Annotated in this window: 228 protein-coding genes, 4 tRNA genes, 3 rRNA genes and 3 pseudogenes (2 of these 238 only partly in view); 109 read left to right on the top strand and 129 right to left on the bottom strand. The window is 66.6% G+C overall.

Features of this window, described 5'->3' with window-relative positions:
• The 4 genes from MUG95_RS08825 to MUG95_RS08810 form a co-directional block, all read right to left on the bottom strand.
• Positions 1-894: the 5' portion of a hypothetical protein gene (locus tag MUG95_RS08825; protein ID WP_247005757.1), read on the bottom strand. 477 nt of this gene lie to the left of the window's left edge; only the first 894 of its 1,371 coding nucleotides appear in the window; its start codon is at positions 892-894; the stop codon falls past the left edge of the window.
• Between the two features lie 48 nt (positions 895-942).
• Complete coding sequence (locus MUG95_RS08820) at positions 943-1,377, bottom strand: hypothetical protein (protein ID WP_247005756.1); 435 nt, start codon at positions 1,375-1,377, stop codon at positions 943-945.
• A gap of 78 nt (positions 1,378-1,455) precedes the next feature.
• Positions 1,456-2,007 (bottom strand): DoxX family membrane protein, encoded by a 552-nt coding sequence (locus MUG95_RS08815; protein ID WP_247005755.1) that lies wholly within the window; start codon positions 2,005-2,007, stop codon positions 1,456-1,458.
• Between the two features lie 182 nt (positions 2,008-2,189).
• Complete coding sequence (locus MUG95_RS08810; RefSeq protein WP_247005754.1) at positions 2,190-2,375, bottom strand: hypothetical protein; 186 nt, start codon at positions 2,373-2,375, stop codon at positions 2,190-2,192.
• 161 nt (positions 2,376-2,536) lie between these two features.
• Between MUG95_RS08810 and MUG95_RS08805 the strand changes: the two genes are divergently transcribed.
• Entirely contained in the window at positions 2,537-3,394 is an 858-nt protein-coding gene (locus tag MUG95_RS08805; RefSeq protein WP_247005753.1) for an SDR family oxidoreductase, read from the top strand.
• Positions 3,395-3,401: 7 nt separating this feature from the next.
• On the top strand, positions 3,402-4,403 hold the full coding sequence (locus tag MUG95_RS08800) for a patatin-like phospholipase family protein (protein WP_247005752.1): 1,002 nt from the start codon (positions 3,402-3,404) through the stop codon (positions 4,401-4,403).
• Here MUG95_RS08800 and MUG95_RS08795 read toward each other — a convergent pair.
• Positions 4,342-5,028 (bottom strand): glycosyltransferase family 2 protein, encoded by a 687-nt coding sequence (locus MUG95_RS08795; RefSeq protein WP_247005751.1) that lies wholly within the window; start codon positions 5,026-5,028, stop codon positions 4,342-4,344. The two genes, MUG95_RS08800 and MUG95_RS08795, sit on opposite strands and share 62 nt — an antisense overlap.
• 435 nt (positions 5,029-5,463) lie before the next feature.
• On the opposite strand from MUG95_RS08795, the gene MUG95_RS08790 reads away from it, so the two are divergent.
• Positions 5,464-6,270, top strand: a complete 807-nt coding sequence (locus tag MUG95_RS08790; protein WP_247005749.1) for a recombinase family protein — start codon at positions 5,464-5,466, stop codon at positions 6,268-6,270.
• 107 nt (positions 6,271-6,377) lie between these two features.
• On the opposite strand, the gene MUG95_RS08785 is transcribed toward MUG95_RS08790, so the two are convergent.
• Entirely contained in the window at positions 6,378-6,830 is a 453-nt protein-coding gene (locus tag MUG95_RS08785) for a hypothetical protein (RefSeq protein ID WP_247005748.1), read from the bottom strand.
• A 64-nt stretch (positions 6,831-6,894) separates the two neighbouring features.
• Between MUG95_RS08785 and MUG95_RS08780 the strand changes: the two genes are divergently transcribed.
• A complete protein-coding gene (locus MUG95_RS08780; RefSeq protein WP_247005746.1) occupies positions 6,895-7,143 on the top strand; it encodes a hypothetical protein in 249 nt (82 codons plus the stop codon).
• A 75-nt stretch (positions 7,144-7,218) separates the two neighbouring features.
• Here MUG95_RS08780 and MUG95_RS16875 read toward each other — a convergent pair whose 3' ends face one another.
• The 5 genes from MUG95_RS16875 to MUG95_RS08760 form a co-directional block, all read right to left on the bottom strand.
• Complete coding sequence (locus MUG95_RS16875; protein WP_256463846.1) at positions 7,219-7,353, bottom strand: hypothetical protein; 135 nt, start codon at positions 7,351-7,353, stop codon at positions 7,219-7,221.
• Positions 7,354-7,420: 67 nt separating this feature from the next.
• Complete coding sequence (locus tag MUG95_RS08775) at positions 7,421-8,674, bottom strand: ABC transporter ATP-binding protein (protein ID WP_247005745.1); 1,254 nt, start codon at positions 8,672-8,674, stop codon at positions 7,421-7,423.
• On the bottom strand, positions 8,671-9,648 hold the full coding sequence (locus MUG95_RS08770) for a carbohydrate ABC transporter permease (RefSeq protein ID WP_247005742.1): 978 nt from the start codon (positions 9,646-9,648) through the stop codon (positions 8,671-8,673). Before MUG95_RS08770 ends, MUG95_RS08775 begins: the two co-directional genes overlap by 4 nt.
• Positions 9,645-10,580: a carbohydrate ABC transporter permease gene (locus MUG95_RS08765; protein ID WP_247005741.1), complete on the bottom strand. Its 936-nt coding sequence runs from the start codon at positions 10,578-10,580 to the stop codon at positions 9,645-9,647. Before MUG95_RS08765 ends, MUG95_RS08770 begins: the two co-directional genes overlap by 4 nt.
• A 43-nt stretch (positions 10,581-10,623) precedes the next feature.
• Positions 10,624-12,006, bottom strand: a complete 1,383-nt coding sequence (locus MUG95_RS08760) for an extracellular solute-binding protein (RefSeq protein ID WP_247005739.1) — start codon at positions 12,004-12,006, stop codon at positions 10,624-10,626.
• A gap of 338 nt (positions 12,007-12,344) precedes the next feature.
• Here MUG95_RS08760 and MUG95_RS08755 point away from each other — a divergent pair.
• Together MUG95_RS08755 and MUG95_RS08750 are read left to right on the top strand one after the other, a co-directional pair.
• Positions 12,345-12,716 (top strand): annotated as a pseudogene (locus MUG95_RS08755) (IS5/IS1182 family transposase); the annotation flags it as partial.
• 199 nt (positions 12,717-12,915) lie between these two features.
• Positions 12,916-13,620, top strand: coding sequence for a tyrosine-type recombinase/integrase (locus MUG95_RS08750; protein WP_247005737.1), 705 nt, complete (start codon positions 12,916-12,918; stop codon positions 13,618-13,620).
• A 259-nt stretch (positions 13,621-13,879) separates the two neighbouring features.
• On the opposite strand, the gene MUG95_RS08745 is transcribed toward MUG95_RS08750, so the two are convergent.
• From MUG95_RS08745 to MUG95_RS08725, 5 genes are all read right to left on the bottom strand, one after another.
• A complete protein-coding gene (locus tag MUG95_RS08745; protein ID WP_247005736.1) occupies positions 13,880-14,449 on the bottom strand; it encodes a phosphatase PAP2 family protein in 570 nt (189 codons plus the stop codon).
• A 27-nt stretch (positions 14,450-14,476) separates the two neighbouring features.
• Positions 14,477-14,953 (bottom strand): metal-dependent hydrolase, encoded by a 477-nt coding sequence (locus MUG95_RS08740; protein ID WP_247005733.1) that lies wholly within the window; start codon positions 14,951-14,953, stop codon positions 14,477-14,479.
• A gap of 31 nt (positions 14,954-14,984) precedes the next feature.
• Positions 14,985-15,746 (bottom strand): CDP-alcohol phosphatidyltransferase family protein, encoded by a 762-nt coding sequence (locus MUG95_RS08735; RefSeq protein WP_247005731.1) that lies wholly within the window; start codon positions 15,744-15,746, stop codon positions 14,985-14,987.
• A gap of 72 nt (positions 15,747-15,818) precedes the next feature.
• Entirely contained in the window at positions 15,819-16,202 is a 384-nt protein-coding gene (locus MUG95_RS08730) for a DUF7475 family protein (protein ID WP_247005729.1), read from the bottom strand.
• Between the two features lie 48 nt (positions 16,203-16,250).
• Positions 16,251-16,589, bottom strand: a complete 339-nt coding sequence (locus MUG95_RS08725) for an aldo/keto reductase (RefSeq protein WP_247005728.1) — start codon at positions 16,587-16,589, stop codon at positions 16,251-16,253.
• Here MUG95_RS08725 and MUG95_RS08720 point away from each other — a divergent pair.
• Positions 16,553-17,242, top strand: coding sequence for a GTP cyclohydrolase IIa (locus MUG95_RS08720; RefSeq protein WP_247005727.1), 690 nt, complete (start codon positions 16,553-16,555; stop codon positions 17,240-17,242). The genes MUG95_RS08725 and MUG95_RS08720 overlap by 37 nt on opposite strands.
• 320 nt (positions 17,243-17,562) lie before the next feature.
• Here MUG95_RS08720 and MUG95_RS08715 read toward each other — a convergent pair whose 3' ends face one another.
• Positions 17,563-17,856: a hypothetical protein gene (locus MUG95_RS08715; RefSeq protein WP_247005726.1), complete on the bottom strand. Its 294-nt coding sequence runs from the start codon at positions 17,854-17,856 to the stop codon at positions 17,563-17,565.
• A 211-nt stretch (positions 17,857-18,067) separates the two neighbouring features.
• Complete coding sequence (locus tag MUG95_RS17040) at positions 18,068-18,331, bottom strand: hypothetical protein (RefSeq protein WP_247010510.1); 264 nt, start codon at positions 18,329-18,331, stop codon at positions 18,068-18,070.
• On the opposite strand from MUG95_RS17040, the pseudogene MUG95_RS08705 reads away from it, so the two are divergent.
• A pseudogene (locus MUG95_RS08705) lies at positions 18,219-18,520 on the top strand (AAA family ATPase); the annotation flags it as partial. The gene MUG95_RS17040 and the pseudogene MUG95_RS08705 overlap by 113 nt on opposite strands.
• A 201-nt stretch (positions 18,521-18,721) precedes the next feature.
• Positions 18,722-18,943 carry a hypothetical protein gene (locus MUG95_RS08700; RefSeq protein ID WP_247005725.1) on the top strand — a complete coding sequence of 74 codons (222 nt, stop codon included), beginning with the start codon at positions 18,722-18,724 and terminating at the stop codon, positions 18,941-18,943.
• A gap of 208 nt (positions 18,944-19,151) precedes the next feature.
• Here MUG95_RS08700 and MUG95_RS08695 read toward each other — a convergent pair.
• From MUG95_RS08695 to MUG95_RS08665, 7 genes are all read right to left on the bottom strand, one after another.
• A tRNA-Cys gene (locus tag MUG95_RS08695) sits at positions 19,152-19,227 on the bottom strand.
• Between the two features lie 46 nt (positions 19,228-19,273).
• Positions 19,274-20,482, bottom strand: coding sequence for an acyl-CoA dehydrogenase family protein (locus MUG95_RS08690; protein ID WP_247005724.1), 1,209 nt, complete (start codon positions 20,480-20,482; stop codon positions 19,274-19,276).
• Between the two features lie 195 nt (positions 20,483-20,677).
• A 5S ribosomal RNA gene (gene rrf, locus MUG95_RS08685) occupies positions 20,678-20,799 on the bottom strand.
• 121 nt (positions 20,800-20,920) lie between these two features.
• Positions 20,921-23,838 (bottom strand): 23S ribosomal RNA (locus MUG95_RS08680).
• Positions 23,839-24,100: 262 nt separating this feature from the next.
• Positions 24,101-24,172: transfer RNA gene (locus MUG95_RS08675), tRNA-Ala, on the bottom strand.
• A gap of 111 nt (positions 24,173-24,283) precedes the next feature.
• Positions 24,284-25,755: ribosomal RNA gene (locus tag MUG95_RS08670) — 16S ribosomal RNA — on the bottom strand.
• The 16S, 23S and 5S rRNA genes sit together here with 1 tRNA gene alongside, the layout of an rRNA operon.
• Before the next feature lie 725 nt (positions 25,756-26,480).
• Entirely contained in the window at positions 26,481-26,792 is a 312-nt protein-coding gene (locus MUG95_RS08665) for a non-histone chromosomal MC1 family protein (RefSeq protein ID WP_247005723.1), read from the bottom strand.
• 291 nt (positions 26,793-27,083) lie between these two features.
• Here MUG95_RS08665 and MUG95_RS08660 point away from each other — a divergent pair, with 291 nt between their 5' ends.
• Positions 27,084-27,281 carry a hypothetical protein gene (locus MUG95_RS08660; protein ID WP_247005722.1) on the top strand — a complete coding sequence of 66 codons (198 nt, stop codon included), beginning with the start codon at positions 27,084-27,086 and terminating at the stop codon, positions 27,279-27,281.
• Between the two features lie 48 nt (positions 27,282-27,329).
• Positions 27,330-28,385 (top strand): quinone-dependent dihydroorotate dehydrogenase, encoded by a 1,056-nt coding sequence (locus MUG95_RS08655; protein ID WP_247005721.1) that lies wholly within the window; start codon positions 27,330-27,332, stop codon positions 28,383-28,385.
• A 132-nt stretch (positions 28,386-28,517) separates the two neighbouring features.
• Here the strand turns inward: MUG95_RS08655 and pheT are convergent, their stop codons facing one another.
• Both pheT and pheS read right to left on the bottom strand, forming a co-directional pair.
• Positions 28,518-30,260: a phenylalanine--tRNA ligase subunit beta gene (gene pheT / locus MUG95_RS08650; protein WP_247005720.1), complete on the bottom strand. Its 1,743-nt coding sequence runs from the start codon at positions 30,258-30,260 to the stop codon at positions 28,518-28,520.
• Positions 30,260-31,825, bottom strand: coding sequence for a phenylalanine--tRNA ligase subunit alpha (pheS, locus tag MUG95_RS08645; RefSeq protein WP_247005719.1), 1,566 nt, complete (start codon positions 31,823-31,825; stop codon positions 30,260-30,262). Before pheS ends, pheT begins: the two co-directional genes overlap by 1 nt.
• Positions 31,826-32,170: 345 nt before the next feature.
• Between pheS and MUG95_RS08640 the strand changes: the two genes are divergently transcribed.
• Positions 32,171-32,590 (top strand): hypothetical protein, encoded by a 420-nt coding sequence (locus MUG95_RS08640; protein ID WP_247005718.1) that lies wholly within the window; start codon positions 32,171-32,173, stop codon positions 32,588-32,590.
• 3 nt (positions 32,591-32,593) lie between these two features.
• Here MUG95_RS08640 and MUG95_RS08635 read toward each other — a convergent pair whose 3' ends face one another.
• The 6 genes from MUG95_RS08635 to MUG95_RS08610 form a co-directional block, all read right to left on the bottom strand.
• The gene (locus tag MUG95_RS08635; RefSeq protein ID WP_247005712.1) at positions 32,594-34,213 is read right to left on the bottom strand and encodes a tryptophan--tRNA ligase; all 1,620 of its coding nucleotides are present in this window, start codon (positions 34,211-34,213) and stop codon (positions 32,594-32,596) included.
• 205 nt (positions 34,214-34,418) lie between these two features.
• Positions 34,419-35,435, bottom strand: coding sequence for a tRNA-intron lyase (endA, locus tag MUG95_RS08630; RefSeq protein ID WP_247005710.1), 1,017 nt, complete (start codon positions 35,433-35,435; stop codon positions 34,419-34,421).
• Positions 35,436-35,487: 52 nt separating this feature from the next.
• Entirely contained in the window at positions 35,488-36,207 is a 720-nt protein-coding gene (locus MUG95_RS08625) for a PDDEXK family nuclease (protein ID WP_247005709.1), read from the bottom strand.
• Positions 36,208-36,324: 117 nt separating this feature from the next.
• Entirely contained in the window at positions 36,325-36,573 is a 249-nt protein-coding gene (locus MUG95_RS08620) for a DUF8028 family protein (RefSeq protein WP_247005708.1), read from the bottom strand.
• 203 nt (positions 36,574-36,776) lie between these two features.
• Complete coding sequence (locus MUG95_RS08615; protein ID WP_247005707.1) at positions 36,777-39,155, bottom strand: DEAD/DEAH box helicase; 2,379 nt, start codon at positions 39,153-39,155, stop codon at positions 36,777-36,779.
• A 36-nt stretch (positions 39,156-39,191) separates the two neighbouring features.
• Positions 39,192-41,489, bottom strand: a complete 2,298-nt coding sequence (locus MUG95_RS08610) for a DUF2298 domain-containing protein (protein WP_247005706.1) — start codon at positions 41,487-41,489, stop codon at positions 39,192-39,194.
• Between the two features lie 86 nt (positions 41,490-41,575).
• Between MUG95_RS08610 and MUG95_RS08605 the strand changes: the two genes are divergently transcribed.
• The 7 genes from MUG95_RS08605 (at position 41,576) to MUG95_RS08575 (ending at position 48,953) form a co-directional block, all read left to right on the top strand.
• Positions 41,576-41,947: a hypothetical protein gene (locus MUG95_RS08605; protein ID WP_247005705.1), complete on the top strand. Its 372-nt coding sequence runs from the start codon at positions 41,576-41,578 to the stop codon at positions 41,945-41,947.
• Between the two features lie 51 nt (positions 41,948-41,998).
• Positions 41,999-42,922 carry a lipoyl synthase gene (gene lipA, locus MUG95_RS08600; protein WP_247005704.1) on the top strand — a complete coding sequence of 308 codons (924 nt, stop codon included), beginning with the start codon at positions 41,999-42,001 and terminating at the stop codon, positions 42,920-42,922.
• 186 nt (positions 42,923-43,108) lie between these two features.
• Entirely contained in the window at positions 43,109-44,188 is a 1,080-nt protein-coding gene (gene pdhA / locus MUG95_RS08595; protein ID WP_247005703.1) for a pyruvate dehydrogenase (acetyl-transferring) E1 component subunit alpha, read from the top strand.
• 170 nt (positions 44,189-44,358) lie between these two features.
• On the top strand, positions 44,359-45,831 hold the full coding sequence (locus tag MUG95_RS08590; RefSeq protein ID WP_247005702.1) for a DUF7289 family protein: 1,473 nt from the start codon (positions 44,359-44,361) through the stop codon (positions 45,829-45,831).
• 100 nt (positions 45,832-45,931) lie between these two features.
• A complete protein-coding gene (locus tag MUG95_RS08585; RefSeq protein ID WP_247005700.1) occupies positions 45,932-46,930 on the top strand; it encodes an alpha-ketoacid dehydrogenase subunit beta in 999 nt (332 codons plus the stop codon).
• A 1-nt stretch (position 46,931) separates the two neighbouring features.
• Positions 46,932-48,440: a dihydrolipoamide acetyltransferase family protein gene (locus MUG95_RS08580; protein ID WP_247005698.1), complete on the top strand. Its 1,509-nt coding sequence runs from the start codon at positions 46,932-46,934 to the stop codon at positions 48,438-48,440.
• 42 nt (positions 48,441-48,482) lie between these two features.
• Positions 48,483-48,953, top strand: a complete 471-nt coding sequence (locus tag MUG95_RS08575) for a hypothetical protein (RefSeq protein ID WP_247005696.1) — start codon at positions 48,483-48,485, stop codon at positions 48,951-48,953.
• 68 nt (positions 48,954-49,021) lie between these two features.
• Here MUG95_RS08575 and MUG95_RS08570 read toward each other — a convergent pair whose 3' ends face one another.
• On the bottom strand, positions 49,022-50,311 hold the full coding sequence (locus MUG95_RS08570) for a DolP-mannose mannosyltransferase (protein WP_247005694.1): 1,290 nt from the start codon (positions 50,309-50,311) through the stop codon (positions 49,022-49,024).
• Between the two features lie 234 nt (positions 50,312-50,545).
• Positions 50,546-50,728 (bottom strand): annotated as a pseudogene (locus MUG95_RS08565) (HVO_2922 family protein); the annotation flags it as partial.
• A gap of 89 nt (positions 50,729-50,817) precedes the next feature.
• Here MUG95_RS08565 and lpdA point away from each other — a divergent pair.
• The 7 genes from lpdA to leuS (MUG95_RS08530) all read left to right on the top strand — a co-directional run bounded on the left by lpdA (position 50,818) and on the right by leuS (MUG95_RS08530) (position 58,226).
• Positions 50,818-52,242, top strand: coding sequence for a dihydrolipoyl dehydrogenase (lpdA, locus tag MUG95_RS08560; protein ID WP_247005690.1), 1,425 nt, complete (start codon positions 50,818-50,820; stop codon positions 52,240-52,242).
• A 140-nt stretch (positions 52,243-52,382) separates the two neighbouring features.
• Positions 52,383-53,012 carry a hypothetical protein gene (locus MUG95_RS08555; protein WP_247005689.1) on the top strand — a complete coding sequence of 210 codons (630 nt, stop codon included), beginning with the start codon at positions 52,383-52,385 and terminating at the stop codon, positions 53,010-53,012.
• Positions 53,013-53,079: 67 nt separating this feature from the next.
• Positions 53,080-53,886: a prephenate dehydratase gene (gene pheA, locus MUG95_RS08550; protein WP_247005687.1), complete on the top strand. Its 807-nt coding sequence runs from the start codon at positions 53,080-53,082 to the stop codon at positions 53,884-53,886.
• 74 nt (positions 53,887-53,960) lie between these two features.
• The gene (locus MUG95_RS08545; protein WP_247005685.1) at positions 53,961-54,380 is read left to right on the top strand and encodes an Hsp20/alpha crystallin family protein; all 420 of its coding nucleotides are present in this window, start codon (positions 53,961-53,963) and stop codon (positions 54,378-54,380) included.
• A gap of 43 nt (positions 54,381-54,423) precedes the next feature.
• Entirely contained in the window at positions 54,424-54,879 is a 456-nt protein-coding gene (locus tag MUG95_RS08540; RefSeq protein WP_247005683.1) for a peroxiredoxin, read from the top strand.
• Positions 54,880-54,958: 79 nt separating this feature from the next.
• Positions 54,959-55,288, top strand: coding sequence for a DUF7344 domain-containing protein (locus MUG95_RS08535; RefSeq protein ID WP_247005681.1), 330 nt, complete (start codon positions 54,959-54,961; stop codon positions 55,286-55,288).
• A gap of 76 nt (positions 55,289-55,364) precedes the next feature.
• A complete protein-coding gene (gene leuS / locus MUG95_RS08530) occupies positions 55,365-58,226 on the top strand; it encodes a leucine--tRNA ligase (protein ID WP_247005679.1) in 2,862 nt (953 codons plus the stop codon).
• Between the two features lie 12 nt (positions 58,227-58,238).
• Here leuS (MUG95_RS08530) and MUG95_RS08525 read toward each other — a convergent pair whose 3' ends face one another.
• Entirely contained in the window at positions 58,239-59,228 is a 990-nt protein-coding gene (locus MUG95_RS08525) for an ornithine cyclodeaminase family protein (RefSeq protein ID WP_247005678.1), read from the bottom strand.
• Positions 59,229-59,414: 186 nt separating this feature from the next.
• On the opposite strand from MUG95_RS08525, the gene MUG95_RS08520 reads away from it, so the two are divergent.
• Positions 59,415-60,116 (top strand): DUF4013 domain-containing protein, encoded by a 702-nt coding sequence (locus MUG95_RS08520; protein WP_247005676.1) that lies wholly within the window; start codon positions 59,415-59,417, stop codon positions 60,114-60,116.
• 62 nt (positions 60,117-60,178) lie between these two features.
• Here the strand turns inward: MUG95_RS08520 and thsB are convergent, their stop codons facing one another.
• From thsB to MUG95_RS08470, 10 genes are all read right to left on the bottom strand, one after another.
• Positions 60,179-61,855 (bottom strand): thermosome subunit beta, encoded by a 1,677-nt coding sequence (thsB, locus tag MUG95_RS08515; RefSeq protein WP_372608169.1) that lies wholly within the window; start codon positions 61,853-61,855, stop codon positions 60,179-60,181.
• Positions 61,856-62,034: 179 nt separating this feature from the next.
• A complete protein-coding gene (locus tag MUG95_RS08510; RefSeq protein ID WP_247005674.1) occupies positions 62,035-62,907 on the bottom strand; it encodes an alpha/beta fold hydrolase in 873 nt (290 codons plus the stop codon).
• A 69-nt stretch (positions 62,908-62,976) separates the two neighbouring features.
• The gene (locus MUG95_RS08505) at positions 62,977-63,798 is read right to left on the bottom strand and encodes a DUF6159 family protein (protein ID WP_247005673.1); all 822 of its coding nucleotides are present in this window, start codon (positions 63,796-63,798) and stop codon (positions 62,977-62,979) included.
• A 390-nt stretch (positions 63,799-64,188) separates the two neighbouring features.
• Positions 64,189-64,270, bottom strand: a tRNA-Ser gene (locus tag MUG95_RS08500).
• A 27-nt stretch (positions 64,271-64,297) separates the two neighbouring features.
• Positions 64,298-64,504: a DUF7981 family protein gene (locus tag MUG95_RS08495; RefSeq protein WP_247005672.1), complete on the bottom strand. Its 207-nt coding sequence runs from the start codon at positions 64,502-64,504 to the stop codon at positions 64,298-64,300.
• A complete protein-coding gene (locus MUG95_RS08490) occupies positions 64,482-64,880 on the bottom strand; it encodes a Rid family detoxifying hydrolase (RefSeq protein ID WP_247005671.1) in 399 nt (132 codons plus the stop codon). Before MUG95_RS08490 ends, MUG95_RS08495 begins: the two co-directional genes overlap by 23 nt.
• Positions 64,881-64,919: 39 nt before the next feature.
• The gene (ilvA, locus tag MUG95_RS08485) at positions 64,920-66,131 is read right to left on the bottom strand and encodes a threonine ammonia-lyase (RefSeq protein ID WP_247005670.1); all 1,212 of its coding nucleotides are present in this window, start codon (positions 66,129-66,131) and stop codon (positions 64,920-64,922) included.
• A gap of 189 nt (positions 66,132-66,320) precedes the next feature.
• On the bottom strand, positions 66,321-66,713 hold the full coding sequence (locus MUG95_RS08480) for a gamma-glutamylcyclotransferase family protein (protein ID WP_247005666.1): 393 nt from the start codon (positions 66,711-66,713) through the stop codon (positions 66,321-66,323).
• 41 nt (positions 66,714-66,754) lie between these two features.
• Positions 66,755-67,402, bottom strand: a complete 648-nt coding sequence (locus MUG95_RS08475; RefSeq protein ID WP_247005664.1) for a CRISPR-associated protein Cas4 — start codon at positions 67,400-67,402, stop codon at positions 66,755-66,757.
• Between the two features lie 48 nt (positions 67,403-67,450).
• Positions 67,451-68,056, bottom strand: coding sequence for a conditioned medium-induced protein 4 (locus tag MUG95_RS08470; protein WP_247005662.1), 606 nt, complete (start codon positions 68,054-68,056; stop codon positions 67,451-67,453).
• Positions 68,057-68,194: 138 nt separating this feature from the next.
• On the opposite strand from MUG95_RS08470, the gene MUG95_RS08465 reads away from it, so the two are divergent.
• Positions 68,195-70,396 (top strand): heterodisulfide reductase-related iron-sulfur binding cluster, encoded by a 2,202-nt coding sequence (locus tag MUG95_RS08465; protein WP_247005660.1) that lies wholly within the window; start codon positions 68,195-68,197, stop codon positions 70,394-70,396.
• Positions 70,397-70,578: 182 nt separating this feature from the next.
• Positions 70,579-71,052 carry a hypothetical protein gene (locus MUG95_RS08460; RefSeq protein WP_247005658.1) on the top strand — a complete coding sequence of 158 codons (474 nt, stop codon included), beginning with the start codon at positions 70,579-70,581 and terminating at the stop codon, positions 71,050-71,052.
• Here the strand turns inward: MUG95_RS08460 and MUG95_RS08455 are convergent.
• Positions 71,049-71,681, bottom strand: a complete 633-nt coding sequence (locus tag MUG95_RS08455; protein ID WP_247005657.1) for a DedA family protein — start codon at positions 71,679-71,681, stop codon at positions 71,049-71,051. The genes MUG95_RS08460 and MUG95_RS08455 overlap by 4 nt on opposite strands.
• A gap of 85 nt (positions 71,682-71,766) precedes the next feature.
• Between MUG95_RS08455 and hemB the strand changes: the two genes are divergently transcribed.
• The 4 genes from hemB to lrp all read left to right on the top strand — a co-directional run bounded on the left by hemB (position 71,767) and on the right by lrp (position 75,420).
• Positions 71,767-72,798: a porphobilinogen synthase gene (hemB, locus tag MUG95_RS08450; protein WP_247005655.1), complete on the top strand. Its 1,032-nt coding sequence runs from the start codon at positions 71,767-71,769 to the stop codon at positions 72,796-72,798.
• 443 nt (positions 72,799-73,241) lie between these two features.
• Positions 73,242-74,567: an ammonium transporter gene (locus MUG95_RS08445; protein ID WP_247005653.1), complete on the top strand. Its 1,326-nt coding sequence runs from the start codon at positions 73,242-73,244 to the stop codon at positions 74,565-74,567.
• Positions 74,564-74,926: a nitrogen regulatory protein GlnK1 gene (gene glnK1 / locus MUG95_RS08440; protein WP_247005651.1), complete on the top strand. Its 363-nt coding sequence runs from the start codon at positions 74,564-74,566 to the stop codon at positions 74,924-74,926. The genes MUG95_RS08445 and glnK1 overlap by 4 nt, the downstream gene beginning before the upstream one ends.
• Before the next feature lie 26 nt (positions 74,927-74,952).
• Complete coding sequence (gene lrp / locus MUG95_RS08435) at positions 74,953-75,420, top strand: HTH-type transcriptional regulator Lrp (protein WP_247005649.1); 468 nt, start codon at positions 74,953-74,955, stop codon at positions 75,418-75,420.
• Between the two features lie 108 nt (positions 75,421-75,528).
• Here lrp and cmk read toward each other — a convergent pair whose 3' ends face one another.
• Complete coding sequence (gene cmk, locus MUG95_RS08430) at positions 75,529-76,143, bottom strand: (d)CMP kinase (protein ID WP_247005647.1); 615 nt, start codon at positions 76,141-76,143, stop codon at positions 75,529-75,531.
• Between the two features lie 153 nt (positions 76,144-76,296).
• Entirely contained in the window at positions 76,297-78,060 is a 1,764-nt protein-coding gene (locus MUG95_RS08425) for a nitrite/sulfite reductase (protein WP_247005646.1), read from the bottom strand.
• A gap of 292 nt (positions 78,061-78,352) precedes the next feature.
• Here MUG95_RS08425 and MUG95_RS08420 point away from each other — a divergent pair, with 292 nt between their 5' ends.
• A complete protein-coding gene (locus MUG95_RS08420; protein WP_247005645.1) occupies positions 78,353-78,649 on the top strand; it encodes a hypothetical protein in 297 nt (98 codons plus the stop codon).
• 2 nt (positions 78,650-78,651) lie between these two features.
• On the opposite strand, the gene MUG95_RS08415 is transcribed toward MUG95_RS08420, so the two are convergent.
• Genes MUG95_RS08415 through nasA form a run of 3 tightly spaced genes read right to left on the bottom strand, consistent with a single transcriptional unit; the run spans position 78,652 to position 82,731 of the window.
• Complete coding sequence (locus MUG95_RS08415; protein ID WP_247005643.1) at positions 78,652-79,308, bottom strand: molybdenum cofactor guanylyltransferase; 657 nt, start codon at positions 79,306-79,308, stop codon at positions 78,652-78,654.
• A 1-nt stretch (position 79,309) separates the two neighbouring features.
• Positions 79,310-80,614: an MFS transporter gene (locus MUG95_RS08410; protein WP_372608199.1), complete on the bottom strand. Its 1,305-nt coding sequence runs from the start codon at positions 80,612-80,614 to the stop codon at positions 79,310-79,312.
• A 2-nt stretch (positions 80,615-80,616) separates the two neighbouring features.
• A complete protein-coding gene (nasA, locus tag MUG95_RS08405) occupies positions 80,617-82,731 on the bottom strand; it encodes an assimilatory nitrate reductase NasA (RefSeq protein WP_247005639.1) in 2,115 nt (704 codons plus the stop codon).
• Positions 82,732-83,040: 309 nt separating this feature from the next.
• Between nasA and hemL the strand changes: the two genes are divergently transcribed.
• A complete protein-coding gene (gene hemL / locus MUG95_RS08400) occupies positions 83,041-84,381 on the top strand; it encodes a glutamate-1-semialdehyde 2,1-aminomutase (protein ID WP_247005638.1) in 1,341 nt (446 codons plus the stop codon).
• Here the strand turns inward: hemL and MUG95_RS08395 are convergent.
• The gene (locus MUG95_RS08395; RefSeq protein ID WP_247005636.1) at positions 84,378-85,331 is read right to left on the bottom strand and encodes a DUF4349 domain-containing protein; all 954 of its coding nucleotides are present in this window, start codon (positions 85,329-85,331) and stop codon (positions 84,378-84,380) included. The genes hemL and MUG95_RS08395 overlap by 4 nt on opposite strands.
• Before the next feature lie 100 nt (positions 85,332-85,431).
• Here MUG95_RS08395 and MUG95_RS08390 point away from each other — a divergent pair, with 100 nt between their 5' ends.
• The 3 genes from MUG95_RS08390 to MUG95_RS08380 are packed head-to-tail and all read left to right on the top strand — an operon-like array spanning position 85,432 to position 87,591.
• Entirely contained in the window at positions 85,432-86,235 is an 804-nt protein-coding gene (locus MUG95_RS08390) for an HVO_0234 family beta-propeller protein (protein WP_247005634.1), read from the top strand.
• A 32-nt stretch (positions 86,236-86,267) separates the two neighbouring features.
• Complete coding sequence (locus tag MUG95_RS08385; RefSeq protein WP_247005632.1) at positions 86,268-87,116, top strand: ribose-phosphate diphosphokinase; 849 nt, start codon at positions 86,268-86,270, stop codon at positions 87,114-87,116.
• Between the two features lie 58 nt (positions 87,117-87,174).
• Positions 87,175-87,591, top strand: a complete 417-nt coding sequence (locus MUG95_RS08380) for a hypothetical protein (RefSeq protein ID WP_247005629.1) — start codon at positions 87,175-87,177, stop codon at positions 87,589-87,591.
• Between the two features lie 174 nt (positions 87,592-87,765).
• On the opposite strand, the gene ileS is transcribed toward MUG95_RS08380, so the two are convergent.
• Positions 87,766-91,008, bottom strand: a complete 3,243-nt coding sequence (gene ileS / locus MUG95_RS08375) for an isoleucine--tRNA ligase (protein ID WP_247005628.1) — start codon at positions 91,006-91,008, stop codon at positions 87,766-87,768.
• A 139-nt stretch (positions 91,009-91,147) separates the two neighbouring features.
• Between ileS and MUG95_RS08370 the strand changes: the two genes are divergently transcribed.
• The 4 genes from MUG95_RS08370 to MUG95_RS08355 all read left to right on the top strand — a co-directional run bounded on the left by MUG95_RS08370 (position 91,148) and on the right by MUG95_RS08355 (position 94,036).
• Positions 91,148-91,489: a DUF4177 domain-containing protein gene (locus tag MUG95_RS08370; protein ID WP_247005626.1), complete on the top strand. Its 342-nt coding sequence runs from the start codon at positions 91,148-91,150 to the stop codon at positions 91,487-91,489.
• A gap of 9 nt (positions 91,490-91,498) precedes the next feature.
• Positions 91,499-92,134, top strand: coding sequence for a uracil-DNA glycosylase (locus MUG95_RS08365; protein ID WP_247005624.1), 636 nt, complete (start codon positions 91,499-91,501; stop codon positions 92,132-92,134).
• Between the two features lie 54 nt (positions 92,135-92,188).
• On the top strand, positions 92,189-93,040 hold the full coding sequence (locus MUG95_RS08360) for a ZIP family metal transporter (protein ID WP_247005623.1): 852 nt from the start codon (positions 92,189-92,191) through the stop codon (positions 93,038-93,040).
• Positions 93,041-93,118: 78 nt separating this feature from the next.
• Positions 93,119-94,036 (top strand): LEA/WHy family protein, encoded by a 918-nt coding sequence (locus MUG95_RS08355; RefSeq protein ID WP_247005621.1) that lies wholly within the window; start codon positions 93,119-93,121, stop codon positions 94,034-94,036.
• A gap of 18 nt (positions 94,037-94,054) precedes the next feature.
• Here the strand turns inward: MUG95_RS08355 and MUG95_RS08350 are convergent, their stop codons facing one another.
• Complete coding sequence (locus MUG95_RS08350) at positions 94,055-95,212, bottom strand: thiolase family protein (RefSeq protein WP_247005619.1); 1,158 nt, start codon at positions 95,210-95,212, stop codon at positions 94,055-94,057.
• Between the two features lie 83 nt (positions 95,213-95,295).
• On the opposite strand from MUG95_RS08350, the gene MUG95_RS08345 reads away from it, so the two are divergent.
• From MUG95_RS08345 to MUG95_RS08330, 4 genes are all read left to right on the top strand, one after another.
• Positions 95,296-95,721, top strand: a complete 426-nt coding sequence (locus MUG95_RS08345) for an HIT family protein (protein WP_247005617.1) — start codon at positions 95,296-95,298, stop codon at positions 95,719-95,721.
• A gap of 70 nt (positions 95,722-95,791) precedes the next feature.
• Entirely contained in the window at positions 95,792-96,535 is a 744-nt protein-coding gene (locus MUG95_RS08340; RefSeq protein ID WP_247005616.1) for an AAA family ATPase, read from the top strand.
• A 34-nt stretch (positions 96,536-96,569) separates the two neighbouring features.
• Positions 96,570-96,782, top strand: a complete 213-nt coding sequence (locus tag MUG95_RS08335) for a DUF7561 family protein (RefSeq protein WP_247005615.1) — start codon at positions 96,570-96,572, stop codon at positions 96,780-96,782.
• A 58-nt stretch (positions 96,783-96,840) separates the two neighbouring features.
• Positions 96,841-98,577 carry an ATP-dependent DNA helicase gene (locus MUG95_RS08330; protein WP_247005613.1) on the top strand — a complete coding sequence of 579 codons (1,737 nt, stop codon included), beginning with the start codon at positions 96,841-96,843 and terminating at the stop codon, positions 98,575-98,577.
• Between the two features lie 23 nt (positions 98,578-98,600).
• On the opposite strand, the gene MUG95_RS08325 is transcribed toward MUG95_RS08330, so the two are convergent.
• The 3 genes from MUG95_RS08325 to MUG95_RS08315 form a co-directional block, all read right to left on the bottom strand.
• Positions 98,601-99,458 (bottom strand): hypothetical protein, encoded by an 858-nt coding sequence (locus tag MUG95_RS08325; RefSeq protein WP_247005612.1) that lies wholly within the window; start codon positions 99,456-99,458, stop codon positions 98,601-98,603.
• Between the two features lie 174 nt (positions 99,459-99,632).
• Positions 99,633-100,691 carry a class I SAM-dependent methyltransferase gene (locus MUG95_RS08320; protein WP_247005610.1) on the bottom strand — a complete coding sequence of 353 codons (1,059 nt, stop codon included), beginning with the start codon at positions 100,689-100,691 and terminating at the stop codon, positions 99,633-99,635.
• 14 nt (positions 100,692-100,705) lie between these two features.
• Positions 100,706-101,857 carry a 60S ribosomal export protein NMD3 gene (locus MUG95_RS08315; protein WP_247005608.1) on the bottom strand — a complete coding sequence of 384 codons (1,152 nt, stop codon included), beginning with the start codon at positions 101,855-101,857 and terminating at the stop codon, positions 100,706-100,708.
• A gap of 83 nt (positions 101,858-101,940) precedes the next feature.
• Here MUG95_RS08315 and htpX point away from each other — a divergent pair, with 83 nt between their 5' ends.
• Both htpX and pspAB read left to right on the top strand, forming a co-directional pair.
• The gene (gene htpX / locus MUG95_RS08310) at positions 101,941-102,810 is read left to right on the top strand and encodes a zinc metalloprotease HtpX (protein WP_247005607.1); all 870 of its coding nucleotides are present in this window, start codon (positions 101,941-101,943) and stop codon (positions 102,808-102,810) included.
• A 38-nt stretch (positions 102,811-102,848) separates the two neighbouring features.
• Complete coding sequence (gene pspAB, locus MUG95_RS08305) at positions 102,849-103,460, top strand: PspA-associated protein PspAB (RefSeq protein WP_247005604.1); 612 nt, start codon at positions 102,849-102,851, stop codon at positions 103,458-103,460.
• 6 nt (positions 103,461-103,466) lie between these two features.
• On the opposite strand, the gene MUG95_RS08300 is transcribed toward pspAB, so the two are convergent.
• Positions 103,467-104,135, bottom strand: a complete 669-nt coding sequence (locus MUG95_RS08300; protein WP_247005603.1) for a histidine kinase N-terminal 7TM domain-containing protein — start codon at positions 104,133-104,135, stop codon at positions 103,467-103,469.
• Positions 104,136-104,245: 110 nt separating this feature from the next.
• On the bottom strand, positions 104,246-104,908 hold the full coding sequence (locus MUG95_RS08295; protein WP_247005600.1) for a histidine kinase N-terminal 7TM domain-containing protein: 663 nt from the start codon (positions 104,906-104,908) through the stop codon (positions 104,246-104,248).
• A 187-nt stretch (positions 104,909-105,095) separates the two neighbouring features.
• On the opposite strand from MUG95_RS08295, the gene radA reads away from it, so the two are divergent.
• Positions 105,096-106,133 carry a DNA repair and recombination protein RadA gene (gene radA, locus MUG95_RS08290; RefSeq protein WP_247005598.1) on the top strand — a complete coding sequence of 346 codons (1,038 nt, stop codon included), beginning with the start codon at positions 105,096-105,098 and terminating at the stop codon, positions 106,131-106,133.
• 260 nt (positions 106,134-106,393) lie between these two features.
• Here radA and sufU read toward each other — a convergent pair whose 3' ends face one another.
• On the bottom strand, positions 106,394-106,822 hold the full coding sequence (sufU, locus tag MUG95_RS08285) for a Fe-S cluster assembly sulfur transfer protein SufU (protein WP_247005596.1): 429 nt from the start codon (positions 106,820-106,822) through the stop codon (positions 106,394-106,396).
• Positions 106,823-106,921: 99 nt separating this feature from the next.
• Here sufU and MUG95_RS08280 point away from each other — a divergent pair, with 99 nt between their 5' ends.
• On the top strand, positions 106,922-107,500 hold the full coding sequence (locus MUG95_RS08280) for a DUF7090 family protein (RefSeq protein ID WP_247005589.1): 579 nt from the start codon (positions 106,922-106,924) through the stop codon (positions 107,498-107,500).
• 3 nt (positions 107,501-107,503) lie between these two features.
• Here MUG95_RS08280 and MUG95_RS08275 read toward each other — a convergent pair whose 3' ends face one another.
• The 3 genes from MUG95_RS08275 to MUG95_RS08265 form a co-directional block, all read right to left on the bottom strand.
• Positions 107,504-107,677: a hypothetical protein gene (locus tag MUG95_RS08275; RefSeq protein ID WP_247005588.1), complete on the bottom strand. Its 174-nt coding sequence runs from the start codon at positions 107,675-107,677 to the stop codon at positions 107,504-107,506.
• Positions 107,678-107,709: 32 nt separating this feature from the next.
• Entirely contained in the window at positions 107,710-108,519 is an 810-nt protein-coding gene (locus MUG95_RS08270; RefSeq protein ID WP_247005587.1) for a DUF7089 family protein, read from the bottom strand.
• A gap of 136 nt (positions 108,520-108,655) precedes the next feature.
• Positions 108,656-110,125 (bottom strand): MATE family efflux transporter, encoded by a 1,470-nt coding sequence (locus MUG95_RS08265; protein ID WP_247005586.1) that lies wholly within the window; start codon positions 110,123-110,125, stop codon positions 108,656-108,658.
• A gap of 147 nt (positions 110,126-110,272) precedes the next feature.
• On the opposite strand from MUG95_RS08265, the gene MUG95_RS08260 reads away from it, so the two are divergent.
• On the top strand, positions 110,273-111,991 hold the full coding sequence (locus tag MUG95_RS08260) for a sensor histidine kinase (protein ID WP_247005585.1): 1,719 nt from the start codon (positions 110,273-110,275) through the stop codon (positions 111,989-111,991).
• Between the two features lies 1 nt (position 111,992).
• On the opposite strand, the gene MUG95_RS08255 is transcribed toward MUG95_RS08260, so the two are convergent.
• Together MUG95_RS08255 and MUG95_RS08250 are read right to left on the bottom strand one after the other, a co-directional pair.
• Positions 111,993-112,937 carry an N-acetyltransferase gene (locus tag MUG95_RS08255; protein ID WP_247005584.1) on the bottom strand — a complete coding sequence of 315 codons (945 nt, stop codon included), beginning with the start codon at positions 112,935-112,937 and terminating at the stop codon, positions 111,993-111,995.
• Positions 112,938-113,070: 133 nt separating this feature from the next.
• Positions 113,071-113,316, bottom strand: coding sequence for a ferredoxin (locus MUG95_RS08250; RefSeq protein ID WP_247005583.1), 246 nt, complete (start codon positions 113,314-113,316; stop codon positions 113,071-113,073).
• A gap of 111 nt (positions 113,317-113,427) precedes the next feature.
• Here MUG95_RS08250 and MUG95_RS08245 point away from each other — a divergent pair, with 111 nt between their 5' ends.
• Genes MUG95_RS08245 through MUG95_RS08235 form a run of 3 tightly spaced genes read left to right on the top strand, consistent with a single transcriptional unit; the run spans position 113,428 to position 117,122 of the window.
• Positions 113,428-115,731, top strand: coding sequence for an ATP-dependent DNA helicase (locus MUG95_RS08245; protein WP_247005581.1), 2,304 nt, complete (start codon positions 113,428-113,430; stop codon positions 115,729-115,731).
• On the top strand, positions 115,731-116,219 hold the full coding sequence (gene cgi121 / locus MUG95_RS08240) for a KEOPS complex subunit Cgi121 (protein WP_247005580.1): 489 nt from the start codon (positions 115,731-115,733) through the stop codon (positions 116,217-116,219). The genes MUG95_RS08245 and cgi121 overlap by 1 nt, the downstream gene beginning before the upstream one ends.
• A 48-nt stretch (positions 116,220-116,267) precedes the next feature.
• Complete coding sequence (locus tag MUG95_RS08235) at positions 116,268-117,122, top strand: alpha/beta fold hydrolase (protein ID WP_247005579.1); 855 nt, start codon at positions 116,268-116,270, stop codon at positions 117,120-117,122.
• A 60-nt stretch (positions 117,123-117,182) separates the two neighbouring features.
• On the opposite strand, the gene MUG95_RS08230 is transcribed toward MUG95_RS08235, so the two are convergent.
• Positions 117,183-117,809 (bottom strand): MaoC family dehydratase, encoded by a 627-nt coding sequence (locus tag MUG95_RS08230; RefSeq protein ID WP_247005578.1) that lies wholly within the window; start codon positions 117,807-117,809, stop codon positions 117,183-117,185.
• A 230-nt stretch (positions 117,810-118,039) separates the two neighbouring features.
• Here MUG95_RS08230 and MUG95_RS08225 point away from each other — a divergent pair, with 230 nt between their 5' ends.
• The 5 genes from MUG95_RS08225 to MUG95_RS08205 all read left to right on the top strand — a co-directional run bounded on the left by MUG95_RS08225 (position 118,040) and on the right by MUG95_RS08205 (position 121,718).
• Complete coding sequence (locus MUG95_RS08225; protein WP_247010467.1) at positions 118,040-118,351, top strand: AbrB/MazE/SpoVT family DNA-binding domain-containing protein; 312 nt, start codon at positions 118,040-118,042, stop codon at positions 118,349-118,351.
• Positions 118,352-118,353: 2 nt separating this feature from the next.
• Complete coding sequence (locus MUG95_RS08220; protein WP_247005569.1) at positions 118,354-118,917, top strand: hypothetical protein; 564 nt, start codon at positions 118,354-118,356, stop codon at positions 118,915-118,917.
• A 47-nt stretch (positions 118,918-118,964) separates the two neighbouring features.
• On the top strand, positions 118,965-119,507 hold the full coding sequence (locus MUG95_RS08215) for a poly(R)-hydroxyalkanoic acid synthase subunit PhaE (protein ID WP_247005567.1): 543 nt from the start codon (positions 118,965-118,967) through the stop codon (positions 119,505-119,507).
• Positions 119,504-120,880, top strand: coding sequence for a class III poly(R)-hydroxyalkanoic acid synthase subunit PhaC (phaC, locus tag MUG95_RS08210; protein ID WP_247005565.1), 1,377 nt, complete (start codon positions 119,504-119,506; stop codon positions 120,878-120,880). The genes MUG95_RS08215 and phaC overlap by 4 nt, the downstream gene beginning before the upstream one ends.
• 97 nt (positions 120,881-120,977) lie before the next feature.
• Entirely contained in the window at positions 120,978-121,718 is a 741-nt protein-coding gene (locus MUG95_RS08205; RefSeq protein ID WP_247005563.1) for a beta-ketoacyl-ACP reductase, read from the top strand.
• A 14-nt stretch (positions 121,719-121,732) separates the two neighbouring features.
• Here the strand turns inward: MUG95_RS08205 and MUG95_RS08200 are convergent, their stop codons facing one another.
• Positions 121,733-121,933, bottom strand: a complete 201-nt coding sequence (locus MUG95_RS08200) for a hypothetical protein (RefSeq protein ID WP_247005562.1) — start codon at positions 121,931-121,933, stop codon at positions 121,733-121,735.
• 82 nt (positions 121,934-122,015) lie between these two features.
• Between MUG95_RS08200 and MUG95_RS08195 the strand changes: the two genes are divergently transcribed.
• Positions 122,016-122,465 carry an SLOG cluster 4 domain-containing protein gene (locus MUG95_RS08195; protein WP_247005560.1) on the top strand — a complete coding sequence of 150 codons (450 nt, stop codon included), beginning with the start codon at positions 122,016-122,018 and terminating at the stop codon, positions 122,463-122,465.
• Between the two features lie 23 nt (positions 122,466-122,488).
• On the opposite strand, the gene MUG95_RS08190 is transcribed toward MUG95_RS08195, so the two are convergent.
• The 3 genes from MUG95_RS08190 to MUG95_RS08180 all read right to left on the bottom strand — a co-directional run bounded on the left by MUG95_RS08190 (position 122,489) and on the right by MUG95_RS08180 (position 126,007).
• Positions 122,489-123,940: an APC family permease gene (locus MUG95_RS08190; RefSeq protein ID WP_247005558.1), complete on the bottom strand. Its 1,452-nt coding sequence runs from the start codon at positions 123,938-123,940 to the stop codon at positions 122,489-122,491.
• 69 nt (positions 123,941-124,009) lie between these two features.
• Entirely contained in the window at positions 124,010-125,575 is a 1,566-nt protein-coding gene (locus MUG95_RS08185) for a glutamate-cysteine ligase family protein (RefSeq protein ID WP_247005556.1), read from the bottom strand.
• A 51-nt stretch (positions 125,576-125,626) separates the two neighbouring features.
• Positions 125,627-126,007, bottom strand: coding sequence for a universal stress protein (locus tag MUG95_RS08180; protein WP_247005554.1), 381 nt, complete (start codon positions 126,005-126,007; stop codon positions 125,627-125,629).
• A gap of 81 nt (positions 126,008-126,088) precedes the next feature.
• Between MUG95_RS08180 and MUG95_RS08175 the strand changes: the two genes are divergently transcribed.
• A complete protein-coding gene (locus MUG95_RS08175; RefSeq protein ID WP_247005553.1) occupies positions 126,089-126,844 on the top strand; it encodes a ribonuclease H-like domain-containing protein in 756 nt (251 codons plus the stop codon).
• A gap of 23 nt (positions 126,845-126,867) precedes the next feature.
• Here MUG95_RS08175 and MUG95_RS08170 read toward each other — a convergent pair whose 3' ends face one another.
• The 3 genes from MUG95_RS08170 to leuS (MUG95_RS08160) form a co-directional block, all read right to left on the bottom strand.
• The gene (locus tag MUG95_RS08170) at positions 126,868-127,539 is read right to left on the bottom strand and encodes a GNAT family N-acetyltransferase (protein WP_247005552.1); all 672 of its coding nucleotides are present in this window, start codon (positions 127,537-127,539) and stop codon (positions 126,868-126,870) included.
• Positions 127,540-127,628: 89 nt separating this feature from the next.
• A complete protein-coding gene (locus MUG95_RS08165; protein WP_372608198.1) occupies positions 127,629-128,345 on the bottom strand; it encodes a hypothetical protein in 717 nt (238 codons plus the stop codon).
• Positions 128,346-128,424: 79 nt separating this feature from the next.
• Positions 128,425-131,115, bottom strand: a complete 2,691-nt coding sequence (gene leuS / locus MUG95_RS08160; protein ID WP_247010466.1) for a leucine--tRNA ligase — start codon at positions 131,113-131,115, stop codon at positions 128,425-128,427.
• 300 nt (positions 131,116-131,415) lie between these two features.
• On the opposite strand from leuS (MUG95_RS08160), the gene MUG95_RS08155 reads away from it, so the two are divergent.
• The 5 genes from MUG95_RS08155 (at position 131,416) to MUG95_RS08135 (ending at position 135,693) form a co-directional block, all read left to right on the top strand.
• Positions 131,416-132,633 (top strand): acyl-CoA dehydrogenase family protein, encoded by a 1,218-nt coding sequence (locus MUG95_RS08155; RefSeq protein ID WP_247005548.1) that lies wholly within the window; start codon positions 131,416-131,418, stop codon positions 132,631-132,633.
• Between the two features lie 101 nt (positions 132,634-132,734).
• On the top strand, positions 132,735-132,896 hold the full coding sequence (locus MUG95_RS08150; RefSeq protein WP_247005547.1) for a hypothetical protein: 162 nt from the start codon (positions 132,735-132,737) through the stop codon (positions 132,894-132,896).
• 131 nt (positions 132,897-133,027) lie between these two features.
• Positions 133,028-133,831 carry an N-acyl homoserine lactonase family protein gene (locus tag MUG95_RS08145; protein WP_247005545.1) on the top strand — a complete coding sequence of 268 codons (804 nt, stop codon included), beginning with the start codon at positions 133,028-133,030 and terminating at the stop codon, positions 133,829-133,831.
• 31 nt (positions 133,832-133,862) lie between these two features.
• Positions 133,863-134,294 carry a PaaI family thioesterase gene (locus tag MUG95_RS08140; RefSeq protein ID WP_247005544.1) on the top strand — a complete coding sequence of 144 codons (432 nt, stop codon included), beginning with the start codon at positions 133,863-133,865 and terminating at the stop codon, positions 134,292-134,294.
• A 55-nt stretch (positions 134,295-134,349) separates the two neighbouring features.
• Entirely contained in the window at positions 134,350-135,693 is a 1,344-nt protein-coding gene (locus MUG95_RS08135; protein ID WP_247005542.1) for a cytochrome P450, read from the top strand.
• 24 nt (positions 135,694-135,717) lie between these two features.
• Here MUG95_RS08135 and MUG95_RS08130 read toward each other — a convergent pair whose 3' ends face one another.
• Positions 135,718-136,833: a site-2 protease family protein gene (locus tag MUG95_RS08130; protein ID WP_247005540.1), complete on the bottom strand. Its 1,116-nt coding sequence runs from the start codon at positions 136,831-136,833 to the stop codon at positions 135,718-135,720.
• A gap of 124 nt (positions 136,834-136,957) precedes the next feature.
• Between MUG95_RS08130 and MUG95_RS08125 the strand changes: the two genes are divergently transcribed.
• On the top strand, positions 136,958-137,725 hold the full coding sequence (locus MUG95_RS08125; protein ID WP_247005539.1) for a hypothetical protein: 768 nt from the start codon (positions 136,958-136,960) through the stop codon (positions 137,723-137,725).
• Positions 137,726-137,755: 30 nt separating this feature from the next.
• Here the strand turns inward: MUG95_RS08125 and MUG95_RS08120 are convergent, their stop codons facing one another.
• Positions 137,756-138,766, bottom strand: coding sequence for an NADP-dependent oxidoreductase (locus MUG95_RS08120; RefSeq protein WP_247005537.1), 1,011 nt, complete (start codon positions 138,764-138,766; stop codon positions 137,756-137,758).
• Between the two features lie 106 nt (positions 138,767-138,872).
• Here MUG95_RS08120 and MUG95_RS08115 point away from each other — a divergent pair, with 106 nt between their 5' ends.
• From MUG95_RS08115 to MUG95_RS08105, 3 genes are read left to right on the top strand one after another with little or no spacing between them, the layout of a single operon-like run.
• Positions 138,873-139,991 carry a DoxX family protein gene (locus MUG95_RS08115; protein ID WP_372608168.1) on the top strand — a complete coding sequence of 373 codons (1,119 nt, stop codon included), beginning with the start codon at positions 138,873-138,875 and terminating at the stop codon, positions 139,989-139,991.
• Between the two features lie 39 nt (positions 139,992-140,030).
• Positions 140,031-140,936 carry an MBL fold metallo-hydrolase gene (locus tag MUG95_RS08110; protein ID WP_247005534.1) on the top strand — a complete coding sequence of 302 codons (906 nt, stop codon included), beginning with the start codon at positions 140,031-140,033 and terminating at the stop codon, positions 140,934-140,936.
• Between the two features lie 40 nt (positions 140,937-140,976).
• Positions 140,977-141,309, top strand: coding sequence for a DMT family transporter (locus MUG95_RS08105; protein WP_247005532.1), 333 nt, complete (start codon positions 140,977-140,979; stop codon positions 141,307-141,309).
• A gap of 6 nt (positions 141,310-141,315) precedes the next feature.
• Here MUG95_RS08105 and MUG95_RS08100 read toward each other — a convergent pair whose 3' ends face one another.
• On the bottom strand, positions 141,316-142,413 hold the full coding sequence (locus MUG95_RS08100) for an NADH:flavin oxidoreductase/NADH oxidase (RefSeq protein WP_247005529.1): 1,098 nt from the start codon (positions 142,411-142,413) through the stop codon (positions 141,316-141,318).
• A gap of 112 nt (positions 142,414-142,525) precedes the next feature.
• Here MUG95_RS08100 and MUG95_RS08095 point away from each other — a divergent pair, with 112 nt between their 5' ends.
• Positions 142,526-143,143, top strand: coding sequence for a class I SAM-dependent methyltransferase (locus tag MUG95_RS08095; RefSeq protein WP_247005527.1), 618 nt, complete (start codon positions 142,526-142,528; stop codon positions 143,141-143,143).
• Between the two features lie 103 nt (positions 143,144-143,246).
• Positions 143,247-144,386 carry an acyl-CoA dehydrogenase family protein gene (locus tag MUG95_RS08090; protein ID WP_247005526.1) on the top strand — a complete coding sequence of 380 codons (1,140 nt, stop codon included), beginning with the start codon at positions 143,247-143,249 and terminating at the stop codon, positions 144,384-144,386.
• A gap of 28 nt (positions 144,387-144,414) precedes the next feature.
• Here MUG95_RS08090 and MUG95_RS08085 read toward each other — a convergent pair whose 3' ends face one another.
• From MUG95_RS08085 to MUG95_RS08075, 3 genes are read right to left on the bottom strand one after another with little or no spacing between them, the layout of a single operon-like run.
• Positions 144,415-144,990 (bottom strand): SGNH/GDSL hydrolase family protein, encoded by a 576-nt coding sequence (locus tag MUG95_RS08085; RefSeq protein WP_247005524.1) that lies wholly within the window; start codon positions 144,988-144,990, stop codon positions 144,415-144,417.
• A complete protein-coding gene (locus MUG95_RS08080; protein ID WP_247005522.1) occupies positions 144,987-145,715 on the bottom strand; it encodes an SDR family oxidoreductase in 729 nt (242 codons plus the stop codon). The genes MUG95_RS08085 and MUG95_RS08080 overlap by 4 nt, the downstream gene beginning before the upstream one ends.
• 29 nt (positions 145,716-145,744) lie before the next feature.
• Positions 145,745-145,921, bottom strand: a complete 177-nt coding sequence (locus MUG95_RS08075; RefSeq protein WP_247005520.1) for a hypothetical protein — start codon at positions 145,919-145,921, stop codon at positions 145,745-145,747.
• A gap of 129 nt (positions 145,922-146,050) precedes the next feature.
• Between MUG95_RS08075 and MUG95_RS08070 the strand changes: the two genes are divergently transcribed.
• Positions 146,051-147,649 (top strand): spermidine synthase, encoded by a 1,599-nt coding sequence (locus tag MUG95_RS08070; RefSeq protein WP_247005518.1) that lies wholly within the window; start codon positions 146,051-146,053, stop codon positions 147,647-147,649.
• Between the two features lie 20 nt (positions 147,650-147,669).
• Here the strand turns inward: MUG95_RS08070 and MUG95_RS08065 are convergent, their stop codons facing one another.
• The 7 genes from MUG95_RS08065 to MUG95_RS08035 all read right to left on the bottom strand — a co-directional run bounded on the left by MUG95_RS08065 (position 147,670) and on the right by MUG95_RS08035 (position 152,401).
• On the bottom strand, positions 147,670-147,843 hold the full coding sequence (locus MUG95_RS08065) for a hypothetical protein (protein WP_247005515.1): 174 nt from the start codon (positions 147,841-147,843) through the stop codon (positions 147,670-147,672).
• A gap of 63 nt (positions 147,844-147,906) precedes the next feature.
• Complete coding sequence (locus tag MUG95_RS08060; RefSeq protein ID WP_247005513.1) at positions 147,907-149,079, bottom strand: MFS transporter; 1,173 nt, start codon at positions 149,077-149,079, stop codon at positions 147,907-147,909.
• Positions 149,080-149,119: 40 nt separating this feature from the next.
• Positions 149,120-150,337: an outer membrane protein assembly factor BamB family protein gene (locus MUG95_RS08055; RefSeq protein WP_247005511.1), complete on the bottom strand. Its 1,218-nt coding sequence runs from the start codon at positions 150,335-150,337 to the stop codon at positions 149,120-149,122.
• A gap of 35 nt (positions 150,338-150,372) precedes the next feature.
• A complete protein-coding gene (locus tag MUG95_RS08050) occupies positions 150,373-151,149 on the bottom strand; it encodes an enoyl-CoA hydratase/isomerase family protein (RefSeq protein WP_247005508.1) in 777 nt (258 codons plus the stop codon).
• 46 nt (positions 151,150-151,195) lie between these two features.
• Positions 151,196-151,510, bottom strand: coding sequence for a 2Fe-2S iron-sulfur cluster-binding protein (locus tag MUG95_RS08045; RefSeq protein ID WP_247005506.1), 315 nt, complete (start codon positions 151,508-151,510; stop codon positions 151,196-151,198).
• Positions 151,511-151,549: 39 nt separating this feature from the next.
• The gene (locus MUG95_RS08040; RefSeq protein WP_247005504.1) at positions 151,550-151,951 is read right to left on the bottom strand and encodes a pyridoxamine 5'-phosphate oxidase family protein; all 402 of its coding nucleotides are present in this window, start codon (positions 151,949-151,951) and stop codon (positions 151,550-151,552) included.
• 48 nt (positions 151,952-151,999) lie between these two features.
• Positions 152,000-152,401, bottom strand: coding sequence for a CBS domain-containing protein (locus MUG95_RS08035; RefSeq protein WP_247005502.1), 402 nt, complete (start codon positions 152,399-152,401; stop codon positions 152,000-152,002).
• Positions 152,402-152,519: 118 nt separating this feature from the next.
• On the opposite strand from MUG95_RS08035, the gene MUG95_RS08030 reads away from it, so the two are divergent.
• The gene (locus MUG95_RS08030) at positions 152,520-152,666 is read left to right on the top strand and encodes a hypothetical protein (protein ID WP_247005501.1); all 147 of its coding nucleotides are present in this window, start codon (positions 152,520-152,522) and stop codon (positions 152,664-152,666) included.
• Positions 152,667-152,800: 134 nt separating this feature from the next.
• Here the strand turns inward: MUG95_RS08030 and MUG95_RS08025 are convergent, their stop codons facing one another.
• Together MUG95_RS08025 and MUG95_RS08020 are read right to left on the bottom strand one after the other, a co-directional pair.
• Positions 152,801-152,968, bottom strand: a complete 168-nt coding sequence (locus MUG95_RS08025; protein WP_247005499.1) for a hypothetical protein — start codon at positions 152,966-152,968, stop codon at positions 152,801-152,803.
• 114 nt (positions 152,969-153,082) lie between these two features.
• Positions 153,083-154,054, bottom strand: coding sequence for a quinone oxidoreductase family protein (locus MUG95_RS08020; RefSeq protein WP_247005497.1), 972 nt, complete (start codon positions 154,052-154,054; stop codon positions 153,083-153,085).
• 93 nt (positions 154,055-154,147) lie between these two features.
• On the opposite strand from MUG95_RS08020, the gene MUG95_RS08015 reads away from it, so the two are divergent.
• Complete coding sequence (locus MUG95_RS08015) at positions 154,148-155,179, top strand: sodium:calcium antiporter (protein WP_247005496.1); 1,032 nt, start codon at positions 154,148-154,150, stop codon at positions 155,177-155,179.
• A 15-nt stretch (positions 155,180-155,194) separates the two neighbouring features.
• Here MUG95_RS08015 and MUG95_RS08010 read toward each other — a convergent pair whose 3' ends face one another.
• The 4 genes from MUG95_RS08010 to MUG95_RS07995 all read right to left on the bottom strand — a co-directional run bounded on the left by MUG95_RS08010 (position 155,195) and on the right by MUG95_RS07995 (position 158,430).
• Entirely contained in the window at positions 155,195-156,391 is a 1,197-nt protein-coding gene (locus MUG95_RS08010) for a 3-hydroxyacyl-CoA dehydrogenase (RefSeq protein ID WP_247005494.1), read from the bottom strand.
• Between the two features lie 203 nt (positions 156,392-156,594).
• Positions 156,595-157,257 carry a hypothetical protein gene (locus MUG95_RS08005; RefSeq protein WP_247005492.1) on the bottom strand — a complete coding sequence of 221 codons (663 nt, stop codon included), beginning with the start codon at positions 157,255-157,257 and terminating at the stop codon, positions 156,595-156,597.
• A complete protein-coding gene (locus tag MUG95_RS08000) occupies positions 157,250-157,855 on the bottom strand; it encodes a DUF7504 family protein (RefSeq protein WP_247005490.1) in 606 nt (201 codons plus the stop codon). Before MUG95_RS08000 ends, MUG95_RS08005 begins: the two co-directional genes overlap by 8 nt.
• A complete protein-coding gene (locus MUG95_RS07995) occupies positions 157,852-158,430 on the bottom strand; it encodes a response regulator (RefSeq protein ID WP_247005488.1) in 579 nt (192 codons plus the stop codon). The genes MUG95_RS08000 and MUG95_RS07995 overlap by 4 nt, the downstream gene beginning before the upstream one ends.
• A 218-nt stretch (positions 158,431-158,648) precedes the next feature.
• Here MUG95_RS07995 and MUG95_RS07990 point away from each other — a divergent pair, with 218 nt between their 5' ends.
• The gene (locus MUG95_RS07990) at positions 158,649-158,897 is read left to right on the top strand and encodes a DUF7861 family protein (protein WP_247005486.1); all 249 of its coding nucleotides are present in this window, start codon (positions 158,649-158,651) and stop codon (positions 158,895-158,897) included.
• A 59-nt stretch (positions 158,898-158,956) separates the two neighbouring features.
• On the opposite strand, the gene MUG95_RS07985 is transcribed toward MUG95_RS07990, so the two are convergent.
• A tRNA-Gln gene (locus MUG95_RS07985) sits at positions 158,957-159,029 on the bottom strand.
• Positions 159,030-159,196: 167 nt separating this feature from the next.
• On the opposite strand from MUG95_RS07985, the gene MUG95_RS07980 reads away from it, so the two are divergent.
• From MUG95_RS07980 to MUG95_RS07955, 6 genes are all read left to right on the top strand, one after another.
• Positions 159,197-159,397 carry a hypothetical protein gene (locus MUG95_RS07980; protein ID WP_247005484.1) on the top strand — a complete coding sequence of 67 codons (201 nt, stop codon included), beginning with the start codon at positions 159,197-159,199 and terminating at the stop codon, positions 159,395-159,397.
• A gap of 246 nt (positions 159,398-159,643) precedes the next feature.
• Entirely contained in the window at positions 159,644-160,438 is a 795-nt protein-coding gene (locus MUG95_RS07975; protein ID WP_247005482.1) for an enoyl-CoA hydratase/isomerase family protein, read from the top strand.
• A 56-nt stretch (positions 160,439-160,494) separates the two neighbouring features.
• A complete protein-coding gene (locus MUG95_RS07970) occupies positions 160,495-160,947 on the top strand; it encodes a peroxiredoxin (RefSeq protein ID WP_247005481.1) in 453 nt (150 codons plus the stop codon).
• 63 nt (positions 160,948-161,010) lie between these two features.
• Positions 161,011-161,952: an ABC transporter ATP-binding protein gene (locus MUG95_RS07965; protein ID WP_247005479.1), complete on the top strand. Its 942-nt coding sequence runs from the start codon at positions 161,011-161,013 to the stop codon at positions 161,950-161,952.
• Positions 161,949-162,800, top strand: coding sequence for an ABC transporter permease (locus tag MUG95_RS07960; protein WP_247005477.1), 852 nt, complete (start codon positions 161,949-161,951; stop codon positions 162,798-162,800). The genes MUG95_RS07965 and MUG95_RS07960 overlap by 4 nt, the downstream gene beginning before the upstream one ends.
• A complete protein-coding gene (locus MUG95_RS07955; RefSeq protein ID WP_247005474.1) occupies positions 162,797-163,456 on the top strand; it encodes a hypothetical protein in 660 nt (219 codons plus the stop codon). The genes MUG95_RS07960 and MUG95_RS07955 overlap by 4 nt, the downstream gene beginning before the upstream one ends.
• Before the next feature lie 13 nt (positions 163,457-163,469).
• Here MUG95_RS07955 and MUG95_RS07950 read toward each other — a convergent pair whose 3' ends face one another.
• Complete coding sequence (locus MUG95_RS07950) at positions 163,470-163,748, bottom strand: hypothetical protein (protein WP_247005472.1); 279 nt, start codon at positions 163,746-163,748, stop codon at positions 163,470-163,472.
• A gap of 57 nt (positions 163,749-163,805) precedes the next feature.
• Complete coding sequence (locus MUG95_RS07945; RefSeq protein ID WP_247005470.1) at positions 163,806-164,345, bottom strand: DUF1684 domain-containing protein; 540 nt, start codon at positions 164,343-164,345, stop codon at positions 163,806-163,808.
• 103 nt (positions 164,346-164,448) lie between these two features.
• On the opposite strand from MUG95_RS07945, the gene MUG95_RS07940 reads away from it, so the two are divergent.
• On the top strand, positions 164,449-165,117 hold the full coding sequence (locus MUG95_RS07940) for a DUF6517 family protein (RefSeq protein WP_247005469.1): 669 nt from the start codon (positions 164,449-164,451) through the stop codon (positions 165,115-165,117).
• 8 nt (positions 165,118-165,125) lie between these two features.
• Here the strand turns inward: MUG95_RS07940 and MUG95_RS07935 are convergent, their stop codons facing one another.
• From MUG95_RS07935 to MUG95_RS07920, 4 genes are all read right to left on the bottom strand, one after another.
• Entirely contained in the window at positions 165,126-165,623 is a 498-nt protein-coding gene (locus MUG95_RS07935) for a hypothetical protein (protein ID WP_247005467.1), read from the bottom strand.
• 69 nt (positions 165,624-165,692) lie between these two features.
• Entirely contained in the window at positions 165,693-166,034 is a 342-nt protein-coding gene (locus MUG95_RS07930; protein WP_247005465.1) for a glutaredoxin family protein, read from the bottom strand.
• Positions 166,035-166,074: 40 nt separating this feature from the next.
• Positions 166,075-166,320 carry a BolA/IbaG family iron-sulfur metabolism protein gene (locus MUG95_RS07925; protein WP_247005464.1) on the bottom strand — a complete coding sequence of 82 codons (246 nt, stop codon included), beginning with the start codon at positions 166,318-166,320 and terminating at the stop codon, positions 166,075-166,077.
• A gap of 39 nt (positions 166,321-166,359) precedes the next feature.
• Entirely contained in the window at positions 166,360-166,779 is a 420-nt protein-coding gene (locus tag MUG95_RS07920; RefSeq protein WP_247005462.1) for a hypothetical protein, read from the bottom strand.
• 109 nt (positions 166,780-166,888) lie between these two features.
• Between MUG95_RS07920 and MUG95_RS07915 the strand changes: the two genes are divergently transcribed.
• Positions 166,889-167,467 (top strand): IMP cyclohydrolase, encoded by a 579-nt coding sequence (locus MUG95_RS07915; protein ID WP_247005461.1) that lies wholly within the window; start codon positions 166,889-166,891, stop codon positions 167,465-167,467.
• Here the strand turns inward: MUG95_RS07915 and MUG95_RS07910 are convergent, their stop codons facing one another.
• Positions 167,468-167,731 (bottom strand): glutathione S-transferase N-terminal domain-containing protein, encoded by a 264-nt coding sequence (locus MUG95_RS07910; protein ID WP_247005460.1) that lies wholly within the window; start codon positions 167,729-167,731, stop codon positions 167,468-167,470.
• Between the two features lie 145 nt (positions 167,732-167,876).
• Between MUG95_RS07910 and MUG95_RS07905 the strand changes: the two genes are divergently transcribed.
• Positions 167,877-168,326, top strand: a complete 450-nt coding sequence (locus tag MUG95_RS07905; RefSeq protein WP_247005459.1) for a VOC family protein — start codon at positions 167,877-167,879, stop codon at positions 168,324-168,326.
• Positions 168,327-168,346: 20 nt separating this feature from the next.
• On the opposite strand, the gene MUG95_RS07900 is transcribed toward MUG95_RS07905, so the two are convergent.
• Complete coding sequence (locus tag MUG95_RS07900; protein ID WP_247005458.1) at positions 168,347-169,546, bottom strand: CaiB/BaiF CoA transferase family protein; 1,200 nt, start codon at positions 169,544-169,546, stop codon at positions 168,347-168,349.
• 133 nt (positions 169,547-169,679) lie between these two features.
• Here MUG95_RS07900 and MUG95_RS07895 point away from each other — a divergent pair, with 133 nt between their 5' ends.
• Entirely contained in the window at positions 169,680-170,339 is a 660-nt protein-coding gene (locus MUG95_RS07895; RefSeq protein WP_247005457.1) for a metallophosphoesterase family protein, read from the top strand.
• A gap of 19 nt (positions 170,340-170,358) precedes the next feature.
• Here the strand turns inward: MUG95_RS07895 and MUG95_RS07890 are convergent, their stop codons facing one another.
• Entirely contained in the window at positions 170,359-171,549 is a 1,191-nt protein-coding gene (locus MUG95_RS07890; protein WP_247005456.1) for an aspartate kinase, read from the bottom strand.
• Positions 171,550-171,762: 213 nt separating this feature from the next.
• Between MUG95_RS07890 and MUG95_RS07885 the strand changes: the two genes are divergently transcribed.
• Positions 171,763-173,298 carry an ATP-binding protein gene (locus tag MUG95_RS07885; protein ID WP_247005455.1) on the top strand — a complete coding sequence of 512 codons (1,536 nt, stop codon included), beginning with the start codon at positions 171,763-171,765 and terminating at the stop codon, positions 173,296-173,298.
• Positions 173,299-173,345: 47 nt separating this feature from the next.
• On the top strand, positions 173,346-173,729 hold the full coding sequence (locus tag MUG95_RS07880; protein ID WP_247005453.1) for a GNAT family N-acetyltransferase: 384 nt from the start codon (positions 173,346-173,348) through the stop codon (positions 173,727-173,729).
• A 3-nt stretch (positions 173,730-173,732) separates the two neighbouring features.
• On the opposite strand, the gene MUG95_RS07875 is transcribed toward MUG95_RS07880, so the two are convergent.
• The gene (locus tag MUG95_RS07875) at positions 173,733-175,343 is read right to left on the bottom strand and encodes a DNA-directed DNA polymerase II small subunit (RefSeq protein ID WP_247005452.1); all 1,611 of its coding nucleotides are present in this window, start codon (positions 175,341-175,343) and stop codon (positions 173,733-173,735) included.
• A gap of 86 nt (positions 175,344-175,429) precedes the next feature.
• Between MUG95_RS07875 and MUG95_RS07870 the strand changes: the two genes are divergently transcribed.
• Positions 175,430-176,191, top strand: coding sequence for a S24/S26 family peptidase (locus MUG95_RS07870; protein ID WP_247005450.1), 762 nt, complete (start codon positions 175,430-175,432; stop codon positions 176,189-176,191).
• Positions 176,192-176,250: 59 nt separating this feature from the next.
• Here the strand turns inward: MUG95_RS07870 and MUG95_RS07865 are convergent, their stop codons facing one another.
• Positions 176,251-177,888 carry a Cdc6/Cdc18 family protein gene (locus MUG95_RS07865; RefSeq protein ID WP_247005448.1) on the bottom strand — a complete coding sequence of 546 codons (1,638 nt, stop codon included), beginning with the start codon at positions 177,886-177,888 and terminating at the stop codon, positions 176,251-176,253.
• Between the two features lie 1,133 nt (positions 177,889-179,021).
• Between MUG95_RS07865 and dipA the strand changes: the two genes are divergently transcribed.
• The 5 genes from dipA to MUG95_RS16870 all read left to right on the top strand — a co-directional run bounded on the left by dipA (position 179,022) and on the right by MUG95_RS16870 (position 181,345).
• Positions 179,022-179,651, top strand: coding sequence for a divisome-positioning GTPase DipA (gene dipA, locus MUG95_RS07860; RefSeq protein WP_247005447.1), 630 nt, complete (start codon positions 179,022-179,024; stop codon positions 179,649-179,651).
• A gap of 6 nt (positions 179,652-179,657) precedes the next feature.
• Positions 179,658-180,041, top strand: coding sequence for a divisome-positioning protein B (gene dipB / locus MUG95_RS07855; protein WP_247005446.1), 384 nt, complete (start codon positions 179,658-179,660; stop codon positions 180,039-180,041).
• Positions 180,041-180,718 (top strand): OapC/ArvC family zinc-ribbon domain-containing protein, encoded by a 678-nt coding sequence (locus MUG95_RS07850; RefSeq protein ID WP_247005445.1) that lies wholly within the window; start codon positions 180,041-180,043, stop codon positions 180,716-180,718. The genes dipB and MUG95_RS07850 overlap by 1 nt, the downstream gene beginning before the upstream one ends.
• A 72-nt stretch (positions 180,719-180,790) precedes the next feature.
• Positions 180,791-181,111, top strand: coding sequence for a hypothetical protein (locus MUG95_RS07845; RefSeq protein WP_247005444.1), 321 nt, complete (start codon positions 180,791-180,793; stop codon positions 181,109-181,111).
• Positions 181,112-181,222: 111 nt separating this feature from the next.
• On the top strand, positions 181,223-181,345 hold the full coding sequence (locus MUG95_RS16870; RefSeq protein ID WP_256463841.1) for a hypothetical protein: 123 nt from the start codon (positions 181,223-181,225) through the stop codon (positions 181,343-181,345).
• 30 nt (positions 181,346-181,375) lie between these two features.
• On the opposite strand, the gene mdh is transcribed toward MUG95_RS16870, so the two are convergent.
• Positions 181,376-182,293 carry a malate dehydrogenase gene (gene mdh / locus MUG95_RS07840; protein ID WP_247005443.1) on the bottom strand — a complete coding sequence of 306 codons (918 nt, stop codon included), beginning with the start codon at positions 182,291-182,293 and terminating at the stop codon, positions 181,376-181,378.
• Positions 182,294-182,442: 149 nt separating this feature from the next.
• Here mdh and MUG95_RS07835 point away from each other — a divergent pair, with 149 nt between their 5' ends.
• Entirely contained in the window at positions 182,443-183,174 is a 732-nt protein-coding gene (locus MUG95_RS07835) for an Sjogren's syndrome/scleroderma autoantigen 1 family protein (RefSeq protein ID WP_247005442.1), read from the top strand.
• A gap of 250 nt (positions 183,175-183,424) precedes the next feature.
• Here the strand turns inward: MUG95_RS07835 and MUG95_RS07830 are convergent, their stop codons facing one another.
• The 5 genes from MUG95_RS07830 to MUG95_RS07810 all read right to left on the bottom strand — a co-directional run bounded on the left by MUG95_RS07830 (position 183,425) and on the right by MUG95_RS07810 (position 190,289).
• Positions 183,425-185,989, bottom strand: a complete 2,565-nt coding sequence (locus tag MUG95_RS07830; RefSeq protein WP_247005441.1) for a DEAD/DEAH box helicase — start codon at positions 185,987-185,989, stop codon at positions 183,425-183,427.
• A 99-nt stretch (positions 185,990-186,088) separates the two neighbouring features.
• Positions 186,089-187,054, bottom strand: coding sequence for a CPBP family intramembrane glutamic endopeptidase (locus tag MUG95_RS07825; protein ID WP_247005439.1), 966 nt, complete (start codon positions 187,052-187,054; stop codon positions 186,089-186,091).
• Between the two features lie 42 nt (positions 187,055-187,096).
• A complete protein-coding gene (locus MUG95_RS07820; protein WP_247005437.1) occupies positions 187,097-187,693 on the bottom strand; it encodes a diacylglycerol/polyprenol kinase family protein in 597 nt (198 codons plus the stop codon).
• Positions 187,693-189,435, bottom strand: coding sequence for a glycine--tRNA ligase (gene glyS, locus MUG95_RS07815; RefSeq protein ID WP_247005435.1), 1,743 nt, complete (start codon positions 189,433-189,435; stop codon positions 187,693-187,695). Before glyS ends, MUG95_RS07820 begins: the two co-directional genes overlap by 1 nt.
• Positions 189,432-190,289, bottom strand: coding sequence for a CBS domain-containing protein (locus MUG95_RS07810; protein ID WP_247005433.1), 858 nt, complete (start codon positions 190,287-190,289; stop codon positions 189,432-189,434). Before MUG95_RS07810 ends, glyS begins: the two co-directional genes overlap by 4 nt.
• A 168-nt stretch (positions 190,290-190,457) precedes the next feature.
• Between MUG95_RS07810 and MUG95_RS07805 the strand changes: the two genes are divergently transcribed.
• The 6 genes from MUG95_RS07805 (at position 190,458) to glmM (ending at position 199,605) form a co-directional block, all read left to right on the top strand.
• Positions 190,458-190,613, top strand: a complete 156-nt coding sequence (locus tag MUG95_RS07805) for a DUF7556 family protein (RefSeq protein WP_247005431.1) — start codon at positions 190,458-190,460, stop codon at positions 190,611-190,613.
• A 110-nt stretch (positions 190,614-190,723) separates the two neighbouring features.
• Positions 190,724-191,146: a PPC domain-containing DNA-binding protein gene (locus tag MUG95_RS07800; protein WP_247005429.1), complete on the top strand. Its 423-nt coding sequence runs from the start codon at positions 190,724-190,726 to the stop codon at positions 191,144-191,146.
• Positions 191,147-196,816, top strand: coding sequence for a DNA polymerase II large subunit (locus tag MUG95_RS07795; protein ID WP_247005427.1), 5,670 nt, complete (start codon positions 191,147-191,149; stop codon positions 196,814-196,816).
• A gap of 181 nt (positions 196,817-196,997) precedes the next feature.
• Entirely contained in the window at positions 196,998-197,297 is a 300-nt protein-coding gene (locus MUG95_RS07790) for a DUF7130 family rubredoxin-like protein (RefSeq protein WP_247005425.1), read from the top strand.
• Positions 197,298-197,306: 9 nt separating this feature from the next.
• A complete protein-coding gene (locus tag MUG95_RS07785) occupies positions 197,307-198,194 on the top strand; it encodes a ketopantoate reductase family protein (RefSeq protein ID WP_247005424.1) in 888 nt (295 codons plus the stop codon).
• Positions 198,195-198,237: 43 nt separating this feature from the next.
• A complete protein-coding gene (gene glmM / locus MUG95_RS07780; RefSeq protein WP_247005422.1) occupies positions 198,238-199,605 on the top strand; it encodes a phosphoglucosamine mutase in 1,368 nt (455 codons plus the stop codon).
• Here the strand turns inward: glmM and MUG95_RS07775 are convergent.
• The 7 genes from MUG95_RS07775 to MUG95_RS07745 all read right to left on the bottom strand — a co-directional run bounded on the left by MUG95_RS07775 (position 199,597) and on the right by MUG95_RS07745 (position 205,613).
• A complete protein-coding gene (locus MUG95_RS07775) occupies positions 199,597-200,742 on the bottom strand; it encodes a DUF7118 family protein (RefSeq protein ID WP_247005420.1) in 1,146 nt (381 codons plus the stop codon). The genes glmM and MUG95_RS07775 overlap by 9 nt on opposite strands.
• Positions 200,739-201,107 (bottom strand): phosphoribosyl-AMP cyclohydrolase, encoded by a 369-nt coding sequence (hisI, locus tag MUG95_RS07770; protein ID WP_247005418.1) that lies wholly within the window; start codon positions 201,105-201,107, stop codon positions 200,739-200,741. Before hisI ends, MUG95_RS07775 begins: the two co-directional genes overlap by 4 nt.
• A 45-nt stretch (positions 201,108-201,152) precedes the next feature.
• Positions 201,153-202,172, bottom strand: a complete 1,020-nt coding sequence (locus tag MUG95_RS07765) for an A24 family peptidase C-terminal domain-containing protein (RefSeq protein WP_247005416.1) — start codon at positions 202,170-202,172, stop codon at positions 201,153-201,155.
• Between the two features lie 74 nt (positions 202,173-202,246).
• Complete coding sequence (locus MUG95_RS07760; protein ID WP_247005414.1) at positions 202,247-202,636, bottom strand: Zn-ribbon domain-containing OB-fold protein; 390 nt, start codon at positions 202,634-202,636, stop codon at positions 202,247-202,249.
• Complete coding sequence (locus MUG95_RS07755; protein ID WP_247005413.1) at positions 202,633-203,772, bottom strand: thiolase family protein; 1,140 nt, start codon at positions 203,770-203,772, stop codon at positions 202,633-202,635. The genes MUG95_RS07760 and MUG95_RS07755 overlap by 4 nt, the downstream gene beginning before the upstream one ends.
• A 137-nt stretch (positions 203,773-203,909) precedes the next feature.
• Complete coding sequence (gene fer / locus MUG95_RS07750; RefSeq protein ID WP_247005412.1) at positions 203,910-204,299, bottom strand: ferredoxin Fer; 390 nt, start codon at positions 204,297-204,299, stop codon at positions 203,910-203,912.
• A 108-nt stretch (positions 204,300-204,407) separates the two neighbouring features.
• Positions 204,408-205,613: an inorganic phosphate transporter gene (locus MUG95_RS07745; RefSeq protein WP_247005411.1), complete on the bottom strand. Its 1,206-nt coding sequence runs from the start codon at positions 205,611-205,613 to the stop codon at positions 204,408-204,410.
• A gap of 121 nt (positions 205,614-205,734) precedes the next feature.
• Between MUG95_RS07745 and hisA the strand changes: the two genes are divergently transcribed.
• Entirely contained in the window at positions 205,735-206,457 is a 723-nt protein-coding gene (gene hisA, locus MUG95_RS07740) for a 1-(5-phosphoribosyl)-5-[(5-phosphoribosylamino)methylideneamino]imidazole-4-carboxamide isomerase (RefSeq protein ID WP_247005410.1), read from the top strand.
• 3 nt (positions 206,458-206,460) lie between these two features.
• Here the strand turns inward: hisA and MUG95_RS07735 are convergent, their stop codons facing one another.
• From MUG95_RS07735 to MUG95_RS07715, 5 genes are all read right to left on the bottom strand, one after another.
• On the bottom strand, positions 206,461-206,643 hold the full coding sequence (locus tag MUG95_RS07735; protein ID WP_247005409.1) for a hypothetical protein: 183 nt from the start codon (positions 206,641-206,643) through the stop codon (positions 206,461-206,463).
• Between the two features lie 132 nt (positions 206,644-206,775).
• Positions 206,776-207,573 carry an ABC transporter permease gene (locus tag MUG95_RS07730; RefSeq protein ID WP_247005408.1) on the bottom strand — a complete coding sequence of 266 codons (798 nt, stop codon included), beginning with the start codon at positions 207,571-207,573 and terminating at the stop codon, positions 206,776-206,778.
• Entirely contained in the window at positions 207,566-208,459 is an 894-nt protein-coding gene (locus MUG95_RS07725; protein ID WP_247005407.1) for an ABC transporter permease, read from the bottom strand. The genes MUG95_RS07730 and MUG95_RS07725 overlap by 8 nt, the downstream gene beginning before the upstream one ends.
• Positions 208,456-209,556, bottom strand: coding sequence for an ABC transporter ATP-binding protein (locus MUG95_RS07720; protein ID WP_247005405.1), 1,101 nt, complete (start codon positions 209,554-209,556; stop codon positions 208,456-208,458). The genes MUG95_RS07725 and MUG95_RS07720 overlap by 4 nt, the downstream gene beginning before the upstream one ends.
• A gap of 8 nt (positions 209,557-209,564) precedes the next feature.
• Positions 209,565-210,686: an extracellular solute-binding protein gene (locus MUG95_RS07715; protein WP_247005402.1), complete on the bottom strand. Its 1,122-nt coding sequence runs from the start codon at positions 210,684-210,686 to the stop codon at positions 209,565-209,567.
• A 120-nt stretch (positions 210,687-210,806) separates the two neighbouring features.
• Between MUG95_RS07715 and hisB the strand changes: the two genes are divergently transcribed.
• Positions 210,807-211,394 carry an imidazoleglycerol-phosphate dehydratase HisB gene (hisB, locus tag MUG95_RS07710; RefSeq protein WP_247005401.1) on the top strand — a complete coding sequence of 196 codons (588 nt, stop codon included), beginning with the start codon at positions 210,807-210,809 and terminating at the stop codon, positions 211,392-211,394.
• A 4-nt stretch (positions 211,395-211,398) separates the two neighbouring features.
• Here the strand turns inward: hisB and MUG95_RS07705 are convergent, their stop codons facing one another.
• The 5 genes from MUG95_RS07705 to MUG95_RS07685 form a co-directional block, all read right to left on the bottom strand.
• Positions 211,399-212,202, bottom strand: coding sequence for a sulfite exporter TauE/SafE family protein (locus MUG95_RS07705; protein WP_372608167.1), 804 nt, complete (start codon positions 212,200-212,202; stop codon positions 211,399-211,401).
• Complete coding sequence (locus MUG95_RS07700; RefSeq protein WP_247005397.1) at positions 212,199-212,909, bottom strand: SCO family protein; 711 nt, start codon at positions 212,907-212,909, stop codon at positions 212,199-212,201. Before MUG95_RS07700 ends, MUG95_RS07705 begins: the two co-directional genes overlap by 4 nt.
• Before the next feature lie 127 nt (positions 212,910-213,036).
• On the bottom strand, positions 213,037-213,903 hold the full coding sequence (locus MUG95_RS07695) for a nitrous oxide reductase accessory protein NosL (RefSeq protein WP_247005395.1): 867 nt from the start codon (positions 213,901-213,903) through the stop codon (positions 213,037-213,039).
• Between the two features lie 63 nt (positions 213,904-213,966).
• A complete protein-coding gene (locus MUG95_RS07690) occupies positions 213,967-214,485 on the bottom strand; it encodes a winged helix-turn-helix transcriptional regulator (RefSeq protein WP_247005393.1) in 519 nt (172 codons plus the stop codon).
• Positions 214,478-215,542: a sulfite exporter TauE/SafE family protein gene (locus MUG95_RS07685; RefSeq protein WP_247005392.1), complete on the bottom strand. Its 1,065-nt coding sequence runs from the start codon at positions 215,540-215,542 to the stop codon at positions 214,478-214,480. The genes MUG95_RS07690 and MUG95_RS07685 overlap by 8 nt, the downstream gene beginning before the upstream one ends.
• Positions 215,543-215,643: 101 nt before the next feature.
• Between MUG95_RS07685 and MUG95_RS07680 the strand changes: the two genes are divergently transcribed.
• From MUG95_RS07680 to MUG95_RS07665, 4 genes are read left to right on the top strand one after another with little or no spacing between them, the layout of a single operon-like run.
• The gene (locus MUG95_RS07680; protein ID WP_247005390.1) at positions 215,644-216,141 is read left to right on the top strand and encodes a COX15/CtaA family protein; all 498 of its coding nucleotides are present in this window, start codon (positions 215,644-215,646) and stop codon (positions 216,139-216,141) included.
• Between the two features lie 25 nt (positions 216,142-216,166).
• On the top strand, positions 216,167-216,670 hold the full coding sequence (trpY, locus tag MUG95_RS07675; RefSeq protein WP_247005388.1) for a TrpY family transcription regulator: 504 nt from the start codon (positions 216,167-216,169) through the stop codon (positions 216,668-216,670).
• Complete coding sequence (locus MUG95_RS07670) at positions 216,667-217,023, top strand: 2Fe-2S iron-sulfur cluster-binding protein (protein ID WP_372608166.1); 357 nt, start codon at positions 216,667-216,669, stop codon at positions 217,021-217,023. The genes trpY and MUG95_RS07670 overlap by 4 nt, the downstream gene beginning before the upstream one ends.
• Positions 217,020-217,631, top strand: coding sequence for an IMPACT family protein (locus tag MUG95_RS07665; protein ID WP_247005386.1), 612 nt, complete (start codon positions 217,020-217,022; stop codon positions 217,629-217,631). Before MUG95_RS07670 ends, MUG95_RS07665 begins: the two co-directional genes overlap by 4 nt.
• 166 nt (positions 217,632-217,797) lie before the next feature.
• Here MUG95_RS07665 and upp read toward each other — a convergent pair whose 3' ends face one another.
• Positions 217,798-218,463: a uracil phosphoribosyltransferase gene (gene upp / locus MUG95_RS07660; protein WP_247005384.1), complete on the bottom strand. Its 666-nt coding sequence runs from the start codon at positions 218,461-218,463 to the stop codon at positions 217,798-217,800.
• 171 nt (positions 218,464-218,634) lie between these two features.
• Between upp and MUG95_RS07655 the strand changes: the two genes are divergently transcribed.
• Positions 218,635-219,360, top strand: coding sequence for a DUF5828 family protein (locus MUG95_RS07655; RefSeq protein ID WP_247005382.1), 726 nt, complete (start codon positions 218,635-218,637; stop codon positions 219,358-219,360).
• Between the two features lie 134 nt (positions 219,361-219,494).
• A protein-coding gene (gene katG, locus MUG95_RS07650) for a catalase/peroxidase HPI (RefSeq protein ID WP_247005380.1) crosses the window boundary here: on the top strand, positions 219,495-220,951 show its 5' portion. 715 nt of this gene lie beyond the right edge of the window; 1,457 of the gene's 2,172 nt are visible here — the first part of the coding sequence; its start codon is at positions 219,495-219,497; its stop codon lies beyond the right edge, outside the window.

The raw sequence follows: 220,951 nt of genomic DNA, 5'->3' as shown, positions 1-220,951 counted from the left end.
TGCGGGGACACCCGCACGGACGACGGGGCCGACGAGGGACTCCCACGCGGGCGTCGTGACGACGCCGTCGAACGTGGTCACCCACAGCAGCGCGACGACGAACGCAGTTCCGGCGGCAGGTTCGGGGCTTGTTTCCTTCGTGAGTTGTGCTCCAGGTGTGCGGAGAGAAACCCCGTCGCCGGCCCACTGGAGGGGTGCGAGACGGCCGTAATACCGAAAGACGGCCGCGATGGGGTCGACGTTTCCGAACCACCCGTCGATACCCACGAAGGTAGCTCCAGCGAGTGCGACGACGGTGTACGTGAGGACGACCGCCCCCAGCAGACGTGGTGCGGAGGCGACGGGCGTCACCACCTCGACGAACACGAGGACGAGTAGTCCGGCGACCGCCGGCCACGGCCCGAGGCGGTCGGGGTAGTCGACGACCCCGTTCGGCCCGAGGCGAGCGAGCGTTCGCCACGGGTCGATGGCGGGCCACGTGTTCGCCACCAGATACACCGACATCGTGTAGCCGGCCCACCACCCGGCCCAGACGAACAGGACAGCAGCGTTCGCGCTCCCGGCGTCGGGGCCGGCGAACGCGACGACGAGGACGGCGAGGAGGGTGACGACGCCGCCGACACGGGTCGCTCGCGTGAGGCACCGCCGGAGCGTCGGGGCTGGTGGGAGCGTCAGCCCACGGTCGTTGAGTGCACGGATCGCATCGTGGTCGGTCAGAAAACTCGTCAGGAGGAACGACGCCCCGATGACGCTGGCCCCAGTCACCGTGACCAGCCACGACGGAATCGGGGCGGAACGGAAGGTACCGCTCAGCGACCCGGCGTGTGCGGCCACCGGTCGCGAGAGTCCCGCGAGCACACAGCAAGCGAGGGGGGCGGCGACGGAGCGGCGCATCTCAGCGGCGATGACACGGCGTGGCCGGATAAACTGACCGGCGACCCCTCACAGCACGTCACGCAGTCGCAACGAGACGACGGCGACGACGAGCATCCCCACCATCCACGCCGCCGCCGCCAGTGCCGCCGGGCGGTGAAGCCCCCGGTAGCGGACGGCGTGATACACACCCCAGACGAGGTACAACAGGACTACGCCGGCGAGGACGCCGACCAGCCACAGACCCAGACCGGGGACGGACGGCAGGAGAGACCCACCGGTGACGAACAGCAACACGCCCGCGACGCCGACGGCGGATAGCGCGAGGAAGGTGACCGTCCACGCGACGGGACTCCCGGCGACGCGCCGGAGCGTCGCCGCCCCCTCGTTCGTGGCAGGCACTGCGTGGGTCCGTCGCGGCCCGAACGACCGAACCGCGACCACTGTCGCCGCGAGCAACAGGCCCATCAGGAGCGTACTCGCGAGTAGCGTGGACTGGACCATCGTACGTTACACTGTACCACACTACAACGTACCGACACTTAAGTGTTGACCGGGGCCGCGGCCCGGTTGGTCGGCATCTCAGCCGAGGAACAACCGGAGGCGCGGGTGGTTCTGGACGAACTCGGTGTCTTCGAGCCACCGGTCCAACCCGAGGATGCGGCCGGCACCGAACGCCCCGAGGCCGAACAACAGGAGTGCGTAGACGATGTGACTACTGACGAAGAACCCGTGTTCGATGGGGAGTCCGGCCATCAGGCCGCCTTGGAGGTGCGCCGCCCAGAACAGTACCATCTGGAGTGCCCCGAAGAACGCCGCGAGGCGAACGACGACACCGAGGATGAGGACGAGTCCCAGGAGGACCTGCCCCCACACGACCAACATATCGACGAACGGCGACCCGGCCATGGCGGCCCACAGGCCGCCGAACGGGTTCCCTTCGGGGACGGCGTTTTCGAGGAACCCAGCAGCCGTCCAACCGCCCGGCGTCAACAGTTTGGTGATGCCGGCCTGGAGGAACACCCATCCCATCACCAGCCGGAGGCCCACGAGGGCGTATCCGACCCAGTGTTCGGAGTAATCAAAGCGCGTCTCGCGGCCGAAGAGTTCAGCCTCTAGTGTGCGTGTGGACATGTTCGGTCACCTCTACATGAGGGTATCTTCCAGTACCGGAAATAAATGTAACAGCCAGTTCCCGACAGTCGAGAACGCTGGCGGGTGACTTGGCCGGAGCCGTCGCTACCGGAAGCCGAACGCCGGCGACGCGTCGACGAGCGGACGCCGGCAGTGCGGTGTCGTCGTTGTCTTGACCGGAGTCATCGATACTCCGCGAGCGATATCGCCTCGGACGCCCGTATCCATCGGTCCCCGTGTCCGGTATCGCTGTCGTAGATGCAGACGCCACCGTCCTCAGTTCGCTTGCACCGATACCGCTCGTACGTCTCGGAGTCAGGCCCAGCCGTCGGAAACCGACCGTCGGCGTCGTAGGTGTTCGGGGACATGGATTGACACCGCCTGGGTAGGGGTACCAGACATCAGGGAATTGTCGCCGTAGAATAAAATATGTTACCGAACCACATGGTAACTCGGTCACCCAGAAGTAACGCCCCGAACGGGCGTGTGGTGTGCTTAATGCCCCGGCGTCCGACTGTGTACGCGAGCCATGACTGAGGAGTTCGACCTCGAAGCACCAGACCTGACGCGCGAGGACCTGTTAGTCCTCGAGGACCCACACTTCGACACCGACTCCGTCGCCATCGTGACCGGGGCGGCCTCGGGCATCGGGCGGGCGACGGCCGTCGGACTGGCGGCCAACGGCCTCACCGTCGTCGGTGCCGACATCGACGCCGACGGCCTCGACGAGACTGCCACCATCGCCGCGGACGTGGGCGCGGACGGTCCCGTCCACACCGTCGAGACGGACCTGACCGACGACGACGACGTGGCGGCGATGGTCGCGGCCGCTGCCGAGGAGGGAACTGTCCGTTTCGCCGCCAACATCGCCGGGATGCAACACATCGCGAGCATCCCCGAGTTCCCGATGGAGAAGTACGACCTGCTGACCGACGTAATGCTCCGCGCGCCGTTCAAAGTCGCACAGGAAGTGATGCCCCACATCCGCGAGGCCAGCGGCGGCGGTGCAATCGGCAACATGTCGTCGGTCCACGGCCACTACGCGACCCGCGACAAGGCAGCGTACATCACGGCCAAGCACGGTCTCACCGGCCTCACCCGGTCCATCGCCGCCGAGGGCGACGGCACGCTCCGTGGCTTTTCGGTCTCGGTCGGGTACGTCTTGACCCCGCTGATGGTCAACCAGATTCAGGACACCGCTGCGGAGCGCGGCATCTCCGAGCAGGCAGTCGTCGAGGACGTGATGCTCGGACAGGCCCGCACCAAGGAGATGATGATCCCCGCGGACGTGGCGAACCTCTTCACGTTCGGCTTCTCGCAGTACGCCCAGCATCTCAACGGCGGCGACCTCCTGTTCGACGGCGGCTACACCCACACCTACGAGTGATACACCGATGAGTGACGCCACGGACGGCACCGCGACGAGCGATGCGGACGGCGACGGCGTGACGAACGTCGCCATCGCCTGTCAGGGCGGGGGCAGCCACACCGCCTTCACCGCGGGCGTGTTACAGGAGATTCTGGCGTGGTGGGACGACGCGGAGTACGAACTCGTCGGCATCAGCGGCACCTCCGGCGGTGCGTTCAACGCCCTCGCGACGTGGTTCGGCCTCGTCACCGGCGATGCCGAGAAAGCCATCCGGACCCTCGACGCGCTCTGGGAAGACCTCGCCGCCGACGGGTGGCAAGACCGGACGCTCAACGCGTGGCTGACGACGTACGCCCGCCTAGAGAGTAGCGGCGTCGCCCTCCCGCAGGTCAGCCCCTACCAGTTACCCGACTCGTGGGGCCAACGCCACATCGCACGCATCCTCGAACGCCACATCGACTTCGAGACCATCCCGGACCTCTGTGGGACCGACGCCCCCGAACTCGTCGTCGGCACCGTCAACGTCAACGCCGGCGAGTTCGAGACGTTCACCAACGAAGACGTCACCACGGAAGCGGTGCTGGCCTCGGCCGCGGTGCCGAACCTCTTCCGCGCCGTCGAAATCAACGGCCACCTCCACTGGGACGGTCTGTTCTCACAGAACCCCCCCATCGACGACCTGATGCACGTTCCCCCCGAGCGCAAACCCGACGAACTCTGGGTCATCCAGATCAACCCCCAGCAGTCCGCGGGTGAGCCGACGACGCTGGAGGAAATCGCGGACCGCCGGAACGAACTCTCGGGCAACATCTCCCTCAATCAGGAGGTGAAGTTCATCGAACGCGTCAACGACTGGATAGACGAGGGGTACCTCCCCGCCGACCAGTTCACCCACACGGACATCCACCGCATCCAGATGGACCAGCGGTTCGACTCGACGACGAAAGTCGACCGTGACCGCGCGTTCATCGAGGAACTACTCGCAACCGGCCGCGAGAGTGCGACCGCGTTCCTCGACGGGCGGTGAGAGAGCCACGGCCGGATTCGAGCCGGCGTGGCTCCCGCTTTGGCGTCTCGCTCACTGCAGAAAGCCAAGGGCCGGCACTGACTTCGACCGCCGCCGCCCGAATGAGCCCGTCATCGACGACATCCTCTGCGTCGACGACACCGACAACTGCAGCGTCTGAAAACTCAAACCCGTAATTCAGCGCACGGGGCTTGTTCGGCGTGCCGGGGTACTCCGAGGGGACGATTCGGTGGACAAAATCGTATGTGGTCAACAGTTCGGAGACAACCTTGTTTGTCGCGTCGTCGTCATGCTCGGTTAGGACCGTCACCTGAAGCAACTCGTTGGGATACGCCGAATTGACCGTACTCCGGATGGCCTGTTCGATGACATCTGCCTCCTCATAGGCCGGAATAAACACGTCCACGCTGGGCCACTCTGACTGTGGAACGTCCGCCGGAGCGACGGTGTCTAGTCGGGTTGTCCTACCGAGCTTAGATGCCAGGCGACCATACGCCAATTGGAAAATCGGAGCATATGTACAAAAATTAACTATAGCCCAAATAACGCCGAACAGTATCGCTGCGGCTTGGACAGTAGTAAACGAGATGGCGTCAAGTATCCTAACTATATTCACTGTTATCATTACATTTTAAATACCAATTATTCAGGCTTTCCATACATTCAACAGCTGAGTCAATCGCTAACTGCTGGAACACTGTTGCACTGCCGCTGAGGAAAATAAGGAATGTTTAAATTATAGTCGGCTACAATATAAAAATACCACAATTTTATTCATCACTGTAGTAGTGTAGCCCGATTACCGGGTCCGGACCTGACGGGAGACACAAGTACGCACAACACGACAAGAAGAAACAATGATATTTCTGAGTGAAACTCTACTCAACAGGCGTCCATAGAAACGTTAATTTAACAAAAGGAAAGCCATATTTAAGATTGTGATTTTTCACGTAGTGTTTTTCCTAAAATGTCTACTGTGAGTTTTTGTAGAAGGTGCTGCTTTCTGCGCCCCAGTAAAAAGTGAGTGTGTTCTATATACGAGCCGGCCGCCGCAGGAAGTGTGTCCGATATCGGTATCTACGCCCGTGTTTCCACAGCCGATCAGGATCCACAACGACAACTCGATGAGCTCCGGGAATCCGTCGAGGACAGCTACGACGATCCAGAGATTCACGCGTACGCCGACATCATCAGCGGCACTGACACAGGTCGGGGCGAGGAGTACCAGCGTCTTCGCGAGGATATCGAGAGCGACGTCCTGGACGTCGTCGTGGTACACGAACTCTCGCGGCTATCGCGTCTCGGTGCCGGCGAGATACACGAGTTCTTGGAGTTCTGCCTCACCAACGAAACCGGCGTCCGAGACCTAGAAGTCGGCCTGGAGATCAGCCTCGACGATGACTTGGTCGACCGCGCAGTCAGCCAACTCATCGCTGGCGTGATGGGCGACCTCGCACGCGTCGAGCACAAGCAAAAACTCAGACGGATTCAGTCTGGCATCGACGCCGCACAGGCTGCTGGTCAGTGGACGGGACGACCACCAGCTGGCTTCGCGGTTGAGGGTGGATACCTCCAGATCAATGCAGACGAGTTCCTGACAGTCCGGCGGGCCCTCGAACGCGTCGAACTGGGCTCCACCTACGCCGAAGCCGCCGATGGAACCCCGATTGCCGAGTCGACGCTGCGGAACCTCCACGACGACCGTCGCAATCTCTATTTCCACGCCGAGGCGGAGGATGGTCGCCTCCAGGCTGCCGTCGAGGAACTGGAGCCGCTCCCAGAGCTGGAGGTCCCGACAGAACACGACCTGCCGGATGAAGATATCCGAGCTATCGTCCGAGACGAGATTGGCCGTCTTCAACAATGACGGCTCTTGCCTAATTTGGAGAACCAGTCATCAAGTAGATGACGCTCCGGGCTGGCGCCCACGCGCTGGTGGAAAAACCCGTGACCGCGACGCGAGCGGAGTTCGCGTCACTCATGGAGACTGCCGACGAGACCGGTCTGCAGGCGACAGTCGCCCACAATCGGATTTTTTACGCCCCGTTCGTACGCGCTCGGGAGTTGGTCGCGAGTCGCCGGTTCGGCCGTCTGCACGGCGTTTCGGTGCGGTGGCTGGAGAACAACGACCCTCGCGAACCCGGACACGGGGACTGGGTGCTCGACCGCCCGGGCGGGGAGTTCGGCGAGGGCATCGTCCACCCGGTGTACGTGGGTCTCCGCTCCGCGGGGTACCCCGCCGCCGAGGACGCAGTCGACGTCAGGCGGGTCAACACGGCCGGCGACCCCGCCGTCGAGTACGACGGTATCGCCGTCTCGTACCGAACGCCCAGCGACGTGACCTGCATGATCCAGCACCACTCGAACGTCCAGGGGAGTCGACAGGTGGAGTTTTTCGCCGCCGAGGGCCCGGGTCGTCGCGGACATCGCCACACAGACCGTCCGTGTCTATCCCGAGGGATACGGCCCGAACGCCACCGTCGAGCGACCGATGCTCAACGCCGCCTACTGGACGGCGCGCAACGCCGCCAGCGCCGTGCGGTCGGTCGCTTCGATCCGTGCACGGCGGGCACTGGCCGACCTCCGCGGCGGGGAGTTCACCGTCCACGACACGCACACCCCGGTGGTCCGCCGCGAGGTCAACGCCATCGAGGTGACCGGGACGGAACCGACGCCTCGCGAGGAAGCCGACTGGGCAAACCGCATCTACACGATGGTCAACGAGGCCGTCGAAGAGTGACACGCGACCCCCACCGCTGTCCGTCTGAGCGTTTGCCGCGCGGAAAGTCACCCGAACGCGTGTCCGCGAACGGTTTCAGTACGTCTCCTCGATGAATACGAAGTGACTCGGGTTGGCCGCCTCGTGGTCGCGGGCGCTGGCGTACGCGGTCACCTCGTTGTCTGTCTCGCGCTCGAAGTCGCAGGAGTCGCAGTCGAGACGTAACGGCACGGACGTGCGTATGTGCTAGTGTCACAAAGCAGCACGGGTCGACGGGGCCGACAGGGACTCGTTCGACTCAGGCGTCGGACCGGCCGGCGGCCACGCCGACGAGGGACTCGTCCCCCTCCCACTCGGGGTGGTGCAGTGCCTGGCCGGTCGCGGTGTCGAAGAGGTGGACGCCGTCCAGCGGGAGGTGGACGCCGACGGATCGACGCTCGCGGACGGCGGTCCCGCCGGGCACCGCGATGGTCATCTGCGGGCCGTCCGTCAGGGTGACGTAGACGAACGACCGCTCGCCGACCGGTTCGACCACGTCGACCTGTCCCGGGAACGTGAGTGCCCCGTCCACGTCCGTGGTGACGGCGTCGGCTTCGGTCTCACCGACGTCCGCGCCCTCTCCTCCCGTCGACTCGTGTGCAGTCGGGTCGACGAGGGACGGGGCCTCGGGCCTGAAACCGAGCGTCACGCCCGACCCGTCAGCGTCCGCCGCCGCCGTCGCCAGTTCGTCGCTCGCTGGATAAGTGACAGGGCCGTCGAATGTGCTGGCCACGCGGTCGAACTCGCAGTCCAGCAGGTTCATCGACGGTTCACCGATGAACGACGCGACGAACCTGTTGGCCGGTTCGTGATAGCAGGTCATCGGGGTGCCGACCTGCTGGACATACCCGTCGTCGAGCACGGCTATCCGGTCGCCGATGGTCATCGCCTCGACTTGGTCGTGCGTGACGTACACCGTTGTGACGTCTAAGTCCCGCTGGAGTTGCTGGATCTCGGTGCGCATCCGCCCCCGCAGCGTCGCGTCGAGGTTCGAGAGCGGTTCGTCCAGCAGGAACACTGCCGGGTCGCGGACGGTCGCTCGTCCCAGGGCGACCCGCTGTTGCTGGCCGCCCGACAGCGACCCCGGTTTCTTCTCGAGGAGGTCCGTGATCCCAAGCGTCTCGGCGGCGTCCGCGACGCGCTGGCTCACCTCGTCGTCCGGCAGGTCCGTCGTCATCCGCAGTCCGAACCCGATATTCTCCCGGGCGGTCTTGTGGGGGTAGAGCGCGTAGTTCTGGAACATCATTGCGATCTCCCTGTCCTCCGGGCGGCGACCGATCACCGACTCGCCGCCGATCAGCACGTCCCCGTCCGTCGGTTCTTCGAGGCCGGCGATACACCGCAGCGTCGTCGACTTGCCACACCCCGACGGGCCGACGAGCACGAGCAGTTCTCCGCGAGGGAGCGTCAGCGAGACGTCCTCGACGGCCGTTATCCCGCCGGGATACTCCTTGTGCAGGTTCCGCAGTTCGAGGTGGGCGTCGTCCCGTGAGTCGGATCCGTTCGCTGTCATTGTCCTTTCAGTGACCCCTCGACCAGTCCCTTGACGAAGTACCGCTGGAGCGCCAGGAAGACGATCACGAGTGGCAGCATGCCGATGACGCTCGCCGCCGCGATGGCGCGCCAGTCGTTGCCGTACTGCCCCTGGAACTTGTAGACTCCGATCGAGATCGTGTGCAGGCGACTCTCCGAGCCCAGCACCGTGAACGCGAGGACGAACTCCGACCACGTCAGCACGGTGTTGAAAATCGCCACGACGGCGATGCCGGGCGCGACCGGTCGCAGGAGGACGTGCCGAAGCGTCTGTAGCCGGTTGCACCCGTCGATCCGGGCCGCGTAGTCCAGTTCCTTCGGGATGGTGTCGAAGTACCCCTTGAGCAGCCAGATCGAGAACGGCGTCTGGATGCCGACGTACAGGAGTATCAGCCCCGCTCGCGTGCGAAGCAGGCCCAGACTGGACATGACCGTGTACAGCGGGACGATGATGATCACCGGCGAGATCATCTGGAAGAGGAGGACTATCCCGAGCAGTCCGCGACGGCCAGTGAACTCGAACCGCGAGAACGCGTACGCCGCGGGGACCGACACTGCGACGATGCTCGAAACCCCGAAAATAGTGACCAGCGTCGAGTTGAATAGCCACGAAACCATCCCGGCCCGGAAGACCTGCCGATAGGCAGAGAGCGACACCTCCGCGGGGAGCAGTCTAAACGGGTACCTGAACAGTTCCCCCGCCGGTCGGAGACTGGCTGAGACCACCCAGAGCACCGGGAAGACGAAAAACGCGATTGCCGTCGCGTAGATGGCGTACACCCCGAGGTCAAGCACCGTGAGGTCGGCCAACTCCGCCCGGACCCGGTCGAGAACGGTCGGACCCGCTGTGACCGACTCCCGACCCGTGGCCGTCCCGACGTCGGTGGCACCGCCGTCCGGACGTCTGGTCGCGGCCGCGTCGGGGTCACCGGGTCGGCCAGTGTCGTCGCTCATATCTCGTCACCCACGTCGAAGGCGTAGATATACACGCCGGTCAGCAGCAGGTTCGCGGCGAGCATGACGACGGCGATGGCCGCCCCGCGCCCGAGAGCGTAGTCTTGGAACGCCTCCTGGTACATGAACAGAGCGAGCACCTGGGTCGCACGGCCCGGGCCGCCGCCGGTCAGTGCGAATATCAGGTCGAACGTGTTCAGGGCGTAGATCGTCACCAGCACCGTCGTGATAAACAGGACCGGCTTGAGCTGTGGCAGCGTCACGTGGCGAAACCGGTCCCATCGACCGGCCCCGTCCACGCGGGCGGCCTCGTAGAGGCGCTGTGGGACCCGCTGGAGTCCGCCGTAGATCATTATCATGGTGAACGCGGTCCCGCGCCAAGTGCCGGCGACGATGGTTGAGATCAGCGCCAGTGTCGGGTCCGAGCGGAACGGGACCGGCCCGATACCGAGGACGCCCAGCAGGTGATTGACGGCGCCGAACTGGCTCTCGACCAGCATCACCTTCCAGACCAGGCCGATGATGATTCCGGGGACGATCCACGCGAGCAACACCGAAACGCGAGTCGTGAGGTGACCCCGTAGTCCCCGTCGGACCCCGTAGTCGATCGCCAGCGCCAGAACGAGCCCCAGCAGAACGTGGAGGACGACGCTGGAGAAGGCGTATATGGCGGTTATCCGGATCATTCCCCAGAACTCCGGGTCGGTCGCGAGTCTGACGTACTGTTCGAGGCCGACGAACTCGAAACTCGGTCTGATGAGGCTCTCGTTCGTGAAACTCATCAGGATCGCCTCGGCCATCGGATACAGCTGGAACACCGCGAGTGCCAGCAGGGCGGGCGCGAGCCAGGGGAGCGGGTGGTCGAGGAGTCTGCGAGCAGCGTCGCTCACGCGTTCGAGCAGGCGCTCGACAGTCGTGTCGGCAATCGACATAGTTGTCACCTCGGCGTGGGCAGTTCCAGTGGCGGGTCGGTCATCAGGACGCCTCGTACTCGTCGTTGACGTTCGTGATCATCGTCTCGGCCGCCGACTCGGGATCAGACTGTCCGGTGACGACGCTTTCGATCGCGACCACGTACTCCGAGGCGATGGTGCTGTAGATGGGGCGAGCGGGTCGGGCGACGCCATCCTGGAGGAACTCCCTGAACCGGTCCTGATATGGCGTGTCTGGGTCGTAGAGGTCGCTGTCGTTGAACACCGACTCGCGGGTCGGCAGCAGGGCTGCGGCCTCGCAGTACCGGCCCATCGCCTCGGGTTCGACGAACTTCGCGATGAACTCCTTCATCGCAGCGGCCTCGCCGTCGTCGCCCTCGACGAAGGCGCCCTCCGTCCAGCCGCCGACGCCGGTCGTGTGTTCGCCGTCCGCGGGTCGGGGAATCTTCGCGACCTGCCAGCGCTGCCAGCGGTCGTCCGGTATCTCGTCGGCCTCCTGGATGGGGTTTTTCAGGTTCCGCTCTATCTGGTCGTTGTTCCCGATGAACATCGCGAGGTTGCCCGCGCGACCCTCCCGGGGGAGCGCCTCGACCTCTTCGATGCTCGCGACACGCTGTGGGGTGACGCCAGTGTCGACGAGGTCTCGGATGAACCCGAGCGCGTCGACCAGTGCCTGCCGGTTTTCGCTCTGGTCGAGAACCGGCGCCCCCTCGTCGTCGACGAGGGTGCCGCCGGAACTCCAGAAGTACGGCAGGTTGGCGAGAGCCGTCGACGACTGGAACATGTACGCGTCCATGTCCTCGTTTTCGACGATGTCCTGACCGACGGTGAGCAGTTCCTCCCACGTGACCGGGGGGTCGCCGTCGTTGTACGTGTCGAGGACATCCTGTCGGTAGTACAGACACCGACACCCCGTGTACTTCCAGGCGGCCAGCAGGTCACCGTCGCGCATGGCCGTCTCCCGGACGAACGGGAAGAAGTCGTCGATGTCCTCGACGTAGTCGTTCAGCGGCTGGAGGTACTCGTAGAAGTCCGCTACCCACTTCGAGTCGAGCGTCGACCCTGCAGGGGCGTCGCCCCCCGCCGCACTCGTCAGGAGGTTGTTCTTCCACTGTCCGAAGGCCGGGTAGTTGACGTCGATACGGTAGTCGGGGTGGTTCTCGGCCCAAGCCTCGTGCTGTGTCTTCAGCGCCGGCGCCGCCGCGGGCTGGTCACTCTCCTCCTCGATTGGCGTATAGAACGTGCTCGTCTGGTAAGTCAGCGCGGTCCCGCCCTTGCCGAACCGCTCGTGGGCCACCAGCGGGTCCGACTCATCAAACTGACTCGACTGTGACCCTTCCTGGCAGCCCGCCAAGCCGACCGCAACCGCCGCTGCCCCCGTCACCAGCGCGTCTCGCCTCGTGAGCGTTCCCTTACCTTTCGGCATTCGAACATTTTTTAGGAGTCACGATATATAAACCTATCTTCGGTGATCCGACGTGTCCCTCTGCGACGACCGCGGTCCGGGTCGCGTTCCGAGGGACTCGCGGCCGGTCGTTCCGAACGGGTCGCCGGGCGGAGCGGTCCCGCGTGGCACCGGCGGCACCGGGTTACCCCTCGCCGATGAGACGGTTGACGACCTCTTCGGGGTCGAACGCTTCGAGGTCGTCGTAGATGTATGATATTTTAGTGTGGTGCTGAATACGCGCCCTGGGCCGTGTTTAGACGCTAGTAATATTGCCTGAACGGCGGGAATTCTAGAAACTGAAGCAAGCAGAGTTCGATGTGCCTTCGAAACTCGCCCGCTTCACCGACCGATGTGTCGCATTGTCTCAAAAAGCTGTCGGGAGTGACGGAACGCAGCCTGTCAAGAAAGGGGAGGGTGGCTACGCTGACTGGGTGATTATCTCTCTCCACGGACTCCGCGAATATCTCGACCTTCTGTACCGCCGACTCCTCGATATCCTCCGTGAAATGCCTGATATCGTGGCGAAACTCGACCTGTCGGTCGAGGAGTTACCTGATTTTACCACGGTCTGTGTGGGGCTGTCGGAGAAGAGTGACCTCTCCCGGGCGATGTTCGGTTCTGTCGCCGAGCGAATCAGCCAGGAAACATCGGGTAACGTTGCCATCGTCCGGAGTGTTGAGGCTATTGACCAGCCGGTCAGTCAAATGGAAGAACCATCGCAATGAGCGACTACTGTCTCGTCTTTTCAGCGTTGGATCCGGCGTCGGTTGACCTGCTAAGGCAGCTGTGACCCGTCTGCTGTATCCATGTTCTATATTCAGCAGTCACTAATTTGACCGGTCAGGATATATTGGCCTTCAATTCGCGCGAGCGGCGTTCTCGTAGTAGATGACGGACGATTACCATGAGTCGAACGAATGGGCCCAGCAGCATCGACAATCGTTGACCACGCGGCACACACACGAGGATGTCCTCACCGACCGGGAGTTCGAATTACTGCTGGAGGCGTGTAGTTCGCTGCCCGAACCGCGAGATTTGCAGGCGCGGTTCATCTGTCTGGCTGCTGGCCGACTTGGATTGCGTGCTGGTGAGATCGCGCACTTCCGGGCCGAGTGGCTCGATTGGGATCGGATGTTGCTCCGTATTCCACAACACGAGGCCTGCGAGTGTGGCTATTGTCGTCGGCAAGCATCCCAAGAGACAACGGACAATGAGGACCTCACGCAGGAAGAAGCAATGGAGGCTCGCTGGCACCCGAAAACGGTTGCCTCTGCCCGGTCGATCCCCGTTGATCTCTCGCTCCGGGTAGAGCTGTGTCTGGAACGGTTCACCGACGAGTACGACGCCTTTCCACGGTCACGGACCGCTGTCAACAGACGCGTGACGGCTGCTGCCGAGGCCGCAGATATCGACGGTCGAGTGTATCTACATTGTCTCCGTGCGACCGCTGCCAGCTACCACGCCTATCAGGGCGTCGCGCCGGTTCCACTCCAAGCGCTCATGCGCTGGAGCGATCTAGCGACAGCACAGAAGTATATCCGCATCTCCGGGAGAGCCACAGCAGATGCTCTTCGGCAGGTCCATCACCGATGAGGGCAGTCTAATATCAATCAGGTTTCATCGTGGGTACTGAACGGATGGTTCTTGCGCCGATCTGAGTCTGATAGCTGCCAGACCTGGTGATTCAGCAACTGTTGAATATAGAGGATATATTTTGCATTGGCGGAAGTACTGAGTTTTACAGTTCCTGTTTTGAATATCGGCTGTCATTACTGCGGGCTACGCTCTCTCAGCTTTCGACAAGCCCGCGCAGTCACCAACTCTGCTATCCGGTGATCATAGCGTAGTTCGGTCAGTGGTCAGGTTCGAAGACACGTTGGACCGCCGCTATCGGGTCGAATCGCTGCAGCACGGCACCGGCGAGCAGAAAGGTAACTATCCCGATTCCCACCCCGGCGACGGTGTCTGAAGCGAAATGTGTGCCCAGATAGACACGGGAGACGGCGACCAGCACGGCTAGTACCGTGACAACACTGAATGGGATATGTTCGCTTTTCCGTGCGGCCATGGTGTACACCGTGACGGCGGCGGCGTGGCCGGACGGGAACGACGTCGCGACTGTCTCGGCCTCGTCGGTCAGACAGACCGGGTCGGCGGGGAACGTCCGCTGGACCGTCAGCATGAGCGTTCCGACGACGACACCGGAGATTGCCAGCACCACGAGACTGTGGCGAAACGCCTCGTCCCAGTCGGCCAGATAGCAGACACCGACGAAACACAACGCGGCTGTAGCGGACCCCAGCCCCGTCACCGAAGTCAGCAGCTTCGTCGCCAATGGGCTCCGTGCGGCGACGATAGCGTCCATAATTGCCGTCTCGATTCGGACGACTTTGTCGAATAACTCCGCGAACAAATGCTCCATGCCCTGCGGCCCATACCAACTGTGGCCTCATAGCCACTCGGTTCCGTGAGATGCCGTTCCGGCCCGCCAGTACCTGACGGCCAAAGCGGCGGCAGCGAGCCAGAGCGCGACTTCGACGAAGAACGCGGGGCTCCAGAGGTAGTACAAAAAGAACGACCCTGGCGGGAGCGCGAGCGGGTCGCTCGGCATAACGGCGGGCCACAGCAGAAAAACGGCGTCACCGGGCCGCCCGTTGACGACGACGTGAACGGCGTCGAGAGCGAGATGCAGTGCCCACCCGACCGCAGCCGACAGTCCGGCCCGGCCCGACAGCGCGAGCGGCACAATCACGACGAGCAACAGCACCGAGTGGCCGACGGAGTGAAACAGCGATGTGAGTCCAAGTGTGGCCAGTGGCTTGTCGAGGACATCGGGGAGGGCACTGCCGACGACCAGCCACAGCGGAGCAAGTCTCGACGCCCGTCCGACGACCGCTGCCGCGAGCAGGTGCGTCGGAAAGAGCATACCTAGAGATGGGTATCCGGGTATATGAACGCTACCCGTCGAACCACTCGCGGGGGAGGCGGCCGCTGACGACGAGGAAATCGCGAGCGAACACGGCCAGCGACAGCACTAGGAGCGCGGGCGCGACGGCGAAGAGGATGTCGCTGGGAACGACGGGCACGAGTGCGACAGTGAGAAACACCATCTGGATGCCGGCGAGGTACTTACTGAGGTCGCTGTCGGGGCGCTCACCGACAGGCCGGCCACGGAGTCGTCGCCAGCGTATCCCGCCGAGATAGACGTACCGGGCGGCGGCAATCGAGAGGTACCAGACAGGGAGGCGGCCCCATAGCACCGCCACCAGCGGCGCGACGACGAAGCCGAACGTGTCGAAGGCCATGTCCAGTCGCGTTCCAAGCGGGGTCTGCTCCCCGATAGTCCGGGCCACAGTGCCGTCGAGTTTGTCAAGGGCCACGCCGGTGCCGTAACACACTGCCGGCACCCACGCGAGGTCGGTCGTCGCCGGGACGACAAGGAAGCCGGCGACGACGGCGTAGAGCCCGCCACGGAGCAGCGTCAGCGTGTTCGCCGCACCGAAGACGTACCGCCACGGCCGAACGGTCTCCAGCCCGCGGCCAGCATACCAGAGCTGTCCCGCCCAACAGACGCCCGCGACGACGGCCGGGTGGACCGTCCAGCGCGTCATCGCGTCGGCAGGGAAAAGCGCGCCGACAACGGCCGTCAGTGCCAGTGCACCGACGACGGGGAGGCCGACCCGGAGCCCGAGGGATGGGTCACCATGTCGGCCCGCCATCGCCACCTCCCGGTCCGCTCGGCCACGAGCTCGCCAGTTCCGGAATCTGTGTGGCCACACGTCCCGTGGCACTCATCGCAGCAGGACAACTAGCACCGCGATGAGGACCACTTGTGCGATCTTATCAACCGCGCCCAGCGTCCCGATGTCGGCCGGGAACGATTTTCCCAGCGAGACGAAGTTGACGTAGTACCACAGCAGTATCTGGACGAGTGTGAAGGGGATACCGACGGCGTAGACGGCCCGCCGCCGGTAGTTTAGCACGATCAGCCCGACCGCGCCCAGAAAACCGAGTCCCGCGAGCACGAAACTGATTCCCATGCCCGACGGGAGCATCCGCACACCGAGCAGGAGGTGGACGGCGGCGGAGACGAGTGCGGCGACGATTCCCACCCAGTGCAGACTGTCGAGTGACGCTACGTCCGGCGAGAGTCGTTGTGTCTCGCTCGTGGCCATACCCCGTAATCGGTTTTCAGCCACATAATCATAGTGCCACACCACCGTTCATCGCTCGAAATCCGGCCGTCTGAGCATGTCGATACGGTCGCACGTCTCGGCGTCGAGACGGCGACCTGCGGCGGCGAGGTTCCCGACTACGCGTGACGTCGTCGTGCTCGATGGGATCGGGACGACGCCCCGTGTGACGTTCCACGCGAGGACGACGCCGGCCGGCGTGAGGCCTGTTTCGTCGGTGATGTCGGCCAGGACGGGTTCGGCAAGTAGGCCGGGCACCGACAGCGGTGAGTGTGCAATAACGTGGATTCCGCGCTCGTGACAGAACCTGACCAACTCGGTGCGTGGCTGGTATGGATGGTGCTCTATTTGAACGAGCGCAGGAGGCACATCAGCAGTGTCGAGAATCGTCTCCAGCTGTCCTCGCGAGGCGTTACAGACCCCTAGTGTGTGTCAGCCCCCGCTCGTGGACCGTTTCGAGGTTGGCCCACGCCCGTATTCAGGACTCGCTTGCTAACCGCTACCCGGTGACCGCAAGTATCAGCCTCGCAGCCCGGTCCACACCGGTTGAGGCACTCGGGGTCGCCTCCCGCCGCCTGCAGGATGCTGGGAGTGCACAGGACAGCACCCGGCGGAACGTTCTCTGCGGGGAACCCCTTGCCGGTGCCGACCGTACTGACGACGACGTACAAATAGCCCATTTCGACGTCAACGACGCGACCGGGAAGTACACCGACCAACTCAACGAATTCGATACGTTCATTCACATCGAACAGGGCTACGCGGAACTGATGCGATATCTGCGTGAGGCCCACCACTCGCTTGCCTTCTTTGTCGGCGGCGACAACATCATCGCTGTCTGTTCGGAGATGGACGCAACAGCATATCAGGACACCGTCGACCACGTCGGTGAGGCTGTCGGCGTCAATTTGAAAGTAGGCGTCGGGCGGGCACGTACAGCACAGTCGGCCGGTATGACCGCGAAACACGAACTCGAACGCTGTCGGGTCGACGGCTCTCAGGTCGAACTGAAATGGAAATGACATCCTCCGCGCCGTGAACGGCGGGATTCTCTCGCTGTATAAAGATAGGTTTCCCAGTTGGTGCGAAAAATACCGGTGTTGTTATCTATCACACTTTGCAGTCAGGTCCGGATAAGAAGAGCATATCATAGAATACTTGACACACATTGTCTATACAAGCTTTGTCAAGACTCACGTATAAGATGCAGAGAATGTATGCAGCACGGCAACATTGTTTATTTCACCTGCGTTCGACTGTATCAGCTGTAAGGACTAGCTTGCGTATTAATCAGGCGAAGGTTGTTCGAATCCAGTAATGTTGTGCGGGGGTAGAATTGGGACTAATACTTCGTGGACAGAATTAATCCACCCCCGACAGCGATGAGTCCAAATGGAATAAGGACTGCAGGAAGTGGGATACTACATTCGTTCACTCCATCGGGTGTATACAGTAGGTTTGAATCCTGCACACCGATCATGCTAACTCCCTGCTCCTGTCCATCTGGAACACCGACATCAGTACAGCCACCGAATAGCATCCCGGGGAAGGTGATCAGTTGCGCGAGGACGATACTGAATCCGACAACAAGTAAAACGCCGCCGAGGGGTTTTCTTCGTTTGAGTGTGGCAGCCATCACTTACTGATTCTACCACTCGATGATAAGAACGATGTAAAGTCAAAGAGTTCCAGTACTCATTTCAGACACTGTATTGATCGAGACGTGAGTTCCCTATATCGACCGATTCGAACTGTCTGAATCTGAGTAAACTCTGTGCGAGATACGCGCCCTCCATCTTGCACGCGCGTCGTGACAGGATTTGGATAGGCAGAGCGTGCGGAGCTCCCTATGACACGGTCAATATCCCAGCCTCGTCGGCGAGGGTAGTGGCAGTGAGCGGGCCGGTGGCGTCCAACAGCGTCGCGACGACCTGCGATACCGAGTGCGGTCCGAGGGCTGGAACGAGTTCGGCCGCTTTGCAGAACGACAGAGCGTCCCGGAGCCACCTCTCCAGCGTGCTCGAACCCATCACGAGCGGTGAACCCGCCGACACAGCCATCGTCACCGGGCCCAGCAGCGCTGGCAAGACCTGCATATCGAAGTTCGTCACGGGACGACTCCGGACAGAGGTCCTCAACGTCGAGGCCACTTACGTCAACTGCTGTCGGAACTACACCCGGTTCCGCACGGTCTATCAGATCCTCGACAATCTAGGCGCGAACATCGATATCACCGGCAGTCGACGCCACACGACGAACTCGTCGACCGCCTCCAGCAACCCGATGGCCCGCGAACCATCCCTCATATCTTGTTCTACTCTATATTCAGACAAAGGGAGTCTGATTCAGCCATGGAGAGTGGGAGGAGGGCAGCCTGTTTAAATTTAGTTAAGATGAAACAATATAATTCCCGTTAGGTTTATATTCATATTCCTCCGTGGCTCTCTTCTGAATTGGGCGTGGGAAAACCACCGCCCAGTTGCACGTGTCGTTCGCGTAGTGTGTTGTTCGAGGTCGGCGACACGCCGGTTCCGGTCGGGTTCGCGTACCGCCCGCGCGATCTCGACCATGCGAACGCCGGCGTCGCAGAGTTCATCGCCGAATACGACGCACCGGTCGGCTTCGTCGTGACTGGCGACACGATCGATACCGACCGCCCGATCGTCCGAACTCACGCCCGCACCATCCAACTCCCTTACTGGCTGTACTTGCTCCTGTGCTAAACTGGAGAGGGGCAGTTGTGACCTCGCCACCAGAACGGCCATCTGCAGTGGGAGACCCAGTGCATGTACTATCCGTCAGTCCCTTGTGACTGCTCTGCGTCATGTATCGCCAAATGGGCACCCGCGTCTAACCCGTCGACACCCCCCCGGGAGGGAGAACTGCAGAGAGTCCGTTCTTTATAAGATTGGCTCTGAACGAAACGTATCAAGCCAAGGGCCGGATTTGAACCGGCGATGATCCGCTCTGCAGGCGGACGCGTTCGGCCAGACTCTGCCACCTTGGCGCAACAAAACGTACTCGGGAACGGCGTTTAAGAATAGCGGTCTCGCTCAGTACGAGCGCGGCAGGTCGAGCGTGTGCTCGGCGATGTGGTTCCGCATCATCTGCGAGGACCCCGGTGCCACCGTGCCGAGACGACTGCCCTTCCACATCTCGATGACCGCGTAGTCGCGGCTGAAGCCGTTCCCGCCGTGGGTCTGGAGCGCGACGTCACAGGCCTCGTGGCCCGCCTCCGAGGCACGGAGTTTCGCCATGTTCGACCACTCGGCCGTCTTCTTCATGTCATCGGTCGTCTCCGTACGGTCCATCAACCACGACGCCTTCTGGACCAGCAGTTTCGCCGCCTCCAGCTGAGAGTGTGCCTCCGCCAGCGGGTGCTGGATGGCCTGGTGCGCGCCGATGGGTTCGTCGAACACCACACGGTCCTGTGCGTAGTCGACGGCGCGTTCGATCGCGTTCCGGCCGATACCGATGGCACCCGCCGACCCGACCAACCGCTCGGGGTTGACGGTGTCGAACAGTTGGAGCAGTCCCATGTCCCGCGTCCCGATGATGTCGTCCGGACTCGCCTCGTAGTCGTCGAAGGAGAGCTCGAACTGCTTTTCGGGCGTCGGAATCCCCACGTCGAGTTCCCGACGCTCGATGTTGTCGTCGTGTGGGTCCGCGAGGAACAGGGTAATCCCCTGCGTTCGCTTCGGGACCTCGTCTTTCGGCCTCGTCCGGGCAACCAGCAGCATCTTGTCCGCCCGGTCGACCCCGCTGATCCACTGCTTCGAACCGTTGATGTGGAACGTTCCGTCGTCCTGTTCTTCGGCGAACGTGTCGAGGTTCGGCGCGTTGTGCCCCGCGTTCGGTTCGGTCAGTGCCATACAGAACCGCAAGTCACCGTCGATGAGCGGCTCCAGCAACTCCTTTTTCTGTTCCTCGCTCCCGTGGTTCGTCAGCGTCACCGCACCGAACACGACGTTGACGATGAACAGCATGTCTGCACCCATACACCCGTTGGCGACGAGTTCCTCGACGATGGTCGTCAGCTCTGTGATTCCCATCCCCTCGCCACCGTACTCCTGGGGCGCGGTCGCCCCAAGGAACCCCGCGTCCGCACAGTCCTGCCAGAACTCGTCCGGGTCACGGCCGTTGGCGACATCCCGCCAATACTCGTCGTCGTAGTCGGCCGCTATCTCGCGCGCAGTCTCCTTGATGAGACGGTCCTCCTCTGTTTCCACGAACCCTGGTTCGGATGACTGTGAGACTGTCATGCACATGCCAACGCGCTACAGGGGCATAAAGGTTGGAACTTTCAACGTACGGTTCGTTTCCCCTCGTTGCCACGTCCGACCGCACAGCCAACGGCACACGTTCGGGTGTGCCTTCGAGTATCTGACGTGTCGCGTTGCCACTCCGCGTTCGAAATGAAAAACGCCCCACCCGTTCTTCGGGTGGGGCGTGATGAGTGGAGGCGGCGAATCGGGTCTCCCAGAGGCTCGCGCACTCCAGTAGGCCCCGAAACGCTGGCGGGCTTAACTTCCGTGTTCGGGATGGGTACGGGTGTAACCCCGCCGCTGTGGCCGCCTTAACGCCGACTCGCGGAGTCGAACCGCGATAAACCACAGTCGGTATAGCTTCCAAGCAACCGTGTAGTACGTGCGATCCAGATAGCGCCTGGACTCGTGTTATCGAGTCTCCATGCGCGGTATGATTGGTGGCTTCGGCCGATTAGTTCTCGCGGGCTGAACACCTCGTCACCTCGGTGCGTACACCCCGAGTCTATCGAACTCGTCTTCTACGAGTGGCCTCGGCGGTACCTCTTTTCCAGGTGGGTTTCGAGCTTAGATGCGTTCAGCTCTTACCCCGTGTCGCGTGGCTGCCCGGCACATGCCCTCTCGGACAACCGGTACACCAGTGGCGACCATCCGTAGTTCCTCTCGTACTATACGGACGTTCCCGTCAGGTACCATGACACCCCCAATAGATAGCAGCCGACCTGTCTCACGACGGTCTAAACCCAGCTCACGACCTCCTTTAATAGGCGAACAACCTCACCCTTGCCCGCTGCTGCACGGGCAGGATGGAGGGAACCGACATCGAGGTAGCAAGCCACCCGGTCGATATGTGCTCTTGCGGGTGACGACTCTGTTATCCCTAGGGTAGCTTTTCTGTCATCTATTGCCCGCATCGGGCAGGCAAATAGGTTCGCTAGACCACGCTTTCGCGTCAGCGTCTCTCGTTAGGCAAGACACTGTCAAACCATCTTTTGCTCTTGCGCTCTTCTCCGGATCTCCGTCCCGGATGAGATGGCCTTAGGGCGCGCTCGATATCTTTTCAAGCGCGTACCGCCCCAGTCAAACTGCCCGGCTATTGGTGTCCTCCTCCCGGAGTGAGGGTCACAGTCACTGACGGGTAGTATTACAGGGTTGCCTCGGTGGCCCGCTGGCGCGGGTACCTGTGTAGTGGCTCCTACCTATCCTGTACATCAGCGACCATGTCCCAGCAACAGCCTGCAGTAAAGCTCCATAGGGTCTTCGCTTCCCCTTGGGGGTCTCCAGACTCCGCACTGGAACGTACAGTTCACCGGGCCCAACGTTGGGACAGTGGCGCTCTCGTTAATCCATTCATGCAAGCCGCTACTGAAGCGGCAAGGTACTACGCTACCTTAAGAGGGTCATAGTTACCCCCGCCGTTGACGGGTCCTTCGTCCTATTGTACTAGGTGTTCAGATACCCGCACTGGGCAGGATTCAGTGACCGTACGAGTCCTTGCGGATTTGCGGTCACCTATGTTGTTACTAGACAGTCGGAGCGCCCGAGTCACTGCGGCCTGCCTCTTTCCGAGGCAGGCATCCCTTATCGCGAACTTACGGGACTAACTTGCCGAATTCCCTAACGTCGGTTGCTCCCGACAGGCCTTGGCTTTCGCCGCCACGGACACCTGTGTCGGATCTCGGTACGGACACCGTACTTGCCTTTTCACGGGCCCCAGGTTGAACCGGCTTACGCTATCCTGCCGTTCGTCCGCTTCGTGCCATTACGGCTTCCACGGATTTGGACAGTTCGACCGGGCGATGGCCCGGTCCGGTCGACCCCGAGGCGTCGGCGTTCGATGTACGGCGGCACTGGAATATTAACCAGTTTCCCTTTTGTCTCGCTCGAATTACGACGAGACTTAGGACCGGCTAACCCTCGGTTGTCGAACAGTGCCGAGGAACCCTTGTCCGTTCGGCCGTCGGGATTCTAACCCGACTATCGCTGCTACTATGGCCAGGATTTTCGTCACCGATCGGTCCACACGAACTCTCGCCCATGCTTCCACCCAATCGGAGTGCCGACCTACGCAATCGCCATATGACTGGCGTGGCCAGGTCTCGGTGGTGGACTTGAGCCCCGATCATTTTGGGCGCCCCGAACCTCGGCCGGTAAGCTGTTACGCTTTTCTTAGAGGGTAGCTGCTTCTAAGCTCACCTCCCGGCTGTTTAGGGCTCGGGACCACCTTCGATCGCACTTAGTCCACACTTGGGGACCTTAACCCAGCTCTGGGTTGTCTCCCTCACGGTACACAGGCTTACCCCGCATACCGGACTCCCCGCGTCGACAGCGTCCGTAGGTTCGGAGTTTGACAGCCGCGCCGACTCCTCTCGGAGGCGGACACGGCAATCAGTCTCTCTACCCCACGAACTACCTCGGCGGAGGTCATGCTTCGACATGTTTCGGTCGGAACCAGCTGTTGCCGGACTCGATGGGCCTTTCACCCCTACACGTAGGTCACGGGAGGGTATTGTAGGACACCATCCCTAACAGGCTTCCACGCGCCTTTCGGCACGCTTCACCTTGCCCACGCGTAGATCGTCCGGATTCGGGTCGTGCCCGTTTGACTCCCCGCGCTTGAACACGGCGGCCCTCGTGCAAAGCACTGCGGCCATGTCGGTTTCCCTACGCCTCCCCCGATGCTCGGGTTAGACTCGTCAAACAGGCACACTCCCTGGCTCGTTTTTCAAAACGTACGACGGAACACCGGCTTCCCTGTGGTCCTACTGGAGGGTCGCCCCTCGGTCGTTTGCACAGGGACCTTTCGTGCCCCGTCGCTCCATCGCCAACTGATTTCAGGCCCTATTGCACCTCCCTTCTGAGGGTGCTTTTCAGCGTTCGCTCACGCTACTTGTTCACTATCGGTCTCAGGTAGTATTTAGCCTTGGCAGTCGATGCCTGCCATATTCACGAGGGATTTCCAACCCCCGATACTCTGGAACTGACGCACGCCGTACTGGTCTTCACTACGGGGTTGTCACCCTGTTTCACGCTCCGTTCCAGGAGACTTCGTGAAGACGATCCGGCGATGAGAGTCAGCCCGAACACCACATTGCCCGAAGGCTTCGGTTTGGGCTACGTCGCGTTCACTCGCGGTTACTAACGACATCACATTCGTTTTCTCTTCCTGTCCCTACTAAGATGTTTCAGTTCGGGACGTTCCCCATTGCGCGAAGCAATTGCGGGGGGATTCCCATTCGGAAATCCTCGGTTCTTCCCCTCCGTGCGGGTCCCCGAGGCTCATCGCAGCTTGGCACGTCCTTCATCGGCACCTGAGCCGAGCCATCCACCAGCTGGCATAGTAGCCATGCTGATGACGTGTATACACACGTCATAGATGTAGTGACTCGGAAATAATTCCGAGTCTGCGTCGTTGAAGACTCGATGTACTGCACACGAGTCCAGTGGACGCCTGGATCGCACGTACACACAGTTTCATTTGCACGCCCGGTGGTCATCGGTGCGTGCATCAACCCTTCCCACCCGCGTTCGCACGGGGTGGTGCATCGGTCTTCCGTACCCAATCCGAACCCCGTCTCCCACTTAAGGGACACGGATTCGGACAGGCACGAGACATGGACCCACTGGGATTTGAACCCAGGGCCTCCGCCTTGCAAAGGCGGCACTCTGCCACTGAGCTATGGGCCCGTCCCTGCGGACAATGTCAGCCTTGGCAGTTCATAGGTGCCCGGTCGGTTCGAGCGTCGTCAAACTATGTGTCGAAAGGTGGGCTGGGGCAAAGCCCCAGTCCCGGTCATTAGGAGGTGATCCAGCCGCAGATTCCCCTACGGCTACCTTGTTACGACTTAAGCCCCCTTGCGAAGCCCAGATTCGACCACCGCATGGTGGCCTCATCCGGACCTCACTCGGGTGCTTTGACGGGCGGTGTGTGCAAGGAGCAGGGACGTATTCACCGCGCGCTTATGACACGCGATTACTACCGAATCCAGCTTCATGCGGACGAGTTTCAGTCCGCAATCCGAACTACGACCGAGTTTAGGAGATTAGCTCTCCCTCTCGGGGTCGCTTCCCATTGTCTCGGCCATTGTAGCCCGCGTGTTGCCCAGCACATTCGGGGCATACTGACCTACCGTTGCCCGTTCCTTCCTCCGCTTTAGCAGCGGCAGTCTCCCTAGTGTACCCAGCCACGATGAACGTGCTGCTGGCAACTAGGGATGCGGGTCTCGCTCGTTGCCTGACTTAACAGGACGCCTCACGGTACGAGCTGACGGCGGCCATGCACCTCCTCTCAGTAGCTCAGGTAAGATCATCAACCTGACCGTCACTGCTACTGTCGATGCTGGTGAGATGTCCGGCGTTGAGTCCAATTAAACCGCAGGCTCCTCCGGTTGTAGTGCTCCCCCGCCAATTCCTTTAAGTTTCATCCTTGCAGACGTACTTCCCAGGCGGCTCGCTTCACGGCTTCCCTACGGCACAGCGCAGGCTCGTAGCCTACGCCACACCTAGCGAGCATCGTTTACAGCTAGGACTACCCGGGTATCTAATCCGGTTCGAGACCCTAGCTTTCGTTCCTGACCGTCGGGTCCGTTTTTCCAAGGCGCTTTCGCCACCGGTGGTCCGTCCAGGATTACGGGATTTCACTCCTACCCCGGACGTACCCCTTGGATCTCTCGGCCCCAAGCCGAACAGTTTCCGCCGGACGCCTGCCCGTTAAGCGGGCAGATTTCCCGACGGACTTGCTCGGCTGGCTACGAACGCTTTAGGCCCAATAAGAGCGGCCATCACTCGTGCTGCCGGTATTACCGCGGCGGCTGGCACCGGTCTTGCCCAGCACTTGTTCCTGTACTTCCCTACAGTACAGAAAAGCGAGGACTGTATGCCCTCGCACTCGGAGTCCCCTTATCGCACTGTCGTGCAGTGTAAAGGTTTCGCGCCTGCTGCGCCCCGTAGGGCCCGGAATCTTGTCTCAGATTCCGTCTCCGGGTTCTTGCTCTCACAACCCGTACCGATTATCGGCACGGTGGGCCGTTACCCCACCGTCTACCTAATCGGCCGCAGCCACATCCTGTGGCGCCGGAGCGTTTCCAGCTCTCCGCATCCCAGCATGAGAGCTGTATCGCGGATTAGCCTCAGTTTCCCGAGGTTATCCGTGTCCACAGGGCAGTTTGGCCACGTGTTACTGAGCTATCTGCCACGGGTCTAAACCCGTGCGACTAGCATGGCTAAATCGGACTCCGATAGCAATGGCCTCCGGCAGGATCAACCGGAATGTCCCTGGCACAAGGCCAGGGGGGCTGGCGGGAAAACTCTCGTGTGAGAGTATTCCGCTATCGAAGGTTCACATAGTTCAACGACACTCGGACCGACCGAGTGTCACCGAACTGCCAAGGCTGACATCAGATCCCATCTATACGGCGGACCGCAGGGGTGGAATCCTCATTTCTTACGGACCTAATTTTACACCACGAGGGTACATAAACCCTCCGAAGTGCGTCGGTCCGTGGTCGGGCGATGTCGGCCCCGACCCGGCCTCGTCTACATTCCTTCTGAATGCCCTTAACCACTTAAGGGCATCGAATCGCCCCGGGCCGGAATCGCAACCCGGCGGAGCGATGCGTGTTCAGTACGATTCCCCGATACTACTTAAGGGAATCGATGCAGACTGCAAGGCGTGGCGGGCGTCGCCCACCGTGCCTCGCTCGTACTCGTTCCGATGGGGGTGTTAAACTTAAGCCCGTCGAAGCGACTCCGCTACGGGTCGCGGTTCCATACCGCGCGGCGGGCGCGCTCAGGGCGTCGAGGACGGAAACGTGTGAGATATATCTGATACTTCCGGGTGTTCTCCGGGAGAAGTTGTCGCGTGGATGGAGGCCGACCAGTCATCCCACGCGTCGCGCGCACGGTCTGGCCGGGTGTAGGCCACGCACTCATGGCTTGGCGTGCGGCCCCGATATGTCTCACGGACGGCGACGAAAGAAAGCGGTGTACTGCCGACTCAGATATCTTCGAGGTGTTCGACGCCCTGTTTCTCGACGTTCCCCTTCGTTATCTCGTCGGGCATCCAGTCCGGCTTGTCGTCGGGCGCGTCCTCCTCCCACGCCCAGCCTTCATAGATGTGCACTTTGTGCGTCCCTTTCTCCCGAAGCCGGAGCTCTGTCCGGTCAGCACTTGCCTCGCTGTCGTCGGGGTCGAGTCTGCGGGCGGCTTTCAGGGCGGCCTGTCGCGGTGTTCCCCCTGAAAAGACACTCGTCTCCTCGCCACTGCCTTCACGAAGCGCGAAGTTGCGCTTATCCTTGTCACGTGCCATGGTTTCGCCTCTCCATGTCAGTCCAGCACACGGCCCGTCATAAATATACCCCCCGACGGCGGGGGGACGCGGGAGTACGTTTATATATTAGTTGATAAACCGCCCGGCAGTTCAGGCCGTATTCGCCCGATATCGGGCGAATTCTGGCCGTCCACCTCGCGGGCGCGGAGACTGTACGGGCTGCCCTACCGGACAGTTGGGGACTATCTAGAAACGAGCGTACACGTACGTCCGGGTTCTCACGGTAAGCTTAAGTGTATTCTACGGCGAAGCACGGGATAGGATAGCGCGATGGTGCGAAAAAAGAAGCTGAGCCCGAGTGGCGCGAAAGACGAGGACGGCGAGTATCACAACGTCCACATCAACATTCACGAGGACGAACTAGCCGTCGCAGGGATGGAGATCGGCGACGAGGTGTTCGTCAGGGTTCGGGACAACAAGATCATCATCCAGAAAGCCGACCCGGAGGACGTGGAACACGAGTTCTAACGTGCTCCCGTGTTTTTCTCCGTCGCGCCCGCACGCGGTGGTGATACCGTGACCGTGTACGACCTCGCCAAGCCGCTGCTGTTCCGACTGCCGGCCGAGACAGCCCACGGCTTGGGTCACAGCGCGTTGCGCACCGTCGACGGAACCCCACTTACCGCGCTGCTAGAACGCCGCTACGCAGTCACAGACGACCGACTCCGTGTCGAGGCGTTCGACCAGTCGTTCCCGAACCCAGTCGGCGTCGCGGCGGGATTCGACAAGAACGCGGAGGTCCCCGGCGCGCTCGCGGCACTCGGCTTCGGTCACGTCGAAGTCGGCGGCGTCACCGCCGAGCCACAGTCCGGTAACCCGCGCCCGCGGATGTTCCGTCTCCGCGAGGACGAGGCCATCGTCAACCGGATGGGGCTGAACAACCACGGCGCGGACGCCGTCGGCGACCGCCTCGCCAGCACGGACGTGTCCGTCCCCGTCGGCGTCAACATCGCCAAGAGCGAGCACGTCGACAGCGCGGGCGCGCCCGCGGACTACCGATACACCTACGAACGCGTCGCCGAGGGCGGGGACTTCTTCGTCGTCAACGTCTCCTGTCCCAACTCACAGGGGTTCGAGGAACTCCAGAACCGCGAGACGATGGCCGACATCTTCGCCGAGTTGACCGACGCGGGCGCGGCACCGTTGCTGGTGAAGCTCTCGCCCGACCTCCCCGAACCGGCCATCGAGGACACGCTCGACCTCGTCGCCGAGTTCGACCTCGACGGCGTCGTCGCCACGAACACCACGACCGACCGGCCCGACGGACTCCGGTCACCGTCGCAGACCGAGACCGGCGGCCTCTCGGGCCGACCCATCGAGGAACGCGCCACGGAGACGGTCCGGTTCGTCGCGGCACGGACCGACGCGCCCGTCGTCGGCGTCGGCGGCGTCTCGACGGCCGCGGACGCCTACAGAAAGGTACGCGCGGGCGCGACCCTCGTGCAACTCTACACCGGCCTCGTCTACGAGGGACCGTCCATCGCGCGCGACATCAACCGTGGACTGCTCGACTTGCTGGAGCGGGACGGCTTCGGGTCCGTCGAAGAAGCAGTCGGCGCAGACCTCGACTGAACGGTTCTACCGCAACGCGTCCAACCGGCACGCGAACGCTCACCGTTTTCTCCGCAGGTGGCTCGCGTTACTCGCCACCTCCCTCGACAAAGATGGGAAAACGGCCGCTCGCCGGCGATGTGAGGAGCGCGCCTACCGCAGGGCGTCCAGTCGGAACTCGAACGCCGCCACCGGCAGTTCGAGGTCGTGTTCGACGATGACTTCGGGGTGGACCTCACCCACGACGCCGACTGCCTCGCCGTCGAGGACGACGCTCGCGGTCCGGCCGTCGATGAACGTCGGGTGGTCCGTCGCCGGCGTTTCGAGGTCCTTGTCGAAGGCCGCGGCGAGTGCCTGGAGTTTCGCCTTGGCGTCCTCGTAGGACGCGCCGGCGTGACAGAGCGCGCCGGCGACCGTGCGGTGTTCCGCGACGTTCGTGTTCTCGGCTTCGTCTACCTCGGCCGCGAGGCCGATTTCCACGAGGTCCTGCGGGTACGCGCGGTGGGTGTTGTTCTCCAACACCAGCATGACCGAGGGGAGTGCCCACGTCCGGACCATGGTGAAGTCTTCGCTGTAGGGCTGTTCGATGGTGACGGCCTCGCCACCCCCGACGGCGTCGGTCCCTTGGGCGATTCCCATCCGCTCGTAGTTCTGTTCCTCGTCTATCAGGTAGAAGTTCAGCAGGTCCTCGAAACCCAGTCCGACCAGCGTCTCGCGGGCGGCGTCCTCTAACCGCGACCGCTCGTGGCGGCCGCCGACCGTCGACACGTCGGGGTACCGGGGTTCGAGTTCGTTGAACCCGTAGGCGCGCCCGATGTCGTCCACGAGGTCGACGGGGTGGAGTACGTCCGTCCGGTAGGGCGGGACCGTCACCTCGTAGGTGAGTTCGTCGTCCGCCTCGCTGACCGTGGCGTCCATCCCGGCCCGTTCGACCAAGTCCACCACGTCCTCGCGCGCGAGGTCGATTCCCAGCATCGTCTCGATGTCGTCGTGGACGACGGTTTTCGCCCGCGTTTCGAGGTCCGGGCGGACCAGTTCGGCCCCCCGGTCCGGCGCGCCGGCCGCCGAGTCGGTGTAGTCGACCCGGACTTCTTCGACGGTGCCCCCGCGGGCGTCCAGCGCGTAGCAGACGATGGCGAGCATCCGGTCGACGGTCCACTGGTCGGTGCCCGTCATCTCGATGAACAGGTCCCGCGAGTCGGTCGACACCTCAGTCCGCCGGCCGTTGACGACCGGCGGGAACGAGAACAGGCCGACCTCGTCGTAGATGGCCGGCATCCGACTGTACTCGCCCACGAGGTCGGCGTACTCCTGTCCGATGTGGTGGTCGGTCAGCGTCTCGGCGGGCGTCATCTCGGCGTCGCCCTCCAGCGGGACGAACGTGTCCCCGTCGGGGTCGATACCCGTGTAGGTGACTGACTTGGCCCCGTCGTCGTCCTCCCGGAGCGTCTCGCCTTTCAGCATCGTCAGGTCGTGGACGCCGATGGCACCCTTCGCGCGCTGACGACCCATCGTCGCGTGCAGTTTCTCCTGCAGTTGGATGAGCGACTCCAGCGTCGTCTCGTCGAGGTCCAGTCCACGGACGACCGCACCGGTGACGTAGGGTCGTTCGGCGGGCACGTCCTCGACGCGGATGGTCCACTCGGGGTCGTTCGTGTTCGGGACGTACACCCCGCGGTCGTCGCCGTACTGGTAGCGCAGCGACCGGGCGACGCCCTCGACGGAGAGGCGGTCGAGTCGGTCGGGTGCGAACTCCAACTCGAACTCGCCGTCCTCGGTCTCGCCCTCGAATTCGAGGCCCAGGGCGAACAGGTCGTCTTTCAGTTCCGCGTCGTCTTTCTCGTCGCGGCCGGTCAGGTATCGGAGTTCGTCGGGGTCGACTTCGACTGTTGGCATCAGTAAATCACCTCCTCGGACCGCAGGAAATCCAAGTCCACGAGCGTCCCGTGTACGTCCCGGATGTCCTCCGCGCCGGTGACGAGCATCAGCAGACGCTCTAGGGCGAGGCCCCACGCCATCACGTCACAGTCGACGCCGAGCGGTTCGAGCATCTCCGGACGGAAGATGCCCGAGTTGCCGATTTCGATGAGTTCGTCGGTCTCGGGGTGGCGGCCGAACAACTCGAAGGACGGTTCGGTGTATGGGTTGTAGTGGGGCTTGAACTCGATGTCGGTGATGCCGAACTGCTCGTAGAACTCGGTGAACGTGCCCATCAGGTCACGAACCGAGAGGTCTTCGGCCATCACCCACCCCTCGATTTGGAAGAACTCGAGCAGGTGCGTGGCGTCGAGCGTGTCGTTCCGGTAGGCCTTCTCGATGGAGAAGAACCGCTGTGGTGGCTCCAACTCGCCCATCGCTTCGCCCGAAAGGTGTCGGGCGGTCAGTGAGGTCGTGTGTCCCCGCAGGGCGAGTGCCTTCGCGAAGTCGAGGTCCCACGGCGAGTGATACCCTTCGCCGTCGGGGCCGACGCCCTCACGGTGTGCGCGTTCGACGCGTTCGACGAGGTCCGCGGGCAACTCGTCGATTTCCGCGGGGTTGTCCAGCGCGAACCGGTCCCAGTGGTTCCGCGCGGGGTGGTCTTGGGGCATGAAGAGACAGTCGTTTATCCAGAAGTCCGCGTCGACGTGTGGCCCCTGCATCTCCTGAAATCCCATCCCGACGAGGACGTCTTTCACCCGTTCGGACATCCGCTGAAGGACGTGCTTCTTCCCGGGCGTGACGGTTTCGGCGTCGGCCTCGACGTTGTACTCGGCGAACTCGGCGTCCCGCCACTCGCCATCTTCTCGCGGCCCGTGGCCGCTCGAACGGTCGGCGGAGCTTCGCTCCGCCCAACTCGTAAGCAGGTCGGCGGTGACCTGCCCGACCGTCTCGGCCGTCTCGACGCCTTCCATCATGGCGGTGACGCCCGCCTCGGTCAGCGTGACCGAGCGCACCGTGGTTTCGCTGCGCTCGACCAGTCCCCGGTTCTCCAAGTCCTCGATGGCGAGGTTGCTCTGGTACGCCGCAGTCCCGTCCGCGATGGCCTCCAAGGCCGCGGCCTCCCGGTCGGCGTCCGGGTCGGCGTCCGGGTCTATCGTCACCTCGCCGCTGTCGACGCTCCCGTAGCCCTTCCGGGCGAAGTTCGAGAGCGCGATGTCGACGGCCGGACCGTCGAGGTCGGCCGCACCGATGGCCTGCCCGAGTTCGACCGGGTCGTCTTCGGCTCCCAGTTCGGCGGCCGCCCGGTAGAGGCGTAGTTCCGGCAGGGCCGTCTCGACGTAGTCCTCGGCCTCCTCGGTCAGCGAGAAGTCACTGCTCGTCCGCTCGATGACCGAGACCAAGCCCGCCTCCTCCAACTCGAAGGCCGCCCCAGTCGCCGTCTCGGGTTTGAGGTCGGCGTCCTTGGCGATTCTGTCTATCGTCCGTTCCTCCTGTGCGCTCGCGGCCTCCAACACCGCGACCTGTGCCTGTGGCAGTTTCATGCGTCGGTAGTCGTTGTCGTATACGGCGCGGGTCGGTCAGTTAACGGTTCTCACTCGCGGCGTTCGTGTCGCCGCTCGTTCGTGTCGAGGGCTCTCCGGCCGCCCTCGCGTTCCGGGCGTGGTCGGTTTCGTCCCCCGCGGAGTGTCACCCCGCCGGCGGATTCCGCCGCCGACTCACGCGCCGAAAAAGAAGCCGAACCCCGGACGGAACCGTCGTTTGCGGGCAGAACACCGGCAGTGGGGTTCGAGTGCCATGTGGAACCGATTGTGACAGTCGAGTAAAAACGTACCGCTGTCGAAGCAGGGACCGAACACATATTACGCAGACTCGCGTGTTCGTCGCACATGGATTCGGAGGATTCTGACGACCGTCGGTCCGGTTGGTTCGACGTGTTCGTACCGGCAGAGGTCCCTGTCGACACCGATACACTCGATACCCTCGCGGCGGAGTTCGGCACCGGTCTCGGAGGCGCGATGCCCGACCCGCGCAGTATCGAGAGCGCGCTCGACGGGGTGTCGGTCCCGGACGCCGGGACCCTCGATATCGAAGCGGCCGTCCGCCCGGACGAACGACTCGACCACGCCGACGCCGTCGTCGACGCCGGGGCCGATGCCGTCGACGTGGCAATCGAGGGGAGCGGGGAAGCAGCGACGGTCCTCGTGGACACTGGCGGAGAGGTGGTCGAAGTCGCAGTCGAGAACGGTGGCGAGGCGGCAGCCGAGGCGACGGCCGAACTAGTCGTGGCCGCGCTGGACGGACTGTAACGGTCAGTCGCCAGCGACCGCCCGGTCGGTATCGAGGTCGATATCCAACTCGTCCAGTTTGTCCGCCCACTCGGCGCGCTTCTCCTGGTGGTCTTCGAGGAACTCCGCCATCAGTTCGGCGGCCTGCTCCTTGCACCCGCCACAGAGTCGCTCGCCGCCGACACACTCCTCGTACACCTCGGTAGCGAACTCGTCGTCGTCGCCCGCGAGGAGGTAGGCGTACAGTTCGTACACCGGGCACTCGTCGGCTTTCCCGCCGAGTTCGCGCTGCTCTTCGGCCGTCTCGCGTCCGCCCGTGGTGGCGGATTTGACCTTGTCGTAGCCGTCCTCCGGGTCGTCGAGCAGGCTGATGTGACTCGCCGGTATCGAGGAGGACATCTTCCCGCCGGTGAGGCCGGTCATGAACCGGTGGTAGATGGACGACGGCGGCACGAACCCGTAGCCGCCGTTCGCGACTTCGACCTCGCGGGCCAGTTCCTCGGCCGCGGCGCGGTCCATCTCGAAGGCGTCGACGTGGTTGTCGTAGACGCGCTTCTCGCCGTCGACGGCCTCGATTAGTGCCTCGAAGGCCTCGTCGGTGGCGTTCTGGTCGACGAACCGCACGCGCGGGCGAAGTGGCTCTTGTCCAGCGTTTCGTAATCCCTTGACGAGATTACCCTTCACTTCGATAGCGTCAGTTTCGTAGTCGGCTAACCAATCCGCAGCCTCGTTGCACCGAGGTCTTTCAGGGTTTTCAGCATATTCCTCGCGATGATTATATGTCTCTCTTAGTAACCCAAGGTCTGCTTCAACAACCTCGAAACTCGCGTACGCCTCGGTCACCTTGAAGTACCGCATCCGGTCGGCCAGGTCCCGCGCGAAGCGCATGTGTGGGTCCTGGTCGGGGCCGACCGGGATGACCGTCGGCTTGGGTTCGTCCAGTTGCGGGTAGAGGATGTCGGCCATCTGGGTGACGACCGACTGCATGTGCGAGATGTCCGTCTCACCGTCGAAGCCGTAGATGGCCTGAAACTCCGAGAAGTTGGCCTCGATGCCCAGCTCGAAGGCCAAATCCTGCACGTCGCGGTTCTCGGACTGCCGGTAGAGGGTGCCCGCCTCGGGGTCGAACCCCAGCGCGAGCAGGCTCAGGACGTAATCGCGGGCGTGCTCGTCGATTTCGTCCCACGAGAGGCCGCGGGCACTGTGGGCCTCCAAGTCTGCCATCAGGGCGTAGGCGTCCCCGCCCTGCTGTTGGTGCCAGATTATCTCGTCGAACACCATCTTGTGGCCGATGTGTGGGTCCCCCGTGGGCATGAACCCCGAGAGGGCGGCCCACGGGTCGCCGTCGGCCATCGCCCGCGCGACGGCGCGGTAGTCGCGGTGACCGAAGATGACGCCGCGACGCATCAGGTAGTGCGGGTCGGGCGTCTCGTCCAGTACGGCGTCGAACTCCTCGATGCCGAACTCCTCGAACAGGTTGCGGTAGTCCGAGACGGTGGCCGACCCCCACGGGTCGAGCGTCGTCTCGTCGACGGTGCCACCGTCGGCACGGGCCGTCGTCTCGCCGTCGGGCACTGCCCGCTCGCTCGTGTCCGGGTCGTCTGTCGTCGGTTCGTCAGCGTCGGTGTCGGGTTCGTGTGTCATCTGTGTCGTTCTGGCGTCCTTTCTCGCCGGGGCGACTCGCGTCGAAAAAGCGGAGTGAGCAACGACGGCCACGATTACCGCACAATCGTGACCGCGAGACTGTCCGCTTCCGGGGGAAAGGGCCAGCACCAGCGCCACCCGTCGGAAGCGGCCATCTTGGGAGTGAGTAACCGCCAGCAGAGGTTTAACCGTTTCCACTCCGGTCTCACGGCGTCAGCCGCTCCGCCGAGAGCCACGAGATGTCGTCGGCGTCGGTCAGCGCGAACACCATCCGCTTTCGGACCCCACCCGCGAGACGCACGTCCAGCGCGAGGTCACGCGGCGCGAACACGTGGTCCCCCGACAGGACTCGCACCAGCAGTTCCGAGTGGCTCAACTCCGACACGGACTCGACGTCGGCGTAGGTCCGGAAGTCCGCGCCGAACTTGTACCCCGTCTTGGGCACGACCCCGCGATTGCGGAGCGTCTCGTACACTCGAAGCCGCCGGTCGAACCGCTCGCCCTCGACCGCCCGCCCGCGGTTCAGCACGGCGTCCGCCCCGCCCTCGACGGTCAGCGCGCCCCGGCGGACGAGGTACGCGGCCTCGACCAGCGACACTTGGAGCGTCTCGACGGTCTCCCCGTCCCTGTCCAGCGGTTGCCCGTAGAACCCGTGTTCGTAGAGGGCCGCCGGAGGGTCCCAGACCAACACGCGGTCGTCCAACAGCGACCCCGGCACCCCCTCGGGCGGGTCGTACGCCGTCGCGCCCGTCACCTCGGGCCGGTCGGTGTCGAGGTACGTTATCTCGCTCTCCTCGTCGACGACGGCCAGCACCACGTCGCCGAGTTCGGCGGCCGGCACCGTCGCGCGTTCGCTCTCGACGCGGACGCGGTGGGCTATCTCGTCGTCCCACGGCCCCTTGCCGCGGGGGTAGACTACGAAGTCCGCACCCGCTGGGTCCGCGACCCACCCCTCACGGGCGGGCGAGAGGTAGAACCCGCGGTCCCTGAGGTCCTTGTACACGAGGAAATCGAGGGCGGGGCAGGCCGCCGAGGCGAGGAACTCGCGGAAGCCCATCCCGTCCACCGACCCGAGGTCACCGCGGAACAGGAGGTGGGCCGCCTCGACGGGCGCGAGGACGAGCGACCCGTCGTCCGGGCGGCCGTACCCGCGCGCGTCGTAGAACTGCTCGCGGGCCTGTCGACCCGCCCGCACCACGTCGCCCGAGAGCGTCGCGTTCATGCCCGTCCCTGACCGCGCGCGGACAAATCCCCTACGGTCCCAGCCCGGCCGCTCACTTCGGGCCGTCACAGGCAGTGTCGAGACACCGCCGCCCGGCACTCGTCTCGAAGACGGGCAGTCCGCAGTCACACGTCCCAACCACCGTCCCCGCCGGGAGGCCCCATCCAGTGTCGCAGTCGGGATAGTGTTCACAGCCGGCGAGCAAGCCACCACGCCGGAGGATACGGAGGTCGCCCTCACAGTCGGGACAGTTCCACTCGCGGTCGAACGCCGCCCGGACCGCCTCGTCCAGCGACTCACAGTCGCGGTCGATACAGACCTCGAACTCCCGTCCGCGTGTGACCGACAGGCGCGGATAGCCACAGTCACACTCGGCGTCGCGTATCGTCGCGTCGCGTGGCACTCCGTGGCTGGCGTCACAGCCGAGGCACCGAACCGTGCCGTCGGTGCGGACGAGGTGGCCGTCGCAAGCGGGGCAGGTCCCGACCGGCGGACCGGCCGCCGTCGTCGGGTACCGCGTCGTCTCGTACTCGCCGTCGGCCTCGACGCGAAGGTGTTGGTCGCCGTCGGTGGCGGTCAGCGTCCCGTCCGCGAGCGTCACCGACTCCGCGCGCGTGAGCCACGCAATCGGCTGATAGCCCGTGGCGTCGTGGACCAAGACGGTGTTGTCGGGTTTGCAGACGACGAGGACGTTACCGCGCTCGGTTCGCTCGCGGTCACCCTCGAACGAGGTGATACACTGCCCGGCCAGCACGCGAGTTCCGTCGTGCATGGAGGGGGCTGGTCGCGGTTCGGTACATAAACCTCTGGACGGGAGTGGAAACGGGGAGGCAGGGTGGGGTCGCTTGGGGTGGGGAGTGGTGATGGCTCGCAGAGCCCACCGGGTCCGTCAGTCGTCGTAGTTCCGGCCAGCAACCGCCGCGACGACGTTCGCAACGAGAAGTGCCGCGAACACAGTCGGGTAGCTACTCGCGTACCCAGTCAGCAGCATCGGGACGAGCACGAGCGGAAGCACGACGGCACTCCAGAACCCGAGGAAGCGTGCAGGTGCGAGTGCGATGTTCCGTGGGCTCTCGAAGCCGGGACGCCAGTTGCGAACGTCGGAGGGAGTTTGCGTGGACATGGTGGGCCTCTGCATTCCACGCTTGTACTGGATACCCCATATAAGGGGTCGAAGCTTGCGTCGATTTCAGTCCGTTTCGCCGAGCTCGCGTGTAACTCGCCGACGTTTTACTGGCCACGGCGGACCTTTCACCGACACCCGCGACATTTTATAACTGCCTCAGGTTCGCTTAGAAGTTTTACAATCGCCTCTCGCCCGCCGTCGTCGAAACACCGCCGTCACTCCACGCGGACGGTCCGGGACGCCGAAACCGGTTCGAGGGGCAGTTCCGGGAAGGTGACGGTGACGGTGAAGCGCAGTTCGTCCGTATCGCCACCGAAGACGCCGACGGGAAGCGTCTCCGTGCCGAGATAGGACTCGGTGGCCGTCATCTCGCGGCCGTTGACCGTCACGCGGACACCGGCACGGGCACCGTCGCCGTCGTTGCGGACCGTCACCTCGCACATCTGGTTGTCGCCGCGGGGAATCGCCGCTGGGAACTCGCCCCAGTCGAACGCGACGGCCGGGAGCGACCGCGCGCTGTCGAGTACCTGCCGGGCGACGCCGTCGGAGAGGCCCGCCTCGGTCAGTCCGTCGTGCCCGGTCGCGCGCACGTCCGCCGGGGAGCGAATTCTCTCGCTCGCCAGTCTGCTCGCCCGTCCGGACCCGACGCCGTCGAGGGCCGTCAGACCGACGGCGTCGGCACTGACACCGTGTTCGACGCGGGCCGCGGCCCGGCACGCGAGGTTCGCACTCGGGGCCCCGGCGAACTGGTCGAGGAAGGCACGCAGGGCCGCGAGCAGGCGCAGGGCGTTCTGCCGGATTATCCAGGCGTCGCTACGGAGTTCCGCGGGCGTCGCGCGGTCCATGCTCGCCCGGAGGATGGCGAGGACTTTCCGCGGCCCGGGGTCGAGGTCACTCCCCGCATCACCGAGGACGGCGCGGACGGCGTCGCGTTCGTCCCGGCGCGCGCTCGCGCTGTCGAACTCGCTGGCCGTCGCCACCGCCGTCAGCACGTCGTCGACGGTCAGGCCCGCGTCGGTCCCGCTCGCGCCGGGAGCCACGCCCCCCTCTGCCCGCTCCGCGAGGTCCGCGAAGTGGCGGGCCGTGTCCAGTCCGAGGTAGAACTTCGAGGCCAACCGGCCCAGTCGCGTCGGGGAGAGACGCAGGTCATCGTCCATCTCGACGAACCCCCGGTCGACGAGGCTCTCGACGGTGTCGCTGACGCGTTCGCGCAGTTGCCCCTCCGAGTCGTAGGCGTCGGGCGCGGCACGGGCACGGACCGCGTAGAAGGTGGTTTCTATCCAGTCCAATACGTCGTCCAAGTCACGGACCGTCCCCAGCACGATTTCGGCGTTGAGGTGAGCGTCCAAGTCCTCAGCCAGTCGGGACTCGATTTCGGTCCCGTCGCGGAGCAAGCGGCGGTAGCGGCCGGCATCGGACCGGTCACAGACGACCCACGCGTATCCTCGCTCGTCGTAGCCCGGTCGTCCCGCCCGTCCGAGCATCTGCAACACGTCGAGGGGACTCATGTCCACCTCGCCTTCGAGCGGGTCGTGAAGCTTGGTGTCGCGGATGACGACACAGCGGGCGGGGAGGTTGACCCCCCACGCCAGCGTCGAGGTGGAGAACAGGATGCCGAGACGACCCTCGCGGAACCACGCCTCCACGAGGTCTTTGTCCGACTTCGAGAGGCCGGCGTGGTGGAACCCCACGCCGTCCAGCACGGACTGGCGGAGCGTGTCGTTCTCCAGTCGCTCGGCCTCCTGGTGGAAGTCGTAGTCGCCGCGGGCACCCATCGGCACGTCGCGTTCGGTGAGTTCGTCGCGGGTCTTCTCGGCCGCCCGCACGGTGTCCTGTCGCGAGGAGACGAACACCAGTGCCTGTCCGTCCTCGCGGAGGTGTGGCTCCACGAGGTCCAGCGACCGGTAGAGTCGCCGGTACTTGTCGGCGAAGGCGTTCTCGCCGTGGCTGTACGTCTCGACGCTCGCCTCCAGCGGGACAGGGCGGTAGTCGTCGCCGAAGGCGAAGGTACTCTCGGGCGGGGCGTCGAGCCACTCGGCCACGTCCTCGACGTTGGGCATGGTCGCCGAGAGCGCGACGACCCGGGGGTCACAGAGGCGTCGGAGCCGCGAAATCGTCACCTCCAGCACCGACCCGCGCTTGTCCGAGTCCAGCAGGTGAACCTCGTCGATGATGCAACAGTCTACGTCGGTGACGAACTCGTAGCGGGGCGAGTCGTGTTTCCGGGTGGCCGAGTCGGCCTTCTCGGGCGTCATCACGAGGATGTCGGCCCGTTCCGCCCGGCGCGGGTTCAGGTCGCGCTCGCCGGTCACGACGTACACCGAGTAGCCCAGTTCCTCGAACCGCTCCCACTCGCTCTCCTTCTCGTTCGTCAGCGCGCGCAGGGGTGCGAGAAAGAGTGCCGTCCCGCCCGCGGCGAGTGCCTCACAGATGGCGACTTCCGCCAAGGCAGTCTTGCCGCTCGCAGTGGGGGCACTGACGACGACGTTCTCCTCGGTGTCGAGGAGCGTCGGCAGTACCTCGCGTTGCATCCCGTTGAACGACTCGAACGGGAAGGCGTCGGCGAAGTCGTCGAGAACCTCGGCAACCTCCATCGACCGGAGGAAGGGCGAGCACCACAAAGGGGTTTCTCATTCCGCGAGCGCGGACCGGTTCACGGCGTAGATGGTCACCGCGTCGTTCTCGTAGGCGACCGAAATCCCGGGCCGGTCGGCGTGGTCCCAGTAGCCGTACGCCTCGAACTCCGTCGGGCCGTGGAGGACGTAGTCGACCTCCAACTCCCGGAGCGTCGCGCTCGCGACCGACCAGTTGCCGAAGTACACCGACTGGGCGTGGGCGACGCGCTCGTAGTAGGCTTCGCGGCCGTGGTAGCCCGCGGCGTGTTCCCACCCGGCCAGCGTCGGGACGCCCGACAGCACCGAGACGGCGTTGGCCCCCGCCCGCCACGAGTAGACGGAGGCGTTCGTCGGGTGTGAGACCATCGTCGGCTGTCCCGTCGTCTCGGTCCGGAGCCACCGGGCGGCCGCCAAGCGGCCCGGCTGTCCGTGGCCGATGTCGGCGGTGGCGTTCAGCGACGGCTCGACGGGACGGTCCGCCAGCACGGACTGATTGAGGTGGCCCGCGAAGGCAAAGGCCGGGAACACGAGCGCGAACACGAGCACCAGCGCGAGCGCGGTGGCCGCGAGCGTCCGCCGTCCGTCGAATGCGGGCGGAGACACGGACACCGAACCGCGCACGCGCTCGGCCACGGACGCGGCGGCGACGGCGGCCGCCACCCCCCACAGCACCCACACCTGCAGGGCAATCTTGTATATCGTATTCCAGCGAGGGGCGTTGGGGTCGTACGGCCAGACGCGCGCGTACGCGAGTTCAGTGAACAGGAGCAGTCCGGCCCCGCCGACGACCAGCACGACGGCGAAACTCCGCGTCCGGCCGCGCCGCGCGACCCACCACCCGCCGACGACCAGCGGCCCGAACAGCGCGAGTGCGGGGCGACCGACTGCGACGGAGACGAGGAGCGCGCCGCCGACTGCGACGGCGAGCGCGACCTGTCGGCGTCGGTCCCACTCAGAGAGGAGCGGAAGTGCGGCGAGGGCGAACACGACGAGGAACGCCCCCCACACGAGGAGGAGGCCGCCGAGACCGCTCCCCGGTCCCGGGACCGCCAGCCCCTCGTTCTCGGCAGTGTGGAACAGGAGGAACGGGGCGACCCAGAGGACCGACAGGAGCGCGGCGGCGGCGGCGACGCCCGCCGCCACGAGCGTCCGCCGGACCTCGCCCGCGAGTCCGTGGGCGTTGGGCAGGCGCGCACGGAGCGGGCCGGGGAGGAGCGTCGCGGGGTCGGCGGGCGCGAACGTCAGCGAGAGCCACGCGACGCCCGCGAGCGCGGGGAGGTCCCACGTGTTGACCAGTCCGAGGAGGCCGCCGACGACTGGGAACGCGCCGACGAGGAGCAGGCGGCGGCGCGTGAGGCGGGCCTCGTCGGTGCGGTAGTAGACGAAACAGACGGCCGCCCCGAGGAGGAGGAACTGGTAGGCGTACATGTGCGGACGGAGGTCGCCGTTGACGTAGGTCCAGAAGGGGAACACGTTGGGCGTGTGCGGGATGACGTACCGGCCGGCCCAGTAGGAGAACTCGCCACCGGCGAGATACCGCCCCGCCTCGACGGCCTCGGGGTAGGGCAGCCGGAACCCCTGATAGAGGACGACGAGATACTCGGCGGCCACGTCACGGGGGACGTAACTCGACAGCGCGCGCAGGGGCGTGGCGAGCGTTCCCGAGAACGACACCAGCAGGACGGCGAGCGTTCCGGCGAGTCGCGGAGAGCGGTCACCGGCGGCCGCGATTGCGGCGGCGAGACCGTAGGCCGCGGCCGCCATCCCCCCGAACATCACGGGGAGGACGAGGTTGTACGCGTACCGGGGTGGCGTGTCGGTCAGCCACGTCAAGACGCCCGAGAGCAACGGCCCGCCGTAGTAGTAGCGCAGTCGCTCGCCCGCGAACCAGATGTCCTCGGGCGGGAGCGTCGCGGTTCGGCGGACGGCGTGAATCAGCCCGAAGTCGAGGAACTGTTCGCCGGCGTAGGGGCTGATGGCCGGGTCGAGTGCCCGGACGGTCAACATCACGAGGAACGCCGCGGTGAACACGATGGCGGGCACACGGGCGGCCCGCATGTCGGCACCGGGACCGTACCGCTGTGCGGCGAGGCCGGCGACGGCGAGGACGAGGGCCCCGAGGACGGCAGCGTGCGGGCCGAAACGCACCTGGCCGACCCAGAAGGCGGTCAGCGTCAGGACGGCGAACCCTGTCGGGAGGGCGAGGGACGCGCCGCGGTCCGGCCAGTCCGGGCAGAGCCACGCGGTGAGGGGGAGCGCGGTCAGACCGACGAGGAGGGCGGCGGCGTACCACACCACGACGAGTGTGAACACAGTCGTGGGATGCGGAATCGGCGGTAAGTACCTTCCGTTGTCTCGGGACCACAACACCTTCGACGGTACAGGTCCGCCGGTCACGTATGTCGGAAACGGAGGGGCCAGAGCGCGTGGATGTTCTCCGGTACGAGTCACCCGACGGGCCGAGTCACCGGAGCATCGAGGCCGGTCGCGGGGCGGAGGTCGTGGCAGCACACGAGAGCGAGTACCGGAAGCGAGAGCGGATTCGGCGGGTCACCACGGCAGTCGTCACGGTACTCGCCGTCGGCGGGGGTGTGGGTTTCGACCGCCCGTTGGTCGGCGTCGCCGGGGCGGCCGTCGTCCTCGGAGCGTTCTTCCTCGGCGGACACGACCGGGAGGCGGTGGTCCCGGAAGTGGTGGCGACCAGCATCGCCCCCGACCGGGCGGCCGAGCGGTACGACCTCGACGTACGGGCACACGACGGAGGGGAGTGACGGCGGCGACGAACCGCACGTTTTTGACCGGGCCGCCCCAACGTCGGGCCAATGAGTCGCGCCCGCAAACCCGACTGGCTCAAGCGCCGGCCCCCGTCGGGCGAGCGGTTCACCGACATCACGGAGACGCTCCGGGACCACGACCTCAACACGGTCTGTGAGGAGGCCAACTGCCCGAACCTCGGGGAGTGCTGGTCGGGCCGGGACGGGCCGGGCACGGCGACGTTCATGCTGCTCGGCGACCGCTGTTCCCGAGGGTGTAACTTCTGTGACGTGGAGACGGGCGGGATGGACCCGCCGGACCCGGAGGAACCCGAGAGCGTCGCCGACGCCGTGGCCGAAATCGGCCTCGACTACGTGGTGTTGACCAGCGTGGACCGCGACGACTTGCCGGACCAAGGGGCCGGGCACTTCGCGGCGACCATCCGGGCAATCCACGAACGACACCCCGATGCCCTCGTCGAGGCCCTGATTCCTGACTTCCAAGGCGACCCCGACCTCGTCGGCGAGGTCATCGATGCGGAACCGGACGTGTTGGCACACAACGTCGAGACGGTCGAACGCCTCCAGTGGCCCGTCCGTGACCGGCGGGCCGGCTACGAGCAGTCCCTGTCCGTCCTGCGGCAGGCCGCGGCGGCCGACACCTACGCCAAGACGAGCCTGATGCTCGGCGTCGGCGAGTACGCACACGAGGTGTACCAGACCCTCGGCGACCTGCGAACGGTCGGCGTCGACATCGTGACCCTCGGGCAGTACCTCCAACCCTCGCGCTCGCATCTGGAAATCAGCGAGTACGTCCACCCCGACGCCTTCGAGACGTGGCGACGGGTCGCCGAGGAGGAACTGGGCTTCGCCTACTGTGCGTCGGGGCCGATGGTCCGGTCCTCGTACAAGGCCGGCGAACTGTTCGTCGAAGCCGTCGAGCGCGGTGCGGACCCCGCGGAGGCACGCGAGGGCGTCCGGGCGGACGACTGACGAGTCGGCGTGACGGTAACGCGCGTTCAGTTTTCGCCGCTGAAACGCCGCGTTTCTGCGTGTCTGTCCGGATTCGAGGCGAGCGAGCGGGCGACAGCCGCGACAATCACCGGGGGTTACGGCGACGTGCCAAAGACATATTATCGGACGTGGCAATAGTTACCACATGACAGTACGGAGGCCTCGATGAGTACCTTACAGCGTGACCCCGGCGACCGGGTGCAGGTACTGGACGAGGACGGGCAGGTCCGGGCGGACGCGGAAGTGCCGGACCTCTCGGACGAGGCGTTGGTCGAGATGTATCGGGAGTTGACGCTCGCGCGGCACTTCGACCAGCGGGCCGTCTCCCTCCAGCGGCAGGGGCGGATGGGGACGTACCCGCCGATGGCCGGACAGGAGGCCGCACAGGTCGGGAGTGCTCACGCGCTGGCCGACGGGGACTGGCTGTTCCCGAGTTACCGCGAACACGCGGCACTGGCCGTCCGGGGCGTCCCGCTCGACGTGGTGTTGCTGTACTGGATGGGACACGCGGGCGGGGACGTGCCCGCGGACGCGAACGTGTTCACCGTCGCCGTCCCCATCGCCACTCAAATCCCCCACGCGACGGGTGCGGCGTGGGCGATGACCTACCGCGGCGAGGACCGGGCAGTCCTCTGTTACCTCGGCGACGGCGCGACGAGCGAGGGCGACTTCCACGAGGGGCTGAACTTCGCGGGCGTGTTCGACGTACCCGCCGTCTTCTTCTGTAACAACAACCAGTGGGCCATCTCGGTCCCCCGGGAGCGACAGACGGCGAGCGAGACGCTGGCACAGAAGGCCAACGCGTACGGCTTCGACGGCGTCCAGGTCGACGGGATGGACCCGTTGGCCGTCTATCAGGTGACGAAGGCGGCTATCGAGAAGGCCAAAGACCCCGGCCCCGAGGAACCGCGGCCGACGCTCATCGAAGCCGTGCAGTACCGGTTCGGCGCGCACACCACCGCCGACGACCCCTCCGTCTACCGGGACGACGAGGAGGTCAAGCGATGGAAACAGAAGGACCCCATCCCGCGCATGGAGACGTTCCTCCGTGACCGAGGCCTGTTGGACGACGAGCGTATCGCGGCCATCGAACAGGAGAACAGCGACCGGGTGGCCGCGGCCATCGACGCCGCCGAGGCCACCGAGCGGCCGTCCCCGGGGGACCTGTTCGAGAGCGTCTACGCCGAGATGCCGAGACGGTTGGAGCGGCAGTTACGGTACCTCGAATCCCTGCACGCAGAGTAAGTCACCGCGGCCGGGGACAGCGGCCGTCCCGGCCCGAGCGGGACTGTGTGTCCACTGTCCGGCAGGACTGGCCACAAGATGTTCCACCGGTCAATTTTGACGGTAAATATTTTATGGCCGCGCGATAGCCGTATACTGTACTCGAACGAAGGCCGGTCCGGGGGGTTGTGATGGGAAAGCGTACCAAATCGTGGAACGAGCGTGGGGTATCGACCGTCATCGGTTTCGTCCTCGTCACGGGCGTCATCATCAGCGGGATGGCGATAATGGCAATCCTCGGTGGGAGTCAGTTGGGTGACATCGGGGAGCAGTACGAAACCAAGCAAACGGTGAACACGATGGCGAGTTTCGACAGCGACGCCAGTCTCGTCGCCTTGGGGTCGTCGTCGGTCCGACAGGTGAACTTCGGGAGCGGAAGCGGCACGCGCTACGTCGAACCGACGACCGGACGACTCACGATAGTCAGCGTCGACGGCACGAACCGGACGGTGATAGCGAACACGACGCTCGGCGAGGTTCGAAGCGAGGTGGGCGACACCGACATCGTGTACCAAGGGGGTGGCGTCTGGCGACACGCAGACGGCAACACGACGATGGTCTCGCCGCCAGAGTTCCACTACCAAGCACAGACACTCACGTTCCCCGTCGTCACCGTGGAGAACCAGTACGCCGGGAGCGGGTCGTCGCTCACCATCGAGAACAACGGCACCGAACAGTTGTTCCCCAACGAGACGCTCTCGAACCCGGTTTCGGGGGCGACCATCCGCGTCGAGGTCCGGAGCAGATACCACGAAGGGTGGGCACGGTACTTCCAAACGCGGACCACCGGAGCAGTCGAACACGACCGGTCCGAGGACCTCGCGGCGGTCAACCTCACCGCACCTGCCGACGGCATCTTCGACTATTCCGTCGCAACCACGGCGGGTGGCTCGGGTGCTATCACGGTCAGCGGCAGTCCCTACTACTGTGGCCCGTCGAGCAACGTCTACTCCTGTCCCGTCCAGCGCGGCGTGAACTATCCGTCCGCCGACTCGGCAGTGGAACGGGAGATAGACGACTGTGAACCCAGCGGCTGTCTGGACCTCGCCGCGAACCTCCCGAACCTCGACGAGGGGACGTACTACGCGGACAGCGACGTTACGATCCCCGACGGGACGACAGTCGACACGTCGGACGGGAACACGACCATCGTCGTCGACGGCGACGTCGACTGGCAGGGCGGCGGCGGTCCACCCGGGACACAGCACTTCGACATCCAAGGGCCGAACCGGACCGAGTTCTACGTGAACGGGACCGTCGAACTCGACGGCGGCCCGAACGTGAACACCGACTCGACGAACCCCGACCGACTTCTCGTGTTCGTTCACTCGAGTGCTGACTTCGCGTCGGGAAGCGGGAACCCAGAGTTTCACGGACTCATCTACGCGCCGGGGTCCGAGTTCGACATCGACGGTGGTGGGTCGGCGAGCAACTTCGTCGGCGCGGTCGTCGCACGGACGGCGAACGTCAACGGTGGCGGCAACCCGAGCGTCACCAACGTCCAGTACGACCCCAGTATCGACCCGAACGTCGGCATCGGGTCCGACCCCGACCTGACCTACCTCCACGTCACGCGCAACAACATCAGCGTGACCGGCGGGTGACGGCCCCGCCGCCCCACCCCTTTTTGCCCTAGTGCCACAGACTAGCTAGCATGGACAGCGGGTTGGCCACCGGCAGTACGGGACAGCACGGAGGTGAGGCATGAGCGAAACGGCGGCGGACACACAGGAGTTGACGCTCGTGCAGGCGGTCCGGGACGGCCTGTACGGCGAGATGCAACGGGACGAAGACGTACTCGTGATGGGCGAGGACGTGGGCGCGAACGGCGGCGTGTTCCGCGCCACGCAGGGCCTCGTCGAGGAGTTCGGCGAGAAGCGGGTCGTCGACACCCCGCTCGCGGAGTCGGGCATCGTCGGGACTGCCATCGGCATGGCCGCCTACGGCCTGCGTCCCGTCCCCGAGATACAGTTCATGGGGTTCATCTACCCGGCGTTCGACCAGATAATCAGCCACGCCGCCCGCCTGCGCACCCGAAGCAGGGGGCGGTTCACCTGCCCGCTCGTCGTGCGGGCACCCTACGGCGGCGGCATCCGCGCACCGGAACACCACTCCGAGTCCAAGGAGGCATTTTTCGTCCACGAGCCGGGACTGAAAGTCGTCATCCCCTCGACGCCACACGACACGAAGGGGTTGCTCGCGTCGGCCATCCGCGACCCCGACCCGGTCGTCTTCCTCGAACCGAAACTCATCTACAGAGCGTTCCGGGAACCGGTTCCGGACGAGAACTACACTGTCCCGCTGGGCGAGGCGGCCGTCCGCCGCGAGGGGACGGACGTGTCGGTGTTCACCTGGGGCGCGATGACCCGCCCGACGATGGAGGCCGCCGAGACTCTCGCCGAAGAGGGCATCGACTGTGAAGTCGTGGACCTGCGGACCCTCTCGCCGCTGGACGAGGACGCCATCCTCGACTCCTTCCGGAAGACGGGGCGGGCTGTCGTGGTCCACGAGGCCCCCAAGACCGGCGGCTTGGCGGGCGAGATTACCGCCACGATTCAGGAGGAGGCCCTGCTGTATCAGGAGGCCCCCATCGGCCGGGTAACCGGGTTCGACACGCCGTACCCGCTGTACGCCCTCGAAGACTACTACCTGCCCGAAGCCGAGCGCGTGGCCGACGGCATCCGCGAGACGGTCGAGTTCTGATATGCTCGCGTTCGAACTCCCCGATGTGGGCGAGGGCGTCGCCGAGGGCGAAATCATCCAGTGGCTGGTCGCCCCCGGCGACAGCGTGACCGAGGACCAACCGGTCGTGGAAGTCGAGACGGACAAGGCCGTCGTCGAAGTCCCGTCCCCCGTCGACGGCACCGTCGCGGAACTGCGGGCGGCGGCCGGCGAGGTGGTTCCGGTCGGCGAGGTCATCATCGTGTTCGACGAGGCGGGCGAGGAGACGGACGAAGCGGCGACCACGGGCGACACGGAACCGGCGGGAGCGAGCGGTGCCACCGGAAACGGCGACACCCCGGCGGACGGGCGCGTGTTCGCCGCGCCGAGCGCGCGCCGACTAGCCCGCGAGCTCGGCGTCGACATCAGTGCGGTCGAGGGGTCGGGACCGAGCGGCCGCGTGACCGAAGGAGACGTGCGTGCCGCCGCCGACGGCGAGGCGGCCGACACGGGAGAGGGTACGGGCGAGACAGCCGACCCCGACGCGTCGGCGGCGGTAGACGACGGGACGGCGTCGACCCGTGAGCGGACGCTCGCGGTGCCGTCGACCCGCGGCGTGGCCCGCGAACTCGACGTTGACCTCGGTTCGGTCCCGGCGACCGAACGGCGCGACGGCGAGGCGTTCGTCACCGCCGAGGCCGTCCGGGAGTACGCCGAGACACAGCAGGCGGCACAGGCCGCCGACGCCGCCGCGGCGTCGGCGGCGGGCGCGGCAGACGCGGACCCGGCGGACGCCGAGCGCGTCTCGGCCGGTGACACCGACGAGGAGGCGACCACACCGGGCGTCGCCGAGCGCGTCCCCTACCGTGGCGTCCGCCGGACCATCGGCGAGCAGATGGAGCAGTCGAAGTTCACCGCACCCCACGTCACTCACCACGACAGGGAGGACGTGACGGAATTGGTCGAGATGCGCGACCGCTCGCAGTCGCGGGCGGCCGACCGGGGCGTGGACCTGACGTACCTCCCGTTCGTCCTGAAGGCCGTCGTCGCCGGCCTGCGTGAGTACCCGATTCTCAACTCGCGACTGGACGAGGACGCCGGGGAAATCGTCGTCCACGGCGACTACAACGTCGGCATCGCCACCGCGACGGACGCGGGGCTGATGGTCCCCGTGGTGGAACACGTCGACGAGAAGTCGATTCTCGACATCGCGGCGGAGACGCGGACGTTGGTCGAGAAAGCCCGCGACCGCTCCATCGCCCGCGAGGAGATGCAGGGCGGGACGTTCACCGTCACGAACTTCGGGGCCATCGGCGGGGAGTACGCCACGCCGGTCATCAACTACCCGGAGACGGCGATTCTGGGCCTCGGTGCGGTGCGGGAGCGGCCGTGGGTAATCGAGGATGACGGCGAATCGTCCGTCGCCCCGCGCCACGTCCTGCCACTCTCGCTGTCTATCGACCACCGCGTCGTCGACGGCGCGGAGGCCGCACGGTTCACGAACACCGTGATGGACTACCTTCGGGACCCGGAACTGCTCCTGTTGGAGTGATGGCAGTAGTTTTTCCACGGGCCGATGAGTCTGGCCCACCGTATGTTCCCCGCTATCGAACCCGAGCGACTGTTCCGCGAGAGCGTCCCCGTGGCCGCCGTCCTCCTGTTCTGGAACGCGCTCGCCGTGGTGGCGAACGCCGAAACCGTCGCGTTCGGCTTCCGACTGGCTGGTGTCGTGATGGCACTGCTCTACGTCGGGAGTCGGACGGAAGCGTTGGTGCGTGACCCACCGCACACGCCGGTCGACATCGAAGGACATCTCCGCGAGAACGTGGCCGTCCTCGTGGCGGCCGGCGCGTGGTTTCTGGCCGCGCTGGTCGTCGGTGTCCTCTCGCCGTTCGGCCGCGGTATCGGCCGACTCGTCCGTGCCCTGCTCCTGTTCCCGCTGTCGGGGGCGGCCGTCGCCGTCGTCCTCCTGTACGCGCTCCCGACCGGTCTCGGGCGGGTCCGAGGGACCTCGGGCCGGGACGGTCCCGACCCGGAGACGCGTGACGCGGCGGCCGACGGCTAGTTACAACTGCCGCTTTGCGTTTTGGAAAGACTCATCGACGGCGACCAGCCGGAGTCAAGCCGCTGTGGTCATCCAAGTATCGCGTCGAGTCCTTCGTCAACCCGCGTCCCCCAACAGGTGTCACGGTCCGTGACGCCTGTTCGCTCGATGTACGCCCGTTCGTGACCGGACATCCGCCAGTGACAGTCCGCGGCCGTCGACTTACCGTCCCAGTACGTGTCTGCAAGCGACGCGTCGGTATAGCGGTCGCCACCGACCACACCCCCAACGAGCGCGCCGACGATTACGAGTCCGACGAGCAGGAGCGTGACTGGAATAACTGTCGGACCAATCGGGAGACGACGAGGGAATTGGGCGACGGCCAAGCCGACGCACGGGGCGAGCATCGCGACGGTCCAGATGAGGTCCGAGCCGCCGTGTTGCACCGTCGTGAGTCCGAGGGCTGATGCTCCGACGAACGCAATCAGCCACACGCCCCGTTCGTCGCGACGGCCGACGCGTCGGAGTGTGACCGCTATCCCGACCACACCGAAGCCAACGGCACCGACACCGAACCAGCCCAACCGGGCCGCGATGTTCGGGGCCGCCGTCGCCGGACCCGCACCCGAGGAGAACAGCACCGGTGCGAGGACTGTCTGTCCAACTAATGGCGTCAACTTACCAGTCAGGACCCACGGCGCGACGACGACTGCCGCCGTCGCGAGCAGGCCGCCGAGGATACCAACCCGGCGACGCGACAGTCGCGGTGACTCGCGGTCCTCGACGACCACACCGACGGCGACGCCGACAACGACGAGTACGGCAGGTTGCCAGTACGCCGCCGCGAGGCCCGCCGTCACGCCCGTCGCGACTGGTCGGTCGAGGCGGTAGCAGTAGACCGCCGCCAGTGTGAACGCCGCAGCGAAGTACTTGACTCGCGGCCCGCCGGTCAGCATTTGGATTGTCTCCGGGTAGACCAGCAGTGAGAGCGCGCCCACGCTGGCGGCGGCCGCGTCGCCGGTCAGGTCCTCGACCAGACGGAAGGTAGTACCCACCATCGCGATGACCGTCGTGACCGTCAGTGCGAGGACGACGATGTAGGTGAGTTCCGGGTTGCGTCCAGTCACGAGTGCCGCCAGTCCAACCGTCTCGTGGATGGCAGGCGGCTTGATATCCCAGAGATGGACGTACGGGAGTTGGCCATGAGCGAATTGCATTCCGCCAGCCATGTAGACTGCCGGGTCAGTCGTAAGTGCGTGGCCGTACAGGCGCGGCCAGACCCGCTCAAGTACCAGAAGCAGGGAAATCACGAGCGTCACCGCCAGTCCGCTCGGTCGCTGTCGCTCCCCCACGCGGAGGGTATCGCGGAGAGTTGGCACTGTGGCAGATATATTCCGAGACGTATATTAAATTGCTGTCAGTCGTCGTGCCTCGGTGGTTCTTTGTCACGAACGTAATCGCGCCCCACGAAGTCTGGATGCCGGGCTGGTTTTGGCCGTGGCTTTGCGTTTGCAAGGGAGTCGTCGACGGCAGTCAGTTGGAGAGCCTCAGACGCACCCTATCGACCGCCACCGCGCCCCCATTCATCAACAGGCCATCACTCTTGTCGGTCATTACTCCACGACGTGAACGTCCGCGCCGGGCGCGTTCTCTTTGACGCTTCGGAGTCCCTTCTCGGCGTTCTGCCGGGTGCTGTAGCCCTCGCCGCTGTCGGCGATGATGTTACCGTTGTCGTGGACGAGTCGCCAGCGCCACTCGTCGGCCTCGTCGCGGTACACCTCGAAGGTAGCCTGTGAGTCAGACATGGACAGACAATGAACGGACGGTTGGATAAATCGGGGGGCCGACCCGTGGACTCAACACCCGGGGCCACGTTCGGGCGCGTATGGTCGTCGGCGACGTTACGACTGGCACGGACGTACTCGTCATCGGGGCCGGACCCGGCGGGTACGTCGCGGCCATCCGCGCGGCACAGCTAGACCTCGACGTGACGCTCGTCGAGAGAGACGCCTACGGCGGGACCTGCCTCAACCACGGGTGCATTCCCTCGAAGGCACTCATCTCCGCGACGGACCTCGCACACCGCGCCCGCGAGGGTGCGGAGATGGGCGTCCACGCGGACCCGACCGTCGACATGGCCGAGATGGTCGACTGGAAGGCGGAGGTGGTCGACCACCTCACCTCGGGCGTCGAGAAACTCTGCAAGGGCAACGGCGTCAATCTAATCGAGGGGACGGCGGAGTTCACGGGCGAGTACACCGCCCGTGTCGCCCACGGCGGCGAGGGGCAGGGGTCCGAGTCCATCGAGTTCGAACACGCCGTCCTCGCCACGGGGAGCCGTCCGGTCGAACTCCCGGGGTTCGCCTTCGACGGTGAGAACGTCCTCTCCTCGCGACACGCGCTGGCACTCGACGACGTGCCGGACCGACTGCTCGTCGTCGGCGCGGGCTACATCGGCATGGAGTTGGCGACGGTGTTCGCCAAGGCCGGGAGTGCGGTGACCGTCGTGGAGGCACTGGACTCGGCACTGCCGGGCTACGAGGAGGACGTGACCCGGGTCGTCAGGCGGCGCGCCGAGTCGTTGGGCGTCGAGTTCAACTTCGGGGAGGCCGCCGAGGACTGGACCGACGACGGCGACGGCCTCACGGTCAGGACCGAGAGCGAGGACGGCACCGTCGCCGAGTACGCGGCCGACCGGGTACTCGTGGCGGTGGGTCGGGAACCGGTGACGGACACGGCAGCACTCGACGCGGTCGGTGTGGAGACGGGCGAGAACGGCTTCGTGCCGACGGACGAGACGGCGCGGACGAACCGCGACCACGTCTTCGCCGTCGGCGACGTGGCGGGCGAACCGATGCTCGCACACAAGGGGATGGTCGAGGGGGAAGTGGCCGCGGAGGTCATCGCGGGCGAACCCGCCGCCCTCGACCAGCAGGCGATGCCCGCGGCGGTGTTCACCGACCCCGAAATCGGTACCGTCGGCCTGACCGAAGCCGAGGCCGCCGAGGTCGGCTTCGACCCCGTGGTCGGCGAGATGCGACTGCGAGGCAACGGGCGGGCACTCACGCTCGCCGAGAGCGAGGGGTTCGTCCGGGTCGTCGCCGACGCCGACGGCGAGTTCGTCCTCGGTGCCCAGATAGTCGCCCCGGAGGCCTCGGAACTGCTCGCGGAAGCCACGCTCGCCGTCGAGATGGGCGCGACGCTGGAGGACGTGGCCGCGACGGTTCACACGCATCCGACGCTCTCGGAAGCCGTGAAAGAGGCCGCCGCGAACGCGCGAGGGGAAGCCATCCACACGCTGAATCGCTGAGGGCGAACGTGTTATCGGCCGTCGTATAATTTCATATCCCGGTTACGTACCGCCCGGCATGTCGATTGTTTGATCATCAAAAGAGATATAGCTACCATTTCGATAGAGACGGGTACGTAGTGGAGACGATGGGAGAGAGCATGGAGCCAGACACAGAGAACGAGGACGATTCGATAACGCGGGTGTTCCTGTCGGGGTCGACGTACGAGCGGTTACGCCTCCAGCGCGAGACGTACTTCTCACAGCCGCTCCCGACGAAGTTGACGTGGCAAATCGCCCTTCTCGGCGGGGTTACACTGTTGTTGCCGCTGTACGCGCTGTTTCCGGCGACGGTCGCGGAGTACGTGCCGTCGGTGGACCCGGCACTCGCGTCACCGAGGGTACTGCTGTTGGGACTGGTCGGGGCCGGCATCGAACTGTTCACCGCACTGTTGCTCGTCGGGGCGGCACTGTACCGAATCCGCCGGTATCCGCTGACAGAGCGACAGGCGACGACGGTCCTCAACGTGGAGGACTTCGCGTCGTATCTCGGATTCGGGGCGGGCGGCGCGGCCATCGGTTTGACCGTGATTTACTTCCTGCTCGGCCTCGCGGGCGGACGGGCTATCGAGAGTTACGTGGCCTCGATGGACGGTATCAATCCCTTCGCCGCCTCGGGCGTGGGGCTGTCAGTCGCCGAGCTAGCCGTGTTCGCATTCACCGGGTGTATCGTCCTCACGATGCTCCGGTTGTACCTGCAACTTCGGTTCGTCCGACTCGACGAGGCGTGACGGCGCGCGTGGCGACACCGGGACGGCTACCGCGGCGTTTTTCTCCCCGAAGGGAGAATCGGGGGACATGGAAGCACTCACGCTCGGCCCGTCGGGGACGTACTCTCACCGGGCGGCGACGGCCGTCGCCGACGAGGTGTCGTTCACCGAGTCGGTGACGGCCATCGTCGAGGCGGTGGCCGACGGGGAGTACGACCGCGGCGTGGTCCCCGTCGAGAACAGCATCGAGGGGAGCGTCACGGAGTCGCTCGACGCCTTCACCGAGTACGACGTGGCCGTCGTCCGGGAACTCATCACGCCGATTCGACACGCGCTGCTGGCACAGGGCGACGACTTCGAGGTGGTCGCCAGCCACCCCCAAGCACTCGCGCAGTGTCGGAGTTACCTCGAATCGGAGTACCCGGACGTAGACACGGAGGCCGTCGCCAGCACGGCGCGCGGCGTCGAGCGCGCCCGTGCGGACCCGGACGTGGCCGCCATCGGCCATCCCGACACCGCGGGCGAGGACCTGCAGATTCTCGCCGAGGACATTCAGGACCGCAGTTCCAACGCCACGCGGTTCGTCGTCGTCGCGCCCGCCAGCCAGCGGTCCGACGCCGGCGGCAAGACGTCGCTCATCGTATACCCGAACGTCGACTACCCCGGCTTGCTGTTGGAGATGCTCGAACCGTTCGCCGAACGCGACATCAACATGACGCGGGTCGAGTCACGGCCCAGCGGCGAACGGTTGGGCGACTACGTGTTCCACATCGACATCTCGGCGGGCCTCTACGAGGAGCGCGCACAAGCGGCACTCGAAGACATCGAGGCCATCGCCGAGAACGGCTGGGTCCGCCGCCTCGGCTCCTACGACACCGAACACGTCCTCGACTGACCGCGGGCCGTGCGGGGCAAAAGTCAATGTACCGCGGGTGGTAGTCCCGGACGGGACAGTCCCCCGTGAGCACTATGGCACGAGACAGCCCCTTCGAGGAGATAGAGCGGTTTTTCGACCAGTTCAGCGGCGGGCTCGATGGACTCGAACCGACGGGCGGCGGGTTCGCCGTCGACCTCGCGGACCACGGCGACGCGTTCGAGATGACCGCCGACGTGCCGGGGTACGGGAGCGACGACATCGAGGTGACGCTCCCGGACCCGCGGACGGTCCGTATCACGGCCACCGCCGAAACCGAGAGCGAACGGGAAGCAAGCGAGGACGACTACCGATACATCAGACGGGAGCGGAGCGAGCGGTCGCTGAACCGGACCGTCTCGCTCCCCGAGGACGTGACCGAGAGCGAGGCGAGCGCGACCCACGAGAACGGCGTCCTGACCGTCAGGCTCCCGAAGGCGACGGCCGAGGACGAGACGGAGATTCCCGTCGAGTGACCGACGGAAAACGCCTTCAGGCTCCGGCCTCGAAAGGGACGGTATGCTCGACGTGGGCGACCCAGCACCCGACCTGACGGCTCCGAATCAGCACGGCGACCCGGTGTCGCCAACGTTCGACGACCCGACGGTCCTGTACTTCTACCCCGCCGACGGGACCCCGGGCTGTACGACCGAAGCGGAGCAGTTCACCCGTGAACGGGAGACGTACGACGACGCCGGCGTCGAGGTGTACGGCGTCTCGACGGACGGCGTCGACTCACACCGCGAGTTCGCCGCCGACACCGGCGTCGCGTTCGACCTACTGGCCGACCCGGACGGCGAGGTGGCCGCGGCCTTCGGTGTCGAGCGCACGGCACCGGGCGAGACGACGCCACGAACGACGTTCGTGCTGGCCGACAGGGAAATCCACCGCGTCTACACCGGCGTCAGTCCGGACGGACACGCCCGGGACGTACTACTCGACTTGCTCGACGACGGCCTCGTCACGCTGGCGTGAGCCACACGTCGAACGATGTAGATGACGAGAGTATGTCAGATTGACACTTTTTTACTACAGGACGGGTAATATGACTTCGATGTCCGAGCAAACGGGAGTGGGCGGGACGAGCGACGAGGTGTTCGGGGCACTCGCGGACGAGCGGCGACGGCTGACACTCGCACATCTCCGGGCCGTCGACGGGGCGGCGTCGATACCGGAACTGGCCGGGCGACTCGCGGACGCCGACGGTGTGGCGACGAGCGACGAGGCGGACGTGGTGACGGCACTCCACCACGTCCACGTCCCGAAACTCGTGGACGCGGGACTCGTCGAGTGGGACGACGGGGGCGTCACGACCACCGACCGCGGCGAGTCGCTCCCCGCGGAACTCCCGTGGGTTCCCCCGGAGTGCGACGGCGAGCACTGAGCGAGCGGACGCGAGATGGCCGCTGGACGCGGCGCGGATGGTAGTTATTTTAGGCGGCCGTCCTGAACCACGTAGTATGAATTACGAGCCCCAGGAACTCGAAGCAGCGTGGCGTGACCGCTGGGCGGAGGCGGGCCGGTACGAAGCCGACCCGGGTGCGGACGACCCGACGTTCATCACCGTCCCCTACCCCTACCCCAGCGGCGGCATGCACATCGGGCACTGCCGGACCTACACGGTACCGGACGTGTACGCTCGCTATCGGAGACTGCAGGGCGACAACGTCCTCTTTCCCATCGCGTGGCACGTCACCGGTACCCCCATCGTCGGGGCCGTCGAGCGGCTGAAGAAAGGTGAGGAGGACCAACTGTCGGTCCTCAGTGACACGTACGACGTTCCCGAGGATACCCTGTCGGACCTCGAAACGCCGATGGGCTACGCCCGCTACTTCATCGAGAACCACTACAAGCGGGGGATGAAGCAACTCGGACTCTCTATCGACTGGCGGCGGGAGTTCACCACCAACGACGACCGCTACTCGAAGTTCATCACGTGGCAGTACGAGACGCTCCGTGACCGGGGCCGACTGGAGAAGGGGCTCCACCCGGTGAAGTTCTGTACGAACGAACACAACCCGGTCACCACCCACGACCTGTTGGAAGGCGAGGACGCCGAGTTTCAGGAGTACACGCTCGTCAAGTTCGAGTCCGACATCGGCGGGGCGGACACCATCGCGCCGATGGCGACGCTCCGCCCGGAGACGGTTCGGGGCGTCACGAACGCCTACGTCCACCCCGAGGGCGAGTACGTCCGCGCCACCGTGGACAGTGAGACGTGGGTCGTCTCGGCCGACGCCGTCGAGAAACTCCGCCTGCAGGAACGGGACGTGGAGGTACTGACGGAACTGGACGGCGCGGAGCTGGTCGGCGAGACGGTCACCAACCCCATCACCGGCGACGAGGTGGTGATTCTGCCCGCGACGTTCGTGGACACCGACAACGCCACCGGCGTCGTGATGTCCGTCCCGGCCCACTCGCCGGACGACTACGTGGCCCTGCAGGAGGCCAAAGCCGACGAGGACCGAATGGCCGAGTACGGCATCGACCCCGCCGACGTGCAGGCAATCGAGCCGATTCCGATTCTGACCATCGAAGGGTACGGCGAGATACCGGCCCGCGACGCCGTCGAGGCGGCGGGCATCGAGGGAAGCGACGACCCCGAACTGGAGGACGTGACCGCCGACCTCTATCAGGACGAGTTCCACAGCGGGACGATGATAGAGGCGTACGGCGAGTTCGCCGGCGAAACCGTCGAGAACGTCCGCGAGGCGTTCCGTTCCCACCACCAGGAGACGGGCGCGTTCGACGAGATGTACGAGTTCACCGAGGACGTGGTCTGTCGGTGCGGCGGCGAGGTCGCGGTGGCGAAACAGGACACGTGGTTCCTCACGTACAACGACGAAGACTGGAAGGCGGCGGCCCACCGCGCCGTCGAGAACCTCACGGCCATCCCGGAGAACACCCGCGAGCAGTACGACCACACCATCGATTGGCTCGAAGAGTGGCCCTGCATCCGCAACTACGGCCTCGGGACGCACCTCCCGTGGGACGACGAGTTCGTCATCGAACCGCTCTCGGACTCGACGGTGTACATGTCCTACTACACCATCGCCCACCGGATTCAGGACGTGCCCGTCGAGGAGTTGGACCGCGACTTTTTCGACACGCTGTTCTACGGCGAAGACGCGGTGGAGGACCCCGACGAGACGGCACTGGAACTCCGCGAGGAGTGGGACCACTGGTACCCGGTCGACTACCGGTGTTCGGCCAACGACCTCATCCAGAACCACCTCACCTTCTTCCTGTTCCACCACGCCGAACTGTTCGACCCCGAGGAGTGGCCCGAGGGCATCACCATCATGGGGATGGGCCTGCTGGAAGGCGAGAAGATGTCCTCCTCGAAGGGGCACGTCGTCCTGCCGTCGAAGGCAATCGAGGAGTACGGGGCCGACACCGTTCGCTTCTTCCTGCTCAACTCCGCGGAGCCGTGGCAGGACTACGACTGGCGGGCCGACGCCGTCGCCTCGACTCGGGACCAGTTAGAGCGGTTCTGGTCGCGGGCACGGGAGGTCATCGAGACGGACGTGCCCGACGGGGCGGCCGAAGAGTTGGACCACGTCGACCGGTGGTTGCTCTCGAAACTGCAGGGGACCGTCCGCGAGGCCACCGCGGCGATGGAGGGCTTCGAGACCCGGACGGCCTCCCAGACGATATTCTACAACTTCGAGGAACACCTCAAGTGGTACCGGCGGCGGGCGGACTTGGACCGACCGGGCGCGAAGTGGACGCTCCGTGAGGTTCTCCGGACGCGTCTCAGACTGCTCGCGCCGTTCGTCCCGTTCATGGCGAACGAACTCCACGAGCAACTGACCGGGACGCCCGCCGAGGACGCCGACTGGCCCGAACCCGACCCCGAGTTCGAGAGCGAGCGGACGGAACTCGAAGAGAGCCTGATAGAGCAGGTGACCGACGACATCCACGACATCGTGGACGTGACCGGGACGGACCCCGACACCGTGCGGGTCTACGCGGCCGCCGACTGGAAGCACGACGTGTTCGACACCGTTCGTGAGACCGGTCCCGACGTGGGCACGGTGATGGGCGAGGTCATGCAGGACCCGGACCTGCGCGAGAGGGGCGACGCGGTCAACGAGTTGGTGCAGGACCTCGTGGACATCGTGAGGGAACGCGAGGACGACGAACTGGCCGCCCTCGGCGACATCGACGAGGTGTCGGTCTACGAGTCGGCGGCGCGCTTCCTCGCCGACGAGTTCGACGCCGACATCGAGGTGTCCGCCGAGGACGACCCGGACGTGACCGACCCGGACGGGAAGGCCAGCGACGCCGTCCCGTTCCGGCCTGCTATCCATCTCGCCTGAGCGAGGGTCCCCTCACTCCGTCGCGACGAGTTCCATGGCCGTCCCCACGTCGTTCTTGCGGGCGTACTCGTAGACGACGTGTGCGGCCGCCACGTCCTGAATCGCCAACCCGGTCGAGTCGAAGACGGTGACGCCGTCGCCGTCGGTACGGCCCGTCGCGGCACCAACGACCACGTCGCCCAGTTCCGCGTGGATGTCGGCGTCGGTGAGCGTCCCGGCAGCGTAGGGGACGTTGATTTCGCCCGAGTGGGTACACTGGGCGTGGTCGTCGATGACGACTTTCGCGTCGAGCAACAGGACGTCTGCGAGTTCGTGTTTCCCCTCGGCGTCGGCCCCCATGGCGTTGACGTGGGTGTGGTCGCCGACGGCGTCGCGGGCCACGATGGGGTCGGTGACGGGCGTCGTCGTCGACACCACGTCACAGGCGGCGGCCTCCGCGATACTCCCCTCGCGGACCGAGAAGCGGTCGCCGTAGGCGTCGGCGAACGCCGCCACCGCGTCGGCGTCCTTGTCGGCCACGACCACCGTCTCGATGTCCCGGACGGTCGCAATCGCTTCGAGTTGCGCCCCGGCTTGGACGCCCGCGCCGACCAGTCCCAGCGAGGTGGCGTCGGCGACGGCGAGGTGGTCGGTGGCGACGGCGGCGGCCGCGCCCGTCCGTTTGCGGGTGAGCGTCGTCCCGTCGAGAATCGCCAGCGGCACTGCGGTTTCGGGGTCGGAGTATATCATCGTCCCCATGACGGTGGGCAGGTCGAACTGCTCGGGGTTCTCGGGGTGGGAGTTGACCCACTTGACGCCCGCGCCGTCCCATCCCTCGGCGTCGAGGTAGGCCGGCATCGACCGGAAATCCCCGTCGTACTGTGGCAGGTCGATGTACGATTTGGCGGGCATCTGTGCGTCCCCGCAAGCGTAGGCCGCGAAGGCGTCACCGACGGCCTCGACGACCGCCGGCCACTGCGTCGCGTCCTCGACGGCGTCGGGTCCCAACAAGAGCGTCTCCATACGCCGACGTGGTGTTGCACGGCACTTAGTTTTCCCCTCCAGCCGAGACACGGCGGACCGTCGGGCGGTGTGACGGCGTGGCCGCCGGGGAGACCGGTCGGGAAAGATACGGTTACCCACCCAACGAACGCCACGTCGTATGGTAACGTGTGTATACCTATCGGCCCGGGGTGAGACACCGGTGGTATGATAGAACGCGCACTGCGGTACCCGACAGAGAGTGACGAGTGGCTGCAGACAGTCGCCATCGGTGGCGTCCTCACGCTGTTCGGGTTCCTGTTGTTCCCGCTGTTTCTCGTGTACGGGTACGCCGTCCGCGTCGTTCAGGAGCGTACGGCCGACACCCCCGAGCCCCCGGTGTTCGAGAACTGGGGGGCTCTGCTCGTCGACGGGCTGCAGGTGTGGGTCGTCAGTATCGTGTACCTGCTCGTCCCGCTCGTCGTGGGTGCGGTCACGATCGGTGGGTCCATCGCCGCCATGGCGACCGGGACCAATGCCGGGGTGGCGACGGGACTGGCGGGCCTCGGTATCGGCTTGCTGGCCACGACCGCGCTGTCGCTGCTGTTCGGGTACGTCGCGGTGGCCGCTATCGTCAACTTCGCCCGCACCGAGGAGTTCGGTGCGGCGTTCGACTTCGAGGTCATCCGAGCGGTGATACTCGACCGTGACTACGCCGTCGCGTGGCTCGTTTCCGTCGCCGTCCTCATCCTCGCGGGAGCCATCGCGGGCGTGCTCAACTCGATTCCGTTCCCCGGAGCCATCATCAGCGCGTTCGTCGGGTTCTACGCGCTGATAGTCGCCGCCAGCCTCTGGGCCGACGGGTTCGAGCGAGCCAGCAGTGAGATGACACCCGTCGCCGAGCAGCGTAGCGACGAGTCCGCAATCTGATACGAAAAGCGTGTCCGAACGGTGAGCGAGCTATACGACAGGGGTCACGCGGCGGGGTGGCCTCACATCATGCCGCCCATGCCGCCCATGCCGCCCATGCCGCCGCCCATACCGCCGGGCGCGCCGCCGGGGCCGCCCTCTTCCTCGTCGCCCTCGGTCGAGAGTTCGTCGGCAGCGATGATGTCGTCTATCTTCAGGACGAGGTTCGCGGCCTCGGTGGCAGAGGAGAGTGCCTGCTCTTTCGCGTGCGCGGGTTCGACCACGCCGGCGTCGAGAGTGTCCACCACGTCGCCGGTGAACACGTTCAGTCCGGCGCGGGTGTCGCCGTTCTCGTGGGCGGACCGCAGGTCGACGAGCGTGTCGATGGGGTCCAGGCCGGAGTTCTCGGCGAGGACGCGCGGGACGAGTTCGAGCGCGTCGCCGAAGGCCTCGACGGCCAACTGCTCGCGGCCCTCGACGGAGTCGGCGTAGTCGCGGATACGGTCCGCGAGTTCGACTTCGACCGCACCGCCGCCGGCCAGCACGCGACCGTCAGAGACGGTGGATGCGACGACGTCGAGCGCGTCGGTGACGCCGCGTTCGAGTTCGTCCACGACGTGGTCGGTCGAACCACGGAGCAGGAGCGTCACGCCGTGGCTGTCTTCCCCTTCGACGTAGAACAGTTCGGCGTCCCCGTCGTAGTCGAGCGACCCGCGGCCGAGGTCCTCGCTCGTGAGGGTGTCGAGGTCGGAGACGATGGCCCCACCGAGGACCTCCTTGAGGAACTGGAGGTCGGACTTCTTGACCCGGCGGAGGGCGAGGATGCCCTCCTTGGCGAGGTAGTGCTGGGCCATGTCGTCGATACCCTTCTGGCAGAAGACGACATCGGCACCGCTCTCGGCGATTTTGTCGACCTGCTCGCGGAGTTGCTGTTCCTCCTGCTCGATGAACTGCTGGAGCTGGTCGGGGCTGTCGACCGAGAGGGAGGCGTCGGCTTCGGCTTCCTCGACTTCGATAGCCCGGTCGAGGAGGAGGGCGTCGGCGTCCTCGAGGTCCGTGGGCATGTCCTCGTGGACGGGGTCCTTGTCGATGACCGCGCCGGTGAGGAGTTCGGAGTCGCCGGCCGAGCGGCCGGTCTGAGTCTCGATGTTGAGGAACTCCATGTCCGGGATGAGCGACCCGTCGTCGGCCTCCACGGTGACGGCCTGAACGGCGTCGACGAGGATTTGGCTGAGGTGTTCCTTGTTGAGTTCCGCACCCTTGCCGGTCATCGACGTCTCGGCGACCTTACGGAGGATTTCCTCGTCCTGTCGGTCGACGTCCTCTGCGATGTTGCCGATTTCCTCCTGTGCCCGCTTGCTCGCGAGGTCGAACCCGCGAATGATGGCCGTCGGGTGGATGTCCTGGTCCAGCAGGTCCTGTGCCTGCTTGAGGAGTTCGCCAGCGGTGGCGACGGCGGTGGTCGTCCCGTCACCGGCCTCGTCCTCCTGTGTCTCGGCGACCTCGACGATCATCTCGGCCGTCGGGTTGTCGATGTCCATCTCCTGCAGAATCGTCACGCCGTCGTTGGTGACGGTGACCGACCCCATCGAGGAGACGAGCATCTTGTCCATGCCCTTCGGACCGAGGGTGGACTGTACAGATTCCGCGACTGCGCGCGCCGCCGCGATGTTGTGTTCCTGCGCGTCCTTGTCCTTCATCCGCTGGGCGTCCTCGCCCATGATGACCATCGGCTGACCGCGCATGCGCTGCTGACTCATAATCATCGAATGATTGAAAGTGCTTCTATATAAACCCATCGTACTGCTGGCGGCCCGGTGCGGTCCACGGGCAGCGGGACGAACGGACAGAATCGACAGACAGCAGATGCGTCGGCCGAAATCCGTGTGCCCGATTGCCAAAGCTTCGTGTCTGCGTCGGGGCGGGTCTCGTCCCCCGTTTAAGAGTCGACGAACGAGAGTATCCGGTCGGCCACGGCGTCGGGTCGTTCGGCGTGGTGGAAGTGGCCGGCGTTGTTCAGCACCTCTAGCTCGACTCGGGCGTCGTAACACTCGGGTGCCGTCTCGAACAGGTCCGCGCTGATACAGCCGTCGTGCGCACCCGCGAGGAGGAGCGTCGGCACGTCGATGCCGCCGATTTCTAACTGGTCCCGTGGCCGGGAGAGGAACATGTCGAAGAAGTCGCGGTAGTACATGAGTGCGGCCTCCACCGTCTCGCCCGTGCGGAACGTCTCCTTGATTCGTTCGAGGTGGGCCTCGTCTTTGGTCCAGTCGGGGCTCCAGAGCCGCCAGAGTCGGTCTATCAGCGCGAAGTCGTCGCGCCGGAGGATGTCCTCGCCGTGGCCCGGGATTTGGAACTCCGTCATGTACCAACTCCGGAGTGCCTGCCCGGCGTAGTCGTCGAGTTGTGGCATGAAGTTCGGCGGCACAGCCATCGTCACGCAGGTGCCGAATTGGCTCCCGTTCGACGCCGCGGCCGTCGTCGCGGCGATGGCTCCCCAGTCGTGGCCGACGACCAACGGGTCGTCGTCGTCGAACGTTCCGAGCAGCGAGAACACGTCCGACCCGAGCATGAGCGGCGTGTAGTTCCCCGGTTCGACTGCCGGCCGTTCGGTGTCGCCGTACCCCCGCATGTAGGGTGCGACGGCGGTGTAGCCGGCGTCGGCCAGTCGCTCCAACAACGGTTCGAAGGTATGCGGTGAGTCGGGGAACCCGTGTAGGAGGAGGGCGGCGTCGTCACCGTCGCCGCACGTCAGTGCTGCAAATTCCAGTCCCGACGTCTCTATCGTCGTCTCCTCTATGGTGTGTGACATACCACCTCCACGGACGGGTCGTTTTTCCGGCTTTCCCCGACTATGCAGGCGACTTATGTACCCGTCGGGTCACGTGCCCGTCCGCTCGAAGTCGACGTTCTCGAACTCCGGGGGGCGTTTCCCCTCCGTCGCGTAGACGTACAGTGCGGTTTTGGCGATAGCACCCAGTGCCGAGGACAGCAGGAACATCGACACGACGACGACAGCGGCGACGGCGACGGCGACCAGAACGCCCGGACCGCCCAGCGCGCTCCCGAGAGTGAAGAACAACACGGCGGCGATGGCGACGCCGACGAGCGTGAACAGGACGGTCACCAGTCCGACGCCGAAACTCGCGCCGGCCGTCTCACCCCACGTGTTCTTGAACGTCTCGCCGCTCCGCGTGAACATCTCGCGGACCCCTACGTCCTCAAAGACGATGACGGGGACGATGAAGTAGGTGATAATCGACCACGCGACGCTGACGAAGATGGCCACGACGGAGGCGACGATGTTGTCCTGACTCTCGATGGCCCGTAGTAGCAGGCCGACTGTCGCCGAAATGGCGGCCCACGCGAACAGCGGCGTCCGGTGTCGCCACGCGGCCGCGAGCCCCGACTTGACCGAGGGTTCGCGCTCCTCGAATGACTCGCGGGCACTGTAGACCAGCGCGGCGTTGAAAAACGACGCGATGAACGCCGTCCCGAAGTAGAACAGGAAGAGGACGACGTACCCGGCCACGCCCTCGAAGAGGTTGAGGACCAGCGACCCCCCGAACAGCAGGCCGACGAACAGTAACCCGGCCACGCCACTCAGGAGCGGGAAGAGGGCCAGTTCCGGCTGTTTGCGGAGGACGCGGAGGCTATCCATCGACAGGGACCATCCCATCTTGAGGCGGGCGAAGATACCCATAGACGGGAGTGGGTCGGCATATCATTTCAATCTTCGTGCATGACTTCTGCCGCAGAAACTGACGCGCTACTCGATGAGGGACGAGAGTCGAGCGAGGAAACAAATCAGTCCGCGGTGCTGTGCGGCGCGGTAGCGGACGAGCACAGCACTCGGACGCGAGCCAGCGGCTCGCGTCCGGCCTTTTTCACCCATGTTTTTGCCGCGAGTGGTGCGCGCAGCGCACCCGAGCGGGAAAAAGATGGTACGGACTGGGATTTGAACCCGATTGCGAGACGGTCACCCTCGCTTCGCTCGGGTGCTGCGACTCGCGTGCTTCAAATCCAGTACGTCGCTTCGCCGCTCACGGGAGCGAGCACACGAGGTGCTCGCCGGGTGGTTCGCGGCAGAAGACGCCAGGACTGGGATTTGAACCCAGAATCCCGGAAGGGAACACGCTTTCCAGGCGTGCGCCTTACCGTTCGGCCATCCTGGCTCAGACCACACTACCCCGCTGTCGTGTTTAAGTCCTTTCGTTCGGGTCGGGCGGGCAGCCCTCGACGCGGTACGTGAGGGCCGTCGCTCCGACCAGCACCGCCAGTGCCGTCCCGAACTTCACTGGGACATCGACGAACTCGCCCGTCACCAACTCGTACCCCTGTAGGAGGACGAGAAAGGAGAGCGCGCCGACGACGCCCCACAGGAGGCTACGCTTGGTCCGTCGCTCCATCCGTCGTGGCGACCGCCTCTATCTCGACGCCGACACCTTTCGGGAGCGCGGCGGCCTCGACGGCACTTCTGGCCGGTGGCTCCGTCTCGAAGTACGTCGCGTACGTCTCGTTCATCGCGTCGAAGTCGTCGATGTCGTCGAGGTAGACGGTGACTTTCAGCACGTCGGCCATGCTCGCGTCGGCGGCGGCGAGGACGGCGGCGACGTTGTCGAGTGCCTGTTCGGTCTGTTCGGCGATGGGTGCGTCGGCCAGCAGTTCGCCGTCGGGTGTCAGCGGTATCTGTCCGGCCGTGAACACCACGTCGTCGGTCGCCGTCGCCTGACTGTACGCGCCGACGGCCGCGGGCGCGTCGTCCGTGCTGATAGTCCGTTTCATACGGGAGTCGGGTCCCCGCACGGACTTAAGCGCGAGGGGTCAGACCAGCACTTCGGTCTCGTAGCCGTGGTCTTCGAGGGCATCGAGGAGGGCCGCGACGTGGTCGTGGCCGCGCGTTTCGAGGTCCAACTCGACTTCGGCGTCGTTCATCGCCACGTCCCGGGAGGTGCGGTCGTGGCGGATGGCGTAGATATTCGCCTGGTGTCGTGAGAGGATGTTCGTCAACTCTTCGAGCGCGCCGGGGCGGTCGGTGAGGACGGTGCGGACGCGGAGATATCGCCCCGTCTCGACGAGGCCGCGCATGATGACCGTCGTGAGGACGTTGAGGTCGATGTTGCCGCCACAGAGGCCGGGGACGATGACTTCGTCATTCGCGTAGTCGAACTTCGATTCGAGAATGGCCGCCAACGGTACCGCGCCAGCCCCCTCGACGAGTGTCTTGGAGCGTTCGAGGAGTTTCGTCACCGCCACCGCGATCTCGGAGTCCGAGACGGTCACCACCTCGTCGACGCGTTTCTCGATGACCTCGAAGGGGCGGTCACCGACCCGTCTGGTGGCGATGCCGTCCGCGATGGTGTTCACGCCCTCGCGTTCGACGATTTCGCCTTTCGCCAGCGATTCGGCGGCACTGGCGGCCCCCTCGGCTTGAACGCCGACGACGCGGATGTCGTCGCGTTTGCCCTTCAGCGCGGTGGCGACACCGGAGACGATGCCGCCGCCGCCGATGGCACAGACGACCGTCTCGACCTCCGGCAAGTCCTCGTAGATTTCGAGGCCGAGCGTCCCCTGCCCGGCCATCACCGCCGGGTCGTCGAAGGCGTGGACGTACGTGCGCCCGCCCTCGCGTTCGAGTTCGTGGGCGTGGTCGGCCGCCTCGCTGTAGTCGTCGCCGTGGAGGACGACCTCCGCACCGTAGTTGCGGGTCGCCTGTACCTTCGAGACGGGCGCGGTTTCGGGCATCACGACAGTCGAGTCGACGCCCATCCGGGTCGCCGCCAGCGCGACGCCTTGGGCGTGGTTGCCGGCACTCGCCGTGACGACACCGGCCTCCTGTTCGGCAGGGGTGAGCGTTGCGATGCGATTCGTCGCTCCGCGTATCTTGAACGACCCCGTCCGCTGGAACGTCTCCAGTTTCAGGTGGACGTCGGCACCGGTCATCTCCGAGAAGGTATGTGAGTACTCGAGTGGCGTGTGTCGTGCCGTCTCGGCCACCCGGTCACGGGCATCCAACACGTCGGCGAGTTCTATCATAGCCGTGCTTGCCACTACGGGGAGTTAACGTCTTGCGGAAAGGAGCGTGTGACTGCACTCGTACTGGGAGCCCAGAGATACTTAAACCCCGCGGAGACGGAAGAAGCAAAAAACCGCAAGAAGGCGTCGAGATATGACCCCTGTCAGACGGTGGACTGACGCTGATTTTCCTATATAAATCACCGAGTGCTATACCCGGTGTACTGACACATCGGACATCGAGCAGTACCGTCTGACGGTTTCAGGGAACGGGTCAGTGCTCGGCCACGCTTCGGATGCGTCCAGTCGCTCGGGGTCACCGACGTAGACGGACACCGTAGACGGCGCGTCCGCGCCTCCCGTGTACGGGACGGACACCCGAACGTACAGTCCCGACTCGACGCCCTCGTAGCGGTCGAGTGTCGCGCACTCGGGCGTCCAGAGGAGTCGCCCGCTCGTCCGCCCACCGGGGACCAGCGTCGGATAGCACCCGTCAATCCGGCGGAGGCCCGTTAGCTCCGCCGGCCCGCGGTACTCGAACTCGTCGAGGACGGTTCCAGCGCGGTCCGGGTCGGTAAGCGTCCCGTAGACGAACACGTGCATGCTCGCGCGTACACGCGACTGCCGCATCAGCGTAGCGGTGGTCAGAGCAGCGAGCGCGCCGACCGAGTGCGAACGCCACACTCGGTGCGGAACTCACACGGTCGGCACTTGGCGTCGTTCTCGACGCGTCCCGGTGGCCCGTCGGTGCTGTCGGCGGTTCGGACCGCCCGTCGGTAGGCGGCCTTCCGCCGGGTCGTCATCGGTACCTCGCGGACGACGCCGTGGGCGGGGTACTCGGCGACAGCGAACTCGACGGGCGTCTCCCGTTCCCACGCGAGGGCTTTCGCCGCGGCGACCAGTCGCACCGTCTGCGGTTCCCAGACGCCCTCTTCGGGCGGCGTTCCGGCGAACACCAGTGACGGAACCAGCGGGTCATCGAGGACTTTGTGCGCGACGCCGCGACACTCCCGGCCCTCCAGCATCGCTTCGCGTGTCTCGGGGTCGACGAGACGGTCCCAGTAGTCGAGGCGACTCTTGACCGACCCGAGGCGGGAGCGATAGGTGGTCGGGGACACCTCGATGGGCGCGGCCAGCAAGTCCGCGTCGGCGGCGAGGAGACGGTCGTACTCGAAGGCGAGGCTCCGGCAGGCCGCCACGTCGTCGGGCACGTCGGGCGGGCCAGCCCGGCGACGGTAGTAGAGTTTGCGCGGGCAGTACGCCGCCGTCTCCACGTCCCGGAAGGTGTGCATACGTCGGCGTGGTTCCGCTCCGGTACTTGAACGTTCGGGCGGCGACCGTCACAGTTTGGTGTCGGTCTCGATGTCCTCGGCGGCCTCTTCGAGGCCATCCTCCCGGGCGGCGGCGGTGAGGTGTACGGCGAGGGCGGCGTCGGGGATGGCGTCCTCGAACTCGCTCTGGAAGCGGTGACTGACCCGCCGAACTGCGACCTTCGTGGCCAACACGCGGCGGGCGCGGGCGGCCGTCTCGGGGTCGGTGTCGAACTCCGTGCCGAGGGTCTCCGAGTCCGGTCCCTCGGCGTCGAGACGGTCCCGGAAGGCGTCGAGGTCGAAGCCGAACTCGGTGTCGGCGTCGGCGAGAAGGTGGAGGTCCATCCGGGCGGCGAACACCGTCGCGGGGTCTCCGTCGATGGCGTCGGCGATGGCCGCGTCGTCGTCGCCGTCGTAGAACCCGCGGACGACGGTCACGAGGTCCGCCGTCGGGAGGTCGGTGGCGAAGTCGTAGCGGTCGCGCATCCGCTCGACCACGGCGGCGACGCGGTCGGCCACGTCGGCCTCGTCGGTGTCCGCGAGCGACCCGCGCTCGGCGGCCTGTGACTCGGTGACGGTGCCGTCCTCGGCCACGTCCATGAAGATGTCCCGCAGTTCCTCCGTCTTCTCGTCCATGGGTGCTGAACGCGGCCGTGTGGGGATATAAATTTGTTGCCGCCGTAGCGAGGGAGGAACAACTCGAAAACCGTTTCCTACCGTCGGTTTCCGGGCGGTTGGCAAGACTTAAGCGCGTAGGTTCCCGCGTGAGACAATATGGCATTGCCGTTGCAGGCGGGGGAACCCATCACCCGACCCACCATGTGGCGCATCGGGCACGTCGGCGAGGTCGTGTTCTACTACCTCGCGGCCGTGACCATCGCCGTGTTCGTCTGGGGGGTCTACCAGCGGTTCAACCGTTACACGGACGGGAGCGAAGATTGGTTCGACAGAGTCGACGACCTCGGTTCGCGCATCGTCAGCGCGACCAAGATAGTCGGCTCGAACGAGAAACAGTACAACCGCGACCTCGTCGGTGGCCTGATGCACTCCTTTATCATGTGGGGCTTTCTCACCCTCCTCATCGGGACGACTATCCTCGCCATCGACATGGACTTCTTCCGCAATCTGACGCAGTTCTTCCTCGGCGAGCGGATGTCCTTCTTCGTCGGTGACTTCTATCTCTCGTACTCGCTCGTGATGGACTTCATGGGCCTGCTGTTCGTCGTCGGCATCGGTATCGCGATGTACCGACGGTACGTCGTCCGCAAGGAACGACTGTTCGGTCCCAACGCCAGCCCCGAGGACGACCTGTTCATCTGGTCGTTGTTCCTGCTCGGTGTCGGCGGGTTCGTCCAAGAGGGCATCCGCATCGTCGCACAGGACTTCCCGAGTTTCGAGACGGTGAGTTTCGTCGGCTGGTTCGTCGCCGACACGCTCACCACCGTCGGCGTCGACCAGCAGGCGGCCCTGTTCCTCTATCCCATCTCGTGGTGGTCCCACGCCCTGCTCGCGTTCGTGTTCATCGCGGCGATTCCCTACGCCAAGCCGTTCCACATGATATCCTCCTTCGCCAACGTCGTCACCCGCGACGAGAAGGCGGGCAAACGGCTCCCGGGCATCCCGGCCGACTTGGACGCCGACACCGGTGCCGAGTCCATCGAGTCGTTCTCGTGGAAGGAGATGCTCGACCAGGACGCCTGTACGAAGTGTGGCCGGTGTACCTCGGTCTGTCCGGCCAACGCCTCCGGGCGCAACCTCAGCCCGCGGGACGTGATTCTCGACCTGAAGAACTACCGCGAACACGTCGACAACGGCGGCGACGAGAAAGAGATTATCGCCGATTCGGACGACGCCGTGATTCAGGCCGAGACGATGGAGTCCTGCATGGCCTGCATGGCCTGCATGGACGCCTGCCCCGTCGAAATCGAGCACCTCAAGACGTTCACCCGGCTGAACCGCCAGTTGACCGACGAGGGCGAGATTCAGCCCAGCCTGCAGGACGTCTTCCAGAACGTCATGCAGAAGGGCAACACCTTCGGCGACTCCCAGCGCAACCGCGGCGACTGGGCCGACGAACTGGAGTTCGACGTGGCCGACGCCCGCGAGGAGGACGTCGAGTACCTCTGGTACGTCGGCGACTACCCGTCCTACGACGACCGGAACAAGAAGGTGGCCCGGTCGCTGGCCCGCCTGTTCGAGGAAGCCGACGTGGAGTTCGGCATCCTCTACGAGGACGAGGTGTACGACGGCAACGACATCCGGCGGGTCGGCGAGGAGTTCCTGTTCGTCGAACAGGCCGCCACGATGGTCGAGAACTTCCAAGACGTCGACGCCGACAAAATCGTCTGTACCGACCCTCACTCGTACAACACGTTCAAGAACGAGTACCCGGAGGTCGACTTCGAGGAGTTCGCCGACGACCCGATGATGGACTTCGACATCGAGGGCTTCTGGAACGCCCACGGCGACACGGAGGTCTACCACTGGACCCAGGCCGTCGAGGACATGGTCGACCGGGGCGCGCTCGGCCTCCGCGGTGACGAACTCGACTACACCGTCACCTACCACGACCCGTGTCACCTCGGCCGGTTCAACGACGAGTACGAGGCCCCGCGCGAACTCATCCGTGCCACCGGGTGTACGCTCGACGAGATGCCCCGCAACCGCGACAACTCCTACTGCTGTGGCGGTGGCGGTGGCGGCCTCTGGCTCGAACACGAGGAAGACGAGAAGGCAAGCGAGGAGCGCATCCGCGAGGCACTCGAAGACACCGACGCGGGCGCGGGCGTCGAGAAGTTCGTCGTCGCCTGCCCGATGTGCATGACGATGTACGAGGACGGGCGCAAGACGGGCGGCTACGAGGACGACATCGAAATCGTCGACGTGGCCGAACTGCTCGTCGAGGCCATCGAGGAGGGCGGCGTGAGTGCCGGCGCGACGGAAACCGGCGACACGGCGACGCCTGCTGACGACTAGCCACCTTTTTCCGCTCGGGTTCGCGCTCCGCGCGAACCACTCGCGCAAGAACGTGGGCGAAAAACTGCCGCTCGCTCACACCGTGAGCGAGCGGATGCTGTGCTCGTTCTACCGCTTCCACGACGCAATCGGCTGTAACCGAAGCCACCAGACAGAATACGAATCCGTCCGAACAGGTGGATATGCCACCGGGACCGCCAGCGCAGTCGCTCACCGTGCCGCTGTTGTTCGTCGTCGGCGTCGTCGCCGCGGTGGTGGCGACGCTCGTGATGGACCAGGTGATGCCCCGCTTGCCGGAAGGGGGGACGCCACCGTTCGTGGCCGCGGGCGTCCTGACCGAACGTCACCCCGACGACGCGCCGAGTCGCTTGGCGTCCGTCGTCCACTATATCGCCGGGTGGCTCACCGGGCCGCTGTTCGTGTGGCTCCTACTGGCGACGCAGGGCGTTCTCGGGTCCACGGAGGTACTCGTGACCGTCGTGGCCGCCGTCGTCCTCTACGTCCTGATGGTCGGCTTCTTCGCCGTCGTGGTCCTCCCGCGGTCGCGGGTCGAGGACGGGCGGGTGGGGACTATCCGTCGGGACTGGGCAATCGACGCCGCGGCGTACGTTGTGGTGCTGGTGCCGCTGGTGGCCGCCGGTGCGGAACTCGTCTAAACCGGCACCCAGTCGGGCAGGTACTGGAGGCCGTACAGCGCGACCAGTGCCAGCCACGTCTGGAAAATCAGCGAGCCTAGCGCCGAGAGAGCGACGAACTCGGCGTCACGCATCTCCGCGAGGCCTGCCGGGACGGTAACCATGCCGCGGGTGAACAGCAGGGCGTTGCTCGCGGGCACGACGGCACGGCCCCAGCGGTCGAACCACGAGTCGAAGCGGTCGAGTGCGGACTCGCTCACGCGGAACCACGGCTTCTGGAGGAGGTACTCGCGGCCGCCGCGCTTTGCCAGCAGGAACAGGGCGTACTGGCCGACTGTCGCGCCCGCGACGGCGGTCAGGATGACGACGGCGTAGCCGAACGTCGAGTCGGCGAGGAGCGTCACCGCCACGGGGACGAGGCTCTCGCTCGGGGCGAAGTACAGCAACATCGCGCCCTCCAGAATCAGGACGAGAAAGAGCGCGAGGAAGCCGTATGTGTCGAGCCACGCCCGGAGCCGTTCGGGGTCACCGACGACGGCGAGGGTGATACCGACGGCGGCGAGCGAGAGCGCGAGGCCGGCGAGCAGAAACGGGCCGTAGTCCGCGAGGAACGCCCGGCCAAGCCGACCACGGGTTGGTTCCGACGCCATTACGCCTACGTGTGGACGATGACGGATTTATGCGTTCCGGGACGAGAACAAGGGGTTTTTGCGCGCACCCGGGCTAGCGGCCGGTATGAACCCGACACGCCGCCCGCGGCGACTCCGGCGCGACGGCGTCCGCTCGCTGGTGAGCGAGGTGTCGCTCTCGGCCAGCGACCTCGTCGCCCCCGTATTCGTCGACGCGACGGCCGAAGAGCGCGCGCCGATTCCGTCGATGCCCGGCCACGAGCGCGTCCCCCTCGACGACATCGTCGCTCGCGTCCGGGAGGTGCGCGAGACGGGCGTCGAGGCGGTCATCCTGTTCGGGATTCCCCAGTCAAAGGATGCTCGCGGGTCACGTGCGTGGGCGGACGACGGCGTGGTACAGGAGGCCGTTCGCCGGGTGACGGCCGACACCGACGCGTACGTCATCACGGACGTGTGTCTCTGTGAGTACACCGACCACGGCCACTGCGGGGTGCTCACGAGCGAAGCGAGTGAGCGCTTGGAAGCGGCGCGCTCTTCCAGTGCGGTCGAGGCGAGCGCGACGGACGACTCCACGCTCACGGTGCGCAACGACGAGACGCTCGAACTGCTCCGAAAGACCGCGGTCTCACACGCCGAAGCGGGCGCAGACATGGTCGCACCGTCCTCGATGACCGACGGGATGGTCGGCGCGATACGCGCGGGACTGGACGAGGCGGACCACACGGACGTGGGCATCATGAGTTACGCCGTCAAGTACGAGAGTGCGTTCTACGGTCCCTTCAGGGATGCCGCCGACGGCGCGCCCGCCTTCGGGGACCGGCGACACTACCAGATGGACCCTGCCAACGCCCGCGAGGCCCTCCGTGAGGCCCGCCTCGACGCCGAACAGGGCGCGGACGTGCTGATGGTCAAGCCCGCGCTCTCGTATCTCGACATCGTCCGGAGCGTCCGCGAGGAGTTCGACCACCCCGTGGCGGCGTACAACGTCTCCGGCGAGTACGCGATGCTCCACGCCGCCGCCGAGAAGGAGTGGCTGGACCTCGAAGCGGTCGCCCACGAGTCGCTGCTGTCCATCAAACGCGCCGGTGCGGACCTCATCGTGACCTACTTCGCCGAGGACGTGGCCCGCCGACTCTGAGTGTGTGAGTCGTTCAAACCGACGACCCGCTATTACTGAACGTCTATGTATTCAGAAGATAGGTGGTCGGTATTCGTCCACTGTGTCGAATAGGTGGACGAAATCGAGGGTACGTCGCCACCGAAAAGACGAACGCACAGTTCGGAGCGCGCGCGCCGATTTCGGGGCCGAATCGGCCGTTCGGCGGTTGACAATCGTCCGGTTCCACACCGGACAATTGCCCCGATACTGGACGGAATACAACCTTAAACAGATAATAGTCTACTGTAATCTGGACGGTCGTCTACAGCATACTTGGAAAGTTCCCGTTCTTCAAGCCAACGCTTATGTAGTGCTATTCCATCACGTTCTCTCGTGAGCGACAATACAAACGCAGCGGTAATGGGTGGAAAGTTAGACGAATACGGAGTAACGTCCGCATTCGGTGAACAGGAGGTGTGGGAATGAGCGAGCTCCTCGTTCCCTTGCAGGTCGACGTCGCCAGTATCGCGAACGCGGTGAACTTCACGTGGATACTGGTGGTGTCGTTCCTCATCTTCTTCATGCACGCTGGCTTCGCCATGCTGGAGGCGGGGCAGGTGCGCTCGAAGAACGTCGCCAACCAGTTGACTAAGAACCTGCTCACGTGGTCGGTCGGTGTGATGGCCTTCTTCCTCGTCGGCGCGGGAGTGAGTAGCCTCGTCGGCGGTGGGGGCTTCTCGTTCACCGGTCTGGCCGACCCGGCATCGTGGGCCAGCGGCTGGTTGTACGGTGCCGTCTTCGCGATGACGGCGGCGACCATCGTCTCCGGGGCCGTGGCGGGACGCGCGAAACTCCGCGCGTACGTGACCTACACGTTCCTGCTCGCCGCGATTATCTACCCCGTGGTCACCGGCATCACGTGGTCCGGTACCTACATCAGTAGCTTCCTCGGAACCGGCTTCCAGGACTTCGCGGGCGGGATGATCGTCCACGGCATGGGCGGCATCGCGGGCCTCACCGCGGCGTGGGTCCTCGGTCCCCGCCTCGACCGGTACAACGACGACGGGAGCGTCAACGTCATTCCGGGTCACTCGCTGACCTTCGCCGTGCTGGGGACGCTCATCCTCGCGTTCGGCTGGTACGGCTTCAACGTCGGGACCGCAGCCATCTTCACCTCCGGTGAGAGCGGGATGCTGTTCAACGGGGCCGTCCTCGGCCGCGTTGCACTGACGACGACGCTGGCGATGGCGATGGGTGCCATCGGTGCCGGTGGGGCTGCGAAGCTCAAGACCGGCAAGGTCGACACGCTGTACGTCGCCAACGGCCTGCTGGCCGGACTGGTCGGCATCACCGCCATCCCCGACGTCGCGACGTGGTGGGGTGCGATCGTCGTCGGCGGGCTGGCCGGCGTCCAGCTCCCCTACGTGTTCGGCTTCGTGGAGAAGACGCTCAAGATCGACGACGTGTGTGCAGTCTTCCCCGTCCACGGGAGTGCAGGCGTCCTCGGGACGCTGCTGTACCCCTTCGTCGCAGTCGGCGGGTTCTCCGTGAACGCGCTCATCGCACAGGTCATCGGCGTCGTCGCCATCGCCGCGTGGACCATCGTGGCCACGGCGGTGGTGTTCGGCGTGCTGAAGGCCATCGGACAGGCACGCGTCGATCCAGCCCACGAACGCGAGGGGCTCGACATCTCGGAACACGGCGTCGAGACGTACCCCGAGTTCTCGCTGGGTGACGAACCGGCCGTGACCGACGGTGGCGAGTTCCGCACCGACGGTGGCTCGACCGAAGGAGGTGAGAACGAATGAGCAACGCTAACGACGGCGAAATAAAGATGATCGTGGCGTTCATCCGCCCCGGCAAACTCACCGCAGTCAAGAAAGGGCTCGCCGAAGTCGGCGCGCCCTCCCTGACGGTCACGAACGTCCGTGGCCGTGGGAGCCAGCCCGTCAAGAAGGGCCAGTGGCGCGGCGAGGAGTACGTCGTCGACCTCCACGAGAAGGTCAAACTGGAGACGGTCGTCGCCGACGTGCCCGCCGACGACGTGGTCGAGGCAATCAAAGACGCCGCCCACACGGGCGAGCCCGGCGACGGCAAGATATTCGTCGTGGACGTCGAGGACGCGGTCCAGATTCGCACCGGCAAAAGCGGCACCGAGGCGGTCTGACGGCCCGACGCCCGGTTTTCAGTACAATGGACATAGACGACACAGACAGACGTATTGTAAACGCGCTACTGGACGACGGACGAGCCAGTGCCCGCGACATCGCCGCCGAAACCGGCGTCGCCGCGACGACGGTATCGAAACGGCTCGACGAACTCGAAGCGAGCGGCGTCGTCGCGGGCTACACCGCGACAGTCGACTACGAGGAACTGGGGTACGACATCACCGCAATCTTCCACCTCGGCGTCGACGGCGACGGCCTCGCGTCGGTCGTCGAGCGACTCCGCGGCCACGACCGGATGGTCGGCGTCTACGAAGTGACCGGGAGCCACGACATCGTCGCCGTCGGGAAGTTCACCGACACCGACGAGATGAACGCCGAAATCAAGACACTGCTCACGGACGAGCACGTGAAGGCGGCGAACACGAGCGTCGTCTTGAACACCGTCCGCGAGTTCGAGACGTTCGCCGTCGACACCGAGGACGAAGAGAACTAGCCGCGGCGTCTCTTTTGACTGGCGGACTGTCACCACCCACACGGAGTGGAGTCGCTGTCGGCGTCAGTCCGACGCCGCTCGGCCCCGGGTCGAATGGGCCGGCCGAGGTTAAATCTCCAAATCCGGTACTGTGAACGCGCCTTCGTCTACGGTCGCGTCGTACTCACGGATAGCGGTGAGGACGATTTCGAGGACGGCCTCCGGCGGCCAGCGGGCGGTGTTGACCGCGAGGTCGTAAATCGAGAGGTCGGCGAGGTCGATGTCGTAGTAGGACTCGTAGCGGTCCTCCTCGATGACCTCCCGGACCTGCATCTCGGCGGTCATCTCCTCGCGTTCGGCCGTGCGGTCGGCGCGGACGTTCTCGGGGGCATCGAGCCAGAGCCGGAGGTCCGCGCGGTTCCCGGCTATCCACCCCGCGAGCCGGGATTCGAGGACGAACGCCTTGTTGGCCGTTCCCCACTTCTCGGCGATGGTCTGGAGCCGTCGGTCCAGTGCCCGGTCGATGTCGTCCGACTGGCCCGCCTCGGCGACGAGTTGCGTGAGGGTCATGTCGCGGTCCTCGGCCATCTCGCGGAACACTTCGCCGCCGGAGACGTAGCCACAGTCGAGGGCGTCCGCGAGACCCTTCGAGAGCGTCGAGATGCCGCTCCCCGGCGGGCCGGAGACGGTGATGAAGAGGTTCTTGTCCGCCAACCGGTCGTCGGATGGTCTCGTGTCGGTCATGTGTCCCGGTCCGAGCGCGGAGGGAATAAACGCCCGGGACAGCGGACGAGCGTTGCCGGTTACGTGGTGCCGTCCTCGGCGGTGCCGTCGAACAGTTCCGGCGCGGCGTCGAACGGCGGCGTCGTCGCCCCCTCGTCGGCGGTGGGGTCGGCATCAGTCATCGGCCGAGATGGGCGTGCCGTCGGCGTCCGTCGGCGCGGGACTCTCGCCGTCGGCGAAGGGGTACCACGACTGCTTGGCGTCGTACAGGCAGGGGTCCTCGTAGTCGGTCTCCTCGGGTTCGGCCAGCGTCATCAGGTTGGCCTGTCCCGTCGCGTCGACCCACTCGCGGAACGTCTGCCCCTCCTCCCGGAGTGCGGCGAACGCCTCAAGTATGTTCCGTATCGCGCCGGGAGCTTCGTCGGCGGGCACGCGTTGGCGGACCCACTCGACGAAACTCGGCTCCTCGCCGATACCGCCGCCGACGCCGATGTCGACGGCCTCGACCATCTCGCCGTCCTTGCGGGCGCGCATCCCCTGTAGCCCGATGTCGGCGGTCATCGCCTGCCCGCAGTCGGCCGTACAGCCCGAGAAGTGCATCTTGATGCGGTCCACGTCGTCGGGAACGTCGACGTTGTCCCGGAGCCAGCGGAGCATGACGGCCATCCGGGCTTTCGTCTCCGTCAGCGCGAGCGAGCAGAACTCCGTCCCGGTACAGGCCATCGCCCCCTGCACGAATGGGTTGGGTTCGGGCGTGTGTTTCGCCAGCAGCGGCTCCGCGAGCAGGTCGTCGAGGTTCTCGTCCGGCACGTCCATCACGAGCGGGTTCTGCCGGCGGGTGAGTCGGATTTCGCCGCTACCGTACTCCGCGGCTACGTCGGCGAGTTCGATGGCGTCCGCGGCGGCCATCCGGCCGACTGCGACCGACAGCCCGACGTAGTTGTCGCCGTCCCGCTGGTCGTAGACGCCGACGTGGTCGTGGGCACCGCGCTCGGTCGGCTTCCCGGCGTTGTACGTGTACTCCCCGCGGAAGTTCGTTCCAGCCGGTTCGAGTTCGAAGTCCAGCCGCTGTTCGAGCGCGTCGCGTATCTCGTCGGTGCCCCACTCGTCGACGAAGAAGCGGGCGCGGTTCTTCGACCGATTCTGGCGGTTCCCCTCCTCGTGGTAGAGTTCGACGAAGGCGCGAACGGTCGCCTTGGCGTGTTCCGGCCGGACGAACAGGTCGAGCGACCGGGCACGGCGCGGTTCGCGGCCGCCGAGGCCGCCGCCGACCCGGACGTTGAACCCCCGCACATCCTCCCCCGCGATGAGTTTGTGGGCCGGTTCGAGGCCGATGTCGTTGATGGCGTCCTGGGCACACCCCTGCCGACAGCCGGTGACGGAGATGTTGAACTTCCGGGGCATGTTCGAGAGGTCGTCGTCCCCCCGAATGTCGGCCTGAATCTCGTCCAGCAACTCGCGGGTCTCGACGTACTCCTCGGCCTTGCCGGCGACCGGACAGCCGGAGATGTTGCGCATCGTGTCGCCACCCGCCGACCGGGAAGAGACGCCCACCGACTCCAGTTTCTCCCACACGGCAGGGATGTCCTCCAGTTTGAGCCAGTGCAGTTGTACCGATTGGCGGGTCGTGAAGTCGACGTACCCGTTCCCGAACTCCGGGTTCTCGACGGGGCCGGTGGCGTAGTCGCGGGCCACTTCGCCGATAGCACGCAGTTGGCCCGGTTCGAGGACGCCGCCGCAGTTGGTCAGACGCAACATGAAGTAACTCTCCTGCCCCGACCGCTGGTGGAACACACCCCAGAACTTGAATCGAGTGAACCACTCCTCGCGCTCGTCCTCGGGGATGGACTCCCAGCCGCGTTCCGCGAACTCCAGTATCTTCTCGCGCACCTCGTCGCCGTACAGGTCGTCTTTGATTCCTTCTTTCTTGTGTGGCATCCGTATCACGTAGAGTCGTATTCTTTCTGCCGAGATACCGCAACGTTCGGGCAGTGTTTCGCGTCTAAATGAACGCACCTCTGCCGTGTAATAGTAGCCGTTGATGAATGTCGAATTTCGGGTGAGATTCCGACTGTTCGTCTACTTTCACGGGACGCGGGTGGAGGGCGTCGGTTCGGGTGGCCGAGACCTGCCGTCTCTCCGGGTCGGTGCGGCGTTGCCGGGGGCGGCAGGTGCGAGACGGTGCGTTCGCGTCGGGGTAGTTTTTGCGTCCGGCGTTCGACCCGCCGACATGGGCGACCAGCGCGACCCCGAGAAGACCCTCGAAGACTGGAAGGCGGAGATGGAAGCCGAACACGAGGCGGCGATAGCCGACCCCGACCCGGACGCGACCCACCGCATCGAAGGCGTCACGCAGGTCAACTACCGGGTGTCCTTCGAGTACGACGAGACGGCCGAGGCCCTCGAACGGGCCAGCAGGGAGCAAGTCGACGAGTTACAGGACCCGGAACTGCTGTCGTGTGTCTGTGGCGTCCGGGGAATGACGCGGGCGGAAGCGCGGGAACACATCCGCGCGGCGCGGTCCTGAGACTACGGCGTGGCGTCGGGTGCGTCCTCCGGAACGCCGTCGTCCGGCGTCAGTCTGTCGAGAGTGCCGGGCGTATTGACGTTCGCAAGCGCGCGTGCGTCGGCGTAGTCCCGGACCGTCGGTTCGCCGACGACGGCCGCGTCGAGGATGTCGAGGAGCTTCGTCAACCGGCGGTCGCCGCGCTCTATCGCCGTCTCGCAGGCCTCGCGTGCCGGGTCGACGCGGTAGACGGCACAGAGCGGTTGCCGTCGCCCGTCGAACTCGGGAACGGCGGCCGTTACGCCCGCGTCCTGTACCCGTTCACACAGGTGTGCCAGGAGGGCCGGGGCGACGAACGGCATGTCGCAGGCGACGACCACGGCGTAGCGACCGGCGGCGACGCGGAGGCCGGTCCGAAGCCCGTAGAGCGGCCCGCGGTCGGACACGGGGTCGACGGCCAACCGTGGGTTCCGTGGTGCGTCCGCGAGGGCCGCCCGAACGTCGGCCGCCTGGTCGTCCCGACAGTTCACCACGAGTTCGTCGGTAGCGGGGGCGAGTCGGTCGGCGACGCGGCGGACCATCGGCGTCCCCTCGACCGGCACGAACGCCTTGTCCCGGTCCCCGAAGCGACGGGACCGTCCGCCCGCGAGGACGAGCGCGGAGTGTCGTGGGCCGTGCATATCAGTCGTCGGCGGAGACGGCACCCGGTTCGGTGTCGGCACCGAGGAAGCCGTGACTGGTCGCTTTCTCCGCGATGCGGGGCTGGAACACCCACGCGGTCAGCAGGATGATGGGCACCATCGACACCGCCACGACGGAGTAGCCGGTGTGGAGGTTCGGCAGGAACGGTGCGGAATACACCAAGGGGTAGACGATGCCACCGACCGTACCGACGCCGCCGACGACGCCCGCGACGGCCCCGGAACTGTCCGGGAACATCGCCGGTACCTGCGCGAAGATGGCACCCTCCGCGAACGCACAGCCCATGCCGACGACGAACCCGGCACCGACGGCGAGCAAGACTTGTCCGGACAGTCCAGCCAGCGTCATCCCGACCATGGCGACGGCGATGAACGACAGCGAGACGAACGTCCACTGCTCGCGGTAGCGGCCGGTGAAGATGGGCAGAATGTTCTTTTCTTTGCGTGCGAGCAGGTCGCTGACGTACCCACCGATGGGGCGGAGCAGGCCCGCGGCGACGGAGAACGTGGCCGCGAACGTACTCGCAAGCACGAGGTTCTGGGTGTTGAACCCCTCGCGGTAGTAGGTCGCCAGCCAGCCGTTCATCGACAGTTCGAGGCCGAAGCTCATCACGTACGCGAGTGCCAGCACGACCGTCCCGTACCGCGTCGCGGTGTGAATCCAGTCTTTGAGCGTCGCCGTCTGCTTGGTCGCCTGCCGCTTTTTGTCGCTCTTTGCGGCCTCGCCGACCGTGTAGTAGACGACGGCGAGCAGGATGGAGACGATGCCGGTGTAGAAGAAGGCGGCCCGCCAGTTCGTCGAGAACAGCGGCCCGCTCCACCCGGTTCCGAACACGCGGGGGAGGATGAGCGCGCCCCCGGCGGCCCCGGCGTTCCCGATGCCGGCGTAGATGCCCTCCGCCAGCCCGAGTTCGTCCTCCTCGAACCACTCGGAGACGTGTTGGATACCGATGACGAAGGTGATGCCCGCCGTGGCGACGATGAGGCGTTCGACGAAGAACACGGTGTAGGACTGGGCGAACGCCGACGCCATCGAGAACACGCCGACGTAGGCCAGCACGATGGCGAACACCGTCGGCGCGCCCCAGCGGTCCGAGAGCCACCCGGTCAGGATGCGACCGAACGGCGCGAGCCAGATAGCCGCACTGGCGAGGACGCCGATTTCGGCCAGCGAGAGGCCGAACTCCTCGGCCATCGGTCCCGTGAACGGGGCGAACGAGAACCAGATGAGAAACGAGAAGTTGAATCCGATAGTGGCGAGCACCAGCGTCCGGTACTTGGTCATCTTCATGCGTCCACCTCCTCACGGGCGTCGGCGGATTCCTCGTCGTGGGTGACACCCGTCGTGTCCGTCTGCAGGCGGACGGCGCACTGTTTGTAGTTCGGTTCGTCCGATTGTGGGTCGGTCGCGGGAACGGTGAGGTCGTTGGTCATCGGATGGTGAATCGGGAGCCAGACCATCCCCTCGGGGATGGTCGGGTCGGGTTCGACGCGGGCCGGAACGACGCCGCGCCGTGATTCGATGCGCACTGTGTCGGTGGTACCGTCGAGGTGAGCCTCGACTGTCGCGGGGTCGACGCGTGCGGTTACGTCGCCGGGGTCGTCCACCGACCGGGTTCGGATGCCGGTGTTGTACTCGTCGGCCTCGCGGGCCGTCGTCAGCGTCAGCGGGTAGTCGTCGTCGGTCAGTTCCGGCAGGTCCGTCGCGTCGGTGTCGACCGTCGAGAACTGCGCGCTGCCCGAGGGCGTCTCGAACGACCACGACTCGTCGTCCCCGTCGTGGTCGTGGTAGCGGTACGCGGTCGAGCTCTCGGCGTCGGGTGCGGGCCAGCGGACGGCCTGTTCCGCGTCGAGTCTGTCGTAGGAGATGCCCGAGCAGTCGGCGGGCGTCCCGGCGGTCAGCGACGCGAACTCCGCGAATACCTCGGCCGGGTCGACCGGCGGGTCCGGGAGCAGGTCGGGGTACAACCGCGACGCGAGGCCGGCGATTATGTCGAGGTCGCTCCGCACCCCGTCGGGCGTGTCCGTCGCCGCGTGGACCCGCGAGACGGTCCGCTCCATGTTCATCAGCGTCCCGTCCGTCTCGCCCCACGTGATGGCCGGGAGCACCACGTCGGCGAGGTCGGTCGTCTCGGTGTGGAACACGTCCTGCGTGACGAGGAACGCGTCGGCCAGGTTCTCGGCGGCGGCCGACGCGTCGGGCAGGCCGACGGCGGGGTTCGTCGCCACCGTGTAGACCGTCTCCACCTCCTGGCCGATGCTGTCGACGATGCCGACGGGTCCCGGGCCGGGGTCGTCCGGGAGGCGGTCGCGGGGTACACCCCACGCCTCGGCGACGGTGGCACGGGCGTCCGGGTCGTCGAACGGTCGGTGTCCGGGCCACGTCCCTTTCGAGGAACAGACGCGTGTCCCCATCGAGTTCGCCTGTCCGGTCAGCGAGAACGGTCCGCTGCCCGGTCGCAGGTTCCCGGTGGCGAGACAGCAGTCGATGAGTGCTCGGGACGTCGCCGTCCCGCGGACGCTCTGGTTGATACCCATCCCCCAGTAAATCAGCGTCTGGAAACTCATCGCGTCCGCGAGGTACTCGACGGTCGTCGGCGAGACACCGGCCTGTTCGGCCGCCTCGTCCGTCGGGGGCAGGTCGGCCACGAGGTCGTCGAACCCCTCGGTCGCCCGGTGGACGAACCCGCGGTCGAACGCGTCGGTGCCGATGACGCGGGCCAACACCGCGCGGGCCAGCGCGAGGTCACCGCCGGGGGCGACCTGCACGTGGCGGTGTGCGGCCTTCGCCGTCTCGGTGCGAACCGGGTCGACGACGATGAGGCGACTGTCGTCGTCCATCGCGCTCCGCTGAATCCACTGGAACATGACGGGGTGCGCGGCCGCCGGGTTCGCCCCCCAGATGATGTGGCTCTGGGCCTCCGGGATATCGTCGTACGTACACGGCGGGGCGTCGCTGCCGAACGACTGGTAGTACGCCGCCACCGCGCTCGCCATACAGAGCGTGGTGTTGGCGTCGTAGTGTCTGGTCCCGATGCCACCGCGGGCGAACTTGCCGAGGGCGTAGGCGGCCTCGTTGGTCTGTTGCCCGCTCCCCAACACCGCGACGCTGTGCGGATCCCGCGCTATCGACGCCCCCATTCGGTCCGCGACGAGGTCGAGTGCGTCGTCCCACGTCGTCTCGACGAGTTTGCCGTTCTCCCTGACGAGTGGCCGGCGCAACCACTCTCCGTCGGGGTCTGCCGTCTCGGTGACGCCGCGCTGACACGCCAACCCGTGGTTGACGGGATGGGACCCGTCACCGCGGACGGTGTCGATGCCGTATCCCTCGTCGACGCCCATCTGCATGTGACCACACCCGACCGCACAGCGCGCACACGTCGTCGGTATCCAGTCACTCATGTTCGGAGACGGACGGCATGTGACGGTCGGATAGTTCTGCGCCGTATCGGTGTCGCATCACCAATCTATTCATCGACTAATTATACACACTATGTAGATACAACAATAATCTTTTAATACCCAAACTAAGCTGGCGGGAGCGTTGACGGACGGGCAGTTTACAATGGGATGCAATCGCCTTAAGGACGTAAAGCGTCGATTTGTTCCGCGAAGAGTTGCACGTCCGGGCAGTTCTGAGCGACGCCAGCGGCCCGGCAGCCGTGAGCGGAGTGGGTCAACCATTTTAGCGGCGCGTCCGAAGACTGGCGCATGACCGACGAGCAGTCGCGGGATTTGTACGACCGGGCACTGTCCGTGCTCCCCGGCGGCGTCAACTCGGCGGTGCGGGCCGCCATCGAACCGTACCCGCCGTTCATCGAGCGTGGCGACGGCGGCCACGTGATAGACGCCGACGGCGACCGCTACATCGACTGGGTGATGGGCTTGGGGCCGCTCCTGTACGGCCACGACCAACCCGACCCCGTGCAGGCGGCCGTCCAGTCCCACGCCAGCGAAGGCCCGATGTACGGGATGCCGACCGAAATCGAAGTCGAACACGCCGAGTTCGTCGCCCGCCACGTCCCCAGCGTCGAGATGCTCCGATTCGTCAACAGCGGGACGGAGGCGACGGTGTCGGCCTGCCGTCTCGCCCGCGCGCACACGGGCCGTGACAAGATTGTCGTGATGCAGGGGGGCTACCACGGTGCCCAAGAGTCGACGCTCGTGGAGGGCGAGTACGACGACACCAGCCCCTCCAGTCCGGGCATCCCCGACTCCTTCGCCGAGCACACGCTCGCGGTGCCGTTCAACGACCGGGAGGCCGCCCACCGTGTCTTCGAGGACCACGGCGAGGACATCGCGGCCGTCATGGTCGAACCCATCCTCGCGAACTACGGCATCGTCCGGCCCGTCGACGGCTACCACGAGACGCTTCGGGACCTGACCGAGGACCACGGCGCGCTCCTGATTTTCGACGAGGTCATCACTGGCTTCCGCGTCGGCGGCCTCCAGTGTGCCCAAGGGAAGTTCGGCATCGACCCCGACCTGACCACCTTCGGCAAACTCATCGGCGGCGGCTTCCCCGTCGGTGCCATCGGTGGCTCCGCCGAAATCATCGAGGAGTTCACGCCCTCGGGCGAGGTGTTCCAAGCCGGGACGTTCTCGGGCCACCCGGTCACGATGGCCGCAGGCCTCGAATCGCTCCGCTACGCCGCCGAGAACGACGTGTACGACCACATCCACGGCCTCGGCGAGCGGTTGCGGACGGGCCTGCAGGACATCGTGGCCGACCACGCCCCGGAGTACACCGTCACCGGCACCGACGGGATGTTCAAACTCGTCTTCAGCCGCCACGGTCCCGAGAGTTACGACGCCCACTGTGCGGGCGGGTGTGCCCAGCGCGAGTCCTGCTCGCGGTTCGATACGTGTCCGAAGACGGCCGCGGACGTGGCACGCGGCGAGACGGACCGCTGGCGGCGCGTCTTCTGGCCGAAGATGCGCGAGCAGGGCGTGTTCCTCTCGCAGAACCAGTACGAGTCCCAGTTCGTCACCTATGCCCACACCGAAGACGACGTGGACGAGACGCTGGAAGCGTACAAGAACGCGCTCTAGTCCTCGTCGTCGCCGTCACCCCCACCGTCGTCCTCGCCCGTCGCGTCGGAAGTCGGCGCGGGCGGGCGGTCACTCGGTCCGAACAGTGTCTGCAACCGGTCACGGAGACGGAGCCAGATGCTCCAGAGGCCGAAGCCGAAGGTGCCGAACAGGAGCGCGGCGAACCCGACGGGGATGGCGTAGCCGAAGAAGACGATGACGTACTTCACGGCCGTCAGCCCGCCGTTGAACGCGCTGGCGAAGGCGTCGGCGAAGCCGAAGGCCGTCTCGAAGGTCTGGGGCGGCCTCCGGCTCTCGGGTTCGTGCATGTCGACCCGGATGGTGCTGAGAGCCTGCCGCTGGCGGAGTTGGGACTGCTGGCTCCGCAACTCGCGCAACTCGTTCCGGACCTCCTGCAGTTCGTCGCGGAGGTCCGCGGCCGCCGAGGCGTTCTCGGTGCGGTTGAGGACGCGCTCCAGTTCCCGCTGGTCGCGCTCTAGCTGTCGAATCCGCTCCTGTCTGTCGCGGTACTGGCCAGTGAAATCGAGCGCGCGGACGCTCTCGTCCTCGACCCGGCCGAGGTCGGCGACGGCGTCCCGCGCCGCCGAGAAGTTCTCCGCGGGCACCCGGACGGTCACCATCCCGGTGTCCCACTCGCCCTCGCTTCGCTGGCGGCGGTCACCGAGGTAGCCGCCGTACCGGTCGGCGACGGCACGGAGCGACCGGAACGACCGCGAGAAGTTCTCGACGCGGAGCGACATGTCCGCCTCGCGGACGACGATTCGCTCGCCGTCGTCGCCGTAGTAACTGCCGACGCCGCCACCGCCGCCGGCACCGACGTCGGGGGCCCCGCCGGAGTCTCCGCCGCCGCCCTGTGAACTGCCGAGTTGTGCGTTGCACCCGGCGAGTGCCACGAGCGCGACGAGTACGAGGGCGAGAGCGACACGACGCCACGGGTGGTCGGTTGCCATGCCGACGTGTGGACGGCTGACACACATCAATCCCCCGAAGGGTCAAACAGCGACTGAGTGACGACGGGGAGGTTTTCTACCCGGCCGGACAACTGCCGGTATGAGCACCCTCGACGAGAAGCGCGTCTACGGCGAGAAGGCGGGCCGGACGGAACTGTACGTCGCCGCGGAGATGGGCGTGGCCGTCGTGAGCGTCTCCGACGACATCGTGGGCGAGTTCACGCTCGACCACCGCTGTACCGCCCGCGACGTGGCGGCCGGACCGGACCGCCTCGCCGTCGCCACGGACGAGGACGTACTGGTGAGTGCCGAGGGCGGGTACACCGGGACGGCCTTCGGCCCGGCGGTGGCCGTGGGCTTCGACGGGGACCGCCTGCTCGCGGCGGGACCGGACGGCCGCGTCGCCGCCCGCACGGGCGAGGCGTGGACCGACCTCGGGACCGTCACGGACGTGCGGGCTATCGACGGCCGCCTCGTGGCGGGCAAGGGCGGCGTCTACCGCGCGGACGACGACCTCACGCACGTCGGCCTCTCGGACGTACGGGACGTGACTGGCGCGAGCCAACCGCTGGCGGCGACCGGTGACGGTCTCTACTACCTCGGCCCCGGGTGGGCCGCGGCACTCGATGGAGCCTTCAGCGTGGTCGCCAGCGGGTCGGCCGAGGGGGACCCGGCCCACGCCGCGACGGCCGACGCGCTCTACGAACGGGACGGCGAGACGTGGGTCGAGCGGTCGCTTCCGGTCGACGGGCGCGTCACCGACGTGACACACGGCGCGGGGACCTACGCCGTGACCGCCGAGGGCGTCGTCTTGGTCGACGCCGGCGACGGGTTCCGGGACCGGGCACTCGGCCTGCGGGACGTGCGGGCCGTCGAAATCGCGCCCCGAGCGGGCGGTTCGTAAAGGGCTTTAACCACGACGGTGACGGCTCAGGTATGATAGTCAGCGGGTCGGCGTCGCAGTCGCTCGCGGCGACCCTCGCCGACGAGACAGGGCGAGCACTGGCCCCCGTCGAGTTCGAGCGGTTTCCCGACGGCGAGCAGATGGTCCGGGTCCCGGACCTCGACACCGACCGCGCCGTCGTCGTCGCCTCGACCGTCTCCAGCGACGCACACGTCGAACTGCTCCAGCTGCAGGACGCCGTGCGCGAGTCCGGCGTCGACGAGGTGGTAACTGTCCTCCCGTACATGGGCTACGCCCGGCAGGACGAGGCGTTCGGGGCGGGCGAACCCGTCTCCGCGCGGGCGATGGCCCGCGCAATCAGCACCGGGACCGACCGCGTGTTGACCGTCGAACCACACGAGGCGGCCGTCTGTGACTTCTTCGACGTTCCGGCCGAGGCAGTCCCAGCCGCGGGGCAGTTGGCCGAGCCGCTCCCCGAAGACCTGACCGAACCCGTCTTCGTCTCCCCCGACGAGGGGGCAATCGGCATCGCGGACCGCATCCGGGACGCCTACGGCCGCGGCGAGACCGATTACTTCGAGAAGACCCGGCTCTCCGGGTCGGAGGTCGAACTCGAACCCCGCGAGGTCGACGTGGACGGCCGGGACGTGGTCGTCGCCGACGACATCGTGGCCACGGGGTCGACGATGTCCGAGGCCGTCGGCGTCCTCGCCGAGCAGGGGGCCGCCCGGACGTACGTCACCTGCGTCCACCCCCTGCTCGCGGCCAACGCCCACACGAAACTGGCCCGGGCCGGTGTCGAAGCCATCTACGGCACCGACACCATCGAGCGACCGACGAGTGCCGTGAGCGTCGCGGCCGCCCTCGCCGAGGCACTCTGACCGGCCCCTACGGGTGTCGGCCCGGGGTATAAGTTCGTTTGGCACCGAGTGACACGGCATGGCCGCCGAACCCGAGCGCGCTGACAGCGGCGACGCGCCCGTCACGTTCGTTCTGTTCTGTCTGCTGGTCGGGCAACCAGCGGTCGTGTTCGCGCTCGCGGTGGCGTCGCCCACGCCGCTCGTCTTCGCCGTCATCGGCGGCGGCACCCTCGCGCTCGCGGCGACGGCGACGCGTGGCTTCCGGACGCGAGGGTACTCGGCGGACCGCCTCGTGGATTTCGTCCTCGTCGTCGCGGCGACGCAAATCGTGGTCGCGCTAGTGTTCGGTCTCTTCCTCTCCCTCCTCGACTCGGGGGGCGTGACGCAGGCGGCACTGCGCCCGGCAGCCGTGGTCCTCGGCTACCCGGTGGCCTACTACGTCGTCTACCGGCGCGCGCCGCTCTCGCTACCGGACCTCGGGTTCGGAAGCGACTGAGGGAGTCAGTCAGACGCTTCGGGCGCGCTCGACGGTTCGACGGCAACCACCTTTTTCCGCTCGGCCGCGCTCCGCGCACCACTCGCGCAAAAACGTGGGCGAAAAAGGCCGGACGCGAGCCGCTGGCTCGCGTCCGGGTGCCGTGCTTGTGCCGCGACCACGGCGCGCGCCGTCTCAGTCAGACGCTTCGGGCGCGCTCGACGGTTCGATGGCGATGTCCATCGTCAGGTCGTCGACCTCCCACTCGCGGCGGTGTCCGTCCTCGACGGCACCGAACTCCTCGGCCCGAACCTCCTCGGCGATGAGAGCCTCGTGGTCGGCCACGAGGTCAGCCACCCGGTCGTCGTCCACGGTGTACTCGACGCGGATGGTGGCGTCGAGGTCCAAGTCGAGGTCCTTGCGCATCTCCTGGACGCGGCGGATGACCTCGCGGGCGTACCCCTCGCTCTCGATGTCCTCGGTGAGCGAGGCGTCGACGTAGACGACGCCGCCCGTCTCGCCGTCGAGGTCGAACGAAACGCCGGTCACGCCGTCGGGCGTCTCGGTGACGAACTCGACCATCTCCTCGGTCAGGGCCACGTCCTCGCCCAGCCGTTCGGCGACGGCGGCTTCGAGGGCGTCGAGGGTCGGGTCGGCGACGCTCGCCTCGTTCAGCGCGTTCATCACGCGCCCGGCGTCGTCGCCGAACTCGGGGCCGAGGACGCTCATGTCGGCCTCGGCCGAGTACCGGAGTTCACCCCAGCGGTCGCCGGGACCGACGAGTTCGATGTCGCGAGCGTTCAGCCGGTCTTCGAGCAGGTCACGCTGGCTCCGGACGGCGGCGGCGGTGTCCTCGTCGTCGACGGCGACCACGACGCGCTGGACCGGCCAGCGGAGGCTCCGTTCGGCCTGCTGGCGGGCGTTCGAGCCCGCTTCCTCGACGGCACGGGCGACTTCGACCGCCGCCTCCAGTTGCGGGTCGTGCCAAAAGTCGTCGGCCTCGGGCCAGTCACACATGTGGACCGTCTCGTACCCCGCGTCGCCGGTGAGCGTCCCGTAGATTTCCTCGGCGGCGAAGGGTGCGAAGGGTGCCAGAAGCGTAACCGTCTCTTCGAGGATGCGGTAGAGCGTGGCGTAGGCGGCGGTCTTCGAGTCGGTGTCGCCCTCCTCCCACACGCGCTCGCGGACCACCTGCACGTAGAAGCGGGACACGTCCTCCACGACGAACCCGAGCAGTTCGTCCAGTGCCTTGTCCTGCTCGAAGTTCTCCATGTGCTCGGTCATCCGCTTTTCCACGTCTTGGAGCCGGGAGAGCACCCACTCGTCGACCAGTTCGGTCTCGGCGTCCTGCAGGTCGACGGCCTCGGGGTCGAAGCCGTCCATCCGCATGTACGGCAGGGGGAACCGGAACACGTTCCAGAGGATGTTCAGCCGGCGTTGCATCTCGGCCATCTCGTCCCACGAGAACTTCATGTCGTCCGCCTGTGCGGTGAACGAGAGCAGGAACAGCCGCATCGGGTCCCGGCCGTGCCGGTCGATTGCCTCGCCGGGTTCGACGATGTTACCCAGCGACTTCGACATCTTCCGGCCGTCCTCGTCCAGCGCGTGGCCGTGCATCACGACTTGCTCGTAGGGCACCTCGCCCAGCGCGGCGGTGCCCATGCCGAGTTGCGACCAGAACCACCCGCGTGTCTGGTCGTGGGCCTCGATGATGAGGTCGGCGGGCCACAGTTCCTCGAAGGCGTCCTCGGTCTCGGGGTAGTCGAGGGTGCCCCACGTCGCCACCGAGGAGTCGAGCCACACGTCGAACACGTCGGGCACGCGCGTGTAGGTGGTGCCGTCCCGGGTGACGGTCACCTCGTCTACCGTCCCCTTGTGCAGGTCCACCGTCTCGGGGTCGATGTCCTGGTCGGCCAGTTCCGCCAGTTCCTCGCGCGTGCCGACGACGATGGCCTCGTCCATGTCCCCGCTCCAGTCCTCGGGCGTCCAAATCGGGATTGGAATCCCCCAGTACCGCTGGCGCGAGACGTTCCAGTCCGGTGAATCCTCGACGAAGTCCCGGAAGCGGTTGTCGCGTGCCTCCTGTGGGTACCACTCGCTGTCCTCGATGTTGTCGAGCAGTTCGTCCTTGATGTCGGTGACCGTGATGAACCACTGGTCGGTCACGAGGCGCACGATGTCGGTGTCACACCGCCAACACTGCCCCTCACGGACCGAGTGGCCCTCCTCGCTGGCGAGCAGGTGACCCGCCGAATCGAGGTCGGCGATGACCTCGTCGTTCGCGTCCCGGACGAACGTGCCGGCGTAGTCGCCGGCCGCCTCGGTGTAGACGCCATCGTTCCCGACCGGACAGAACACCTCCAGTCCGAGTTCCTGCCCGCGTGCGAAGTCCTCCTCACCGTGGCCCGGCGCGGAGTGGACCAGTCCGGTGCGGTCCGCCTCCACGTAGTCTGCGGTGTAGACTTGCAGACTGTCGTCGGCCTGTGCGTGGTCGGGGACCTGTTCGGCGAGCGGGTGGTCGTACTCCCAGCCGACCATCTCCTCGCCGTCAAGTCGCTCGACTTCCTCGTAGTCCTCGTAGCGGCCGGCCTTCAACACGTCCTCGATGCAGTCGGCGGCGACGTACAATCGCTCCGTCTCGCCGTCCTCGACGGATTCGCCGCTCCGGTTCGCGGACGAGTCCGCGCGTTTCTCGGCGTCGACGGCGACGTACTCCAACTCGGCGTCGACGGCGACGAACGTGTTGGCGACGATGGTCCACGGCGTCGTCGTCCAGATGACCAGACTCCCCTCCCGCTCTGCGAGCGGGAACTTCACGTAGATAGAGGGCTTGCCGACCTGATGATACTCGACTTCGTTGTTGGCGATGGCCGTCTCACACCGGGGGCACTGGTTGATGGAGCGTTTGCCCTGCTCGACCAGTCCGCGGTCGTCGGCCTGCGCGAAGCCCCACCACGCGGCCTCCATGTACTCGGGTTCGACCGTCTTGTAGGGGTCGTCCCAGTCCATCCAGACGCCGAAGGACTTGAAGTCCTCCTGCAGGCCCGCTAGTTGCTCCTCGGCGAAGTCCTTGCACTCTTCGATGAACTGCTGTTCGCCGAACTCCTCGATGTCCTTCTTGTTCTCGAAGCCCAGTCGTTCCTCCACCTTCGTCTCGATGGGCAACCCGTGCATGTCGTAGCCCGGGCGGTCGGTCACGTCGTAGCCCTGCATGCGGAGATAGCGGATGTAGGCGTCCTTGACCGTCTTGTTCCACGTCGTCCCCATGTGGGCCGCCCCGGAGGTGTACGGCGGGCCGTCCACGAAGAAGTACGTCTCCCCGTCCGCCCGGTGATCGACCGTCTGCTCGTAGGCATCGACAGCGTCCCAGTAGTCGAACACCCCGTCCTCCACGTCGTGAGGGTCGTACTGGTCGTCGACCGGTTCGAACCTGCTCATGTGTCCCCAATTCGGGGCCGGGACTAAATGAGAATCGGTCGCAGGGCGCGAGCCACCGACGCGCAGGCGGCGTCGACAGCGCGCGTCCCGGCCGCAGACGACCGCTAGGGTTATTGCCCAGTCTCACCGGGATTGAGCCATGGGATTCTTCGACCGCGGGGACGACGGCAACACGGACACGACGGGGACCGACGACGGACCGACGTTCGGCGAGACGTGGACGGTGTCGCCCGACAGCGACGGCCAGCAGTGGGAGTACCGGGTCGTCGAGACGAACGCGGTGCGGGGTGCGGTCAAGACCGACGGCCGGTACGGGTCCGTCGACGAGGTACTGAACGAGTTCGGCAAAGAGGGGTGGGAGTTGGTCGAGACTGTCGAGGGCCTCCGGTTGGACGGTGGCGGGTCCACGGAGGGGACGGCCGAACTCCTGTTCAAACGCCCGGCGACGTACGAACAGCGGCACCAAGACAGCACCCAGTAGACCACGCCGATGCCGTCCCATCCCGACCCGGACGAGCGGAACCGACTCGCGCCGGACTGCCGGCGGTGTCCCGCACTAGTCGAGAGCCGGGAGTGCATCTCGTGGGGCAACGGGCCCCTCGACGCCACTCTCGTCGTCGTCGGCGAGGCACCGGGCCACGGCCACCCCGACGCCGAGCGGTGGCAGGGCGGGAACTGGACCGGGATGGCCTACACCTCGCGCCACTCCGGGCGGCGGATTCGGGAGTTGCTCGCCGAGGCCGGCTACGGCGACGGAGCCTGCTACTTCACGAACGCGGTCAAGTGCTTCCCGGCCGACCCCGAGGACCCGACCACGAACCGCGAACCGACCGCCGAGGAGCGGGCGAACTGCCGCCCGTACCTCCGCGAGGAGATAGCGACTGTCGCGCCGCGGGCGGTCGTTCCGACCGGAAAATACGCGACGCAGTCGGTTCTTTCTCTCGAAGGTATCGACACCGACAGCTTCCTCGATGCGGTCTTGGAGCCGATGGACTGTCCGACGCTCGGGACGACGGCGGTGCCGCTGTTGCACCCCTCGTATCAAGAGGTGTGGCTGTCGCGGTTGGGGTACGACCGCGGGGAGTACGTCGCGGCTCTCGGGGAGAGGCTGGCGGACTGTGGGTAGCGGGCGGGCTGTGACGGGCGGGCATATATATCACGTGACGCTGAAACAGGGGCAATGGTCGCAGTCGTGGACCTCTTCCGGGGTCTCGTCGGGACCGACCCCGTGGTGGGCGCGCTCGTCGCGGGCGTGTTCATCGCGCTGTTGAACCTACTCGGGGCGAGTCTCGTCCTCGTCTGGCGAAACCCCAGCGAGCGGGCACTCGACGGAGCCTTGGGCTTTGCGGCGGGCGTGATGCTCGCGGCGGCGTTCACCAGCCTCATCATCCCCGGCATCGAGCAGTACTCGGGCGGGAACCCAGTCCCGACGCTCGTCGGGGTGGCACTCGGCGCGCTCTTCCTCGACCGGGCCGACGGCATCGTCCCCCACGCCCACTATCTGCTGACCGGCCAGCGACGGACCGACGCGGCGAACCCGGGCGAGGAGGTGCCCGGCATCGACAACGAGAAACTCGCGCCGGTCGTCCTGTTCATCCTCGCTATCACGCTCCACAACATGCCCGAGGGACTGGCGGTGGGCGTCGGGTTCGGCGCGGCCGGCGGCGACCCATCGGCACTCGGCGACGCCATCGCCCTGATGCTCGCCATCGGTATCCAGAACATCCCCGAGGGACTCGCCGTGTCGGTGGCGGCGGTCAACGCCGGACTCGACCGCCGGTTCTACGCCGCCGTCGCCGGGGCGCGGGCCGGTGCCGTCGAGATACCGCTCGCGGTGGCTGGTGCCCTCGCGGTCCAACTGGTCCGCCCACTGCTCCCGTACGCGATGGGCTTTGCCGCGGGTGCGATGCTGTTCGTCATCTCCGACGAGATAATCCCGGAGACACACACCGGTGGCCACGAACGCGTCGCCACGCTGGGCGTGATGGCCGGGACCATCGTCATGCTGTACCTCGACGTGAGCCTCGGTTAGTATCCGTCTGCCGTCACCGGCGTCACAAAACCTGTGTGTGAGCGAAGGTATTTGAGCGACAACGAACAAGAGCCGACAATGGTTTCACGACGGGTCGCGCTGGCAGGCGGTGTCGTCGGTGCAGTTCTCCTGCTTGCGGTAGTCGGCGGCGCGGTGGCTGTCAGTACGTTCGAGCAACCCACAGTCGAATCGACGGAGTACCGCTGGGGGACGGTGAACGAGACGGGGACCGAGATTCAGACAGTCGTCACCGTCGACAACCCCAATCCGCTCGGGATTCCCGGCGTCGTCGACGTGGCGTACACGGCACGGCTCAACGACGTGGCCGTCGCCGCCGGGGAGAAGACTGGCGTCGGGTTCGCGCCGGGCACGAGTGGCATCACGGTGAACGCGACGATGGACAACAGTGCCATCGTGGACTGGTGGGTGACCCACGTCAACAACGGGGAAACGTCGTCGCTGTCCATCGACGCGACGGTCGCCGGACCCGGTTTCGAGCGGGGCGTCCCGACCGAAGGACAGACTATCGAGACGGACGCCCTCGCCGGGATGAACGGTGAGCGAAACGAGGAAGTCACGGCCGAGGGCCGGACCGTGCTGGTCGTCGAGCGTGCGAGCGCGGCGTGGGGCGAGGCGACGGCCGAGACGACGCCCATCCAGACGGCCACCGTGGTGCAGAACGAGGCCCCCACGCCGCTGGACATCAGAGACGTGCGCTACATCGTCACGCTGAACGACGTGACGCTGGCGAACCGGACGAGTGCCGACACCTACACCGTCGCCCCCGAGTCTCGGGAGACGCTCGACTTGCGGATGGACCTCGACAGCACGAAGATGGACGAGTGGTGGGTCACGCACGTCCGGGACGACGAGCGGTCGGAGTTGAACGTGACCGTCCGCGCGACAGTCGACTCGCGTGCCGGGACCGAACGCGTGACGCTGGACTCGCTGAGTGAGGACTCGACCATCGAGACGAACATCGCGACGGCGGAGTGACCGGCCCGCCGGCGGCGTTCAGACGCGTTCGAGAATCGTCGCGATACCCTGCCCGAAGCCGATACACATCGTCGAGAGGGCGTAGTCGTCGCCGGTCTGTTGGAGTTCGTGGGCGAGTTTCGTCGTGAGTGCCGCGCCCGTCGCGCCGAGCGGGTGCCCGTGGGCGATGGCCCCGCCGTTGACGTTCGTGTCTTCCCACGAGGCACCGGTCTCTTCGAGCCACGCGGCGACGACGGCGGCGAACGCCTCGTTGACCTCGAACAGGTCGATGTCCTCGATGTCCATGTCGGCCTGTTCGAGCACCTGCTCGGTGGCCGGAATCGGGCCGGTGAGCATCGTCACGGGGTCGACGCCGACGGCTTCCGTCTGGACGATGCGCGCCATCGGGTCCCAACCGTGTTCCTCGGCGGCCTCACGGCTCGTGACCAGCAGGGCCGACGAGCCGTCGACGATGCCCGAGGAGTTCCCGGCGTGGTGGACGCCGTTGCCCTCCGCGCGGAACGAGAGCGGGAGCGACCCCAGCGTCTCCACGTCCGTCCCCGGCCGGGGGTGTTCGTCCTGTTCGACGGTGACGGCGTCACCGTCGACCTCGGTCTCGACGGGCGCAATCTGGTCGTCGTAGCGGCCGTCGTCCCACGCCTCCTTCCAGCGCGTCTGGGAGTCGACGGCGATTTCGTCGAGTTCCTGCCGGGAGAACCCGTACTCCTCGGCGATGCGTTCGGCCCCCTCGCCCTGCGTGGTCAACTCGTCGAAGTGCTCGAAGTACGTCGGCGACACCGACTGGCCGTCGGAGCCCATCGGGACACGCGTCATGTGTTCGACGCCGCCGGCGACGAGGACGTCGTGCTGTCCGGCCATGACGTTCGCGGCGGCGAAGTTGAGAGCCTGCTGGCCCGACCCGCACATCCGGTTCAACTGGACGCCGGGCACGTCGTCGCCCCACCCGGCGACCATCGGTGCCAGCCGTGCGATGTTGAGTGCCTGCTCGTCGACCGGCGTCACGCAGCCGTAGATGACGTCTTCGACAGTGTTCGGCGCGTCGAGGTCGTTGCGCTCTTCGAGTGATTTCAGTGGTTCCGCCGCCAAATCCTGCGGGTGTGTGTCACGGAAAGAGCCGTCGCGCTTCCCGAACGGTGTCCGCACCGCGTCTACGATGACCGCTTCCTTGCCTGCCATGACACGGCATATCGCACACTCGTGTTTTAGTGTTTCTCCTCGCCACACACACGCTTTTTAGGAGTGCGGTCGAACCCCCGGCGATGTCCGAGGACTGCATCTTCTGCCAGATAGTGGCAGGCGAGATACCGAGCGACACCGTCTACGAGGACGAGGACGTGTTCGCCTTCCTCGACGCGAACCCCCTCGCGCCGGGACACACACTCGTCATCCCGAAGGCCCACCACGAGCGACTGAACGACCTCCCCGACGACACCGCGCGGGCACTGTACGACGCGCTCCACGCGTTGATTCCCGCCGTCGAGGGGAGCGTGGACGCCCCCGCCAGCAACGTCGGCTTCAACAACGGCGCGGCGAGCGGACAGGAGGTACCGCACGTCCACGGCCACGTCATCCCCCGGTTCGAGGGCGACGGCGGCCACCCGATTCACGCCGTCGGCGGCGAGGCACCGGACCTGAGCGACGACGAGCGCGGCACCATCGCCAGCGACATCACGGACCGTCTGTGACCCCGCCGCCCTCTCGCACCCACGCGAGGATTCCGTACGTTTTTGTACCGGACCGAGACAATCACCTCGCGTGACAGGAAATGCGACGCTCGCGCTCGTCGGAACGGTCGGCGGCGCGGGGACCACGCGGTTGACCGTCGAGTTCGGGGCGACGCTCGCCCGGGCGGGCCGGGACGTGGCACTGGTCGACGCCGCCTTCGCCACGCAGGGGCTGGCCCGGCACGTCCCCGGCCGCGTCGACGCCGACCTCACCGACCTGCTAACCGGCGACGCCCCCCTCGACGCCGGTTTGCGCCAGTACCCGGTCGACCTCCCCGGGCAGTTGGCCGTCGCCCCCGCCCGCGCGCCGTTCGAACGACTGGCGCGGGCGAAGACACCCGAGGCGGCCGAGCAGTTCGAGGCACTCGTGAGACAGGCCAGGCGACAGTTCGACCACGTACTCGTGGACACGCCGCCGGTGGCCGCGAATCAGGCTGTCGCCGCCGTCTCGGCGGCCGACACCGTCGCGCTGGTCGTCCCCGCGAGCGAGCGCGGGCTGGACCGCCTGCCGACGATGCGGGACCGACTGCACGATATCGGCGCGCCCGTCGATAGCGTGGTGGCGAACTGGGCCGACGACGACGACGCAACGGTCGGCGGTGCCGACGCCACAGTCCCAGAGAGCGAGGCACGGGAACTCGCGGCACTCCCCGTCTGTGCGGCCCCCGACGCCGCGTTCGCGCCGGCGGTCGCGGACGCGGTCGAGTCGTGTCTGGACACGGACCTCGCGCTCTCGTTCCCGGACTCGGGACTGCTCGACGGGTACGTCGGGTGACGGTACTTATGTCTCTCGCCGCCGTACCGCGGGTATGACGAGCGAGCCGTGTGACGGCTGTGGGACGACAGTACGCATCGCCGGCGGCATCGGTGACTTCTGGTCGTTCTCGTCCGGCAGTACGGGGGGCTTGGAGTTGGAGTTGGCCGACGGCTCGGAGTGGTTCCTCTGTCACGACTGCGTCGACGACTTGCCCGACGACCGGGAGGTGACGGCCGCCGACGTGGAGGCGTTGCCGCCGCGGTGAGGCGACGTGACCGCCGGAACCCGATGGCTTTAGGCGATGCGGCGCGGTTGCTCGGGACGTGAATCCAGCGCGCATCACCGAGGAGTTCCCCGCCCCGTCCTACCGCGGGAACCAAGAGCGCGCGCTCCAGGACATCCGGGAGGCCTTCGCGGCGGGCAACGACGTGGTACTGGTCCGCGCGCCGACCGGGAGCGGGAAGTCACTGCTCGCCCGCGCCATCGCCGGGTGTGCTCGGCGAGCGAGCGAGGCCGAGGCGACCGAACCCATCGGCGCGTACTACACGACGCCGCAGGTGTCCCAACTGGACGACGTGGCCGCGGACCCGCTGTTGGACGATTTGAACGTCATCCGCGGCAAGAACAACTACTCCTGTCTCCTCCCGGGGGAGACGGACACGCCGGTGAATCAGGCCCCCTGTGCCCGCGAACGGGGTTTCGACTGTCAGGTCAAACACCGATGTCCGTACTTCTCGGACCGCGCCATCGCGTCGAACCGGTCGATTGCGGCGATGACGCTGGCGTACTTCATGCAGACCGCCGGCTCTGACGTGTTCGGGACGCGGGACGTGGTGGTGATAGACGAGGCCCACGGCCTCGGGGAGTGGGCCGAGATGTACGCGACCATCGACCTCTCGGCCCGGATGCTCCCGGTCTGGGAGGACGTACGGCCACCCGACATCGGCGGACTGGACGAGGCCGCGGGCTACGCCGAGCGGGTGATGACAGTCTGTTCGCGCCGACAGGAGGAGCTACGGGGCAACGCCGAGTTGACGGCCGAGCAGGTGGCCGAGCGCGACCGGTTGACCGAACTCGTCTCGGAGTTACAGTGGTTCCTCGAAGATTATCGGGACCCCGAGGGCGCGACGACGTGGGTGGTCGACCAACCGGACGGGGAGGGCGGCGCGGTGACGGTCAAGCCGATGAACCCCGAGCGGTACCTCGAACACACCGTCTGGGACCGGGGTCAGAAGTTCGCGCTCCTGTCGGCGACCATCCTCAACAAGGACGCGTTCTGCGCCGGGGCGGGCCTCTCGCCCGACCGCGTGGCACTCGTGGAGGTCGACCACACGTTCCCCGTCGAGAACCGACCGCTGTACGACGTGACGGAGGGGAAGATGACCTACGAGGAGCGAGACCGGACGCTCCCGGACATCGCCCACACGCTCGTCCGCATCATGCAGGCCCACCCCGACGAGAAGGGGTTGGTCCACTGCCACTCCTACGACATTCAGGAGCGACTGCACGACCACCTCGCCGAGATGGGTGTCGCCGAGCGAGTGCGGACCCACGACCGGGAGAACCGCGACGCCGTGCTGGCGACGTGGAAGCGAGGCGACGGCGCGGACGTGTTCCTCTCGGTCAAGATGGAGGAGGCACTCGACTTGGAGGGTGACCTCGCCCGGTGGCAACTGCTCTGTAAGGCCCCCTATCCCAACACGCGTGACTCCCGGGTGTCGAAACGGCTCGAAGACGGACAGTGGGGCTGGTACTACCGGGCGGCACTGCGGACGGTGATTCAGGCCTGTGGGCGGGTCGTGCGCGCCCCGGACGACCACGGCGCGACGTATCTGGGCGACTCGTCGCTGCTCGACCTGTTCGAGCGTGCCCGGACCGACACCCCCGAGTGGTTCGCCGCGCAGGTCGACCGGATGAGCCGCCCCGACCTCCCGGCGTTCGACCCGGCGGCGGCCGTCGAGTCGAGCGGGACGGGACCACAGTCCGGGTCCCGGTCACGCCGTCGGCGGCCGTCCAGCGACACCACCGACGACCACCCCCTCTCCGACGTGTGGGACTGACTGGTTGCGAAGCGACACCCGAGTTACCACTCGACGTACGTGATGTACTCGTCGCCCTCGTACTCGACGAGCCACGTCCCGTAGGCGTCCGTCACCTCGAAGCCGTCCCGCGCCCGGAACCGGTCGACGAGCGAGCGGAAGGCGTCGTCGTCCTCGAAGTAGGCTCCGTCGATTGCCTCCTCGACGACCGCCCGCTCTGCGTCGGAGAGGCCCGAGAGGACGAACAGGTACTGGTCGCGCACGTCCTGTACGAACGTCTCGACGTCGGGCGCGACTTCCGTCACTTCGTAGCGGTACTTGCCTGCCTCGGTAGTCCGGGACTCGACCCCGATTCGGTACCGGTCCTCGCCGCGGGTGATGACGTCGTACTGCTGGTCCGGGACGAACACGGAGTCGTTGCCGACCTCCGTTTCGGACCCGTAACCGATGCCGGCGTCGAACCCCTCCCGCTGGGGCGGTTCGTCTTCCGAGAGGATTCGGTCGAGACGCTGGCGGTCGGTCTCGGGGAGGTCGTCGTAGGCGATTTCTCGTGCCTCGGGCGATGTCTCGCCGGGGTTGAAATCGACCATCACCTCGTAGACGGTCACCTCACTAGTTTCGACGCGAGTCTCGGTGACGTCGTAGAACGCGTCCTCGTATCTGACCGTGTCGACGCGGTCGAAGAGGGTGCGTCGTCCCCATCGCGTGGCGGTCCCGTTCTGGACGGCGTCCGAGACGACGGGATACTCGTCGGAGCCGGGGGCTGCAACCGTCGAGACTTCGTCCGCGATGTCGTCGGCTGTCGCATCGTTCATGTCGAACACGACCGACGGGTGACCGCACCCGGCGACAGCGACGGAGAGGAGGGCTGTTCCACTCGCGAGGAACTGGCGGCGTCGCATACTCGGTCGTGATGTATCCGACTGCGAAAGCGTTCCGGTCGCGTGCGGCGTCAGATGATGGTCGCCGCGTACGCGAGCGACGAGCCGAGCATCAGAACGACGAGGACGATAGCCATAATCTGCTGTCTGTCCATACCGATGCGTGGCGGCACGAGGAATTAGGGTTTACGACCGTCAGTCGACCCGGGCGTCGACGACGACGTGGGCGACACCCTCGCTGTACCCCTTCACGCGCCGACGGTCGAGTATCTCGACACGCCGGCCCGCGTCGTTCACGGCCGTTTCCAGTCGCTCCACGGGACGCTCGAAGACGAGGGACTCGGGCGTCGCCTCGTGCATGTGGAGGACGCCCCCGGGTTCGAGGGCGGCGAGGGCCGCGTCGAGGTACTCCCACGCCTCGTAGTAGCCCATCACGACGCGGTCGGCCTCGACGCCGCCGGCCACCTCACGGCAGTCCGCACGGTAGAGGTCCACCCGGTCGTGAACGTCGTTCAGTTTCGCGTTCTCCAGCAGGTAGCGGAACGAGGTGGCGTTGATTTCGGCCGCCGTCACTCGCGCCCCGGCCCGCGCCATCGGGAGCGTGAAGTAGCCGATGCCAGCGAACATGTCGAAGACGCGTTCGCCGTCGTCGGTCACGTCCCCCATTCGTGCGCGCTCGGCCTTGTTCCCCGGCGAGAACATCACCGCCGCGAGGTCCAGCGCGTAGCGCGTACCGTGTTCCGTGTGGACCGTCTCGGTGTCCCCGTCGCCCGCGACGACGGTCACGTCTGGTTCCCGCTGTGTGCCGTCGATGCCGCCGCGGGCGAGGACCGTGTCGGCGTTCTCGTGGAGCGAGAGCAGGGCGTCGCCCACCTCTGCCGGTCGGGGCGCGTCGCCCATCTCGACGAGGACGACGGTGCCGACGACGGCCCACGACCCCGGCGCGCGCGCGAGTTCGTCGTCGCTCCACCCGCGCTCGCGGAGGTGGTCTTCGAGCGTCCGCAGACGGGGGGCCGGGTCCTGCCGGACGACCTGTCGAACTGCCGTCTCCACGGGTGGGTCCGTCACCGGGAGTGCCACCGCGTCGTCGCCGAACGGCCGCACCTGCCGGTCGGCGTCGTAGACGCCCTCGGCACGGAGCGACGCCATCGCGTCCTCGGTCCGGGGTTTGCCGACGACGGCGGCGAGGGGTTTGTCGGCGGTGTCCAGCGGGTCGCGGTCGGCGGGCGTCGCGGAGTCGTCGTCCTCAGACATCGGTCGCTCCGCCCTCACACATTGTCGGTCGCCTCGTCTTCGGGTGGGAGGACGTGTAACCCGGCGCGACTCTTCAGGACGGGGACGGTGTCGGCGTCGGTGTCGAGGTAGTCGGGGCGGGCGACAGTTTTGGCCTCGTAGGTCTCCGGGTCGAGTACCTGTACGGCGTGGTCGTCCTCGACGGCGACCAGCGTGGTCTCGGTGGCGTCCGCTCGGGACCCGAGCCGTCGGGCTTCGGGGGCGTCGCCGTCCTCGAAAGCGGCCTCGTACTCCTCGCCGGTGGTCAGCCGGCGGCCCTTGAGGTTCCCGCGGACGCTCCGGACCAGCACCGGCCCCCCGTCGTCGTCGGGGTCGATGACTTCGCCCGGGCGATAGCGGGGCAGGCGGATGGCGTAGGTGACGCGGTACACCTCGTTGCCGTCCGAATCCTCGGTGACGAGCGTCTCGGCACTCGTGTAGGACCCGCCGAGTTGTCGGACGATGCGTTCGGCGATGCCGCCACCCATCTGCGTCGTGGATATCTTCATGTCGAGGCCACCGGGTACGTCACTCGACTCGGTGATGTACGCCTCGCGGTCACCTTTCGACTCCCGGTCGGCGACGTACTCGCGGGCAATTTCCTCGGCGCGGTCGAGTTCGTCGTCGCTCGGGGTCCGCTCGTCGCCCCGAACCTGGACGATGGCGGCGTAGGAGCCCCCGGCGATGCGACCACAGCGTTTGCAGGTCTCCTGTGCGATTTTCACGGGGACGAGCACCTCCTCGACGACGGGCGTCTCGCGGACGGTCCCGGTGAACCGGCAGTGCATCTTCACGGTGGTCTCGTCGACCTGTTCGGGCCGGACCTCCCAGTTCACGTCCGTCGCGTCGACGTGGACGCCGAGGGCCTCGCTGACCTCCTCGATTGCGATGTCGGTGTAGTCGCGCGCGCCCACGTCGACCCACCGGTTGCCCCGGTGGACGGCCCCGCACCGCGAGCAGACGCGGACTTCGATGCGGTCGGGGGCGTCGACGAGGTCGAACTGCTCGAAGTAACAGGAGTCACAGAGGACGCTGTCGGGGTCGCGCTGGAGTGGCTGTCCGTCGCTGTCCCCGTCGGCGGGACGTTCGCGAGCGGTGCCCGTCGTCGCCTCGCCACAGCGCGGGCAGAACTCGCGTGACTCGGTCATTGCGGACAGGTACACCGCTGGTGCTGTTAAGTTGCCCGCTCCGACCACGGCGAGCTTAATTGTCACCGTCCCCTATCGCAGGTATGGAGTGGCAGACAGACTGGGGGCTCCGGGGCCGCATGGCCTTCACCATGGTTCTGCTCGGCGTCCTCTACGTCGCGTTCATCGGCGTCCTCTCGCTGTACTTCGAGGGGTACCTGCCCATCCTCGTCGTGATGGGGGGGTTCATGCTCGCGCAGTTTTTCTTCAGCGACAAACTCGCCCTGCGGAGCATGGGTGCGAAGGAAGTCAGCGAGTCGGAGTATCCGGACCTCCACCGCTCGGTCCGGCGGCTCTCACAGCAGGCCGACCTGCCGATGCCGACGGTGGCCGTCGCCGAGTCGAACGTCCCCAACGCCTTCGCCACCGGCCGGTCGAAAGACACCGCCGCCGTCGCCGTGACGACGGGCCTGCTACAGACCCTCGACCGGGAGGAACTCGACGGCGTGCTCGCCCACGAACTGGCCCACATCAAGAACCGGGACGTGATGGTGATGACCATCGCGTCGTTTCTCTCGACCATCGCCTTCTTCATCGTCCGCTGGGGGTGGCTGTTCGGCGGGCGCAACCGGCGCGGCGGGGGCGGCGTCATCGTCGCCATCCTGATTTCCCTCGTGGTGTGGGTGGTTTCGTTCCTGCTCATCCGCGCGCTCTCGCGGTACCGCGAGTTCGCGGCCGACCGCGGCGGGGCGATGATAACCGGCCGCCCCTCCGCGCTGGCGAGCGCGCTGCTGAAGATAGACGGCCGGATGGACAAGATCCCACAGGAGGACATGCGCGAACAGGCCGAGATGAACGCGTTCTTCATCATCCCCATCAAGAGCGGGTTCATCGGCAAGTTGGCCCGGACCCACCCCCAGACCGAACGGCGGGTCGAGCGACTGCGGGCGATGGAGCGCGAGATGGAGCGGTAAACGACACCTACACGGAGCGCGGACGCGAAACAGCGACGATGGGACTGCTCGACGGGCTGAAATCGGCACTCGGACTCCGGGCCGGGGCCGACGCGACGCGGGACGCCGACCCCGAGGACCTCTTCGGGATGAGTACCGCCTACGTGACGATGGCGGCCAACCTCGATTACGAACCGGCGGGCGTGGCCGCGCTCTGTTTCGCCGCAGTCGACAGCACCGACTTCGCGGCCGCCGTCGACGACGTGGAGGCGATTCTCGCGGCGGGCGCGGAGGAGACCGGCACCGACGCCGCGTTCGTCGGGGACCGCCACGGCTACGACTGGGTCGTCTTGGAGGACGACGACGTGGAAGATTTGGTGACGAGCGTCCACTTCGCGGCCGATACGCTGGTCGAACAGGGGTTCGGGTCGCGGCTCCTCGCGGCACTGTTCGCCTTCGAGAAACCCGACGCCGACACGCCCGTCTACTGGGTGTACTCGTTCCGTCGCGGGTCGTACTACCCGTTCGCACCCGTCGGCGACCACGAACGGGATACCGGCGCGGAGTTCAAGTTAGAGAGCGTGCTGGACGGGGAACTCGACGTGGAAGGGGACAAGGAGTACTGGTACCCGCTCTGGCCCGAGCGGGCGGGTCGGCACCCGTGGGAGTGAGGACACTCAGAGGTAGAACATCGCGACCAACATCAACAGGCCCGCGGGGAGGAAGGCGAACGCCCCGTAGTCGATGCCCGAGACGCCGGCGACGTACAGGCCGGTGCCGACGGCGGGAAGCACCGTCGCCACGAGGAGGAGCGACGCGGTGTTGCTCCGTGCCCCCTCGCGGTCGACGGCCCGCCGCGCGAACAGGAAGATGGCCCCGACGGCGAGCGTGAACTGGTAACTGACGTAGACGACGAACCACGGCCCCCAGTCGGCGGTCACCGACGGGACGGCTCCGGGGTCGAAGACGTACCGCGCCGCCCAGATACCGGCGGGGTTCCGCCAGACGGCGACGGCGGTGAACGACGGGAGCGCGAACAGCGCGAGGACGTACTGGAGCGTCAGGTCGTCGCGGTCGGTCAGTTCCAGCGCGAGGACGAAAATCGCCACGGGGACGACCGTACTGCCGACGAATCGGAGTCTGAGCCACAAGAGTGCTGGGTCGACGGCCGTACTCGACAGTTCGAGCGCGTACGCACCCGCCCAGAGTGCCGCCCCGCTGAACACACCGGCGAGCGGATACGCCCCCTTCTGTCCGCGGTAGTTCAACGACAGTACCGCCAACCCGGCCCCCACGACGGCGACGACGAGCAACGGGACTGTAAGCGGCGTGACTTCCACCACCATCCCAGAAGGGTGTCAATTCGTTATAATATATAAGTATGTGCCGGCAACGGGGGGCGACACGGCTCTGCGCGTCGGAAAAAGCGTAAGATCCGCGTCCGAATCGTCGCCGGTCAGAGGTAGAACATCGCGAATATCATCAGCAGGCCGGAGACGAGGAACGTGAACGGCGTCGCGTCGATCGTGGTCATCCCGACGAGGTAGACGGTATAGGTGACGACTGGAATCGCCGTGACGAGGACGAACACCGACGGCGTCGTGATGAACGAGTCGGTGTCCTGTTGGAGTGCACGTTGGCCGAACAGCCCCAACGCGGCCACAGCAAGCAACATCAGGGCAGTGGAGGCGACGTAGAACAGCGGCCCCCACTGGATGCTCGCGCCGTCGACGGCCGCGTTCGTTATCGTACTCTGGACCGCCCAGAGTTCGTGCATCGAGTTCGTGAGGATGAGTGCGAACAACCCGAACAAGACGGCGAAGATGCCGCCGACGTTCCGAGCGGTCACCAGTTCCTCACGGCCGGTGAGCTGGAGCGCGATGACGAAAATCGCGACCGGAACGATACCGGCACCGGCGAATCTGATGGCGTGTGCGAGGAACATCTGGTTCGTCAACTCGACGGCGTAACCGCCAGCCCAGAGAACGGCCCCGCCGAAGATACCCATCAGCGAGTACGCTCCCTTCTGTTCTCGGTTGAGCGCGGTCAGTGCGAACAGCCCCGTCCCCAGTACAACGACAACCCACAGCGGAATTGTGAGCGTTGTCAGCTCCACCATATGTGTTGACAAACATGCATATCATCCTATATAAATTTGTATTAAATTATGGTCAACGAAAACGAGTTTCATGGGTCAAGGTACCGGGAAGCAACCCATCCGCCGCGGACGCACACGCTCGGCAACAGTTTCACTTTCACTTTGGTGTTAACGAGGGTTTATGTGACAGGCGGCAGAAGCCCGGGGTATGGCAGCAACCGAAGACCTCGAAGAACTGCCGGGCGTGGGTCCGGCGACAGCGGAGAAGCTACAGGACAACGGGTTCGACTCGTATCAGGGCATCGCGGTGGCGAGTCCGGGGGAACTCTCGAACACGGCCGACATCGGCGAGTCCAGTGCCGCCGACATCATTCAGGCCGCCCGCGAGGCCGCCGACATCGGCGGCTTCGAGTCTGGCGCGCAGGTCCTCGAACGCCGCGAGCAAATCGGCAAACTCACGTGGGGCGTCGAAGAAGTCGACGACTTGCTCGGCGGCGGCGTCGAAACCCAGTCCATCACCGAAGTGTACGGCGAGTTCGGTGCCGGGAAGTCACAGGTCACCCACCAGCTCGCGGTGAACGTCCAGCTCCCGAGTGAACACGGGGGGCTGGAGGGCAGTGCCATCTTCGTCGACTCCGAGGACACCTTCCGTCCCGAGCGTATCGACCAGATGGTCCGCGGACACGACGACGAGGTACTCCAGGACACGATGGAGTTGTTCGGGATGGAGGAGGCAAGCGTCGACAACGAAGAAGACGTCGAGGCACTGGTCGAGGCGGTACTCGACAACATCCACGTCGCCAAGGCCTTCAACTCCAACCACCAGATTCTGCTCGCCGAGAAGGCGAAGGAACTCGCCAGCGAGAGCCAAGACGACGAGTTCCCCGTCCGTCTCCTCTGTGTCGACTCACTGACCGCCCACTTCCGCGCCGAGTACGTCGGCCGTGGCGAACTCGCCGAACGCCAGCAGAAGCTCAACAAGCACCTCCACGACCTGATGCGCGTCGGCGACCTGAACAACACCGCCGTCGTCGTCACCAATCAGGTGGCGGCCAACCCCGACTCCTTCTTCGGCGACCCGACCCAACCCATCGGCGGCAACATCCTCGGACACACCTCCACGTTCCGCATGTACCTCCGCAAGTCCAAGGGGAACAAGCGCATCGTCAAACTCGTCGACGCGCCGAACCTCCCCGACGGCGAGGGCGTCATGCGCGTCGAGGAAGGCGGCCTGATGGACGAATAACGACCACGTTTTTACAAGGAGGGGTATCCTCGCGCTGCGCGCTGGGGTACCCCTCCTTGTAAAAACGTGGGGAAAAACGACCTGCGACCTCGCTTCGCTCGGTCGCAGTGAACCGCGCTCGCTTGCTCGCGGCGTCGCTGCTCGCACTCCCGAGACGCTCCCTCCGGTCGCGTCTCGCTCCGCTCGCGCGGATGCTGGTGCTTTCTACCGCTGACCGCACGACTGCGACGGCCTCGTCGACAGAAATCCCAAACGGACGGTCAGTCGTCGTCTTCGGTGGTCGTCTTCTCGACGTCCAACTCGCCGAAGTAGATGTCGGCCCCGTCCTGTGCCACCTTCTCGGCCAGCACCGCGCACTTGACCCGCATCGGGGAGATGTCGACGCCGAGCATGTCGACGATGTCGTCGCGGTCCATCTCGCGTAACTCCTCGACAGCCATCCCCTGTAGCTTCTCCGAGAGCATCGAGGCCGAGGCTTGACTGATAGCACAGCCGTCACCTTGGAAGGCGACGTACTCGATGGTCTCCTCGTCGTCGTCGAGTTTGACCTGCATCTCGATGGTGTCACCGCACATCGGGTTCTCGCCGACGTGGGTGTACGTGGGGTCCTCGACTTCCCCGTAGTTACGCGGGTTCTTGTAGTGGTCGAGAATCTGCTGTCGGTACATGTCCGAGCCACCGATACCCATTGTTGTCTGTAGTAGGCACGTCCGACCCAAAAGCGTTCCGAGGGACGCGTGGCGAGTCGACCCGCAACCTTAACGCCCGGGCCGCCGCTTTGGGGCAGTATGGAGTACGAACTCGCCATCGAGAACGCGCCCGAGACCATCTCCGGGGGGACGGGCGTCCTGCTTCTCCACCCGAGTACCGGCGAGACGGACCGCATCGACACGGATTTCCTCTCGACCGACACCGACCACATGCTCATCGTCTCCACCCGGACCACCGCCCGGGAGGTCGAGCAGAAACTCGAACATTACGAGGTCGACGAGGAGCGGGCGGTCGTCCTCGACACGCTCTCGGTCGAACGGGGCTACACGCGCCGCCCCACCGAGAACGTCAAGTACCTCTCGTCCCCCGACGACGTGAGCGGCATCGTCGAGACGACGCGGGAGTTCCTCACGAGCCACGAGGGCAAACGGCGGGTCAGCGTCGACTCCGTCACGGAGATGGCTTACTACGCCGACGAGGAGCGCGCACGCGGAGCCGTCGAGGACATCCTCGCGCTCATCCGCGAACACGACGCCGTTGGCCTGTTCCACCTCGCCGAGGAGGTCCACGACGAGGAAATCGTCGACGGCTACCGCGAGTTGTTCGACGGCGTCGTCGAACTCTCCGCGGACGGCACCGTCACGAGCGATTTCTGACCGTCACTGCTCGTCGTTTTCGAGGGCTGTCGCGATTCGGTCGAGTCGCTCGGCCGTCTCCTTCGTGTTGTGTCTGATGTCGAGGAGCAACACGAACAGGTAGACGACCGCTGCGAGGTACACGAGCGCGAAGATGCCGCCGAGGGCACCCACGGCGAAGAGGGCGGTGAGGACCATCGTCGTGACAGTCGCACCGTCCCGTCAAAAAGTCACTCGTCCAGTTCCGCGAACGTCTTCTCGGCCCACGTCACCGCGTACTCGGCCCCGTGGTCGCGGTAGGCACTCGTATCGAGTGCAGCGAAGGGGGCGGGCAGTTCGACCGGCGGGTCCGTTCCGTCGGGAGCGGCGGCGTGTTTGACCGCGCTACAGGCGAGTTCGGCCGCCGCCGGGAACGCCGTCTCCCCGCGCGCCACCTCGCCCGGCAGGTCGGTGAGGCGGGGCACGAGCCGTTCGCCCGCGTCCAGCCACGCCGCGAACAGGTCCGGGTACGCCTCGTCCCAGTCGACGAACGTCTCGCGCGTGTGCAGACCGGTGTAGGCCGTCGTGAGCGCGGCCGCGAGCTGGTAGGTGCCGGCCGGGTCGAGCGGGACAGCACTCGCCAACTCCCGGTACCGGGACTCGAAAAAGGGCAGGAAGTGTTCGGGCACGTCCGACCCGGCCTCGAGTAGTGCTTCGGCGACGAGAAAGCGGACGAACGACTCGGGGGACCCCTCCAGTCGCGGCTTGACAAACACCGTCGGCGGGTCGGTCTGCCGGGTCCACGCGACACCGCCGTCGCCGGGCATCCCGACGGTGAACTCGTCTCCGGCGTACCGCCGGAGTTCGTCGGGGGCATCCGCCGGGAGCCACGACTCGGGGTAGGTCGCCGGGTCGAGTGCGTCCGTGAGGAGCGCGAGTTCCTCCGCGACGGCCGGGTCGAGCGTCTCGAAGTCACGGGCACAGTCCACCACGAGCGCGCCCGGCGCGTGTGCTGTGCGGACCGCCGACAGGTCGCCGGAGAGGTCACGCGCCTCGAACATCAGGCTAGTGCCGAGTTGACGAGGAGTGCGACGGCGAGCAGTCCGAAGACGGCGAGGCTGACGAGGACGACTTTCGTTGCCTGACTCATGCCCGCACGTTCCGTCAGGAGGGGTTTAAAGCCTTCAGTTCGCGTCGTCAGTCGTCGCCGGGGTCGGGGCCGACGCCGGCCGCGCGCGCGACCAGTTGCCACTTCCCGCTAGCGAAGCGGGCGGAGTTGATGCCCGCTTTGAGGTAGTAGTCGCCGACCAAGGCGACGTAGACGGCCGGGAGTCCCCAGCCGAGTCCCGGCGCGACGGAGACGCCGCCGACGGTGACTGCGAACCCGGCCGGGAGCGCGAGGGCGGCGACGGGCAGGCGGAACAGGTAGGAGCCGACGAACTGGGCGTACAGCGGCCAACGCGTGTCGCCCGCGCCGCGCAGACTGCCACGCATCGTCCGCGAGAGGGAGAACCCGACGATGACGAGGCCGAACACGCGGATGAAGGAGACGGCGAGCCCCGGGTACTCGGTCCCGAACGCGAGCGCGATGGGGCGGGCGCCGGCGACGAGCACCGCGCCGAACAGGAGTTGCGTGACGATGGCGATACGGGCGGTCTGCCACCCGTAGGCGGTCGCCGTGCGGTCGTCGCCGGCACCGACCGCCTGTCCGACGAGCGTGCTCGCGGCGGTGGCGTACCCCCACGCGGGCATCAGCGAGAGGAGCATGACGCGGCGTGCGATGGCGTAGGCGGCGACGACGGGCGTGCCCAGCACCCCGAGGACGAACAGGAAGGGGAAGCGCGCGACCGTCTGGAGCAGGCGCATACCCGAGAGCGGGAGCGCGACGCGAACGATTTCCCGACACAGCGAGAGGTCGAGTTGTGGTCCCGTGAGAGGGAGCCGAACCGCGTACCGGCCCGAGGCGAGCAGGCCGAAGAAGACCACGCCCGCGAGCGCGTTGGCGGCGGCCGTCCCGATGGCCGCGCCCGCCACGCCGAGGCGCGGAAACGGCCCGAGGCCGAACACGAGGACGGCGTTGATGACGACGTTGGTCGGCAGGGTCAGGAGACGGACGTACATCGGCGTGCGCGTGTCACCGCTCCCGGCGAGTGCCCGCGCGGCGACCATGCTCCAGAAGCGGAAGGCGAGCGTGAGCATCACCAGTCGCAGGTACGTCGCCCCGAGGTCGATGGTACGCGGGTCGTCGGTCAGCACGTCGACGAGCGCGGGGGCGGCGACCCACGCCACCACCGTCAGCGGGAGCGAGACGGCGAGCGAGAGCCACAGCGACTGCTTGACGGCGAGGTTCGCCCGCGCCGGTCGGTCGGCCCCCTGAAGTCTGGAGACGACGCTGATGGTCCCGCTGGTCAGTGCCAACGCCAGCCCGAAGCCGACGAAGTAGTACTGGAAGCCGAACTCCAGCGCGGCGATAGCAGTGTCACCGATGGCGAGGCCGACGAACAGGAAGTCGGCCACCCGCAGGAGGACGCGGAGTCCGCCGGTGACCATCACCGGAACGGCGAGGTCGAACGCCTCCGAGGCCTGCTCCCGGTCGACCAACCCCAACCGTGCCAGCATCGCCGGGAACCGCATCAGCGCGGCCCGGACGGCGGCGCGAGACCACATTCCACCCGGGCTACGCGCTCCGTCCCCCTCTGTCTTCGGGATTGGCTCGGTGGCCCGAACTGCCGGCCGCGGCGAAAGTGTTACCCAATTGTATCGACAAGCGTGTCGGGAAGGTCAATTAAATAGGCTGGCGACAAACAGTTCTGTGTGTTGGTTGGCACGGACCTCTACGCGGCTTTCCTGTTGCTCACAGTCCTTCCGACGGGATACCTGATTTGTCGGCTCTGGGACCACCGCGAACAGCCGGGTGGCCGCTGGTTCGTCCTCGCGCTCTCCGGGGCGACGGGGTGGGCCGTCTGCTGGGGGTTGATGTTGCTGTTCAACGGGTACACGCTCTCGCTGCTGAGCATGAACCTCGTCATCGTGTTCGTCACCGTCGCGTTCGTCGGAATGTTGTTCATGGCTATCGAGTACACGTGGCGGACACACGTCGGCTACCGAATCATCGCCCCGGTACTCGTCGTGCCCGTGGCCGTCCAACTCCTGCTCTGGACGAACTCGCTCCACGGACTGTTCTGGGGTCCCGAGACGTTCGTCGACGCGCGCGGCGTTCTCCAGTTGGACCACGGTATCGGCTTTTTCCTGCACACCGGCTACGGCTACCTGCTCGTCGTCACGAGTCTCGTCCTCCTCGTCGTCGCGCTCGTCGACCGCAAGGGGCTGTACCGGAAACAGGCGGCACTGATGCTCGTCGGCTGGGTCGTTCCGGCGGCGACGTCCGTCGTGTTCGTCTCCGGCGTGTTCCCGACGGACTACCTCAACCCGACGCCGGTCGGGTTCCTCGTCGGCGTCAGCATCTGGGGGTGGGCACTGTTCCGGTACCGCCTGCTGCGAGCGATGCCCATCGCCCGCCGGACGGCCCTCCGCGAGATGGACGAGGGCGTCCTCATCCTCGACGAAGAGATGGTCATCACCGACGCGAACCCGGCCGCGCAGGTGATGTTAGACACCGACGGAGACCCCGCCGGCCGACGCCTCGAAGCGGTACTCGACCCGTTCCCGTCGCTCCAATCGGCACTCCACGGCGGGCCAGTCACCGACCGGACGGTCGCAGTCTCGTCCGCGGGCGACGAGCGGTTCCTGACCGTGAGCAAGACCCCAATCGAGCAGGGAGAGGCCGCGATAGGGTGGGTCGTCGCGCTGAAAGACCAGACCGAACTGATGCGCCACGAGGAGGACCTCGAACTCCTGCGGGAGGTCCTCGGCAGGGTCCTGCGTCACGACATCAGAAACAAGCTGAACGTCGTCCGGATGAACGGGGAACTGCTCGCACACAGGACGGACGGCGACCTGCGCGAGAAGGCCCGACGGGTCGTCGACAGCGCGGACGACATCATCGAGACGGCCGAGACGGCGCGGGCGATAGAGTCGCTGGTCGACGCCGACAGGGACCGCTACGACATCGACCTCGTGGCTGTCGTCAGCGACACCGTCGACTGGGCGACGGAGAAGTACCCGACGGCCGTCATCGAAGTCGAGACCCCGACGGAAGCGTGGGTCCGTGCCGACGAGGCGGTCACGCTGGCGGTGCGGAGCCTCGTCGAGAACGCCATCGACCACAACGAGGGGCCCGCGCCGTCGGTCCGGGTCGCCGTCGAGACGGCGGCCGAAGCCGTCCGGCTCGTCGTCGAGGACGACGGCCCGGGTATCACCCAGCAGGAACGGCAGGTGTTCTACAGTCGGTCGATAGACCAACTCAACCACGGGTCGGGGCTGGGGCTGTGGCTGGTCGATTGGGTCGTCCGAAACTCCGAGGCGAGCCTCGACATCGACGCCGACGACTCAGGCACGCGCGTCAGCGTGACGTTCACCCGGAGTTTCGAGACGGCGGACGCGGACCGCGACGCCGACCGGGAGCGGCCCTAGCTCACTCGAACCCCCAGCCGTAGAAGGCACTCTTGCACGTGCAGGGCGTGTCGAAGCCACACTCCGGGCACTGCCACTTCGAGGGCGACGTGTTCTCGAACTCGGCCAGTCGCTCGGCCCCGTGTTGCTCCGCTATCGCCACGTTCGCGTCGCTCTCGCGCTCCCAGAGCATCCCGACGACCGGGGGGTTCTCCGCGAGGTAGGCCATCCCGTGCGTCACCAACGACATGCCGATACCCTGTCCCTGATAGTCGGGATGGATGGCGACGAGTTTGAACACGCTCAGCGGGAAGTCGTCGTCGTCGATGGGCGTCTCGGCGAGCAGTCGGTCGACCGGGACCTGAATCGCCGCGTCGAACTCCTCGCGGGTGAACCGTCCGGTGACGGCGAACCCGCCCACCTCGTGTTCGCGGTGGAGGTGTTCCTGCCCACGAATCTCCCGGATGCCCTCCTCGGGGACGTACACGTAGAGGTGCTTGTCGTCCGGTTCCACGTAGTCCTCGATGAGCGACTCGATACCCTGCACGTAGGCCGGACTCAGCACCGCCTCGCCGATGCCCATAATCTGTGCCCCGATGGCCTCACCGTCGGCGTACTGGTCGAGTCGGTCGGCGAGTTGCCGCAACGCCTCGGGCCGCGTGCCCGCACGGCTGACGATACCCGTCTCGGGGTCGCTCACCTCGTAGGAGTTCGCGCTCTCGTTCAGGAGCACGTCGGTCGCCGTCTCCTGCCAGCGCGTCACGCCGCCGTCGTCCTGCTTCCGTAGCGTCCCCCGCTGTGCCAGTTCCGCGAGGATATCACGCGTCGTCTCCCGCGACAGCGAGAGCGTCTCGGCGATACCCGCAGTCGTCGGTGCCGTCTCGGCCGCCGAGACGACGCCGCGAACCGCACCGCGTAGTTCGTCGTGCTGTGCTTCGTCACTCCGATTCTGTCGGTTTTCCGACATCACCGTGACCAACGGGCGCGTAGATAAAGTAATTCGTTACAAAATCGAGTGCGTCCAATAAAGACGCTCTCGAGCGGTCTACGTAGCACTCAGTGAAGCCGGGCAGTGGACGGACTGCGGGGGGAAACCGCGGTCAGGGAACCAGCTGCTCGCCGTCGTCGTCGTAGACGGCGATGGCGTCGACGGGGCAAGCACGGGCGGCGAACTTGGCGTCCATCTCCGCGTCGTCGGGCACCTCGCGGACGAACAGGCCGTCGTCGCGTTCCTCGCTGTCGGCGAGAACGGCCTTCCCGGCGTCGGTGTCTTCCTCGAAGTCGTCCCACTCGGCGACACACTGGAACATCCCGATGCAGGTGTCGCGGTCGTACTCGATTCGCATAGGCGGGCTTGGACCGTCGCGGCCATAGAACTGGCGGGAGGCGGGGCCACGGACGGACACCGCGTCCCCTACACGACAGTTTAAACCGGGGGACGCGCTAACGGGGCGGTAATGGACGTTGCGGACATCCCGGGGGTGCCCGACTGGTTGCCCGACTACCTGCGGGCCGACGGCATCGAGTCGCTGTATCCGCCACAGGCCGAGGCCGTCACGGCGGGCGTCACCGAGGGCGAGAACCTCGTCGCCAGCGTGCCGACGGCCAGCGGCAAGACGCTCGTCGCGGAGTTGGCGATGCTGTCCCACGTCGGCGAGGGGAGTGGGACCGCGCTGTACATCGTTCCCTTGCGCGCGTTGGCGAGCGAGAAGGCCGCCGAGTTCGAGGCGTTCGAGTCCTACGGCGTGGACGTGGGCGTCTCGACGGGCAACTACGAGTCCAGCGGGGAGTGGCTGTCGGATTCGGACATCGTAGTCGCCACGAGCGAGAAGGTGGACTCGCTCGTGCGCAACGACGCGGCGTGGATAGACGACCTCTCCTGTGTCGTGACCGACGAGGTGCATCTGGTCGACGACGGGGAGCGCGGCCCGACGCTCGAAGTGACGCTGGCGAAACTCCGGCAGTTGAACCCCGGCCTGCAGACGGTAGCACTGTCGGCGACCATCGGCAACGCCGACGAGCTCGCCGACTGGTTGGACGCCGAACTCGTGGACTCGGAGTGGCGACCCATCGAGCTCCGCAAGGGCGTCCACTACGGGCAGGCACTCCACCTCGAAGACGGGAGCCAGCAGGAGTTGCGGGTCCACGACGGCGAGAGCGAGACGGCCGCCGTCGTCCGGGACACGCTCGCGGACGACGGGTCGACGCTCGTGTTCGTCAACTCCCGGCGCAACGCCGAGGCGGCGGCCCGCCGGTTGGCGACGACGACGCGGGACGCGCTCGACGAGGAAGAGCGGACACGACTGGCCGAGGTGGCCGCGGACATCCGCGACGTGAGCGACACCGAGACGAGCGAGGACTTGGCCGACGCCGTGGCCGACGGGGCGGCGTTCCACCACGCGGGGCTGGCCGCCGACCACCGCTCGCTGGTCGAGGACGCGTTCCGTGACCGCCTCATCAAGACGGTGTGTGCGACGCCGACGCTCGCGGCGGGCGTCAACACCCCCTCCCGCCGCGTCGTCGTCCGGGACTGGCGACGCTACGACGGGTCGACGGGCGGGATGGCCCCGCTGTCGGTGCTGGAAGTCCACCAGATGATGGGACGGGCCGGCCGGCCGGGGCTGGACCCGTACGGCGAGGCGGTCCTGCTCGCGAACAACCACGACGAGCTCGACGAACTGTTCGAGCGGTACGTCTGGGCCGACCCGGAGCCGGTGCGGTCGAAGTTGGCCGCCGAACCCGCCCTGCGGACCCACCTGCTCGCCACCGTCGCCTCCGGCTTCGCGAGTTCCCGCGGCGGCCTGTTGGAGTTCCTCGAACGGACGCTCTACGCCGCACAGACCGCCGAGCGCGACCGGTTGGAGGGGGTGACCGACGACGTGCTGACGTACCTCGAACGGAACGAGTTCCTCACGCGCGAGGCACAGAGTGCCTCGGAACGGTCGAGCGACGGCGACCAACTACAGGCCACCGGCCTCGGCCACACCGTCTCGCGGCTGTATCTGGACCCGATGAGTGCCGCCGAGATTATCGACGGCCTGCGGGACGCCGACGACCGGCCGTCGGCACTCGGTCTCTACCACCTCGTCGCGCGCACGCCGGACATGTACGAACTGTACCTGCGCTCGGGCGACGACGAGGAGTACACGATGCTGGCCTACGAGCGCGAGGAGGACTTCCTCGGCGCGATGCTCAGCGAGTTCGAGGAGGGGCGATTCGAGGACTGGCTCGCGGCACTCAAGACCGCACGGTTGCTCGAAGACTGGGCCAGCGAAATCGAGGAAGACGAGATAACCGACCGCTACGGCGTCGGCCCGGGCGACATCCGCGGGAAAGTCGAGACGGCCCAGTGGTTGCTGGGTGCGGCCGAGTCGCTGGCGGGCGAACTCGGACTCGACTGCGTGCCCGCCATCCGCGAGGCGCGCACGCGGGTCGAACACGGCGTCCGGGCGGAACTGGTCGACCTCGCCGGTGTCCGGGGCGTCGGGCGCAAGCGTGCCCGGCGGCTCTACGACGCGGGCATCCGCACCCGCGCGGACCTCCGGGAAGCCGACAAGGCCGTCGTGTTGGGCGCGCTCCGGGGCCGCGAGAAGACGGCCGAGAACGTACTCGAAAACGCCGGGCGGCAGGACCCTTCGATGGACGGAATCGACCCGGCTGACGTGGCGGGCGTCGAGGACACGGCGGCCGGGAGCGACGCGGCGGAGGGTCCCGCCGGGACGGCCGACAGTGAGGACCAATCGAGCCTCGGTGATTTCTGATGCGGGTCGTCGAGGGGCTGGCGACAGTCGAGGACGTGGCCGGGTTCGTCGAGCGACTCGGGACTATCGGGGACGACCACGGCTGTGTCGTGCAGGCGTTCGACGCCCGCTACGTCGTGGACCGGGCACACCTCGAACGGGCCGTCGAACTCGCGGAGCGCGAGCGAGAGCGCGGTGCGGCCATCGCCGACGACCCGGGCGTCGAGATACTGCTGTACGCCGCGGGCCGTCGGCAGATTTCCCGGGCACTGGAGATGGGCGTCTCGGCGGGCGAGTGTCCGGTCGCCGTCGTCGTCCACGGGCGGGACGAGGCGGGTGCGGCGGCGGCCGTCGCGGACCTGCTCGACCCGGCGGAGACGCTCGGGGACTACGACGAGACGCTGGTCCGGGCGTTCTTCGACGTGTCCGAACGTGAATTAGCGGCGACGGCGGCGGACCTGCCGACGCTCGTCCGCGAACGGGTCGCCCTGTTGGTCGTCGAGCGGTGAGGGTGCGGTTCCGAACACCCATACACGCGGCCCGCCTAGAGCTGGCGAATGGAAGCCACGCAGAGTCAGTCGAACACGGTCGAGGTAGAGACCGGGCGGCGGGACGGGTCGACCACGGTCCGCTATCTGGCGGCCGGGTCGGGGCCGCCGCTCGTGTTGTTACACGGTGTCGGTCTCGACGCCGCTGGCATCTCGTGGAAACACGCTATCCCCGAACTCGCGGCGACTCACCGGGTCATCGCGCCGGACATGCCGGGCCACGGCGAGAGCGAGAAGCCGGACGTGGCGTACACGACCGACTACTACATCGAGATACTCGACGCGCTGGTCGCGGCGTTGGACCTCGAGTGCCCGAGTCTCGCGGGTATCTCGATGGGCGGCTGTATCGCGCTCGGGTACGCACTCGAGAACGACGTGGACCGGTTGGCCTTGGTCGACAGTTACGGGTTGGGGACGGACGCGGCGTGGCGGCCGATGGCGGCGACGGCACTGCGGACGCCCGGGATGGGGCAACTCGTCTGGTCGGCGATGGGGACCAACGAACGCACCGTCGAGCAGACGCTTCGCGGGTACACGACCCGCACCCCCGAGGCGTTCGTCTCGGAGGTCCACGAGGTGTTACAGGACCCCGGGTGCAGGCGGGCACTCAATCGGTGGCAGCGAAGCGAGTTCGGGCTGTTCGGGTTCCGGTCGTGCTACCTCGGTGACCTCGCGGACCTCTCGGCACCGACGCTGTTGGTCCACGGCGACGACGACTCGCTCCTGCCGGCGGCGTGGTCGCGGCGGGCCGCGGACCGACTTCCCGAGAGCGAACTCCACGTCCTCGAAGAGTGCGGGCACTGGCCCCCACGGGAGCGGCCGGAGCGGTTCAACGACCTGCTCGCGGCGTTCATGGGGAATTGAGAGCGGACGCGGTCAGTCCGAGCCGAGAGAAGAGCGGTGCCGGAGCGCGGAGGGGGTCGACTATTCGGGCTGTTCGTCGATGAGGATGACGGCCTCGCCGTCGATGACGGTTTCGCCGTCGACGGAGACGGTGGTCGACAGCCGGTACTGGTCGTTCCCGAGGTCCTCGACGATTTCGATGTCGGCGGTGACTCGGTCGCCCGGCCGAACCGGATTGTGAAATTCGAGGTCTTGGGAGAGGTAGACGACCAGTCCCGGGAGCCGGGCCAGAGCCGCACTGATGAGGCCGCTGACGAGCGTTCCGTGGGCGATACGCCCCCGGAAGCGCGTCTCGGAGGCGTACTCGTCGTCGAGGTGGAGCGGGTTGGTGTCACCGCTCGACGCGGCGAAGGCCGTGATGTCGTCGCTAGAGATGGTCTTGGTGAACTCGACGCGGTCACCGACACCCAGCGACGTTCGGTCGTGTTCGCTTATCTCGACGGTCCACTCGGTGAGGTCCTCGTCGGCCTCGATACGCTCGCGTGGCGGTTGGCTCGGGGTCGCCTCGTCGTCGTCTGCTTCAGCGTCGGCATCGACGCCGAACGCGGCGAAGGCCGCACGGTTAGCCTCGAGGAAGCTATTGAACACGTGTGACGACGTCGTCGTCCACGTGTCGAACAGCGCGCTCCGGCTCGGCTGAGAACTCATTGACACCAGTTATTGGTAACGGCAATATTAAAGCGTGGTGGTTCAGCCATCAAATCGGCTCTCCTGCCGTTTTACGCCCGCTCGACCGACAGCGTGCCGTTTCTCACTCGTCGTAATCGGTGTTTCGGTCGGTTCCGCTCCGTCTCATGCCATTCAGCTACATCTGATGTTAATCAATGGTTTTGATGGCAATCTTTATGGTCTCAGATGGTGTAGAGAGTAGTGAAGCGATGACCGAGAACGACGGCGGTTCCGACGGCTTGATGTGGCCCCCTTCGATGATGAAGAGTCTCCAGCAGGCCAGCGAGCAGGCGGTGGAGCAACAGCAGGAGTTCATACAACAACTGCTCGGTGCGAGTACCTCCGGCGTCGGCGTGCCACAGCTCGGCGCGATGAGCCAGATGGCAACGTTCAAGACTCGCGTCCAGAGCGGGGGTCGGGTCAGCATTCCCGACGCCGAACGGGAAGCTCTCGACATCGAGGAGGGAGACATCGTCCAAACCGTCGTCATCCCGGTCAAGCGCGACAGAACACAGGAGTAACTATGCCAGAATTTACCTCACCCGTAACGACGACCTTCGAGATGCAGCGTGAAGCAATCGAGCAGGGCCAACAGGCCATACAGCAGGGCATCGAGTTCCAGCAGAACATGAACGAGGCGTTCCTCGACAGCTTCGAGAGCCAGGAGTCGGCCCAGCGTCGGACCGTCGAACTGACGCAGTCCGTCCTCCACGGCTACTTCGATGCCGTCGAGGGAATGGTTCCCGGTGTGGACAGCGCGCTCGACGAACTGCGTGAGACCATCGACGAGCAGTACGACGTGCTGCTCGAGAACCACGCCGAGGCCTTCGAGACCCTCGACGAGCAGTACGCCGACGGCATCGAGACCTACGACGAGTTCGTGACCGACTTCCTCGACGCCCTCGACGAGCAGGTCGAGATGGCACTCGACGCCCACGAGGACATCGAAGAACAATCGGTCGAGGCCGTCGAAGAGGCCGAGGGACAGCTAGAGCAGGTGCAGGACCAGATCGAAGAAGTGCAGGACCAGGTCCAAGAGCAGGTCGAAGACGTTCAGGAGCAGGCCCGCGAGCAGATCGAAGGCTGAGTTTCTAGGGACCCCCACTTTTGTTTCCGTACGCACAACACACACCCATGAGCGATACATCCAACAACCCGATGGACGACTGGAACGAGATGCTACAGGACATGAACGACGCGGTGGCCGACTCCGTCGAGCAGAACATGAAGGCACAGGCGGCGTTCATGGAATCGTGGGCCGACGCCGTCGAGGAATCGGTCCCCGAACAGAACGAACTCGCCGAGGGGTTCGAGGGATACAACCGCGCCTACGAAGTGTGGATGGACGCGGCGGACAAGATGTTCGAGCGCTCGACCGACGCCGCACAGGGTGAGGACGTCGAGCCGGCCGAAATCCGGGACATCTGGCTCCAGTCGGCCAACGAGGCGTTCAAGGAAGTGATGGGGACTTCGGCGTTCGCGGCGGCCAACGGGCAGTTGGTCGAGGCCATGATGGACATGCAGAGCGAGGCCGACGAGGTGACACAGGACACCATCCAACAGATGGGCATGCCCACACGCGACGACGTGATGGAGGTCGGCGAGCGACTGCTCGAACTCGAGCGGCGACAACACGACGTCGAGCAGAAACTCGACCGGATACTCGAGCAACTATGATGAACCCCCTGAAAGCGGCCCTCGATGTCCAGCGCAAGAGCATCGAGGCGATGACCGAGAGTGTCGAAAAGGCCGAAGTCGCGCCCGAGCGAGCGGGGCCGCTCGCCAAAATCGACGTGGGCCAGACCCCAAGCGAAGTCGTCTACACCGAGAACAAACTGGAGCTACTCCACTACAAACCCGAGGAGGCGGGCATCGAGGTCCCCGAAGAAGAGCAGAGCGACGTGCCCATCCTCGTGGTGTACGCGCTCATCAACAAGCCGTACATCCTCGACTTACAGCCCGAGCGGTCCGTCGTCCGGCGTCTGCTCGAAGCGGGCCACGACGTGTACCTCATCGACTGGAACGAGCCGTCCCAGCTTGACCAGTTCCTCACCCTCGACGACTACGTCAACCGGTACATGGACAACTGCGTCGACGAGGTGCGCGAGCGGTCGGGGACGGACGAAATCAACGTCCTCGGCTACTGCATGGGCGGCACGAAGTCCGCGATGTACGCCGCGCTCCACCCCGAGAAAATCAACGCCTTGGCACTGATGGCCGCAGGCCTCTACTTCGAGGACACCGGCGGCGTCCTCGAAGAATGGGGAAGCGACGAGTACTACGACCCCGAGGACGTGACCGAAGCGTTCGGGAACGTCCCCTCGACGATGCTCGACGTGGGCTTTGCCCTGATGGACCCCGTCGACAACTACGTCTCGAAGTACGTCCGCCTCTACGACAACCTCGAAGACGAGGATTTCGTCGAGAACTTCGCCCGGATGGAGCGGTGGCTGGGTGAGGGCATCGACCTCGCCGGAGAGACCTACGAGCAGTTCCTGACCGACGTGTATCAGGACAACAAACTCTACGAGAACGAACTCGAACTCGACGGCCAGCACGTCGACGTGACGAACATCGACATGCCGCTGCTCCAGATAACCGGCGAGTACGACCACCTCATCCCCTCCGCCGCCTCCATCCCGTTCAACGACGTGGTGGGGACCGACGACATCGAGACTATCGAGTACCCGACCGGCCACATCGGCCTCTCCGTCTCGGGCAGTTCCCACGCCGACGTGTGGCCCCGCGTCGCGGAGTGGTTCCACGAACAGGGTGCCGACGACGAGTCCGAAGACGACGCCACCGAAATCGAAATCGAGGACGAGAGCGACGAAACCGAGACGACGGACGACGCCGCGGACGCGACCGACGAACAGGCCGGACCGGACGTCGAGACGGTCACCGGCATCGGCCCGACCTACGCCGAGCGGTTGCACGCGGCCGGCATCGAGACGACGGCCGACCTCGCCGCCGCGGACGCCGCAACCGTCGCCGACGCCGCCGAGGTGTCGGAATCACGAGCACAGGACTGGCTCGACCAAGTCGCCTGACGCGCGAACGGTATTTTTCCGACGAGGGTATTTTACAGATAGACACACGCCGGTCGGTGCGGCCATGCTTTTTGTGCCGGGGAGCGAAAGGAAGGGTATGCTGGAAGACCAGACCTGCGTCGTCACCGGGAGTTCACGCGGTATCGGACGGGGTATCGCGGAGGAACTCGGGAGTTACGGGGCCGACGTGGTCGTCAACTACCGGTCCTCGGAGGCCGCGGCACACGAGACAGTCGAGGCGATCGAGGACGGCGGCGGGAACGCGATTGCCATCCAAGGGGACGTCGCCGAGTACGAGGAAGTCGAGGCGATGTGTGACCAGGTACACGACACCTTCGGTCGGGTGGACGTGTTGGTGAACAACGCCGGCATCACCATCGACAAGAAGTTCGAGAACATGACCAGAGACGACTGGCAGACAGTCGTCGAGGTGAACCTCGGCGGCGTCTTCAACTGCACCCACTGCCTGTTCGACGACATCAAGAAATCGAGCGACGGCCGGCTCATCAACATCTCCTCGGTAGTGGGCCAGCAGGGGAACTACGGGCAGGCCAACTACGCGACGACGAAGTCGGGGCTGTTCGGATTCACTCGGACGCTCGCGCTGGAACTGGCCAGCACGGGGTCGACAGCCAACTGCGTCGCGCCGGGGTTCGTCGAGACGGACATGCTCGAGGAAGTGCCCGAACGCGTCCAGCAGAAGATACTCGACCGCATCCCCCTCAACCGCTTCGCCACCGTCGACGACGTCGCCGGCATCGTCCGCTTCCTCGCCGGCCCCGACTCCAGTTACATGACCGGCCAGATTCTCGCCGTCAACGGCGGCATGGAGTGGTGAGACGGCCAACATCCTCACTGCCGCCCGGCCCGGCGTCGGGCCGCACGATACGCGAGCATCCCCGCGGCAGCGAGGAGCAAGAGCCCGCCGACGATGGACAGCACGGGCGACAGGGCGGTGTCGTGATACCCGGCCACCGCGAGTCCCGGGTCGGCCACGAGGGCCAGACAGGCACCGACCAGCGCGACGAGTGCGGCAACCCGATGGGGTTTCACAGTATCGACCGGTAGACCGGGGCCGAACAAAAACCGGCCGGTGACCGGGACGGTTTTGTCGTCACGGGACCCGTCCCAACGCATGCGTGTGAGCGTAATCGGGGGTAGTGCAGTCGACGCGGCGACCACGGCCACCGCACGTGCGGTCGGGCGGGAACTCGGTGAGCGCGGACACGACGTCGTCTGTGGCGGCCTCGGCGGTGTAATGGCGAACGTCTGTCGCGGCGTGCAGGACGCAGACGGCCACGCCATCGGCATCCTCCCCGGCGACGACCCGGCCGCGGCCAACGAGTACGTCGACACACCCATCGCCACGGGGATGGGCAACGCTCGGAACGTCCTCGTCGTGTTGAACGGGCGGGCGACCATCGCAATCGACGGGGCGACGGGTACCCTCTCGGAGGTGGGGCACGCGCTGGACTTCGGCCGCCCCGTCGCCGGGTTGGACACCCACGACGTGCCAGGCGTCGAAGCGGTGGCGACGCCCGAGGAGGCCGTCGCGTACGTGGAGTCTGCGGTCGCGGGGCAGTAGGGAGATCTGCGGCGCGCCGCGGTTCACTCGTCACCGCCGAGTCGTTCGTGTTTGTGCAGCAACGCCATCCGGGCCTTCAGGTCGACGCCCGCCTTCTCGTAGGTCCGGACGCGGTAGACGTACAGCACGGTGACGAACGCGAACGCGAGGGCGACGAACAGGAGTGCCGAGGGGGCGGAAGCGGCGACGAGCACCGTGAACAGCACCGAGACGACGACGTTCCCGACGGCGACGGCCTTGAGGACCGGCATCGGGAGCTTGTATATCGAGTGTTCGTACCGCTGGGGGAAGACCTTCGGGAGGTTCCACAGCGCGACGCCACCGATGAGGAAGGCCACGAAGATGCCAGTCACCACGACCACCACGAGCCAGTCGAGGATGTCGATGTGGCCCAACAGCGTCTCGTCGACGACTGGTGCGACCGGAGCCGCGACCATCGGAGCGACGCCGAGGAGCAAGAGCGCGCGGTGTGGCGTCCCGTGGCGGTCGTGGACGGCCGCGAACGCCTCGGGGATGACCTCGTCACGGGCGGCGCGCATGACGGTCCGCGAGTAGGACGTGTAGAGCGTGTTCACCGTCGTCGCCGCCGCGACGAGCGCGCCGAGGCCGACGAGGAGGACGGCCGGGCCGGGCAACAATCCCTCGCTCACAGCGGTCAAGCCCGCCGCGTATGCCTCCCCCGTGTCGGGATTGATGGTCGCCTGCCACGGGACTGCCCCGGCGAGGACGAACACGAGGCCGACGGTGACGAGCGTCACGATGCCCATGCCGATGGCGAGGACGCGCGGGATGTTCCTGACGGGGTTTTCGACCTCCTCGCCGATTTCGATTATCATGCCGAACCCCTGGAATGGGATGTACAGCAAGACGACAGCGAGCAGGAAGGGGCTGAGGCCGCCGCCGTACAGTTCGGGCGGGAACAGCGGCCGGTAGTTCGACAGTTCGACCGCGGGCGCGGCACCGAGAATGAACGTCACCAGCGAGGCGAGGAACAGCACCACCAGTCCGATTTGGACCGTCGTGACGATTCGGATGCCGACGTAGTTGAGGGCCAGAAACAGACCGAGCAAGCCCCAGACGGCGACCACTGTGGGCACGGTCGTCCCCACGAGCGTCGCCAGCAGGCCGTTGAGGTAGTCCGCGAACCCGAGCGCGGCGAACAGCAGGTACGACCAGACGCCGAGGACCGGTATCGCCACCCCGACCATCCCCCAGTACGGCCCGACGAGCCGGGAGCCGTACACGTAAACGCCGCCGGCGACCGGAATCGCACCGCCCAACTGCAACAGAAGCAGGACGCCCAGCACCATCGGAACGACCGACGCGAGAATCGCCAGCGTGATGCTCGGGCCCGCCGCGGCACTCATCTGTGTCGGCACGACGAAGATACTCATGCCGATAGCCGTTCCCACCAGCAACGCCACCGCCCCCCACAGTCCGATTTGCTCGGTGATGAGTTTGTGCTCGGCCGCCATCGTGTGCAAGAATACCGTGGTATCTCTTCAAGCTATGGCCGCTTCGGGCGTGGGCCGACGGCGGAACGGTTAGTCGGCGAGCCAGTCGACGAACGTCTCCTCTATCAGCGTCTCGGCCTGTCGGTCGATGTACTCGGCCTGCATCCCCCAGACGGCTTCGGTGAAGGGGACGCCCCGGTCGACGGCGCGGGCGACGTGGTCGTGTTTCCAGCGGGCGGGCGTCAGCCGGCGGTCCACGCGCTCGCGGAGCGGGCGAATGTACCGGTGTGCGGCCTCCGAGGAGAGGCCCCGGAGTTCGAGGCCGTCGCGGGCGTACTCGAACAGTTCGCCGTATATCTCGTCTATCGCGCCGGTCTCGGCGGCGTCGGCGGTGAGCCACGTGAACTCGGCGTCGAGGCCGTCGCAGGCGGCGGCGTAGAAGTTCGCCCGGGCGGTCTGCCAGTCGAGGTTCTGCACGGGATGTTCCCGGCGGGGCAGACTCTCCATGAGGCCGGCGAAGACGGCCTCGAACGCGACGGCGTCCCGGATGGTCGGCTGGGCCGACAGCGGGCGAAACTCGATGCGGGCGTTGGCGTCCGACCGAGTCGCCCCGTCGAACACCGGGCGGACCCACCGCCAGTAGGAGCCGTGTTTGTGCCGGAAGTGTCGAAACCGGTCGTCGAACCGCTGGCCGTCGGGCACGTCCATCGGGACGATGGTGCGGTCGGTGGCGATGTCGCGGATGGCGTCCTCGACGGTGTCGAAGTCCGGCGGGAAACAGACCTTCGGGTCGCCCGCACCCGTCGGCGGGTTCAACACGTCCTCGAAGACGGTGATGCGGTTCTCCATCCACGCGTCGGTCAGTATCCGCTCGGCGGGGGCGTCGTCGTAGAGGTCCGGCGGGAAGAACGGCGAGTTCGCACCGAGTGCCACGAGCGGGCCGGCGACCCGGAGCGCGTAGGTGAAGTACTCGGGGAGGTCCGGCGCGTGGGCGACCTGATAGTGTGGCTGGATGGAGGTGATGAGACTCTCGAGCATCACCGTGTCGCCGTCGAGGTGGACGTGTGGCGCGTCGATTTCCAGCCCCGAGGGGTAGTCCGTGTTCGCCATCGCGTGGTAGCGCACGGAGTCGCTCATGTTCGTCCCGATGCGGATACCGGGCGCGTCGGCTCCCGGACCCCCACCGCTCTCGCTCCTGACTCCCTCTGCCTCGATGCTGTCACAGAGGTACTCGCGTGCCGTCTCACCGTTCGGGGGGACGGTCCACATCCCGTCCGAGACGAGACGGATGTTCTCCCGGCCCAAGGCGTCCTGGGCGGCCGCGATGTGGGCCTGTAACTCGGTCACCTGCTGGTCGAGGCCGTACTCCGAGAGGGGTGCTGGCGTGGTCTGTAACTCGGCGTTGTGGAGGCCGAGTTCCTTCTCGAACCCGATGCGGTCCAGCAGGCCCCGGGGAACGCGCCGCAGTGCGTCGGTCCGGTCGTCGACGGCGTACAGTTCCTGCTCCAGTCCGACGATGGCCTGTGAGTTGTCGAAGGTGCCCGCGTGAACCTCCTCGACGAGGTCCTCGGCCTCTGCCTCCGCGCGCGCTCGAAACGCTTCTGCGTCCACAGTCAGCGTGTCGGCCACCTTGGCGGCGAGTTCGGAGCCGGACATACCCCACCCTGTGCCTGCCACCGTGTTAAGCGTGCGGCCTCCCGGTCGCGGTCAATCGAGGGGCGGCAGGGGTACGACGACCACCGGCACGTCGAGACTCACGAGCAGGTCCGCGACGGTGCCGCCCAGTCCCGGCGGTGCGTCGGGGTCGCCGCGCCGCGGCCCGGCGACGACTTCGTCCACGTCGTGGTCGGCCACGAGTGCCTGTATCTCCTCGCTTGCCGACCCCTCGCGGGTGATGGTCTCGACGGTCGGTGCGACGAGGCGCGTCCGGGCGACGTTCGTCGCGTCCCCGGCGTCCCGCGGGTCCATCCCGGATTCGGTGATGCTGACGACGAGGACGGTGTCCTCGGGCGTGACGCGGTCACCGAGGTAGTCACAGGCGGCCGCCGTCGTGTGGACCGATGCGGTGGCGAGGAGGAACTTCGTCATGCCCGGACCTGCGAGCGCGGGGACCAAACCAGTTGCCCCGGAACCCGGAGACGTTTATACCGTCGCCCCGCTTTCCCGACTGTGCGCATCGAGAACAGTTTCATCCCGGTTCGGGGCGTGGGCGAGACGACGGAACGGAAACTCTGGGAGGCTGGCGTCACCCACTGGAACGAGTTCGACGGGACAGTCGTGGGTGAGACGACGGCGGACCGAATCGAGGCGTTCATCGACACCGCCCGTGACCGCCTCGCCGCGGACGACGCCCGGTACTTCGACGAACAGTTCCCGTCGAGCGAGCGGTGGCGACTCTACGAGAACTTCCGGGAGCGGGCCTGTTTCTTCGACATCGAGACTACGGGACTGGACCAGTACAGCGACCGCGTGACGACGGTGAGCGTCCACCAGGGCGGCGAGACGACCACGCTCGTCCGCGGCGACGACCTGACGGCCGACGCCCTGCGCGCGGCGTTCGCCGACGCCGACCTGCTGGTGACGTTCAACGGTGCCCGGTTCGACGTCCCCTTCCTCGAAACCTCGTTCGACCTCTCGCTGGACCACCCCCACCTCGATTTGCTGTACACCTGTCGCAAACTCGGGCTCAGCGGCGGCCTGAAACAGGTCGAGGCGGACGTCGGCATCGAACGGGACCGGCCGGACATCTCCGGGGAGGACGCCGTGCGACTGTGGCGGGAACACGAACGCGGGAGAGACGGCGCGCTGGAGACGCTCGTCTCCTACAACCGCGAGGACGCCGTCAACCTCCGCGCACTCTCGGAGACGGTCGTCGACCGCCTCCACCACGAGGTGTTCGAACCCGTCGTACGCGACGGCCGGTAGCCCGCTCCCGGTCGCTCACACAGTCAGTCCTCGACGTGGGGGCCGAACCACTCCTCGTACGTCTCGTCGTCTATCCGCTCGTCGTCGCCATCGCTCTCGAACCACTCGTCGGGGTCCACGTCGGCCTCCGACTGGGCACCGAGTTCGAACCAATCGGCGTCCTCGGGCACCCTGTCCTCGGGCACGTCCTCGAAGATGTCGTCGGGGTCGAGTTCACGGAGGTCCTTGCGCATACGGACGAACAACACGTCCACGTCCTCGACGGTCACCACCTCGTCCTCGAGTCGCCAGTAGCCGACCGACTGGTAGAACCCGACGGCGTTACGCGCGGCGACGATGTCGAGTTCGTCGATGCCCTGAAACTGGGCACTCAGTTCCAGTTGCTTGAGGAGCGCGGTGGCGATGCCCTCACCGTGGGCGTCGGGCCGGACGTAGATGGCGTCGATGCGTTCGTCGGGGACGGTCAGCGCGCCGTAGCCGAGTATCTCGCCGTCCCGTTCGGCGACGTGGACGACGAAGCGGTCGTCCGCGATGGCCTCCTCGAAGGTGTCGACGTAGCTGTCTTTCGGTGCCCACACGTCGATCTGTTCGGGGGAGTACTGCCAGTGTTCGAGTTCCTCGATTGCCGCCCGCTTGATGTCGAGAATGGTCCCTGCATCGGCGGGGCGGGCACGACGGAAGCGCGCGTCGGGCATCAGTGACAGTCTCCGTGAAGGGGGATATACACGGAGTTTCGGTGCCAGTAATAAAAGTCGAACGGCCGTTCCACAGCCCGAAACCCGGCTCAGAGGCCGCCCCACCGGACGTACACCATCACGGCGACGATCGTCAACTGGAACAGCCCCTGCACGCCCGCGAGTTTCGCGTTCCGCATCCCGATGGTGCTGATGACGTCGGTGTCGGGGTTCTCGGAGGTCATCTCCAGATACATCCGCACCTCGCCGGGCATCAGGACGCCGAACCCGAGGACGCTGAGGACGGTGACGATGACGAGCGTCACGAGCATCGCCGGGGAGGTCATCGCGAAGGCCGGGAGCGTCGTCGCCAGATACGCGCCACTACCCACGAGGGCAACTCCGAACGCGGCCAGCCAGCGCGTGTCGGTCAAGGCGTCGAACTGCCAGCCGATGAGCGCGAGCGCGGGGAGGAGCGTCGCGGCCGTCAGTATCGCCAGCCACGGGTGGGCGTTGGGGAACACGTCGAGACGGAGCGCGAGCGTGATGCCGCCGGCGATGGTGACAAGCGCGAGCGACGGCATCAGGAACGTCATCTTGGGCGTGAACCGGCGGAACACGTCGGCCCGTGCGTCCACGGAGAGGCCGCCCAGCACCGGGCCGAGGACCATCGCCATGAACAGGTCCGTCCCCGTCCAGAGGACGCCAGCCATGACGTGTGCGTACGTGTGGTGTTGGACCGTTCCGAACAGCGTCGCAGCGAGCAGTACCGCGACGGGGACGACGACGGCACCCGTCGCGAACGCCGGGTTCGCTCGCTCGCCCATCCCTCGAACCGTGCCACGAACTGTTGCTGCCATGGGCGAGATGGGTGGCCGGGTCCGTCAAATAGTCAACGGAACGACCTCACTCGATGTGAATCGCGGGCTTGTTCGGGCGGGCCTTCGCCGCGAGGTCGTCGTCGGCCGTGGCCCGCCGCACGGTCACTTCGGCACCGAACTCGTCTTCGAAGAGCCACGCGGCCTGTTCGAGCGTCGTCAGTTCGCGCTCGGGCGACACCGTCGGTTCGAGTTCGGCGCGTTCCGCCCGTAAGTCGGCGGCGTACTCGGCGGCCCGTGCCGCGTCCGCCCCGAGTTCGGCGTCGTCGGCGAGCGTCCGGGGCACGGCGGCCGGGTCCTCGGCCTCGCGAACGGCGTCATGGGCGCGGTGTTTCCACGCCTGTGCGACGACCACCTCGACGCGTTCGGGGTCGGCGATGTCGACCACGTCGGTGATGTCGCGCACGTCCGCCAGCGTCCGGTCCACGAGCCGCCGCTCGACGCGGTAGTCGGGCACGTCCGAGAGCGGGGCGGGCCAGTCGGCGGCCGCCAGCGGCCCGTCCTCGCCCAGCAGACTCCACAACTCCTCGCCCAGATACGGGGCGATGGGCGCGACCAGTGCGGCGAGCGTCCGCAACCCCCGAGCGTAGGCGTACTTGTAGGGAACGTCGTACTCGCGGTACCGGCGGAGCAGGCGGGCGAACCGCCGGAGTTCGCCGATGGCTTGGTGGAACCGGAACCGCTCGTACTCGTCGGTGACGGCCGCGATGGTCCGGTCGACCTCGCGTTCGAGGTAGGCGTCGTGGGGCGCGCTCTCGGTCCGGGTGTCAACGTCGCCGTCGGCGAAGGCGGCGACCATCCGGTAGAGGTCCTGCTGGAACTCGTAGGCGTTGCTCACGTCCTCGGTGGTCCACTCGAAATCCTGCCGCGGGTGGGCGGCCGAGAGGACGAACAGCCGCGTCGTCTCGGGCCCGTACTCGTGGGGTGCGATGGCGTTGCCCTTCGATTTCGACATCTTCCGGCCGCCGTGGAGGACCGTCCCCTGATTGACCAACCGGTCGACCGGTTCGCGAGTGTCGAGCAGGCCGAGGTCAGCCAGCGCGCGGGTGAAAAACCGGATGTACAGCAGGTGGAGGACGGCGTGTTCCTCGCCCCCGACGTACACGTCGACGGGGAGCCACTCGTCGGCGGCGTCGGTGTCGAAGGGGGCGTCCTCGACGCTCGCTGTTTCCGAGGTACTCCGTGCCTCGCTACCGGGTGCCAAGTACCGCAAGAAGTACCACGAGGAGTCGACGAAGGTGTCCATCGTGTCCGTCTCGCGCTCGGCGGGGCCGCCACAGTCGGGACACGTGGTCTCTTTCCAGTCCGTCGCGGCGTCCAGCGGATTCCCGGTCGTGCGGACAAACTCGGGGAGTTCGACCGGCAGATCCTCGTCGGGGACGGGCACGCTGCCACAGTCGGGGCAGTGGACCATCGGGATGGGCGTCCCCCAGTACCGCTGGCGGGAGATGAGCCAGTCGCGCAGGCGGTAGGTGACGGCCGACTCGACGGCGTCGTGGTCGAGCAGTCGTTCGCGGGCGGCGGAACTCGCCAGCCCGTCGTACTCGCCGCTGTTCGTGAGCATCCCGTCCTCGGTGAAGGGGGCGGCCGCCGGGTCCGTCCCGTCCTCGCCGACGGGTTCGACCACCTGCCGGACGGGCACGTCGTGTTCGCTGGCGAACTCGTGGTCACGCTCGTTGTGGGCCGGCACGCCCATCACCGCACCCGTCCCCACGTCGTCCAACACGTAGGCGGCGACGTAGACCGGTAGTTCCTCGCCCGTCAGCGGATGGACGGCCGTCAGGTCCGTCTCGACGCCCGAGAGCCCCGCGTCGCCGGGGTCGGCGGCCCGGACCGACTCGACGTACTCGGCGACCTGTTCGTCCGTGGCGGCGGCCGCGTCCGCGAGGTCGTGGCCCGGCGACACGGCCAGATACGTCGCGCCGAAGGCCGTGTCCAGTCGGGTCGTGAACACGTCGACCGGTCCCTCGCCGGGAACCTCGAAGGTGAGTTCGGCACCCTCACGGCGACCGATCCAGTTGCGCTGGGCCTCGCGGACGCCCTCGGGCCACCCGTCCAGCTCGTCCAAGTCGGCGTGGAGTTCGGCGGCGTAGTCGGTGATGGTGAAGAACCACTGGTCGAGTTCCCGGCGGCCGACGGGCGTCTCACAGCGCCAGCACACCTCGGTTGTCTCCGTCGTGCCGTCGGCGCGTTCGCGTTCGTGGTCGGTGACCTGCGCGTCGGCCAGTACCGTCTCACAGTCGGGGCACCAGTTGACGGTGGCGGCCTCGTACTCGACCAGCCCCGCCTCGTGGAGGCGGGTGAACAGCCACTGGTTCCAGCGGTAGTACTCGGGGTCACAGGTGGTTATCTCGCGGCTCCAGTCGTAGCCAAAGCCCATCTCCTCCAGTTCGTCGCGCATCCGCTCGATGCAGGTTCGGGTCCAGGACTCGGGGTCGGTGTCGCGCTCGAAGGCGGCGTTCTCGGCGGGCAGGCCGAAGGCGTCCCAGCCCATCGGGTGGAGTACGTCGTCGCCACACATCCGACGGTAGCGGGCGTAGGCGTCGGTGATGGCGTAGTTTCGGACGTGGCCCATGTGGAGTGCCCCCGAGGTGTAGGGGAACATCCCGAGGACGTACGTGGGGTTCTCGGGGTCCTCGGGGCACTCGTAGACCCCGTCGCGGTCCCAGACGTGTTGCCAGTACTCCTGCACCCGAGCGTGGTCGTATCTGCGCGACATCCCGTTGGCGTTCATTGCACCCGCCGCGTATATCACTGTTCGGCCCGCGGGGCTTCGGGGGAAACCCCCTCTGTTCGGGTCGAGAACCGAGTGACTGAAGCCAGTTCGACGGCAGGAAGAGGGCTAGCGAAACGGACCCCCGGTCGGCTCTATAGTGCTCCCGACGGTCGCGTACCACACCCCAACGACGGCCAGCCGTCGGGCGAGGCGGCTCCTACCCCAGTATAAGTGTACGTGGCTGGTCCAGCGACGTGAGGTTCGGCGGGGCTGTTTTTGTAGTCGGCGCGAAACCACCGTGTCATGCTCTCGTTCGACGACTCGGAGACGGCCACGGAACTGGCGGCGCGTGCGCGAGCGTTCATGGACGAGGTGGTCATCCCGACGGAACGTGACCTCGCTGGCGGGGCGACAGCGTCCGACGGGACCATCAGCGACCTGCGACGGCAGGCACGCGAGTACGACGTGTACGCCCCGCAGGTCCCCGAGGAACACGGCGGGATGGGGCACGACTTCCGGGACGTGCTTCCGGCCTTCGAGCAGGCCGGGCGGAGTCTGCTCGGGCCGACGGCGATGCGCGTGGACGCCCCCGACGAGGGGAACATGCACCTGCTCGAACTGCACGGGTCGGACCTCCAGAAAGAGCAGTACCTCGAACCGCTCGTCGCGGGCGAGATGCGGTCGGCCTTCTCGATGACCGAACCGATGCAGGGGGCTGGCTCGGACCCCAAGATGATTCAGACCACCGCCGAGAAGGACGGCGACGAGTGGGTCATCGACGGCCACAAGTGGTGGACCACACAGGGCATCCGAGCCGACGTACTGCTGGTGTTCGCCCGCACGGACCCCGACGCACACCCCTACGAGGGCTGTTCGGTCTTCCTCGTCCCGACAGAGGCCGACGGCGTCGAAATCGTCCGGAACATCCCCCACATCGGGAGCGAGATGACGGGCAAGGGCCACGCCGAAGTGAAGTACGACGGCGTCCGCGTTCCCGAGGAACACCTGCTCGGCGAGGAGGCGAAGGGCTTCCAGCACGTCCAAGAGCGACTCGGCCCGGCCCGTCTGACCCACTGCATGCGCTACTCGGGGATGGCCGACCGCGCCCTAGACATCGCCAAGGCGTACATGACCGAACGCGAGGGGTTCGGAACGCCGATGGCCGAGAAACAACACCCCCGGTACGCGATTACCGACCACGAGATTCGGCTGGGGGCGGCACGGTCGCTCGTCCGCACGGCCGCCGACGAAATCGCCGCCGGTGGGCAGGCCCGTACCGAGGTGTCGATGGCGAAGGTGTTCACCGCCAACGTCGTCCAAGAGGCCATCGACACGGCGGTGCAGTTCTGCGGCGGGAACGGCATCGCCCGTGACCTGCCGCTCGCCGACTTCTACGAGGCCGTCCGGCCGTTCCGCATCGTGGACGGGGCCGACGAGGTGCACAAACGAACCGTCGCCCGCGAGGCCTTTGCCGACGTGGACGAGGCGGAACTCGACCCCGTGACTCGGTTCGGGGAGTGACCCCCGGGAACGGACGGCCCCGAGTCGACACCCATCGGGAGACGGGAAGTGTCACGTGGTGAGTTACAACAACTATGGTACCGAATACCATAGTCCGTGGTATGGGTGAGGAAACTACGACGCGCATCCACCGGACACGGTGTGTCGAGTGTGGGTTCGAGACGCCAGCGGAGAGCGAGGCGTGGGAGTCGGCCGACCACCCGACGCTGGGAACGCTCACGAAGTGTCCGGAGTGTGGGAGCACGAACACCACGAACCGGTGACCGGCGACGCGGGCGGCGTGTCCGACCCGGCAGATTTACACGTAGGAACCATTTCCCGCCGGGGAGCACCGCGTTCCCGCCGGTGCCGTTCTCGGGCGAAATTTTAACCCCGCCCGTGCGGAGTGAGTGGCATGGCCGACGTGACGGTCACCCTGCTCGACCGGGGCACGCTCAGGACGGACGTAAACCGCATCGTCGAACACTTCAACGTGGGGACGGCCGCAGACCCGGACCCGGAGACGATGCTGGGCGAGGGGCCGGTGTACAATCTCGTCGTCGACCACCCGGAGGTGACGCTCCTCTGGGACACCGGGTCCCACCCCGACGCCGGGAGCGGCCACTGGCCCGAGGAGTTGTACGACGCCTTCGAGGCCGTCGACGCCGACGAACACCCGCTCGAAGCCGACTTGGACGACGCCGGGTACGCGCTCTCGGACATCGACGCCGTCCTCCAGACGCACCTCCATCTGGACCACGCGGGCGGCCTGCACAACTTCGCCGGGACGGACACGCCCGTCTACGTCCACGCCGAGGAACTGAAGCACGCCTACTACAGTGCCCGAACCGACGAGGGGTCCGACGCCTACGTCCTCGACGATTTCGACCACGACCTGAACTGGGAAATCGTCCATCGAGAGCGGGAGACCCACTTCGAGGGCATCGAGTTCCTCCACCTGCCGGGCCACACGCCGGGGCTACTGGGGACGAAACTCGACATCGACGGTTACGGGACGGTGCTGTTCACCGCCGACGAGGCGTACACCCGGGCGAACTACTTCGGCGAGAAGCCGATGGGCGGCGGCCTCCTCTGGAGCAAACGTCACTGGAAGGAGAGCCTGCGGTGGCTACAGGAACTCGAACGCCGCCACGACGCCGAGGTGTACTGTGGTCACGACGGCGACGACGTGGAACAACTGCGCGACGGTCTGCCCTGACACTTTTCACCCCGCCCGTCGGAGGGCGGCTATGTCCGAGACCCACTACCGGAAACTGGAACGGATGTACCACGACTCGCCCGTGGGTGAGACCATCGAGACGGAACTCACCGTCGGCGACGGGGCGGCGACGGTCGAAGTTCCGGTGAAAGAACGGTACCACCACGCGCTGAGCGGTGTCCACGGCGCGGTGTACTTCAAAGCACTCGACGACGCCGCCTTCTTCGCGGCCAACTCCGTCGTCGAAGACGTGTTCGTCCTCACCACCGACTTCAACCTCTACTTCGAGCGGCCCGTCTCGGCGGGGACCATCCGCGCCGAGGGCGAGTTGGTCAACGAGAACCCCGAGCAACTCATCGCGGAGTCGGTTGCCTACGACGACGACGGCAACGAACTCGCCCGTGGGAGCGGCACCTTCCGCAAGAGCGACGTGGCACTGACGCCCGACATCGGCTACGAGTAGCGAGCGGGTGAGACGCGGGATTGCGTTTATACAGCAGTAGCCCCTAGCGATGTCGATGTCCCAGACCCCACCCGGCCCGCGAGGGCAACCACTGTTCGGGAGCAGTCGCCAGTACGCCCGAGACCCGTTCGGCTTCGTGACCGCGCTGGAACAGGCCTACGGCGACATCGCACAGTTCCAGATGGGGCCGCTGGACACCTACATGGTGACCGACCCCGAGGCAATCGAGCGCATCCTCGTCGCCGACGCGGACACCTACACCAAACCGGAGTTTCAGGACGACGCGCTGGGTGACTTGCTGGGCAACGGACTCCTCCTCAGCGAGGGCGAGACGTGGCGCCAACAGCGGCAACTCGCCCAACCCGCCTTCGACGTGCGACGGCTCTCGGGGATGGCCGACCGCATCGTCGACCACACCGAATCCCTGCTCGACGGCTGGGCGGACGGTGACCGCGTGGATATCGAGGAGGAGATGACTACCGTCACCATCGACGTGATTCTCGACCTGATGATGGGGACCGAACTCCCCCGCGAGCGCGTCGAGCGCGTCCGTGCGGACCTCGAACCCGTCGCCTTCCGCTTCGAACCCAGCCCCATCCGCTTCGCCCTCCCGGAGTGGGTGCCCATGCCCGGGGACGCCGAGTTCGCCGAAGCCGTCGAGTCGCTGGAGGACCTCGTCGGCGACATCGTCGCACAGCGACGCCACGACATCGGGAGCGAGGACGACCCCGACGCGCCGATGGACTTCCTCTCGGTACTCCTGCGGGCGCGCGAACGCGGCGAGCAGACCGACGAGCAGTTGCGTGACGAGATGATGACGATGCTGTTGGCGGGCCACGACACGACGGCACTGACGCTCACGTACACGTGGTTCCTGCTCTCGGAGAACCCCGAGGCCGAACGGCGGGTCCACGCGGAACTCGACGAGGTACTCGACGGCGACCGCCCGACAGTCGAGGACGTGCGCGAGTTGGAGTACACCGAGTGGGTCATCAAGGAGGCGATGCGGCTGTACCCGCCCGTCTACACCATCTTCCGGTCACCGACGACGGACGTGGAAATCGGCGGCTACACCGTCCCCGAGGACGCCTCCATCATGCTCCCGCAATGGGCCGTCCACCGCTCTGAAAAGTACTGGGACGACCCCGAGACGTTCGACCCCGACCGCTGGAGCCCCGAACGTGCGAACGACCGACCGCGGTTCGCGTACTTCCCGTTCGGCGGCGGCCCGCGCCACTGCATCGGGAAGCACCTCGCCATGCTCGAAGCCCGCTCCATCGTCGCCACCGTCGCCAGCCAGTACCGACTCGACTTCGAGGGCGAGACGCCGCTGACGCTGTTCCCGACGCTGACCGCCCACCCCGCCGACGAGATGACGATGCGGGTCGAAGAGCGGTAGGGACAGCCCACCCACCAGTTCCGTTCAGGGCGTGACGATAATCGGCATCGGCGTGAAACAGAGGACGCCCAGCACCAACGTCAGCAGGCCGACGGCCTGTCGGCGGCGGTCCACGGGCGACTCGTCGAGGGGGCGCGCGCTGCCGACGCGCCCGAACACCAGCGCGATGACGCCCCACAGGAGCCAGATAGTCGCCGCGCGGCCGTCCTCGAACAGGAACAAGTAGGCCGCGAGCGAGAAGAGCGCGGTGGGCACGGCCCACTGGACGTACTCGATGGCGTCCCCGAATAGCGCGCGTGCGACGTGCGCGCCATCCAGTTGGCCGACCGGCAGGAGGTTGAGGAAGGTGACGAACGCGCCGACCCATCCGCCGACGACGACGGGGTTGACCGTCAGCGACGGGTCGCTGTACTGGAGCGGTTGGCCGAGCGCGGCCGCGATGACCTGAATCAACAGTGGGTAGCCCAGTTCCAACCGGGTCGCCACCGTCGTCCCGGCGACAGTGGCGGTATCGACGGGCGGCAGCGAGACGCCGATGGCGGTGACGACGACTGTCGCACCGAGTCCGGCCAGCGGCCCGGCGACACCGATGTCGAACAGTGCCGTCCGGCTCGGGATGTGGTCGTTCATGCGGATGACGGCCCCGAGCGTCCCGAGCGGGTTCGGGAGCGGGATGAAGTACGGCAGGGTCGCCTCGACGCGGTGGTAGCGACTGAACGCGTAGTGGCCGAGTTCGTGGACCGCCAGCACACCCAGCACGGAGGCGGCGAACGGCCACGCGGCGAGGACCGAGAGCGGGTCCGAGCGGAGTGGGAAGCCGTACCACTGTGCTCCGGCGAACAGGGTGGTCCCGACGGTTGCGAAGAAGAGGACCACGTTGAGCCACGGCACCCCGTCGACGCTCGTCGACCGCTCCGTGGCGACGAGGACGTGTTCGCCCGTCTCGTAACTCATGCGGAGGCGGTACCCGCGGTTGCGAAAGCGCGGTGCGAGGTCCCGGACAACCGTCTCTTGGGTGCCGAGCGGTTCGCCGTAGTAGCGAACGTCCCCGTCCTCGACTTCCACCTCGTAGACGTGGAACACGTCGGTCAGCGACTCCGGGTCGGGGAGGTCCGCCGGGACTGCCGTCCGCGGCGACATTAGCTACTGTACGGGCGCGAGCCGTAAAACCTGTTCGCGTGCTGTCGCCCGGTTTCGACGGGTCGTGGCCCGCAGTCGGTCGGTCCAGCCGTGCGTTCATACCGTTCGGACCCGAAGAAGTCGTGTGAGCCGAACAGACACCGATGCAGTACTCGCCGACCTAAACGAGCGCGGGTACGACGTGACGAGACTCGACGGCGACGGCCCGGTGGCAGTCGCGGCAGGCGGGGAGGCACCCGGTGCAGTCACGGACCGCCCGCTCGCCGTCGAACCCATCTCTCGGCCGAGTCCGCTGACGCTCGCCTCGTATCTCGCGGGAGCGGCGTCGAAGGAGCAGGCGGTACTGTTCGTGGCGGACGACCGAACCGGGCACCGCGCCACGTCGGTACTCGAACAGCCGTTCCTCCTCGCGGCCGAACACGACGGGCACCGGGAGTTCTACACGGTTCCCGACCGCATTCTCCTGCAGGACGGTGGCTATGCGGCCGTTCGGACCGACGGCAGCCTGACGTGGCGCGAAGAACCCGCAGACGGGACCCTCACCGACGGAGGAACCGACGCGCCGCGCCTGCTCCTCGAAACCGAGGGGGAGGCCGTCGCAGCCTTCGACTCGGTTGCGGCCCTGACGTGTCCCGGCCCGACGGCCGACGCGTTCCCGTACCGGTACGAACGCGAGGGGGACAAGCGCGTCCACGTGTACGACCGTCAGCGGGACGTCGGCCGCTACGCGGGTGTCGCGGCGATGAAGGCGAACGCCTACCGGCCGGTGCCGCTCCCGCTCGTGCCCGAACACCACGTGCGGGAGAACCGCGCACTCGCTCGGGCGTGGACCGTCGCGACGGTCACCGACGGCGAGGTGACGTACACGACTGCCACCGCGCCCGGGAGGTAGTCGGGGAACGCCGCCCTCGGCGTCGCGTGGTCAGTCCAATCGGACCAGTTGCTTGCCGACGTTGACACCCTCGAACAGGCCGAGGAACGCCTCGGGGATGGCCTCGAAGCCCTCCGTCACCGTCTCGCGGTACTGCACGTCGCCCGCGTCGACCCACCCGGCGAGGCGTTCGGTGGCCTCGCGGTAGCGGTCGGTGTAGTCCCGGACGAGCAACCCCTCGACACGGGCGCGGGTCTGGATGAGTTTCGGGAGTTTCCGCGGGCCGACGGGTTGCTCGACGGCGTTGTACAGCGAAATCTGGCCACAGATGGCGACGCGAGCGCGGACGTTCAGGTGGTCGAAGGCGGCGTCGGTTATCGGGCCGCCCACGTTGTCGAAGTACACGTCCACGCCGTCGGGACACGCGTCCCCGACGGCCGCCGACAGGTCGTCGGCCGTCGCGTAGTTGATGGCGTCGTCGAACCCCAGTTCGCCGGTCAGCCAGTCGGTCTTCTCGTCGGCACCGGCGACGCCGACCACGCGCGCACCCGCGAGTTTGCCCAACTGGCCGACGACGGACCCGACAGCCCCCGCGGCGGCCGAGACGAGCATCGTGTCGCCCGGTTTCGGCTCGGCCACGTCGAACGTGCCGAAGTAGGCCGTCCGGCCGGGCATCCCGAGGACACCCAACGCTGTCGAGAGCGGCCCCAACTCGGGGTCGACGGACCGCAGGTCGTCGCCGTCGGCGACGCTGTACTCGGCCCACTCCAAGTTGCCCTGTACCACGTCGCCCGCCGCGAAGTCGGGGTGGTTCGACTCCAGTACGTCGCCGACGACGCGCGCCTCCATCACCTGCCCAACGTCCCACGGGTCGGCGTAGGATTCGGCGTCGCGCATCCGGCCGCGCATGTACGGGTCCACCGAGAGGTACCGCGTCTCAACGACCACCTCGCGCGGCCCCGGGTCGGGGACGGGCGATTCGGTGAGTTCGAAGTTCTCCATCGTCGGTTCGCCGGTCGGTCTGCTGTCGAGGACCCACTGGCAGGTCGTGTCGGGAGCCATACGACACTCACACGGACGGCCGGGGGATGAGCGTTCGGGTGGCCTCTGGCGGGCGAATCGAGCGGCGACGTATCGAATCCGCGCGCTTAAATCTACACATCCAATAATGAACAATATGATTCGACGCGGGCTTCGCGGCGCGGTGTTCGCGGTCCTCCTCGCCGTCGCCGTCCGTCCGGCGACGGCCCACGTGGATTACGTGACCGACGGGTCTGGCGGGGACGTATCGCCCGCGGAACTCGCCGCGAGCGTGTTCGGGGAGCCGGTGAACGTCGCCCTGCTCGTCGGCGGTGGGGTCGGACTGGCGGCGGCAGTCGTGGCGTACCTCGCGTTCGCGCCGCGGGTCCCGGACATCGAGGTCATGTGGCGGACGCTCGCCTCCTACCAGCCGTATCTCCCGTGGATGCTCCGGCTCTCGGTCGGCCTCCCGCTCGTGGGGGCCGGGTTCGCTGGCTACTTCTTCACGCCGAACGTCGGCGTCGAGGCGCGGGTCCTGCAGGTCGGACTGGGCTTTCTCCTGCTGTTCGGGCTGGCCAGTCGCGGGGCCGCCGTCGTCGGGGTGGCGGCGTACGTGGGGGGCCTCGCCGTCTACGGCGCGGACATGTTGCTGGCCAGCGAGTACATCGCGGGTTTTCTGGGGATTCTCGTCCTCGGGAGCGGACAACCGAGTGCCGACGGCCTGCTCCGCCGGCTGGCGGTCACCGACGGGACGCTGTTCAGCCGCGTGCGGCCATACCACAACCTCGGCCAGCGAGCAATCCAGCGGGTGGGCCTGACGAAGGGGTTCGCGCCGCTGTTCCTCCGTGCGGCGGTGGGGTTCAACTTCGTCTGGCTGGGCGTGACCCAGAAGTGGCTCCAGCCGGGCGCGTCGCTCACCGTCGTCGCCAAGTACGACCTGACGAGCGTCGTCCCCGTCAGTCCCGAGATGTGGGTGTTCGCCGCGGGACTCGGCGAAGTCGCCGTCGGCTGTCTGCTGTTGGCGGGCCTGTTCACGCGCGGCGCGGCCGTCGCCGCGTTCGTCCTGTTCACCGCCACGCTGTTCGGCCTCCCCGACGACCCGGTGCTGGCCCACGTCACGCTGTTCGGCCTCTCCTCGGCCATCATGGTGACGGGAGCCGGACCGTACTCGCTGGATGCGACCGTCGTCCCGGCCGTCCGCGAGCGACTCCGGCGGGCCGTCGAGGGGGCAGGCGAAACCGCCGAGGTGGCCGCCGCCGACCGCTGACGGGCGACAGCCTTTCCTCGCGGCCCTCGAAGCGACGGCATGGACTACGAGCGACACGTCTTCGACCAACCGCTCTACGGGACGGTCAACGTCTACCGCGTCGGGGACACGCTACTCGACACCGGCCACGTGCGCAACCGTGCCGCCGTCGCCGACGCCCTCGACGGCGGCGCGCTGGCGGGGGTCGACCGCGTCGTCCTCACCCACCCCCACGTCGACCACGTCGGCGGCAGTCAGACCGTCCCCGAACTTGCCGACCTGCCCCACACCGTCTTCGAGGGCGTCCCGGCTATCCTCCGCGACTACGCCGACTACCTCCGGGCGGCCCGCGACGAGATGCGAACCCGGACGGCGGGCCTCGACACGGACAGCACGGCAGTCTTCGACTCGTACTTCCCCCTCGACGACTACGCCGAGGACGCAATCGATATCGACCGCGTGGTCGGGGACGGCGACACCGTTCGGCTCGGCGGCTACGACTGTGAGGTGGTCCACGTCCCCGGCCACTCCGCACAGCAGATGGGGCTGTATCACGACGATTCGGACACGCTGTTCTCGGCCGACCTCGTCTCCACGAACGGCTACTTCATGTACGGACCGCTTCACTGTGACATCGGGGCGTACGGTGACTCGCTCCGCCGCGTTCGTGACCGCGACCCGGCCGTACTGGTGCCTGGCCACGGCGAGGTGTGGGACGACGCCGAGCGGCGAATCGCCGACGCCATCGAGAAGGCGGACCGTACCGTGGCGGCCGTTCGGGCAGTCGTGACCGAGAGCGACGGCGCGGCTACGGCAGGGACCATCGCCCGCGAGGTGTTCGGGGCGACTGACGCGACGCTCCACTTCCTCACACAGGTCGCCTGTGAGTACCTCGACCACCTCGCAGACGAGGGCGGGGTACGGGTCGACTACCGCGACGACGGCGTGTTCGCACGCGAGGCGTGAGGACAGAACAGCTATTGTCTCGGCGGGCGGTCACCCGGGCGTGAACCCGTATGCCCTCCTCGGGATGGCTATCGTCTCGGAAGTGCTCGGTACCACCGCCCTGAAGCTCTCGGAGGGGTTCTCGCGACCGCTCCCGAGCGTCGGGGTCCTCCTCGGCTACGGCGCGGCGTTCTACCTCGTCTCGCTGGCACTCGAGGACCTGCCGGTCGGCCTCGTCTACGGGACGTGGGCCGCCCTCGGTATCGTCGGTATCGCCGCAATCGGCGTCGTCGTCTTCGACGAGCAACTCGACGCGGCCGCCCTCGTCGGCATCGGCCTCATCCTCGCTGGCGTCTACTGCGTCAACGTCGTCTCGGACATGGCGGCCCACTGACGCGGCTCAGAACGCCCGGTGGTACTGGGGCGGCACGTCGACGGCGTCCTCGCGGCCGAGTTTGCGGGCGGCGTGGAGCGTAAAGTAGGGGTCGCGGAGGTGTTCGCGGCCGATGACGGCGAGGTCGGCGCGGCCGTTGCGGACCAGTTCGTCGGCCTGTTCGGGGGTGGTGATGCCGCCGACGGCCCCCACCGCGATATCGCGCTCGACGCCGTCGGTCACGCGGTGGCCGTAGTCGACCTGATACCCCGGGCCCGCGTCGGGGAGTTGTTGGTCGGGGTGGATGCCCCCGCCGCTCACGTCCACGAGGTCGACGCCGTGGTCGGCCGCCCGGTCGGCGAACCGGATGGACTGGGCGACGGTCCAGGACTCGCGGTCCGGGAGCCAGTCCGTCGCGGAGATACGCAGGAAGACCGGCCTGTCCTCGGGCCACACCGACCGAACCGCGTCGACGACTTCGAGCGGGAACCGGATTCGGCTCTCGAAGTCGCCGCCGTACTCGTCGTCGCGGGTGTTCGTCACCGGCGAGAGGAACTCGTGGAGGAGGTACCCGTGGGCGGCGTGGACCTCTGCCACCTCGAACCCGGCCTCACGGGCGCGGCGGGCGGCGTCGGCGAACGCCTCGGTCACGTCGGCGATGTCGGCCGGCGAGAGCGCGCGCGTCGGCGGCGCGTCGCCGTCGTAGGGATACGGGTCGTCGGTCGGACCGACGGCGGTCCACCCGCCCTCGTCGGACTGGAGCGGGTCGCGGCCCTCCCACGGGCGGGCAGTCGAGGCCTTTCGCCCGGCGTGGGCGAGTTGGATGGCGGGGACGCTGCCCTGCTCGCGGACGAACGCGGCGATGTCGGCCAGCGGCGGCACGTGGTCGTCACTCCAGATGCCGAGGTCCTCGGGCGAGATGCGGCCACGGGGTTCGACGGCGGTAGCCTCGGCCATCACGAGTCCGGCACCGCCGACGGCACGGCTGGCGAGGTGCTGGAAGTGCCAGTCGGTCGCCACGCCGTCACGGGCGTCACAGGAGTACTGGCACATCGGGGAAACCATCACGCGGTTCGGAACCTCCGTCTCGCGGAGCGACAGGGGGGTAAAGAGGTCGGCTGTCATCGTGAGACGCAGGAGATAGCGGGTCAAGGGACCCGTGGTCCCGGCGAAACAGGCCGCTACCGGCCGTGAAACCGCCGAACAGTTCACGGTCCCCCCGGTCGTAGGCCTCCATATGACGACGTGGGACGAGCGGTTCCGCGCGGGCGAGTATCCTCAGAACCCGGACCCGGCACCGCTGTTGGTGCGATACGTGCGCGCACTCGGCGGTGGTCGGGCACTGGACGTAGCGACCGGGACGGGCCGCAACGCCGTCTTCCTCGCCGGGGAGGGCTACCGAGTGGACGCGCTCGACCAGTCGCGCGCGGGGCTGGAAATCGCCCGCGAGAACGCCCGCGACCGGGGTGTCGCCGACCGGGTGAACTGGGTGCAGGCGGACGTGCCGACCTACTGCTTCCCGACCGATACGTACGACCTCGTGACGGTCAGTTTCTACCGGGCGGTCGACCGGTTCCCGGACCTGAAGGCGGCGCTCGCGCCCGGCGGCGTGCTGTTCGTGGAACACCACCTGCGGACCACCGACGAGATGGAGAGCGGCCCGAGCGGCGACCGCTACCGGTTCGGCGCGAACGAACTCCTCGGGGCGTGTGCGGACCTCACCGTCCTGCACTACGAGGAGGGTATCGAGCGGCGGGCGGACGGCCGCCGGGGGACAGTCGCCCGAATCGTCGCGCGCAACTCGACCGGCCAATCCCAGTCGTATCCGTCGGTTTCCCGTCCGAGTCGTGAGTGACGGTACCACGCGCCATTAACATACAGGCACAGGTGGCGTCGTAATTTTAACACAGTACAGCTCATTCCAGAATATATTTTACACAACAGCCCGAAGGGTGGGTATGTCGTTTCAGCTATCGAGCGAACACCGTGCCATTCAGGACGCCGTTCGGGAGTTCGGCGAGGACGAGATAGAGCCGGTCGCCCGCGAACACGACGAGAACAAGGAGTACCCGGAGGAGATACGGCGCAAAGCGGCCGAGTACGACTTCGTCGCGCCCAACATCCCCGAGGAGTACGGCGGGGCGGGGATGGACCTGTTGTCGTCGGTGCTGGTGACCGAGCAGTTGTGGCGGGCCGACCCGGGTATCGGGAGTGCCGTCGGGAGCGCGGGCTTCGGGACGGACATGATTATCGAGTACGGCGACGAGTGGATGAAAGAGGAGTATCTGCCGGAAATCGCGGCCGGAAACATGGCGTCGTGTTCGATGATCTCCGAGCCCGCACACGGGAGTAACGTCGCGGGCATCGAGACATACGCCGAGAAGGACGGTGACGAGTACGTCATCAACGGCAACAAGATGTGGATAACCAACGGGACAGTCGCCGACGTGGGCGTCTGTATGACCAAGACCTCCCCCGGCGAGGGCCACGGCGGCGTCACCGCGTTCCTCGTCCCGATGGACAGCGAGGGCGTCGAAACCGAGAAAATCGACAACAAACTCGGCATCCGCGCCTCGGACCTCGCGGAGGTCCTCCTGAACGACGTGCGAGTTCCGGAAGACAACGTCATCGGCGAGGTCGACAAGGGGTTCTATCAGCTGATGGACTTCTTCGCGTCGGGCCGGACCAGCGTCGCCGCACAGGCCGTCGGTGCCGCACAGGGCGCGCTGGACGCCGCGCTGGACTACGCCGGCGAGCGTGAACAGTTCGGGCAGAAGATAGGCGAGTTCCAGGCCATCGAACACAAACTCGCCGAGATGGCGACGAACATCGAGGCCGCCCGGTCGCTGACCTACCGCGCGGCGAGTACGGTCGAGGCCGGCCGCGACCAGACCGCCGCGAAGTTCGCCAGCATGGCCAAGCTGTTCGCCTCCGAACACGCCGTCGACGTGGCCGACGAGGCGATTCAGGTCCACGGCGGTGCGGGCTACGTCACCGACCACCCGGTCGAACGCTACTACCGCGACGCCCGCATCACGAAAATCTACGAGGGGACCAGCGAGATTCAGAAGAACATCATCGCCGACCGCCTCCAGTAGTCGGCGCGCCGCCGCGATTCATCTGTCTTCACTCGGCCGTCAGCCACGCCGCAACCGCCCGCGCGATGGCGGCGTGCCCCTCGCCCGCGGGGTGGACGCCGTCGGCAGTCCACTCGCGCCAGCGGTCGGGGTCCCGTGCTATCGGGACGGCGTCGGTCACCGTCTCGGCCAGTACGTCGTCGTAGGAGAGCGACCGCTCCGGTTGGGCGTCCGAGAGCGGGACCGCGCCGGGCCGGTCCAGCGGCACCAGCGGGACGATGCCCACGAAGGCGTGCCGGGTGACTGCCGGGTGGTCGGCCAGCGTCCGGTCGAGCGTCGCCGCTGCCTCGCGGAAGGCCGACTCGGTGACACGCGGTTCGCCACCACTGAGTTGTGCGTCGTTGTGCCCGGCGTGGACGAGGACGACCAGTTCCGTCCCCTCCCGGGCGTGTTCGTCGAGGACGGCGGCGCGGTCGAGGAGGTCGGCGAACGCGGAACCCATCCCCCCGTAGCGGTGGACCGCCCCGTCGAGTCCGGCGTAGTCGGGGAGGCGGGCGGGCCACGCGGGTGCGTCGGTCCCGTGGCCGAAGGGGACGCTGTCCCCGAGGACCACCACCGCAGTCATTCGCCGTCCTCGACGGCTATCGTCCCGGTCGGTCGGGGGAGTTGCCAGTCGATGGACAGCCCCGCGTCGCGGTGTGACGGGGTAGCGACGACTTCGAGCGTGCGATGGGCGGCCGCCCCGGTGTACGGTGCCGCGGCGAGCAGTCGCGCCACGTCGGCCCGGGACACTGTCCCCCACAGTTGCCGTCCCGGCGGGGCGGCGGTCACGTCGTCGGTCCGGCGGCCGTTGGTCAGCACGCCCGGGCGGAGAATGGTGTGGCGGATATCCGCGTCCCGGATGGCCGCCTCCGCCCGGCCCTTGGCGGCCTGTATCGGCCCGATGAACGTGTCGAAGAGGCGACCGAGGACACTCGCTCGGTCGTCGCCGACCCCGAGTGCCGACTCCATGACGAACGCGTCGACCCCGTGGGCGACGGCGGCCTCCAGCAACGCGATGGTCCCGGCACCGTCGACGAACTCCTCGGCCGTCAGGATATCGCGGGGACTGGACCCGACTGCCGAGATGACGACGCTCGCGTCCTCGACGGCCGCGGACAGCCCCGTCCCGTCGAGTAAGTCGCCGACGACCACGTCGTCGGCTCCCAGTCGGCGGAGACGGTCGGCCATCGCCGCCGAACGCGTCAGTGCCCGGACCGTCGGGTCGCGGCCGTCCAGTATCCGAAGGACCTCGCGTCCGGTTCCGCCGCTCGCGCCAGCCACCAGTACGGTCGCGCCGCTGTCGTTCATGGCTGTGGTACGGGCTCCCGCCTCAAGACTCACACGCCCCAGTCGGGACGCTCCTCGTAGCGGACCGAGAGCAGCCCCGAGACGGCCGCGAGGACGACGAACAGGGCGGTCGTTCGCTGCTTCTCGGAGACGACGGCGAGCGCGGACCACGCGCCGGCGAACGCGCCGAACGTGTACGCCCGTGCCCGGTGTGGTTCGAGGGACATGGTCCGACTAACGGGCAGGAACCGCTTGAAAACCTCGGTTAGCCGGCCGACACCACCGCCCGACCCCTGCGGTGCCCCGTCGGAGCGAAGTGAGAGGGCTTTAGACCACGCCCGACGTAGAAGGACTGAATGGGAGCCACGGACACTGGCTGGCAACTCGACAAGCCGGAACTCGCCGTGTTCGTCTCCGGCGTCGCCAGTATGGGACTGGAGATTCTCGCCGGTCGAATGGTCGCGCCCCAGTTCGGGAGCAGCATCTACACGTGGGGGTCGATTATCGGCGTGTTCCTCGCGGCACTGAGCCTCGGCTACTGGCGGGGCGGGAAGCAGGCCGCAGAGCGCGCGACGAACTCGAAACTGGTCGTCCTGCTCTTGGCGACGGCGGCGTACGTCGCCTTGCTCATCGTCGGGGGCGACCTGATGCTCCGGGGTACCTCGGGGTTCCCGCTCCCGCCGCGGTTCGCGTCGCTCCCCGCCATCGTCCTGCTGTTCGGCCCGCCGACCTACCTGCTCGGGTTCATCAGTCCCTACGCCGCCGAACTCATGCCCAAGGACGGGACTGGTGAGGCGTCGGGCCACGTCTACGCCGTCGGCACCATCGGGAGTATCGTCGGCGCGTTCGGCACGACGTTCCTGCTCATCCCGACGCTCTCGGTCGATATCATCGGCCTCGTGTTCGGACTGCTGTTGGTCGGCACGTCGCTGGTCGTGTTGTTCCCGGAGCTGCCGGGCCGCCCGACTGTCGGGGCCGTCGCCGTCGCACTCCTCTTAATCGGGTCGATTGCAGTGCCGTCGGTCGGGTACTCCGTGACCGGCGAAGTCGTCCACGAGACACAGACCCCGTATCAGGAACTGCGCGTCTCCGACCTCGGCGGGACTCGGACGCTGTACCTCGACGGGCAACGCCACAGCGCGATGGATTTGGACCAGCCGACCCGCCACGTCTTCGAGTACACGCGGTACTTCCATCTCCCCTTGCTGATGACTGACGGCGGGTCGTGGGACGACACCAACGAATCACACGCCGGGTCGGTCGACCGCGTGTTGTTCGTCGGTGGCGGCGGGTTCACCGGCCCGCGCCGCTTCCTCGCGGAGTACGAGAACGTGACCGTCGACGTGGTGGAGATAGACCCCGAGGTCATCGACGTGTCCCGGGAGTACTTCGGCGTCGAGGACCACCCGCGACTGAACGTCCACAACGGGGACGGACGGCAGTTCCTCCGGGAGACCAACCACACCTACGACCTCGTGGTGATGGACGCCTACAAGAAGGACAAGGTGCCGTTCCACCTCACGACGGTCGAGTTCATGGAGTTGGCGCGGGACCGCCTCGACGAGGACGGCATCCTGTTCGCTAACGTCATCTCGGCTCCGAGCGGGTCGGCCTCGCAGTTCTACCGCTCGGAGTACCGGACGATGGAGGAGGTGTTCCCGCAGGTGTACAGTTTCCCGACGGCGGGAGCGAACGTGGTCCAGAACATCGAAGTCGTGGCGACGAAAGACGACGAGCGACTCACCCGCGAGGAGTTGCTCGCGCGGAACGACCGCCGGTCCATCGGCATCGACCTCAGTTCGGAGATTCGAACCCTCGACTCCGACGTGGCGACCGGCGACGTGCCGATACTCAGAGACGACGACGCGCCGGTGGACGCGCTCTTGGAGCCGATGGCCGGACAGCAGTACGTCGTCACGCGGGCGACGGTGAACGCCACCGGTGCGGCCGGGTGAGGGCGTGGGACCGCGGTGTGTCACCGGTAGCCGGCAGTCACCTGATAGACGAGCGTCGTGGCGAGGATGGCACCGACCAGCCCCATCGCGACGCCCATCGGTTCGCTGACCAGTCGGTAGAGGAGGACGGCGGCGGCGATGTCGACGGCGGCGAGCGGCACGGCGTGTCGCGGCGGGCGGGCAGTCGCGTCCATACACGGTCAGTCGAGTGCCCCCCGCAAAACCCCTCGTAAGAGTCAAACGGCGGTTGTAGTCTCTCAGTAGCCCAGGTGCAACAGGAGGTTGGCGGCGATGGCGAGGACGCCGACGCCCATGATGACCGCGAGGAGCGCGAAGGCGGCCATCCACCCGAACAGGTCAGCCGTCGACCCGGTGACGACGCTCCCGAGCGCGCCGAGCGTCATGTAGACGGTCCTGACCAGTCCGAACCCGGCCCCGCGCTCGGCGTCGGAGAGGACGTCGATGAACCGCGACTGGAGGGGCGCGCCCCAACTCATCGCCACGCCGATGCAGACGACGGACGGGACGGCGGTCGCGAGTCCCTCACCGACCACGAGCGTCCCGAAGCCGACGACGCCGAGGCCCATCGCCCCCGCGACCACGATGTCCCGGGAGTAGTAGTCCGAGAGTTGCCCCATCACGGGTTGGGTCGCGCCGTGGACGACGAAGTACGCCGAGAACAGCAGGCCCGCCGTCGTGGTGGAGAACCCCCGTCCCTGTTCGAGGAAGGCAGGCAGGAACGAAGCGACGGCCTGCCACGTGAACGCCCCCAGCACCGCGAGCACGACGGTGTAGCCGATTTCGGGCCGGGAGAGCAACTCGACGATGGGGCCGACGGTGAGGCGGTCGGCCATCGGCTGGTCGGGACGCTGCGGTTCGCTCGTGCGGATGCCGAGGGCGAAGACGACGAACGTGGGGAGTGCCACGGCCGCACCCAGCGCGAGTGCGGGCCGCCAGCCGAACTGTGCGGCCACGGCCGCCGCGGCGATGGGCGTGACCAGTCCGGCGAAGGGGCCGCCCGCGACGTGGACGCCGATGGCGCGGCCGACGGCGTCGAACTGGCGCGTGATGAACGTCACGGCGACGCTGTAGTGCAGCCCCGTGGCGGCCCCGAGGAGGACGGCTCCGACCAGAAACAGGAGGTAGGTCGTCGAGAGCGTCAACACGAGGCTGAACACCGTCGTCCCTGCCAGCGCGGCGAGGATGACTTTCCGTTCGCCGAAGCGGTCGCCCAAGACCCCGCTCGGGAACTGCGTGAGCGCGTATGCGGCCCACATCCCCGTGAGCGCGAGGCCGATAGCACCGTTGCTCGTCTGGAAAGTGTCCACGATGTCGGGGACGACCGGACTGATGACGAGGCGAGCCACCATCGTCGCGGCGAACGCGAGGGTACAGAGGAGGAGGACAGTGTACCGGTAGCCCCAGTTCACGGGCGGGCTTGCCAACCGGCGGGCAAGACAGTTGCGATGCTCAGGCCGGGACCAGCCGGTAGCAGTTGCCCGGTCGGTCCTCGGTGGCGCGTTCGGCGTAGTAGAGCGCGTCCTCGCGGACCAGCACTGCACTCGTGGCGTGGCCGTGCCCGTTCGCCAGCCACCGTGCCCGACCGGTGTCGGCGTCGACGGCGTACATCGTGCCGTCCCACGACCCCGCGAGGACGGTATCCGGCGTCGCCGTGAGCGACCCGATGACGTACCCGTCCGTGTCGAACTGCCACCGCTCCTCGCCGTTCGTGCCGTCGAGGGCATATATTCGGCTGTCGTGGCTCCCGACGTAGACGGTGCCGTCGGGGGCGATAGCCGGCCCGGTCATCACGTCCGACCCGGGTTCGAAGGTCCACACCTCGCGCCCGTCGTCGAGGGCCACCGCGTACACCGTGTCGTCCCACGACCCGAAGACGGCGAGGCCGTCGGTGAGGGCGACCGGTCCCTTGATTTCGCCGTCCGTCTCGAACGTCCACGCCCGTTCCATCTCGGGGAAGGTCCATCCGTAGCAGACGCCGTCGTTGGCCCCGACGACGAGACGGCCCGCCTCGCGGTCGATGCCGATGGTCGAGTGGGGGTGGTTGGTCGGACGGCCGTCGTACCACGCCACGTCGCCGGTCCGGGCGTCGACGGCCGCGACGCTCCCGCTGGGGTCGTAGTACTCGACGGCGATGTAGCAGTACCCGTTGTAGTAGACGGGGCTGGACCCGATGGCGTCGCCTAGTTCTGCGCGCCACTGCCGTCGGCCGGTTTCGAGGTCGAAGGCGTACAGCGCGCCGTCGTAGGCACCCACGTAGGCACTCCCGTTGGCGACGGCGGGCGTGCCGTGGATGCCGCGGGTCGTCGGGTCGACCGAACTCCTCCAGACCACCTCGCCGTCGGGCGTCACGCGCCGGAGGTCACCGGTGTCGGCCGCGACGAGAACGTCGCCGTCGGGCGTGGCGACGGGCGTGGACTTAGCGGCGGTGTGGTCGCCGCGGTTGACCGGAAGCGACCAGTCCACCGTCACCGCGTCGGGAACGGTCGCCTCGACGTACCCGTGGTTGCGGAGGCCGCCCTGAAACTGTGCGAATGCCTCGGTGTCGAGTGCGGTGTCCGCGAGCGGTTCGAACTCGTGTGCGGCCCGCGGCGGGCGGGCGGCACACCCCGCGAGGGCCGTCGTGAGACCGGCACCGGCGAGTCGGAGTGCCTGTCGGCGCGAGGGCATCGGTCACCCGTCCGACCGGCACCGACTAAAATCCCTCAGTAGTCGCGGTCGTACTCGGGGTCCCGGTTCTCGTTGAACGCGGCGACGGCCTCGTGGTGTTCGGGGTCGGTGACACACTCCCACTGGTAGGCGATGGCGCGCTCGCAGTAGTCCTCGAAGCCGCGCTCGGAGTCCACGAGGTCGTTCGTCCGCCGCACGGCCGTCGCGGGGAGGGCGAGCAGTTCCTCGGCGAGGTCCGTCGCGGCCGCCAGCGGGTTCTCGGCCTCCTCGACGGCGAGTCCCAACTCGACGGCGTCCGCGGGGTCGATGTCGCGGCCCGTGAGCAGGTACTTCTTCGCCGCCGACTCGCCGATGAGCCGCGGGAGCAACCACGCGCCGCCGTCGCCGGGGACGAGGCCGACGCGGACGAACCCCTCGCGGAACAGTCCCTCCGGGCCGACCACGCGCATGTCACAGGCCAGCGCGAAGTCACAGCCGGCACCGATGGCCGGACCGGGCACCGCCGCGATGCTGGGCTTGCTCGTCTCCCGCAACTGGCGCACGACGTTCTGGACGGTCCAGAGATACCCCGCGTACTCCTCTTTGGGCTGGTCGCCCCAGTCGGGCATCTCGGTCACGTCGGCCCCGGCACAGAACGCGCCGTCCGCGCCGGTCAGGACGATGACGTACACCGAGTCGTCCTCGCGGGCGTCGCGGAGTGCCTCGTTCAGTTCCAACAGCGTCTCGCCCCGGAAGGCGTTGAGCACGTCCGGGCGGTCGATGGTGATAGTGGCGATACCGTCTGCGACCTCGTACTGAACGTCCTCGTACATCTGGGGCGTACAGACCGGGCGCGACTACTTGAGTGTGTGGCCCCGGTCAGTCGGTGTCAGTTCCCCAGAAACCACCGTGTTTGGTCACGGTGAGGTCGTCCGTCACGCGGACCCGGCAGGCCAGTCGGAGGGCACTGTCGGGCGAGTGCGGTGGGACCGAGAGGCGGAGGCGTTCGCGGGTCGTCACCACACCCGCGTCGCCCTCGATTTCGACTGCACAGGTGCCGCAACTCCCGAGGCCGTGGCAGGACAGCGCGCGGGGGCCGTTGTGGACTGGCGCGTCGGCTCCGAGTAACACGTCGCGCAGGACCGCCCCGTGGTCGCACTCGATTTCCTCGCCCGCGAACTCGACGGTTGGCATCGACGACTCGTAGGGGGGCCACGCTATTGTACGTCCGGGTCAGAACGTCCGGAGCGAAGCCGACCCGATGCGCACGTCGACGAGACTGCCCTCCGGGTCGCCGTCCTCCGTCCGGTACGCCGCGGCTTCGGGGTCACCCGTGTACGTCTCGAAGATGCGACGCGCCACGGCCTCGGTTCGGTCCTCGTCCGCGACGACGGTAGCCGTGCCCCGGAGCGTGACCAGCCAGTGTTCCCCGTCGGTGTGTTCGATAGCGGCGGCGACGCGCGGGTTCGCGCGGACGTTGTCGAGTTTCTGCCCGCCGGTCAGGATGTGCAGGTGGCCGTCGGCGTAGTCGTACCAGACCGGCGCGACGTGCGGGCGGTCGTTGACCGAGGTTGCGAGGTTGGCCGGGAGCGCGACTCCGGCGATGCGGTCGGCGACGGCGTCGGGAACACTCATGCCGGTCGTTCGGCCGCGGGAACTATCAGCGTGTGGTCGCTCGTGCAGTCAGTCGCCCGTGGCCTGCGGCGGGTCGGCGAACCACTCGGTGAGGTCCGTCGTCGTCAGGATACCGGCCACCTGTCCGTCGTCCATGACGGGGAGGTGGTTGATGTCGTTCTCGCGCATCCGGGCGGCGACACCGGACACCGGGTCGTCCGCGTCGACGGTGACCACGTCCGTCGTCGCGTACTCGCCGACCGGCGTCTCGCTCGGTCGCCGGTCGTCGGCGGCCATCGCCACGAAGTCAGTCGAGGTGACGATGCCCGTGGGCGAACAGTCCTCGTCGATGGCGACGACGGATTTGATGCCTTGCTCGCGCATCGCGTGCCCGACATCTGCCGCGTTGTCGTCCATCCCAATCGTCAGCATCGGCGACGTCATGAGGTCGCCCACCCGTGTCTCGTCCATACACCTCATCGTGGCCCGTGTTACATAACAGCACGGCCACCGGCACTATCGGCCGGGGTCGGTGACCACCGAGGATTTATCCGAATCCAGTCCTGCGGTCCCAGTGAGGTGTGAGAACATGTGCCATTCACACGGGTTCGACACCGACTGGACGCGTGACCACGACGAGGAAGAGGCGGAGAGCGACGACGAGTTGCCGTCGTTCGCCACGGAGGAGGCGGGAGACGACGTCGAAGTGCTGACCGACGGCGGCGACGAGGCGTAGCCGTCTCCGCGACTGGTCCGTGTAGTCATCTCGATTTTTCAGCCGTACAGGACCGACAGCACCGCCGCTCGAATGCGGGTATCGGGCGGCGCGTCCGCTCTGCGGACGGGAAATCGGGAGAAACCGCCGCCGACCTACGAGAGGTCGGGGACGAGGGGGGCGTCGGCTTCCGTGAGTACCAGTTTCGGGGCTATCGACGTACTGTGGGCGCGTCCACCGTCAGTCTGGACGCGGCGCGTGGGCATCTCCGGAACCATCGGGTCAAGTCGTCCGTCGTCGTCTGTCTGCAGCCGTTCTGTCATGGTACTCACGGACTGTCTCTGTCCGTACACACCGCTCAGGCTCGCACCCACATAAATTTCATGGACTTTCATTATGATAGTGTCTGCCTAGCACGGTCGGGGCGGTCCCGGCCGCTACGGGACGACGACGATTTTCCCGACGATACTCTCCTCCATCACCGCACGGTGGGCGTCCGCGGCCTCTTCGAGGGAGTACGTCCGGTCGACGGTCACGTCGAGGCGGCCGTCGGCGAGCAGGCGGCCCAGTCGGGCGAGAATCGGTCCGATGTTCGGCGTGTCGGGCCGGGCCGCGAGGTTCGACATGCTCATCATGTGGAGGGCGAGTTCCTTCGAGCGCGCCGCCCCCGCGTCCGAGAGGGCCGCCTCCGTCCCGGCGATGACGACGACGTGGCCGCCGTAGGCCGAAACCTCGGCGTCGAACTCGTAGTAGTCGCCGGGTCGGTGGTCGAGGACCGCGTCCGCGCCGCCCGTCGCCTCGCGGGCGGCCGCGAGCAAGTCGTCGCGGGTGTAGTCCAGCACCGTCTCGGCCCCGAACGTCCGAACCACGTCGTGGTGTTCGGGCCGTGCCGTGGCGACGGGCGTCGCGCCGAGTGCGTCGGCCAGTCCGACCGCGACGTGACCGACGCCGCCGTTGCCGCCGTGGACGAACGCCGTACTCCCCGGTTCGAGGCCGGCGTGGTCGACGAAGGCCCGCCACGCGGTGACGCCGGCCAGTGCGACGGCCGCCCCCGCCTCGAAGGAGACGCCGTCGGGTAGTGTCGCCAGCAGGTCCGTCGGGACGGCGGCGGAGTCGGCGAACGACCCACCGGAGAAACGGTCGACGTGCAGCCCGGTCGCGAACACCCGGTCGCCCTCGGCGAAGGCGTCCACGTCCTCGCCCACGGCGTCGACGACGCCCGCGAGGTCCGACCCGGTGGTCTTGGGCATCGTCGGAACGCCCCACTCGTGGTACTTCGCGTCGACGGGATTGACGCTCGCCGCGCGGACGTCGACGAGTACGTCGCCGGGGCCGGGGTCCGGGCGCGGTATCTCTTCGAGTGTCAACTCGTCCGGTCCGCCTGCGTCGTGGTATCGAACAGCGCGCATCTACGGGAACACTGGCGCGAGGGAGGTATAGGTTCCGCCGGTCGGTTCGGGAGGGGAACACATTTCGGCTCTCGCCGGGTTGCACCCGGTACGATGGTACTCGGTGGTGTCGTGCCGGACACGCCGCTGGCGAACGTCGCCGTCATCGTCGTCGCGACGGCGTTCGTCTGGGTCGGGAGCGGATGGCTCGAATCGGCCGCAGAGAACCTCTCTCGACACTACGGTCTCCCGGCCGTCGTGCAGGGGTCTCTCGTCGTCGCCGTCGGGTCGAGTTTCCCCGAGTTGGCGAGCGTCGTCTTCACCGCCCTCGCGGGCGTGTTCGACATGGGCGTGGGTGCTATCGTCGGGTCGGCCATCTTCAACGTCCTCGTCATCCCCGCGCTGGCGGGTATCATGACCGACGACGCCGTCGAGGCGAACCGCACGCTGGTCTACAAGGAAGCCCAGTTCTACATGATAGCCGTCTCCGCGCTCCTCATCACATTCGCGCTCGCGGTCATCTACTTCCCCACCGAGGGGGAGAGCCTGCGCGGGACGATAACGCGCCCGCTCGCCCTCATCCCGGTCCTGCTCTACGGGCTGTACGTCTTCATCCAGTGGCAGGATGTGAGCGACTACGAGAGCGACGACGTGGGCACTGTCGACGTGCGGCGTGAGTGGCTGAAACTCCTCGGCGGCCTCGCCGTCATCCTCGTCGCCGTCGAGCAACTCGTCGGGGCCGTCGAAAGTCTGACCGGGACGTTCGGCATCCCCGTGTTCCTCGCGGGTGCCGTCGTCGTCGCGGCGGCGACCAGCCTCCCCGACACGCTCATCAGCGTCCGCGCGGCCCGGACCGGTAAGAGTGTGACGAGTCTGGGCAACGTCCTCGGCTCGAACACGTTCGACTTGCTGGTCGCCGTCCCCGTCGGCGTCCTCATCGCCGGGAGCGTGGCCGTCGACTTCGCCGTCGCCGCCCCGATGATGGGCGTGTTGACGGTGGCGACCATCCTCCTCTTTACCGTCCTGCGCACCGACCTCTCGATGAGTTCCGCCGAGTCCTACGTGTTGCTCGCCGCCTACGCCGTCTTCGTGGCGTGGGTCGGTGCCGAAGCGGCCGGCCTCACGAGCGTGTTACGCGGGGGCTAGACGGCAGGTTCCCGCTCAGTAGAACGTCTCGCCCGTCGTGGCCTTCTCGACGAGGAGGTCACACGGGAGGTTCTCCGCGAGTTTGTTCGTGTCGTTCTGCCTGCTGGCCACGTCGGTCAGCGTCTGTAGCACCGCATCCGCGCCCACTTCGTCGGCCTTCTCCAGCGGTCCCATCGGCCAGTTGCCGCCGAGACGCGCGCCGGTGTCGACATCTTCGACGGTCGCCACGTCGTTTTGCACCATCTTGGCCGCCTCGTTGACGATGGGTGCCCACACCTCCAGCGTGTCGACGCCCTGTCCGGCGTCGACCGGAATCTGTGGCTCGTCGCGTTCGTCGTACTCGTAGTACCCGGCGTCGGCCTTCCGGCCGTAGCGACCCTTCTCGTAGAGTTGGTGGAGCAGGGGGCAGACCTCGGTGTCGTAGGCCATCGGCCGGTCGTCTTCGAGGTGGTCCCCTTCGCCCTCGACGCGAATCTGGATGCCGCCGGTGTAGTCGGCCAACTCGAACGGCCCCATCGGGAACCCTTCCTTGTACTTCATCGCCGAGTCCAGTTCCGTGATGGAGTACTCGCCGCGGTAGACCATCCACGCCGGAGCTTCGCCGTAGGGTCGCATCAGCCGGTTGACGATGAACGAAGGGATGTCGATTTTGCACCGGATGGGCGTCTTCCCGAACGACTCGATGAGGGCCTCGCCGGTGTCGCCGACACTCTCGGGCGCGTGTTCGGTCATGATGACCTCCACCAGTTCCATCAGCATCGGCGGGTTGAACCAGTGGGTGCCGATGACCTGTGCGGGGCGGTCGGTCGACTCGGCCAGTTGCGTGATGTTCAGCCCGGAGGTGTTGGTGGCGAGAATTGCCTCCTCGGGGGCCGTCTCGTCGAGGTCCGCGAAAATATCCTCCTTGACGGCCTGCTGTTCGACGGCCGCCTCCGTCACGAAGTCGGCGTCCCCGACGGCGGCGTCGAAGTCGGTGGTGAAGGTGAGGCGGTCGCGGGCGGCCTCGACTTCCTCCCGTGTCGCCGCACCGTTCTCGACGGTCTTGTCGTAGGACCACTCGACCTGCTCTCTGGCGTCGGCGAGTTGGTCCTCGTCGATGTCGTTGACCGCCGTCTCGTAGCCCGCGAGCGCGGCGACGGCACCGATGCCGCGTCCCATCTCACCCGCGCCGATGACTGCCACCGTGTCGATGTCGTCGATATCCACGACCATACAACACCCTCACGTGGCCCGCTCATAGAAGTTGTGCGAGTTGTTCTCACAGACTAATGTTCGTCCGTCGGGACTGTTCGTGTGGCCCGGGTGTTGGCGGCTCGAAACAGCGGCCGTCGTGCTGACGCGTCCGTTCCGGGGACACGGAGAGTGTACGGAACACCGCCGGCGCGCTACCTCCGTCTCGTCCGTTTTACAATACTCTACAACACCGCCGCGAACACGAGCGCGTAGAAAAAGACCATGGCAGTACCGACGAGCAACAGCCAGAACGGGCCAGTGATGAACGACAGCGTTCGGACGAGAAGCCCGATGCCGACTAGAACCAGCGCGAGGAAAACGCTCAGGCAAGCCGTCAGCGGTCGGATAATCCGGGTCGAGGAGTCGGCTGTACGCTCGTCGTCTGTGTACTCACCAGTAACGAATCTGATACCTTTGAGCCCGAGGTCGTTTCTCAACGCCATCCGCTCGATAGTCCGTCGGTAGTCGGACGTTTCCGCCGAGGGTTCCAACCAGTACACCGCGACGAAACGATACAGCCCGGACAGCAGCGACAGTGTGTTGTTCATTTGGTCGACTGTCGACCGACGGACCTCACCGACGATTTTGATTCCGATTTCGCCGTTTACGCTCAGGTCCGCCGCGTTCGACCCGCTGTGACGCTCCACGATGTCTCGGTCGAGTATCGAGTCGGTTTCGTCGTTCAGTTCCTGTTCGAGGAACTGCTGGAGTTGGTTCGGGGTACTCTGGTTGTCGCTGCCCGTTGTCTCCCAGCGTTCCAGTAGGTCGACGACCGCTTCGAAAGTCTCTGTCGGCGTGTCGTTAGGAGTGGGTCGCTCCGTGCTTGTCGAGGGCTGCTCATCCATCTTCCCCCACCTCAACCAGCGAGCGAACCGTAGGCTCGTCTGCCTCGTCGAGCGTGACCCGGTAGTCGAGAGCGCGGCCGAGTATTCGGAGGTTCCGGGTTTCGGTTGGGTTGTTCCACGTGTAGAAAGCCAAGTGGCCGTCACGGCGCACTCGTTGTGCGAGCACGTACAGCAACTTGTACGTCTTCTGGACTGTCGAGCGTTCTACGAGCGTCGGGACAGAGTGGACACAGATGCCTGCTGTCGTCCCGTCGGGCAACTGGTCGAGCGCGCCGATGGTAGCCTCACCTACTGAAGCGGTCTCCGGTTCGACGTTCCTGACCGACGTCTCGGCAGGAATCTCGCTGGCCAGCAACGGCTCCGAGTCGGCAGTACAATCGAGGACCGTAGTCGGTGACTCGTCGTCTGCGTCCGTCGCGAGTTGGACGAGTTGCTTAGGGGCGATATCTAAACTGACGAGCAGGCGTCGGTCGAACTTCTGGAGGTGGGACAGTGAGAACTGGAGCGTGCCTCGGTCGGTCCCGTCGACGGCGAGTACGTTCGTCCCGGGTGTGAACGGAACCGTTCCGTTCTCCGCGGATGACGGATGGTCCTTCACTGTTCACCGTCCGTGGAACGGAGCAACGCGCCGACATCCTCCGCGCTTAGTTCGTCCGCCACCGACAGTTCGTCGTCGATAGCGTCGAGCTCTTCTTGAAGACGCGTGTACTCCTCGCTCGCAGCCAGTTCCCGCCCGCTCAGGTTCTCCTCCAGCAGGCTGATTTTCGAGGCGATTCGGTAGTGCCGTCGCATCGCCTCGTCGTGTTCCGCACGGCGAAGCAAGGTTTCGGTGAGTGACAGCAGTTCTTCCTTGTCGACCGGTTTGACGACGTATTCGTCGAACCCCATCGACACCACGTCGACCGATGGTTTGACTGCAGTCACCATCGCCACCCCGGGGTCGGACGAACTCGACCGGATGTGTTCGAGAACTTCGTCGCCGGTCGTATCCGGCATCCGCCGGTCGAGCAGGACAACGTCGACGCTCTCGTCGAACAACTGGATGGCGGCCTTACCGCTGTAGGCGACCAACACCTCGTGAGCTTCCGAGAGCCACTTCGCGTAGAAGTCGGCGAGTTTGCGTTCGTCCTCGACGACGAGGACAGTCGACGATGGTTGTGTGTCACCCGTCATGATCGGGGCCTCCGAGAGGGCGTACCGCAACCGGGAGCGTGGATACCGAGTACTCGGTCAGAGACATGTTATTAGTTAACACGTGTCGATTATATACCTGCTGACGGTATCGAGCGGTGAGTTCAGCCAGCCGACGGCCCCGAGCGTCCAACAGAGGCGACCCCACAGCAGGACGGTCCCGTCGCGCTGAAACGGCTGGCTCCCCTCCCTCCGGGTGAATGGTACACGACCGGATTCACGCCCGCGAGCCGACACACGACCCGGAGAAGTGGCGCGTCGGCACGATAGCAGACCTGACAGCGCGCGACGGTCACTGCGTCGTCACCGTCTCGACGCCCGACGGCGAGTCAGTCGAGTTGGTCGTGACGGTCGCCGTCCGCGAGTTGTTCGTCGGTCGACTCGACATCGAACCGGACGAGTCGCCGGTCGGCGAACGCGTCTGGTTTCGGAAGAAAGGCGGGCAGTGAACCAGAGCGGACCGATACCGGGACCCGGCGTCGTGACTGGCCGGTCAGCGTCCGAGAAGTAGTCCATCCTGGATTCGAACCAGGGTCGAAGCCCCCAGAAGGCTTCAGGATTGGCCACTACCCCAATGGACTGCTGTCGTCGCCGGTGGCCCGCACCGTCCGGCTATCTCTGGGTTAGCCACTGTGAGTAATATGTGTTGCGGAGTCAGTTCCCGCCCGACTCGGGCGGGGCATGTCACCGAACGGTCGCCACGACGGGGTTCCGGGCGTTCTATAATCGTGTCCGTCCTACCGTCGGTATGGGCGATACCCTTCGGCAGGTCGCACTCGGCGCGTACGTCCTGTGGCTCGTCGCCGTGGTGTTGGTCTTGGCCGGCCGCTACTCGGGGTTCCCGACGCTCCCCGGGACGCTCACGGGCGTCGTTCTCGGGACTGTGGTCTTCGTCGGTATCGGCGCGGCGCGACTCCTGCGGACGGGGTACCGGCGGTTCGTCGACTGAAGACGCGGAGCCGCCGCCACGCAGCGAGCAGTCAGTCGGTAGCGAACGTGTCGGCCGCCGCGACGGCGTCGGCCACCGTCTCCGCGAGCGTCGCCGGCGTCGGCAGGGCCACGTCGGTGGTCGGGTCGGGCATACCGCCAGTTGTGAGCCGCGAGGGCGTAGTCGCTTCGGCTGTCCGGGCCGACGGGCGGCTACCGCTGTCCCGCCGGGATAGCTATATATGCCACCGGGGTGAGAGTGACTCCCGTGACAAAGTACAGCACAATCGAATACGAGCGGACGGACGCGACGGCCCACGTCCGTCTCGACCGGCCGGACGCGATGAACGCGCTGAACGCCGAGATACTCGGGGAGTTCGAGGACGCCATCGCGCGCGCCGAGGCCGACGACGACGTGCGAGTCGTCGTCGTCGCGGGCCACGGCCCAGCCTTCTCCTCGGGCTACGACATCAGCGGTGCGGGCGAGAAGGGGTCCGTCGACGACCGCATCCTGAACCAGCGGAGCCACCTCGAAGCCGTCTTCTCGGCGCGCAAGCCGGTCATCGCGGCCGTGGACGGGGCGGCACTCGCGGGCGGTTGTAACCTCGCCATCGCCTGTGACCTGACCTTCGCCACCGAGCGGTCGGAGTTCGGCTACCCGGACATGCACTTCGGGGAACCGCCGCCGAAGTTCGTCCTGCCGTTCGTCGCCAACTCCCTGAAACACGCCCGGGAGTTGCTCTACAGCGGCAAGTCCGTCGACGCCGAGGAGGCACGGCGGATGGGGCTGGTCAACCACGTCGTCCCCGACGGCGAACTGGGCGCGGCCGTCGACGAGGAGATAGCCCGCATCCGGAAGACGCCGAGTGCCGGCGTCGCCGTCGTGAAGGACATGCTGAACGACGTGCAGGAGACGCAGGGGTACCGGCGGTACGGCCGCGTCGACGAGTTCATGGGCACGCTCACGATGGAGTCGGAGACGGCGACCGAGTTCCGCGAACGCCGCGACGAGGACGGCTTGCAGGCCGCAATCGAGTGGATGCACGAGACGGACAAGCCGTAACGTGCCGCCACTCGGGCGACCCAAACAGGTATGCGGCAGGCGCGAGAACCGGTGGTATGCTCGAAGTCGGCGATACGGCACCCGAGGTCAGCGCGCAGAACCAGCACGGCGAGACGGTCACGCTCGCATTCGACGACCCGACGGTGGTGTACTTCTATCCGAAGGACTTCACCGGCGGGTGTACCATCGAGGCGAACGATTTCGAGGACGCCCTGCCGGAGTACCGGGACGCCGGTATCGACGTGTACGGCGTCTCGATGGACGACGTAGAGAGCCACGCGGACTTCGCCGATGAGGAGGGTGTCTCCTTCGACCTGTTGGCCGACCCGGACGGCGAGGTGTCCGAGGCATTCGGTCTGGACACGGACGAGGGGTACACCGACCGCCGGACGTTCGTGCTCGCGGGCGGGGAAGTCGCGGCCGTCTACGACCCGGAACTCGCGGACCCGGCGGGCCACGCCCGTGAGGTCCTCGAAGACACCCGCGACGAGCACGTCGCCGGCGAGTAGAGACACAAACGGCTCTTTTCCCGTTCAGAAGGTTTACCCCGATAGCCTCGGCAGAACGAGGGGATGCCCTCCATCGAGACGACCGGTTTGACCAAACGCTTCGGCGACGACGTCGTCGCCGTCGACGACCTCGATTTGACCGTCGAGGAAGGAGAGGTGTTCGGCTTTCTCGGCCCCAACGGGGCGGGGAAGTCGACGACCATCAACCTCCTCCTCGATTTCATCCGGCCGACCAGTGGGACCGCCCGCGTCCTCGGACTGGACGCACAGGACGACCCCGCCGCGATTCGGCGACGGGTCGGTGTCCTCCCCGAGGGGTACGGGTTCGCCGACCCCCTCGTCGGCCGCGAGTACGTCGAGTGGGCAGTCGAGACGAAAGACGCCGACGACGCCCCCAGCGACCTGCTGGAGCTGGTCGGCCTCGGCGACGCGGGCGAGCGCATGGCCGCCGACTACTCGAAGGGGATGCAAGGGCGGCTCGCCTTCGCCATGGCACTCGCCGGCGACCCGGACCTGCTGATTCTCGACGAACCCTCGACCGGACTGGACCCCAACGGCATCCAGAACATGCGCGAGGTGGTCCGGGAGCGCGCCGAGAACGGGACGACCGTCTTCTTCTCCAGTCACATCCTCTCGGAAGTCGAGGCGGTGTGTGACCGCGTCGGCGTGATGAAGGAGGGCGAACTGGTCGCCCTCGACAGCATCGAGGACCTCCGCGAGAACGCCACCGGCGGGGCGACCATCCACGTCGAGTGTGCGTCGCCGCCGGGAGACCTCGGCGTCGCGGGACTCCCCGGCGTGACCGGGGTGACCGTCGAGGGCCGGACGCTCACCGTGGAGTGTGCCGCACCGAGCGCGAAGGTGGACGTAGTGACCCACGTCGCCGAGCGCGCCGACGTACGGGACATCCTCTCGGACACCGTGTCGCTGGAGACGCTGTTCAACGAACTCACCGAGGGCGGCCGCGACGCGACGACGGCCGACCCAGCGGAGGCCGTCCGATGAGCGTCCTCGGTGTTGCGCGCCGTGACCTCAAGAGTGGCCGCCGGTCACGCGCGCTGTGGGCCTTCGGCACCCTGCTGGCCCTGCTCGTCGGCGTCGTCGCCTTCGGCTATCAGGGCTACCGGGTCTCGCCATTGCGGACCGTCCAGCAGTTGTTCGACACGCTGGTACTCCTGCTCGCGGTTCTGTTGCCAATCGTCGCGCTGGTGGCGAGTTACATGGCCATCGCCGGGGAGCGCGAGAGCGGCGGCATCAAGTTCCTGCTCGGTCTCCCGAACACGCGCCGGGACGTGTTCCTCGGGAAGCTCCTGAGCCGTCTGGTCGTCGTCTGGACGGGCATCGCGTTCCTGTTCGTGGCGGCGACGAGCCTCGCAGTCGCGCGCAACGGCGTCCTCCCGGTCGGGATGGTCGCGGGACTGTTCGCCCTCTCGCTTTTGTACGCCGGTGTGTTCGTGGCCGTCGCCGTCGCGCTGTCGGCGGCCGTCGCCTCGAAGAGCCGCGCTATCGCCACCGCCGTGGGGGCCTACTTCGCGCTGGTCGTCCTCTACGTGGTTCCCGGGATTCGTATCACCACCGTCGTCCAGTGGGTCCACACCACGGTGTTGGGGATGGAGCCGAACCTAAGGCTCTACAACGCCGTCACGTTCACAAGCCCGCTCGTCGCCTTCCGGAAGGCGGCCAACCTCGTCCGCCCCGAGGCGTTCCAACGGGAGGTGTTCCGCCGCGCCCCCGACGCCGGCGAGGTGCCCGCGTACCTCGGCGACGAGATGGGCGTCGTCGTCCTCGCCGTCTGGGTCGTGCTACCGCTTGCCGTCGGCTACGTGCGGTTCCAACGGAGTGACCTCGAATGAGCGTCCGAGAGACGCTCGGGAGCCAGCGCGTCGCCGCCGCGCTCGTCGTCGTCGGTGTCGCGCTGCTGGTCGCCCCCGCGCTCGTCCCGGTTCAGCCGGTGCTGTCCCACGACACGGGTCCGGGCACGTTCGAGAACGAGAGTCAGATGGCCGAGAACGGCTACACGACGGTCATTGCCTACGAGAACCTCTCGGCACGCGGGCAGGAGTTGTACGTGAGCGCGCTCGAAAACGGCGGTCGGTACACCGTGCCGGTCGGACAAGGCGCGCCGGAGTTCAGCTATCCGACGGCCGGCGAACTCGGGGAGATAGACGATTTCGAGGAACAGCGCGCGCTCCACAGCGTCGTCGTCGAGCGGCCGCCGGACGCGGACCTCCCGCCGGCCGACGAACCGGTCGAACGGGTCGAAGACCTCGCCGAACGCCGCGAGGAGTACCGAGAACGGGCCGCCGAGGAAGGCGAAGCGACGCCCGAACCGGACCCCGACCGGCCGAGTCTCGACGAGCGTCGCCAGCAGACGGCCCGGTACGACGTGATGTCCACCGAGACGGCGTCCCCGCCGCTGACGGCCACTGGACCGCTCGTGCGACTGCTCTCGGCGTGTGTCGGCATCGTCGCAATCGGCGTGGGCGGCTATCGGCGGTCGTTACCGTGACCCTCGCTGTCAGTCACTCGGGCAGGATGCCGCCGTAGTACAGGAGGTGCGCCCCGGCGGCGACCATGCCGACGCCGAGGGTGCGGACGCGCCGCGTCGTCGCGTCGCCCGGGACGAACTCGACGCCGAGGACGGTCCCGTAGCCGGTTCGTGCGGCCCACAACAGAGGACCGGGGGCGACGAGGTGTGCGATGCCCGCCGCGACGAGAAGGAGGCCGGCGGGGCGTGCCCCGGCGTCGGCAGCCGTCAGCGTCTCCGCGACGAGACCCGAGGCGGGTGTCGGCTCGGACATACTCGGATGTCGGGTCGGACGCCTATACCGGCGGCGACTCCGGCGGGTGTCGCCGGGTCAGGGTGCCCGCTCGCCCGCCTCGACGGTCGTTTCGAGCCAGTTCTCCTCTGGCGGGAGCGGGCAGGAGAACGTCTCGCTGAACGCACAGAACGGCGAGTACGCGAGGTTGAAGTCGACCGTCACGCGGTCGCCGTCTTCGAGGTCTCCCTCCGGTTCCAGTTCCATGTACCGGCCCGCCTCGTAGGTCGCTTGGCCGGTGGTCTTGTCCCGGAAGGGAACGAAGATAGCCGCCGATTCGTCCGTCTCCTGCCGGTAGCCGTGGAGTTCGTACGTCTCGCCGTCGAGTTCGAAGTCGAACGTGAGCACGCGGAGGTACCGGACCGTCCGGCCGTCGGTCGTCTCCATCTCCCGCGGTTCGGGGTCGTCGTGGACGCGAACGGTCGCCTCGACGCGGTAGTCCGGGTCGGGGTCGAAGTAGTCGAGGCCGTCGAAGTCGTCGCGTTCGTCCGGTGGAATCGGGGATTGGCGGTGTTCGGCGAGGAAACTGTCTTTCTCCGCACGATTCTCTCGGAGGCGGTCGGCCCAGTCGTCGGTCATACCGAACGGTACGCGGAGGGGCCGTTTCAGTCCGGCGGGTCCGGGCGCGGGGACGACGCCAGCCACCGAAACGGGCAACCGGGGGTAGCCCCAAACAGTACCCATGACGGACCGGTACCCCGACATCGCGTCGGACCGCGTGACGGATGGCCCGTGGGAGGTCGTCGAACGGAGCGAGGACACGGTGTTCCGGACGCCGATGGCGACCGTGACGGGGCACACGGTCGTCTACGAAGACACCGCGCTCCGGGACGCCCTGACGGCCGCCGAGACCGGCGACGCAGTCGGGGCGACGGAGGCGGGCGGCGACCACCTCGTCTCGCTCGACCGGGACGACAGCCCCGGAATCCAGCGGTTTCTCTTCGCGACGCGACTCTCGTTCTCGCCGGGACTCCCGCCGGGCGTCGGACCGGCATCCATGCGGCCGACAGTCGTGACCGAGGCGCGGCGGTCGTTCGCCGACGACCTACGAGCGCGCGGCTTCGAGGACGTCGACCTCGGGCGGAGCCAGCGGTTCCGGACCGACACGGGCGACCGGGCGCGACTGACGAAAATAACCGCGACAGTTCCGCTCACGGGGGGCGACAGCGTGGACGTGGAGGCGTGGCTGGCAGTCTGGACGCGGGGCGGGTCGTTCCGCATCGCTGGCGGGGCGTATCCGGTCCGTGGACTGGACGCGCTCCTCGACTCACTCCCGGCGGACGAGCGACCCGAGACGAACCCCGGCGCGTACCGCGACGAACTGCTGGATTTGATACGCGCGGTTCGCTGACCGGGCGGCTAGCCCGACGCGTCCGTCTGCACTTCCGTCGGCGTCGACGCCTGTGCCTGTGCGTCCGCGAACGACGACTCTGGCAACAGCGCGGCGACTTCCTCGGCCGAGAGCAGGCCGATGAGTGCCCCCGGCTCCCCGGAGACGAGGAACACGCCGACCTCCGTCACAGAGTCGTCGACGGTGATGCCAGATTCGTCCTCGGCCCGCGTCTCGAAGGCGTCGGTGGCGTTGTTCAGGATTTCGGTCTGTGCCTGCTGGAGTTGCTGTTGGGCTTCCTGCCGGCCGATTTCGTTGGACTGGAGTTGGTCACGGATTTCCTGCTGGCGTTGCTGGAGTGCCTCCCGGTCGGGTTCGACTGCGAGGGTCACGGTGGGTGACCCGTCGCCGCCGCCGTCACCGTCGCCGTCGGACTGGTTTTGGAGAGCGTTACAGCCTGCGAGCGAGAGGGCCGTTCCCGTCCCGGCGACTTTGAGGAACCGTCGGCGCGGCGTCGTGATTTCCATGCGACTGTTCGGGGCAGCAGGTGCAAAAGGGCTGGCTTTCGTCGGCAAGGTGCCAAGATGCCCGGCAGGTTAGGCGTCGAGCGTCGCCGCGAGTTCGTCGCGTTCGTGGAGTTGTTCGAGGATGTCGCTCCCGCCGACGAACTCGCCGTCGACGAACGTCTGGGGAATCGTCTCGCGGTCGCTGTGTCGTTGTAGTGCCTCGCGGTGGGCGTCCAGCGCGTCGAGGACGTTCACCGTCGCCACATCGTCGCGGTGTTGCTGCAGGAGACCGAGTGCCTTCCGTGAGTAGCCACACTGGGGCATCAGTTCGGTCCCTTTCATGAACAGGACGACGTCGTGCTCGGCGATAGCGTCGTCGACGCGTTCGCGGACTTCCTCCGGCGAAAGTTCGGGTTCGGGGTCGAAGGCCATACCGTGTCTGTGTGTGCCACGGGTAAATGTCCGTCGCCACTCACTCCTCGCGTTCGGCGGGCGTGTACGTCTCCAGTTCGATGGCGTGGATGTCGCGCGTCAGGTGCTCGCCCAGTGCGTCGTGGACCAGTTGGTGGCGGTCGACGAGTGTCTCGCCCTCGAACGCCGGTGAGACGACGACGGCGCGGTAGTGCTGGTCGTCGTCCGGGTCACGCGGTGTCGTAACCGTCGCGTCCGCGTCCGACACGCCCGCCTCGATGAGTCGGCTGACTTCAGCTTCGTCCATACCGGACGGAAGCGGGCCGGGGCCATCAACCTGTTGTGCTCAGTTCTGGCGGTTCTGTGGGGGGGTATCCCCGGGTGGGGCGGCGTCGACCCAGTTCGTCTCGTCGAGGACGATGCCGGAGACGACGGCGGCGACTTCGCGGGCACTCGACTCCTGCTCGAAAAAGGAGATGTTGCCCAGCGAGTCGCCGATGGACCGGCTCACCTCCGTCGTCGGGAGCGACGAGTCACCGACGATGGACTCGACGGTCCGGGTAGCCTGCTCGTCGAGTTCGCGGTAGGCCGGGCCCGCGAGTTGACTCCCGGCCGGAAGCAGGTCGTAGGTGACGGCGTACCCCTCCTCGTACTGCTCGACGGCGAAGAACGGAGCACCCTCCGCCTGTGCGCGCCGGTACTCGTCTTCCCGTGTCGGTTGGTCCGGGTACAGCGGAACGTCCGACGGAGCGTATCCCTCAGTCACGGACACACATACGGGCGGGACCGGTATGTACCTTGTTCCGAGTCCGGCAGCCCCGACACGCCGGCCAGCAACCGATACCTCCTTACCCGCGAGGGGACCACTGACGCGCATGTACGTCGGTAGATTCGTCGTCGTGGCACCGGACCGAGCAGCGTACCGTGTCTCCTCTCGGTCGTTCCCGAAGCGCGAGGTACTGGCGCGGTCGAACGGCACCCTCACCGTCGTCCCCACCGACGATGCCGAGGAGACGGACAACCCCTACATCTCGTACAACTGCGTCCGCACCACCGACGGGGCGGCCGTCGTCGGCAACGGCACCCACGTCGACCCCATCACGGAGAAACTCGGTCTCGGCTACCCGCCCCGAGACGCGCTGGCCGAGTCACTCCTCGCGCTCGACTACGAGAAAGACGACTACGATACGCCCCGCGTCGCGGGCGTCGTGGGCGACGGTGAGAGTTACATCGGGACCGTCCGCCGTGACGCGTTGCTGGTCGAGGCAGTCGAGGAACCGACGCTGGTCGCCACCTACGAGAAGGACAGTCCCGAGGCGTTCGGCCTCGACGCGACGCAGGCGAACGAGATAGCGACGGAAGTGCTGGGGCTGGAGTTCGAGCACCCGGTCTGTGCCGCCGGCGTGACCCGGACGGACGACGGGTTCGAGACGGGCATCGACAACGGCGCGTAACTACTCGTAGTGTTCTTCGAGGTAGGCGACGATGTCGTCGCTCTCGTACAGTGCTTCCCCGCGCGAGTTGTCCACGAGGTACGGAATCTGGTCCTCGCCGCCCAGTTCCATCATCTCGTGGTAGGTCTGTTCGTTGGTCACGTCGCCGCCGCTCTTGCCGCCGAGGCGCGGGTTGTGGATGACGTAGGAGACGCCGAGGTCCGACAGTTTCTCGCGGACTTTCCCACAGTACGGACAGGTTTCGGACTGATACAGTTCGAGCATACCACAGAGTACACGCCGCGTGGGGACATAAACCACAGGCCACAACGCCGCCGCAGTTTCACGCTCACAGTTCCTACACAGGAAGGAATTGACATCGTCGGTGCGCGGGAAAGGGTTTTGCGCGTCGGCCCGTAGGTGGTAGGCGATGCTCGAAATCGACCACATCGCCGCGGCAGTCGAGGAGTTGGCCCCAGCAATCGCCGGAATGGAGGCAGCCGGTGCGGAACACGTCTGGACCATGGAGAGCGAGGAGTGGCAGTACGAGACGGCGTACATGCTCGGCGGTGACGACATGTTCACGCTCATCACGCCGACGAGCGACGACTCCTTCATGGCCGACTACCTCGCCGACAACGGCCCCGGCCTCCACCACATCGGCGTCAACGTCGACGACCTCGAATCGACCGTCGAGACGGTCATCGCGGAGGGCGGCGAGGTCATCATGGAGGCCGACATCCCCGAGACACGGAAAGAGGCGACCCTCCATCCGGGGTCGTGGTTCGGCCTGCAGGTCCAGTTCATCGAGTGGCACGACAGCGTCGGCCCGGCGGCGCGCGACCACATCGAGGCGATGCGCGAAGCGAAAGGCGAGTAGCGACGGACCGGTCGCCCGTCTCAGTCGAACGCGCCGGCGGCCCGCATGTTCTCGATGTCGGCGTCGCCGTAGCCCATCTCTCTGAGTATCGTCTCCGTGTCACCGCCCAGTTCGGGCGCGTGGCCGATGTCCCCGGGCGTCTCGGAGAACTTCGGGACCACGTTGGGAAGCCAGTGCGTGCCGAGGACGGGGTGGTCGCGGACCTGTACGGCGTCTTGCGCCTGTACCTGTGGGTCCGCGACCATCTCCGCGATGTCGTTGACGGGCGCGGCGGGAATCGGCCCGTCCGCGGCGTCGAAGGTATCCAGCCACTCCTCGGTGGTGGCAGTCCCGAAGACGGCTTCGAGGTCCGCGTGCAGTTCCTCGCGGTGAGCGAGGCGGCTCTCGTTCGTGCCGTATCGGTGGTTCGGGTCGGCCCACGCCTCGCGGTCGATGGTCGCACAGAACCGCGCCCAGTAGTCCTGCGTGAGGTACAGCGCGATGTGGTCGTCGGCCGTCTCGAAGAAGTCGTTGGGGGCGAAGGCCGCGCCGTAGTCCGCCTCGTAGTCGTCGTGTCGCTGGTCGCCCGTGTACTCGGCGAGGTGGTGCCCGAGGAACGACACCATCGTGTCGAGCATCGTCACGTCCACGCGCTGGCCGGACCCGCCCGTGGCGCGGGAGAACAGTGCCATGACGGTTCCGAGCGCGGCGTAGAGGCCGGTGCTCATGTCCGCCACGAGGACGTCCATCGTCCCGAAGTCGTCGTCGCCGATTTGGGAGGCAAAGCCGGAGATGCCCTGAATCATCGTGTCGACGGCCGGCCGGTCCGCGTACGGACCGTCGCCGTAGCCCGTAATCGAACAGTAGACGAGGCCCGGGTTCAGCTCCCGCATCGTCTCCCACCCCATCCCGAGCCGGTCCATCGACCCCGGCCGCATGTTCTCCAACACCACGTCGGCGGACTCGATGAGGCCTTCGAGGGCATCTTTCCCCTCGTCGGTCTTGAGGTTCATCGCGAGGCCCTCCTTGCTCGTGTTGTAGTTCAGGAAGCGGTAGGTCAGGCCGTCGGTTCCGTGTCTGTCGTACGGTTGCGGGCGGGCACGCACCGAGTCGCCGACGCCCGGCCGCTCGACTTTCACGACGTGTGCACCCATGTCACCGAGGAGTTTCCCGGCGAACGGGCCTGCGATGTTCGAGGAGAGTTCCACCACGTCGACGCCGGCGAGTGGTCCGTCACTCATCGCTCCACCCCGCCCGGGTGCTTGCTGTCGGAGACTGCATACCCCGTGGTGTGTGACCCCCGAACATATACTGTTGGGGCAGATTCAGGCCGAAGGTGTCAGGATTTAACCGCGTTCGAGGCGGAGGGTAGGTATGGACATCGGGGTTATCTCGGACGTCCACAGCAACGCGGTGGCGTTCGAGGCCGTTCTCGCGGACATGCCCGACGTGGACGCCTACGTGTGTGCCGGCGACGTGGTGGGGTACGGGCCGCATCCGGCCGAGTGTCTCGAACGGGTCCGGGCTCTCGACGCGCCGACGGTCATGGGCAACCACGACCGGGCGGTCGCCACCGATACCGCCTTCGCGTTCAACAGCATGGCCCGCGCGGGTGTCGAGTACAGTCGCGCCCAGTTGTCGGACGAACAGCGGGCGTGGTTGGATGGCCTCCCGAACGAACGCGTGCTGTTCGACGGCCGCGTGAAAGTCGTCCACGGTCACCCCGACGACCCGGACCGGTACACCTACCCGAGCCTGTTCGGCCCGTCTCTCATGGAAGACGAGGACGTACTCGTACTGGGCCACACGCACATCCAAGCACACGAAGTCTACGACGCGGGCGTCGTGATGAACCCCGGGAGCGTCGGCCAGCCGCGGGACGGCGACCCGCGGGCGGCCTACGCGGTGCTGGACCTCGATTCGCTGACCGTCGACGAACACCGCGTCCGCTACGACATCGACCGCGTCGAACACGCCGTCGCACAGACGGACCTCCCGGAACAAATCGGGTCACGGCTCAGAGACGGGCGGTAACCCGGCCTTAGTCGGCGCGTCAGTCGTCGAAGACGCCCTGAATCAGGCCGAGGGCCTGCTCGCCGTCCTCCCAGTCGACGAAGACGGCGACGGACGTGGCCGAGGTGATGACGTCGTGGACGTTGATGCGCTCGTCGGCAAGCGGCGAGACGATGCTGTCGACGATGCCGGGTTCGGTCTGGAGTTCGCCGCCGGTAACTCGGATGACGGCGTAGGGGTCGTCGACGGTGACCGACGAGAGCGTCTCCGAGTCGATGACGCCCTCGTGGAGGACTGTCTCTGCCGTCTCCGACACGCCGCTCTTGAGGTAGAACGTGATGGAGTCCATCCCCGAGGAGACTGCGTCGATGTTGATGTCCTCCTCGGCGAGCGCAGAGGAGAGTTCCGCGAGGATGCCCGGCCGGTTGCGGATGGCGCGGCCGGCGATGGTGATACAGCAGAGTTTGTCCTCTTGGAGGTCGATGAGGTTCTCGAACTCGCCTTCGATGCTCGTGCCGCCGGTCATCAGGTCACCGTGCTGGTAGTGGACGACCCGCACGTCCATGTCGGCGTCCTTGTAGGTCAGGGCACTGGGGGCGACGACTTCCGCGCCGCGGAACGAGAGGTTGCGGAGTTCGTCGACGGTGATTTCGCCGACATTGCGCGCACCCTCGACGACCCGGGGGTCGCCGGTCATGACGCCTTCCACGTCGGTCACGATGACCACCTCGTCGGCGTCCATGTACTTGCCCATCATGACGGCGGTGGTGTCGGAACCGCCGCGGCCGAGGGTCGTGACGTTGCCGGCGTGGTCCTGTGCGAGAAAGCCCGTGATGACCGGGACGAGGTTCTCGCTCGCCATCCGGTCGGCGAGGGCCTTCCCCCGCCGGCGCGTCTCCTCGACGTCGACTTCGCCGTGTTCGTCGGTGATGACCGGCCACTCCTCGGTGCCGGGTTCGAGGAAGGTTGCGTTGACGCCGCGGGCGGAGAGCGCGCCTTTGAGCATCCGGACCGACGTTCGTTCCCCCATGCTGACGATTTCGGCTCGGTCGGCCTCGTCGGCGTCGTACTGTATCTCGTCGAGGAGGAAGTCGGTGGTCGACCCCATCGCGCTGGCGACGACACCGACTTCGTGGCCCGCCTCGACGGCGGCGGTGATGGAGTCTGCGGCCCGGTTGACACGGTCACCGTTCCCGAGGCTCGTCCCGCCGAACTTGGCGACTACACGCATCCGACCACCTCGTCGAGTGTGCGTACGTGGCTCATATCCCCTGCGTTGACGATGGGAGGGAATAACTGTGTTCATATTTTCTTCGGCACCGCGGCCGGAACCGACGAACCCGGTATTTGGCTCCTTCGGTCGCTCCTGCTCATTCAATCAGTCGGTAGTTTCGGTCCCCTAGGTGAAGCGAATGCCTTTGAACGGGTGGGGAGTACTTCCAACATGGGACTGAGACGGCAGGTCGGCGTCTTCGTTATCTGCAGTATCGGCCTGCTGCTGGCTGGTGTCATTCTTTTCGATATGTACGCCGACTGGGCACTCGAAGGAAAGTCGCTGTGGTCGACGGTCATCGAGAACGCGCTGCCCCTCGGTTTGGCACTCGCGTTGCCGACCGTCGGGTTCCGGTTAGCACGCAGTGACTTCGAGACGGAGTACGTCGTGTCGGTGGCATGGTGGACCGCCGTCGGATTTCTCATCATGGGCGGTGTCGCCAGCACCGTCATCGGCTTCCAACTGCTCCAAGGCGAGTTGAAGCCACAGGTACTCGCCGTCCAGACGACCATCGTCGGTACGGTCGGCGGCTTGCTGGTAGGATACCGGACCGCGAACCTCCGACGGGCACAGACGCGGGTGAGTGCCGAGAAAGAACGCTGGCAGTCGCTGTTCGAGAACGACTTCACGAGCATCGTCGACATCAACGTCGTCGGGGAGAAACTCGTCGTGGAAGCGACCAACGACAGGTTCGATGCCCTCGCCGGCGTGACCGCAGAGAACGCAGTCGGGCGGCCACTGTTCGAGGTGACTGAACCGTACGCCGAGGACGCCGAAGCGACCCTCCGCAATCACATCGTCGAGGGCCGTCTGTTCAGCACTGAGACCTCCTACCGGACGACCGAGGGGACGAAACATTTCAAACTCAGGCTCGTGCCCTACAACGACGGCCGCGCGTTTCTCATCTATCAGGACGAGACCGATATCATCGAGGCACAGCAGGAACTCGAAGCCGCCGTCGACCAACTCGAACGGTCGAACGAGCAACTCGAACAGTCGAACGAACAACTCGAACAGTTCGCGAGCGTCGTCTCGCACGACCTGCGCAACCCCCTGAACGTCGCCCGGTCGACGGTCGAGTTGCTGACTGCCGACGCCGACCCGGACGCCGCACCCGTCGAACACTACGAGCGACTCGACTGGGCACACGAGCGCATGGAGACGCTCATCGACGACATGCTCGCACTCGCCAGACAGGGCAAGTCGGTCAGCGAGGTGGAGGCGGTCGACCTCGGGGCACTCGCGGCGGAGTGTTGGCGGACCGTCGAGGCCGACGACGCGACGCTCAACATCGCCGTCGAGAAGACCATCGAAGCCGACCCGAATCGGCTCCGGCAGTTGTTCGAGAACCTGTTTCGGAACAGTATCGAGCACGGCTCGACAGACAGTCAGCGTTCGTCGAGTGCTGACGGCAGCGTCGAGGACGGTTCCGGGAGTGACCGGTCCGCGGGCGACGCCGCGGGTACGGGAGTGACGATTCGCGTGCTGGAGATACCCGGCGGGTTCGCCGTCGCAGACGACGGGCCGGGCATCCCCGAGGACGAGCGCGACCACGTGTTCGAGACGGGATACACCACGGGCGGTGGGACCGGGTTCGGCCTCAGCATCGTCGCGGACATCGCCGAGGCCCACGGGTGGGACGTGTCGGTCACCGAGAGCGAGGACGGCGGCGCGCGGTTCGAGATAACCGGCGTCGAGACGGTGTGAGGGCGGGGCGGGACAAAGGTTTACCTTGCCGAAAGCCAAGCCACAGTATGGAAATCCGCGACGCCGTCGAGTCGGATGCCGGCCGTCTCGCGGAACTCACCGACGCCCCGGCGGACGTGATGCGCAACCTCGTCCACGACCGAACCGTCCGAGTCGGCGAGGAGGACGACGACATCGTCGGGTTCGTCAGTTACGACGCCCGCGAGAAGACGGTCCACGTCACACAGATAGAGGGTACGCCGGAGGTCTGTAACCGCCTGCTCGACGAACCGGTCCGGTTCGCCCGCGGCGAGGGGATGGCCGTCGAGTTGCTCGTCCCCGAACCCGACGAGGACGCCCAGACTGCCGCCGACAGCGCGGGGTTCGACCGGGTCGGGTCGGGTCCCCGGTTCGACGGCACGCCGACGGTGAAGTACCGACTCGAGGGCTGACGGTCAGGCGAACTTCCGAATCGTCAGTTCGAGGTTCTGGAGGTCGAGAATCGGAGCCATCGCGGTGTCCGGGTCGATGTTGACGCTCTTCTGGAACTCGGTCTGGGCCTGCCAACACCCGGAGTTGATGGTCAGGACGTTGTGGTAGGTACCGTAGCCGAACTTGTGGACGTGGCCGCTGTGGAACACGTCCGGCACCTCCTCGATGACGAGGTGGTCCGCCGCTTCGGGTGCGAGGCGGGTGTGGCCGCCGAACTGCGGGGCGACGTGGCGTTTCTTCAGGAGGTGCGACATCGCGCGGTGTGGCTCGTCGTAACTGGCCTTGTCGTCGGGGAGTTCCGCGATGACCTCGTCCAGCGAGACGCCGTGGTACATCAGCACGGAGACGCCCTCCACGTCCACCGTCGAGGGGTTCGCGCTGATGCGGCAGTCGTGGGCCGACATGATGTCGCGCAACTCCTCGTCGAAGGGCGGTTGTGGCTCGGCGAGGCGGACGGCGTCGTGGTTGCCCGGTATCATCACGATTTCCATGTCCCCGGGGACCTCCTTGAGGTGTTCCGAGAACGCCCGGTACTGGTCGTAGATGTCGACGATGTCGAGTTCCTCGTCCTGGTCCGGGTAGACGCCGACGCCTTCTACCATGTCGCCCGCAAGGAGTAGGTACTCGACGCCCTCGGCCTCGTCGGTGTGGAGCCAGTCGGTAAAACGGTGCCACGCCTCGGCCATGAACTCCTGACTCCCGACGTGGACGTCGCTGACGAGGGCGGCACTGACTGCACGGTCCGCGGTCGAGGGCTGGTACGTTCGTGGGATTTCTGGAAAGTGGATGTCGTCGACGAACAGGATGCCGTCCCCGTCGGTGTTGTCGTCCGAGAGCGTCCCCTCGACGGCGATAACCTCGTCGTGGAGCAGTTCGCCCACGAGGTCGGCGATGTCGCGGTCCTTCATCACGAGACAGGGGTAGGTCCCGTTCGTGTCCTCCAGTTCGACCAGCCAGTGGCCGCTGGCCGTCGAGCGGATGTCCGAAACCATCCCGACGATAGCCGCCTCACTGCCGCCCGTCATCGCCGACAGCGTGTCCGTCGGGCGGTGGTTCACGCGGCCGCGCAACTGGCCCGACAACTTCTCGTAGCGGTCCCGGAAGACGGAGACGAAATCACGGTACTCGCCGGTCCCCGTCGAGTGTGTCAACCCGTCCACCACGTCGAGAGCCTGTTTCGACGTGTCGATGGCGCGCCCCCCAGTCCGAGTGGGACCGTCGACGACGGCCGTTCCCCCCTCCGTTTCGACTGGAGCGACACCCCCGTCTTCGGTCGGTTCAGGTGGTTCGCCTCCAGTCGAAACGGAGGGGTCCGGGTGTGGCGTGTCAGTGGGTCCGTCCGACTTCGACGGTTGAGTTGTTTCGGTTGCGTTGGCGGCTCCTTCGGCGTCGAGAACGGTTCTGACGTGAGCGGTGGAGAGGACGAGCGTGTCGTCCGGGACCGTTTCGAGTGCGCGTTCGAGCGCGTGCTCGGGGTCCGGTGCGTCCGCCAGCAGCGTGACGGCCTCGCGTTCGGCGTTGTAGCCTCGTTCGGCGAGGACCCCGACGATGCGGACCGGCGTCTCCAGTGGCACGACCGTATCTGTGCTCGCGGAGATATAAATCGTTCCGAACCGGGACAGCAGAAGGTTCAAGCGCGACCCCCGACTACGACGCGGCGATGAACGACCACGGTGACGAGGACGACGGCGGGTCACCGGACACCGCCGACCTCGGACCGCGCGTGGACACGGTCGACAGCCAGTCCAACGGGGGACGGGACGAAGAAGAGGCACCGCGGCCGGAGCCGGGCCCGGACCCGGAACCGGGCACGAAATCGTCGAACGGCGGGGACGGTTCGCCGCTGCTCAACGACGTGCTCAGTAGCATCTTCGCGGTTCTGGGCATCGGTATCCTCCTCTTTGCCGTCAGCGGCGTCTGGCCGCCGATGGTGGCCATCGAGAGTCCCAGCATGGAACCGAACATCGACACCGGAGACCTCGTGTTCGTGATGGACGAACAGCGGTTCCCCGGCCCGGGTGCGGTCGACGACACCGGCGTCGTCCCCGCCGACACCGCACGGGAGAACGAGTACCTGCGGTTCAACCGCCCCGGCGACGTCATCATCTACGAACCCGACGGGAGCGAACGGGCGACCCCCGTCATACACCGGGCCGTCTTCTGGGTCAACGAGAGCGAAGACTGGTACGACAAGGCGAGTGCGGAGTACCTCCCGGGGGACGCCGAGGACTGTTCCGACTTGCAGTACTGTCCCGCGCCACACGGTGGGTTCGTCACGCTGGGCGACAACAACGGCGGGTACGACCAAGTGGTCAACCCGAGCGCGGTTTCGGAACCAGTCAAACCCGAGTGGGTCGTCGGCACCGCCGAATTCCGGATGCCCGGCCTCGGGTGGCTTCGCCTCCGGTCGGTCGGCGGCTAACGGTACAGCTCCGGGCGTGCTGTACGCGGGTGGAAAGTGGACGCGAGCGGGGAGTCCGCTCAGTTATCGAACCGCGCCTGGACGAACGGCTGGACGTCGTCGATGTCACCGAGCCGTGAGTCGGAGAGGAGGACGGCCTCCGTCTCGTCGATGGGCACCGAGAGGCTGATTTCCTTGGTCCGCCCGTACCGGCCCTTCGAGACGACGACGGCGTTGACGATGCCGAGCATGTCCAGTTCCGAGATGAGGTCCGTGACCCGCCGCTGGGTCAGCACGTCGGCGTCGATCTCGCCGCAGAGGCGTTTGTAGATGTTGAACACCTCGCCCGTGTTGGTGTTCTGGACACCGTTTTTCTCCAAGAGGATGATGGCGAAGAGGACGAGTTTCGACTGCGTGGGGAGAGTCCGAACCACCTCGACAACCCGGTCGAGTTCGATTTTCTCCTGTGCCCGGCGAACGTGGTCCTCTTCGACGCGTTCGGTCTGTCCGCGTTCGGCGAGTTCGCCCGCGGTCCGCAGGAGGTCCAAGGCCCGGCGGGCGTCCCCGTGTTCTTGGGCCGCGAACGCCGCACAGAGCGGGATGACGTCCTCCGAGAGGGCATCGGCCTCGAAGGCCACGTCCGCGCGGTGCTGGAGGATGTCGCGCAACTGGTTGGCGTCGTACGGCGGGAAGACGATTTCCTCCTCGCCGAGGCTGGACTTGACGCGCGGGTCGAGGAAGTCGGTGAACTTCAGGTCGTTCGAGATGCCCATGATGGACACCCGCGACTTCTCCAGTTCCGAGTTCATCCGCGAGAGGTTGTAGAGCGTGTCGTCGCCGGACTTCTCGACGAGTTTGTCTATCTCGTCGAGCATGATGACGACGACGCGTTCGTGGTAGTCCACGGCGTCGAAGAAGGAGCTGTACACGCGGTCGGTCGGCCACCCCGTCATCGGCACCTCCTCGAACCCGTCGCGGTCCGTTTCGAGTGCAGCGATGCGGTCGTCGATGTCGGACACGGACTCGATGCCCGTCCCGTCGTCGAACTCGCCCAGCGCGTCGAACTCGGTGGTTTCGGTGAGGGCGGCGGGGTCCTCGTCCGCGCGCTCGCGGAGGTTTTCGAGGCGGGCTATCTGGTCGTCGATGACCTCGCGGTTCTTCTGGATGAACTTGTTTGCCAGTTGGGCGAGGACGCGATACTGCGTGTCGGTCACCTCGCAGTTGATGTACTCGACCTCACAGGGCACTTCGTACTTCTGTGAAGTCGTCTCCAACTCCTCGGAGACGAACTTCGCGCTCGCCGTCTTCCCCGTTCCCGTCTTCCCGTAGATGAGGATGTTCGAGGGTGTGTCCCCGCGCAAGGCGGTCACGAGGATGGTCGCCATGTTGTTGATCTGTTCCTCGCGGTGGGGAAGCTTGTGCGGCGTGTAGGAGGGACGCAGGACTTCCTTGTTCTCGAAGATAGGCTGGCCGCTCAGGAGGTCGTCGAACAACCCACGGGACGCCTCGTCCGGATCGTCGGCCTCGTCTATCTCGTCGAGAACCGTCTCGTCGAGTGAGAGTGTATCGTCTCCCCCTGTACCGCCCGCGTCCCCGTCGACATCCGATATCTCTGGCATGACATCGTCGAGTGGCGACTGGTCCGCGGGTCCGTCCCCCTCCTCCGACACACCCGCATCAGCGTCTTGTCCGTCCGATTCGTTCCCGGTATCAGTCATACAACCCCTCCGTTTCGAGTGGAGAGCGGTACCGTTCAGCCCGCAAGCGCGCTTGAACCGGCCATAGGCATCCGTTCGTGCGAATTCGAGATATCCGGCCGGTCCAGTTGAACCACCTGAACCCGTGGTTGATTCGGTATTAAATATTTCGATTGTTGAGGGGTCACAGGAGGGCAATTGGTTACTATATCGGTACGTTTCCCGTGGTACCCGTCGCGCGGAGCGGGCCGAGAGCAACTGTGGCACGGGACACCCTGGTAAGTTCGTCGTACCGCACCGTCGGACCGCGCGGCCGGTTCGCCGGGGCTGCGCAGTCGACGGCGAACACGCCGCCGCTCTCTCACCGAACTCCCGCAGTCGTGAGCGATGGTTCCGGATGTCGGCCCGGACGGTTCGGGATGGTTACGGGACTGTGCCGTGTTACCAAGAGCCGGTAAGGCAACCCCCCCACCCCTTCGTTTCAGGTGGAACGGCGTGAAGAGGGGGTGGGGGGACCCCCCAGGTTGGAGGTTTCTCTAGTAAGAACAAGATTTAATATGGTGTTTGTGAAACAACACCCGTAGAATAGAGAAACTCTATTTATCTGTCTGTTCGTGTACTAGTTGTGTACTAGAGTGCTGTGTACGACCGTCTAGAGTTGTCTTCCTAGTGGTTCCGCTCCGCCCGGCGGTGTCGTGGTGGGGGCCCCATCCCCCACCGTTCCGTCGTTCCACTCGAAACGAAGGGGTGGGGGGGTCCACACTGAGCAACGATACCACGCCACACGGTCGTCGCCGCGTCCCCACACATCTCTTCACGACTCTCGGTCCCCCCCTGACCCTCGCCCACTCCTCGACTTCCAACTCATTCCCGACTCTCGGCCCCCCTCTCGACCCGAACTCCCGGCCCAGGGTCTCACCCCGGTCCGCGATACATACAGAAAATTAGCAATGCTCTGTCCGTCCGCGAAATGAACTCTCGAACCCCTCGCTATACACCGGTTTGACCCGAGTTGCTGCCGCCAACTCACGGCGGGACTCCCCGCCCGTTCGTGTCTGATTATTTGTGTATGTCTGACGTACACTTAAGTGAACACGCTCGGGAATTACCCGCAGAGCCCCTCTCACTGTACGAGAGGGCGGGAGGCCCCTAGGATGGGACTGATAACGGATATCCGAGATAGCATATCGTCGTTGTTCTCGGCCCAAGACCCGAAGCGGATCGGCATTTACGGGCCGCCGAACGCCGGGAAGACGACGCTGGCGAACCGCATCGCACGTGACTGGACCGGTGACGCGATTGGGCCGGAGAGCCACATTCCACACGAAACACGGCGCGCACGCAGAAAGGAGAACGTCGAAATCGAGCGCAACGGCAAGTCCGTCACCATCGACGTGGTGGACACGCCCGGTGTGACGACGAAAGTCGACTACACCGAGTTCCTCGAACACGACATGGAGAAAGAGGACGCCGTGCGTCGCTCCCGCGAGGCCACCGAAGGCGTCGCCGAGGCGATGCACTGGCTTCGCGAGGATGTCGACGGTGTTCTCTACGTGCTGGATTCGACGGAGGACCCGTTCACGCAGGTGAACACGATGCTGGTCGGCATCATCGAGAGTCAGGACCTCCCCGTCCTCATTCTCGCCAACAAGACCGACCTGCCGGAGTCGAACATCCGCCGTATCGAGAACGCGTTCCCACAACACGAGACGGTGCCCCTGTCGGCACTGGAGGGTGAGAACATGGACGAAGTGTACGACAAGATAGCGGAGTACTTCGGGTGAGCGACGATGGCTGAAGTGAAACAAGCGGACGACGGCGTCCAGATAGACCTCATCAGCGGCGAGCGCATGGAGGGAATGACCTCCATGGAGAAGATACGGATGATACTCGACGGGGTACACGAGGGCAACATCGTCATCCTCGAAGAGGGACTCTCGCCCGACGAGGAGTCCCGCCTCATCGAAGTTACGATGACCGAAATCAGCCCCGACGAGTTCACCGGTCTCGAAATCGAGACGTACCCCAAGTCCGGCACCTCGGACGGGGGCTTTCTCAACCGCCTGATGGGCAAAGAAGAGACGAAGAAACTCACGGTCATCGGTCCGGCGAACCAGATAGAGACGCTTCACAAGGACGAGACTCTCATCAGCGCGTTGGTCTCGCGCAAATAATGCCACACCAGTGTACGAACTGCGGCCGCGCGTTCGAGGACGGCTCCAAGGAGATGCTGTCGGGCTGTCCCGACTGCGGCGGTAACAAGTTCCAGTTCCATCCCTCCGGTACCCCCGACGAGGACCCGGACCCGGCGGCGGAGCCACCTGAGCCCCCGACACCCGATAGCTCCGTCGCCCGGACCGTCGGGTCGGCCGCGGCGACAGTCCGTGATTTGGTCGGGAGCGGGTCGACGCCGGAGGACCCTGCACCCGGACCGACAGCGGACCAAGAGACGACAGACACGCCGTCGGCTGGCGCGCCCGACCCGACACCCACCCCAGCGACGGAGGACACGGCACAGGCGGACGCCCGGAGCGAAGTCGTCAACCCGGACGAACTCCCCGGGTCGACGAACGAGCCGACGCCGACAGACGACACGGCTCAGACGGCGTCGGCCGAGGACGCGCCACGGCTGAACGCCAGCGACGATGCGGCCGAGGACGACACCGACCGCCCGGACCTGACCGACCTCCGGGAGGAACTCAACGACCAGTTCGAGAGCATCAAGGTCCTCTCGCCCGGCCAGTACGAACTCAACCTGATGGAACTGTACGACCGCGAGGAGTACATCATCGCACTGCAAGAGGACGGGCGGTACACCATCCAAGTGCCCGAGCGGTGGCACGACGACTGACGAAACCGCCTCGACTGTCGGTCCCCCCACCCCCGGATACCTTTTTGTCTCGTCGCCCGAAACCGGAGGGCGATGACACAACGCGATGCGTCGGACCGACTCAGGCTCGTCGTCCTCGGTCTAGTGCTGTTGTTTCTCCCTGTGCTGTTCGTCGCTGTCACACTCTTTTTCCTCCGTTTCAGCGGTGCCCTCGTCGTCGGCGAACTGTCCGCGCTCGAACTGGTCGAACTCTATCTCCTCGAACTCGTCCTGTTCGGCCTACTGACGTACGGACTCTACCGCGTGGCGACGCGATTGCTGACCACGATTCCCCCGTCGGACGACGACGACCGGAACACGCAGATACCGGCCGATTCCCGACAACCGACCGAGCGCGACGCGGAACGAGAGTAAGACGACCGGAACGAGGGGTCCCTCCCTCCTCACGGCTGAACGCTCGCGCTAATATAGGAATACAGACAAAAATGTTATGAGAGATGGCGTGAATCTCACCGGACGAGAACTATGCACACGCGCGAAACCACGCACCTCGACGAATGGGCCGCCCTCGTCGACGAGGAGGTGCCCGAAGACGCTCGGGAGTCCCAGCGGTCGGTCGAGTACGACTGGCAGACGGACTCCTCGTGACGTGGCGCGGGCGAAAAAACGGCTAGTCGGTTACTCCGCGATTTTGTCGTACTGCTCGGAGAGTTTGTCCGCCGCCTCGTCGAGGAGTTCCGTCTCGGCCTCGGTGAGGTCCCAGTCGACGACTTCTTCGACGCCGTTGGACCCGAGACGGACGGGGACGCCCAGTCCCACGTCGTCGTAGCCGTACTCGCCGTCGAGTTTGATGGACGCGGGCAGCACCTCGCCCGTGTCGCGCAGGACGGCCTCGACCATGTGGGCGACGCCCGTCGCGGGGCCCCACTCGGTCGCACCCTTGCGCTCGATGACGTTCATCGCGCTCTCTTGGAGGTCGCTCAGAATGTCCTCGCGCTCGTCCTCGGCGAACTCGGGGTCGCGGCCGCCGACGCGAACCTTCGAGAAGACCGGGACCTGTGCGTCGCCGTGTTCGCCCAGAATCGTGGCCTCGACGTTCTCGACCGGTTCGTCGAACCGCTCCGAGAGGACGTAGCGGAAGCGCGCGGAGTCGAGTCGGCCACCGAAGCCGATGACTTTGTGGCGGTCACGGGACCCGACCTCGTACTGGTGGCGGTTCAGCAGGTCCACCGGGTTGGAGGTGGTGATGGAGACGAACTCGTCGGTGTGCTCCTCCAGCGACGAGATGATGTCGTCCATGATGGGGGCGTTGTCGTCGGCCAGGTCGATGCGGGTCTGGCCCGGCGAGCGCGGTAGCCCCGCCGTGATGACGACGACGTCCGACCCGGCGGTGTCCTCGTACCCGCCCTGTCGTACCGTGGTGTTGGCGTCGTACGCGACGCCGTGGTTGGTATCTGCCGCCTGTCCGACTGTCTCGTCTTCCTTCTCGGGGATGTCGACGTACACGAGTTCGTCGGCGATGTCCCGCAGGGCGATGTTGTACCCCGCGGCCGCACCGACGGTGCCCGCCGCGCCCACTATGCTAACTTTCGTCATATCGCCTGAAACTGCTATCCGGGACGGATTAAACGCTTCCGTTTCGACTCCCAACACCAGTTTAGTTCCCCGAGAACACGGCCCACGCCCCAGCACAGTCGGCTCACGCACCCGCAACGCATTTTCGCCCCGACCTACTCCGTTCGAACATGAGTGACTTCGACAAGGAAGCCGAACGGGAGAAACTCCGAGAGAAGTACGAGAACGACCGGACCGACCGGGAATCGACCGAGCGGATGAGCGACCTCCTCCTCAAGGGTGCGACGATGACCAACGCCCACTGTGGCACCTGTGGCGACCCGATTTTCCGCCACGAGGGCCAAGAGTTCTGTCCGACCTGCCAGACCGTCCTCCGTGAAGACGGCGAACCGGTCGAGGGCGATGCCGAGGATGCCGCCGCTGACGAAACGGACCCCACGGACGCGTCCGCCGGGGCCGACCGACAGCCGCCGACCCCGAACGGAACCGACCCCGCCGAGACCCGCCAGTCCGGAGTCGCCGCCGACCGGTCCGCACCCGAAACAGGGGGTCGCTCCGAGCAGTCGGCACCCTCGACGACGCCGGGGACGACACCGCCCGGGACGCAGGCCTCCCACTCCGGCGGGACACCAACCCGTGGTCACACCCCCGACGAGTCCGCACGACAGCCGCAGACCCGGGGCGACACCGGGGCCACACAGACGCCGCCCGCAACGACGAAACCGGGGGACGGTACCGGGACACACACCCTCGACGCCGCCCGGGCGTCGCTGACTCGGACGGTGAACCGACTCGCCGCCCGTGCCGAGGAGAGCGAGGACCCGGAGCGTGTGCGAGCGTACCTCACCGCGACCGAAGCGGCCGCCGACGCCCTCGCCGCGGTGAACGACGCCGAGCGGTAACCCGCAACTAGTCATCTGACGAACCCCCTCGTTTCACCTCGAATCGGTATCTTTCGGACCCGAATCGCCTGGAATTCGAACGTTCGTGCCGGCGAGTTCGCGCCGCCCGAGCGTCTGACGCACGTCACACGCCCGCTCGGTTCGGCAAACGACGAAACCCCCCTGTTTCCGGTGGAACTCCCCCGGCGTTCACGGTTTCTGATGCTGTCGGTCGTCGCGCTGTCGGAAGCCGGGACCCGTTCGGACCCGCTCAGGCGTCGTAGTCGCTGCCCACCACGTCGCGGATGCGGTCGGCCGTCACCTCGCCGACGCCGGACACCTCGCGGAGGGCATCCGCGTCGGCGGTCATCACCGCCTCGACGCTCCCGAAGTGTGCCAGCAGGGAGCGTGCCGTTACCGGGCCGACTTCCGCGACGGACGCGACGACGTACTCCTGTTGTTCGGCCAGCGTCTTCGCGGACTTCTCGCCGTGGACGCTCACTTCGCGGTCCTCGTCTTCCTGTTCGCGCGTGGCGATGACCTCCAACAGGTCCGCCGTCTCGTCGGCACCCTCGGTGCGGAGGACGCTCGCGCCGAAGTCGACCACCAGTGCCGAGAGCGCGCCCCGGATGGCGTTGGGATGGACGTTGCGCCGCCCGTAGAGGTCCGACCCTTCGAGAATCACGACCGGCCGGGCGTAGTGGCGGCCCGCGTCGCCGACCTGCTCGAACATCGACCGGTCACCCCCGGTGAGCGTGTCGAGGAAGTCGCCGACTGTCTTGCGTTCGATGACGACCCGGTCCGAGAGGACGTAGTCCCCGACGGCCAGTGTCTCCAGACGCGTCTCGATGCCGTCCCGCGTCGAGAGATCACGCGCGATGGTCGAGTCCAACTCGCGCTGGTCGGCCACGACTTCGACAGTCTCGCCCGCCGGGTCCGCCTCGGCGACGACGCCCTCGGGGTCGCCGTGTGCCTCCTCGCCCGCACCGTTTCCACTGGAACCGCCTCCGCCGCTCCCCGCTGTCCCGTCGTCCCCGGCGAACGCTTCCAGACCGGACTGTCCGGTTGCGGGTCGGTCACCGTTGCCTGCGTCGCACCCCCCTGTTTCACGTGCAGTCCCGTCGCCGTCTCCCGAATCGCCGTCACCGCGACCACTTTCACTTCCCCCCTGTGTCTCGGCGTCGTCGGCGGTACCGTTACTCCGTCCGCCCTCGTCTTCGTCTCCACCCTCGTCGCCATCGGCCCCGTCAGCGTAATCGTCCACGTCGGTCTGTTCGACGAGGTCGGCCTCGATGTCGCTCGCCGCCGACTTCAACTCGCGGAGTTCCCGCTCCATCCGCTTCTCGTCGTTGCGGGACTTCCAGAAGTACGCCTCGTCTCGGGTGTCCTCGGCCAGCAGGACGACCACCTGTCCCTCCGTCTGGCGGCCGGTCCGGCCCTTCCGCTGGATGGACCGAATCGCCGTCGGGACGGGTTCGTAGAACAGCACCAAGTCGACTTCGGGCACGTCGAGTCCCTCCTCGGCGACGGACGTGGAGACGAGTACCTCGAACTCGCCCGCGCGGAAGGCGTCCAGCGTCTCCTGTTGTTGAGTCTGGGTCATCCCGTCGCTGCCCTCGGTGTCGCTCTGCCCGACGAACTTCCGCGTCTCGAAGTGTTCGCCCAGGAAGTCCGTCAGCGTCTCGGCGGTGTCACGGGACTCGGTGAAGACGATGACGCGCTCGCCGTCGTTCAGCCCCAGCGTCTCGGCGAGGAGGATGCGCGCCTGCCGGAACTTCGGGTGCAAGTCGTCGTACGCCTCGGCCCGACGCATCGCCTCGCGAACCTTGGGGTCGCTGACGAGTCGCTGGTCGGCCTTCGAGGCTCCCGAGGCGCGGGCGGCCTGCTTCAACCGCTCGAAGTACCGCCGCAGGGACTCGACACTCTGTGTCTCGACGTAGTTGACCGCCGTGTTCAGTTTCCGAATCTCGGCGTGGAGGCTCATCCCCTTGTACCCCTCCGACTGGTCGTTGTCCATCAACTCCCGCAACTTCCCCTGTATCCGGACCAACTCCTTCTCCGAGAGGTCGGGGCTCGTCTTGCCGGTGACGCCCATCTCCTTGAGTTTCCCCAGTCGGTCGGAAATCACGTCGTTCAGGGCGTCCCGCACCTCCAGCACTTCCTCGGGGAGTTCCACCCGCTTCCACTCCAGTTCGGTGTCGTGGGTGTACTCGGCCACGTCGGCGTCGTCCTCGGTCATCACCTCGACTTCCTCGATGCCGAGGTTCTCACAGACCTGCAGGATAGCTTCCTCGTCGCCGCCGGGGGAGGCACTCATCCCCGTCACCAGCGGGTCCCGCGCGTCGGCGTGGTACCGCTCTGCGATGTAGTTGTAGGCGTAGTCGCCGCTCGCGCGGTGACACTCGTCGAAGGTGAGATGTGTCACGGCCGCGAGCGAGATGCGGTTGCCCACGAGGTCGTTCTCGACGACCTGCGGTGTCGCGATGACGACCCGTGCATCCGCCCACAACTCGGCCCGGTCGTCGGGGCGGACCTCGCCGGTGAACACGACGATTTCCTCGTCGGGAATCGTCAGGGCCTCGCGGTAGAACTCGGCGTGCTGTTGGACGAGCGGTTTCGTCGGCGCGAGAAAGAGTGCCGTTCCGCCCGCTTCGTGGAGGCGGTCGGCGGTCACGAGCAGGGAGACGGTCGTTTTCCCGAGGCCAGTCGGGAGACAGACCAGCGTGTGGGCGTCGCTCGCGGCGTCGGAGAGCGTCGACTGGTAGCCCCGCCGCTCCAGCATCCCGTCGGCCAGCAACGGGTGCGTGACGTGTTCGACCTCGTCGGTCGCTGCCATCCTCCGACTCTATCCGGTGAACGGGCCTAAATCTTCGCGTACCGCGGCGGAAGTGGTCCTGCGGGGTAGTGCCGCCACACGGTCACCGCTCCCCGTCCGTCACCGGAGGTCCGGCGTTGTGACACCGGTATCGAGCCGTAGACCGCCGGTCCGCAACCGGACGTAGAGGGCAACGAGTCCCGTCCCGAGGACGACGGCACCGACCCCGAGCAAGCCGGCTTCGGGGCCGAACCGCCCGCCCGTGAACAGGTCGGGGCCGCGTTCCGCGACGGCGACCACCCGAACGCCGAGGTCCAGCCCACTCACCGGGAAGCCGTACACGCCGCCCTGAAACAGGTTCCACGTGACGTGAATCCCGACCGGAATCGCCAGTTCGTCGGTGAGGACGTAGCCCGACGCGAGCAGAACGCCCGCGAGCGTGATACCGACCGTGCTGGCCAGCGTCGCGTTCGGATTGGTCGCGTGGAGACCACCGAACACGGCCGAGGAGAGCGCGACGGCCAGCACGACGGCACCGCGTCGCCCGACCGTCCAGACGCCGTCGAACCCCTCCGCGAGGTTCGTCAGCAACCAGCCACGCAGGAGCAGTTCCTCGACGACGCCGACGGCGACGAACAGTGCGACCAGAAACAGGAAGTTCACGCCGAAGCCCCCGCTGGCGTCGGCCACGAACGTCCCCGTAACGCGTATCCACGCCGCGCCCAGCGCGACGAGGAACACGCCAGACATCAGTCCCGCACCCAGTGCCAACCCGAACGCCAAGTCCAGCCACCAGTCCCGGTCGACGCCGAACCCGAGGTCCGCCACCGTCCGGCGGTCGACGGCCACCGCGGCCACGAGCGTCCCGCCGCCGAGCCCCGCGTAGACGACGAACACGCCCAGCCTGTCCGCTACCGCCGACTCGACGGCCGACAGGACCACGCCGAAGCCCAGTTGCACGGCGACGGCGACGACGACCACGAGGACGAGACCGGTCACGACCCGGACGGGTGCGGTGGGCCGTCGCTCCGCCCGGTTCCAGACGAGTCGGACCAGCACCCCAAACACGCTCCCCTCCGTTGTCATGTGTGAGTCGTCGGTCGCCGGGGTGGTCAGTCCGGCGGTCCGTCACAGCGCGGGGAGGTAGGTGAGTCCCGCGGTCATCGCGACCGCGGCGACGACGGGGATGGTGAGGTTGTCGTCGACGACGTAGCCGCGAATCTGTGGCTTGACGCCGTCGGCGAGCGTCGCCGCCACCCCGCCCAGCACCGCCGCCGGGAGCGTGACGAACGGGACGGCCAGCCCCGTACACACCGCGAACATGACCGCGAGGACGTGGGGCCGTTTGACCGTCCGTAACTCGCCGCTGGACAGCAGGCCGCTCACCGGGTCGGCCAGCGTCAACATCAGGATGGCGGGTACCGCGACGTCCGGCGGGAAGAGTAGTCCCGTCACCGACCCGCTGACGACGTACATGGCGTAGCCCGCGGGGCTGTCCTGCTCGTACTCCCGGGTGAGTTTCTCGAAGATTATCCAGTCGAGACCGACGACCAGCCGGACGGTCTCCAACACGACGGCGATGGCGACACCCGCGAGTAGCACGTAGCGGACGTACGGGTCCCACGCGAGGTACTCCCAGCCGAAAAACCCCTCGTTCAGGAGGTACAGGCCCGGAATCGTCGCGCCGCTGGCGTGGACCAGCCGCCGCGCTATCTCGTTGGCCATCAGAGGTCGGCCACTGTCGCCTCACCCGACCGGAGGTCCGCGACGAGACCGGGGAGGTCGTCGACAGCGATGCGAGCCTGTGCCGTCGAGTCCCGGTCCCGGACGGTCACGGTGTCGTCGTCCAGCGTGTCGTAGTCGACGGTCACGCAGAACGGCGTCCCCACCTCGTCCTGTCGGCGGTAGCGGCGGCCGATGGACCCCGAGTCGTCGTAAGCTACCTCGAACCCCGAGGCGCGCAGTCGCTCCGCCACCTCGTGGGCGCGCTCGGCCAACCCGTCCTTGTCCATCAGCGGGAACACCGCCACCGTCGTCGGCGCGAGTTCCGGCGGGAGCGAGAGGACGGTCCGTTCTTCCTCCTCACCCGCGCTGTCGGTCCGGTAGCTGTGTGCGAGGACGGTGTACACCACCCGGTCCACGCCGAAGGACGGTTCCACGACGTGTGGCGTGATGTGTTCGCCCGACTCGGTGGTCTCCTCGACGGCGAACCCGGTCTGCTCGACCGGGACGGTGTAGGACTCGCCGTCCACCTCGACGGTGACGCTCTCGCCCTCGAAGGCACTCCTGTCGCGTTCGGCCAGCGTTTCGAGTGCGTCGGCCACCGCGCCCGCGTCCCCGCCGAACTCCGGCCCGAGGTAGGACATGTCCGGGTCGACGACCGCCCGTTCGACGGTCACGGGGTCGTCGTACTGCCGGAATATGGTGAAGTCGTCGTCGGCGTACTCGCCGTGTTTCGAGAGGTCGTAGTCGCCGCGGTAGGCGAAGCCCGTAATCTCTATCCAGTCCCCGCCGACTTCGGCCTCGGCGTCCCAGCAGTCCGCGGCGTAGTGGGCGAGTTCGCCCGAGCGGTGCTGGCGGTAGCGGAAGCGGTCCATGTCGACGCCGATTCGCTCGTACCAGCCCTGTGCGACGCCCAGATAGTAGGCCACCCAGTCGCTCCCGACGACGCCCTCGGCGACTGCCTCCTCGACGGTCATCGTCAGCGGCTCGCCGTCCGGGTCGTCCTGCCGGGCCTCGGAGTACAGCGTCACCTCTACGTCCTCGACCTCGGCCAGCGGCGGGTCGTCGCGTTCGGGGTCGACGAAGTGTTCGAGTTCGGCCTGTGCGAACTCCCTGAGGCGAACGAGTCCCTTCCGGGGACTAATCTCGTTGCGGTAGGCCGCGCCGACCTGCGCGACGCCGAAGGGGAGTTGCGCGCGCGCGTACTCCTTGAGACGGGGGAACTCAACGAAGATGCCCTGAGCCGTCTCGGGGCGGAGATAGCCCGGGGAGGAACTGCCCGGCCCGATGTTCGTCTCGAACATGAGGTTGAAATCCTCGACCGATTCGCCCGCGAGTTCGGTCCCGCAGGCGGGGCAGACGAGGTCGTTCTCGGCGATGATGTCCTCGATGTCACCGATGGCGATGGACTCGGCTTCCTCGATATCGGTGTTGTCCTCGACGAGGTGGTCCGCACGGTGGGACGTGCCACATTCGGGGCACTCGACTATCATGTCGTCGAAGCCGTCGAGGTGGCCCGACGCCTCGAAGACGGGTTCGGGCATCACGTTGGGGGCCTCTATCTCCATGTGACCCTCGCGCCGGACGAACCGGTCACGCCACGCGTCCTGCAGGTTCTCCTTGAGCGTCGCGCCTGCCGGGCCGTAGACGTAAAAGCCCGAGACGCCGCCGTAGGCCTCGCTCGACTGGAAGAAGATGCCGCGTCGCTTCGCCAGTTCGGTGAGCCGGTCGGTGTCGTCGCTCATGCGAGTGCCTTCAGCAGGTCCATGTCCTCGACGATGCCCACGAGGTCGTCGCCCGACACGAGCGGAATCTGCTCGATGTCGTTGTCGATCATCAGTTGGGCGGCCTCGCGCGCGGTCCGGTGTTTCGAGACGGTCACGAGGTCCCCGCTCATGAACTCGCCGACGGGCTCGGTCGGAATTTCGACGTTCCGGGTGGGCATGTAACTGTTCCCGACGGCCTTGACCGACTCCCACTTCCAGTCGTCGTCGTCGTCGGCGATGGACTCGCCGGTGTCGGCCTCCCCTTCGACGACCCGTGCGACCGCGATGATGTCCACTTCGGTGATGATGCCGTCCACGTCGCCCTCGTCGTCGAGGACGACGCCGTACGGCACTTCCGCGTGGGAGAGTTCCCGCTCCGCGACGTTGAGGGGCGTCCCGACGTAGACGCTGTTGACCGCCCGGGTCGCCAGCTCGCCGACTTCGCTGTCGCCGTCGGCGTTGCCGCTGGCGATGGCCCGGATAACGTCGGTGACCGTCACGATACCTTCGAGGCGGCCGTCACCGTCGCCGACGACCGGGATGCGTCGCGCACCCTCCTCGACCATCAACGTCGCCACGTCGGTAATCCCGGTGTCGACGCCCGTGGTCGGTACTTCCTCGACGAGCAAGGCGAGTTGGTCCTCGTCCGGCCGCTCGATGAGTGCGTCCCGGGAGACGATACCCCGGAACTCCTCGCCCTCGTCCGTCCGCTTGATGACCGGCACCGACGAGAACGCCCGCTCCTGCAGGTACTCGAGCACGTCGTCCCGTGTCCCCGGAACGTCCACGGTGACGACGTCGGAGCGTGGCGTCATCGCGTCTGCGACTTTCATACTGCTTTCAGTTGCTCCCCCCACATACTAAAGGACTACGAGGTGCCCCGTCGTGTTTCGCGACTGCCGGTGCCTCGCACCCGCTTTTCTTCCTGATGATAGTTGATACACATTCAACAACCACAGTAATTCGGCACGTTTATATACTCGTGTGTCACACTCACACACATGGCACCGGACGTTGCCGCAACCGACTCGGCTGTGGGGTGTGAAGCCATGAGTTCCGTCGACAGCGACCAGTTCATCATCGCCGACACGTGCCGCGACGACGCGTGGGTCTCGACACCCGTCGAGAGCGCGACGGCACTCTCCGAGTGGCGGTAACGCCCCCCGTCACGCCCCGCCCGAGCAGCCGCGGGACTTCTGTCACCCCGCAGCCGTCGGCACTCGCCCCGACGGTCACACTTTTGACCCGGCATCCCGTTCCCGTCGATATGGATTACCGCGAAGTCGAGGGGATGCGCGAGTACGTCGCCCGTCTCGACCACGGCCGGGACTGGCGCGGGCAGATTGAGGACTTCGCCGCGGCCGAAGACATCGACGCCGCCTTTTTCTTCGGTCTGGGGGCGGTCCGAGACGCAACACTGCTGTTCTACGACCAGGGCCGACAGGAGTACGAGGCCGTCGAGTTCGACGAACCGTTCGAGGTCGTCCCCGCCGTCGGGAACATCTCGTGGCTGGACGGAGAACGGTTCGCGCACACGCACATGACGCTCTCGCGTGAGGACGGCTCCGTCGTCGCGGGGCACCTCGACACGGCCACGACGTTCGCGGGCGAACTGTACGTCCGCGAGTTCGACACGAAACTGGAGCGGGCACACGACGAGACCACCGACTTGGACCTCTGGCCCCTGTAGATGCGACCGGACGACGAACGCTACTTCGAACGGCTCGAATCCGAACTCGACACCGCCATGGACGTGGCCCGGGAGGCCCGCCAGCGGGGCGGCGACCCGACCACGGACGTGGAGATACCGGCCGCCCGCGACATGGCCGACCGGGTCGAGAACATCCTCGGCATCGACGGCGTCGCCGAACGCGTCCGTGAACTCGACGGGGAGATGAGCCGCGAGGAGGCCGCCCTCGAACTCGTCTCGGACTTCGTCGAGGGGAACGTCGGCGACTACGACACCGACGCCGGGAAGATAGAGGGGGCGGTCCGGACCGCCGTCGCCCTGCTCACGGAGGGTGTCGTCGCCGCCCCCATCGAGGGTATCGACCGCGTGGAGGTCCTGCAAAACGACGACGGCTCCGAGTTCGTCAACGTCTACTACGCCGGCCCGATTCGCTCCGCGGGCGGCACCGCACAGGCCCTCTCGGTGCTGGTCGCCGACTACGCTCGCGCCCTGTTGGGACTCGACGGCTACCGCGCCCGCGAGGACGAAATCGGCCGCTACGCCGAGGAAATCGACCTCTACGACAAGGAGACGGGCCTCCAGTACACACCCAAGGAGAAAGAGACCGAGTTCATCGCCGAACACATGCCCGTCATGCTCGACGGGGAGGCCACAGGCGACGAGGAAGTCTCGGGCTACCGTGACCTCGACCGGGTCGACACCAACGCCGCCCGTGGCGGGATGTGTCTCGTCCTCGCGGAGGGCATCGCGCTGAAGGCCCCGAAGATTCAACGCTACACCCGGAATCTGGACGAGGTCGAGTGGCCGTGGCTGCAGGACCTCATCGACGGGACCATCGGCAAAGACGAAGGGAGCGAGGCCGAGGAGGCGAACGACGGTGACGACGGCGACGCCGAGACCGAGGAGGCGGACGACGAGACACCGGACGACAGGCCGCCACGCCTCGACCCGTCGAAGAAGTTCCTCCGGGACCTCATCGCGGGCCGTCCGGTCTTCTCCCACCCCAGCGAGGCCGGGGGCTTTCGCCTGCGCTACGGTCGCTCGCGAAACCACGGGTTCGCCACCGCGGGCGTCCACCCCGCGACGATGCACCTCGTGGACGACTTCCTCGCCACCGGCACCCAGATAAAGACCGAACGGCCCGGGAAGGCCGCGGGTGTCGTGCCTGTCGACACCATCGAGGGGCCGACGGTCCGCCTCGCCAACGGCGACGTGCGCCGCATCGACGACCCGGCCGAGGCCCTCGAAGTCCGCAACGGCGTCGAGAAGATTATCGACCTCGGGGAGTATCTGGTCAACTACGGGGAGTTCGTCGAGAACAACCACCCGCTGGCCCCCGCCTCCTACACGTTCGAGTGGTGGGTACAGGACGCAGAGGACAGCGGGATGGACGTGCAGGCACTCCGCGATTCCGTCCGCACCGACCTCACCGACCCCACCGCCGCGGCGGCCATCGAGTGGGCTACCGAGTACGACGTGCCGCTCCACCCGAACTACACCTACTGCTGGCACGACATCTCCGTCACGGAGTTCGACGCGCTCGCGGGCGCAGTCGCCGCGGGCCGGGTCGCCGAAACCGACGGCGCGGCCGTCGCGGAGGGTGACGACGCGAGTACCGGTGACCTCGTGATTCCGCGCTCGCCCGAACGCGACGACGCCGATATCGCCGCGGTGCTCGAACACCTGTTGGTCGAACACCATCAGCACGAGGACCGCCTGACGGTCCCGGACTGGAAACCGCTCGTCCGGACGCTGGGTCTCGACGAGAGCCTCGACCGGACGTGGACGCTCGCGGACCTCCCGACGAGTGCTCGCGAGTACGACGACGGCGAGAACGCCATTCGCGCCGTCAACGCCGTCGCCCCCTTCGAGGTCCGGGAACGCGCGCCGACCCGCGTCGGCAACCGGATGGGCCGCCCCGAGAAGTCCGAGTCCCGCGAACTCTCCCCGGCAGTCCACACGCTCTTCCCCATCGGCGAGGCCGGTGGCAGCCAGCGCGACGTGAGCAAGGCCGCGTCGTCGGGCGACTCCGTCGAAGCGAGCGACCGCGGCCAAGTCGAGGTGCAGGTCGGCCGCCGGGAGTGTACCGACTGCGGCACGCGCACCTACCACGCGCGCTGTCCCGAGTGCAACGGCGTCACCGACGCCGTCTACGTCTGCCGAGACTGTGACACGGAAGTCGAACCCGACGAGTCCGGCCGCGCGGAGTGTCCCCGCTGTGAGACCCTCGCCTCCCCCGTCCGGACGACGACTGTCTCCGTGCGCGAGGAGTTCCAGCGCGCGCTGGATTCGGTCGGCGAACGCGAGAACGCCTTCGACATCGTGAAAGGCGTCAAGGGATTGTCCTCGGCGGCGAAGGTGCCCGAACCCATCGAGAAGGGGATTCTCCGGGCCAAACACGGCGTCTCCGCGTTCAAGGACGGCACGGTCCGCTACGACATGACCGACCTGCCCGTCACGTCGGTCCGCCCGGCGGAACTGGACGTGACCGCCGAGCAGTTCCGGGAACTGGGCTACCACGAGGACATCGACGGTGACCGCCTCCGCCACGACGACCAACTGGTCGAACTCAACGTCCAAGACATCGTCCTCTCGGACGGCGCGGCCGAACACATGCTCAAGACCGCCGACTTCGTGGACGACCTGCTCGAATCCTACTACAGACTGGACCCGTACTACGACGTCGACGACCGCGAGGACCTCGTTGGCGAACTCGTCTTCGGGATGGCTCCACACACCAGCGCGGCGACAGTTGGCCGCGTCGTCGGATTTACGTCAGCAGCGGTCGGCTACGCGCATCCGTACTTTCACGCCGCGAAGCGGCGGAACTGCTTCCATCCGGAGACAGAAATACGACACGAGGGTGCCAACGGAGAACTGCAGGACACCGCGATAGCCCAGTTCGTCGAAAGTCGATTTGACGACCCTGAAACCGATGACTTCGGTGTGGAATTCGAGGAACCTGACGAACCAATCCGTGTTCAGTCACTCGATGACAACGGGAACTGGGTGCGGAAATCAGTCGAAAAAGTCTCTCGGCATCCCGCACCCGACCACCTCGTTGAGGTTACGACCGAGACGGGTCGGTCGGTCACAGTCACACCGGACCACTCTATGGTCAGGTTCACGGACCGTCTTCGGACGGTCGCAGCTCACGAACTCGAACTCGGTGATTCGATTCCGGTACCCGAACACGACACTACTCCGTCACACGCTACCGACTCGTCGCCAGCAGCCGTCGACGGCGGTGTGAACGTTGAAGTAGTAGACCGAATCGAGTACGTGCCGTCGGATGTCGAATACACCTACTGCCTCACGGTCGCCGACACCAACCGAGTCGTGGCCAACGGGATGGCGACAGCCCAGTGCGACGGTGACGAGGACTGCGTGATGCTCTTGATGGACGGTCTGTTGAATTTCAGCAAGAAGTACCTCCCGGACAAGCGGGGCGGGAGCGTCGCCGAGGACTCCCGACTCGTTGCCGTCGACCCGGACGGCAATACCAGATTTTTGACCTTCGAGGAACTCTGGAGTGAACTCGACTCACCGCTAGAGGTCGACGGGAAGTACCGCAAGCGAACCTGCTACGACGAAGGCTGGCGGACGTACGCGTTCGACGACGACCACGAGGCGTCGCTTAGGCCGATCGAGAAGGCAATCAGGTATCGAGCGGACGACGACACGACGCTTCTGAACGTCGAAACCCAGTTCGGGCGGTCGCTCGAAATCACAGAACACCACAGCCTGTTCCGGTACGACGACGGCATCGAGGAAGTTGCGGGGTCCGACCTCGACGAAGGTGACCTCGTGGTCGCACCCCGCGAGCTTGATGTCGAAACACGGCGGACGATCATCGATGTGGCGGCGTGTGTCGAGGACCCGTACGTCGTCATCGACGACCACGTCGAGGACCTGTTGACGACCGCATGGGAGACCACCGACCGCAGCAGCCCCACACATCAGGCGTTCAAATCTGGCCTCGCGTACCGTCTGAACAAGGGGAAGATACCCTACGAGCGACTCCAGCGTATTCTCGAAACGGCTGGGTTCGAGGCACCGCGAACCGTCGAAATCGCGCTCGCCGGTTCGACGGACGGTATCACTCGTCGCGTTGAGGTCGACGAAGAGTTCGCGTGGTTACTGGGGCTGTTCGTCGCCGAGGGGTCGACCTCCAGCGTCTGTCCGACCATCCACAACGCCGACGAGGATCTAATCGACCGTGCAGCCGGAATAATCGAGTCGAAACTCGGCCACGAACCCGGTCGCCGCTGGTCGAACCGTGCGTACGAACTCCGGTTCCCGGCGGTGTTCCGCGAGATACTGTACGACCTCGGGTTCGAGGACTCCGACTCGTACAACTCCAGCGAAAAGGTCGTCCCGGAGTGCCTCCTTCACGCACCGCGGGACGTGGCTCTGTCGTTCCTCCGTGGTTTCATCGCAGGTGACGGGAGCGACAGTAGTAACGGCAACGTCACTACGGTCGGGTTCCACACCACGAGCGAGGAAGTCAAAGACGGTATCGTGTTCTTGCTCCATCGGTTCGGACTCGTCGCCAACATCTCCGAGCGAACGAACCGAGACGGGAACCGCCAAGACATCTACACGGTTACCGTGTCCGGCGGTGCCGACGACAACCCGCTTCACCGCGTTCTGGACGGGGACGAACCGTACCATCCCAAGAGCCTCGTCGTCGGGATTCCGGACGCGCTGATGACTATCCGCGAGATGGATATCGACGGGGTCAAGCAACTGATTCCGAAGTATTTGAAACGCCGGGAGAACATCTCGCTGGAGAAACTCCGAAACATCGTCGCAGAACTCGAATCCCGCAGCCTTCCCGACGCTGCTGCCGACCTCCTCGCCGACCTCCGTCCCCTCGTCGCCGGCGACCTGTCGTACCTCCGCGTGAAGAACATCGACCGAGTCGACTACGACGGACACCTCTACGACCTACAGGTCGGCGGCGAGCCGATATTTACCGCCAACTGGCTGTACGCACACAACTCGATGGACGCGCCGCTCGTCATGTCTTCCCGCATCGACCCCTCGGAAATCGACGACGAGGCGCACAACGTGGACATCATGGAGCGGTACCCCCGGGAGTTCTACGAGGCGACTCGGGAGATGGCCGACCCCGAATCCGTCGCGGACGTGATGACAATCGCCGAGGAGACGCTGGGAACCGACGAGGAGTACACGGGCTTTCGCCACACGCACGACACCAGCGACATCGCCCTCGGGCCGGACCTCTCGGCGTACAAGACGCTGGACGACATGATGAAGAAGATGAACGCCCAGTTGGAACTCTCCCGGAAGTTGCGGGCCGTCGACGAGACGGACGTGGCCGAGCGGGTCATCGAGTACCACTTCCTCCCCGACATCATCGGGAACCTCCGGGCCTTCTCGCGGCAGGAGACGCGCTGTCTCGACTGCGGGACGAAGTACCGCCGCGTCCCCCTGACCGGCGACTGTCGGCGGTGTGGCGGCGACATGACCCTGACCGTCCACCACGGGTCGGTCACCAAGTACATCGACACCGCCATCACCGTCGCCGAGGAGTACGGTGCCCGCGAGTACACGAAACAGCGCCTCGAAATCCTCAAGAAGTCCATCGAGCGCGTCTTCGAGGACGACACGAACAAGCAGTCGGGGATTGGCGACTTCATGTGAAACGACCTTTTTACTGCACGGGGTGCGCGAGGCGCACCCCGATTGCAAAAAGCTCGGGCAAAAACACCGCGAGCGATGCAGTCGTTCGCGTGAACCGCGCGCCGCCGGCGCGCGGATGCTGGCGTCGTCCGCACCGGACTGGCACGTAGATTTAACCCCAATCCCGACGAACTGTCCGCACATGAGCGACTCAACGAGTGACTTGGCTCCGACGTTCGGACAGACCGTCTACGACGAGGACGGCAACGAACTCGGGCGCGTCCGCGGGTTCGACGAACACGGCTTCTACGTGACGCTCGACGACGGCGTCGAGGGACTCTCGGAGGAACACGTCCGGGCGGGCCACGAGTTCGGCGAGGCCGAGTTGATGTGGCGATGCTGGGAGTGTGGCGAGATGGGCGACATCGAGGACGACATCCCCGCGGCCTGTCCCAACTGCGGGACGGGAAAGGAAGATATCTACTACTGGACCGAGGACTGACGGACAGACGTGGACGTTCTCGTCTTCGGCGCGGGTAGTCTCGGGTCGCTCGTCGGCGGCCTGTTGGCCCGCGACCACTCGGTCACGCTGGTCGGGCGCGACCCGCACATTGGCGCGATTGCGGCCGACGGCCTCGCCGTCACCGGCGCGTTCGACGTCCGGGTCACTCCCGACGCCGTCACCGCCGTCCCCGAGGACTGTGCGGCGGACCTCGCCGTCGTGACGGTCAAAGCTCACGACACCGAGGCCGCGGCCGTCGCGCTCGCCGACTGTCCCCTCGACGCGGCTCTCTCTCTCCAGAACGGGATGGGCAACGAGGCACTGCTCGCCGAGGCACTCGACTGTCCAGTCCTCGCCGGAACCTGCACGTACGGCGCGCTCCGGGACGGCCCCGGGACGGTCACCTGTACCGGCGTCGGCGAAGTCGTCCTCGGACCGCGCGAGGGGGGCACCTCGACGACGGCGGACGCCGTGGGGGCGGCCTTCGACTCGGCGGGGTTCGAGACGACGGTGGCCGCCGACATGCCCCGTCGACTCTGGGAGAAACTGGCGGTCAACGCGGGCATCAACGCGACGACGGCACTGGCTCGAATCGAGAACGGCGCGCTGGTGGACGGGCCGGGGACCGACGCCGCGGCGGCGGCGGCCCGGGAGACGGCGCGGGCGGCCCGCGAAGCGGGGGTCGACCTCACCGACGAGGCGGCGGTTGCGGCCGTCGAGCGGGTTGCCCGAGCGACGGCGGCGAACACGTCCTCGATGCACCAAGACGTGCGCGACGGTCGGCGCACGGAGATAGACGCCATCAACGGCTACGTGGCCGACCGCACCGACGCGCCGGTCAACCGCACACTCGCCGCCCTCGTTCGGGCGTGGGAGGCGGGGCGGGGACTGCGGTAGCGGAGTACAAACGTTTAGTTGGTCGCCCACCGACCCACCGGTAATGAAGGTGTTCGGGTCCAGCGGCGTCCGGGGCGTCGCCAACGAGGAACTCACGCCCGCGTACGTCCTCGCCATCGCACAGGCCGCCGGGTCGGTCCTCGGTACCGACCGAGTCGCGCTGGCTCGGGACACCCGGACGACCGGCCGGATGCTGGCCGACGCCGCCGCGAGCGGACTGGCGAGCGTCGGTGCGGACGTGGCCCGCCTCGGCGTCTGCCCGACACCCGGACTCCAAGCGTACTGCGAGCGGACTGGCGTGCCCGGCCTGATGGTCACCGCGAGCCACAACCCCCCCGCGTTCAACGGCGTGAAACTCGTCGGGGGGGAGGGCGTCGAACTCACGCGGGGCACGCTCGAACGAATCGAGGAACGCCTGCTCGCCGAGGACTTCGCCACCGTCGGGTGGGCCGACACCGGCGACACCGTCCGCGTCGACGACGCCCGCGAGGCCTACGTCGAGGAACTGCTCGCCGCCGTGGACCGCGAGACGGTAGCGGCGGCGGACCTGACGGTCGCCCTCGACCCCGGACACGGCGCGGGGTCGCTCACCTCGCCCCGCTTTCTTCGTGCCCTCGGCTGTGACGTGGTCACTGTCAACGCCCAGCCGGACGGTCACTTCCCGGGGCGGAACCCCGAACCGGTCGCCGAGAATTTGGTCGACCTCGGCCGTCTGGTGCGGACGACCGACGCCGACCTCGGCATCGCACACGACGGCGACGCCGACAGAGCGATGTTCTTCGACGAGCGCGGGGAGTTCGTCCCCGGTGACTCCGCGCTGGCCGCGCTGGCCGCCGCGGAACTCGACGCCGGCGCGTACGCGGTGTCGGCGGTCAACGCCTCACAGCGACTCGTCGACGTGGTCGAGGACGCGGGGGCCTCGCTCTCGCTGACGCCCATCGGGAGCACGCACATCATCACCCGCGCCCGCGAGCTACAGGACGACGGCGAGTCCGTCGCCATCGCGGGGGAGGGCAACGGCGGCATCCTGTTCCCGAACCACCGACTCGCCCGCGACGGCGCGTACACCGCCGCGCGCTTCCTCGAACTCGTCGCCGACCGGCCCGCGAGCGAGGTGGTCGCACCCTACGACGACTATCAACTCGTCCGCACGAACGTCGAGTACGAGACAGACGACGAGCGCCACCGCCTGCTGGAGACCATCGAGCGCGTCGCTCGCGACGCCGACGCCGCCCTCGATACGACGGACGGGTACCGGCTGGACTACGGGGACAGTTGGGTCCTCGCCCGACCCAGCGGCACGGAACCGGTCGTTCGGGTGTACGCCGAATCAGCGGACCCCGAGCGGGCGGCGACGCTGTTGGACGAGATGCGGTCGGCGATGCTTCGGGCCGTCGACGGCTCAGACTGAGGGCAGCGAGTCGAGTGCGTCCCGTAACTCGGTCCGCGTCGCCCGGAGCCGTTCGAGTTCGTCGGCGACCGCACCCGACGCCAGTCGCTCGCGCTGGTCGTCGGTCACCTGCTCGCGAGCCACCGCGCTCTCGCGCAGGCGGTCGTACTCGGTTCGGTCGGGCAGCGAGCGCAAGTCGCGCAGTCGCGCCACCACGTCCTCGGGCGCGAACCGCCCGGTCACCTGCACGAGTTCACGGAGCCGCCACCGGAGACGGTCGGCGGGCGGCGGCGGCCACGCGACGGTCAGGGGGTCGGCATCGAGCCGCCGGAGGTACGTCCGGTTCGTCGCCACCGTCCGCGTGAGCGCGTCGGCGTCGTCGACGTAGTGGGAGAGCTTCGACTTCGAGTACTCGGCGTACTCCAGCAGTTGCGGGATGGAATCGGTCCCCGCCTCGTGCGTCTCGACGTACTCCCGCAGGTCGCTCGGCGGAGCCTCGAACGGCACGAGCGGGAAGGCCGTCGTCGCCGCGACGAAGTCGAGTACGTCACGGGCACTCGCCTCGCGCCGGAACGTCTCGAACGCCTCGGTGACGGCCTCGTTGTAGGCCTCGATGGGGTCGCTCACCCGCTCGACGGGCGCGTCGAGGTCGGCCGCGCCGAGGTCTTGGAGGCGTTCGAGGTCGGCGATTTCGTCACCGAGTTCGCGGGCGCGCTTCTGGGCGTGGGTCTGCAACTCGCGGTACCGGTTCCGGGTCGCGTCGCGCTCTTCGAGGCGGGCCACGTCGTTCTCGACCGGCGCGAGGCGGTCACGGGCCGCCGAAAAGTCGCTCTCGGTGAGCCGTCGCTGTTGCATCAGGTCGTCGACGGCCTCGAAGGCCTCGCGGTGGGGCAACCCCTCGGGCAGGCCCTCGATGAACCGCGCCATCTCCTCTTGGAACTCGATGAACACCGCGAAGTCGCCGTCACCTGTCACGCGCTCCTCGTAGCTATTGAAGAGGGCTTGGAGCCGTTCGTGCTGCTCGGCGACCGCTTCGAGCGTGTCCTCGCCGCGCTCGGCGACTCGTTCGGTCGCGCGCTCGTAGGCGGCGTAGGCGTCCCGCAGGTCGGCGGCGAGGTCGCTGGCTCCGCCGGCCCGTCCGGTCGTACCCGAACTCATTCGTACACGTCGTCCGGGTCGAAGACTCGCTCGCCGACGACCTCGCCGTCGAGCGTGCGGTAGAAACACGACTCGTACCCGGTGTGGCAGGCCCCGCCCGTCTGCTCGACCACGTACAGTAGCGTGTCGCCGTCACAGTCGACGCGGATTTCCTCGATTGCCTGCGTGTGGCCGCTCGACCCGCCTTTCTGCCACAACTCCTCGCGGCTCCGGGAGTAGTAGTGTGCCAGCCCGGTTTCACGGGTGCGGGCGACGGCCTCGGGCGTGACGTACGCGAGCATCAACACCTCGCCCGTCGCCGTGTCCTGTGCGATGGCGGGCAACAGGTCGTGCTCGTCGAACGCCAGTTCGACCTCCGTGTCCATACCGCTTCCGTCGCCTTTCGCGCCGATATGTCTTGTGTCGGACCGCTACGCGAACCCGAGCGCGTCGATGGCGGCGAACAGCAAATCACCGTAGGTCAGCGCGACGAGCAACCCGACGAACATCGGCACGAGGAACGGAATCCCGGGTGTTATCCACACCTCGTCCTCGGCGACGAGTACGTCCAACCCCGCCCGGAGTTGTTCGGGTGTCGTCCCGTAGGCCCCGCCGTCGAGTTCGTCGAAGAACCGCTCGGCCCCCCACGGGTCCGCGAGCGTCTCCTCGCCGCTTCCCGCTTCGTCGCCTGTTGCTGTCGGTTCCGGCGACGCCTCACGGCCGCCGTCGGTGACTGGCATCGACCCGTCGCCGGGGGGATTCGTCTCCGCCGGGATACTCGCGGGGTCACGGAACCGCTCGGGGTCGCCGCGCAGGTCAGCGAGCGCGGCACCACGCCACGAGAGGTACATCCGGAGCGCGTCGATGTCCAGTCCCCCTCGGGTGAACCCGTCCATCGTCTCGAGCAAGCGGCCGTACTCCTCGGTGACGGCCGTCGCCCGCACCGGCCGCCCGAAGAACATCACCTTCGAGACGTGGCCGCCGACGGCGTTGCGAAGCGTCAGGACGAACGGGTAGGCGATGCCGATGACGACGGTGTTCGAGAGGACGGACATGGCGAATACGCCGAGCGTCGGAACCACCACCGGGAGCGCGAAACCCGGGAACAGGTACGTCGGGAACGTCGGAAACAGGACTGCGGCCGTGATGAGTGCCTTCGCGTCGGCCCCACCGAAGCCGCCGAACCACCAGAAGGCGTACGCGAGCGGTCCCACGAAGCCGAGGCTGATGACCACGCGGACGAGGTACACCCCTTGGTCGACCGGAACCGGCGTCTCGCCGGTGTAGACCAGCCACCCCTCGATGGCGAGTGCGAGTGCGCCCAACGCGACCAGCGGAACCCACGTCCGGTTCGGGACGCGCCGCGTCCGAACGTCCCGCCACGCGGCCCACCCGAACACCGGGACGGCGAGCAGTCGCAGGAGGTCCGGAACGGATGCGAACGTCGACACATCCGCCCTCTCCCGTGGCAGGGTGTTAGCACTTGCGGGTGTTTCCCGGGGACGATGTGACTCCCGACCCGCGACTACCGCGGTTCGGCGACGAACATCGGCGCGTCGGCCAGCCGTCCCCGGTCGAATCCGCCTTCGTACTCGCGGGCGCGTATCGCCATCTCGCGGCCGATTTCGAGGGCGTCGTAGTCGGTGTCGATGCGGGTCAGCACTCGCGGTCCCTCCGGGAGTTCGACCAGTCCGACGGTCAGCGGCGCGTCGAACCCCGGCGCGGTGCGGTGCTGGCGCGCGAAGGAGTACAGTTCACCGTGGCCCGCCGCCTCCCGCCATCCGGCCTCGGCCCCGCAGTGGGGGCAGACCGGGGCCGGCGGGAAGTGTGCGTCGCCGCAGTCGTCGCAGTCGCCGAGCAGGAACCGGTCGTCTTCGAGCGCGTCCCAGAACCGGTCGGTGTAGGCGTCGCTCATGCCTCACCCTCCCTGAAGACGGTGGTCGTCGTCCCGTCGACGTGGCCGTGTTCGCTGGTGGTCAGTGCCACCTCGGCGTCCGGTACCTGCGTCGCGGCCGTCCCCTCGATTTGGCGGACGGCCTCGATGTGGTTCAACAGTGGCGTCACCATCGGCGGGTGGCCGCGGCCGAGACAGCCACCGGAGGGACTGACCGGCACGGGCCCGTCGGGGCGCGTCTCCCCGCGGGCGCAGGCCGCCGCGCCGTCGCCACGGTCGAACAGTCCCAGCTCCTCGGTGAACATCGCCTCGACGTGCGGGAAGGGGACGTACGGCTCGAACACGTCCACGTCCGCGACCGACGCGCCCGCGTCCGACAGCCCCATCTCGGCACTCTCTTCGACTGCCGGGAGCGAGGCGAGCGACCGCCCGCGGACGCCAGTGAGGTGGCTCGGCGGGTGGTGGCGCCCGATGCCCGCCACCGCCGGGCCGTCGGGGTCGCTCGTCACGACCAGTGCCGCCGCGCCGTCGCAGGGGCGGGGACACTCGTACAGCGTGAGAGGGTCGGCGACCGGCCCGGAGTTCAGTACTTCCTCGACGGACGTGCCGCTGTCGAACAGGCCCTCGGGATTCCCGACGCCGTTCTCGCGGTTCTTGACGACGACGCTCGCCACGTCCTCGCGGGACACGTCGTACTCGTGGCAGTACCGCTGGAGGCTCTGGGCGTACACGCCCGGGACGGACGGCCCGGCGGGGGCCCCGAACTCCCGGTCGAAGATGTGCAGGATGTACTCGAAGTAGTCGTCGGTCTCGATGACCGAATCGCGCTCGACGCCGAGGACGACGGCTGTCTCGACGCGGCCCGCGCGCACGTCGGCGACGGCGGACTGGAACGCCTTGCCAGCACTCGTCCCGCCGGTGTACGTCTCCGAGTTCTGCGCCACGTCGAGGCCGAGGTAGCCGATGAGGCTCGTCGAGAAGAACTTCTGTTTCGTCCACGGGCGCGGTTTGGGCATGTACAGTCCGTCCACGTCCGCGAGCGTCGCGCCCGCGTCCGCGACCGCTTCGCGGAGAACCTCCGTAGCCAGTTCGCGCTCCGGTCGGTCGTACGTTCCCAGCGGGAGCGTCCCGATTCCGGTGACGTGTGCCTCAGGCATCTCGTGACCACCGTCCGTGTCCGGTGCATGTCATGCCACACCGTACCGAAACCGGAGGCTTGAACCCTTCGCTCGGGGTCCTGTTGGGAGTCGGGACTGTTCGCGGAGCGAGAGAAAATGCGGGGTCGGTAGGCGTCTCAGATGACGCGGTTCTGCAGGTAGTCGAGGTGCTTGGCGTTGTAAACGATTTTGACCTCGTCGGCGTCCGGGCTACCGATGCAGGTCAGGCGGACGTTCTTGTCTTCGACCTCCTCGTCGCTGAGGATTTGCTGCATGTCCATGTCGATTTCGCCCTGCACGACGATGGCGGCACAGTTCGCACACGCACCGGCGCGACACGAGAACGGCCAGTCGTAGCCCTGTGACTCGGCCGCTTCGAGGATGTACTCGCCCTCGTTGACGTCGAGCGTGCCGTAGTCCTCGTCGTCGAGGCCGGCGTCGGCCGCTTTGTCGAACGTCTCGTCGTCGTACATGTCCCAGCCGTGGTCGTCCAATACTTCGTAGTTTATATACTCAACCGTAGGCATCAGCTATCGGTAGGTCCCCCTAACTGTTAGACTTTGCTATTTTCCGGGGGATAGCCGGACTGCCCCCGGATTCCCGACCACACGTGTTCGGGCGTTTTTTACGCTCGCTCAGAACCACGGCCCGTACCGGAACACGAGGAACGCGGCGACGGTGGCGATGGCGGGCACGACGTTCTGGAGGACGATGACCCGCGCCGTCGTCCCCGGTTCGAAGAGGTCGCTCGCCTTCGGCAGGTCCTCGCTCTCCTCGTCGCCGATGGGCTTGGTCTCGACCCGGGAGGGGTCCCCGGTCTTCCCGCCGACCGTCGGCGCGTCCTCGGACTCGGCGGCGAGCGCGCCGACGGACACGTCCGGGGGATCCCGCCCGACAGTCTCCGACAGTGTCGCCGTCCGGGTCGCCCGCCCCCACCCGAGGCCGACGATGCTCATCGTCGCGACGATGACGAAACTCGCCGGGACGCCCAGCTCCGAGAGGACGGCCACGATGGTCGAACTCACCACGGCGACGACGAGTGCCGCGAGCAGGGGGAGCTCCGTCAGGTCGTTCCCCACCGTGTCCAGCGTCCGCCGGGCGATGGTGAACGCACCCAGCCCCACGCCCACCGCGCCGATGAGGATGGCGTTCGTCACCGAGAGGTCCCCGCTCCCGACCAGCGGCGCGGCGGCGTTCGGGATGTTCGACGCGCCCGCCGAGAACGCCATGTAACAGGCGATGAGGACGACCAGCGACGTGCCGACGAACTCACGCGTGGTCGTGTTCGGCCCGAGCGTCACCCACGGGAACCCCGCCGACCGGTCCAGTTTCACGAGCGACCCTTCGGTCTGCGTGACGGCGAACTTCGTGACCAGCCACGGGTAGAGGTACCGGCCGATGACGCCGCTGACCCAAAACGCGATGAGCGGCGAGACCAGCCACCACGTGATGATACGCCCCATCTCGCCCCAGTTCAGCGAGTTCGTCGCCAACCCCAGTCCGGCGATGGCACCGACGGCCGTCATCGACGTCGACGCGGGGACGCCCACGACGTTCGAGAGGAAGAGGGCGACACCGATGAAAAACAGGACGATGATGCCGATTCCCACGGTGAACGTCCCCTCCGGCACCAACCCCTCGCTCAGCGTGGTGATGACGTTGCGCCCGACTGTCGCCCCGCCCAACAGGGCGAAGGCGGTCATCAACGCCGCAGCACCGGCCTTCGATATCGTGTTGCTCCCGACGGCGGGACCGAACGCGACGCTCGTCGACGACCCGCCGATGTTGAACCCCACGAACAAGGCGATAAGGATGCCGAACGCGAGGAGCAGGGAAACCATACACACGACTACAGTGATGAGCGGATTAAGATTCCCGGAACGGAACCGCGGATATCACCGAGCCAACACGATGGGGCCTGCGACCGACACGCTTTCCGCCCGGCCACCCCCACGACGGGGTATGTTCCCCGAGTTCGAGGTGGTGCCCGCCGTGGACGTACAGGACGGGCAGGTCGTCCAGTTGGTCGGCGGCGAACGCGGTACCGGGACGACGTACGGCGACCCAGTCGAGGCCGCCCAGCGGTGGGTCGAGGCCGGCGCGGAGACGCTGCACCTCGTCGACTTGGACGGTGCCTTCGAGGGCGAGCGACAGAACGCGCCGGCCATCGAGGCAATCGTCGAGGCCGTCGACGTGACCGTCCAGTTGGGCGGCGGCATCCGGACCGCCGCCGACGCGACGGCCCTGCTCGACAGCGGCGTGGACCGCGTCATCCTCGGCACCGCCGCCGTCGAGAACCCCGACATCGTCGCGGACATCTCGGCCGACTACCCGGGGTCGGTGCTGGTCAGCCTCGACGCCAAAGACGGCGAAGTCGTCGTCTCCGGGTGGACCGAGGGGACCGGCCTCGACCCGGCCGAGGCCGCCGCGCGGTACGAGGAGTTGGGTGCCGGCGGCATCCTGTTCACCGACGTCGACGTGGAGGGGCAACTGACCGGCGTGCGCACCGACCCGGTCCGGCGGATGGTCGAGGCAGTCGACATCCCCGTGGTCGCCAGCGGCGGCGTCGCCACGCTCGACGACGTGCGTGACCTACAGGATGCGGGCGCGCGCGCCGTCGTCGTCGGGAGCGCGCTCTACGAGGGCCAGTTCACGCTGGCCGAGGCGATGGCCGCCGTGGAGTGAGGCTCAGGTCCGGCGGTGCCCGCGCTGTGACTCCCCGACGGTGGCGCGCCCTCTCAGATACGGCACCGCGAGCAGATACGCACCGGCCGCGACCAGCAGGGCACCGACCGGTACGGTCTCGACCGCACCGAACAGCAGTCCCCCGGTCACCACCCCCAGCAGTGCGACCGCCAGTCGCTTGCTCATACCCTCACGTCGGCCGTTACGGGCAAAAAGGCCCGTCAGACGGCCGTCATCGGTGCGTCGGCGCGCCCTCCGGTGCGCACGGGAGCGACGAGCGGTGTGATACGGTGCCTTACCGACCCGACCAGCCGGGGCTCAGGTGTCGGTCACGAACCGCTCGATGCCGGCGAGGACGCTGCCAGCCACGACTAGGAGGACGACGGCCACGAGCAGCAGCGTCGAGACGACGCTGACGAGCGGGTCGAGCCCCTGCCGGAGAGAGTTCCACGCCTGTACCGGGACAGTTCGGGTGTCTGGGCCGGAGAGGAACAGAGTCATGACGAACTCCTGCAGGCTCACGACGAACGCGACAAGTGTCGCCACGAGGAGGCCGACGCGGACGTTGGGGACGACGACGGTCAGGAACGCCCGCGCCGGGGCGGCTCCGAGGTCTTGGGCCGCCTCGGACATCTGCCAGTCGAACCGGGCAAACGACGCCTGCACGACCGAGAACGTCAGTGGCGTCGCCCACAGCGAGTGGGCCGCGACGATGGCCACGTAGCTCTGTTGGAGCCCGAACCTGCTGAAGAAGGTCAATAGGACGATGCCGATGATGATGCCGGGGACGAACAGCGGGAGGACGGTGAGTCCGACGATGGCCGTCCGGCGCGGTCCGTCGAGTTGCCTGACCCCGAGGGCGGCAGCCACACCGACCAGCATCGAGACGACCGCGGTCCCTCCGGCGACGAGCAGACTGTTCAGCACCGACTGGAGCCACGCCGGCCGTTCGAGCAGTGCCCCGAACCACCGCGTCGAGAGACGTGCCGGTGGGAAGGCGACCGCCCCGGACGCGCTGAACGCCGTTGCGACGACGACCAGCAGCGGCAGCGTCATGAACACCATCAAGAGTCCGACGACTCCCCAGAGGAGCCACGGACCGACCCGGTCACGCATCGAGCAACCCTCCGTCCCCGTCGACCCGCAACAGCGTGACCGACAGTGCGGCGAAGACGAGCGTGACCGTGACGACCGCGAGTGCCGCGGCCGCCGGCCAGTCGAACTGCGAGAGCAGCAACTCCGAGATTAGGATACCCGTCGTCTGTTCACTCCCGGACCCCAGCAGGAGTGGGGCGGCGTACGCCCCGACGGACCACGTAAAACTCACCACAGTCGCGACGGCGACACCGGGCCGGACGTGCGGGAGTACGACCTCCCGGAACGCGCCCCACTCTCCCGCCCCGAGGTCGCGGGCCGCCTCGACGAGTTGTTCGTCCAGCGCCGACAACACCGCGTACGTCGCGAGAATCGCGTACGGCGCGACGATATACAGCTGTCCGAGCACCGCACCGACGAGGTTGTCGACCAGCAGGAGCGGTTCCGGCACCACGCCGCTCGCGGTCAGGAGTCCGTTGAGAACGCCCTGTGGCGCGAACACCAGCAGGACGGCGAACAGTTTGACCACGAGTGTCGTGAACAACGAGAGGACGGCCACACTCAACAGCAGAGCGCGAACCGCGCCGTCCGCCCGCCAAGCCGCGTATGCGTACACGACACCGATTGTGACCGCGAGCACCGTCACGAGAAGCCCGAAGACGACGGTGAACCCGAACACTTGATGGACGAGTCCAGTGTCGGCGACGTACCGGTACCCCGCGACGGACCACGAACCTTCGGCGAACGCACCCCTGGCCGTCGGGGCGGCGAAGCTGAGTCTGAACAAGTACCCCATCGGGACGAGGAAGATACCGACGTCGAGTACCAGCAACGGCACCAGCAGTACCACCGTCCGCCAGCGGTCCGGCACCGACGGCACCGGGAATCGGTACGCCTCGGTGCTCATCGGTACCGGTCACCCGCCTCCGAGAAGTAGATGGCGTCCGCGGGCCGCCACTGGAGTGTCACCGTGTCGTCCGCCGTCACGTCGATACCAGTCCCGACCGGCACCTCGGCGAACAAGCTGGCCCCATCAGCCGACAGGCGGAGCCGCACGCTCGACCCGCGATGGATGGTCTCGACGACAGAGCAGGTGGTGGTCACCGCCTCCGTGGCGATGCCGCCGTCCTCGATGGCCGTCGCCCCGGCGTCGAGGGTCATCCACTCCGGCCGAAGCGAGACGACGACGGTGTCTCCCTGCCCCACCGACGCGTCCCTAATCGGCGCACGGAAGCGGCCGACGGGCGAGGAGAGGATTGGTCGGTCGTCGGCCGCGACGACGCGGCACGTGATGAAGTTCGTCGACCCGAGGAACGACTCGACGAAGCGGTTCCGGGGGTCGTCGTACACCGTCGTCGGGTCCCCGACCTGCACCAACCGTCCGCTGTCCATCACGCCCAGCCTGTCCGCGAGCGTGAACGCCTCGTTCTGGTCGTGCGTCACGTACACCATCGTCGTCTCCAGGCGGCGCTGGATGTCCTTGATTTCGATTTGCATCGACTCGCGCAGGCGACGGTCGAGGTTCGAGAGCGGTTCGTCGAGCAACAACAGGTCCGGGTCCACGGCCAGCGACCGCGCGAGCGCGACTCGTTGTTTCTGCCCGCCGCTCAGTTCGGCCGGTGCCGCGTCCGCGTACGACGCCATCTCGACGAGGTCGAGTTTCTCCCGTGCCTGTTCACGACGCTCGGCCTTGCTTACGCCCGCCATCTTCGGCCCGAACGCGACGTTCTCGTGCACGGTTTTGTTCGGGAACAGTGCCCAGTCCTGGAAGACGATGGAGCAGTCCCGCCGATGGGGCGGGTTGTCGGTCACGTCCACCCCGGCGATTCGGACGCGGCCGGTCGCTGGTTCCTCGAACCCCGCGATGGTCCGCAGGGCTGTCGACTTCCCGCAGCCGCTCGGACCGAGCAAGCAGAACAACTCACCGTCGTCGACTGTCAGCGATACGTCGTCGACTGCGGTGATGTCGTCGTAACGTACTGTGACTCCGTCAAGTTCGAGCATGTTCCCTCTCAGTTGTTCTGTACCAGTTGCCGGTACTCTTCGTTCAGGTCCGAGGAGTACTTGGCGACCCGCGCGAAGTCACGGAACGCGACGTTCCCGAGTTCCTCGTTCGCCGTCGGCACGTTCTCCGCAGTCACGTCGGGGTACTCGGTTTCGGCGTTCGCCATCCCGAGGCCGAACTCGTCCGCGTATGCCGTCTGCATCTCGGGGCTGATGAGGAAGTCGAGGAACCCCTCCGCAGTCTCCCGCTTGCCCGACCCGCGGACCACGTGGTAGTAGTCGGTGTATCCCGTCGTCTGCTCCGGCACGGTCACGCCGATGTTCATCGTCTCCGTCGACCGGGCCTTCGCGAGACCGTAGGCGAAGAAGTAGTGCCCGACGTTCGCGAGTCCCTGCTCCAGCGTCGTCCAGAGGTCCTGTGCCCCCTCGTAGAACGTCGACACCGGGATGTCGCGGAGGATGTCGAAGAGTTCGTCTGCGTTGTCCCGGTCGTAGACTTCCCGTGCGAGCGGTTCGCTGTCGTCGATGACTGCTGCCATCATGAGGTTCTTCAACCAGAACCCGCTCGCGAGCGTGACGTTCGACGCCTCCTCGGAGACCATATCAGCCCACGTCTCCGGCGTCCACGTGGTCGCGTCCTCGTTGTAGACGTACGCGTGGACTCCGTACGCGACCGGTACGGCCGTCTCGGCCGCTTGACTACCCATGAGCCGGTCTTTGATGGCTCCGCTGTTCGAGAGGTTGTCGTACCGGACCGGTTCCCAGAGGTCGCCCTGATTGCCACGGTAGTTGATGCGGCCGCCACCGACAGTCACGTCGAACGGTGGGTCGTCCTCGGGTGACTGGCGAACCTTCGGGACGATACCCGACCAGTTCCCGACGACTTCGAGGGTGTTCCCCGTCCGGTCCTCGTATCTCGGCTTGATGACATTCTTGAAAACGTCCGTGTTCGCCCCGCTCCAGGTCGACACCCTGAGAACCTCACTACTGCTCGCACTCGACCCGGTGACTGTCCCATCGCCCTCACCCGACCCGGTACAGCCAGCGAGTGCAGCCGTCGTGGCGGCCCCCGCTGCGAGGAAGGCACGTCTGTTGACAGTCGGGCTCCGACTGGAATCGTTCTCAGCCATCGAACGTACAACGGCCTCCTGCTAGAAAAGGAGACTGTTCTCGACAGGTCGGCGTGCTCGTCCGGCCGAAACCGCGAACGAACGCGGGGTTCTTTTACCACTCGGCTATGTGCGTGAAGTATGAGCGAGCGGACGGCGGCCGTGTCACGGACGACCGCGGAGACGGATATCGACGTGACACTCGAACTCGACGGCGACGGTGAGGCGACGGTCGACACCGGCATCGGCTTTCTCGACCACATGCTCGAAGCCGTCGCCGAGCACGGCCTGTTCGACCTCACCGTGCAGTGTGACGGTGACCTCGACGTCGACGACCACCACACCGTCGAGGACGTCGCCATCACCCTCGGGCAGGCACTCGACGAGGCACTCGGCGACAGGCGCGGCATCCGCCGGTTCGCCGACCGGACCGTCCCGATGGACGAGTCCCGCGCCGAGGTGGTCGTGGACGTCTCGGGCCGTCCGTACTTCCGGTTCGAGGGGGCGTTCGAGCAGGAACGCGTCGGCGAGTTCACCAGCGTCATGGCCCGGCACTTCCTGCGCTCGCTGGCGACCAACGCCGGCCTCACCCTGCACGCCAGCGTCGACGGCGAGAACGCACACCACCAGATAGAGGCTCTGTTCAAGGCGTTGGCCCGCGCGCTGGACGACGCCACCCGTCTCGACGAACGCCGGAGCGACACGCCGAGCACGAAGGGCGAACTCTGAGGCTTCAGGGCAGACAGTACTGGGCCACGTCCACGAACGCGTCTATCGGCTGGTATATCACGTCGTGGACCGGCGGGAGCGGCACCGGGAGGCCGAGCAGTGCCAGCCCGTGTGACAGCGGCAGGTACCCGAGGGCGACGAAGGCGACGCCGAGGCCGCGGTGGACGCGCCGGAGCCAGTCAGTCGGTGCCGCCGCCAGCACCGTCCCGTAAAACAGGAGCGACGGGAACGTGCCCAGTCCGAGGACGCCCAGCGCGACGGCTCCCTCGACGGGGTCGCCGCGCGCCAGCGCGTAGAGGTACGCCGGGTACAGGAGCGGACACGGCAGGAAGGCGTGAACCGCGCCGAGGCCGAGGATGCGTGGCCCGCGCACCCAGCGGTCGACACGGCGAGTCAGCCACGTGACGGCCCGGGACCCGCCGTCGAGACGGGCTAACGGCCCACCCGCGCCGCCGCGGAGGTAACTCAGCCCCGACCCGACGACGAGGGCACCGACGACGACGCCGACGACGCCGCGGACGCCGTTGGCGGCCTGTGCGATGCCTGCGGCGTCGTAGACGAGCGACCCGAACAGGCCCATCACCGCGCCGAGCGTGGCGTACGCGACGGTCCGGCCAGTGTTGAACAGGAAGTGCTGGCGCACTGCTCGCGTCGTGAGTCGGTCGCCAGTCTCGACTCGGTCGGCGTACACCGTCACCAGCGGGCCGCACATCCCCAGACAGTGCGCCCCGCCGAGCAACCCGACCAGTCCAAACACCGCGAGTTCGAGCCGTGGGGCGAAGGTGAACGCACTGGCGGGCACCGTCAAGACTCCCGTTCGCGGAGCGTCGTCAGGTCGTCACGAACGTCCTGTGGGCGGACGGTCTCCTCGTCCCCGCTCTGGAGTTTGTACGCACGCTCAACGTAACCGTCGGCGTTCGCCAACAGGATGACACCGGAGTGGGCGAACATGTACGCGTCCATGTCCTCGGGCGTCGTCTTGGTGAAGCTCACGCCGTAGCGGTCCTGCACCACCGTCTTCGCCCGTGCCTCGCTCTCGGGCCGGAGAAAGTACCAGTTCCCGGCGTCGGTGGCCACGTCGTGTTGGGTCGCCCACTCCCTGAGCGCGGCCGCGTCGTCCCGGGCCGGGTCGAACGTCGTCTCGACGAACGCCACGTCGTCGGCGTAGCCGTTCTCGATGCTGTGGTCTTGGACCCGCGCCATGATGGCCGTCAACCGGGGACACATCGTCATACACGTGGTGTAGACGAACGTCAACAGGAGGTCGCCGCCGGCGAAATCCCCGGGGAGCGAGAGCGTCTCCGCCTCGCGGAGGGGGGCCGGGAGTGTCGCCTCCGGCAACTGGTCGCCGTGTGTCGGGAACGGGAGCGCGCTCGGGTCCACCTCCCACTCCGTCGCCGAGAGGTACGTGTTGCCGTCCGACGCCGACCCGCCGATGAACCCTGTACAGCCAGCCAGTCCGACTGCCGCGCTCGCGCCGAGCGAGGACAGGAGCGTCCGTCGTGTTCGGTCCATATCCGAGCGTTCGACTCGCCGGGGAAGAACCCCGTAGTACGTTTCTCGAAGACGGCACCGCCACGGCGAGACGGCGAGGCCGCTACGGGGACTGTGTGAAGAGGAGTGCTACGCCGCCGCGCGGTCCTCAGGCGTCCTCGACGAACCGGCGGCGATACTGCACGGCGAGGTCACGGTCGAACGCGTCGAGACCCACGATGTCGTCGGTCGTGAGGTAGTCGACCGCGTCGACGTAGGCCACGGCGTCGGCCCGGTCGGCGAACGGGGCCGGGTTGCGCCGCATCGGGTCGTTGACTCTCTCGCTGTCGGTTTCGAGCGCGTAGTGTGCCGTCGTTCCGTCGACGCGCTCCCGCGTCTCGAAGTCGGTCACCCACACGCCGGTGATGGGGGCGTCGGTGGCCGCGAACTCGTCGGGAAGTGCGTAGTAGGTGACCATACACCCCGCGGTGTCGAAGAACGCCCGCTCCCCGTCCTCGTGGACCACCTGTGCGTTCCAGTCCGGGTACTCCGCCGGAACCATGTTACACACCGGACAGTTCGCGTCCGAGGGGACGGTGACGGCTTCGGCGGCCGATGCCGCCGTCTCCGTCTCGCCCCCGTCGCCCTCGTACGCGACGTAACTCGCACACCACCCGCTGGGGTCGATGGTTCCCTCGACGACGGCACAGGCCCCGACGCCGTCACCGTTCTTGTCGGGGATGTAGAACCGACACCCCGAACACTGCGCGCCGTCGTTCGATTCGGTCTGATACTGCACCGCCTCTTTCGTCGACACCGCGGACGGGTCACGCTCCGTGCCGTCGAGGGCAGTCGCCGTCTCGTACGCCGCCGGAACGTCCGCCACCGTCGTCGGCGTCGCCGTGTCTGTCGGCTCCGGGGTGGCCGTCCCGCCGTCACCGTCGCCGCCGTTACAGCCGGCCAGCCCCATCGTGACGCCGGTGCCGACGAGCGTGAGCAGTCGACGCCGGTCGAACTCCGTCGATGCGTCCTGCATACGCGCCGATTCCACGTCGGCGGACAAGAACCCCGTAGTACGTTCCTCGAACGTGACACGCCGTCAGGCCGCGTCGTCGAGGAACCCGTCCACGAGTTGCATGAACCGGTCGACGAACCGGTCGGCGTAGGTCGGTGCCACCTCCGAGAGGAGGAGTGCCGTCTCGTGCGGTCGTTCGAGGTGGACGCTGACCCGCCCCGTCTCGTCCCGCCGTTTCTCGACCACGCCACACGCTATCAGCCGGTCGAGGTGGTACTCGACGGTCGACCGACTCACACCGATGTCGTCCGCGAGCGCGTCCGGGTGCTGGCCGTCCGTGTCGAGGAGTCGCCCGACGATACCGCGCGCGCTCTCGCGGCGCAACAGCGCGAGCGTCTCCTTCTCCCACTGGTCGTATCCCGTCGGGTAGTAGTGCGTCTGGCCGTAGACGGTCGCCCGTTCGAGTCGGTCGTCCCGCACTAACCGGGAGACGTGGTGTTGGACCTGTCCGGTGGCTTGGTCGAGCGCGTCGACGATGGCACTGAAGTGACTCCCCGGATGCTCGCGCACGTACTGCTCGACGACGGCGCGCGATTCAGTCACGCTCCATCCCCCCGTCGTTCGACGCGCCGGTGCGGCGCGTGACGGTGTGGACGGCCGCCGCGAGCAGGACGACGATAGCCGCGTCGGCCAGCAGGTCGACCTGCTGTTCGAGGCCCGGGCGGATGACCGAAACGGCACCCAACCGGCCGGCCAACACCTGCGCCGCGAACGCGAGGAAGGCGAGCGTGACCAGCAGATACGCCAGCGACCGCCGCCGGACTAGCACCGTCAGGCTCACCCCGAGCAACAGCAGCGACCCGACCACGGCGACCGGAACCGCGACCAGTACCGGCAACCCTGCCCCCGGTGCGGGGAGCGAGAGCCTCGCTGGCTGGGGGACGGGGAGGCCGAGTGCCACCAACCCGCCGAGCAGCGTCCCGACGCCGAGGAGGACGAACGCGGCACCGACCGCACGCGTCCCGAGGCGACCCAACTGAACCGAGTCGATTACCACGCCGAACACGAGCAGTGCGGGCAGCGTCCCCAGCCCCAACGCCGCGAGGACCGCGGCCCCGGCCAGCGGGTCACCGAGCGCGAACGCGTAGAGGTACGCCGGATACAGCAGCGGACAGGGAAACAGCCCGTGGAGTGCCCCCAGCACCGCCGTCTGTGGCCCGCCGAGACGCCTGTCGACGCGTCGTCGCACCGCACGGCTCACCCGTCCTAGCGGTGCCCACAGGCTCCGTGCCGTGCCCGACAGGAGCGGGTTCGACGTACCGGCGAGGTGGGCGAGGCCCGACGCCACGACGACGATGCCGACGGTGACGCCGACGAGGCCACGGACCGCGCCGAACGGCCCGGGGAGGTACCCGGCCGCACCGGCCACGAGGCCACCGAACAGGCCGAACAGGCCGCCGAGGACGGTGTAACTCGCCGTCCGCCCGAGGTTGAACAGCGCGTGCTGGCCGAGGACCCGGCCGCGTCCGTCGGGCATCCGGTCGGCGTACAGCGAGACGAGCGGTCCGCACATCCCCACGCAGTGGCCGCTCCCGAGGAAGCCGATAGTCCCGAAGAGCGCGAGCGTGGCGACGCCGCCGTCCGGGAGCGACCCGAGCATGGGTGGTGGTAGACGGTCCCCCTACAGAAACCTCGCTCCCGTTCCCACGTTCGAGAAACGTACTACGGAATTTAAGCCGACGGCACGTTCGACTGTCGGCCGTGAACACCGCCCGTTTCCGCCGTCTCGCGGCCGTCACTGCCGGTAGTACGTTCCTCTTGATGTGCGTCGGGGCGTACACGAAAGCCATCGGTGCCGGGTTGGCCTGCCCCGACTGGCCGACCTGTTACGGCACGTGGGTCCCGTTCCTCCACCCGGCGGTGATGGCCGACGCCCCGTTCTCGCCGGCGCAGGTGTTCGCCGAGTGGCTGCACCGGACGCTCGCCGCACTCACCGGCCTCCTCGTCGCCGCTACGGGCGTCGGCGCGTGGCTGACCGGCGAGTCCGGGTGGCCGGAGCGGGCCGCACTCGCCGCGGCGGGACTGCTTCCCGTGCAGGTCCTGCTCGGCGGCCTCACCGTGACGGCGCGTCTACAACCCGCCGTCGTCACCGCTCACCTCGCCACGGCCGTCCTCATCTTCGCCGGCGTGGTCGTCGCCGCAGTCGGCCGCCGGACGCCGCCCGGGACGGGGCGGCGACCCGAAGCCCCGAACCCCTAAACCGGAGCCAACCGTCCGTCGGGGCATGTTCGACGAGATAATCGAGAAGTTCGAGGGAAGCCCCTCACAGCAGGCGGTCATCCGTCTGCTCCTCGAACGCGGGTTCTCGGTCAACGACGAGGGCCGCGTCGTCTCGGGCGGCATCGAGATACCCAACACGGGTATCGCCCGGGAAATCGGCGTGGACCGCCGGGTGGTGGATTCGACCACCGACACAATCCTCGCCGACGAGGAACTGCGCCGCATCTTCCAGAACATCTCCCAGATTCCGAGTCTGATGGACCTCGCGCCGGTGCTCGACTTGCACGTCCTGACCGTCGACGTGACCGACACCGAGCGACCGGGTATCGTCGCGGACATCACCGGTCTCATCGCCGACCGCGGCATCTCGATGCGCCAGACCGTCAGCGAGGACCCCGAGTTCGCCGTCGACCCCAAACTCTACATCATTACCGACCGCGCACTGCCGGGTGACCTCCTCAACGAGATTCGCGAACTGCCGTACGTGCGCAAGATAGAACTCAAGTGACTCCCGACGACACAGCCACCGACGACACCGTGACCGTCACCGTCCGCGACGGCGACGACGAGACCACCCTGACGGCCCCGACAGGGGCGATACTCCGGGACGTGCTCCTCGACGCCGGGTTCTCGCCGTACACCCGCTACACGGCGTCGCTGAACTGCGGCGGGCGCGGGCTCTGTGCGACCTGTGGCGTCCGGGTCCACGACGGTGCCGGCGAGCACCCGCCCGACCACTGGCACGACCGACTCGCCGCCCGCTTTGGCTACCCACGCCTCGCCTGTCAGGTGGTTCTGACCGACGACGTGGCGGTCGAGATACCCGACAAGCGCGTGTGGGGGGGACGCGAACCGGAATGACCGACACCTATCGCACCCTCGCCGGCCGCGGGGAAGCCGACTTCACGGTACAGGGGTCGGAGTTTCTCGGCCACGCCGCACCGGTCACGGACGTGGCCGCCGCCGAGGCGTTCGTCGACGAGGTGCGCGACGCCTACACCGACGCGACGCACAACGTCCCGGCCTACCGTGTCCGGGCCGACCCACTCCGGGAGTGGTCGAGCGACGCCGACGAGCCCTCCGGGTCGGCCGGGAAACCAGCACTCAACGTCCTGCAGGGCGAGGAGCTACAGAACGTGGCCGTCGTCGTCACGCGGTACTACGGCGGAACGAAACTGGGCGTCGGCGGGTTGGCACGGGCGTACTCGAAGGCGGTCAAACTGGCCGTCGAGGACGCCGGTATCGTCACCGAACGGCCACACGAACGCTTCACTGTCGTCGTCGAGTACGACGACTCCGGGACGGTTCGTGGCCTCCTCGAATCGGCGGGCGTCGCGTTCGAGGCGACGTACGAGGCAGAGGTGACCTTCGACGTGCGCGTCCCCGTCGCCGAGGCTCCCGCGTTGCGGGACCGCATCCGAAGCGCGACCAGCGGGCGGGCGCGCATCGACGGCGAGTTCGACGACTGACGTGTTTCTTCGTTGTCTCGAACTGTGACACGAGATATCACGGGTTCCGATGGAGATGCGGAGCGGTCGCTGTCAGGCGTATTTCCAGCCGAAGCGGAGGGGTACAACGGGCGTCGATACGGCCGCCGTCGTCACGGGCTGTCGACGGGTCACCGCATCGGACCTGTCAGGTCGTTCGGAACGCACGGTCGCCCGCGTCGCCGAGGCCAGGGACGATGAACCCCTCACTATTCAATCCGTCGTCTACGGCGGCGGTCACCACGTCCGTCTCGGGGAACTCGTCGGTGACGCGGGCGACGCCTTCGGGCGCGCTGACCGCGGCGAGGGCGAGCACCCGGGCCGGGTCGCCGGCCGCGTGGACCCGCTCCAGCGCGGCACACATCGTCGACCCCGTGGCGAGCATCGGGTCGGCGACGACGACGGTGTCTGTCGGGCCGATGGCTGGGAGGTTCTCGTACGCCACGTCGATGGGGAAGGTGCCGCCGTCCATGCCCGCCGTCTCGTCCCGACTCGCGCTCAGCATCCCCTGTCTCGCGTCCGGGAGTGCCGTCAGCATCCCCTCGACGAACGGGACCGCCGCCCGGAGAACGGTGACGACCACCACGTCGCTGGCCACTCGCTCGCCGGTGGTCGTCGTCAGGGGCGTCTCCACTTCGACCGTCTCCGTCCCGAGTACGTCGTCGGCGAGTTCGCCGCCGCAGACCCGCCCCAGTCGGACCAACGCGTCCCGGAACGCGACGCCGTCCGTCTCCACGTCGCGGAGCGTCGTGAGCGCGTCTTGGGCGAGGGCGTGGCGAATCACGCGCGCGTCGCCGTGTCGTTCGATGGCCATACGCCCCGTTACCGTCGCCGCTCGTTTATAATCGTCCGTCCCGGGTCCGGCCGGCGGTGCCTGCGACGGCTCGCCCGCCCGGTTTCCCCTGTCATCGAGCGGTGACTTTTAACGCCTTGGCTACCCTACTGGGACGAAAGGGTTACAACGACCCTCCACAGGCACCCACCAATGGAAGAGAGCGTCTCCGGATTCAAACAGCGCGGTCGCTGGGTCGACGTCGTCGAACACGGTGAGCGTCTCACTCGTGCGTTGAAAGACGCCGCCGACGACGCCGACGTGGCGGTGGACTCGGCGGACATCGCCGAGTTCGACGACTGGCGGCCCAAGACCGACGAACGACTCGACGAGGACGTGAACGAGAAGACGGCCGAAAAGGCGAGTGTCGCGGAGGGTGAGGGTGAGAAAGCCGGCGCGGATGTCGACGAGGACCTCCAGACTGCGGGCGAGAAACTCTCCGAGTCCTACGAGAAACTCGACGAGGACCCCGACGAGGCGGTCGACAAGTGGGGCGAGTCACTCGATTACGTCGCGCGCGCCGCGGACTCGGCCGGGCGGAAGGCCCTCCGCGCCGTCGAGGGAGCCGTCTACAAGAACGTGATGACCCAAATCGCGCCGTACTACTTCGACAACGCCCTCGTCAGTGCCAACCTCCGCCGGGTCGGGTCCGACGAGGCACCCGAGTACGTCTTCGAGGTGAACGTCAACGACGACGACCTGAAGATACGCGTCTCGAACAAGTTGGCCGACTACGAGTCCTCGGTCGACCGCTGGCACGTCGACACACCCAAAGACACTGCAACTGCTGAGGCCGTCGAGGGCGTCGAGACGCCCGAACCCAACGGAGAACTCGACTCCGAGACTAACGACCCGGCGACCGACGCCGACGACGAGTAAGTTCCAGCGGACCCCTAAGACTGTCTCGGGGTTTGCGCTCTCTGAACGGACCTTTGGTGTCCATTCAGAAAAACATAGAATCGAACAACCAAAGATTTGTATTCGACAAGAGCTAGCCTTCGCTTGAACACCCAATGTCGAGCGACAATACGAGCCCAACCCCGAGCGGACGCCGAACGAACAGGGAGTGGTGGCCGGACCGCTTGAGTCTGGCCCCTCTCGAACAGAACGCCCGCGACGCCGGACCGATGGACGAGGACTTCGACTACGCCGAGGAGTTCCAGAAACTCGACCTCGAAGCGGTCAAAGCGGACATCGAAGACGCCATCACGGAGCCAAAGGACTGGTGGCCGGCCGACTACAGTCACTACGGCCCGCTGATGATTCGGATGGCGTGGCACAGTGCCGGTACGTACCGCGCGTACGACGGCCGCGGCGGCGCGGCCGGCGGCCGACAGCGGTTCGCCCCCATCAGTAGCTGGCCGGACAACGCCAACCTCGACAAGGCACGCCGTCTGCTCTGGCCGGTCAAACAGAAGTACGGCCGCAAGCTCTCGTGGGCCGACCTGCTGATTCTCGCAGGGAACGTCGCCGTCGAATCGATGGGGTTCCAGACGTTCGGCTTCGCCGGCGGGCGCGAAGACGACTTCGAACCGGACGAAGCCGTCGATTGGGGGCCCGAGAAGGAACTCGAAACTCAGGAACGTTTCGCTGAAGCCGGCGGGATTCAGGAGGGGCTCGGTGCCTCCGTGATGGGTCTCATCTACGTGAACCCCGAAGGTCCCGACGGCCAACCGGACCCGATGGCCTCGGCGAAGAACATCCGCCAGACCTTCTCCCGCATGGCGATGAACGACAAACAGACCGCCGCGCTCATCGCCGGCGGGCACACCTTCGGCAAGGTCCACGGTGCCGACAGCACGGAGAACGCGCACGGCCCCGACCCCGAGGAGGCTCCCATCGAGAACATGGGTCTCGGCTGGCAGGACGGGGAGACGGCCGCGGAGGAGGGCGTCACGACCAGCGGCATCGAGGGCCCGTGGACGTCCTCGCCGACCGAGTGGGACATGGGCTACGTCGACAACCTGCTCGAGTACGAGTGGGAACCTGAGACGGGTCCCGGCGGTGCCTGGCAGTGGACGCCAAAAAAACCCGAGGAAGTCGAGACGGCCCCGGACGCACAGAACCCCGACGAGGAAGTCACGCCGATGATGCTGACGACGGACATCGCGCTGAAGCGTGACCCGGAGTACCGCGAGATTATGGAAACCTTCCAAGAGAACCCCATGGAGTTCGGCATGGCCTTCGCGAAGGCCTGGTACAAGCTGACCCACCGCGACATGGGGCCGCCGGAGCGGTTCCTCGGCCCGGAGGTTCCCGAGGAGACGATGGTCTGGCAGGACCCGATTCCCGACGCCGACTACACGCTGGTCGGCGACGAGGAGATAGACCTGCTCAAAGAGCAGATTCTCGATTCGGAGCTGTCCCGTACGCAGTTGGTCAAGACCGCGTGGGCGTCGGCGTCGACCTACCGCGACAGCGACAAGCGCGGCGGTGCTAACGGTGCCCGCATCCGACTGGAGCCCCAGCG

Source organism: Halorientalis litorea (genome assembly GCF_023028225.1).
Lineage (GTDB): Archaea > Halobacteriota > Halobacteria > Halobacteriales > Haloarculaceae > Halorientalis > Halorientalis litorea.
Note: the sequence above shows the minus strand (reverse complement) of the source record. Positions and strands in the feature narration are given on the sequence as shown.

Bases quoted from the DNA above. Each gene is read 5' to 3' on its own strand.
- MUG95_RS08740 (WP_247005733.1), bottom strand. From the start codon at position 14,953: ATGCTCTTTCCGACGCACCTGCTCGCGGCAGCGGTCGTCGGACGGGCG.
- MUG95_RS08625 (WP_247005709.1), bottom strand. From the start codon at position 36,207: ATGCACGACGGAACTCGCGTGCTGGCCGGGCAGTGTATCACCTCGTTC.
- MUG95_RS08085 (WP_247005524.1), bottom strand. From the start codon at position 144,990: ATGACTGCGGTGGTGGTCCTCGGGGACAGCGTCCCCTTCGGCCACGGG.
- MUG95_RS08255 (WP_247005584.1), bottom strand. From the start codon at position 112,937: ATGTCGGAAAACCGACAGAATCGGAGTGACGAAGCACAGCACGACGAA.
- MUG95_RS07935 (WP_247005467.1), bottom strand. From the start codon at position 165,623: ATGGAAATCACGACGCCGCGCCGACGGTTCCTCAAAGTCGCCGGGACG.
- glmM (WP_247005422.1), top strand. From the start codon at position 198,238: ATGAAGGTGTTCGGGTCCAGCGGCGTCCGGGGCGTCGCCAACGAGGAA.
- MUG95_RS08585 (WP_247005700.1), top strand. From the start codon at position 45,932: ATGAGCGAAACGGCGGCGGACACACAGGAGTTGACGCTCGTGCAGGCG.
- hemB (WP_247005655.1), top strand. From the start codon at position 71,767: ATGAACCCGACACGCCGCCCGCGGCGACTCCGGCGCGACGGCGTCCGC.
- MUG95_RS08635 (WP_247005712.1), bottom strand. From the start codon at position 34,213: ATGACACACGAACCCGACACCGACGCTGACGAACCGACGACAGACGAC.
- dipA (WP_247005447.1), top strand. From the start codon at position 179,022: ATGGGACTGATAACGGATATCCGAGATAGCATATCGTCGTTGTTCTCG.
- MUG95_RS08775 (WP_247005745.1), bottom strand. From the start codon at position 8,674: ATGACAGCGAACGGATCCGACTCACGGGACGACGCCCACCTCGAACTG.
- MUG95_RS08800 (WP_247005752.1), top strand. From the start codon at position 3,402: ATGAGTGACGCCACGGACGGCACCGCGACGAGCGATGCGGACGGCGAC.
- MUG95_RS08815 (WP_247005755.1), bottom strand. From the start codon at position 2,007: ATGTCCACACGCACACTAGAGGCTGAACTCTTCGGCCGCGAGACGCGC.
- MUG95_RS08535 (WP_247005681.1), top strand. From the start codon at position 54,959: ATGTCCGAGCAAACGGGAGTGGGCGGGACGAGCGACGAGGTGTTCGGG.
- MUG95_RS07695 (WP_247005395.1), bottom strand. From the start codon at position 213,903: ATGCAGGACGCATCGACGGAGTTCGACCGGCGTCGACTGCTCACGCTC.
- MUG95_RS07775 (WP_247005420.1), bottom strand. From the start codon at position 200,742: ATGAGTTCGGGTACGACCGGACGGGCCGGCGGAGCCAGCGACCTCGCC.
- MUG95_RS07755 (WP_247005413.1), bottom strand. From the start codon at position 203,772: ATGCCTGAGGCACACGTCACCGGAATCGGGACGCTCCCGCTGGGAACG.
- MUG95_RS07845 (WP_247005444.1), top strand. From the start codon at position 180,791: ATGACACAACGCGATGCGTCGGACCGACTCAGGCTCGTCGTCCTCGGT.
- MUG95_RS08010 (WP_247005494.1), bottom strand. From the start codon at position 156,391: ATGGTCGTGGATATCGACGACATCGACACGGTGGCAGTCATCGGCGCG.
- MUG95_RS08760 (WP_247005739.1), bottom strand. From the start codon at position 12,006: ATGCCGAAAGGTAAGGGAACGCTCACGAGGCGAGACGCGCTGGTGACG.
- MUG95_RS08265 (WP_247005586.1), bottom strand. From the start codon at position 110,125: ATGTGGTCTCGCGCCGCCGTCCGGGCCGCGCTGATGCGGTTCCCGGCG.
- MUG95_RS07965 (WP_247005479.1), top strand. From the start codon at position 161,011: ATGCCCTCCATCGAGACGACCGGTTTGACCAAACGCTTCGGCGACGAC.
- MUG95_RS07795 (WP_247005427.1), top strand. From the start codon at position 191,147: ATGCGACCGGACGACGAACGCTACTTCGAACGGCTCGAATCCGAACTC.
- MUG95_RS08480 (WP_247005666.1), bottom strand. From the start codon at position 66,713: ATGCACGTGTTCGTCTACGGGACGCTTACCGACCCGGACCGCGCTGGA.
- MUG95_RS08025 (WP_247005499.1), bottom strand. From the start codon at position 152,968: ATGACAGAACGGCTGCAGACAGACGACGACGGACGACTTGACCCGATG.
- MUG95_RS08810 (WP_247005754.1), bottom strand. From the start codon at position 2,375: ATGTCCCCGAACACCTACGACGCCGACGGTCGGTTTCCGACGGCTGGG.
- MUG95_RS07945 (WP_247005470.1), bottom strand. From the start codon at position 164,345: ATGACCGACGACTGGGCCGACCGCCTCCGAGAGAATCGTGCGGAGAAA.
- MUG95_RS16870 (WP_256463841.1), top strand. From the start codon at position 181,223: ATGCACACGCGCGAAACCACGCACCTCGACGAATGGGCCGCCCTCGTC.
- pheT (WP_247005720.1), bottom strand. From the start codon at position 30,260: ATGCCAACAGTCGAAGTCGACCCCGACGAACTCCGATACCTGACCGGC.
- ilvA (WP_247005670.1), bottom strand. From the start codon at position 66,131: ATGATAGAACTCGCCGACGTGTTGGATGCCCGTGACCGGGTGGCCGAG.
- MUG95_RS08580 (WP_247005698.1), top strand. From the start codon at position 46,932: ATGCTCGCGTTCGAACTCCCCGATGTGGGCGAGGGCGTCGCCGAGGGC.
- MUG95_RS08095 (WP_247005527.1), top strand. From the start codon at position 142,526: ATGACGACGTGGGACGAGCGGTTCCGCGCGGGCGAGTATCCTCAGAAC.
- MUG95_RS08155 (WP_247005548.1), top strand. From the start codon at position 131,416: ATGCTCTCGTTCGACGACTCGGAGACGGCCACGGAACTGGCGGCGCGT.
- MUG95_RS08215 (WP_247005567.1), top strand. From the start codon at position 118,965: ATGAGCGATACATCCAACAACCCGATGGACGACTGGAACGAGATGCTA.
- MUG95_RS07865 (WP_247005448.1), bottom strand. From the start codon at position 177,888: ATGACTGATACCGGGAACGAATCGGACGGACAAGACGCTGATGCGGGT.
- MUG95_RS07715 (WP_247005402.1), bottom strand. From the start codon at position 210,686: ATGGCTGAGAACGATTCCAGTCGGAGCCCGACTGTCAACAGACGTGCC.
- MUG95_RS08140 (WP_247005544.1), top strand. From the start codon at position 133,863: ATGTCCGAGACCCACTACCGGAAACTGGAACGGATGTACCACGACTCG.
- MUG95_RS07895 (WP_247005457.1), top strand. From the start codon at position 169,680: ATGGACATCGGGGTTATCTCGGACGTCCACAGCAACGCGGTGGCGTTC.
- MUG95_RS08115 (WP_372608168.1), top strand. From the start codon at position 138,873: ATGAACAATATGATTCGACGCGGGCTTCGCGGCGCGGTGTTCGCGGTC.
- MUG95_RS08350 (WP_247005619.1), bottom strand. From the start codon at position 95,212: ATGGCAGGCAAGGAAGCGGTCATCGTAGACGCGGTGCGGACACCGTTC.
- MUG95_RS07760 (WP_247005414.1), bottom strand. From the start codon at position 202,636: ATGAGCGACGCCTACACCGACCGGTTCTGGGACGCGCTCGAAGACGAC.
- MUG95_RS08605 (WP_247005705.1), top strand. From the start codon at position 41,576: ATGTCGGAAACGGAGGGGCCAGAGCGCGTGGATGTTCTCCGGTACGAG.
- MUG95_RS08070 (WP_247005518.1), top strand. From the start codon at position 146,051: ATGGGAGCCACGGACACTGGCTGGCAACTCGACAAGCCGGAACTCGCC.
- endA (WP_247005710.1), bottom strand. From the start codon at position 35,435: ATGAACGCGACGCTCTCGGGCGACGTGGTGCGGGCGGGTCGACAGGCC.
- MUG95_RS08295 (WP_247005600.1), bottom strand. From the start codon at position 104,908: ATGGTGGAGCTGACAACGCTCACAATTCCGCTGTGGGTTGTCGTTGTA.
- MUG95_RS08770 (WP_247005742.1), bottom strand. From the start codon at position 9,648: ATGAGCGACGACACTGGCCGACCCGGTGACCCCGACGCGGCCGCGACC.
- MUG95_RS08590 (WP_247005702.1), top strand. From the start codon at position 44,359: ATGGGAAAGCGTACCAAATCGTGGAACGAGCGTGGGGTATCGACCGTC.
- cgi121 (WP_247005580.1), top strand. From the start codon at position 115,731: ATGCGGGTCGTCGAGGGGCTGGCGACAGTCGAGGACGTGGCCGGGTTC.
- htpX (WP_247005607.1), top strand. From the start codon at position 101,941: ATGGAGTGGCAGACAGACTGGGGGCTCCGGGGCCGCATGGCCTTCACC.
- MUG95_RS08205 (WP_247005563.1), top strand. From the start codon at position 120,978: ATGCTGGAAGACCAGACCTGCGTCGTCACCGGGAGTTCACGCGGTATC.
- MUG95_RS08470 (WP_247005662.1), bottom strand. From the start codon at position 68,056: ATGGACGAGAAGACGGAGGAACTGCGGGACATCTTCATGGACGTGGCC.
- MUG95_RS08460 (WP_247005658.1), top strand. From the start codon at position 70,579: ATGCCACCGGGACCGCCAGCGCAGTCGCTCACCGTGCCGCTGTTGTTC.
- lpdA (WP_247005690.1), top strand. From the start codon at position 50,818: ATGGTCGTCGGCGACGTTACGACTGGCACGGACGTACTCGTCATCGGG.
- MUG95_RS08455 (WP_247005657.1), bottom strand. From the start codon at position 71,681: ATGGCGTCGGAACCAACCCGTGGTCGGCTTGGCCGGGCGTTCCTCGCG.
- MUG95_RS08325 (WP_247005612.1), bottom strand. From the start codon at position 99,458: ATGCGACGCCGCCAGTTCCTCGCGAGTGGAACAGCCCTCCTCTCCGTC.
- MUG95_RS08165 (WP_372608198.1), bottom strand. From the start codon at position 128,345: ATGGGCGAGCGAGCGAACCCGGCGTTCGCGACGGGTGCCGTCGTCGTC.
- MUG95_RS07790 (WP_247005425.1), top strand. From the start codon at position 196,998: ATGAGCGACTCAACGAGTGACTTGGCTCCGACGTTCGGACAGACCGTC.
- MUG95_RS08715 (WP_247005726.1), bottom strand. From the start codon at position 17,856: ATGGCTGCCACACTCAAACGAAGAAAACCCCTCGGCGGCGTTTTACTT.
- MUG95_RS08335 (WP_247005615.1), top strand. From the start codon at position 96,570: ATGACGAGCGAGCCGTGTGACGGCTGTGGGACGACAGTACGCATCGCC.
- leuS (WP_247005679.1), top strand. From the start codon at position 55,365: ATGAATTACGAGCCCCAGGAACTCGAAGCAGCGTGGCGTGACCGCTGG.
- MUG95_RS08320 (WP_247005610.1), bottom strand. From the start codon at position 100,691: ATGTCTGAGGACGACGACTCCGCGACGCCCGCCGACCGCGACCCGCTG.
- sufU (WP_247005596.1), bottom strand. From the start codon at position 106,822: ATGGGTATCGGTGGCTCGGACATGTACCGACAGCAGATTCTCGACCAC.
- pspAB (WP_247005604.1), top strand. From the start codon at position 102,849: ATGGGACTGCTCGACGGGCTGAAATCGGCACTCGGACTCCGGGCCGGG.
- MUG95_RS07820 (WP_247005437.1), bottom strand. From the start codon at position 187,693: ATGGCCAACGAGATAGCGCGGCGGCTGGTCCACGCCAGCGGCGCGACG.
- MUG95_RS08245 (WP_247005581.1), top strand. From the start codon at position 113,428: ATGGACGTTGCGGACATCCCGGGGGTGCCCGACTGGTTGCCCGACTAC.
- MUG95_RS08055 (WP_247005511.1), bottom strand. From the start codon at position 150,337: ATGCCCTCGCGCCGACAGGCACTCCGACTCGCCGGTGCCGGTCTCACG.
- MUG95_RS08090 (WP_247005526.1), top strand. From the start codon at position 143,247: ATGTCGTTTCAGCTATCGAGCGAACACCGTGCCATTCAGGACGCCGTT.
- MUG95_RS08390 (WP_247005634.1), top strand. From the start codon at position 85,432: ATGAGCACCCTCGACGAGAAGCGCGTCTACGGCGAGAAGGCGGGCCGG.
- MUG95_RS08315 (WP_247005608.1), bottom strand. From the start codon at position 101,857: ATGACCGAGTCACGCGAGTTCTGCCCGCGCTGTGGCGAGGCGACGACG.
- MUG95_RS07835 (WP_247005442.1), top strand. From the start codon at position 182,443: ATGAGTGACTTCGACAAGGAAGCCGAACGGGAGAAACTCCGAGAGAAG.
- MUG95_RS08420 (WP_247005645.1), top strand. From the start codon at position 78,353: ATGGGCGACCAGCGCGACCCCGAGAAGACCCTCGAAGACTGGAAGGCG.
- MUG95_RS08040 (WP_247005504.1), bottom strand. From the start codon at position 151,951: ATGAGTGTTCCCGACGCCGTCGCCGACCGCATCGCCGGAGTCGCGCTC.
- MUG95_RS07805 (WP_247005431.1), top strand. From the start codon at position 190,458: ATGGCACCGGACGTTGCCGCAACCGACTCGGCTGTGGGGTGTGAAGCC.
- nasA (WP_247005639.1), bottom strand. From the start codon at position 82,731: ATGAGTGACTGGATACCGACGACGTGTGCGCGCTGTGCGGTCGGGTGT.
- MUG95_RS08110 (WP_247005534.1), top strand. From the start codon at position 140,031: ATGGACTACGAGCGACACGTCTTCGACCAACCGCTCTACGGGACGGTC.
- hemL (WP_247005638.1), top strand. From the start codon at position 83,041: ATGACCGACGAGCAGTCGCGGGATTTGTACGACCGGGCACTGTCCGTG.
- MUG95_RS08075 (WP_247005520.1), bottom strand. From the start codon at position 145,921: ATGTCCCTCGAACCACACCGGGCACGGGCGTACACGTTCGGCGCGTTC.
- MUG95_RS08445 (WP_247005653.1), top strand. From the start codon at position 73,242: ATGAGCGAGCTCCTCGTTCCCTTGCAGGTCGACGTCGCCAGTATCGCG.
- MUG95_RS07870 (WP_247005450.1), top strand. From the start codon at position 175,430: ATGAACGACCACGGTGACGAGGACGACGGCGGGTCACCGGACACCGCC.
- MUG95_RS07825 (WP_247005439.1), bottom strand. From the start codon at position 187,054: ATGACAACGGAGGGGAGCGTGTTTGGGGTGCTGGTCCGACTCGTCTGG.
- trpY (WP_247005388.1), top strand. From the start codon at position 216,167: ATGTTCGACGAGATAATCGAGAAGTTCGAGGGAAGCCCCTCACAGCAG.
- MUG95_RS07980 (WP_247005484.1), top strand. From the start codon at position 159,197: ATGGGCGATACCCTTCGGCAGGTCGCACTCGGCGCGTACGTCCTGTGG.
- MUG95_RS08780 (WP_247005746.1), top strand. From the start codon at position 6,895: ATGCTCAACGCCGCCTACTGGACGGCGCGCAACGCCGCCAGCGCCGTG.
- MUG95_RS07725 (WP_247005407.1), bottom strand. From the start codon at position 208,459: ATGAGCACCGAGGCGTACCGATTCCCGGTGCCGTCGGTGCCGGACCGC.
- MUG95_RS08355 (WP_247005621.1), top strand. From the start codon at position 93,119: ATGGTTTCACGACGGGTCGCGCTGGCAGGCGGTGTCGTCGGTGCAGTT.
- MUG95_RS08490 (WP_247005671.1), bottom strand. From the start codon at position 64,880: ATGAAACGGACTATCAGCACGGACGACGCGCCCGCGGCCGTCGGCGCG.
- MUG95_RS08640 (WP_247005718.1), top strand. From the start codon at position 32,171: ATGGATTCGGAGGATTCTGACGACCGTCGGTCCGGTTGGTTCGACGTG.
- MUG95_RS08050 (WP_247005508.1), bottom strand. From the start codon at position 151,149: ATGTACGAGGACGTTCAGTACGAGGTCGCAGACGGTATCGCCACTATC.
- MUG95_RS07720 (WP_247005405.1), bottom strand. From the start codon at position 209,556: ATGCTCGAACTTGACGGAGTCACAGTACGTTACGACGACATCACCGCA.
- hisA (WP_247005410.1), top strand. From the start codon at position 205,735: ATGTTCCCCGAGTTCGAGGTGGTGCCCGCCGTGGACGTACAGGACGGG.
- lrp (WP_247005649.1), top strand. From the start codon at position 74,953: ATGGACATAGACGACACAGACAGACGTATTGTAAACGCGCTACTGGAC.
- glnK1 (WP_247005651.1), top strand. From the start codon at position 74,564: ATGAGCAACGCTAACGACGGCGAAATAAAGATGATCGTGGCGTTCATC.
- MUG95_RS07915 (WP_247005461.1), top strand. From the start codon at position 166,889: ATGTACGTCGGTAGATTCGTCGTCGTGGCACCGGACCGAGCAGCGTAC.
- cmk (WP_247005647.1), bottom strand. From the start codon at position 76,143: ATGACCGACACGAGACCATCCGACGACCGGTTGGCGGACAAGAACCTC.
- MUG95_RS08300 (WP_247005603.1), bottom strand. From the start codon at position 104,135: ATGGTGGTGGAAGTCACGCCGCTTACAGTCCCGTTGCTCGTCGTCGCC.
- MUG95_RS08425 (WP_247005646.1), bottom strand. From the start codon at position 78,060: ATGCCACACAAGAAAGAAGGAATCAAAGACGACCTGTACGGCGACGAG.
- dipB (WP_247005446.1), top strand. From the start codon at position 179,658: ATGGCTGAAGTGAAACAAGCGGACGACGGCGTCCAGATAGACCTCATC.
- MUG95_RS08280 (WP_247005589.1), top strand. From the start codon at position 106,922: ATGGAGTACGAACTCGCCATCGAGAACGCGCCCGAGACCATCTCCGGG.
- MUG95_RS08735 (WP_247005731.1), bottom strand. From the start codon at position 15,746: ATGGCGGGCCGACATGGTGACCCATCCCTCGGGCTCCGGGTCGGCCTC.
- glyS (WP_247005435.1), bottom strand. From the start codon at position 189,435: ATGAGCGACGACACCGACCGGCTCACCGAACTGGCGAAGCGACGCGGC.
- MUG95_RS08225 (WP_247010467.1), top strand. From the start codon at position 118,040: ATGACCGAGAACGACGGCGGTTCCGACGGCTTGATGTGGCCCCCTTCG.
- MUG95_RS08065 (WP_247005515.1), bottom strand. From the start codon at position 147,843: ATGGACGCGACTGCCCGCCCGCCGCGACACGCCGTGCCGCTCGCCGCC.
- MUG95_RS08745 (WP_247005736.1), bottom strand. From the start codon at position 14,449: ATGGAGCATTTGTTCGCGGAGTTATTCGACAAAGTCGTCCGAATCGAG.
- MUG95_RS08495 (WP_247005672.1), bottom strand. From the start codon at position 64,504: ATGGAGCGACGGACCAAGCGTAGCCTCCTGTGGGGCGTCGTCGGCGCG.
- MUG95_RS08690 (WP_247005724.1), bottom strand. From the start codon at position 20,482: ATGACAGTCTCACAGTCATCCGAACCAGGGTTCGTGGAAACAGAGGAG.
- MUG95_RS07655 (WP_247005382.1), top strand. From the start codon at position 218,635: ATGGAAGAGAGCGTCTCCGGATTCAAACAGCGCGGTCGCTGGGTCGAC.
- MUG95_RS08195 (WP_247005560.1), top strand. From the start codon at position 122,016: ATGCGTGTGAGCGTAATCGGGGGTAGTGCAGTCGACGCGGCGACCACG.
- MUG95_RS08510 (WP_247005674.1), bottom strand. From the start codon at position 62,907: ATGTCACACACCATAGAGGAGACGACGATAGAGACGTCGGGACTGGAA.
- MUG95_RS08765 (WP_247005741.1), bottom strand. From the start codon at position 10,580: ATGTCGATTGCCGACACGACTGTCGAGCGCCTGCTCGAACGCGTGAGC.
- MUG95_RS08545 (WP_247005685.1), top strand. From the start codon at position 53,961: ATGGCACGAGACAGCCCCTTCGAGGAGATAGAGCGGTTTTTCGACCAG.
- thsB (WP_372608169.1), bottom strand. From the start codon at position 61,855: ATGAGTCAGCAGCGCATGCGCGGTCAGCCGATGGTCATCATGGGCGAG.
- pheA (WP_247005687.1), top strand. From the start codon at position 53,080: ATGGAAGCACTCACGCTCGGCCCGTCGGGGACGTACTCTCACCGGGCG.
- MUG95_RS08540 (WP_247005683.1), top strand. From the start codon at position 54,424: ATGCTCGACGTGGGCGACCCAGCACCCGACCTGACGGCTCCGAATCAG.
- MUG95_RS08150 (WP_247005547.1), top strand. From the start codon at position 132,735: ATGGGTGAGGAAACTACGACGCGCATCCACCGGACACGGTGTGTCGAG.
- MUG95_RS07925 (WP_247005464.1), bottom strand. From the start codon at position 166,320: ATGGACGAAGCTGAAGTCAGCCGACTCATCGAGGCGGGCGTGTCGGAC.
- MUG95_RS07970 (WP_247005481.1), top strand. From the start codon at position 160,495: ATGCTCGAAGTCGGCGATACGGCACCCGAGGTCAGCGCGCAGAACCAG.
- MUG95_RS08370 (WP_247005626.1), top strand. From the start codon at position 91,148: ATGGGATTCTTCGACCGCGGGGACGACGGCAACACGGACACGACGGGG.
- MUG95_RS07685 (WP_247005392.1), bottom strand. From the start codon at position 215,542: ATGCTCGGGTCGCTCCCGGACGGCGGCGTCGCCACGCTCGCGCTCTTC.
- MUG95_RS08520 (WP_247005676.1), top strand. From the start codon at position 59,415: ATGATAGAACGCGCACTGCGGTACCCGACAGAGAGTGACGAGTGGCTG.
- MUG95_RS07995 (WP_247005488.1), bottom strand. From the start codon at position 158,430: ATGACGGGTGACACACAACCATCGTCGACTGTCCTCGTCGTCGAGGAC.
- MUG95_RS08345 (WP_247005617.1), top strand. From the start codon at position 95,296: ATGTCCGAGGACTGCATCTTCTGCCAGATAGTGGCAGGCGAGATACCG.
- pheS (WP_247005719.1), bottom strand. From the start codon at position 31,825: ATGAAACTGCCACAGGCACAGGTCGCGGTGTTGGAGGCCGCGAGCGCA.
- MUG95_RS07900 (WP_247005458.1), bottom strand. From the start codon at position 169,546: ATGAGTGACGGACCACTCGCCGGCGTCGACGTGGTGGAACTCTCCTCG.
- MUG95_RS07930 (WP_247005465.1), bottom strand. From the start codon at position 166,034: ATGGCCTTCGACCCCGAACCCGAACTTTCGCCGGAGGAAGTCCGCGAA.
- hisB (WP_247005401.1), top strand. From the start codon at position 210,807: ATGAGCGAGCGGACGGCGGCCGTGTCACGGACGACCGCGGAGACGGAT.
- hisI (WP_247005418.1), bottom strand. From the start codon at position 201,107: ATGGACACGGAGGTCGAACTGGCGTTCGACGAGCACGACCTGTTGCCC.
- radA (WP_247005598.1), top strand. From the start codon at position 105,096: ATGGCAGCAACCGAAGACCTCGAAGAACTGCCGGGCGTGGGTCCGGCG.
- MUG95_RS08795 (WP_247005751.1), bottom strand. From the start codon at position 5,028: ATGATAACAGTGAATATAGTTAGGATACTTGACGCCATCTCGTTTACT.
- MUG95_RS08575 (WP_247005696.1), top strand. From the start codon at position 48,483: ATGTTCCCCGCTATCGAACCCGAGCGACTGTTCCGCGAGAGCGTCCCC.
- MUG95_RS07800 (WP_247005429.1), top strand. From the start codon at position 190,724: ATGGATTACCGCGAAGTCGAGGGGATGCGCGAGTACGTCGCCCGTCTC.
- MUG95_RS08080 (WP_247005522.1), bottom strand. From the start codon at position 145,715: ATGAACGACAGCGGCGCGACCGTACTGGTGGCTGGCGCGAGCGGCGGA.
- MUG95_RS07990 (WP_247005486.1), top strand. From the start codon at position 158,649: ATGGTACACGACCGGATTCACGCCCGCGAGCCGACACACGACCCGGAG.
- MUG95_RS08820 (WP_247005756.1), bottom strand. From the start codon at position 1,377: ATGGTCCAGTCCACGCTACTCGCGAGTACGCTCCTGATGGGCCTGTTG.
- MUG95_RS07885 (WP_247005455.1), top strand. From the start codon at position 171,763: ATGGGACTGAGACGGCAGGTCGGCGTCTTCGTTATCTGCAGTATCGGC.
- MUG95_RS07880 (WP_247005453.1), top strand. From the start codon at position 173,346: ATGGAAATCCGCGACGCCGTCGAGTCGGATGCCGGCCGTCTCGCGGAA.
- MUG95_RS08805 (WP_247005753.1), top strand. From the start codon at position 2,537: ATGACTGAGGAGTTCGACCTCGAAGCACCAGACCTGACGCGCGAGGAC.
- MUG95_RS08180 (WP_247005554.1), bottom strand. From the start codon at position 126,007: ATGACGAAGTTCCTCCTCGCCACCGCATCGGTCCACACGACGGCGGCC.
- MUG95_RS07950 (WP_247005472.1), bottom strand. From the start codon at position 163,748: ATGTCCGAGCCGACACCCGCCTCGGGTCTCGTCGCGGAGACGCTGACG.
- MUG95_RS07810 (WP_247005433.1), bottom strand. From the start codon at position 190,289: ATGAAAGTCGCAGACGCGATGACGCCACGCTCCGACGTCGTCACCGTG.
- MUG95_RS08235 (WP_247005579.1), top strand. From the start codon at position 116,268: ATGGAAGCCACGCAGAGTCAGTCGAACACGGTCGAGGTAGAGACCGGG.
- MUG95_RS08665 (WP_247005723.1), bottom strand. From the start codon at position 26,792: ATGGCACGTGACAAGGATAAGCGCAACTTCGCGCTTCGTGAAGGCAGT.
- MUG95_RS08250 (WP_247005583.1), bottom strand. From the start codon at position 113,316: ATGCGAATCGAGTACGACCGCGACACCTGCATCGGGATGTTCCAGTGT.
- MUG95_RS07745 (WP_247005411.1), bottom strand. From the start codon at position 205,613: ATGGTTTCCCTGCTCCTCGCGTTCGGCATCCTTATCGCCTTGTTCGTG.
- MUG95_RS07960 (WP_247005477.1), top strand. From the start codon at position 161,949: ATGAGCGTCCTCGGTGTTGCGCGCCGTGACCTCAAGAGTGGCCGCCGG.
- MUG95_RS08385 (WP_247005632.1), top strand. From the start codon at position 86,268: ATGATAGTCAGCGGGTCGGCGTCGCAGTCGCTCGCGGCGACCCTCGCC.
- MUG95_RS07730 (WP_247005408.1), bottom strand. From the start codon at position 207,573: ATGCGTGACCGGGTCGGTCCGTGGCTCCTCTGGGGAGTCGTCGGACTC.
- MUG95_RS08360 (WP_247005623.1), top strand. From the start codon at position 92,189: ATGGTCGCAGTCGTGGACCTCTTCCGGGGTCTCGTCGGGACCGACCCC.
- MUG95_RS08230 (WP_247005578.1), bottom strand. From the start codon at position 117,809: ATGAGTTCTCAGCCGAGCCGGAGCGCGCTGTTCGACACGTGGACGACG.
- MUG95_RS08555 (WP_247005689.1), top strand. From the start codon at position 52,383: ATGGAGCCAGACACAGAGAACGAGGACGATTCGATAACGCGGGTGTTC.
- MUG95_RS08120 (WP_247005537.1), bottom strand. From the start codon at position 138,766: ATGGCTCCCGACACGACCTGCCAGTGGGTCCTCGACAGCAGACCGACC.
- MUG95_RS08030 (WP_247005501.1), top strand. From the start codon at position 152,520: ATGTGCCATTCACACGGGTTCGACACCGACTGGACGCGTGACCACGAC.
- MUG95_RS08275 (WP_247005588.1), bottom strand. From the start codon at position 107,677: ATGGTCCTCACCGCCCTCTTCGCCGTGGGTGCCCTCGGCGGCATCTTC.
- MUG95_RS08410 (WP_372608199.1), bottom strand. From the start codon at position 80,614: ATGACCAAGTACCGGACGCTGGTGCTCGCCACTATCGGATTCAACTTC.
- MUG95_RS07955 (WP_247005474.1), top strand. From the start codon at position 162,797: ATGAGCGTCCGAGAGACGCTCGGGAGCCAGCGCGTCGCCGCCGCGCTC.
- MUG95_RS08465 (WP_247005660.1), top strand. From the start codon at position 68,195: ATGGCATTGCCGTTGCAGGCGGGGGAACCCATCACCCGACCCACCATG.
- MUG95_RS08035 (WP_247005502.1), bottom strand. From the start codon at position 152,401: ATGGACGAGACACGGGTGGGCGACCTCATGACGTCGCCGATGCTGACG.
- MUG95_RS08220 (WP_247005569.1), top strand. From the start codon at position 118,354: ATGCCAGAATTTACCTCACCCGTAACGACGACCTTCGAGATGCAGCGT.
- MUG95_RS08185 (WP_247005556.1), bottom strand. From the start codon at position 125,575: ATGTCCGGCTCCGAACTCGCCGCCAAGGTGGCCGACACGCTGACTGTG.
- MUG95_RS08615 (WP_247005707.1), bottom strand. From the start codon at position 39,155: ATGGAGGTTGCCGAGGTTCTCGACGACTTCGCCGACGCCTTCCCGTTC.
- MUG95_RS08395 (WP_247005636.1), bottom strand. From the start codon at position 85,331: ATGGCAACCGACCACCCGTGGCGTCGTGTCGCTCTCGCCCTCGTACTC.
- phaC (WP_247005565.1), top strand. From the start codon at position 119,504: ATGATGAACCCCCTGAAAGCGGCCCTCGATGTCCAGCGCAAGAGCATC.
- MUG95_RS08505 (WP_247005673.1), bottom strand. From the start codon at position 63,798: ATGGGTATCTTCGCCCGCCTCAAGATGGGATGGTCCCTGTCGATGGAT.
- MUG95_RS08135 (WP_247005542.1), top strand. From the start codon at position 134,350: ATGTCCCAGACCCCACCCGGCCCGCGAGGGCAACCACTGTTCGGGAGC.
- MUG95_RS08365 (WP_247005624.1), top strand. From the start codon at position 91,499: ATGCCGTCCCATCCCGACCCGGACGAGCGGAACCGACTCGCGCCGGAC.
- MUG95_RS08720 (WP_247005727.1), top strand. From the start codon at position 16,553: ATGGATGGTGCTCTATTTGAACGAGCGCAGGAGGCACATCAGCAGTGT.
- fer (WP_247005412.1), bottom strand. From the start codon at position 204,299: ATGCCTACGGTTGAGTATATAAACTACGAAGTATTGGACGACCACGGC.
- MUG95_RS07890 (WP_247005456.1), bottom strand. From the start codon at position 171,549: ATGCGTGTAGTCGCCAAGTTCGGCGGGACGAGCCTCGGGAACGGTGAC.
- MUG95_RS07665 (WP_247005386.1), top strand. From the start codon at position 217,020: ATGACCGACACCTATCGCACCCTCGCCGGCCGCGGGGAAGCCGACTTC.
- mdh (WP_247005443.1), bottom strand. From the start codon at position 182,293: ATGACGAAAGTTAGCATAGTGGGCGCGGCGGGCACCGTCGGTGCGGCC.
- MUG95_RS08660 (WP_247005722.1), top strand. From the start codon at position 27,084: ATGGTGCGAAAAAAGAAGCTGAGCCCGAGTGGCGCGAAAGACGAGGAC.
- MUG95_RS08785 (WP_247005748.1), bottom strand. From the start codon at position 6,830: ATGTCCGCGACGACCCGGGCCCTCGGCGGCGAAAAACTCCACCTGTCG.
- MUG95_RS07940 (WP_247005469.1), top strand. From the start codon at position 164,449: ATGACGGACCGGTACCCCGACATCGCGTCGGACCGCGTGACGGATGGC.
- MUG95_RS08730 (WP_247005729.1), bottom strand. From the start codon at position 16,202: ATGGCCACGAGCGAGACACAACGACTCTCGCCGGACGTAGCGTCACTC.
- MUG95_RS08620 (WP_247005708.1), bottom strand. From the start codon at position 36,573: ATGCAGAGGCCCACCATGTCCACGCAAACTCCCTCCGACGTTCGCAAC.
- MUG95_RS07910 (WP_247005460.1), bottom strand. From the start codon at position 167,731: ATGCTCGAACTGTATCAGTCCGAAACCTGTCCGTACTGTGGGAAAGTC.
- MUG95_RS08475 (WP_247005664.1), bottom strand. From the start codon at position 67,402: ATGCACACCTTCCGGGACGTGGAGACGGCGGCGTACTGCCCGCGCAAA.
- MUG95_RS08015 (WP_247005496.1), top strand. From the start codon at position 154,148: ATGGTACTCGGTGGTGTCGTGCCGGACACGCCGCTGGCGAACGTCGCC.
- MUG95_RS07735 (WP_247005409.1), bottom strand. From the start codon at position 206,643: ATGAGCAAGCGACTGGCGGTCGCACTGCTGGGGGTGGTGACCGGGGGA.
- MUG95_RS08045 (WP_247005506.1), bottom strand. From the start codon at position 151,510: ATGCCAACCGTCGAGTTCGCGGGCGAGGAAATCGAGTGCGACCACGGG.
- MUG95_RS08020 (WP_247005497.1), bottom strand. From the start codon at position 154,054: ATGCGCGCTGTTCGATACCACGACGCAGGCGGACCGGACGAGTTGACA.
- MUG95_RS07830 (WP_247005441.1), bottom strand. From the start codon at position 185,989: ATGGCAGCGACCGACGAGGTCGAACACGTCACGCACCCGTTGCTGGCC.
- MUG95_RS08130 (WP_247005540.1), bottom strand. From the start codon at position 136,833: ATGTCGCCGCGGACGGCAGTCCCGGCGGACCTCCCCGACCCGGAGTCG.
- MUG95_RS08415 (WP_247005643.1), bottom strand. From the start codon at position 79,308: ATGCACGGCCCACGACACTCCGCGCTCGTCCTCGCGGGCGGACGGTCC.
- MUG95_RS08525 (WP_247005678.1), bottom strand. From the start codon at position 59,228: ATGGAGACGCTCTTGTTGGGACCCGACGCCGTCGAGGACGCGACGCAG.
- MUG95_RS07700 (WP_247005397.1), bottom strand. From the start codon at position 212,909: ATGGACCGAACACGACGGACGCTCCTGTCCTCGCTCGGCGCGAGCGCG.
- upp (WP_247005384.1), bottom strand. From the start codon at position 218,463: ATGGCCATCGAACGACACGGCGACGCGCGCGTGATTCGCCACGCCCTC.
- leuS (WP_247010466.1), bottom strand. From the start codon at position 131,115: ATGTCGCGCAGATACGACCACGCTCGGGTGCAGGAGTACTGGCAACAC.
- MUG95_RS08380 (WP_247005629.1), top strand. From the start codon at position 87,175: ATGGCCGCCGAACCCGAGCGCGCTGACAGCGGCGACGCGCCCGTCACG.
- ileS (WP_247005628.1), bottom strand. From the start codon at position 91,008: ATGAGCAGGTTCGAACCGGTCGACGACCAGTACGACCCTCACGACGTG.
- MUG95_RS08190 (WP_247005558.1), bottom strand. From the start codon at position 123,940: ATGGCGGCCGAGCACAAACTCATCACCGAGCAAATCGGACTGTGGGGG.
- MUG95_RS08270 (WP_247005587.1), bottom strand. From the start codon at position 108,519: ATGTTCGAGGCGCGTGACCTCTCCGGCGACCTGTCGGCGGTCCGCACA.
- MUG95_RS08145 (WP_247005545.1), top strand. From the start codon at position 133,028: ATGGCCGACGTGACGGTCACCCTGCTCGACCGGGGCACGCTCAGGACG.
- MUG95_RS07905 (WP_247005459.1), top strand. From the start codon at position 167,877: ATGCTCGAAATCGACCACATCGCCGCGGCAGTCGAGGAGTTGGCCCCA.
- lipA (WP_247005704.1), top strand. From the start codon at position 41,999: ATGAGTCGCGCCCGCAAACCCGACTGGCTCAAGCGCCGGCCCCCGTCG.
- pdhA (WP_247005703.1), top strand. From the start codon at position 43,109: ATGAGTACCTTACAGCGTGACCCCGGCGACCGGGTGCAGGTACTGGAC.
- MUG95_RS08100 (WP_247005529.1), bottom strand. From the start codon at position 142,413: ATGACAGCCGACCTCTTTACCCCCCTGTCGCTCCGCGAGACGGAGGTT.
- MUG95_RS08170 (WP_247005552.1), bottom strand. From the start codon at position 127,539: ATGCCCGACGCGCGCTTCCGTCGTGCCCGCCCCGCCGATGCAGGGACC.
- MUG95_RS07850 (WP_247005445.1), top strand. From the start codon at position 180,041: ATGCCACACCAGTGTACGAACTGCGGCCGCGCGTTCGAGGACGGCTCC.
- MUG95_RS08750 (WP_247005737.1), top strand. From the start codon at position 12,916: ATGACGGACGATTACCATGAGTCGAACGAATGGGCCCAGCAGCATCGA.
- MUG95_RS08005 (WP_247005492.1), bottom strand. From the start codon at position 157,257: ATGGATGAGCAGCCCTCGACAAGCACGGAGCGACCCACTCCTAACGAC.